General features: G+C 70.7%; 204 protein-coding genes, 1 tRNA gene and 3 pseudogenes (2 of these 208 only partly in view). 124 read left to right on the top strand and 84 right to left on the bottom strand.

Annotated elements, in window-relative coordinates; translation table 11 throughout:
- Nucleotides 1–193, top strand: the final stretch of a protein-coding gene (locus VA596_RS03790) for a lysozyme family protein (RefSeq protein ID WP_323325631.1). 554 nt of this gene lie to the left of the window's left edge; only the last 193 of its 747 coding nucleotides appear in the window; its start codon lies beyond the left edge, outside the window; the stop codon is at nt 191–193.
- Nucleotides 194–497: 304 nt separating this feature from the next.
- On the opposite strand, the gene VA596_RS03785 is transcribed toward VA596_RS03790, so the two are convergent.
- Nucleotides 498–899, bottom strand: coding sequence for a tetratricopeptide repeat protein (locus tag VA596_RS03785; protein ID WP_323323632.1), 402 nt, complete (start codon nt 897–899; stop codon nt 498–500).
- A gap of 72 nt (nt 900–971) precedes the next feature.
- On the opposite strand from VA596_RS03785, the gene VA596_RS03780 reads away from it, so the two are divergent.
- From VA596_RS03780 to VA596_RS03700, 17 genes are all read left to right on the top strand, one after another.
- Nucleotides 972–1,418, top strand: a complete 447-nt coding sequence (locus VA596_RS03780; protein ID WP_323323630.1) for a VOC family protein — start codon at nt 972–974, stop codon at nt 1,416–1,418.
- Between the two features lie 96 nt (nt 1,419–1,514).
- On the top strand, nt 1,515–2,801 hold the full coding sequence (eno, locus tag VA596_RS03775) for a phosphopyruvate hydratase (RefSeq protein ID WP_323323628.1): 1,287 nt from the start codon (nt 1,515–1,517) through the stop codon (nt 2,799–2,801).
- A 206-nt stretch (nt 2,802–3,007) separates the two neighbouring features.
- Nucleotides 3,008–3,370 (top strand): FtsB family cell division protein, encoded by a 363-nt coding sequence (locus VA596_RS03770; RefSeq protein WP_323325629.1) that lies wholly within the window; start codon nt 3,008–3,010, stop codon nt 3,368–3,370.
- 24 nt (nt 3,371–3,394) lie between these two features.
- On the top strand, nt 3,395–3,904 hold the full coding sequence (locus VA596_RS03765) for a DUF501 domain-containing protein (protein WP_323323626.1): 510 nt from the start codon (nt 3,395–3,397) through the stop codon (nt 3,902–3,904).
- Nucleotides 3,905–4,055: 151 nt separating this feature from the next.
- Entirely contained in the window at nt 4,056–5,213 is a 1,158-nt protein-coding gene (locus VA596_RS03760; protein ID WP_323323624.1) for a lytic transglycosylase domain-containing protein, read from the top strand.
- Between the two features lie 27 nt (nt 5,214–5,240).
- On the top strand, nt 5,241–6,194 hold the full coding sequence (locus VA596_RS03755) for a Ppx/GppA phosphatase family protein (RefSeq protein ID WP_323323622.1): 954 nt from the start codon (nt 5,241–5,243) through the stop codon (nt 6,192–6,194).
- 342 nt (nt 6,195–6,536) lie between these two features.
- Nucleotides 6,537–8,165 carry a peptide ABC transporter substrate-binding protein gene (locus tag VA596_RS03750; RefSeq protein WP_323323620.1) on the top strand — a complete coding sequence of 543 codons (1,629 nt, stop codon included), beginning with the start codon at nt 6,537–6,539 and terminating at the stop codon, nt 8,163–8,165.
- A 105-nt stretch (nt 8,166–8,270) separates the two neighbouring features.
- Nucleotides 8,271–9,200 (top strand): ABC transporter permease, encoded by a 930-nt coding sequence (locus VA596_RS03745; protein ID WP_323323619.1) that lies wholly within the window; start codon nt 8,271–8,273, stop codon nt 9,198–9,200.
- Nucleotides 9,193–10,146, top strand: a complete 954-nt coding sequence (locus VA596_RS03740; protein ID WP_323323617.1) for an ABC transporter permease — start codon at nt 9,193–9,195, stop codon at nt 10,144–10,146. Before VA596_RS03745 ends, VA596_RS03740 begins: the two co-directional genes overlap by 8 nt.
- Before the next feature lie 6 nt (nt 10,147–10,152).
- Nucleotides 10,153–11,148 (top strand): ABC transporter ATP-binding protein, encoded by a 996-nt coding sequence (locus VA596_RS03735; RefSeq protein WP_323323615.1) that lies wholly within the window; start codon nt 10,153–10,155, stop codon nt 11,146–11,148.
- The gene (locus VA596_RS03730) at nt 11,141–12,139 is read left to right on the top strand and encodes an ABC transporter ATP-binding protein (protein WP_323323613.1); all 999 of its coding nucleotides are present in this window, start codon (nt 11,141–11,143) and stop codon (nt 12,137–12,139) included. The genes VA596_RS03735 and VA596_RS03730 overlap by 8 nt, the downstream gene beginning before the upstream one ends.
- 86 nt (nt 12,140–12,225) lie before the next feature.
- Nucleotides 12,226–13,947 carry a S8 family serine peptidase gene (locus VA596_RS03725; protein ID WP_323323611.1) on the top strand — a complete coding sequence of 574 codons (1,722 nt, stop codon included), beginning with the start codon at nt 12,226–12,228 and terminating at the stop codon, nt 13,945–13,947.
- 101 nt (nt 13,948–14,048) lie between these two features.
- Nucleotides 14,049–14,861, top strand: coding sequence for a hypothetical protein (locus VA596_RS03720; RefSeq protein ID WP_323323609.1), 813 nt, complete (start codon nt 14,049–14,051; stop codon nt 14,859–14,861).
- The gene (locus VA596_RS03715) at nt 14,858–15,649 is read left to right on the top strand and encodes a hypothetical protein (RefSeq protein ID WP_323323607.1); all 792 of its coding nucleotides are present in this window, start codon (nt 14,858–14,860) and stop codon (nt 15,647–15,649) included. Before VA596_RS03720 ends, VA596_RS03715 begins: the two co-directional genes overlap by 4 nt.
- The gene (locus tag VA596_RS03710) at nt 15,646–16,461 is read left to right on the top strand and encodes a hypothetical protein (protein ID WP_323323604.1); all 816 of its coding nucleotides are present in this window, start codon (nt 15,646–15,648) and stop codon (nt 16,459–16,461) included. The genes VA596_RS03715 and VA596_RS03710 overlap by 4 nt, the downstream gene beginning before the upstream one ends.
- Nucleotides 16,462–16,502: 41 nt before the next feature.
- A complete protein-coding gene (locus tag VA596_RS03705; RefSeq protein ID WP_323323602.1) occupies nt 16,503–16,646 on the top strand; it encodes a hypothetical protein in 144 nt (47 codons plus the stop codon).
- A complete protein-coding gene (locus VA596_RS03700; RefSeq protein WP_323323600.1) occupies nt 16,643–17,386 on the top strand; it encodes a hypothetical protein in 744 nt (247 codons plus the stop codon). Before VA596_RS03705 ends, VA596_RS03700 begins: the two co-directional genes overlap by 4 nt.
- Nucleotides 17,387–17,420: 34 nt before the next feature.
- Here the strand turns inward: VA596_RS03700 and VA596_RS03695 are convergent, their stop codons facing one another.
- Nucleotides 17,421–18,914 carry a S10 family peptidase gene (locus VA596_RS03695; protein ID WP_323323598.1) on the bottom strand — a complete coding sequence of 498 codons (1,494 nt, stop codon included), beginning with the start codon at nt 18,912–18,914 and terminating at the stop codon, nt 17,421–17,423.
- Nucleotides 18,915–18,945: 31 nt separating this feature from the next.
- Here VA596_RS03695 and VA596_RS03690 point away from each other — a divergent pair, with 31 nt between their 5' ends.
- The 3 genes from VA596_RS03690 (at nt 18,946) to VA596_RS03680 (ending at nt 21,704) form a co-directional block, all read left to right on the top strand.
- Nucleotides 18,946–19,605, top strand: coding sequence for an endonuclease V (locus tag VA596_RS03690; protein WP_323323596.1), 660 nt, complete (start codon nt 18,946–18,948; stop codon nt 19,603–19,605).
- Entirely contained in the window at nt 19,602–20,285 is a 684-nt protein-coding gene (locus tag VA596_RS03685) for a uracil-DNA glycosylase (protein WP_323323594.1), read from the top strand. The genes VA596_RS03690 and VA596_RS03685 overlap by 4 nt, the downstream gene beginning before the upstream one ends.
- 84 nt (nt 20,286–20,369) lie before the next feature.
- On the top strand, nt 20,370–21,704 hold the full coding sequence (locus tag VA596_RS03680) for an NAD(P)/FAD-dependent oxidoreductase (RefSeq protein WP_323323592.1): 1,335 nt from the start codon (nt 20,370–20,372) through the stop codon (nt 21,702–21,704).
- Nucleotides 21,705–22,078: 374 nt separating this feature from the next.
- Here VA596_RS03680 and VA596_RS03675 read toward each other — a convergent pair whose 3' ends face one another.
- Entirely contained in the window at nt 22,079–22,267 is a 189-nt protein-coding gene (locus VA596_RS03675; RefSeq protein ID WP_323323590.1) for a hypothetical protein, read from the bottom strand.
- A 73-nt stretch (nt 22,268–22,340) separates the two neighbouring features.
- Complete coding sequence (locus VA596_RS03670; RefSeq protein WP_323323588.1) at nt 22,341–23,051, bottom strand: NUDIX hydrolase; 711 nt, start codon at nt 23,049–23,051, stop codon at nt 22,341–22,343.
- 182 nt (nt 23,052–23,233) lie between these two features.
- Between VA596_RS03670 and VA596_RS03665 the strand changes: the two genes are divergently transcribed.
- From VA596_RS03665 to VA596_RS03645, 5 genes are all read left to right on the top strand, one after another.
- Nucleotides 23,234–24,106: a 5'-methylthioadenosine/S-adenosylhomocysteine nucleosidase family protein gene (locus tag VA596_RS03665; protein ID WP_323323586.1), complete on the top strand. Its 873-nt coding sequence runs from the start codon at nt 23,234–23,236 to the stop codon at nt 24,104–24,106.
- Nucleotides 24,103–26,247, top strand: coding sequence for a hypothetical protein (locus VA596_RS03660; RefSeq protein WP_323323584.1), 2,145 nt, complete (start codon nt 24,103–24,105; stop codon nt 26,245–26,247). Before VA596_RS03665 ends, VA596_RS03660 begins: the two co-directional genes overlap by 4 nt.
- A 317-nt stretch (nt 26,248–26,564) precedes the next feature.
- Nucleotides 26,565–27,908: a ricin-type beta-trefoil lectin domain protein gene (locus tag VA596_RS03655; protein WP_323323582.1), complete on the top strand. Its 1,344-nt coding sequence runs from the start codon at nt 26,565–26,567 to the stop codon at nt 27,906–27,908.
- Nucleotides 27,909–27,996: 88 nt separating this feature from the next.
- Nucleotides 27,997–28,073: transfer RNA gene (locus tag VA596_RS03650), tRNA-Leu, on the top strand.
- Nucleotides 28,074–28,515: 442 nt separating this feature from the next.
- Nucleotides 28,516–29,655 (top strand): alpha/beta hydrolase family protein, encoded by a 1,140-nt coding sequence (locus VA596_RS03645; protein WP_323323580.1) that lies wholly within the window; start codon nt 28,516–28,518, stop codon nt 29,653–29,655.
- Here VA596_RS03645 and VA596_RS03640 read toward each other — a convergent pair.
- Nucleotides 29,634–30,671, bottom strand: a complete 1,038-nt coding sequence (locus tag VA596_RS03640; RefSeq protein WP_323323578.1) for an aldo/keto reductase — start codon at nt 30,669–30,671, stop codon at nt 29,634–29,636. The two genes, VA596_RS03645 and VA596_RS03640, sit on opposite strands and share 22 nt — an antisense overlap.
- Before the next feature lie 74 nt (nt 30,672–30,745).
- On the opposite strand from VA596_RS03640, the gene VA596_RS03635 reads away from it, so the two are divergent.
- The 4 genes from VA596_RS03635 (at nt 30,746) to VA596_RS03620 (ending at nt 34,627) form a co-directional block, all read left to right on the top strand.
- The gene (locus VA596_RS03635; protein WP_323323576.1) at nt 30,746–31,303 is read left to right on the top strand and encodes a TetR/AcrR family transcriptional regulator; all 558 of its coding nucleotides are present in this window, start codon (nt 30,746–30,748) and stop codon (nt 31,301–31,303) included.
- A 283-nt stretch (nt 31,304–31,586) separates the two neighbouring features.
- Nucleotides 31,587–32,732, top strand: a complete 1,146-nt coding sequence (locus tag VA596_RS03630) for a thioester domain-containing protein (RefSeq protein WP_410171833.1) — start codon at nt 31,587–31,589, stop codon at nt 32,730–32,732.
- A 148-nt stretch (nt 32,733–32,880) separates the two neighbouring features.
- On the top strand, nt 32,881–33,768 hold the full coding sequence (locus tag VA596_RS03625; RefSeq protein WP_323323572.1) for a helix-turn-helix transcriptional regulator: 888 nt from the start codon (nt 32,881–32,883) through the stop codon (nt 33,766–33,768).
- A 49-nt stretch (nt 33,769–33,817) separates the two neighbouring features.
- Nucleotides 33,818–34,627, top strand: a complete 810-nt coding sequence (locus VA596_RS03620; RefSeq protein WP_323323570.1) for a dioxygenase family protein — start codon at nt 33,818–33,820, stop codon at nt 34,625–34,627.
- Between the two features lie 65 nt (nt 34,628–34,692).
- On the opposite strand, the gene VA596_RS03615 is transcribed toward VA596_RS03620, so the two are convergent.
- On the bottom strand, nt 34,693–35,715 hold the full coding sequence (locus tag VA596_RS03615; RefSeq protein WP_323325627.1) for a chitinase: 1,023 nt from the start codon (nt 35,713–35,715) through the stop codon (nt 34,693–34,695).
- A 240-nt stretch (nt 35,716–35,955) separates the two neighbouring features.
- Here VA596_RS03615 and VA596_RS03610 point away from each other — a divergent pair, with 240 nt between their 5' ends.
- The gene (locus VA596_RS03610; protein ID WP_323323568.1) at nt 35,956–36,660 is read left to right on the top strand and encodes a PP2C family protein-serine/threonine phosphatase; all 705 of its coding nucleotides are present in this window, start codon (nt 35,956–35,958) and stop codon (nt 36,658–36,660) included.
- Between the two features lie 6 nt (nt 36,661–36,666).
- Here VA596_RS03610 and VA596_RS03605 read toward each other — a convergent pair whose 3' ends face one another.
- Nucleotides 36,667–36,810 carry a sigma factor-like helix-turn-helix DNA-binding protein gene (locus VA596_RS03605; protein WP_323323566.1) on the bottom strand — a complete coding sequence of 48 codons (144 nt, stop codon included), beginning with the start codon at nt 36,808–36,810 and terminating at the stop codon, nt 36,667–36,669.
- A 73-nt stretch (nt 36,811–36,883) separates the two neighbouring features.
- Here VA596_RS03605 and VA596_RS03600 point away from each other — a divergent pair, with 73 nt between their 5' ends.
- A complete protein-coding gene (locus tag VA596_RS03600; RefSeq protein ID WP_323323564.1) occupies nt 36,884–37,246 on the top strand; it encodes a dihydrofolate reductase family protein in 363 nt (120 codons plus the stop codon).
- 46 nt (nt 37,247–37,292) lie between these two features.
- On the opposite strand, the gene VA596_RS03595 is transcribed toward VA596_RS03600, so the two are convergent.
- Nucleotides 37,293–37,541 carry a hypothetical protein gene (locus VA596_RS03595; RefSeq protein WP_323323562.1) on the bottom strand — a complete coding sequence of 83 codons (249 nt, stop codon included), beginning with the start codon at nt 37,539–37,541 and terminating at the stop codon, nt 37,293–37,295.
- 313 nt (nt 37,542–37,854) lie between these two features.
- On the opposite strand from VA596_RS03595, the gene VA596_RS03590 reads away from it, so the two are divergent.
- A complete protein-coding gene (locus VA596_RS03590; RefSeq protein WP_323323560.1) occupies nt 37,855–38,025 on the top strand; it encodes a zf-HC2 domain-containing protein in 171 nt (56 codons plus the stop codon).
- Between the two features lie 45 nt (nt 38,026–38,070).
- Nucleotides 38,071–38,703, top strand: a complete 633-nt coding sequence (locus VA596_RS03585; protein ID WP_323323558.1) for a class I SAM-dependent DNA methyltransferase — start codon at nt 38,071–38,073, stop codon at nt 38,701–38,703.
- Between the two features lie 359 nt (nt 38,704–39,062).
- Here the strand turns inward: VA596_RS03585 and VA596_RS03580 are convergent, their stop codons facing one another.
- The gene (locus VA596_RS03580; RefSeq protein ID WP_323323556.1) at nt 39,063–40,007 is read right to left on the bottom strand and encodes an Lrp/AsnC family transcriptional regulator; all 945 of its coding nucleotides are present in this window, start codon (nt 40,005–40,007) and stop codon (nt 39,063–39,065) included.
- Between the two features lie 82 nt (nt 40,008–40,089).
- On the opposite strand from VA596_RS03580, the gene VA596_RS03575 reads away from it, so the two are divergent.
- Complete coding sequence (locus VA596_RS03575; RefSeq protein WP_323323554.1) at nt 40,090–41,391, top strand: MFS transporter; 1,302 nt, start codon at nt 40,090–40,092, stop codon at nt 41,389–41,391.
- Here the strand turns inward: VA596_RS03575 and VA596_RS03570 are convergent.
- From VA596_RS03570 to VA596_RS03560, 3 genes are read right to left on the bottom strand one after another with little or no spacing between them, the layout of a single operon-like run.
- Nucleotides 41,369–41,776, bottom strand: coding sequence for a type III secretion system chaperone family protein (locus tag VA596_RS03570; protein ID WP_323323552.1), 408 nt, complete (start codon nt 41,774–41,776; stop codon nt 41,369–41,371). The genes VA596_RS03575 and VA596_RS03570 overlap by 23 nt on opposite strands.
- Nucleotides 41,776–42,645 carry an oxidoreductase gene (locus tag VA596_RS03565; protein ID WP_323323550.1) on the bottom strand — a complete coding sequence of 290 codons (870 nt, stop codon included), beginning with the start codon at nt 42,643–42,645 and terminating at the stop codon, nt 41,776–41,778. The genes VA596_RS03570 and VA596_RS03565 overlap by 1 nt, the downstream gene beginning before the upstream one ends.
- A 48-nt stretch (nt 42,646–42,693) precedes the next feature.
- A complete protein-coding gene (locus VA596_RS03560; RefSeq protein WP_323323548.1) occupies nt 42,694–43,872 on the bottom strand; it encodes a glycoside hydrolase family 3 N-terminal domain-containing protein in 1,179 nt (392 codons plus the stop codon).
- 179 nt (nt 43,873–44,051) lie between these two features.
- Here VA596_RS03560 and VA596_RS03555 point away from each other — a divergent pair, with 179 nt between their 5' ends.
- Genes VA596_RS03555 through VA596_RS03535 form a run of 5 tightly spaced genes read left to right on the top strand, consistent with a single transcriptional unit; the run spans nt 44,052 to nt 49,002 of the window.
- Complete coding sequence (locus VA596_RS03555; protein WP_323323546.1) at nt 44,052–44,630, top strand: helix-turn-helix transcriptional regulator; 579 nt, start codon at nt 44,052–44,054, stop codon at nt 44,628–44,630.
- A gap of 15 nt (nt 44,631–44,645) precedes the next feature.
- Complete coding sequence (locus VA596_RS03550; protein WP_323323544.1) at nt 44,646–45,902, top strand: extracellular solute-binding protein; 1,257 nt, start codon at nt 44,646–44,648, stop codon at nt 45,900–45,902.
- A gap of 6 nt (nt 45,903–45,908) precedes the next feature.
- Nucleotides 45,909–46,814, top strand: coding sequence for a carbohydrate ABC transporter permease (locus VA596_RS03545; RefSeq protein ID WP_323323542.1), 906 nt, complete (start codon nt 45,909–45,911; stop codon nt 46,812–46,814).
- Complete coding sequence (locus VA596_RS03540) at nt 46,811–47,635, top strand: carbohydrate ABC transporter permease (RefSeq protein ID WP_323323540.1); 825 nt, start codon at nt 46,811–46,813, stop codon at nt 47,633–47,635. Before VA596_RS03545 ends, VA596_RS03540 begins: the two co-directional genes overlap by 4 nt.
- On the top strand, nt 47,632–49,002 hold the full coding sequence (locus VA596_RS03535; RefSeq protein ID WP_323323538.1) for a GH1 family beta-glucosidase: 1,371 nt from the start codon (nt 47,632–47,634) through the stop codon (nt 49,000–49,002). Before VA596_RS03540 ends, VA596_RS03535 begins: the two co-directional genes overlap by 4 nt.
- A gap of 295 nt (nt 49,003–49,297) precedes the next feature.
- On the opposite strand, the gene VA596_RS03530 is transcribed toward VA596_RS03535, so the two are convergent.
- Together VA596_RS03530 and VA596_RS03525 are read right to left on the bottom strand one after the other, a co-directional pair.
- Complete coding sequence (locus tag VA596_RS03530) at nt 49,298–52,933, bottom strand: BTAD domain-containing putative transcriptional regulator (RefSeq protein ID WP_323323536.1); 3,636 nt, start codon at nt 52,931–52,933, stop codon at nt 49,298–49,300.
- Between the two features lie 268 nt (nt 52,934–53,201).
- Entirely contained in the window at nt 53,202–56,423 is a 3,222-nt protein-coding gene (locus tag VA596_RS03525) for a BTAD domain-containing putative transcriptional regulator (protein WP_458363999.1), read from the bottom strand.
- A 225-nt stretch (nt 56,424–56,648) separates the two neighbouring features.
- Here VA596_RS03525 and VA596_RS03520 point away from each other — a divergent pair, with 225 nt between their 5' ends.
- The 4 genes from VA596_RS03520 (at nt 56,649) to VA596_RS03505 (ending at nt 59,221) form a co-directional block, all read left to right on the top strand.
- Nucleotides 56,649–56,921, top strand: a complete 273-nt coding sequence (locus tag VA596_RS03520; RefSeq protein WP_323323532.1) for a WXG100 family type VII secretion target — start codon at nt 56,649–56,651, stop codon at nt 56,919–56,921.
- A gap of 2 nt (nt 56,922–56,923) precedes the next feature.
- The gene (locus VA596_RS03515; protein WP_323323530.1) at nt 56,924–57,190 is read left to right on the top strand and encodes a WXG100 family type VII secretion target; all 267 of its coding nucleotides are present in this window, start codon (nt 56,924–56,926) and stop codon (nt 57,188–57,190) included.
- Nucleotides 57,191–57,267: 77 nt separating this feature from the next.
- Nucleotides 57,268–57,870: a helix-turn-helix transcriptional regulator gene (locus VA596_RS03510; protein ID WP_323323528.1), complete on the top strand. Its 603-nt coding sequence runs from the start codon at nt 57,268–57,270 to the stop codon at nt 57,868–57,870.
- A 25-nt stretch (nt 57,871–57,895) separates the two neighbouring features.
- Entirely contained in the window at nt 57,896–59,221 is a 1,326-nt protein-coding gene (locus tag VA596_RS03505) for an amidase (RefSeq protein ID WP_323323526.1), read from the top strand.
- A gap of 78 nt (nt 59,222–59,299) precedes the next feature.
- On the opposite strand, the gene VA596_RS03500 is transcribed toward VA596_RS03505, so the two are convergent.
- The 4 genes from VA596_RS03500 to VA596_RS03485 form a co-directional block, all read right to left on the bottom strand.
- Entirely contained in the window at nt 59,300–60,484 is a 1,185-nt protein-coding gene (locus VA596_RS03500; RefSeq protein ID WP_323323524.1) for a coiled-coil domain-containing protein, read from the bottom strand.
- 116 nt (nt 60,485–60,600) lie between these two features.
- Nucleotides 60,601–62,592 carry an SDR family oxidoreductase gene (locus VA596_RS03495; RefSeq protein WP_323323522.1) on the bottom strand — a complete coding sequence of 664 codons (1,992 nt, stop codon included), beginning with the start codon at nt 62,590–62,592 and terminating at the stop codon, nt 60,601–60,603.
- A gap of 100 nt (nt 62,593–62,692) precedes the next feature.
- Nucleotides 62,693–63,403 carry a class F sortase gene (locus tag VA596_RS03490; RefSeq protein ID WP_323323521.1) on the bottom strand — a complete coding sequence of 237 codons (711 nt, stop codon included), beginning with the start codon at nt 63,401–63,403 and terminating at the stop codon, nt 62,693–62,695.
- A 4-nt stretch (nt 63,404–63,407) separates the two neighbouring features.
- Nucleotides 63,408–64,871: a SpaA isopeptide-forming pilin-related protein gene (locus VA596_RS03485; protein WP_323323519.1), complete on the bottom strand. Its 1,464-nt coding sequence runs from the start codon at nt 64,869–64,871 to the stop codon at nt 63,408–63,410.
- A 334-nt stretch (nt 64,872–65,205) separates the two neighbouring features.
- Between VA596_RS03485 and VA596_RS03480 the strand changes: the two genes are divergently transcribed.
- From VA596_RS03480 to VA596_RS03465, 4 genes and pseudogenes are all read left to right on the top strand, one after another.
- A complete protein-coding gene (locus tag VA596_RS03480; protein WP_323323517.1) occupies nt 65,206–66,039 on the top strand; it encodes a Bax inhibitor-1/YccA family protein in 834 nt (277 codons plus the stop codon).
- A gap of 156 nt (nt 66,040–66,195) precedes the next feature.
- Nucleotides 66,196–66,969, top strand: coding sequence for an LppU/SCO3897 family protein (locus VA596_RS03475; RefSeq protein WP_323323515.1), 774 nt, complete (start codon nt 66,196–66,198; stop codon nt 66,967–66,969).
- 44 nt (nt 66,970–67,013) lie between these two features.
- Nucleotides 67,014–67,277, top strand: a pseudogene (locus VA596_RS03470) (YeeE/YedE family protein); the annotation flags it as partial.
- Between the two features lie 156 nt (nt 67,278–67,433).
- Nucleotides 67,434–68,963: a DHA2 family efflux MFS transporter permease subunit gene (locus tag VA596_RS03465; RefSeq protein WP_323323513.1), complete on the top strand. Its 1,530-nt coding sequence runs from the start codon at nt 67,434–67,436 to the stop codon at nt 68,961–68,963.
- A gap of 71 nt (nt 68,964–69,034) precedes the next feature.
- On the opposite strand, the gene VA596_RS03460 is transcribed toward VA596_RS03465, so the two are convergent.
- On the bottom strand, nt 69,035–70,255 hold the full coding sequence (locus VA596_RS03460) for an acetyl-CoA C-acetyltransferase (RefSeq protein WP_323323512.1): 1,221 nt from the start codon (nt 70,253–70,255) through the stop codon (nt 69,035–69,037).
- A 116-nt stretch (nt 70,256–70,371) separates the two neighbouring features.
- Between VA596_RS03460 and VA596_RS03455 the strand changes: the two genes are divergently transcribed.
- The 6 genes from VA596_RS03455 (at nt 70,372) to VA596_RS03430 (ending at nt 77,265) form a co-directional block, all read left to right on the top strand.
- Nucleotides 70,372–71,316 carry a pentapeptide repeat-containing protein gene (locus VA596_RS03455; RefSeq protein WP_323323509.1) on the top strand — a complete coding sequence of 315 codons (945 nt, stop codon included), beginning with the start codon at nt 70,372–70,374 and terminating at the stop codon, nt 71,314–71,316.
- A gap of 347 nt (nt 71,317–71,663) precedes the next feature.
- The gene (locus VA596_RS03450; RefSeq protein WP_323323508.1) at nt 71,664–73,034 is read left to right on the top strand and encodes a cystathionine beta-synthase; all 1,371 of its coding nucleotides are present in this window, start codon (nt 71,664–71,666) and stop codon (nt 73,032–73,034) included.
- Nucleotides 73,035–73,162: 128 nt separating this feature from the next.
- The gene (locus VA596_RS03445) at nt 73,163–74,689 is read left to right on the top strand and encodes a hypothetical protein (protein ID WP_323323506.1); all 1,527 of its coding nucleotides are present in this window, start codon (nt 73,163–73,165) and stop codon (nt 74,687–74,689) included.
- Between the two features lie 495 nt (nt 74,690–75,184).
- Nucleotides 75,185–75,580 carry a hypothetical protein gene (locus VA596_RS03440; RefSeq protein ID WP_323323504.1) on the top strand — a complete coding sequence of 132 codons (396 nt, stop codon included), beginning with the start codon at nt 75,185–75,187 and terminating at the stop codon, nt 75,578–75,580.
- Between the two features lie 24 nt (nt 75,581–75,604).
- Nucleotides 75,605–76,057 (top strand): hypothetical protein, encoded by a 453-nt coding sequence (locus VA596_RS03435; protein ID WP_323323502.1) that lies wholly within the window; start codon nt 75,605–75,607, stop codon nt 76,055–76,057.
- A 50-nt stretch (nt 76,058–76,107) separates the two neighbouring features.
- Complete coding sequence (locus tag VA596_RS03430; protein WP_323323500.1) at nt 76,108–77,265, top strand: cystathionine gamma-synthase; 1,158 nt, start codon at nt 76,108–76,110, stop codon at nt 77,263–77,265.
- A gap of 59 nt (nt 77,266–77,324) precedes the next feature.
- On the opposite strand, the gene VA596_RS03425 is transcribed toward VA596_RS03430, so the two are convergent.
- Nucleotides 77,325–77,597, bottom strand: coding sequence for a hypothetical protein (locus VA596_RS03425; RefSeq protein WP_323323498.1), 273 nt, complete (start codon nt 77,595–77,597; stop codon nt 77,325–77,327).
- A gap of 94 nt (nt 77,598–77,691) precedes the next feature.
- Between VA596_RS03425 and ilvA the strand changes: the two genes are divergently transcribed.
- Nucleotides 77,692–78,894: a threonine ammonia-lyase gene (ilvA, locus tag VA596_RS03420; protein ID WP_323323496.1), complete on the top strand. Its 1,203-nt coding sequence runs from the start codon at nt 77,692–77,694 to the stop codon at nt 78,892–78,894.
- Here ilvA and VA596_RS03415 read toward each other — a convergent pair.
- The 6 genes from VA596_RS03415 to hppD form a co-directional block, all read right to left on the bottom strand.
- Nucleotides 78,879–79,742: a ferredoxin gene (locus VA596_RS03415; RefSeq protein ID WP_323323495.1), complete on the bottom strand. Its 864-nt coding sequence runs from the start codon at nt 79,740–79,742 to the stop codon at nt 78,879–78,881. The two genes, ilvA and VA596_RS03415, sit on opposite strands and share 16 nt — an antisense overlap.
- Nucleotides 79,743–79,763: 21 nt before the next feature.
- Nucleotides 79,764–80,603 (bottom strand): immunity 49 family protein, encoded by an 840-nt coding sequence (locus VA596_RS03410; RefSeq protein ID WP_323323493.1) that lies wholly within the window; start codon nt 80,601–80,603, stop codon nt 79,764–79,766.
- A 5-nt stretch (nt 80,604–80,608) separates the two neighbouring features.
- Nucleotides 80,609–84,466, bottom strand: coding sequence for a hypothetical protein (locus tag VA596_RS03405; RefSeq protein WP_323323491.1), 3,858 nt, complete (start codon nt 84,464–84,466; stop codon nt 80,609–80,611).
- Nucleotides 84,466–84,774 carry a type VII secretion target gene (locus VA596_RS03400; protein ID WP_323323487.1) on the bottom strand — a complete coding sequence of 103 codons (309 nt, stop codon included), beginning with the start codon at nt 84,772–84,774 and terminating at the stop codon, nt 84,466–84,468. Before VA596_RS03400 ends, VA596_RS03405 begins: the two co-directional genes overlap by 1 nt.
- Nucleotides 84,775–84,784: 10 nt before the next feature.
- Nucleotides 84,785–85,342: a YbaB/EbfC family nucleoid-associated protein gene (locus tag VA596_RS03395; RefSeq protein ID WP_323323486.1), complete on the bottom strand. Its 558-nt coding sequence runs from the start codon at nt 85,340–85,342 to the stop codon at nt 84,785–84,787.
- Nucleotides 85,343–85,465: 123 nt separating this feature from the next.
- A complete protein-coding gene (gene hppD / locus VA596_RS03390) occupies nt 85,466–86,668 on the bottom strand; it encodes a 4-hydroxyphenylpyruvate dioxygenase (RefSeq protein WP_323323484.1) in 1,203 nt (400 codons plus the stop codon).
- Between the two features lie 122 nt (nt 86,669–86,790).
- Between hppD and VA596_RS03385 the strand changes: the two genes are divergently transcribed.
- Complete coding sequence (locus VA596_RS03385; protein WP_323323482.1) at nt 86,791–87,264, top strand: Lrp/AsnC family transcriptional regulator; 474 nt, start codon at nt 86,791–86,793, stop codon at nt 87,262–87,264.
- 3 nt (nt 87,265–87,267) lie between these two features.
- Here the strand turns inward: VA596_RS03385 and VA596_RS03380 are convergent, their stop codons facing one another.
- The 3 genes from VA596_RS03380 to VA596_RS03370 form a co-directional block, all read right to left on the bottom strand.
- Complete coding sequence (locus VA596_RS03380; protein ID WP_323323481.1) at nt 87,268–88,080, bottom strand: MBL fold metallo-hydrolase; 813 nt, start codon at nt 88,078–88,080, stop codon at nt 87,268–87,270.
- A 90-nt stretch (nt 88,081–88,170) separates the two neighbouring features.
- Entirely contained in the window at nt 88,171–88,674 is a 504-nt protein-coding gene (gene greA / locus VA596_RS03375; RefSeq protein WP_323323479.1) for a transcription elongation factor GreA, read from the bottom strand.
- A gap of 195 nt (nt 88,675–88,869) precedes the next feature.
- The gene (locus VA596_RS03370; protein WP_323323477.1) at nt 88,870–89,325 is read right to left on the bottom strand and encodes a DUF4307 domain-containing protein; all 456 of its coding nucleotides are present in this window, start codon (nt 89,323–89,325) and stop codon (nt 88,870–88,872) included.
- A 136-nt stretch (nt 89,326–89,461) separates the two neighbouring features.
- On the opposite strand from VA596_RS03370, the gene mca reads away from it, so the two are divergent.
- A complete protein-coding gene (gene mca, locus VA596_RS03365; RefSeq protein ID WP_323323475.1) occupies nt 89,462–90,370 on the top strand; it encodes a mycothiol conjugate amidase Mca in 909 nt (302 codons plus the stop codon).
- Entirely contained in the window at nt 90,367–90,693 is a 327-nt protein-coding gene (locus tag VA596_RS03360) for a hypothetical protein (protein ID WP_323323473.1), read from the top strand. The genes mca and VA596_RS03360 overlap by 4 nt, the downstream gene beginning before the upstream one ends.
- Nucleotides 90,694–90,696: 3 nt before the next feature.
- On the opposite strand, the gene VA596_RS03355 is transcribed toward VA596_RS03360, so the two are convergent.
- Both VA596_RS03355 and VA596_RS03350 read right to left on the bottom strand, forming a co-directional pair.
- Nucleotides 90,697–93,189 carry a polynucleotide kinase-phosphatase gene (locus tag VA596_RS03355; RefSeq protein WP_323323471.1) on the bottom strand — a complete coding sequence of 831 codons (2,493 nt, stop codon included), beginning with the start codon at nt 93,187–93,189 and terminating at the stop codon, nt 90,697–90,699.
- Nucleotides 93,186–94,562 (bottom strand): 3' terminal RNA ribose 2'-O-methyltransferase Hen1, encoded by a 1,377-nt coding sequence (locus VA596_RS03350; protein ID WP_323323469.1) that lies wholly within the window; start codon nt 94,560–94,562, stop codon nt 93,186–93,188. Before VA596_RS03350 ends, VA596_RS03355 begins: the two co-directional genes overlap by 4 nt.
- Before the next feature lie 66 nt (nt 94,563–94,628).
- Here VA596_RS03350 and VA596_RS03345 point away from each other — a divergent pair, with 66 nt between their 5' ends.
- The 4 genes from VA596_RS03345 to VA596_RS03330 all read left to right on the top strand — a co-directional run bounded on the left by VA596_RS03345 (nt 94,629) and on the right by VA596_RS03330 (nt 99,816).
- Nucleotides 94,629–96,578 (top strand): thioredoxin domain-containing protein, encoded by a 1,950-nt coding sequence (locus VA596_RS03345; RefSeq protein ID WP_323323467.1) that lies wholly within the window; start codon nt 94,629–94,631, stop codon nt 96,576–96,578.
- A 112-nt stretch (nt 96,579–96,690) separates the two neighbouring features.
- Nucleotides 96,691–97,248 (top strand): hypothetical protein, encoded by a 558-nt coding sequence (locus VA596_RS03340; protein ID WP_323323465.1) that lies wholly within the window; start codon nt 96,691–96,693, stop codon nt 97,246–97,248.
- A gap of 136 nt (nt 97,249–97,384) precedes the next feature.
- A complete protein-coding gene (locus tag VA596_RS03335) occupies nt 97,385–99,274 on the top strand; it encodes an acyl-CoA dehydrogenase family protein (protein WP_323323463.1) in 1,890 nt (629 codons plus the stop codon).
- Between the two features lie 83 nt (nt 99,275–99,357).
- Entirely contained in the window at nt 99,358–99,816 is a 459-nt protein-coding gene (locus tag VA596_RS03330; RefSeq protein WP_323323461.1) for a hypothetical protein, read from the top strand.
- Nucleotides 99,817–99,858: 42 nt separating this feature from the next.
- On the opposite strand, the gene VA596_RS03325 is transcribed toward VA596_RS03330, so the two are convergent.
- Nucleotides 99,859–100,737: a PRC and DUF2382 domain-containing protein gene (locus VA596_RS03325; RefSeq protein ID WP_323323459.1), complete on the bottom strand. Its 879-nt coding sequence runs from the start codon at nt 100,735–100,737 to the stop codon at nt 99,859–99,861.
- A gap of 236 nt (nt 100,738–100,973) precedes the next feature.
- Between VA596_RS03325 and VA596_RS03320 the strand changes: the two genes are divergently transcribed.
- Entirely contained in the window at nt 100,974–101,192 is a 219-nt protein-coding gene (locus VA596_RS03320) for a hypothetical protein (protein ID WP_323323457.1), read from the top strand.
- A 72-nt stretch (nt 101,193–101,264) separates the two neighbouring features.
- Entirely contained in the window at nt 101,265–101,738 is a 474-nt protein-coding gene (locus VA596_RS03315) for a carboxymuconolactone decarboxylase family protein (RefSeq protein WP_323323455.1), read from the top strand.
- A gap of 1 nt (nt 101,739) precedes the next feature.
- On the opposite strand, the gene VA596_RS03310 is transcribed toward VA596_RS03315, so the two are convergent.
- Entirely contained in the window at nt 101,740–102,288 is a 549-nt protein-coding gene (locus VA596_RS03310; protein ID WP_323323453.1) for a DinB family protein, read from the bottom strand.
- A gap of 78 nt (nt 102,289–102,366) precedes the next feature.
- On the bottom strand, nt 102,367–103,008 hold the full coding sequence (trhA, locus tag VA596_RS03305) for a PAQR family membrane homeostasis protein TrhA (protein ID WP_410171862.1): 642 nt from the start codon (nt 103,006–103,008) through the stop codon (nt 102,367–102,369).
- Nucleotides 103,009–103,121: 113 nt separating this feature from the next.
- On the opposite strand from trhA, the gene VA596_RS03300 reads away from it, so the two are divergent.
- Complete coding sequence (locus VA596_RS03300) at nt 103,122–103,898, top strand: isoprenyl transferase (RefSeq protein ID WP_323323448.1); 777 nt, start codon at nt 103,122–103,124, stop codon at nt 103,896–103,898.
- 88 nt (nt 103,899–103,986) lie between these two features.
- Here VA596_RS03300 and VA596_RS03295 read toward each other — a convergent pair whose 3' ends face one another.
- Together VA596_RS03295 and VA596_RS03290 are read right to left on the bottom strand one after the other, a co-directional pair.
- Nucleotides 103,987–104,235 (bottom strand): hypothetical protein, encoded by a 249-nt coding sequence (locus VA596_RS03295; RefSeq protein ID WP_323323447.1) that lies wholly within the window; start codon nt 104,233–104,235, stop codon nt 103,987–103,989.
- A gap of 156 nt (nt 104,236–104,391) precedes the next feature.
- Nucleotides 104,392–104,724 carry a hypothetical protein gene (locus VA596_RS03290; RefSeq protein WP_323323445.1) on the bottom strand — a complete coding sequence of 111 codons (333 nt, stop codon included), beginning with the start codon at nt 104,722–104,724 and terminating at the stop codon, nt 104,392–104,394.
- Between the two features lie 230 nt (nt 104,725–104,954).
- Between VA596_RS03290 and VA596_RS03285 the strand changes: the two genes are divergently transcribed.
- On the top strand, nt 104,955–106,247 hold the full coding sequence (locus VA596_RS03285) for a PhoH family protein (RefSeq protein WP_323323443.1): 1,293 nt from the start codon (nt 104,955–104,957) through the stop codon (nt 106,245–106,247).
- Nucleotides 106,248–106,302: 55 nt separating this feature from the next.
- Here VA596_RS03285 and guaB1 read toward each other — a convergent pair whose 3' ends face one another.
- Entirely contained in the window at nt 106,303–107,742 is a 1,440-nt protein-coding gene (gene guaB1 / locus VA596_RS03280) for a GMP reductase (RefSeq protein WP_323323441.1), read from the bottom strand.
- Nucleotides 107,743–107,809: 67 nt separating this feature from the next.
- On the opposite strand from guaB1, the gene VA596_RS03275 reads away from it, so the two are divergent.
- Nucleotides 107,810–108,277 (top strand): DUF309 domain-containing protein, encoded by a 468-nt coding sequence (locus VA596_RS03275; protein WP_323323439.1) that lies wholly within the window; start codon nt 107,810–107,812, stop codon nt 108,275–108,277.
- Entirely contained in the window at nt 108,271–108,786 is a 516-nt protein-coding gene (locus tag VA596_RS03270) for a hypothetical protein (RefSeq protein ID WP_323323437.1), read from the top strand. The genes VA596_RS03275 and VA596_RS03270 overlap by 7 nt, the downstream gene beginning before the upstream one ends.
- Here VA596_RS03270 and VA596_RS03265 read toward each other — a convergent pair.
- Nucleotides 108,783–109,406 (bottom strand): MBL fold metallo-hydrolase, encoded by a 624-nt coding sequence (locus tag VA596_RS03265; RefSeq protein WP_323323435.1) that lies wholly within the window; start codon nt 109,404–109,406, stop codon nt 108,783–108,785. The genes VA596_RS03270 and VA596_RS03265 overlap by 4 nt on opposite strands.
- Before the next feature lie 74 nt (nt 109,407–109,480).
- Between VA596_RS03265 and VA596_RS03260 the strand changes: the two genes are divergently transcribed.
- Complete coding sequence (locus VA596_RS03260) at nt 109,481–110,695, top strand: NADH:flavin oxidoreductase/NADH oxidase family protein (RefSeq protein WP_323323433.1); 1,215 nt, start codon at nt 109,481–109,483, stop codon at nt 110,693–110,695.
- Here the strand turns inward: VA596_RS03260 and VA596_RS03255 are convergent.
- The 6 genes from VA596_RS03255 to VA596_RS03230 all read right to left on the bottom strand — a co-directional run bounded on the left by VA596_RS03255 (nt 110,692) and on the right by VA596_RS03230 (nt 117,956).
- Complete coding sequence (locus VA596_RS03255; RefSeq protein WP_323323432.1) at nt 110,692–111,366, bottom strand: Pr6Pr family membrane protein; 675 nt, start codon at nt 111,364–111,366, stop codon at nt 110,692–110,694. The genes VA596_RS03260 and VA596_RS03255 overlap by 4 nt on opposite strands.
- A gap of 110 nt (nt 111,367–111,476) precedes the next feature.
- Nucleotides 111,477–111,917 (bottom strand): hypothetical protein, encoded by a 441-nt coding sequence (locus VA596_RS03250; protein ID WP_323323430.1) that lies wholly within the window; start codon nt 111,915–111,917, stop codon nt 111,477–111,479.
- A 153-nt stretch (nt 111,918–112,070) separates the two neighbouring features.
- On the bottom strand, nt 112,071–113,363 hold the full coding sequence (locus VA596_RS03245) for a S53 family peptidase (protein ID WP_323323428.1): 1,293 nt from the start codon (nt 113,361–113,363) through the stop codon (nt 112,071–112,073).
- A 425-nt stretch (nt 113,364–113,788) separates the two neighbouring features.
- Complete coding sequence (locus tag VA596_RS03240) at nt 113,789–115,321, bottom strand: ATP-dependent DNA ligase (protein ID WP_323323426.1); 1,533 nt, start codon at nt 115,319–115,321, stop codon at nt 113,789–113,791.
- Nucleotides 115,322–115,361: 40 nt separating this feature from the next.
- The gene (locus VA596_RS03235) at nt 115,362–117,032 is read right to left on the bottom strand and encodes a PstS family phosphate ABC transporter substrate-binding protein (RefSeq protein WP_323323424.1); all 1,671 of its coding nucleotides are present in this window, start codon (nt 117,030–117,032) and stop codon (nt 115,362–115,364) included.
- A gap of 51 nt (nt 117,033–117,083) precedes the next feature.
- Nucleotides 117,084–117,956, bottom strand: a complete 873-nt coding sequence (locus VA596_RS03230) for a helix-turn-helix transcriptional regulator (protein ID WP_323323421.1) — start codon at nt 117,954–117,956, stop codon at nt 117,084–117,086.
- A gap of 100 nt (nt 117,957–118,056) precedes the next feature.
- Between VA596_RS03230 and VA596_RS03225 the strand changes: the two genes are divergently transcribed.
- Complete coding sequence (locus tag VA596_RS03225) at nt 118,057–119,082, top strand: aldo/keto reductase (RefSeq protein WP_323323419.1); 1,026 nt, start codon at nt 118,057–118,059, stop codon at nt 119,080–119,082.
- 4 nt (nt 119,083–119,086) lie between these two features.
- On the opposite strand, the gene VA596_RS03220 is transcribed toward VA596_RS03225, so the two are convergent.
- Nucleotides 119,087–120,484 (bottom strand): class II fumarate hydratase, encoded by a 1,398-nt coding sequence (locus tag VA596_RS03220; RefSeq protein ID WP_323323417.1) that lies wholly within the window; start codon nt 120,482–120,484, stop codon nt 119,087–119,089.
- Nucleotides 120,485–121,242: 758 nt separating this feature from the next.
- Between VA596_RS03220 and VA596_RS03215 the strand changes: the two genes are divergently transcribed.
- The gene (locus VA596_RS03215) at nt 121,243–122,232 is read left to right on the top strand and encodes an NAD(P)/FAD-dependent oxidoreductase (protein ID WP_323323415.1); all 990 of its coding nucleotides are present in this window, start codon (nt 121,243–121,245) and stop codon (nt 122,230–122,232) included.
- A gap of 1 nt (nt 122,233) precedes the next feature.
- Here the strand turns inward: VA596_RS03215 and VA596_RS03210 are convergent, their stop codons facing one another.
- The 6 genes from VA596_RS03210 to VA596_RS03185 all read right to left on the bottom strand — a co-directional run bounded on the left by VA596_RS03210 (nt 122,234) and on the right by VA596_RS03185 (nt 126,727).
- Entirely contained in the window at nt 122,234–122,986 is a 753-nt protein-coding gene (locus tag VA596_RS03210) for a S1 family peptidase (RefSeq protein ID WP_323323413.1), read from the bottom strand.
- Nucleotides 122,987–122,999: 13 nt separating this feature from the next.
- On the bottom strand, nt 123,000–124,055 hold the full coding sequence (glpX, locus tag VA596_RS03205) for a class II fructose-bisphosphatase (RefSeq protein WP_323323411.1): 1,056 nt from the start codon (nt 124,053–124,055) through the stop codon (nt 123,000–123,002).
- A gap of 86 nt (nt 124,056–124,141) precedes the next feature.
- Entirely contained in the window at nt 124,142–124,369 is a 228-nt protein-coding gene (locus VA596_RS03200) for an exodeoxyribonuclease VII small subunit (protein WP_323323409.1), read from the bottom strand.
- On the bottom strand, nt 124,366–124,770 hold the full coding sequence (locus VA596_RS03195; protein WP_323323407.1) for a hypothetical protein: 405 nt from the start codon (nt 124,768–124,770) through the stop codon (nt 124,366–124,368). Before VA596_RS03195 ends, VA596_RS03200 begins: the two co-directional genes overlap by 4 nt.
- Nucleotides 124,767–126,014, bottom strand: coding sequence for an exodeoxyribonuclease VII large subunit (gene xseA, locus VA596_RS03190; RefSeq protein ID WP_323323405.1), 1,248 nt, complete (start codon nt 126,012–126,014; stop codon nt 124,767–124,769). Before xseA ends, VA596_RS03195 begins: the two co-directional genes overlap by 4 nt.
- Nucleotides 126,011–126,727 carry a lipid droplet-associated protein gene (locus VA596_RS03185; RefSeq protein WP_323323403.1) on the bottom strand — a complete coding sequence of 239 codons (717 nt, stop codon included), beginning with the start codon at nt 126,725–126,727 and terminating at the stop codon, nt 126,011–126,013. The genes xseA and VA596_RS03185 overlap by 4 nt, the downstream gene beginning before the upstream one ends.
- A gap of 151 nt (nt 126,728–126,878) precedes the next feature.
- Here VA596_RS03185 and VA596_RS03180 point away from each other — a divergent pair, with 151 nt between their 5' ends.
- Nucleotides 126,879–127,877: a 4-hydroxy-3-methylbut-2-enyl diphosphate reductase gene (locus VA596_RS03180; RefSeq protein WP_323323401.1), complete on the top strand. Its 999-nt coding sequence runs from the start codon at nt 126,879–126,881 to the stop codon at nt 127,875–127,877.
- Nucleotides 127,878–127,931: 54 nt separating this feature from the next.
- Here VA596_RS03180 and VA596_RS03175 read toward each other — a convergent pair whose 3' ends face one another.
- Nucleotides 127,932–128,843 (bottom strand): DUF6542 domain-containing protein, encoded by a 912-nt coding sequence (locus tag VA596_RS03175; protein WP_323323399.1) that lies wholly within the window; start codon nt 128,841–128,843, stop codon nt 127,932–127,934.
- A gap of 934 nt (nt 128,844–129,777) precedes the next feature.
- Nucleotides 129,778–130,692, bottom strand: coding sequence for a DNA recombination protein RmuC (gene rmuC, locus VA596_RS03170; RefSeq protein WP_323323397.1), 915 nt, complete (start codon nt 130,690–130,692; stop codon nt 129,778–129,780).
- Nucleotides 130,693–130,929: 237 nt separating this feature from the next.
- Between rmuC and VA596_RS03165 the strand changes: the two genes are divergently transcribed.
- The 3 genes from VA596_RS03165 to VA596_RS03155 are packed head-to-tail and all read left to right on the top strand — an operon-like array spanning nt 130,930 to nt 135,242.
- Nucleotides 130,930–132,081 carry an exonuclease SbcCD subunit D gene (locus VA596_RS03165; RefSeq protein ID WP_323323395.1) on the top strand — a complete coding sequence of 384 codons (1,152 nt, stop codon included), beginning with the start codon at nt 130,930–130,932 and terminating at the stop codon, nt 132,079–132,081.
- The gene (locus tag VA596_RS03160; protein WP_323323393.1) at nt 132,078–135,029 is read left to right on the top strand and encodes an SMC family ATPase; all 2,952 of its coding nucleotides are present in this window, start codon (nt 132,078–132,080) and stop codon (nt 135,027–135,029) included. The genes VA596_RS03165 and VA596_RS03160 overlap by 4 nt, the downstream gene beginning before the upstream one ends.
- A gap of 21 nt (nt 135,030–135,050) precedes the next feature.
- Nucleotides 135,051–135,242, top strand: coding sequence for a DUF1737 domain-containing protein (locus VA596_RS03155; protein ID WP_323323391.1), 192 nt, complete (start codon nt 135,051–135,053; stop codon nt 135,240–135,242).
- Nucleotides 135,243–135,255: 13 nt separating this feature from the next.
- Here the strand turns inward: VA596_RS03155 and VA596_RS03150 are convergent, their stop codons facing one another.
- Complete coding sequence (locus tag VA596_RS03150) at nt 135,256–136,686, bottom strand: DNA-3-methyladenine glycosylase 2 family protein (RefSeq protein WP_323323389.1); 1,431 nt, start codon at nt 136,684–136,686, stop codon at nt 135,256–135,258.
- Nucleotides 136,687–136,800: 114 nt separating this feature from the next.
- Here VA596_RS03150 and ychF point away from each other — a divergent pair, with 114 nt between their 5' ends.
- The gene (ychF, locus tag VA596_RS03145) at nt 136,801–137,883 is read left to right on the top strand and encodes a redox-regulated ATPase YchF (RefSeq protein ID WP_323323387.1); all 1,083 of its coding nucleotides are present in this window, start codon (nt 136,801–136,803) and stop codon (nt 137,881–137,883) included.
- A gap of 5 nt (nt 137,884–137,888) precedes the next feature.
- Here ychF and VA596_RS50600 read toward each other — a convergent pair whose 3' ends face one another.
- The 11 genes and pseudogenes from VA596_RS50600 to VA596_RS50805 form a co-directional block, all read right to left on the bottom strand.
- On the bottom strand, nt 137,889–138,581 hold the full coding sequence (locus VA596_RS50600) for a M48 family metallopeptidase (protein ID WP_410171861.1): 693 nt from the start codon (nt 138,579–138,581) through the stop codon (nt 137,889–137,891).
- Nucleotides 138,582–138,679: 98 nt separating this feature from the next.
- A complete protein-coding gene (locus tag VA596_RS03140) occupies nt 138,680–142,267 on the bottom strand; it encodes a type I restriction endonuclease subunit R (protein ID WP_323323385.1) in 3,588 nt (1,195 codons plus the stop codon).
- A gap of 121 nt (nt 142,268–142,388) precedes the next feature.
- Nucleotides 142,389–143,609, bottom strand: coding sequence for a restriction endonuclease subunit S (locus VA596_RS03135; protein WP_323323383.1), 1,221 nt, complete (start codon nt 143,607–143,609; stop codon nt 142,389–142,391).
- Nucleotides 143,599–146,199 carry a type I restriction-modification system subunit M gene (locus VA596_RS03130; RefSeq protein WP_323323381.1) on the bottom strand — a complete coding sequence of 867 codons (2,601 nt, stop codon included), beginning with the start codon at nt 146,197–146,199 and terminating at the stop codon, nt 143,599–143,601. Before VA596_RS03130 ends, VA596_RS03135 begins: the two co-directional genes overlap by 11 nt.
- Before the next feature lie 104 nt (nt 146,200–146,303).
- Nucleotides 146,304–147,113, bottom strand: coding sequence for an RloB family protein (locus VA596_RS03125; protein WP_323323379.1), 810 nt, complete (start codon nt 147,111–147,113; stop codon nt 146,304–146,306).
- Between the two features lie 26 nt (nt 147,114–147,139).
- Nucleotides 147,140–148,453, bottom strand: a complete 1,314-nt coding sequence (locus tag VA596_RS03120) for an AAA family ATPase (protein ID WP_323323377.1) — start codon at nt 148,451–148,453, stop codon at nt 147,140–147,142.
- A gap of 639 nt (nt 148,454–149,092) precedes the next feature.
- Complete coding sequence (locus VA596_RS03115; RefSeq protein WP_323323375.1) at nt 149,093–149,629, bottom strand: hypothetical protein; 537 nt, start codon at nt 149,627–149,629, stop codon at nt 149,093–149,095.
- Nucleotides 149,626–150,702, bottom strand: a pseudogene (locus VA596_RS03110) (putative T7SS-secreted protein); the annotation flags it as partial. The gene VA596_RS03115 and the pseudogene VA596_RS03110, both read right to left, overlap by 4 nt.
- Before the next feature lie 161 nt (nt 150,703–150,863).
- A complete protein-coding gene (locus VA596_RS03105) occupies nt 150,864–151,205 on the bottom strand; it encodes a hypothetical protein (protein ID WP_323323373.1) in 342 nt (113 codons plus the stop codon).
- Between the two features lie 35 nt (nt 151,206–151,240).
- Nucleotides 151,241–151,642: an SseB family protein gene (locus tag VA596_RS03100; RefSeq protein WP_323323371.1), complete on the bottom strand. Its 402-nt coding sequence runs from the start codon at nt 151,640–151,642 to the stop codon at nt 151,241–151,243.
- Between the two features lie 506 nt (nt 151,643–152,148).
- Nucleotides 152,149–152,736, bottom strand: a pseudogene (locus VA596_RS50805) (IS982 family transposase); the annotation flags it as partial.
- Between the two features lie 258 nt (nt 152,737–152,994).
- Between VA596_RS50805 and VA596_RS03090 the strand changes: the two are divergent.
- From VA596_RS03090 to VA596_RS03075, 4 genes are all read left to right on the top strand, one after another.
- Nucleotides 152,995–153,579: an ArsR family transcriptional regulator gene (locus tag VA596_RS03090; RefSeq protein ID WP_323323367.1), complete on the top strand. Its 585-nt coding sequence runs from the start codon at nt 152,995–152,997 to the stop codon at nt 153,577–153,579.
- Nucleotides 153,576–154,043 carry a hypothetical protein gene (locus VA596_RS03085; protein WP_323323365.1) on the top strand — a complete coding sequence of 156 codons (468 nt, stop codon included), beginning with the start codon at nt 153,576–153,578 and terminating at the stop codon, nt 154,041–154,043. Before VA596_RS03090 ends, VA596_RS03085 begins: the two co-directional genes overlap by 4 nt.
- A gap of 243 nt (nt 154,044–154,286) precedes the next feature.
- The gene (locus VA596_RS03080; RefSeq protein ID WP_323323363.1) at nt 154,287–154,580 is read left to right on the top strand and encodes a DUF1330 domain-containing protein; all 294 of its coding nucleotides are present in this window, start codon (nt 154,287–154,289) and stop codon (nt 154,578–154,580) included.
- 10 nt (nt 154,581–154,590) lie between these two features.
- Nucleotides 154,591–154,956, top strand: coding sequence for a winged helix-turn-helix transcriptional regulator (locus VA596_RS03075; RefSeq protein WP_323323361.1), 366 nt, complete (start codon nt 154,591–154,593; stop codon nt 154,954–154,956).
- 410 nt (nt 154,957–155,366) lie between these two features.
- On the opposite strand, the gene VA596_RS03070 is transcribed toward VA596_RS03075, so the two are convergent.
- The gene (locus VA596_RS03070) at nt 155,367–155,651 is read right to left on the bottom strand and encodes a 4a-hydroxytetrahydrobiopterin dehydratase (RefSeq protein WP_323323360.1); all 285 of its coding nucleotides are present in this window, start codon (nt 155,649–155,651) and stop codon (nt 155,367–155,369) included.
- A gap of 163 nt (nt 155,652–155,814) precedes the next feature.
- Between VA596_RS03070 and VA596_RS03065 the strand changes: the two genes are divergently transcribed.
- The 3 genes from VA596_RS03065 to VA596_RS03055 are packed head-to-tail and all read left to right on the top strand — an operon-like array spanning nt 155,815 to nt 159,481.
- Complete coding sequence (locus VA596_RS03065) at nt 155,815–156,867, top strand: thiamine ABC transporter substrate-binding protein (protein WP_323323357.1); 1,053 nt, start codon at nt 155,815–155,817, stop codon at nt 156,865–156,867.
- Nucleotides 156,843–158,468, top strand: coding sequence for an ABC transporter permease (locus VA596_RS03060; RefSeq protein ID WP_410171832.1), 1,626 nt, complete (start codon nt 156,843–156,845; stop codon nt 158,466–158,468). The genes VA596_RS03065 and VA596_RS03060 overlap by 25 nt, the downstream gene beginning before the upstream one ends.
- The gene (locus VA596_RS03055) at nt 158,468–159,481 is read left to right on the top strand and encodes an ABC transporter ATP-binding protein (RefSeq protein WP_323323356.1); all 1,014 of its coding nucleotides are present in this window, start codon (nt 158,468–158,470) and stop codon (nt 159,479–159,481) included. Before VA596_RS03060 ends, VA596_RS03055 begins: the two co-directional genes overlap by 1 nt.
- A gap of 42 nt (nt 159,482–159,523) precedes the next feature.
- Here VA596_RS03055 and VA596_RS03050 read toward each other — a convergent pair whose 3' ends face one another.
- The 3 genes from VA596_RS03050 to VA596_RS03040 are packed head-to-tail and all read right to left on the bottom strand — an operon-like array spanning nt 159,524 to nt 162,461.
- A complete protein-coding gene (locus VA596_RS03050; RefSeq protein WP_323323354.1) occupies nt 159,524–160,402 on the bottom strand; it encodes an ABC transporter permease in 879 nt (292 codons plus the stop codon).
- Complete coding sequence (locus VA596_RS03045) at nt 160,399–161,373, bottom strand: ABC transporter ATP-binding protein (protein WP_323323352.1); 975 nt, start codon at nt 161,371–161,373, stop codon at nt 160,399–160,401. The genes VA596_RS03050 and VA596_RS03045 overlap by 4 nt, the downstream gene beginning before the upstream one ends.
- Nucleotides 161,370–162,461: a LolA family protein gene (locus tag VA596_RS03040; protein ID WP_323323351.1), complete on the bottom strand. Its 1,092-nt coding sequence runs from the start codon at nt 162,459–162,461 to the stop codon at nt 161,370–161,372. The genes VA596_RS03045 and VA596_RS03040 overlap by 4 nt, the downstream gene beginning before the upstream one ends.
- 144 nt (nt 162,462–162,605) lie before the next feature.
- Between VA596_RS03040 and VA596_RS03035 the strand changes: the two genes are divergently transcribed.
- The 3 genes from VA596_RS03035 to VA596_RS03025 all read left to right on the top strand — a co-directional run bounded on the left by VA596_RS03035 (nt 162,606) and on the right by VA596_RS03025 (nt 165,583).
- A complete protein-coding gene (locus VA596_RS03035; RefSeq protein ID WP_323323349.1) occupies nt 162,606–163,322 on the top strand; it encodes a response regulator transcription factor in 717 nt (238 codons plus the stop codon).
- Nucleotides 163,319–164,632 (top strand): sensor histidine kinase, encoded by a 1,314-nt coding sequence (locus VA596_RS03030; RefSeq protein WP_323323347.1) that lies wholly within the window; start codon nt 163,319–163,321, stop codon nt 164,630–164,632. Before VA596_RS03035 ends, VA596_RS03030 begins: the two co-directional genes overlap by 4 nt.
- Before the next feature lie 561 nt (nt 164,633–165,193).
- A complete protein-coding gene (locus VA596_RS03025; protein WP_323323345.1) occupies nt 165,194–165,583 on the top strand; it encodes a (deoxy)nucleoside triphosphate pyrophosphohydrolase in 390 nt (129 codons plus the stop codon).
- A gap of 31 nt (nt 165,584–165,614) precedes the next feature.
- Here the strand turns inward: VA596_RS03025 and trpS are convergent, their stop codons facing one another.
- Entirely contained in the window at nt 165,615–166,580 is a 966-nt protein-coding gene (gene trpS, locus VA596_RS03020) for a tryptophan--tRNA ligase (RefSeq protein ID WP_323323342.1), read from the bottom strand.
- Nucleotides 166,581–166,752: 172 nt separating this feature from the next.
- On the opposite strand from trpS, the gene VA596_RS03015 reads away from it, so the two are divergent.
- Nucleotides 166,753–167,052 carry a YciI family protein gene (locus tag VA596_RS03015; protein WP_323323341.1) on the top strand — a complete coding sequence of 100 codons (300 nt, stop codon included), beginning with the start codon at nt 166,753–166,755 and terminating at the stop codon, nt 167,050–167,052.
- Here VA596_RS03015 and VA596_RS03010 read toward each other — a convergent pair.
- Nucleotides 167,049–167,201, bottom strand: a complete 153-nt coding sequence (locus tag VA596_RS03010) for a hypothetical protein (protein ID WP_323323339.1) — start codon at nt 167,199–167,201, stop codon at nt 167,049–167,051. The genes VA596_RS03015 and VA596_RS03010 overlap by 4 nt on opposite strands.
- Nucleotides 167,202–167,394: 193 nt before the next feature.
- Between VA596_RS03010 and typA the strand changes: the two genes are divergently transcribed.
- The 5 genes from typA to VA596_RS02985 all read left to right on the top strand — a co-directional run bounded on the left by typA (nt 167,395) and on the right by VA596_RS02985 (nt 175,642).
- Nucleotides 167,395–169,320, top strand: a complete 1,926-nt coding sequence (typA, locus tag VA596_RS03005; protein ID WP_323323337.1) for a translational GTPase TypA — start codon at nt 167,395–167,397, stop codon at nt 169,318–169,320.
- 363 nt (nt 169,321–169,683) lie between these two features.
- Entirely contained in the window at nt 169,684–171,420 is a 1,737-nt protein-coding gene (locus VA596_RS03000; protein ID WP_323325623.1) for an ABC transporter family substrate-binding protein, read from the top strand.
- 285 nt (nt 171,421–171,705) lie between these two features.
- Nucleotides 171,706–173,517, top strand: a complete 1,812-nt coding sequence (locus VA596_RS02995; protein ID WP_323323335.1) for an ABC transporter family substrate-binding protein — start codon at nt 171,706–171,708, stop codon at nt 173,515–173,517.
- Nucleotides 173,518–173,703: 186 nt separating this feature from the next.
- Entirely contained in the window at nt 173,704–174,720 is a 1,017-nt protein-coding gene (locus VA596_RS02990) for an ABC transporter permease (protein WP_323323333.1), read from the top strand.
- On the top strand, nt 174,713–175,642 hold the full coding sequence (locus VA596_RS02985; protein WP_323323332.1) for an ABC transporter permease: 930 nt from the start codon (nt 174,713–174,715) through the stop codon (nt 175,640–175,642). Before VA596_RS02990 ends, VA596_RS02985 begins: the two co-directional genes overlap by 8 nt.
- Nucleotides 175,643–175,694: 52 nt before the next feature.
- Here the strand turns inward: VA596_RS02985 and VA596_RS02980 are convergent, their stop codons facing one another.
- A complete protein-coding gene (locus tag VA596_RS02980; protein ID WP_323323330.1) occupies nt 175,695–176,693 on the bottom strand; it encodes an ArsR/SmtB family transcription factor in 999 nt (332 codons plus the stop codon).
- Nucleotides 176,694–176,857: 164 nt separating this feature from the next.
- Between VA596_RS02980 and VA596_RS02975 the strand changes: the two genes are divergently transcribed.
- Nucleotides 176,858–177,874, top strand: coding sequence for an ABC transporter permease (locus tag VA596_RS02975; RefSeq protein ID WP_323323328.1), 1,017 nt, complete (start codon nt 176,858–176,860; stop codon nt 177,872–177,874).
- 26 nt (nt 177,875–177,900) lie between these two features.
- The gene (locus tag VA596_RS02970; protein ID WP_323323326.1) at nt 177,901–178,311 is read left to right on the top strand and encodes a hypothetical protein; all 411 of its coding nucleotides are present in this window, start codon (nt 177,901–177,903) and stop codon (nt 178,309–178,311) included.
- Between the two features lie 56 nt (nt 178,312–178,367).
- Here VA596_RS02970 and VA596_RS02965 read toward each other — a convergent pair whose 3' ends face one another.
- Nucleotides 178,368–180,149: an ABC transporter ATP-binding protein gene (locus tag VA596_RS02965; RefSeq protein WP_323323325.1), complete on the bottom strand. Its 1,782-nt coding sequence runs from the start codon at nt 180,147–180,149 to the stop codon at nt 178,368–178,370.
- Between the two features lie 113 nt (nt 180,150–180,262).
- Here VA596_RS02965 and mshB point away from each other — a divergent pair, with 113 nt between their 5' ends.
- Genes mshB through VA596_RS02950 form a run of 3 tightly spaced genes read left to right on the top strand, consistent with a single transcriptional unit; the run spans nt 180,263 to nt 182,287 of the window.
- Nucleotides 180,263–181,108: an N-acetyl-1-D-myo-inositol-2-amino-2-deoxy-alpha-D-glucopyranoside deacetylase gene (gene mshB / locus VA596_RS02960; RefSeq protein WP_323323323.1), complete on the top strand. Its 846-nt coding sequence runs from the start codon at nt 180,263–180,265 to the stop codon at nt 181,106–181,108.
- Entirely contained in the window at nt 181,105–181,497 is a 393-nt protein-coding gene (locus tag VA596_RS02955; protein ID WP_323323321.1) for a hypothetical protein, read from the top strand. Before mshB ends, VA596_RS02955 begins: the two co-directional genes overlap by 4 nt.
- Nucleotides 181,490–182,287, top strand: coding sequence for a hypothetical protein (locus VA596_RS02950; protein ID WP_323323319.1), 798 nt, complete (start codon nt 181,490–181,492; stop codon nt 182,285–182,287). Before VA596_RS02955 ends, VA596_RS02950 begins: the two co-directional genes overlap by 8 nt.
- Before the next feature lie 9 nt (nt 182,288–182,296).
- Here VA596_RS02950 and VA596_RS02945 read toward each other — a convergent pair whose 3' ends face one another.
- A complete protein-coding gene (locus VA596_RS02945; protein WP_323325621.1) occupies nt 182,297–183,001 on the bottom strand; it encodes a site-2 protease family protein in 705 nt (234 codons plus the stop codon).
- Between the two features lie 318 nt (nt 183,002–183,319).
- On the opposite strand from VA596_RS02945, the gene VA596_RS02940 reads away from it, so the two are divergent.
- Nucleotides 183,320–183,607, top strand: coding sequence for a WhiB family transcriptional regulator (locus VA596_RS02940; RefSeq protein ID WP_161790928.1), 288 nt, complete (start codon nt 183,320–183,322; stop codon nt 183,605–183,607).
- A 134-nt stretch (nt 183,608–183,741) separates the two neighbouring features.
- The gene (locus VA596_RS02935) at nt 183,742–187,011 is read left to right on the top strand and encodes a glycosyltransferase family 2 protein (RefSeq protein ID WP_323323317.1); all 3,270 of its coding nucleotides are present in this window, start codon (nt 183,742–183,744) and stop codon (nt 187,009–187,011) included.
- 714 nt (nt 187,012–187,725) lie between these two features.
- Here the strand turns inward: VA596_RS02935 and VA596_RS02930 are convergent.
- A complete protein-coding gene (locus VA596_RS02930) occupies nt 187,726–188,190 on the bottom strand; it encodes a metallopeptidase family protein (RefSeq protein ID WP_323323315.1) in 465 nt (154 codons plus the stop codon).
- 79 nt (nt 188,191–188,269) lie between these two features.
- On the opposite strand from VA596_RS02930, the gene VA596_RS02925 reads away from it, so the two are divergent.
- The 5 genes from VA596_RS02925 to manA all read left to right on the top strand — a co-directional run bounded on the left by VA596_RS02925 (nt 188,270) and on the right by manA (nt 192,701).
- Complete coding sequence (locus tag VA596_RS02925) at nt 188,270–188,626, top strand: DUF3499 domain-containing protein (RefSeq protein ID WP_323323313.1); 357 nt, start codon at nt 188,270–188,272, stop codon at nt 188,624–188,626.
- An 80-nt stretch (nt 188,627–188,706) separates the two neighbouring features.
- A complete protein-coding gene (locus VA596_RS02920) occupies nt 188,707–190,062 on the top strand; it encodes a phosphomannomutase/phosphoglucomutase (protein ID WP_323323311.1) in 1,356 nt (451 codons plus the stop codon).
- Nucleotides 190,063–190,143: 81 nt separating this feature from the next.
- Nucleotides 190,144–190,368 carry a Trm112 family protein gene (locus VA596_RS02915; RefSeq protein ID WP_323323309.1) on the top strand — a complete coding sequence of 75 codons (225 nt, stop codon included), beginning with the start codon at nt 190,144–190,146 and terminating at the stop codon, nt 190,366–190,368.
- Nucleotides 190,352–191,446 (top strand): serine/threonine-protein kinase, encoded by a 1,095-nt coding sequence (locus VA596_RS02910; RefSeq protein ID WP_323323307.1) that lies wholly within the window; start codon nt 190,352–190,354, stop codon nt 191,444–191,446. The genes VA596_RS02915 and VA596_RS02910 overlap by 17 nt, the downstream gene beginning before the upstream one ends.
- A gap of 31 nt (nt 191,447–191,477) precedes the next feature.
- Nucleotides 191,478–192,701, top strand: coding sequence for a mannose-6-phosphate isomerase, class I (gene manA / locus VA596_RS02905; protein WP_323325619.1), 1,224 nt, complete (start codon nt 191,478–191,480; stop codon nt 192,699–192,701).
- Nucleotides 192,702–193,413: 712 nt separating this feature from the next.
- Here the strand turns inward: manA and VA596_RS02900 are convergent.
- Nucleotides 193,414–196,374 carry an AfsR/SARP family transcriptional regulator gene (locus VA596_RS02900; RefSeq protein WP_323323305.1) on the bottom strand — a complete coding sequence of 987 codons (2,961 nt, stop codon included), beginning with the start codon at nt 196,372–196,374 and terminating at the stop codon, nt 193,414–193,416.
- 173 nt (nt 196,375–196,547) lie between these two features.
- Here VA596_RS02900 and VA596_RS02895 point away from each other — a divergent pair, with 173 nt between their 5' ends.
- From VA596_RS02895 to VA596_RS02875, 5 genes are all read left to right on the top strand, one after another.
- Complete coding sequence (locus VA596_RS02895; RefSeq protein ID WP_323323303.1) at nt 196,548–196,853, top strand: type II toxin-antitoxin system RelE/ParE family toxin; 306 nt, start codon at nt 196,548–196,550, stop codon at nt 196,851–196,853.
- Entirely contained in the window at nt 196,850–197,167 is a 318-nt protein-coding gene (locus VA596_RS02890) for a helix-turn-helix domain-containing protein (protein ID WP_323323301.1), read from the top strand. Before VA596_RS02895 ends, VA596_RS02890 begins: the two co-directional genes overlap by 4 nt.
- An 84-nt stretch (nt 197,168–197,251) precedes the next feature.
- The gene (locus tag VA596_RS02885; RefSeq protein ID WP_323323299.1) at nt 197,252–198,169 is read left to right on the top strand and encodes a cation diffusion facilitator family transporter; all 918 of its coding nucleotides are present in this window, start codon (nt 197,252–197,254) and stop codon (nt 198,167–198,169) included.
- 95 nt (nt 198,170–198,264) lie between these two features.
- On the top strand, nt 198,265–199,791 hold the full coding sequence (locus VA596_RS02880; protein WP_323323297.1) for an amino acid permease: 1,527 nt from the start codon (nt 198,265–198,267) through the stop codon (nt 199,789–199,791).
- Nucleotides 199,792–200,059: 268 nt separating this feature from the next.
- Nucleotides 200,060–200,758: an LPXTG cell wall anchor domain-containing protein gene (locus VA596_RS02875; protein ID WP_323323295.1), complete on the top strand. Its 699-nt coding sequence runs from the start codon at nt 200,060–200,062 to the stop codon at nt 200,756–200,758.
- A gap of 66 nt (nt 200,759–200,824) precedes the next feature.
- On the opposite strand, the gene VA596_RS02870 is transcribed toward VA596_RS02875, so the two are convergent.
- Entirely contained in the window at nt 200,825–203,083 is a 2,259-nt protein-coding gene (locus VA596_RS02870; RefSeq protein ID WP_323325617.1) for a hypothetical protein, read from the bottom strand.
- A 91-nt stretch (nt 203,084–203,174) separates the two neighbouring features.
- Between VA596_RS02870 and ahcY the strand changes: the two genes are divergently transcribed.
- From ahcY to VA596_RS02855, 3 genes are all read left to right on the top strand, one after another.
- Complete coding sequence (gene ahcY / locus VA596_RS02865; RefSeq protein ID WP_323323293.1) at nt 203,175–204,647, top strand: adenosylhomocysteinase; 1,473 nt, start codon at nt 203,175–203,177, stop codon at nt 204,645–204,647.
- Nucleotides 204,648–204,756: 109 nt separating this feature from the next.
- Nucleotides 204,757–205,044 carry a FitA-like ribbon-helix-helix domain-containing protein gene (locus tag VA596_RS02860; protein ID WP_323323291.1) on the top strand — a complete coding sequence of 96 codons (288 nt, stop codon included), beginning with the start codon at nt 204,757–204,759 and terminating at the stop codon, nt 205,042–205,044.
- The gene (locus VA596_RS02855) at nt 205,041–205,487 is read left to right on the top strand and encodes a type II toxin-antitoxin system VapC family toxin (RefSeq protein WP_323323289.1); all 447 of its coding nucleotides are present in this window, start codon (nt 205,041–205,043) and stop codon (nt 205,485–205,487) included. The genes VA596_RS02860 and VA596_RS02855 overlap by 4 nt, the downstream gene beginning before the upstream one ends.
- Nucleotides 205,488–205,499: 12 nt before the next feature.
- Here VA596_RS02855 and VA596_RS02850 read toward each other — a convergent pair whose 3' ends face one another.
- The 3 genes from VA596_RS02850 to VA596_RS02840 all read right to left on the bottom strand — a co-directional run bounded on the left by VA596_RS02850 (nt 205,500) and on the right by VA596_RS02840 (nt 210,141).
- Nucleotides 205,500–207,083: an ABC transporter substrate-binding protein gene (locus VA596_RS02850; RefSeq protein WP_323323287.1), complete on the bottom strand. Its 1,584-nt coding sequence runs from the start codon at nt 207,081–207,083 to the stop codon at nt 205,500–205,502.
- A gap of 27 nt (nt 207,084–207,110) precedes the next feature.
- Nucleotides 207,111–208,973 (bottom strand): hypothetical protein, encoded by a 1,863-nt coding sequence (locus VA596_RS02845; protein ID WP_323323285.1) that lies wholly within the window; start codon nt 208,971–208,973, stop codon nt 207,111–207,113.
- A gap of 169 nt (nt 208,974–209,142) precedes the next feature.
- On the bottom strand, nt 209,143–210,141 hold the full coding sequence (locus tag VA596_RS02840) for a hypothetical protein (protein ID WP_323323283.1): 999 nt from the start codon (nt 210,139–210,141) through the stop codon (nt 209,143–209,145).
- Nucleotides 210,142–210,388: 247 nt separating this feature from the next.
- Here VA596_RS02840 and VA596_RS02835 point away from each other — a divergent pair, with 247 nt between their 5' ends.
- The 3 genes from VA596_RS02835 (at nt 210,389) to VA596_RS02825 (ending at nt 212,440) form a co-directional block, all read left to right on the top strand.
- The gene (locus VA596_RS02835) at nt 210,389–210,964 is read left to right on the top strand and encodes a papain-like cysteine protease family protein (protein ID WP_323323281.1); all 576 of its coding nucleotides are present in this window, start codon (nt 210,389–210,391) and stop codon (nt 210,962–210,964) included.
- Nucleotides 210,961–211,728 (top strand): hypothetical protein, encoded by a 768-nt coding sequence (locus VA596_RS02830; protein ID WP_323323279.1) that lies wholly within the window; start codon nt 210,961–210,963, stop codon nt 211,726–211,728. Before VA596_RS02835 ends, VA596_RS02830 begins: the two co-directional genes overlap by 4 nt.
- Before the next feature lie 70 nt (nt 211,729–211,798).
- The gene (locus tag VA596_RS02825; protein WP_323323277.1) at nt 211,799–212,440 is read left to right on the top strand and encodes a dTMP kinase; all 642 of its coding nucleotides are present in this window, start codon (nt 211,799–211,801) and stop codon (nt 212,438–212,440) included.
- On the opposite strand, the gene solA is transcribed toward VA596_RS02825, so the two are convergent.
- From solA to VA596_RS02810, 3 genes are all read right to left on the bottom strand, one after another.
- Entirely contained in the window at nt 212,437–213,564 is a 1,128-nt protein-coding gene (solA, locus tag VA596_RS02820; RefSeq protein WP_323323275.1) for an N-methyl-L-tryptophan oxidase, read from the bottom strand. The genes VA596_RS02825 and solA overlap by 4 nt on opposite strands.
- The gene (locus VA596_RS02815) at nt 213,561–215,744 is read right to left on the bottom strand and encodes an FAD-dependent oxidoreductase (RefSeq protein ID WP_323323273.1); all 2,184 of its coding nucleotides are present in this window, start codon (nt 215,742–215,744) and stop codon (nt 213,561–213,563) included. The genes solA and VA596_RS02815 overlap by 4 nt, the downstream gene beginning before the upstream one ends.
- 87 nt (nt 215,745–215,831) lie before the next feature.
- Entirely contained in the window at nt 215,832–216,281 is a 450-nt protein-coding gene (locus VA596_RS02810; protein ID WP_323323271.1) for a hypothetical protein, read from the bottom strand.
- A 64-nt stretch (nt 216,282–216,345) separates the two neighbouring features.
- Between VA596_RS02810 and VA596_RS02805 the strand changes: the two genes are divergently transcribed.
- A complete protein-coding gene (locus tag VA596_RS02805) occupies nt 216,346–217,308 on the top strand; it encodes a helix-turn-helix transcriptional regulator (protein ID WP_323323269.1) in 963 nt (320 codons plus the stop codon).
- A gap of 11 nt (nt 217,309–217,319) precedes the next feature.
- Here VA596_RS02805 and VA596_RS02800 read toward each other — a convergent pair whose 3' ends face one another.
- Nucleotides 217,320–218,105 carry an IclR family transcriptional regulator gene (locus tag VA596_RS02800; protein ID WP_323323267.1) on the bottom strand — a complete coding sequence of 262 codons (786 nt, stop codon included), beginning with the start codon at nt 218,103–218,105 and terminating at the stop codon, nt 217,320–217,322.
- A gap of 164 nt (nt 218,106–218,269) precedes the next feature.
- Between VA596_RS02800 and VA596_RS02795 the strand changes: the two genes are divergently transcribed.
- From VA596_RS02795 to VA596_RS02760, 8 genes are all read left to right on the top strand, one after another.
- Nucleotides 218,270–218,587, top strand: coding sequence for a bifunctional 3-phenylpropionate/cinnamic acid dioxygenase ferredoxin subunit (locus VA596_RS02795; RefSeq protein WP_323323265.1), 318 nt, complete (start codon nt 218,270–218,272; stop codon nt 218,585–218,587).
- A gap of 178 nt (nt 218,588–218,765) precedes the next feature.
- The gene (mtrA, locus tag VA596_RS02790) at nt 218,766–219,443 is read left to right on the top strand and encodes an MtrAB system response regulator MtrA (protein WP_005150760.1); all 678 of its coding nucleotides are present in this window, start codon (nt 218,766–218,768) and stop codon (nt 219,441–219,443) included.
- Between the two features lie 7 nt (nt 219,444–219,450).
- Nucleotides 219,451–221,175, top strand: coding sequence for an MtrAB system histidine kinase MtrB (gene mtrB, locus VA596_RS02785; protein WP_323323258.1), 1,725 nt, complete (start codon nt 219,451–219,453; stop codon nt 221,173–221,175).
- On the top strand, nt 221,172–222,884 hold the full coding sequence (locus VA596_RS02780; protein WP_323323256.1) for an LpqB family beta-propeller domain-containing protein: 1,713 nt from the start codon (nt 221,172–221,174) through the stop codon (nt 222,882–222,884). Before mtrB ends, VA596_RS02780 begins: the two co-directional genes overlap by 4 nt.
- Nucleotides 222,885–223,740: 856 nt before the next feature.
- Nucleotides 223,741–224,064, top strand: coding sequence for a hypothetical protein (locus tag VA596_RS02775; RefSeq protein WP_323323254.1), 324 nt, complete (start codon nt 223,741–223,743; stop codon nt 224,062–224,064).
- Nucleotides 224,065–225,182: 1,118 nt separating this feature from the next.
- A complete protein-coding gene (hpf, locus tag VA596_RS02770; RefSeq protein ID WP_323323252.1) occupies nt 225,183–225,869 on the top strand; it encodes a ribosome hibernation-promoting factor, HPF/YfiA family in 687 nt (228 codons plus the stop codon).
- Between the two features lie 205 nt (nt 225,870–226,074).
- On the top strand, nt 226,075–228,957 hold the full coding sequence (secA, locus tag VA596_RS02765; RefSeq protein ID WP_323323250.1) for a preprotein translocase subunit SecA: 2,883 nt from the start codon (nt 226,075–226,077) through the stop codon (nt 228,955–228,957).
- 97 nt (nt 228,958–229,054) lie between these two features.
- Nucleotides 229,055–229,671 carry the 5' portion of a cytochrome P450 gene (locus VA596_RS02760; RefSeq protein WP_323323248.1) on the top strand. Its footprint extends 565 nt past the window's final position, so only the first 617 of its 1,182 coding nucleotides appear in the window; it begins with the start codon at nt 229,055–229,057; its stop codon lies beyond the right edge, outside the window.

Here is a 229,671-nt window from a genome sequence, read left to right as displayed (position 1 = left end):
CGGTACGCCCGACCCCCAGAACATCGACGACACGGCCTTCACGGCGGCGCGTTACCTGTGTTCGGGCGGCGACGACCTGGGCACGCCGGCGGGCTGGTGGCGCGCGGTGCTGTTCTACAACTCGGCCGTCACGTACGGCCAGGACGTCTTCAGCGCGGCGGACGCCTACGCGGAGGCGAGCGTCGCACCCTGACGCGAGGGCTCCGCGGCGTCGCCGACGGGCATGCGGCCAAGACGTGCCCGGCGCGCGACGCGGCGGAAGCTCGCGTCGATCACAGCTCGCGGTCGGCGAACAGCGGTGTCACGGCCATCAGCACCAGCAGCAACAACCCGGCGTACGCACCCAAGGTGGCGAAGATCGACATTTCCGGTTCCTCCCTGTTCGGTCTGGAACCAGCTTCCCCCGGAACCGGGTGCGCGCGGATCGGCCGAGGGGCCCGCAGATATCAGCCGAAAGTACGGTCCTCCGGCCCTGGTCGTGGTCCTTCCGAAGGACCTCAGTCCCGGAGGGCGATGTGCGCCTTGACCTCGCTGATCGCTTCCAGGTACTCCGGCACCGGGTTCATCGCCGAAGCGATCTTCAGCTGCGCCAGCGCCTCGACGAACCGGCCGAGGCGCTGCAGGGTGCGGCCGAGCAGGAAGCGGGCGTAGTGGTCCGTCGGATCCAGCTCCAGCACCCGGGTCAGCGCCTGCTCGGCCCGGCGCAGCTGCGCCGAGTGGAAGTACGCGCGGCCGGCCAGCAAGTGCACCGAAGGCTTGTCCGTTTCGGATTCCAGGAGCGGTTGCAACGCCTTCAGCGCGTCGAGCGGGCGACGGCGGCCGACGAGCTCTTCGGCCTGGCGGAAGGCATGGAACCGCGACTCCTCGGGAGGCTGCGAAGCAGCTGCGGCGTCCGTCATGGTCACTCCGACTTTACCTCGGGAGAGGGGCTAACACACGTCCGTGAACGGGACGTGATGGACTCTGGCGCCATGAGCAGCGGGTACCGGGGCCTGGCGCCCTACCTCTACTACGCCGACGCCACCGCGGCCCTCGCCTGGCTGACCAGGGTCTTCGGGTTCACCGAGGAGGTCCGCTTCTGCGACGCCGCGGGCGAGGTCTTCCAGGCGACGCTCCGCGCGGGCGAAGCGCGGATCCAGATCGCGGGCGTCGGCCCGGACTACTGGCAGGCGAAGGGCGTCGACAGCCCGGTCGGCCAGCTCAACATCCTGTACGTGGACGACGTCGACGCCTGTCACGAGCGGGTCGAGTCGGCGCTCGGCGAGGAGGGCGAGCTCGAACCGCCTCAGGACCAGCCCTACGGCGCGCGGGTGTTCACCGTCGCGGATCTCGGCGGCAACAGCTGGACGTTCTGGCAGCAGACGTCCGACACGGTCGAGCTGCCGCCGGGCTGGCAGGCGGTCCGCGCGGGCGACTGAAGACCCCTCGCTACCGGCCGTGCCTCCAACGGGTGAACTGCGGTGACGGCTAGGCTGACCTCGTTACCGCAGGCACGACGCACCGAGGAGCATGGCGTGGCTCTCATCGAGCAGGTAGGCGCGCGCGAGATTCTGGACTCGCGTGGCAACCCGACCGTCGAGGTGGAGGTGGCTCTCGACGACGGCACCCTGGCGCGGGCCGCGGTCCCGTCGGGTGCGTCCACCGGCGAACACGAAGCGGTCGAGCTCCGCGACGGCGACACCGGCCGCTACAACGGCAAGGGCGTCGAGCGCGCGGTCGCCGCGGTGCTGGACGAGATCGGCCCGGAGATGGTCGGCATCGAAGCCGTCGACCAGCGGATCGTGGACCAGAAGCTGGTCGACCTCGACGGCACGCCGTCGAAGTCCCGCCTCGGCGCGAACGCCATCCTCGGCGTCTCGCTCGCCGTCGCGAAGGCCGCCGCCGAGTCGGCCGAGCTGGAGCTCTTCCGCTACCTGGGCGGGCCGAACGCGCACGTGCTGCCGGTCCCGATGCTGAACATCCTCAACGGCGGTTCGCACGCGGACAGCAACGTCGACGTCCAGGAGTTCATGATCGCGCCGATCGGCGCGGAGACCTTCCGCGAGGCCCTGCGCTGGGGCGCCGAGGTCTACCACTCGCTGAAGTCGGTGCTGAAGGGCCGCGGCCTTTCGACCGGCCTGGGCGACGAAGGCGGCTTCGCGCCGAACCTGGCGAACAACCGCGAGGCGCTCGACCTGATCCTGCAGGCCATCGAGAAGGCCGGGTACGCACCGGGCCGCGACGTCGCGCTCGCGCTCGACGTCGCCGCGACGGAGTTCTTCGCCGACGGCGCGTACACCTTCGAGGGCAGCAAGAAGAGCGCCGAGCAGATGTCGGCGTACTACGCCGAGCTGATCCGCGACTACCCGATGGTCTCCATCGAGGACCCGCTGAGCGAGGACGACTGGGACGGCTGGGTCACCCTGACCGCCGAGGTCGGCGAAAAGGTCCAGATCGTCGGCGACGACCTGTTCGTCACCAACCCGGACCGGCTCGAGGAGGGCATCACCCGCCGCGCCGCGAACGCGCTGCTGGTGAAGGTCAACCAGATCGGCACCCTGTCCGAGACGCTCGACGCGATCTCGCTGGCCACGTCGTTCGGCTACAAGTCGATGATGAGTCACCGCTCCGGCGAGACCGAGGACACGTTCATCGCGGACCTGGCGGTCGCCACCGGCGTCGGCCAGATCAAGACCGGTGCCCCGGCCCGCGGCGAGCGGATCGCCAAGTACAACCAGCTGCTGCGCATCGAGGAGACCCTCGGTGACGCCGCCCGGTACGCCGGCGAGCTGGCCTTCCCGCGGTTCAGCGCCGAGGGCTGAGCATGGCGGACCGGGGGAGGGCACCACGCAGCCGGGGCGGCAGCCGCGCCGCCGGTGGCGGTGCCACGCGGGTCGGCGGGTCGGCGCGAGCTCGCCGTCCCGAGGCGGCGCGGGCCCGCCGCACCGGCGACGCGGAGACGACCAGGGCCCGGCTGCGCCGGGGCTTGGCGCAGAAGCGCGCGTCGGGTGCGGCGAAGGTGCTCGGCATGTCCACCACCCGCCGCGCGGCGGTGGTGGCGATCGTGGTGTGCGCGCTGGCGTTCACCATCGCCGTGCCGCTGCGCACGTACCTCTCCCAGCGGACCGAAATCCGCCAGCAGCAGGCCCAGCAGGCGCTGCTGCAGCAGACGGTCGCTCAGCTCCAGGGCCGCAAGGCCGAGCTGAGCGACCCGGCGCAGATCGAGGCGGAGGCCCGCCGGCGGCTCCGGTACGTCAAGCCGGGCGAGACGCCGTACATCGTCCAGCTGCCCGAGGACAAGGCGCCGGACGCGGTCCCGCCGTCGGGACAGCAGCAGGTCCCGGACGGCTCCTGGTACGACAACCTCTGGAACCAGGTCTCCGGCGGCTGAATCCCACGCACTAACCTTGAGCGCGTGAACAGCACGCAGCAGCACCGGTTCGAGCCCGTCACCGACGCCGACCGCGAGATCATCGCGGAGCAGCTCGGGCGGCCGCCGCGGGCGCTGCGGGCCGTGGCCGCGCGGTGCCCGAGCGGGCACCCCTCCGTCGTGCAGACCAGCCCGCGGCTGGAGAACGGCACCCCGTTCCCGACGCTCTACTACCTCACGTGCCCGAAGCTGAACTCGATGATCGGCACGATCGAGGCGTCCGGGATCATGAAGGAGATGACCGAGCGGCTCTCGGCGGATCCCGAGCTGGCCGCGCGGTACCAGCGCACCCACGAGACGTACCTCGCCGAGCGGGACGCGATCGAGCCCCTCGGCCACCAGGTCACCGCCGGCGGCATGCCGGGGCGCGTCAAGTGCCTGCACGTGCACGTCGCCCACTCGCTCGCGGTCGGTCCCGGGGTGAATCCGTTCGGTGACGAGACGCTGGAGCTCCTTAAAGCGAACGGGTGGCCCGCGGGAGAGTGTGCCGAGTAACGAACGCGGGCTGTGAAGAGATAACTGGGCTGGGTGAGCTAAATCCCCGGTTCGGGAAGATCCCGACTCCCGAAGGGGTGAAACCGCGCCCCGGGTACGGCAGGCTGTCACCCGAGGGTGGGGACCGGTCCGGCCAGGAGGGTTTCGAGTCATGCGCGTGCGGCGACTGCCTGACGCAGTCGGGAGCTACACCCGAAGATTCGGGATCCGCCACCGCAGCGCGTACCCGCTGATCACCGGGGTCCTCGCGGTGATCCCGGCGCTGGTGGCCGGGGCGGTCACGCTCGGCTGGCTCGGCGGGAGCGGTGACCACACCCGCGACGCCGCGCTCGGCCAGGGCTACGACCCCGGGCACGCCGCCCTCGAGCAGATCGCCGTCGACGGCACCCTCCCCGGCGCGCCCATCCCGCTGCCGCTGCCGGCCTACGAGCTCCCCGACGGCCCCCTCGGCATCCCGGCCACCGCGCTCGCCGCGTACCACAACGCCGCCGACATCCTCGGCCGCGAACAGCCCGCGTGCCACATCGACTGGGCCCTGATCGCCAGCATCGGCCGCATCGAGTCCAACCACGCCCGCGGCGGGTACGTCGACGCGAACGGCACCACGCGCGAGCCGATCCTCGGCCCGGAGCTCAACGGCCAGGGCGGCTTCGCCGCGATCCCGGACACCGACCAGGGCCTGCTCGACACGGACCCGGTGTGGGACCGCGCGGTCGGCCCGACCCAGTTCATCCCGGGGACCTGGCGCGGGTACGCCTCCGACGGCAACGGCGACGGCAAGTCCGACCCGAACAACATCTTCGACGCGGCCCTGGCCACCGGCCGCTACCTCTGCTCGGGCGGCTTCGATCTGACGAACCCGGACCAGCTGCGCGGTGCGATCCACCGCTACAACAACTCCGACACGTACGTGAACACGGTGATCCTCTGGGCCGGGGCGTACCGCAGCGGCATCATGCAGGTCCCGGACAGCACGGTCCCGATCGGCGCGCCCAACGCGGCGCTGGGGCCCCCGCCGCCGTCGGTCCCGCCCCCGCCGGTCCCCACGACGACGCCGACGAGCCCGCCGACGACCTCCACCACGCCGCCGCCGGGCACCACGACGGCACCGCCGTGCGCCTCGCCGACGACGACGGAGACCACGACGACGGAGATCAGCATCACCACGGTTCCGTCGCCGACGACGACTCCGCCGCCCACCAGCACCACGTCCGAGAAGCCGACGACGACACCGAGCTGCGGCGAGGTCGTCATCTCGATCAGCACGTCGCAGACCCTGACCACGACCACGCTGGCACCCACCAGCTGAGAAGTCCGTGGCAGCTAGGGTGATCGCATGCCTCGTGTTGCCGCGATCGACTGTGGGACCAACTCCATCCGCCTGCTCGTCGCCGAGCTGACCCCGCGCCACGACGGCACGGTGGACCTGCGCGACCTGCACCGCGAGATGCGGATCGTCCGGCTCGGCCAGGGGGTCGACGCCACCGGCAGGCTCGCTCCGGAAGCCCTGGAGCGGACGAGGGCCGCGCTCGCCGACTACACGATCGCGGCCCGCCGCAAGGGCGCCGAGAAGGTGCGCATGGTCGCCACCTCCGCGACCCGCGACGCGAGCAACCGCGACGAGTTCTTCCGCATGACCCGCGAGACCCTCGGCACCGAGGCCGAAGTGATCTCCGGGGACGAGGAGGCCCGGCTCAGCTTCACCGGCGCCGTCGGGGAGCAGGACCCGGACGACGGCCCGTTCGTCGTGGTCGACGTCGGCGGCGGCTCGACCGAGCTCGTCCTCGGCACCTGGGACGGCCGCAAGGCCGAGGTCCTCGCCGCGAAGTCCGTCGACATCGGGTGCGTCCGGATCACCGAGCGCGCCCTCAAGAGCGACCCGCCGACCGCCGAGGAGATCTCCGCCGCGCGGGACCTGGCCGGGAAGGTGCTGACCGAGGCGTTCGACGTCGTCGACGTCTCGCGCGCCCGCACGTGGGTGGGTGTCGCGGGCACGGTGACCACGCTTTCGGCCATCGCCCTCGGGCTGCCGGAGTACGACAGCGAGCGCGTCCACCTGTCCAAGCTCGGCCCGGCGGACATCGACCGGCTCGCGTCGGAGCTGCTCGCCGCGGACCACGCCACCCGCGCGGCCAACCCGGTGATCCACCCGGGCCGAGTCGATGTGATCGGCGGCGGCGCCGTGGTGGTCCAGACCCTCGCCGAGCAGCTCGCGGCCCGCGGCGGCCCGACCGAGCTGGTGGTCAGCGAGCACGACATCCTCGACGGCATCGCGCTCTCCCTCGTCTGATCCGGTGGCCGCCGAAGAGCGGAACTCGCTCGTCCAGACCAGTCACAACCAGTAACTCCGTGGTGACGCGCCCGCGGCGGTGGTCCAGGCCACCGCCGCCCGTTCGCATGCCTGAAAGAGCTTGTGCCGCAACGGAATTCGCGGCCAACCCTCGGTGAGCACCCGATGACCCGGCGTCCGCGCTAGGCCGTCCGGAGTATCCGAATTCCAACCTTTGTTGTGCTCCAACCAGGTGGTCCTGACGGTCGTCACACATTTGCAACACCGCAGTCCTGTGATCGGCTTCGCCGCCCCCGATAGCGTGCGTCCCATCTTTCGGACAGCCGGATAGTGGAGGGGATCATGCGTCGTTCGCGCAGGCTCTGGGGAAGTTCCGCGGTGGTGACCACGCTGGCACTGGTGCTCGCCGCCTGTGGCGGCGGGTCATCGGGTGACTCCGCGGGCGCGGGCGGGACGAACCCGGACGGCTCGGTGAGCATCTACGGCACCGAACCGGAGAACTCGCTGGTCCCCACCAACACCAACGAGCTGGGCGGCACCAAGGCGATCCAGCCGATGTTCGCCACCCTGGTCGGTTTCAAGGGAGCGGACGCACAGCCGTTCAACCTGATGGCCGACTCGATCACGACGACCGACTCCAAGGTCTACGACATCAAGATCAAGCAGGGCTGGAAGTTCCACGACGGCACCGAGGTGAAGGCGCACAACTTCATCGACGCCTGGAACTACGGCGCCTACGCCCCGAACGGGCAGCTCAACACCGACTTCTTCTCGAACATCCAGGGGTACAAGGACGTCCACCCCGCGGACGAGAACGCCAAGCCGGCCACGGACAAGATGTCCGGCCTGGTCGCCAAGGGCGACTACGAGTTCCAGGTGACGCTGGACGCGCCGTTCTCGGTGTTCTCGATCAAGGTCGGGTACACCGCGTTCGCGCCGCTGCCGGACTCGTTCTTCAAGGACCCCAAGGGCTTCGCGGCGCACCCGATCGGCAACGGCCCGATGAAGTTCGTCTCGCGGTCGCCGAACCAGGACATCAAGCTCACCCGCTTCGACGACTACAAGGGTGACGACAAGGTCAAGTTCAAGGACCTCGACATCAAGATCTACTCCAGCCAGGAGACGGCCTACCAGGACCTCCTGAGCGGGCGCCTGGACTTCATGGAGGCGCTGCCGCCGTCGGCCGTCGCGGGCGGCAAGTACAAGGCCGACCTCGGCGACCGCCTGGTCACCGGCCACCTGCTGGGCATCAGCACCATCGCCGTGCCGTACTACGTCCCGGGTTACAACAACCTCGAACTGCGCAAGGCGATCTCCATGGCGATCGACCGGGCCCAGATCACCAAGACCGTCATGAACGACACCTACGTGCCGGCCGACGGCTACATCTCGCAGGGCATCCCGGGCGCTCGCGCCGGTGTCTGCCAGTTCTGCAAGTTCGACCCGGCCGCGGCGAAGGAAGCCCTGGCGAAGTCCGGCTTCAAGGGCAAGCTGACCATCGCGTCCAACGCGGACGGCGGCCGCAAGGAACCGCTGGTCGCGGCGTGCAACAGCATCAAGAACACCCTCGGCGTCGAGTGCGACTTCGTGCCGGCCACCGACTTCGGCCAGTGGCGCAGCATCGTGAACGGCAAGAAGCTGACGGGCATGGGCCGGTCGGACTGGTCGGCGGACTACCCGTCCATCGAGGACTTCCTCAACCCGATCTACAAGACCGGCGGGTCCTCGAACGACTCCGACTACTCGAACCCGCAGGTCGACGCGGCCCTCGCCCAGGCCGACGCCACGGCGGACAAGGACGCCGCGGTCAAGCTGTACCAGCAGGCCGAGGACCTGATCGCGAAGGACCTGCCTTCGATCCCGGTGTGGGACGAGAAGGGCGTCGCGGCGAAGTCGAAGAACCTCAAGTCGGCGGGCCTGGACTTCCGCCGCATGCCGGACTACTCGTCCATCGAGGTCCTGAAGAAGTAGTGCCGCGCTGATCTGCCGCAACCACCACCACGCCGTCGTGAGTGGGAAACGGTGTTCTAACACTGTTTCCCACTCACGACGGCCGGCGCGCACTAGGAACTCGTCATGATCCGTTACGTCCTTCGACGGCTGCTCCAGCTGATCCCGGTCTTCTTCGGCACCACGTTCCTGATCTACGTGCTGGTCTGGGCCGTGCCCGGCGACCCGTTCGCCGGCAAGTGCGGGCAGACGGCCTGCCCCGCGGCGTACGTCGCCCAGATGACCGAAAAGTTCCACCTGAACGACAACCTGTTCGTCCAGTACGTCAAGTACCTCGGAAGCCTGTTCACCGGCGAGTGGGGCGAAACCTTCAACGGCACCTCGGTCGGCGAGCTCATCGCGACGTCGTACCCGATCACCCTGCGCCTGGCCGTGGTCGCGGTGGTCATCGAAGCCGTGATCGGCCTCGCCGCCGGCGTGCTGACCGGCCTGCGCGGCAAGGGTTTCCTCGACAACCTGGTGCTGGTCTCGACCACGTTCCTGATCTCGCTGCCGGTGTTCGTCACGGCGATCGTGCTGCAGCTGGTCCTGGGCACCAACGGCCTCGGCCTGATCGAGGCCAGCGTGTCGGACAACCCCAGCGTCGGCGAGCTGATCGTGCCCGGCATCGCGCTGGGCAGCCTGTCCATGGCCTACGTCGCCCGGCTGTCGAGGACGAGCATCGCCGAAAACCGCCGCGCCGACTACGTCCGGACGGCGATCGCGAAGGGCCAGCCCACCCGCCGCGTCGTCGGCGTCCACCTGCTGCGCAACTCGGTGATCCCGGTGCTGACGTTCCTCGGCACCGACCTCGGCGCCCTGATGGGCGGCGCGATCGTCACCGAAGGCGTGTTCAACATCAACGGCCTGGGCGGGCTCATCTTCCGCGGCATCCAGAACCGGGAGAGCGCCACCGTCGTCGGCGTGGTCGTCCTGCTGGTGCTGGTGTACCTGCTGATGAGCCTGATCGTCGACCTGCTCTACGCCGTTCTCGACCCGAGGATCCGCTATGACTGACCCGAACCTGGTGGGCGGCGGCGGGGCCGACGCGGCCGAGCTGTCCCGCGTCGACGACTCCGCCGCCGGCACGCAGAAACCCCGCAGCCTGTGGGCCGACGCCTGGCGCCAGCTGCGCCGCAAGCCGGCGTTCGTCGCGTCGGCGGTGATCATCCTGGTCATCGTGGTGATCGCGATCGCGCCCGGCCTGTTCAGCTCGCGCGACGCGGGGTTCAGCGATCTGGCCCACGCCAACGAAGGACCGTCCGCGGGCGCCTGGTTCGGCTACGACAACCAGGGTGCCGACGTCTACGCGCGCACGATCTACGGCACCCGCGCGTCGCTGCTGGTCGGGGTGTTCTCGACGCTGCTGACCGTCCTGTTCGGCTCGCTCATCGGCATCCTCGCCGGCTACTACGGGCGGTTCGTCGACAGCCTGCTGTCGCGCTTCGGCGACATCTTCGCCGGCCTGCCGTTCGTGCTCGGCGCGATCGTCATCCTGACGACGTTCAACGCGCCCGGCACCAACCCGGGCGCGGTCACGATCATCGTCCAGGTGGTCTGCTCGATCGCGGTGCTGAGCTGGCCGGTGGCCATGCGCATCATGCGCTCGGCGACGCTGGTGGCCAAGCAGCTCGACTACGTCAAGGCCGCGCGCGGCCTCGGCGCGAGCACCCCGCGGATCATCTTCCGGCACCTGCTGCCGAACACGCTCGCGCCGGTGCTGGTGTACGCCACCATCGCGCTCGGCGCGTTCATCGGCGCCGAGGCGACGCTGGCCTACCTCGGCATCGGCGTGCGCGCGCCGGTGATCTCGTGGGGCGTGATGATCAGCGACTCGCGGGACTACTTCCGCAGTGACCCGCACATGCTGCTGTTCCCCGGTGCCTTCGTCACCCTGACCGTGCTGGCCTTCGTGATGCTGGGTGACGGCATCCGCGACGCGCTCGATCCGAAGTCGAGGTAGATCCCCTTGTCCGACAACGAACTCCTGCTCGAAGTAGAGGATCTGCACGTCGAGTTCCGGACGTCCGACGGCGTGGCGAACGTGCTCAACGGCGTCGGCTACTCGGTGCACGCCGGGGAGACCCTGGCGGTGCTCGGCGAGTCCGGCTCCGGCAAGAGCGTCACCGCGCAGACCGTGATGGGCATCCTCGACATGCCGCCCGGCGTGATCACCGGCGGCGCCGTGCGCTGGCGCGGCGAGGACCTGCTGACCGCGTCCGACGACCGCCGCCAGGAGGTGCGCGGCAGCGAGATCGCGATGATCTTCCAGGACGCGCTCTCCGCGCTGAACCCGGTGTTCACCGTGGGGTTCCAGATCGAGGAACAGCTGCGCGTACGGCTTGGAATGTCCAAAAAGGACGCGCGCAAGCGCGCGATCGAGCTGCTGGACATCGTCCGCATCCCGGCCGCCGACCGGCGGATCAAGGACTACCCGCACCAGTTCTCCGGCGGGATGCGCCAGCGCGCGATGATCGCGATGTCGCTGGCGCTGGACCCGGACCTGCTCATCGCCGACGAGCCGACCACCGCGCTCGACGTCACCGTGCAGGCCCAGATCATGGACCTGCTGGGCGAGATCCAGGCGGAACGGCAGATGGGGCTCGTGCTCATCACGCACGACCTCGGGGTCGTCGCCGAGGTCGCGGACCGGATCGCGGTGATGTACGCGGGCCGGATCGTGGAACAGGCCGACGTCGTCGAGCTGTTCCGGGCGCCGGCCCACCCGTACACCGCCGCGCTGATGGACTCCCTGCCCCGGCTCGACCTCAAGGGACAGACGCTGGAGACCATCAAGGGCCTGCCGCCGAGCCTGCTCGACGTCCCGCCCGGCTGTCCGTTCCACCCGCGCTGCAAGCGGGCCGAAGACCGGTGCGCGACGGACGTCCCGGCGTCGCGCGGCATCGGTTTCGGCCGCACCAGCGCGTGTCACTTCGCCGAAGAGGTGGTGAACTCCCGTGCCTGACCCGATTCTCTCCGTCACCGACCTGAAGAAGTACTTCCCCGTCCGCACCGGAATTCTGTTCAAGCGCACGGTCGGCCAGGTCAAGGCGGTCGACGGCGTCTCGTTCGACCTGATGCCCGGCGAGACCCTCGGCGTCGTCGGCGAGTCCGGCTGCGGGAAGTCGACGCTGGCGCAGGTCCTGATGCGCCTGGAGGAGCCGACCGGCGGCACCGCGAAGTTCGAAGGGCGCGACATCTTTTCGATGCGCGGCAACGAACTGCGCAAGCTGCGGCGCGAGATCCAGATCGTGCTGCAGGACCCGTACACGTCGCTGAACCCGCGGATGACCGTCGGCGACATCGTCGGCGAGCCGTTCGAGATCCACACCGACGTCGCGCCGAAGGGCTCGCGGGCGAAGAAGGTGCAGGAGCTGCTGGAGGTGGTCGGGCTCAACCCCGAGCACCTCAACCGCTACCCGCACCAGTTCTCCGGCGGGCAGCGCCAGCGCATCGGCATCGCGCGGGCGCTGGCGTTGCGGCCCAAGGTGATCATCTGCGACGAGCCGGTGTCCGCATTGGACGTCTCGATCCAGGCGCAGGTGATGAACCTGCTGGGCGACCTGCAGGACGAGTTCGGGCTGTCGTACGTCTTCATCGCGCACGACCTTTCGGTGGTGCGGCACCTGTCCAACCGGGTCGCGGTGATGTACCTCGGCAAGATCGTCGAGATCGGCACGGACGAAGAGATCTACGAGCGACCGTCCCACCCGTACACCCAGGCACTGCTTTCCGCGGTGCCGGTGGCGGACCCGTCGGTGCGCGGGCAGCGGCAGATCATCCGGCTCGAGGGCGACGTCCCGAGCCCGCTGGATCCCCCGTCCGGCTGCCGGTTCCGGACACGCTGCTGGAAGGCGCAGGACCGCTGCGCCGAGGAGATCCCGGAGCTGGTGCCCCGGACCGACGGGCACTTGTCAGCATGTCACTTCGCCGAACAGAAGTCGGTTGTTCCGTAACGTACGTTTGGCCGTTGTAACCACAATGTCCGATCTATACGGTCCGAGGGGTGCGGAGCAGCAACCGCTTTCCGAGGAGGAGAAAAGTGAAGAGACCCAGGCTTCTCGCCGCGGTGCTGGTCGTCCCGTTGTTCGGGGCGATCAGCGCGGTGGCGGTCCCGGCCGCGTCGGCGCAGCCCGCGCTGGCCGGCCCGGCGACCGAGTTCACCGTGCTCGCCAAGGACGTCCAGAGCGTCGCGAGCGCGCAGAAGGCGATCCGCGACGCGGGTGGCACGGTGCTGGAAACCAACTCCGCGGTCGGCCTGATCAAGGCCAGCGCCCCGGCCACCGGCTTCACCGAGCGCGTCTCGGCGAACCGGTCCGTGTTCGGCGCGGCCAAGGCGCAGGTCATCGGCTCGGTGCCGAAGGACGGCAAGAAGGCCAAGAACAACAACGTCGAGAAGGAAGGCCGCGGCGCCGCCGCAAAGAAGGCCGCCGCGAACAAGGCCGTCGGGATGGACCCGCTGGACGACCAGCTCTGGGGCCTCAAGTCCGTCCGATCGGACCTTTCGCGCACCAAGCAGCCGGGTAGCAAGCAGGTCAAGGTCGGCATCATCGACACCGGCGTCGACGGCACGCACCCGGACATCGCGCCGAACTTCGACGCGGCCGACTCGCGCAACTTCGTCAAGGACATCCCGTTCGACGTCAACGGCGTCGAGGTCGACGGCCCGTGCGAGTTCCGCGGCTGCGTCGACCCGGTCAACCACGACGACGGCGCGCACGGCACGCACGTCGCCGGCACCATCGCCGCCGCGGCCAACGGCTTCGGCGTCTCGGGCGTCGCGCCGAACGTGACGCTGGTGAACATCCGCGCCGGCCAGGACTCGGGTTACTTCTTCCTGCAGCCGACCGTCGACGCGCTGACCTACGCCGGTGACGCCGGCATCGACGTGGTCAACATGTCGTTCTACACCGACCCGTGGCTGTACAACTGCACGGCGAACCCGGCCGACTCGGCCGCGGAACAGGCCGAGCAGCGCACGATCATCGAGGCGACGCAGCGCGCGCTGAACTACGCGCACAAGAAGGGCGTCACCATGGTGGTCGCGCTGGGCAACCAGCACACCGACCTGGGTGCGCCGCAGCCCGACACCACGAGCCCGGACTACCCGGCCAACACGACGCACCCGCGTACGGTCGACAACTCGAGCTGCCTGAGCCTGCCGGTCGAGGGCAACCACACGATCGGCGTGAGCGCGTTCGGGCCGTCGCAGGCGAAGGCGGACTACTCGAACTACGGCACCGAGCAGATCTCGGTTTCCGCGCCGGGCGGCTACTTCCGCGACGGTTTCGGCACGCCGTGGTTCCGCACGGTCGAGAACGAGATCCTCTCGACGTACCCGAAGAACGTCGCCCTCGCCGACGGCAACATCGACGAGGCGGGCAACGTGACGCCGGCCGGTGTCGCGGCGGGCGTCCAGAAGGCGACGGCGGCGGACGGCCGGGTCGGCTACTACCAGTGGCTGCAGGGCACGTCGATGGCGACCCCGCACGCGGCGGGCGTCGCGGCGCTGATCGTCTCGCAGTACGGCAAGAAGACTCACGGTGACTTCGGCCTGGACCCGGACAAGGTCCAGCGGGTCCTCGAGGGCACGGCGTCGCCGATCGCCTGCCCGGTCCCGCGCACGGTCGACTACCTGGACGAGGGTCGCGACGCCACGTTCACCGCGACCTGCCAGGGCGACCCGTCGTTCAACGGCTTCTACGGCCACGGCGCCGTAGACGCCTACACGGCGGTGACCCACGGGTCGCAGTACCTGAAGTAGTGCTTGAGCGAACGGCCCGCTTCCCTTCGGGAGGCGGGCCGTTTTCGCGTCAACCTTTCGGCGCGTTCGTGCGTGTACTCCCCGAGGCGAGGGGAGCGGGGATGGACTACGCGGGATCGACCGAGGCCGAGGTCAGAGCGGCCGGGAAGTGGCTGGCCAAGCGCGGCGTCGAGGTGGACGAGCCGACGACATTGCTGGCGCTGCGGCTGGGCGCCCGCGCCGGCGCGCGTCCGCCGGGGTACTGGCGGTGGGCCATCCTGCTGATGGTCGTGGCCGTGGCCGGCACCTTCGCCCTGGGATTCCTGCCGCACGCCCTCGGCCTCCACTATTCCGACATGCCCGAAGGCCGCACGTTCTTCGCGCTGTACGCCACCATGGTGGTCGGTTTCCGGCTCGCGGTCCGGGGAGCCGACCGGCGGGCCGCGGCGCACCTGGCGGGACGGGGGATCCACCGGCCCCGGCCGGCTTGGCGAGCCGCGCTGTGCGGCTGGAACGTGGCCGCCATGGTGGTCACCTTCGGCGGTGGCGCCGTGCTCGCCGTCGTGATGGCCGTGACGACGTCGAAGCCGATCTGGGCGCTGAGCTGGCTCGCCCTCCTGGCACTCGGGGCGATCGTGGTGGCGGTGATCGTCACCGACGTGCTGCGAAGTCCCGTCATCGCCGAAGACGAAGCCTCCCTCGCGGTCGACAGCCTGCTACGCCGCGACGACCAGTTCCTCGCCCTCCCGGCTCTGTTCGCGTACCCGGCGGTCTTCGACCCGCTGCTCTCCGGCGGGCAGCCACGCGAGTTCACGCCGTGGCTGGCCGGCTACTTCGCCCTCGCGGTGGCGACCCAGGCGATCGGCTTCGCCGTGCAGTACCGGCACCGAAAGCTCCCGGCGGGCGACTACGGCACCTTGGCGGCGGCCCGATGATCACGGAGGCCGAGGTCGGAGCGGCCAGGAAGTGGCTGGCCAAGCGCGGTGTCGAGGCGGAAGAGCCAACGACCCTGCTGGCCCTGCGGCTGGGCGCCCGCGGCGGCGCGCGCCCGCCGGCGTACTGGGCTTGGTTCGTGGTGCTGGCGGCGGCGTTGCTGCTGGGGGACTTCGTTCTCGTGCTCCTGCCCGTCCTCCTCGGCGTGGCCCGGGCCGACCGGTTCACCGGCAGCTGGGTGTTCCCGATGTGCGTCAGCTTTGTGCTGCTCGGGTGGCTCCCGGTGCGGCGGGCGGACAGGCGGGCGGCGGTCTCGCTGGGCGGCCGGCGCCTGGACGTGCCACGGCCGTCGTGGCGGGAGTCGATGAACGGCTGGTACCGGGCGTCGGTGGTGATCACCTTCGGTGGTGGTGCGGTCGTGGCGGTCGCGCTGTGCGTGGCGACGTCCCGGTGGCTCTGGGCCCTGACCTGGCTGGTCCTGCTGGCCCTCAGCGCGATCGTGGTGGCCGTGGTCCTGAACGCCGTGCTCCGGCGGCCGGTCATCGCCGAGGACGACACGTCGCTGAGGATCGACGCGGTGCTGCGCGCCGAAGACCCGTTCGTCGTCATGCCCGCGTTGTTCGCACTGCCGGTGCTCATCGACCCCGTGCTGTCGGGCTGGTCGTTCACGCCGTGGCTGGTCGGCTACGTCGTGCTCGCTTTCGCGACCCTGTTCATCGGCCGCTACGTGCAGTACCGGCACCGAAAGCTCCCGGCGGGCGACTACGGCACCTCGGTGGTGGCCCGATGATCATGGTGACCGCCGCGGAGCAGGACGAAGCCCGGCGCTGGCTGGCCCGGCGCGGCCACCCGGCCGGCCGGCCGACGCCGTTGGTGGCCGTTCTGATCGGGACGAGACAGGCGTTCCGCGGCCGCGGCATGGTCCGGTACTTCGTGTACGTGCTGCTCGCCTGCGGTGCCGGAGCGGGTTACGCATCGCTGTTCGGCTCAGGGGGCACCCAGAGCTGGCCCGTGTACTTCTTCGTCTTCGCGATGTCGCTCTCGAGCTGGGACACCGTGCGCCTTCGTGAGCGGGACTTCCAGGACGACGTCGCCGCTCCGCACCCGCCGGATCCGTGGTGGCGCGTCCTGGGTGGCTGGTACCTCGCGTCCCTCGTGCTCGTGTTCGGCGGCGGGGTCGCGCTCGCCGGCGCGATCTACTTCGGCACTCCGGCCCGGACGTACGCGGTGAGCTGGCTCGTGCTGCTCACCCTGAGCGCGGTCGTCGTCGGCTGGGTCCTGATCGGCTTGCTCCGGCGCCCGCTCCTCGCCGAAGACACCGCGTCCCTGGCGGTTGCCCGCGCGCTGCGCGCCGAGGCGCTGTACGCCGCGTCGCCGGCGATGGTGGTCGTCCCGCTGGTGCTGGACTTCCTGCTGCACCGCGTGCCGCCGGGCTTCACCCCGTGGCTGGGCGCGTACTTCGCGGCGGGTGTGCTGCTCCAGATCATCGGCTACGCCGTGCACTGGAGCCGCCACCGCACCCTGCCGCCGGGCCACTACGGCACACTGCCGGTGCCGGATCCGGGCACCCCGGTCGACTGGTCACCTCCGAAGGAGGCATGACGGTGGGTAGTCCGCCGATCGGACAGAGAGGAAGGCCGGCTTTGCGGACCGTTCCCGGACGGCTGCCGCTCGTCCTGAACCGGAAGTTCCCCCTGGGGAAGTACCCGGACGGCTCGACCGGCGCCGAGAGCGTGCTCCTCGGCGGGACCGGCCGCGAGTCCGCGGCCCCGGTCTTCGCCACGTGATCGACGCGGCGGGCTACGACCACGGCCTCGGTGAAGCCCGGGCGGCCCTCGCCGCCGGCACCGGGCTCGACGACGTGCTCGTCGTGCTCCGCCGTCAGGGGTTCTCGCAGGTGGACAGCATCCGGGCGGTCCGCGCGCTGACCGGTGCGTCCCTGGCCGAGGCGAAGGAGACCGTCGACGCCAGCCCGGCCTGGGCGGACCTGCGGAAGAGCCACGAAGACCTCCAGCGGGCCTTCGTCCTCGAGCTGACCGACGGCCCGGTCGCCGAGCGCCTGCGCGGTCGGAAGCTGGCGGGCGCGCGGTACCTCGGCGGTGCGAACCCGGCGACCGGCCCGGTGCGGGAGGTCGCGCACGGCGTCGCCCTCGATTTCGCAGGCGGGGGTGGGCTGCTCGCACGGTGGGAGAGGGCCGGGGAGCGGGAGTCCCTGGTGCTCGGCGATCCCGAGCCCGCCGGGGACCAGGTCGACGTCTCCGCCACTCCGGAATGGCAGCCACTGCTGGGCCGGACGATCGAGCACGTCGGCGTCGCCTGGCACGAGGCGGGCGAGCACGCGGACCGCTGCGCCGTGCGGCTCGAGTTCGACGACGGCTCGAGTGTCGTGCTCGCGCTCGGCGAGATCCGGGACGGCGTCGCGACCTACGCGCCGACGTCCGTGGTCGTCTTCTTCGACGCGGATCTCGCCCGCGCCTACGACCCGGCGGGCGACGGCACGTCGGCCTGGGGCGACGACATCCTCTGACCGTGGGGCCGGCGCGCACGCCGGCCCCACGCGCTCAGCGGTTCGAGGCCTTCTTGACGAACTTCGCCAGGTCCTTCGACTGCTGCACCCGGCTCGCCTCGTGGACGTACATCATGTGCCCGGCCGGGTAGTACGCCGTGTCGATGTTGTCGCGCAGCTCCTCCGGGATCTGCAGGTGCGCCAGCACGTGTTCGGACGCGAAGTAGGCCGTTGCGCCGTCGTAGTGGCCGAACGCCACGTGGACCTGCAGGTGCGGGTTGGCGCGCATCGCCGCGCTCACCGAGTCGACCACCGAGACCGACCGGCCTTCGAACTCCTTGTACGACCACGCCTTGAACGTGTCCTCGTGGATCAGCTCGTACGGCAGGTCGTTCTCGTACCCGAGCTCCGCCCGCACGTAGTGGTTGAACGCCGCCGCGTACGCGCCGATGATCCGGGAGATCGACGGGTCGTCGCTCATGTGCTCGCGGCCGCCGTCCGGCTCCCACGTCGTGAACCGGCCGTCCATCCGGCCGACCGTCAGGCCGCGGTCGCGCAGCAGCTCGGTGAAGAACCGGACGTGCTCGATCCGCAGGTTCACCCGGTCCACATAGGACTCGGTCAGCCCGGTCAGCGACGCCAGCGTGGCCACCGCGTCGGCCCGGTCCTGTGTGGACAGCCGGGCGCCGCGCGCCAGCGCCCACGGCAGGTCCTTCGCCGCGAAGTCCTCGGCGTCGGCGAGCACGTCGTCGAGCGGGCGCTCGCCGTGCAGGCCGTGGTAGTGCGCGATCGCCGCGTACGTCGGCACGTACAGCGTGTACGGCAGGTCGTTGCCCTCGGTGAACTGCAGCGTGCCCAGGTCGAGCACCGACGAGATCAGCAGCAGGCCGTTGAGGTAGAGGCCGTGGCGGTCCTGCAGGTGCGCGGCCAGCCCGGCGGCGCGCAGCGTGCCGTACGACTCGCCGGCCAGGAACTTCGGCGACAGCCAGCGCTCGTGGCGCGAAACCCAGAGCCGGATGATCTCGCCGACCGACTCGATGTCGCCCTTGAAGCCGTGGAAGTCCTTGGTCTCGCCGCCTTCGGCCGCGCGCGAGTAGCCGGTCGACACCGGGTCGATGAACACCAGGTCGCTGTGCACCAGCAGGGTCTCGGGGTTGTCGTCCAGCCCGTACGGCGGCGGCACGAGGTCGTCGACGTCGCCCGAGAGCACGCGCCGCGGCCCGAGCAGCCCCATGTGCAGCCAGATGCTCGACGAGCCGGGCCCGCCGTTGAAGGCGAACGTCACCGGCCGCGAGCCGGGGTCGGCGTCGTCGAGGGTGTAGGAGGTGATGAAGACCTCCGCCTTCGGCTTGACCCCCTCGGACTTGCCGTCCTTCACGACCTCCTTGCGGAGGACGATCCGCCCGGCTTTCGCCGTGTAGGCCAGCTTCTTCCGCTTCACGGTCAGCGTGTGCTGGGTCGTGACGATGTCGTCGGCCGGCTCGGCCGGGATCTCGGTCGCTTCCGGGGCCGTCTTCTCGGTGGCCTCTTCGGGGGTCGTGTCCGCCATGGCTCCAACCTAGTTGTGGCAGGGTGACCTGGTGCACACCGGGGACTGGCCGACGACCATCGCCGCCGCGCTCGCCGTGCAGGAACGGCTGCGCGGCCTGGTCGACGTCACCGACGACTGCCCCGAGCTGCCGCCGACGGTGACCGGGCTCGACGTCGCCTACGACGCCGCCGACGGGATCGCCGCCGCCGTCGTCACGCTGGAGACCGCCGGGCTGACCGTGGTGGAGGAGCGGACGGTCCGCGCGAAGGCCGTCTTCCCGTACGAGCCGGGGCTGTTCGCCTTCCGCGAGCTGCCGCCGCTGCTGGACGCGCTCGAGCGGCTGGACCACGAGCCCGACGTCCTGGTCTGCGACGGCCACGGCCTCGCCCACCCGCGTCGCTTCGGCCTCGCCTGCCACCTGGGCGTGCTGACCGGGCGCCCCGCGTTCGGCGTCGGCAAGACCCGGTTCGTTGGCTCGCACGAAGACCCGCCGGCGGCCCGCGGCTCGTCGGTGCCGCTGGTCGACGCCGGGGAAGAGGTCGGCGCGGTGCTGCGCACCCAGGACGGCGTCAAGCCGGTGTACGTCTCGGCCGGGCACCGCATCGACCTGGCCCACGCCTGCCGGCTGACCCTGGCGCTCGCCCCGCGCTACCGGCTGCCGGAGACGACGCGGCAGGCCGACCGGCTGTCCCGGGTGGCGCTGCGATGAGGACGCTCGCCGAGCTGGACGCCGCCGTCTCCGGGTGCCGGGCGTGTCCTCGGCTGGTCGAGTGGCGCGAAGGCGTCGCGGGCACGAAGGCGGCGTTCCGCGGCGAGGAGTACTGGGCGCGGCCGGTGCCGGGCTTCGGGCCGGCGGACGCCACGCTCGCCGTGGTCGGGCTGGCGCCGTCGGCGCACGGCGCGAACCGCACCGGCCGGATGTTCACCGGCGACCCGTCGGGCGACTTCCTCTTCCGGGTGCTGCACGAAGTGGGCCTCGCGTCGCAGCCGACGTCGACCGCGATCGGCGACGGCCTCGAGCTGTACGGCACCCGGCTCGTCTCGCCGGTGCGCTGCGCCCCGCCCGAGAACAAACCGACGCCGGCCGAGCGCGACACGTGCCGGGCGTGGCTCGCGGAGGAGCTGACGCTGTTACGTCCGACACTGCGCTCGATCGTGGTGCTCGGCGCGTTCGGCTGGCAGGCGTTACTGCCCGTGCTCGCCGCGGCCGGCTGGCCGGTGCCGTCGCCGCGTCCCGCGTTCGGGCACGGCACGGTCCTGAAGCTCGGCGACCTGCGTATTTTCGGCTGCTATCACGTATCGCCGCGCAATGTCCAGACCGGGCTCCTGACCCACACGATGGTGGCGGACGTCTTCCGCGCCGCGACCTCGGTGACGGCCTCGGACTGAATCGTTACGGAAGGTGCAGCGACGCTGGTCACAGCCGGATGGGGTCCCCGCGCAAGGTCCGTGTGAAGGTGCCACTATGAGGTCATGGCTGCTGCGAAGTCGAAGTCGGAACCGACTCGGATCCTCGTCCTCGGTGGTGGGTACGTCGGGCTCTACACGGCGTACGGCCTCCAGAAGATGCTCCGGGCCAACGAGGCCTCCGTGACCGTCGTTGACCCGCAGCCCCACATGACCTACGCGCCGTTCCTCCCGGAGGCCGCGGCCGGCGCGATCGAACCCCGTCACGTCGTGGTGCCGCTGCGCCGCGTGCTGAAGCGCTGCCACGTGCTGACCGCGCGCGTCACCAAGATCGAGAACGACAAGAAGTCCGTGACGGTCGAAGCCGCCGACGGCCACATCGAGCAGCTCGGCTACGACGTCCTCGTGGTCGCGCTCGGCGCCGTCGCCCGCATCCTGCCGATCCCGGGCCTGGTCGAGCAGGGCATCGCCTTCAAGACCATCGGCGAGGCGATCTACCTCCGCAACCACATCATGACCAAGCTCGACGAGGCGGCCAGCACGCTCGACCCCGAGCTGCGCAAGCGCCTGCTGACGTTCACCGTCGTCGGCGGCGGGTTCGCCGGCATCGAGGCGCTGGCCGAGCTCGAGGACATGACCCGGTTCGCGGTCGAGAACTACTACCCGAACATCCAGGCATCGGACGTCCGCTGGGTGCTCGTCGAGGCCGCCGGGCGCATCCTGCCCGAGGTCCGCGAGACGCTCGGCGTGTACACGGTCGAGCAGCTGGAGAAGCGCGGCATCGAGGTCTACCTGTCGACCGCGGCGAAGTCGTTCGAAAACGGCCACGTCGTGCTTTCGGACGGCACGGAGTTCGACACCGACACGCTCATCTGGACCGCGGGCGTGAAGGCCAACCCGGTGCTGGCCAACTCGGACCTGCCGCTGGACAAGCGCGGCCGCGTCGAGGCGACGGCCGCCATGCAGGTCGTCGGTCACCCGGAGGTGTGGACCGCGGGCGACAACGCCGCGATCCCGGACCTCTCGCGCACCGAAGAGGACCCGACGGCCACCTGCCCGCCGAACGCCCAGCACGCGGTCCGCCAGGCGACGCTGCTGGCGAAGAACATCATCAAGGTGATCCGCGGCGGCAAGCCGAAGGACTACTACCACAAGAACCTCGGCGCGGTGGCCAGCCTGGGCCTGCACAAGGGCGTCGCCGACGCGCTGAACCTGAAGATCAAGGGCTTCCCGGCCTGGCTCTTCCACCGCGCGTACCACCTCAAGGCGATGCCGACCTGGAACCGCAAGATCCGCATCCTGTTCGACTGGATCCTGGGCGGCCTGTTCCGCCGCGAGGTCATCTCGCTGGGCCAGATCAACAACCCGAAGGACGAGTTCGCGCGCGTCTCGAAGTCCTGACGTCTCACGTTTCGCCGAAGGCCTCCCGCACTCGTGTGGGAGGCCTTTCGCGTTCAGGCGCCCGGCTTGTCGTCCAGCCCTTCGGTCGAGAAACGGACTCGATCGCCCCTGATGAGATCCGTCATGATGGTCCATTTGTCGATGGTCAACGCCACGACGTGCTCGGGTAGCGCCGAATCTTCGTTTCGAGATCCGCCCGGATCGCGCGCCGGGCGGCCACCGCGATCTCTTCGAGGCTTCAGCCCTTCGTCACGACCGCCAGCTTGTCGGCCAGCGGGTGAGCCGTGAGGCCTCGAAGCTCCTATTCGGGCCAGGCTTCCGCAGGAACACCGGAGTGAGCACAACCAGACCGTTCTCCTTCCGTGTTCCCAGCCTCATCTTGCCGGTCCGCTGTGCTCCGCCACGAGCCGCGTGACCTGGACCTCGTGGTGCACGAGGGGCGCGGCCGACGCGTCCACCGTGTAGCCGACCACCCCGCCGCCGATGATCGCGCCCGCCGTGAACGCCCACGCGACCGTCCGGACCGCCAGCCCTGCCTTGCAGTGGATCTGCATCGCCGTCACTTCCCGTCAGATTGACGATTATTGCCCCGACGTCGACGTTAGCCGCGTCCGGCAATTAGTGTCAAGGTGACGATTAGGAGCGGCTGCGGAGCATTGCCGGGTGGAGCACGGTCGCCGGGCCCCGGCGGTACAGTGCGGCCGGGCGGCCCGGCTGGCGGGAGACGCGCTCGCCGGTCGGGACGAGAAACCCTTCCACGCCGATGATCTTCCGGTGGAAGTTGCGCGGGTCGAGCTCCTCGCCCCACACGATCTCGTAGACATCGCGCAGGTCGGTCATCGTGAACTCCGGCGCGCAGAAGGCGGCCGCGAGCGTGGTGTACTCGAGCTTGCTGCGGGTGCGCTCCACCGCGTCGGCGATGATCTTCTTGTGGTCGAAGGCGATCTGGGTCCGCGGGCGGAGCGCTTTCTCGACCGGCACCAGGACGGCCGCTCGTGCGTCGCCGCCGGCGGTCGGGGTCGGCAGGCGTGGTGAGAACGCGACGTAGCAAACGGTGATCACCCGTTGCCGCGGGTCACGGCCGGGTGCGCCATAGGTCCGCAGCTGCTCCAGGTGTAACGCTTTCGCCTCCAGGCCCGTCTCTTCGGACAGCTCACGCGCGGCAGCGTGATCGAGATCTTCGGACGTCGAGGCGAGGAAGCCGCCGGGGAGAGCCAGTACGCCCTCGTACGGTGGAATCCCGCGTTTGACCAGCATGATCTGCAGGGAACCGTCGTGCACGGTCAAGACGGCCAGGTCGACGGCGAGCGCGACTTCGGGAATCGACCACTCCGGTCCGTCAGACATGTGTGACAGCCGATGGATCGGCCGCGACGGAAGTGTCCATAGTGCACAGTGTAGCGGCGCGGCGAATATTCGTCTTATTGACGAGAATCGGCCGGTGGGGTTACCGTGCACCCTGCAATCGGCAGATTGCGCAGGCCAGAGGGAGGAACCGGCGTGGCTGAACGACTCGGAGGGGTGGTCCCGTGATTGCCGTCCTGACCGCATTGGAGGTCGAGCGCGCCGCCGTGCTCGCCCGGATGACCGGCGTCCGGCAGCACAAGCACCGGGCCGGGACCCTGTTCGACGTCGGTGAGCTGGGCGGACGCCGGGTCGCGCTGGGCCTGGTGGGCGCCGGGAACTCCGCGGCCGCCGCGATCGCCGAACGCGCCGTTGCGGAGTTCTCGCCGGTGGCCATCCTGTTCGTGGGAGTCGCCGGAGGTCTCCGGGACTGGCTGTGGCTCGGTGACGTCGTTGTCGCGAAGAAGGTCTACGCCTACCACGGTGGTCGCAGTGAAGACGAAGGAATGCGAAGTCGGCCGCAGGCCTGGGAGCCGTCGTACCGGCTGCTCGAGCTGGCCCGGTCGGTCGCCCGGACGGGCGCCTGGAGCGGCTCGGCGCCGGCCGAGGGCGGACCCAGGGCGCATTTCGAGCCCGTCGCGTCGGGCGAGGTCGTGCTCGACTCCAAGACCTCGGCGGTCGCCCAGTGGCTCTACGACCACTACAACGACGCCGTCGCGGTGGAGATGGAAAGCGCGGGCTTCGGGCTGGCCTGCCACCTCAACGACGACCTGCCCGCGGTGTGCGTCCGTGGGGTCAGCGACCACGCCGGGGGTGCGAAGGACGTGACGGACCAGGCCGGCTGGCAGGTCGTCGCTTCGGACCACGCGGCCGCGTTCGCCGAGGCCCTCGTGGCGGAGATCGACGATGCCGACGAGGTCGTCGACCGGGAGGCCGCTCCGGAGCCTGCGGGGTTCAGCAACGTCAATCTGGCGACCGGGCACGCCCGGGTCGACCAGCAGGTGGGCGCCGTCTACGGCGACATCCACATCGGACGGCAGCGAGGTGACCGGAAATGAGTGTCCCCACGGGGTTCCCGGGTGTGACCAACACGAACCAGGCGGGTGACAACGCCAACGTCGAGCAGCAGATCGGCGCCATTTACGGCGGTACCTTTCACCGCAATGAGACGACCTACAACTTCAACGCGTCGGACCCGCCAGAGCGGAAGTTCCAGGTGGCGCTCAACCACCTGCGCGGTGGAACGGCGCGGCAGGCCGAAGCGATCTTCGAGGACCTGCTCCACCACGGCGACGGGTCGACGCACCTCGCCTACTACTACGCCCTGTCGGTGCTCAGCGACCGTTCGCTCAACGAGATCGGGGAGGACGTCTACCTGAAGTTCCGGGCGGCCGACCTCACAGCGCAGCGGTTCGTGGCCGATGCCTGGAGTGTTGCGCTCACCGTCGTGTGGGAGCTGATCTCGTGCGTGTGGCGCCAGGAGATCGGTGAGGCGCTCGACGCCGAGCACCTCAAGAAGGCCCTGGCGAACTTCCGCGCTTTGCCCAAGGATCGGCAGGGGGAGATCACGCGGCACCTCGCGCTGGTCCTCGGCGGTGCCCTGCAGGACAGCCTGGCCGCGGAGGACGCTCAGCGTGTCCGGGAGGAGCGCCTGCAGCCGGACCGTGCCGGGCGGGCGTGGAAGTTCTTCGAACCGGATCCCGCGCTGCCGCGGTACTTCGTCACGCCGGCGACGGCGGTGCCCGCGTCGGAGTACGCGAAGCCTGTGCTCGGAGCAGTCGGCGTCGCGATCGGCCTCCTCGTGTTCCTGACCAGCTTCGCTGCCCCCAACCCGGGTGTCGCCATCGTGGCTTTGGTGATCTTCGCCGGAGGCGTCGCGGCGGCCTTCTGGGGCTCGGTGGAACGGGAGCTGGCGACGCGGCGGCTCGTCGAGCGCGACCGCGAACACGGCGTCCCGCTGCAGTTCCAGGCGGCGGTGTCGCCGGGCCACTGGGTGCGGACGGACTTCGTGACGCAGATCCACCGGCTCGTCGAGGCGCGGTTCACGGAAGCGCGTCCGCACATCGCAGGTAGCTGGGTGAACGACACCCGGGGCATGTGCGAGTACTACAAGTGGCGGTTCGTGGCGTCGTTCGGGAACGCCCAGGTGGACGCCGGCGCGGTCGACTGGCTGATCCGCTGGCACGCCCAGCGGGCGGCGGCGCAGTGGCAGGCGGGGACGTTGTTCGCCTACCGCGATCAGCTGCGGGTGCCCGGTTCGGCTGTCGCGGTTCACCGGCTCGGGCTCGGCGTGATGGGGTTCGCCGCGCTCCTGATGCTCGGCGGCCAGGGCGGTTTCGCGGCCGCGGCGGTGTTCCTGGCGCTGGGTGGGTTCTTCGCGCTCAAGGGTGCCGTCGGGGTGTTCGCGGGCAAGCGGTTCCGGCGCGAGGAGGAACTGCGCGCCCGGCGGCTGCTCGAGGAGGAGCAGCAGGCGCACCGGGAGTGGGTCGAGGTGCTGGCCGACCGTCCGGACGACGCCGAAATGGCGCAGTGGCTCAACCTGGACAAGACGTTCCTGAAAACCGAGGCCCTGCGCAGGTCCCGGTTGACCAACCGGGACCTGGTCACCCACGTCGTCCTGAACGAAGGCGCGGCGAACGCGCGGCGGGCGAGGGTCATGGGCGGACCCATGCGGTATTCGAGGTACGTCGTGCTGCTCTTCCTGCTGTCCGAAAGCGGGGTGCGGGAGATCGAGATCGAGCTCGACTTCCTCACCGGGAACGTGCACAACGAACAGCGGAAGTCGTTCCGCTACGACGCGCTCGCCGCCGCGGAGGTCGCGGAGGTCGGCGTGCGGTACGCCGACGGGTGGCGCTACCAGATCGTGGGCGACCACTCGACGCTCCGGCAGGACGAGTCGGTCCGCAAACGCGCGTTGCGGCTCAGCCTGGTGAGCGGGCAGCAGATCTCGGTCGTCGCGGAGGGGTTCGAAGGCCTGAGCGACGAGCTCGAGAGCCAGACGTCACTCCAGGAACTCGCGTTCGAGACGTCCGGGATCGCGAGCGCCCTGCACGTCCTGGAGGCGGTGTCGGCCGAGGGGCGGGACTGGATCGCCCGCGAACAGGAGCGTCGCCGTCGCCGGTCGGAGGACTGGCGCCTGCGGGACCGCGGTCCCGGGTTGCTGGACGGCGGCTCCGGCGGCCCGGAGGACGAGGGCTGACCGGACGAGGGGGACGGCGCCATCCGGACATTCACTGTCTGGATGGCGCCTTTTCGGCGTTTTGAAGAGGAATGACCGACTGTGTGCCGGTGAGCGACATGGTCTGGACAACCGGGTCGCTGACCGGGTATCCCTTTCTTCACAACGCAGAATAAGTCGGCGAAGCACTCGCCGGTTGTTGTTCGGCCATGCCGATCCCCTCGGTGCATGGCGGGACGCCCCAGGCGCGGACGGCGAAGAAGCCACCGACGTGGGGTCGCCGCGCCGCGCCCGGGCATGGCTCCGCACCGCCCGTCCCCACGGTCCCAGGAGCTCCCATGCGCTTTTCCCGCACCAAGGCGGCACTCGTCGCGGCGTTGCCCGCCGTGCTGAGCGTCGCCGTCCTCGCCGGCACGCCCGGCACCGCAGCCGCGGCCGGTGGTGCCTTCCCCGCCCACTACTCCGCTCCCTACCTGCAGATCAGCGACTCCGACGCCGGCCAGATGTCCGCCGACATGAACGCCACCGGCACCAAGTTCTTCACGCTCGCGTTCCTCACCCCGCAGTCCGGCTGCACGCCGGTCTGGGAGGCGAACGGCACCGGCGTCGGCTCGTTCAAGACGCAGATCAGCGCGCTGCAGGCCGCCGGCGGCAACGTCATCCCGTCGTTCGGCGGCGCCGAGGGCGGTGAGCTGGCCCAGACCTGCACGAACACCGCCAGCCTGACCGCGGCGTACGCGAACGTGGTCAACACCTACGGCACGCCCCGCCTGGACTTCGACATCGAAGGCGGCGTCCTCGGCGACACGGGGTCCAACCAGCGCCGCAACTCCGCGCTGGCCGCGCTGCAGCAGCAGAACTCCGCGGTCCAGGTCGACTACACGCTGGCCGTCGACCCGACGGGCATCCCGGGGAACGAGCTCGACCTGCTGCGCGACGCGAAGAACAAGGGCGTCAAGGTCAGCGTCGTCAACCTCATGGTGATGGACTTCTACGACGGCCAGTCGGTCTTGGGTGACGCACTGTCCGCGGCGCGCGCTTCGGCGTCCCAGCTGGCGAGCCTCTACGGGATCTCGACGTCGGCGGCGTACGCGATGATGGGCCTGACCCCGATCGCCGGCCGCAACGACGACGGCGCCCAGTTCAGCCAGTCCGACGCCCAGCAGCTGGAGACGTTCGCCGCGCAGAACGGCGTCGCGGAGCTGTCGTTCTGGGAGCTCCAGGACTACGACCGCGCGACGGGTTACGCGTACTCGCGGATCTTCAACGCGATCACCGGCGGCGGCGGGACCACCCCGCCCCCGTCGGGCGGCGGCACGATCACCGGCTACGGCGGCAAGTGCGTCGACGTGGCGGGAGCGTCCTCGACGAACGGCACGACGGTCGACCTGTACACGTGCAACGGCACGGCGGCCCAGCAGTGGTCCTCGACGTCGGGCACGCTCCGGTCGCTGGGCAAGTGCCTGGACGTCAACGCGGCGGGCACGGCGAACGGCTCGAAGGTCCAGCTGTACGACTGCAACGGAACGGGCGCCCAGCAGTGGACCCACACGGGCAACCAGCTGGTGAACCCGGCCTCGGGCAAGTGCCTGGACGCCACGGGCCCCAGCTCGGCGGACGGCACCCCGCTGCAGATCTGGACGTGCACGGGCAGCGCGAACCAGTCCTGGACACTCAACTAAGTCCTTAATGGACACGAGGCCGGATCCGGGTTCGCCCGGACCCGGCCTCGTGCTTTGCGCGGGGCGCGGATCGCCTAGAGTGTGCGATGCCCCCGTAGCCCAACTGGCAGAGGCAGTCGACTTAAAATCGACAAAGTGCGGGTTCGAACCCCGTCGGGGGCACCATCCGCCCTGGTCCGTGACTTGACGTCGGGGCCTGCGACGATCAAGTGGCGCCGCGGGGTCAGTTGCCTGGGTCGGCGGAATCGACGCCCGGGTGCCGGCGCATCGAATTTCTCATTTCGTAGTAGTTGAGGGTGGGCTCTTCCCACCGGGCATACAGGGTGCCCTCGTCTGGGACGGTTGTGAGGAGCACCGAGGTGAAATCGGCTGCGGATACTGCGGCGGCACGCATTCTGAGCCGGGTTTCATTCGGTCCGTGCAGGTTGATCGGGCCCTCTCGCCGGGCATTGATCAGTTGCGCTCCCAACGCACCGAGAAGCCCGAAAAGCCCTACGGCGATCGGGACCCGAAGCGGTACCGGGCGTGGAGCACACCCGGGATAACCCGAATCGGAGCGGGGGGATTCCGGGTGGTGTGGCTTCTGGGTTGGATCAAGACTCGCAGCATGGTGACCCGACAATTGATCATGTTGGCCGCGGCCATCCTGCTTGCCTGCGTGCCTCCGGCTGCGGCGGATGTGTTGTTGCGGCTGCCCGCGCCCAGTGGGGCGAAGCGGGTCGGTGTGGTCGCGTTGCATCTGGTTGATCACTCCCGGCCTGATCCTTGGCGGCCCGATGCCGGCGACCGGGAACTGATGGTGAGCGTGTACTACCCGGCGCGGCGGACGGCCGGCTATCCCGCCATGCCCTACATGCTGCCCGGTGCGGCCGCGCACTTCGGCGCGGTGACGGCCAACCAGTACCTCGGGCTGCCGACCGGGCCGGTCGACTGGTCGGCCGTCGCCACTCACGCCGCCCAGGGGGCGCCCGTCTCCGGGCGGTGGCCGGTGCTGATCTACTCGCCCGGGCTGGGTGAACCGCGTACCTGGGACACCACCCTCGTCGAGGACTTGGCCAGCCGGGGTTACGTGGTGGTCACCGTCGACAACACCTACGAATCCCCGGAAGTCCAGTTCCCGGACGGCTCTGTCGTGACCTGGACTCCTCCGAGCGACCCGGACGCGTTCATCAAGAAAGCGCTCGCCGTGCGGGTTCGTGACACCAGTTTCGTGTTGGACCAATTGGCCGCGTTGAACGCCGGCGGACGGCTTGCCGGCTCGCTGGACCTGAGTGCGGTGGGCATGTTCGGCCACTCGGCGGGTGGGACGGCCGCCGCCGCGGCCATGGACGCCGATCCCCGGATCGACGCCGGGATCGACATGGACGGGAATCTGACCTGGCTCGACGGCGGTCTCATGCCGGTTGCCGCGCACGGGCTGGATCGGCCGTTCCTGTTCTTGGGCAAGGACGGTGCCACGGACACTGGGCCCGGCTGGCAAGCCTTCCGCGCGAACACCCCGGGCTGGACCCGTCAGCTCACGCTGCGCGGTTCGCAGCACGCTTCGTTCACCGACGCCGAAGCGCTGCTGCCGCAGATGAACCTGCCGCCGGACGCGCGGACGGAGGCGATCGGCACCATCGATCCCGCGGTGGCCATCCGCACTCAGGAGGCGTACGTGTCCGCGTTCTTCGACCGGTGGTTGCGCGGCCGGGACAGCCGCCTGCTCGACGGGCCGTCACCCTGCTATCCCGCGATGGAGTTCTGACCAGCTCGCTCGGCCAGGGGGCGGCGGCGCAGGCTCGCGTTCTGCAGTGCCGGCGGTACGAAGTCCTGGTCCAGGGTGCTCACGTTCGTGCCCGGCGGGACGATTTCGTCGATGCGGTCGAGCACCTCGTCCGGCAGGACGACTTCCAGGCCGGCCAGCAGGTCGTCCAGGTGGGCCATCGTGCGGGGGCCGATGATCGCGCTCGTCACTGCCGGGTGGGAGATGGTGAACGCCATCGCCAGGTGGGTCAGGGGCATGCCCGCCGCGTCCGCCAGGGGGATCAGTTGCTCCACCACGTCGATGCGGCGCGCGTCGTTCAGGTGCTTCAGCATTCCCGCTCGGCGCAGGGTGTTCTCCTCGCCTCGGCGGACGCGGCCGGTGAGCATTCCTTGCCCCAGCGGGCCCCAGACCAGGGTGCCCATTCCGTGGCGTTGCGCGGTCGGGAGGACTTCGCGCTCGATGCCGCGGCTCAGGATCGAGTACGGCGGCTGCTCCGTGTGGAACCGCTCGAAACCGCGGCGGGACGCGGCCCACTGGGCCTCCACCATGTCCGACACCGGCATCGCCGACGTGCCGATCGCGCGGACCTTGCCGCTGTGGATCAGGTCGTTCAGCGCCGAAAGCGTTTCCTCGATGTCCGTCGACGGGTCCGGGCGGTGGATCTGGTACAGGTCGATGTGGTCGGTTTGCAGGCGGCGCAACGAGTTCTCGACGGCGGTCATGATCCAGCGGCGGGACGTGCCCTGGTGGTTGGGGTCGTCGCCGATCGGGCGGCTGAACTTGGTCGCCAGGACCACGTTGTCGCGGCGGCCCTTCAGAGCCTGGCCCACCACGTCTTCGACGTCGCCGTAGGCGTCGGCCGTGTCGACGAAGTTGATGCCCGCGTCCAGGGCCTTGTGGATGACGCGGATCGAGTCCTCGGGGTCGGGGTTGCCGATGGACGTCGCGAACATCAGGGTGCCCAGCGCGTACGGGCTGACCTTGATGCCGGTGCGGCCGAGGGTGCGGTACTGCATGGGAGGCGCTCCTGGAGGTAGTCTGGACGTAAGCGGAAAGCTCTTCCGCTACTATACGGAAAGGCTTTCCGGTTATGCAACCGCGCAAGCTGCGCGCCGACGCCCAGCGCAACGTCGACGCCCTGCTCGAAGCCGCGAAAACCGTCTTCGCGACCTCGGGGGTGGACGCGCCCGCGAAAGAGATCACCGACCTGGCCGGCGTCGGTGTCGGGACGCTCTACCGGCACTTCCCGCAGCGCGCCGACCTGGTCGTGGCGGTGCTGCACCGGGGGATCGACGTCTGCGCCGCCGCCGGGCCGGCGCTCGGCGCCGAGCACGAGCCGGACGCGGCCCTCGCGGAGTGGCTTCGCCGGTACACCGAGTTCGTCGGGACCAAGCGCGGCCTCGCGAGCGCCCTGCACTCGGGCGATCCGGCCTTCGACGGCCTGCCCGGGTACTTCATGGAACGGCTCGAACCGGTGCTCGGGGCGCTGCTCGACGCCGCGGTCGCGACCGGCGGGATCCGCGCCGACGTCAGCGCGAAGGACCTGATGCACGCCATCGCGCTGCTGTGCCAGCCCGTGCGCGGCGAGGACGTCGAGTACAACCAGCGCATGGTCGGCGTGCTCACCGACGGGTTGCGCCGGACCTGACTCCCGGGTCCGAAAAGATCAGCGGAATCCGGTTAAAAGGTCACTTGAGCCACTGATTTCGTGGCTCCCGCGTCGTCGCATTCTGCACTTTTCCGACGTCCACATGCGGTCTTCCGCGACACATTCGAGTTAACGGGGACACCAGAAGTGGGACCTGTGAGGTCTGTGTATGCTGCGGTATCGCTTGACCGGGTGATCACTCACTCGAATCGGTGGCCGTCGTGATCGGGGCTTGGTCTCACGCGGTCCCCCACGTCGTGGTTCGGGCTCGGATAGGAGATTTATGCAGGTCAGGTCAGCTTTCGTGCGAGGCGGGATCGCGGCCCTCGCCGCGGCCGCCGCGGTCATGGTCGGGTCCCCGGCCGCTCTCGCCGACGACGGTGCCGCTCACGGCCGCGTCGACGGAAAGGGTGGCACCGTCGGTTACCGGCTCAACCTCGGGAAGGGCGGCGACTACATCGCCGAGCTGTTCTCGATGAAGCTCTCCGACGGCAGCACCCTGAAGCTCTACTGCGTGCAGATCACCGTCGGCCTGCGGACCGACGTCGACATGGTCGAGCGCCCGTGGAACAAGTACCCCGCCAAGGGCCCGTTCCAGGAGAACAGCGCGAAGATCAACTGGGTGCTGCACCACGGCTACCCGGGCACCGGTCTCGACGCCATCGGCTCCGCCCTGAAGAAGGCCGGTGTCACGGTCCACGACGGCGTCTCCGAGCGTGAGGCCATCGCCGCCACCCAGGCCGCGGTCTGGCACTTCAGCGACGGCGTGAACCTCGACGCCACCAAGCCGCTGGCCGAGGAGAACTCGGCCGACGCCAACGCCGACGTCGCCGCCCTGTACGCCTACTTCACCGGCGACCAGAACAAGGGCCTCGACGCGCAGCCGAAGCCGACCCTGAACATCGCGGCGGACAAGACCGAGGGCACCGCGGGCAGCAAGATCGGCCCGTTCTCGGTCGCGACCTCCGGTGACATCACCGCGCTGACCAGCCAGCTGCCCGACGGCGTCAAGCTCACCGACGCCGACGGCAAGGAGCTGAAGACCGCGGACGTCAAGGACGGCTCCAAGCTGTACGTCGACGTCCCGGCCGGCACCAAGCCGGGCAAGGGTGGCTTCGAGCTCAAGGCCACCGGCGAGCTGGACACCGGCCGCCTGTTCGTCTCCGAGAACTACGCGCGGCAGCCGGCCCAGTCGCTGATCGTCGCCGACTCGGAGAAGACCGAGGTGACCGCGAACGCGGCCGCCAGCTGGACCGAGGTCGCCCCGGCGACCACCCCGGCGCCGACCACCCCGGCCGGTTCGAACGGCGGTGGCGGCGAGCTCGCCAACACCGGTGTCGACGCGGCCGTGCCGTTCACCGTCGGCGGTCTGCTGCTCGGTGGCGGTGCGCTGATGCTGCTGGTGAACCGTCGCCGCAGCCGTGCGTGACTGAACTGATTCGATAAACGGGGCCGGTCCACAGAGGACCGGCCCCGTTTTCGTACCCGACGAACGGATTGCGACCTTCGGGGCGAAACCGGCGAACCGTGCACGCAGTGGTCTAGACTTTTCCGCCGACCGGCGAAGGGACCAGACCATGCGCGGTACGACCGTTCCGCCCGGCACCCCGTGCCGGCCGCCGCGGGCGGGGGAGCTGCCGATGCACCGGCTGGAGCTGCCGGCGCCGGACGCGGTGCCGTTCGCGGTCGGGACGTTCGACACGATCGGGCCGCTGTCGCGCGCGGATTTCCCGCACCGGCACACGTTCCACGAGCTCGTCCACGTCACCGGCGGCACCGGCAAGCACGTCGTCGACCTGGCGCGCTGGCCGCTGCGGCCGCCGCACCTCGGGGTGATCACCGCGGGCCAGGTGCACCACTGGGCCGGCGTGCGCGGCCTGACCGGGCACGTCGTGCTGTTCACCGACGACTTCCTGCTCGACTACCCCGCCGACCGCGACCGGCTGAGACGGCTGGGCGAGCGGCCGTGGCTGGAGCTGGACGCCCGCGCCGACGCCGACGTCACGCGGCTCGTCACCGAGCTGGAGGCGGAGTACCGCCGCGGCGCGGACTCGGTCGTGCGGGCCCTGCTGCACGTCCTGGTCGTGCGCGTGGGACGGCTGCCGGGGACGCCGGAGGCGCCGCCCGCCCGGGCCGGTGCGGTGGCGGCGGAGTTCGCCCGGCTCACCGGGCGCGCCGACCTGGGCCTGTGGTCGGTGCGCGCGCACGCCGAACGCATCGGCGTCACGCCGGAGCAGCTCACCGAGGCCGTCAAGGCCGCGACCGGCCGCACGGCCGCGCAGCTGGTGCGTGAGGCGCGGATCCGGGAGGCCCAGCGGTTCCTGCTCCGGACGGATCTGACGGTCCGGCAGGTGGCGAGCCGGGTCGGGTTCGCCGATCCGGCGTACTTCTGCCGGTTCTTCCGCCGCGAAACGGGCTCGAGTCCCGGAGATTTCCGGCGGGCCGGCGAGAAGCACCACGACTGACCGTTCCCGTCCATCGCCCGCGACCCGGTGCGCTGCTTACCGTCGAGGCATGGACGAAGAGACGAAGCTGAGCCGCAAAACGGTGCTGCGGGCCGCATTGGCCGCCGGCGTCGCCGCGCCGGTCGCCCTGCTCGGCGGCCCCGCGCTCGCCCGTACCGCCGCCACGAGCGGACAGGTCCCGGCGCTGACGCCGTCGTGTCACGACGACGACGATCCGACGCCCGAGCAGATCGAAGGTCCGTACTTCAAGCCGAATTCTCCGGAACGGACCTCGCTCGTCACGCCGGGCACCCAGGGCACGCGGCTGACCCTGACCGGGTACGTCTTCGGGCTCGCCTGCCTGCCGGTCGATCGCGCGCTGCTGGACTTCTGGCAGGCGGACGTCAACGGTGCCTACGACAACACCGGCTACACCTTCCGCGGCCACCAATACACCAACGCCCAAGGCGCGTTCACGCTGTCGACGATCGTGCCCGGCCTCTACCCGGGGCGCACCCGGCACATCCACGTGAAGGTCCAGGCGCCGGGCCGGCCGATCCTGACCACGCAGCTGTACTTCCCGAACGAGCCGCGCAACAACACCGACTCGATCTTCGACGCGCGGCTGCTGATGACCGTGCGGGACAACGGAAGCGCGAAGGAGGCCGCGTTCGACTTCGTGCTCAACGTGCCGCAAAACCCGCCGACCACGACGGTGACTTCGCCGCCGCCCGGCGGCACGACCTGGGCGGCGGGCACCGCCTACGCGGCCGGTGCCCGCGTCACCTACGGCGGCCGGGACTACGTGTGCTTGCAGGGACACACGGCCCAGCCGGGCTGGGAGCCCCCGAACGTCCCTGCGTTGTGGCGGACGGCCTGAGGCTCCCGGCGTGGGGTCGTGAGTGCGTAACAGTGTTCTAACACTGTTACGCACTCACGACGGGGTCAGCAGGAGAGGTTGGCGCCGGGGTCGACGCCGAGGATCGACGTGATCTGGCGGTACTTGTCGACGCGGCTCTGCACCTGCGCCGGGTTGCCGCCGTTGCACTCGATCGAGCCGTTGATGCTGCGGATCGTCTCGCCGAAGCCGCGGCTGTTGACCATCGCGTTGTGCGGGGTCATCGTGCCGGGGCCGCTCTGGGTGTTCCAGTACCAGAGGCCGGTCTTCCAGGCGACGGCCGAGTTCTGCTCGACCTGCCAGGGGTTGCCGAGCAGGTCGATGCCGAGCGCGTCACCGGCGGCCTTGTAGTTGAAGTTCCAGCTCAGCTGGATCGGGCCGCGGCCGTAGTACGCCGCCTGGCCTGCCGGGCAGCCGTAGGACTGGCTCCAGTCGCAGTAGTGCGGGTAGTTGGCCGTGTTCTGCTCGACGATGTAGACGAGGCCGCCGGTCTCGTGGTTGACGTTCGCGAGGAACGCCGCCGCTTCCTGCTTCTTGACCGTGTCGCTGCCGGTGGTGGCGAAGCCGGGGTAGGCCGACAGGGCCGCGGTCAGGCCGCTGTAGCTGTAGAAGCCGTTGCGGCTCGGGAAGATCTGGTTGAACTGGGCCTCGCTGACGACGAACGCACCCGGGTTGCCGGGGGGCGTGGTGCCGCCGTCGCAGCTGTAGGGCTCCCAGTACCAGGTGCTGATGATCGGGTCGTAGCCCGGGTTGGCGTTCTTGGCGCGGTAGTAGCCGCCGTTGGTGTACTTGACGACCGCGCCGACGTCGTACCACTGGCCGGCGACCCAGTTGGGCGCGTTGCAGGTCGTCCCGCCACCGCCGCCGTCACAGCTGTACGGCTCCCAGTACCAGGTGCTGATGATCGGGTCGTAGCCCGGATTCGCGTTCTTGGCGCGGTAGTAACTGCCGTTGGTGTACTTGACGACCGCGCCGACGTCGTACCACTGGCCCGCGACCCAGTTGGGCCCGCTGCACGCCGCGGCGGCGGCCTGCGGGGCGGCGGTGGACAGGGCGGGGACACCGAGCACGAGCGCGGCTGCGGCCGCGAAGGCCGAAAATACGGCGACAAGACGTCTTCTCAAGGCTCGCTCACTCCTTCGGCCACGACAGGTCCCGGACGTGGGGGGCGTCCGGGTGTCGAAGAGGGGGTGCTCATCCGGCCGGAAGAACGTGACACCAGTCACTAGAACAGATTGGTCTAGTCCAGTCAAGGAAACCTGACAACGCGGGCAACGGGTCTGCGCGTTCGGCCCTGGCATGATGCGCCCATGACCGGACTTGTCACGCGTGCCGCCGCGGGCAGCGAAACGGGGCGGCGCTACGCCGCCAACTTCGACGTCGTGCACCTGATCGAAGATCCGTTGCTCGCCGTGGTCGCCGACGGCATGGGTGACGGTGAAGGCAGCCGGATGGCCGGACGGACCGCGGTCGACGTCTTCGCCGCGCGGGCGGGCGGTTCCGCGGATTCGTTGCGGGAGGCGGTCGCCGCGGCGCAACGCGAGGTCAACGAGTCCGGCAGGCGGATCGGCGGGCTGGCCGGGTGCACGCTCACCGCGCTCGTCGAATCCGGCGGCGGGCACTGGCTCGTCCAGATCGGCGACTCACGCGCGTACCGGTTGCGCGACGGCCTGCTCGAACTGCTGACGACCGACCACACGATGGCCTGGCTCGGCGCGGTCAACGGCTGGTACGCGTTCGACTCGCCCCAGGCGTCGGCCGCGCGGTACCAGCTGACGCGCTACATCGGGCACCCCGCGCACCCGGAGCCGGACGTGCTCAGCCTCGCGCTCCGCCCGGGCGACGTCCTGCTGTTGTGCAGCGACGGCGTCGCCGAGCAGGTGCCCTACGAGCGGATCCGCGAGATCCTCGGCCGGCTTTCGGCGCCGGAGGAGCAGGTCCGGCAGCTGCTGGCCGTCGCTGAGGCAGCGGGCGGCCAGGACAACGCGACGGCCGTCGTTGTCCAGGTGTCCTAGTCCTGGTCACAGCGATCGCTTGAGCGCGCTCTTGACCGCGTCCACGGTCGTGTCCGGCACGTCGGCGACCTCGGTCGCGGGGAGTCCGAGGACTTCGCGCAGCACGAGAACGGCGACTTGGCGCGGCGGCAGGACCTGGAGCGTGGTCACGAAGGCGAGCGAAACGGATCCCGCCTGCTCGTAGCGGGCTTCCCGGAACGCGTCGCCGTCCCCGGCGCGGGCCTTGCTCAGCTGGTCAGTGCTCGCCGGCTGGTTCGACCGGCTGGACGGCAAGGACCGCGAAGCGTGGGCCGGGGCCGGGTTCGAGGAGGCGCTGGGCACCGGCGCGCTGCTGCTGGGGCGGCGGACCTACGAGTGGTTCGTCGCGCGGGGGTGGGTGACCCGCGGTGGAGGCTGGGCGGACCGGCTGCACGCCGTGCCCAAGTACGTCGACGAGCTGCGGCTGATGGTCTGCCCGTTCGCGCTCGGGGAGGGCGGGCGCCTGTTCGGCCGGACCGATGCCCTGACGGCGTTGCGGCTGGTCGAGCACCGCACCGTCGGCGACAGCATTGTCCGCCTCACCTACCGGCCGCTTCGCGACGCTTAGGCCGGTTGCCGGACACGCCATCGGGCGTGTCCGGCACGGGCGGGGGTCACCGGGCCTGCGGGATCCGGGCCTTCGTGGCCGGCGTGACCTGCAGGAGCCGCAGCAGCCGGGCGCGGCCCAGCCGGTGGAGCATCTCCCCGAGCTCCTCCGGCGCGATGCAGCTCTCGAGGTCGATCCGCGTGATCCGGATGACGCGGTCGATCTCCGTGGCCGGGAGCCGGGTCCCGAACTCCCCGGTCAGCCACACCCCGACCTCGTCGGCGGCGTTGTCCGCCCGGTGGCTTCGTACGGTCATCGCTTTCCTCGTTTCGGCTCGGCTGGTTCGCAGGTCGAGGCCGGAAAATGCCGGCCTGACGCGGGTTCGACGACCGAGTGCGGGTGCCATGACGCCGAACGGCGAAATTCTTCGCGAGAAAGCTTTGCGTGGTCGGGCGGGTGAAATCCGTGACGAAGGCCGTCACTCACATGGGCGGAACTGCGACCCCCGGTGTCGGCCGATCGGGTGGAAAACGGGGGAACGTCGCCGATCGGCCGTACGTCCCAGGACTCTGGAGACGTCTGGTGGTGCGGGTGTTCCCCTGCGGGACGCGGAAACGGAGACGCGATCGATGGGCCGGTACGACCGGACCGACCTCGGGGCCTACAGCCTGGGCCTGCTCGACGACGCCGAGACGGCGCGGGTCGAGCGGCACCTGGCGGCGTGCTCGGACTGCCGCCAGGAGGTCCGGGAGTTCGAGGCCGTCCGCATGATGCTGGACAACCTCGAAAAGTCCACTTAGGACTATAGGCGGAAACTGTCGGTGCCCGTCGCTAGGTTGCCGGGCGTGACCGACGACCTGTTCCTGAACCCGACCCGGGCCACGTACGCGACCGTTGCGGAGAGTTACAACGACTTCGTGCCCCCGATTCGCGACGACATCGAGGACCGCGCGCTGCTGACGGCGTTCGCCGACCTGGTGCGCGACGGCCCGGTCGCCGACCTCGGCTGCGGCACGGGGTTGGTGACGGCGTTCCTGGCGTCGCTCGGCCTCGACGTCGCCGGCATCGACCTCACGCCGGAGATGCTCGCGGTCGCCCGCCGGAACCACCCTGAGCTGCGGTTTTCCGAGGGTTCGCTGCTCGCGCTCGACCTCCCGGACGGCGGCCTCGCCGGGGCGGTGGCGTGGTATTCGATCATCCACACCCCGCCGTCGAGCCTCCCGGTGGTCGCGGCGGAGCTGTTCCGGGTGCTGCGCCCGGGCGGCCACCTCCAGCTGGGCTTCCACGTCGGCGACCGGCGTCACCACCGCTCGGACGGCTACGGGCACGAGGGCTTTTCGCTGGACATCTACTGGCTTCCGGTGGACCGCGTCGCCGACCTGATGAGCGACGCGGGTTTTGAGATCCTGACGAAGGTGCTCCGCAACCCGGGGGCCCGGGTGCCGCAGGGGAGGGTGCTGGCCCGGAAGCCCGAGTGACGCGCGGTGCGAGTGGTCGTGAGTGGTTAGGCGGGTTAGAACCGTCCTAGCCACTCACGACCACCTGCACCGCACGCGAGGCAGGTTCGGTGCTGAGTGGGGTCGGGGCATGCCGGCGGCGAGCGCGCGGTCGCGCCTGCGGCGCGCGGCCGCGCCTATCGCGCGTGCGGTAGGTGGTTGGCTGGGCTGGTTTGGTCGCGGTGGGCTGCGGTTGAGTTGCTTGCCTGCCGGGGTGCGGTGGGTGGTTGGCTGGGCCCGCTTGGTTGCGGTTGGTCTTGGTTGGCTCGCTCGCGCAGGTAAAGGCGCTAATGCCGAGGCTTCGGCGGCGCCGAGCCGGGCTTGCCCGGAAGCCGCGCGGGTCAGCGGGTTGCGGCGGCTTTGAGGGTGCGTAGCACCGGTGCCGTCTCCAAGGCTCGGATCTCCTCCAGGGAACCCAGCCGCTCCGTCAGGTACCTGTGCAGCGCCGCGGCGTCAGGGCAGAGGGCGTGGGCCACCAGGTTAGCCGGGCCCGTCGTGGCCAGGACGACCGCCAGTTCCGGGTGGGTTGCCAGGGCCTTCCCGACGCGGTCGACGTGGGCCGGGGACACCGACATCCACAGCAGCGCCTGCGTTGTCGCGCCGAGGACGGCTGGGCTGATCTCCAGGTCGAAGAACATCGTGCCGCCCGCTTGGAGGTCGGCCAGGCGGCGGGCGACCGTGGCCGGGGACCAGCCCGTGGCCGTCGCCAGCTCGGCCAGGCCCGTGCGGCCGTCGTGCTGCAGCGCGGCCATCAGGGTGTCGTCGTCCGGTGTCAGCGGGCGGCCGGCGCTGGTGTGGACCGGCAGAAGAGAAGCGATCTGGGACGGGGACAACGACGACGTCCGGCCGGTCCACGCCGTCGGGCCGCCGAAATAGCGGTGCAGGACCTGGTGGGCCGACACCGCCGTGATGCTCGCCGTGCGCGGGATGTCCCGCAGCAGCAGGGAATGCCCGCCCACCGGCGCCTGGACGTTCACGCAGATCTCCGTCCCGCCGGACGTCAGCTTGATCCACGCCGTGTCGCCGCGCCGCGCGAGCTGGTGGGCGAGGTCCTGCGCGGCGTGCGGGGTCGCCGTCAGCCGGACCATCCACTCCGTCTGCCCGCTCCGGTGCGGGTCCGGCAGGCCGACCACGCGAAGCGACGCTTCGGCGCGAAGACGGCGATAGCGCCGGGCCACGGTCTGGGCCGAGACGCCGAGGACCTCGCCGATCTTCGTGAACGGCGCCCGGCCGTCGAGCTGCAGTGCGTGCACCAGCGCCCGGTCGACCTCGTCCATATTTCTCATTGAAGCGCACCTGATGGAAGAAATCAGCCAAGTCGGACCGATACATGGAACAAAGGGAAACCCAGAACGCACAGTGGGCGGCATGCTGACCAAGACCCGCTGGGCCGCATTCGCCGTGCTGCTCACCGCCGAGGCGATGAACCTGCTCGACGCGACGATCGTCCAGGTCGCCGGCCCGGTGATCCACGCCCACCTGCCCGGCCCGGCCGCCGACGTCCCGTGGTTCAGCGCGGCCTACACGCTGCCGTTCGCGGTCCTCCTGATCACCGGCGGCCGCCTCGGCGACGTCCTCGGCCGCGCCAAGGTGTTCAAGATCGGCGTGACGGGGTTCGTGCTCGCCTCCCTCGCCTGCGCGGCCGCCCCCGAAGCGGGCCTGCTCATCGGCGCCCGCGTGGTGCAGGGCGCGGCGGCCGCGCTGATCATCCCGCAGACCATCGGCCTGATCCGCGTGCTCTTCGACGGCGACGAGCTCGCGAAGGCCCTCGGCACCATCGGCCCGGTGATGGGCCTGTCCGCCGTCTCCGGCCCGCTGCTCGGCGGGCTGCTGACGCAAGCGGTGTCGTGGCGGGCGGTGTTCCTGGTGAACGTCCCGCTCGGCCTCGCCGTCCTCCTCGCGAGCAGGCTCCTCCGAGAGGACCGCGCGGAAACCCGGCCGAAGCTCGACGTCGTCGGCACCCTGCTCGTCGTCGCGGGCACCGGTTTGCTGGTGTACCCGCTGATCCAGCCCGGCGAGACGCCGTTGCTGGCCGTCGGCGCCGCGATCCTCGTGGTCTTCGCCGTCCACCAGCGCCGGACGCGCGCGCCGCTGGTCGAGCCGAGCCTGTTCGCCCACCGCGGTTTCCCGGCCGCACTCGCCGGGTCACTGCTGTTCTTCGCCGTGATGACCGGGCTGATGCAGGTGGTGCCGATGCAGCTGCAGCTCGGCCTCGGCGTGGACGTCCGCACCGCCGGCCTGACGCTGCTGCCGCTGTCGGCCGGTCTCGCCGTCTCGTCGTGGTTCGCCGGGACGTGGCTGGTGCCGCGGTTCGGCGCGCGCGTGATGTACGCCGGTCTCGCGCTGCTGCTGGCCGGGTTGCTCGGCGCGCTCGGCGGTTACCCGTGGCCGCTGCTCGGCGCGATGGCGTTGTGCGGCCTGGGGATGGGGACGTTCACCGTGCCGTTCTTCAGCACGGCCCTGCACCGCGTCCGGCCGCACGAAACGGGTTCGGCGGCCGGACTGCTCAACGCCGTGCAGCAACTCGGCGGCACGCTCGGGGTCGCGTTGCTGGGCGGGCTCTACCTGAGCAGCGGGGCGGCGACCGCGGCGCTCGGCCTCGCGGCCGTACTCACTTGCGCCGCCGCGGTCGCCGTGACCCCGATGCTCAGTAGTCGTCCCGCCCCGTGAACTGCTGCTCCAGCAGCTCGGCCGCACCGGCGACCAGCTCCAGCGGATCGATGAACTCGTTGATGTCCAGGTTGACCAGCGGCAGCGAGTGCCGCAGCACGATGTGGTCGCCCATCACCGCGAGCCCGCCGACGACGGTCGACTCGCCGACCTCGGTCAGCACCTCGAGGAGGTCGACCTCGTCGTGCCGGGCGAACGGCGTCGCGATCTGGACCCAGTCCTCGCGCTGGTCGAGGATCTCGCGCGCGATCACGACGATCTGGGCCCGCTGCTCGGTGTCCGGGTCGTCGCCGAAGACCAGCCGGATGCGGATCTCGTCGGGCTCGTCGCGCACCACCCGGTACGCCTGCCTGATGTAGGCGACCAGATCGCCCCAGTCCGCCATCAGATGACTCCGATCCGGTCGAGGTCGGCCAGCACGTCCGCCGGCAGCGCGAGGTCCGCCGCGGCGAGGTTATGGCGCAGGTGCTCCAGCGAGGACGTGCCCGGGATGAGCAGCATCGACGTCGAGCGCTGCAGCAGCCACGCGAGCGCGACCTGCATCGGCGTCGCGCCGAGGCGGGCCGCGCAGTCGTCGAGGATCCCCGACTGCAGCGGGCTGAAGCCGCCGAGCGGGAAGTACGGCACGAAGGCGATGCCCTCGGCGGCGCACTGGTCGACGAGCGCGTCGTTCTCCCGGTGCGCCAGGTTGTACTGGTTCTGCACGCACACGACCGGCGCGATCGCCCGCGCTTCGGCGAGCTGCTCGGCGGTGACGTGGCTGACGCCGAGGTGCCGGATCAGCCCCTTCTCCCGCAGCTCTGCCAGAACCCCGAACGGCTCGGCGAGCGACATCGCCACCGGGTAGCCGCCGGTCGCGTCGCTGAGCCGCAGGTTGACGACGTCGAGCGCGTCGAGGCCCAGGTTCCGCAGGTTGTCGTGCACCGCCTGGGTGAGCTCGTCGGCCGACAGCGCGGCCGGCCACCCCTTGTCCTCGCTGCGGCGCGCCCCGACCTTCGTCACCAGGTGGACGTCTTCGGGGTACGGGTGCAGGGCTTCCTTGATCACGGCGTTCACCGTGTGCGGGCCGTAGTAGTCGCTGGTGTCGATGTGGGTGACCCCGGCTTCGACGGCCGCGCGCAGCACGGCCACCGCGGTGCCGTGGTCCTTCGGCGGTCCCCACACGCCGGGCCCGGCCAGCTGCATCGCGCCGTACCCCATGCGGGTCACGGGAAGTTCTCCCCCGAGGGAGAAAGTACCGCCCAGATCGGACATGTCACTCCTTGCCGTAGGTGCCGCGAAGGAGTCTAGGGACGATCCGGCTCAGCCGCAGACGCCCTTGCCGCGCAGCACCCGCGTCACCGACTCCTGGACGCGCGTCTGCGGCAGCTCGCCGGAGGCGACGGCCTTCTCCAGCCGGTCCAGCACCTCGTTGACGCGCCCGCCCGACGACCACAACGCCTGGTCCGCGCCGGCTTCGAGGGCCTTCAGGACCGCGTCCGGCAGCGAATACTGGGCCGTGATCGCCTTCATCGCGCCGAGGTCGTCGGTCAGGATCGGCCCGGTGAAGCGGAATTCGCCGCGCAGCAACTGGTACGCGGGCGGTGAAAGTGACGCCGGGACGCCGTTCGTCAAGTCCGGCACGTCCAGGTGGCCGACCATCACCGCGACCGGGCCGTAGTCGGCGATGTTCCGGTAGGGCGCGAGGTCGACCGCGCGCAGCTGGGCCAGCGGCGGCGTGACGACGGTGCCCTTGTGGGAATCACCCGATCCGTGGCCGTGGCCGGGGAAGTGCTTCAGCACCGGCTGGATGCCCGCGTCACGCAGGCCGGCCGCGAACGCCGTGGCGTACGCCTTCACGCGGGCCGGGTCGGGGCTGAAGGACCGGTCGCCGATCACGTCGTCGTCCGGCGCGTCCGTGACGTCGGTGTCGGGCGCGAAGTCCACGGTGACGCCCCGGGCCTTCAGCTGACGGCCGCGGTCGGCGGCGATGCCGCGGACCTGGTCCGGCGTCTTCGTCTTCGCCATCTCCCGCGCGGACGGCATGTCCCCGTCGAGATCGTCGATGCGCTGGACGCGGCCGCCCTCTTCGTCGACCGAGACGGCCACCGGGAGCTTCGCGACGCCCTGCACCGCGTCAAGTGAGTGATCTTTCAACAACGCTGTTGCGTTACCCCCGATGAAGATCCCGCCGACCTGGTTGTCACGCACCAGCGACACCGTCGAAGCCGGGTTGTCCCCGGTCACGCCGACGACGACGAGCTGGGCGACCTGCCGTCGGACGTCGAGGCTCTTCACCAGCGACGCGCAGTCGCCCGGACGCGCGAGTCCCGAGGTCGGCGCGGGCGCGGGGGTGGCCGCGGGCGCGGGCGGGGCTGACGGAAGGGGCATCCGCGGGATCGCCAGTCCGGACACGATCCGCGGCTGCAGGCCGATGACCAGCAGGCTCACGACCACGATGCAGAGGACGGCCACCACGGCGGCCAGACGTCGGCGGTTCATCGGTCCCTTCAGTCGTCGGAGTGCCCCATGACGGTAGTCGACGGCCTGACTTCACAGTGTGAAGAGGACCAGTGAAGAGGCTTCTGAAGAAGGCGCGAGAGACGTTAGAGAATTCGTGAAGGCGGTTTCACCAGACTGGGCGGCGTCAGGAAAATCGATGACGGTGATCAGGAGGCACGATGGACCAGGTGCGCGTGGCGGCGTGGGCGTCCGACCCGATCGCCCTGACCGGGCTGATCAACCACCTGCGGTCCCGTCCCGAGCTGCTGGTCCTGCCACGCGCCCGCCGCGGTGAAGCCGCCGTGCTGGTGTTCGCCGCGAACCAGGTCGACCGTGACGTCATCACCGCGCTGCGGGCCGCCGCCGCCGAGTCGCCCGCCGCGATCGTGCTGGTGGCCGGGCACGTCGATCCGGCGCACCTGGGCCTGCTGGCCGACTGCCACGTCTCCGCCGTGCTGCCGCGGACCGCGCTCGACCGGCTCACCGACAGCGTGCTGTCCGCCGCGCGGGGGCGCACAACGTCGCTGCGCGACCAGGTCGAGGCCCTGGCGCACGACGGAACCGGGGCGTCGCTGACGCCGCGCGAGGTGGATGTGCTTCGCTTGATGGCGGAAGGCTGGGACACTGCCGAGATCGCGGGCAAGCTCTGCTACTCCGAGCGGACCGTGAAGAACGTCATCTACGCCATGACCAACCGGCTCAACTTGCGCAACCGGCCGCACGCGGTCGCGTACGCCGTGCGCGCGGGTGTGATCTGAGGGAAGCTCACCCACGTGGGAACGATCATCCGCCGGACCGCCGCGGCGGCTGCCGCGCTGGCCCTGCTCGCCGCCTGCAGCCCGAGCGACGCCGGGGGCAAGACGAAGCTCACCATCGCGACCTTCGGTGAGTTCGGCTACGAGCCCCTGATCGCCGAGTACCAGAAGCTGCACCCGGACATCGAGGTGCAGAACCGCGTCACCGACTTCGACACCCACCACAAAGGTCTCGCGACGCAGCTCGCGACCGGCCACGGTGCCGCCGACGTCGTCGCGATCGAAGAGCAGTACATCCCGCAGTACCTGAAGGCCAAGGACAAGTTCGTCGACCTCGCCTCCTTCGGCGCACGGGACCTCGAAAACCAGTGGGCGCCCTGGAAGTGGGCGCAGGGGACCGACGGCGATTTCGTCCTGGGCCTCGGCACCGACATGGGCAGCCTCGCCCTCTGCTACCGGCGTGACCTGTTCGCGGCGGCCGGCCTGCCGACGGACCGCGACGCCGTCGCGAAGCTGATTCCCGACTGGAACGCCTACGCCACCACGGCCCAGCGGTTCACCGACAAGACACCGAACGTCAAGTTCGCGGACTCCGCGGGGACCGTCTACACGGCGATGCTGAACCAGTCACCCGAGAACTACTTCGCCGCTAAGGACGACTCCTTCATCGGCGGCACGAACCCGACGGTGCGCAACGCCTTCTTCCTCTCCGGCGGGATCGCCCAGAAGGGCCAGACGGCGGCCGCGACCACCTTCACGCAGGCCTGGAACGTGGCCATCAAGCAGGGTTCGTTCGCCACGATCGCGTGTCCCGCGTGGATGCTCAGCCAGATCAAGCAGGCCGGCGGTGACGGCACCAGCGGCAAGTGGGACGTCACGACCGTGCCCGGCGCCAGCGGCAACCAGGGCGGCTCGTTCCTGACCGTGCCGAAGCAGAGCGAGCACCCGCAGCAGGCGTACGACCTGGCGCGCTGGCTGACGGCGCCGGAGCAGCAGAAGAAGCTGTTCCTCTCCGACGGCATCCTGCCCAGCGAACCGGCCGTCTACAAGGACCCGCAGGTCCTCGAGCACAAGGACCCGTACTTCGGGGACGCGCCGATCGGGAAGATCTTCGCCGCCTCGGCCGACTCCCTGCGTCCCAACTACCGCGGCCTGCACGACGCCGACGTCCGGCCGGAGTTCGGCCGTGCGCTCGGGCGGATCGAGGACAAGACCGAAAACGTCGACCAGGCCTGGGCGGACGCCGTCCAGCAGGCCCAAGCAGCTTTGAAGTAGCTCCGAGTGCAGCACCGGCTCGCCCGTCTCGACCGCAAGGTCACGCCGTTGCTGCTCATCGCGCCCTTCTTCGGGTTGTTCGTCGTGTTCGGCGCGTTCCCGCTGCTCTACACGATCTGGGTGTCGCTCCACGACTGGAACCTGCTCGACGGCGACCAGGGCTACCTCGGGCTCGCCAACTACGGCGAGCTGCTGACCGACCCGCGGTTCTACAACGCGCTGGCCAACACCGTCGGCATCTTCCTGCTCGCCGCCGTCCCGGAGTTCCTGCTGTCGCTGGGGATCGCCGCGCTGCTCGACCGGCCGCTGCGGGGCGCGACCTGGTGGCGCACCGGGATCCTGCTGCCGAACGTCGTGTCGGTCGTCGCGATCGGGCTGGTTTTCGGGCAGCTGTTCAGCCGCGACTACGGCGTGGTCAACGAGGTGCTCGGCTGGTTCGGCGTCGCCCCGGTCAACTGGCAGGCGACGACCTGGTCGTCGCACGTCGCGGTCGCGTCGATGGTGCTCTGGCGGTGGACCGGGTACAACGCGCTGATCTACCTGTCCGCGATGCAGGCCGTGCCGGCCGATCTGTACGAGGCCGCGGCGCTCGACGGCGCGTCGCGGTGGCGGACGTTCTGGTCGATCACCGTCCCGGGCATCCGCCCGGCGCTCGCCTTCACGGCCATCGCGGGCACGGTCAACGGCCTGCAGCTGTTCGCCGAGCCGCAGCTGTTCGACTCGGGCGGGTCCGGCGGGACCGGCGGCAACGACCGCCAGTTCCAGACGCTCACGATGTACTTGTACGAGAAGGGGTTCACCCATTTCGACGCCGGTTACGCAGCTGCGCTGACCTGGGTGCTGTTCGTCGTCTGCGCGCTGTTCGCGCTGGTCAACTACCGGCTCGTGCGCCGGTTCGTGAGGGCGGCGTGAGGGCCCGGCAGCGCCCGGGTGCCTGGGTGTACGCGGTGCTGGTCGGCGTGCTCGGTGCGTCGATCTTCCCGCTGTACTGGTCGTTCGTGGTGTCCACAAGGGACAATTCGGCGATCGGGGAGACGTCGCCGCTGCTGCTGCCGGGCGGCCATCTCTTCGAGAACGTGCGGCGCGTGTTCGACACCGTCGACTTCTGGCTCGCGATCGGCAACTCGCTGATCGTCTCGGGCACGGTGATGGTGTCCAATGTGGTCCTGGCCAGCCTGGCCGGGTTCGCCTTCGCGCGGCTGCGGTTCCGGGGGCGCAACACGCTGTTCCTGCTCGTCGTCGGGTCGGCGATGGTGCCGGCGCAGCTCGGCGTCATCCCGCTCTACCTCGTGATCGGGGACCTGGGCTGGTACGGCCGGCTGGAAGCGGTGATCGTGCCCGCGCTGGTCAGCGCGTTCAGCGTGTTCTGGATGCGGCAGGCCTGCGAAAACGCGATCAGCCCCGACCTGGTCGACGCCGCGACAGTCGACGGCTGCTCGATCCTGCGCACGTACTGGCACGTGGCGGTGCCCGCGTTGCGCCCGCAGGCCGCGGTGCTCGCGATGCTCACGTTCATGGCGACGTGGAACGACTACTTCTGGCCGCTGGTGGTACTCGACCCGAACGAGACGCCGACGGTGCAGGTCGCGTTGTCGCAGCTGGCCAGCGGTTACTACACCGATTACGCGCTGATGCTGACCGGGGCGACCGTGGGCGTGCTTCCCGTCATCGTGTTGTTCCTGCTGCTCGGCCGCTACATCGTCCGGGGGATCCTGAAAGGGGCGCCAGTATGACCGAGTTTCCGGCGGGCTTCCTGTGGGGCGCGGCGACCGCGTCGTACCAGGTCGAGGGCGGCGTCACCGAAGGCGGTAGAGGACCGTCCATCTGGGACACCTTTGCGGCGACCGAGGGCAAGGTCCTCGAAGGCGCGTCCGGCGAGGTCGCCTGCGACCACTACCACCGCTACCCCGAGGACGTCGGCCTGCTGGCCGGCCTGGGTCTCGGCGCCTACCGGTTCTCGGTGGCGTGGCCGCGGGTGATGCCGGACGGGCGGACCCCGTCGTCGTCCGGGCTGGCGTTCTACGACCGGCTGGTGGACGAGCTGCTGAGCCGCGACGTCGTCCCGGTGCTGACGCTGTACCACTGGGACCTGCCGCAGGCGCTGGAGGACGCGGGCGGCTGGCCGTCGCGGGACACGGCGTTCCGGTTCGCCGAGTACGCGGCGGTGGTCCACGACGCGCTGGGCGACCGCGTCAACCAGTGGACGACGGTCAACGAGCCGTTCTGCGCGGCCTTCCTGGGCTACGGCAGCGGGGTGCACGCCCCGGGCGTCCAGGATTACGACACGGCCTTGGTCGCGGCGCACCACCTGCTGCTCGGCCACGGCCTGGCGACCCGCGCCCTGACGGAGCAGGCGCGGCCGGGCCACGAGTTCTCACTGGCCCTGAACTTCGCCCCGGCGATCGCGGACGGCTCGTCGCCGGCCCATCTCGAGGCGGCCCGGAAGTTCGACGGCATCCACAACCGGTTCTTCCTGGATCCGGTGCTGGGCAAGGGCTATCCCGCGGACGTCATGGCGGACGTCGCGCACCACGGCGGCCGCTTCGCCGCGTCCGTCTTGGACGGTGACACGGACGTCATCGCGGCGGCCATCGACTGGCTGGGCGTGAACTACTACGCCCCGGCTCGGGTGACGCCGCTTGCGGATCCCTTGGCACCGAGCAACTGCCCGCTGCCGGGCTTGCGGGGCCTGGACGTGCTCCCGGCCGTCCCGCCGCTGACGGCGTTCGGCTGGGAGCAGACACCTTCCTCCCTGACTTCGCTCCTCGGTTGGATTTCCACCCGATCCGGCGGCCTGCCGCTGGTGGTGGCCGAGAACGGCGCGTCCTTTGTGGACGAAGTGGTCGACGGCCGGGTCCACGACACCGACCGGGTCGCCTACCTGGATTCCCACGTCCGAGCGGTCCACGACGCGATCCGCGCGGGCGCGGACGTCCGCGGCTACTTCGCGTGGTCCCTGCTGGACAACTTCGAGTGGGCGATGGGCTATTCGCAACGGTTCGGCCTGGTCCACGTCGACTTCGACACCCAGATCCGTACGGTCAAGGACTCCGGCATCCACCTGGGCCGCATCGCGAAGTCCAACGCCCTGCCCACCTGACCGACCCTCCAGACACTCGTGTCGACCCTTGAATCACGCGTGTCGACCTCCCAATCACGCGAGTCGACCCTTCAATCACGCGAGTCGACCTCCTGATCACGTCGCCCACGGGGCCCGCACCCGGCCGCGTGGGCCTGAAAGGTCGACACGTGTGATTGCCGAGCCGACACGTGTGATTGGAGGGTCGACACGACGTCGATCGCCGTACCGGCACGGCCGGTTCGCGTACCTGGATGGACGACTCGCGTACCCAGGCGGACGACACGCGTACCTGGGCGGACGACACGGGGTCGGGTCAGGTGCGCTGGCGGAAGGCGTCCGCCACGCCCGAGCGGGACGGGGTTTCCAGCTTGCCCAGGAGACGCGCCACGTGGGCCTGCACCGTGCGGCGCGGCAGGGACAGCTCCGCCGCGATGTCCGGGTTCGAGCGGCCCTCCGCGACCAGGCTGGCGATGCGGACCTCGATCGGGGTGAGGGACTCCCAGCCGTGGCCCGGGCGGATCGGGGAGAACAGCGCGCCGCGGCGGACGCCCAGCCGGCGCAGGCGCGTCTCCGCCCGGCGCAGGTCCCAGCGGGCCGACAGCGCCGTGTACAGCTCGGCCGCCTCCTCGAACGCCGCCTGGGCCGCGTCCAGGCGGCCGGCGCGGGCCAGCAGCACCGCGCCGTCCTCCAGGGCCGCCGCCAGTTCCGGGCGGCGGCCGACCGCGCGGAAGTGCTCGGCCGTGTCCAGCACCGGCCGCGGGTCCTCCTCGATCAGGCCGCGGCACCACGACACCGCCGCGTGCGCCCGCGCCGGGCGGCGTTCCTTCGCCGCCTCCTCCTCGCAGACGTCCAGCGCCCGCAACGCGCGTTCGCGGTCGTCCTGCTCCATCGCCAGCCGGACGAACGCCGGGAGCCACTGGTGCCGCAGCATCATCTGCGCGTACGTCGGGTTCAGGATCGGCTCGAGCACCTGCAGCGCTTTCGCCCGGTCGCCGCGCTGCTCGGCCGCGAGGGCGTCGGCGACCAGCAGGAAGTCGAAGCTCTCACGCTCGGCGCCGGTCGCCGGGGCGTACTCCTCCGCCGCGTCGAGGTGCGCCGCCGCTTGGGCTCGGTCGTCGCGGCGGCCGGCGATCAGGGCCGCTACGCCGTGCAGCAGCAGCGCCGCCGGGCCGGGTTCGCGCAGGCCGTAGAACGTGATCGCCGGGCCGTCCTCGGTGACGGTGTCCAGCTCGACCAGGGCCTCGTCCCAGCGCCCCTCCCAGTACCGGTGCACCGCGACGGACACCTGCAGCCCGACCGGCATCGCGTGCCGGGCCGCGACCTCGCCCGCCGTGCGCAGCGCTTCGCCCGCCTCGGCGAGCCGGTCGAGGTTCTGAAGCGTGAAGACGCGGTTGTCGAGCAGGTCCAGGTGCAGGTCGGCCAGCTCGTGCTCGTCGCCGACGGCGTCGATCGCCGCGTCGATGTGCTCGAGCGCGCTGTCGTGCTCGCGGCGCACCGAGTCCACCAGCCACAACGACTGCAGCGCGTGCGCGGTCAGGTAGTGGTCGCCGCCGGACTGCGCCTTCGTCTCGCGCGCGGCCTTCTCCGCGGTGTCCAAATCGGACAGATCGCCGCGGCGGAAGTTCGCCAGCAGCTGCCGGTGCCGGCCGCGCCAGAGCTCCGGCACCGCCGGGTCGTCGGCGGACGCGCCGAGCGTCATGACCGCGCCTTCGGTGTCCCCGCGGCGGTGCTGCAGCGCGGCGAGCACGTGCCGCATCTCCTCGACGGCGTCCGGCTCGGTGGCGACCTCGAGGGCCTGCTGGGCAAGGGATTCCGGGTTGCGCTCCAGCCGGAACAGGACCTTCACCAGCGCGACCAGCAGGACTTCGCGGCGCGGGTCGTCGCTCGCGCCGTCGGCCAGCGCGCGTTCGAGCAGTTCGACGGCGATCAGCGGCGCCCGGTTCGACACGGCCGCGTGGTGCCCGGCCAGCCAGTCGAGCACCCATTCGTCCACTGTGGCCGGTGCGGCCACGAGCTGCTCGGCGACGCGCTTGACCGGGGCGCCGATCCGGGCCAGCGCCTCGGCCGCCTGCCGGTGCAGCGCCGCCCGCGTCCCGGGCAGCAGCCGGTTGTACAACGCCTGGCGCAGCAGGGGATGCCGGAACGCGAGCTGCGTGCCGGTGTCGATGAGGACGTTCGCCGCGACGGCTTCTTCGAGCGGCTCCAGCAGGTCCGACGGCCGGGAGCCGAGCACCGCCGCGATGTCGCCGACGGCGAACTCCATGCCCAGCAACGCGCCCCAGCGCAGCACCTCCTGCGTCCGCGCGGGCAGGAAGTCGAGCCGCCGGTCGACCGCGGCGACCAGCGACTGCGGCGCTTCGAACTCCTCGGGATCGTCGACGTCGGCCTCGCCGCCGGTCACCTCGACCGCGCCGGCGCGCAGCAGGACGTCGACCATCTCCTTGACGTACAACGGGTTTCCGGCACCACGGGCGGCCAGCTCGCGCAGGCCGGGCCCGGGTGGCGCGCCGATCTGGTCCTCGATGAGCCGTCCGACGTCGTCGCCGCTCAACGGCGTGAGGTCGAGCACGACGCCGTCGCGGGCCAGGACACCGCGACGCAGCTGCGCGAGCTCGGCGCGGTCCGGCGCGGGCCGGGTCGCGGCCACCAGCAGCAGGGGCAGCTGCCGCGTCGCCGCGCAGAGCCGGTGCCACACCAGCACGGACGCCTCGTCCGCCCACTGCAGGTCGTCGACCACCAGCACCTGCGGGGTCTGCGCGCAGAGCTCGTCGACCAGGGCCAGCAGCCGGTCGACGGCGCCGAGCACCGGGTCGGCCGGGCCCCAGCTGCGGCGCACCGGCCCCTCGCCCGCGAGCTCCTTCGCCACCCGCGCGCGCCGCGGGTCGGGCGAGTGCGCGTCGATCGCCAGGCACTCCAGGATCACCTGCAGCGGGAACCGGGTGCTCAGCTCGTCGGCGGCCGCCCAGAGGAGCTGGAACCCGGGGCCGGCGGCCAAGGCGCTGGTGAGCAGCTCGGACTTGCCGATCCCGGCCTCGCCCTCGATCCACACGGCCCGGCCGCGCCCGCCCCGGACGTCGGCGACGAGCTCCGCGAGCCGCGAGGTTTCTGTCTCCCGACCGAAAAGCCGGTGCCGCGGCACCGGGACCGGGGCGACCGCCGCGGGCGCGTCGAGCGCCGGATCCTGGGCGAGGATCTGCTGCTGGAGCCGCTGCAACGCCGGTCCGGGCTCGACCCCCAGCTCGCCGATCAGCGTCGTGCGGGCGTCGCGGAAGACGTCGAGGGCGTCGGCGTGCCGGCCACTGCGGTAGAGGGCGACCATGAGCGACTCGCGCAGCGACTCCCGCAGCGGGTGCTCCCCGGCGAGCACGGCGAGCTCGGGCGCCAGGTCGAGGTGACCGCCGAGGGCGAGCAGCGCCTCGGCCCGCCGCTCCAGCGTGCCCAGCCGCAGCTCGGCGAGGTATTCGCGGTGCCGCTCGGCGAACCCGCCCGGGACCCCGGAAAGCGCTTCGCCCTGCCAGAGCGCCAAGGCGGCGTCCAGCTCGGTGACGGCGGCGCGCGGGTCACCCCGGTCGAGGTGCTGCTGCGCGAGTTCGCGGTGCCGTTCGAAGAGGGCCGAGTCCAGCGCGTCTTCGCCGAGCAGCAAGGAGTACCCGGCGGTTTCCGACACGAGCAGGCTCGACGCCGACCAGCGCGACCGGTCCGGTTCCAGCGCCCGCCGCAGGCCCGAGACGTAGGTGTGGACGCTGCCTTCGACGCTCGCGGGCGCGGAGTCGCCCCAGACGCCGGCGATCAGCTCGGCGCGCGGGACGGGACGGCCGGCGTTGACCGCGAGCACCGCGAAGATCGCGCGCTGACGAGCGGGGCCGAGGCCGATTTCGGCCTCCCCGCGCCAGGCCCGCAGCGGGCCGAGCACGCCCACCCGCAGACCGGTGTCCGCATCCCCTGGCATGTCGTTCCGTTCTCGGTACCGACTTCTCAACCGAGCTTACTGAAGTGGCAACACCCGATCGGGGTCACTCTTGGAGGGGAGCTTACTGATCCGGCAAGCCCGGGATCACGCCCCGGCGGCGGAATCGCGGGGTTTTCGTGCGAATGGGCCTCAGCGGCGTATGCCCTGGTAGACGGCCCAGGTCAGGGCCTCGGGACGACTGTGCCCGCGGAGGCGGCTCGCGTCTTGAGAAGGCCGGATCCGTTGTGGGACACCAAAGGCGTCAGTGTCACTCGCCGGCGGCGCGGGAACGGACCGGGTTCGCCCGCCGGATCCCGAAGGGCTGCATCCGGGACTCCGCGCGCCGGACGTCCCAGACCGCGCCCATGCCCGTGTACCCCGTCAGCGCCGCCCGGAACGCCGTCCTCGCGTCGTCCAGGCGGCCGGACTCGGCCAGCAGGATCGCCGCGTCCTCGGTCGCCTTGGCCTGCTTGAGCAGCCGGCCCGCCGCGCGGTAGTGCTCGGCCGCCGTCAGCACCGGTTCCGGGTCGCCGGTGACCAGGCCCCGGCAGTGCGCGGCCGCGGCCGCGTGGGCCGGCGGCACGTCACCCTCGGGCTCGAGCAGCCGCAACGCCTGGTGCGCGTGCTGCTGGTCGCCGAGCTGCCCGGCGAGCCGGACCAGGTCGGGCAGCCACTGGTGCCGCGCGGCCGGCGGGTAGTTCTCCTCCAGCAGCGGCAAAAGCGCCGCCAGCGCCGCCTCCGGACGGCCGTCCTGCTCGGCCAGCAACGACTGCGCCGCGAGCAGGAAGTCCCCGCCGTCGGGCTCGATCCCCTTCGGCCACTGCTGCCGTCCCGCCGCGTCGAGGTGCGTCCTGGCCTGCTCCGGCTCGCCGCGGTGGCCGGCGATCAGCGCGCCGACGCCGTGCACGAGCAGCGCCGAACCCGGGCTCCGCAGGACGTAGGAAGCGGTTTCCGCGCCGTCGCGGATCACCGCGTCCAGCTCGGCCAGCGCCTCCGGCCAGCGGCCCAGCCAGTAGTAGTGCACCGCGCCGGCCAGGTGCATCTCGCCCGGCACCGCGCGGGTCGCGGCGAGGCGGCGGGCGGCGTCGAGGGGCTCGGCGGCTTCGTCGAGGCTGTCGAGGTTCGGCACGGACAGCGCGGCGTCGTCCAGCGGGTGCAGCCCGGCGGGCACCAGGACCGCGCCCGGGTCGTCACCCAGTCGTTCCAGCGTGGTCAGCAGCGACTCGTGCCGCCCGCGCCACATCTCCGGGACGTCGGCGTCGTCGAGGGTCCGCTTCACCTCGGCCGTCGCCTCGGCGAAATCGCCGCGGCGGTAGTAGATGTAGGCCAGGATCCAGCGCATCTCGGCCGCGCGCCTGCTGTCCGACGTCCGCGCGACGACCGAGCGCGCCTCGGCCTCGGGCTCGCGGCCGAGCCAGAACAGCAACCGTGCCAAGGTCGCGGTAAGCGTTTCCCTTGCCTCCGGCTGCAGCGCGCCCTGCGTGACGGCGTGGCGCAGCAGGTCCACCGCGATGCGCGGGGTTTCGGTGGCGACCGTGCCGATGTTCTCCAGCAGCCAGGTGACGACCCACGGGTCGACCTGGGCCGGGGCCGCCGCGAGTTGCTCGGCGACGCGGTCCGCGGGCGCACCCGCCGTCGCGAAGGCCTCGGCCAGCTGCCGGTGCAGCGCGACGCGCATCGCCGCGGGCGTCTTTTCGTAGAGCACCCGGCGCAGCAACGGGTGCCGGAACGCCACCCGGTCGCCGGACTCGACGAGCACTCCGGAGGTGATCGCCTCGTCGACCGCGCCCACCAGCGACGTCGGCGGCCGCTCGGTGGCGACCGCGATGTCGGACAACGAGAACTCGCGGCCCAGCAACGCGGCCCAGCGCAACGTGTCGCGGGTGCCGCTGGAGAGGAAGCTCAGGTACAGCGTGATCCGCGAGCCCAGCGGGGACGGGATGTTCTGGCACGAGTTGCCGTCCAGGTGCGCGTGCACGCCGTCGAGCACGATCATCGACTGCGCCAGCAGCGTTTCGACGACTTCCCGGACGTAGCGAGGGTTTCCGGCCGCGTAAGACACCAGCAGCTGCAGGCCGGGCCCCGGCGGCGCGCCCACCAGCTCGGTGGCGAGCTGCCGCACGGCGCTCTCGGCCAGCGGCGGCAGCGCGAGCACGGTGGTGCCGTCGGCGCCGAGCTCGCCGCGCAGGTCGTCCAGCGCGGACAGCCGCGGCACCGGGCGGCACGCGCCGACGAGCAGCAGCGGCAGGTCCCGCGTCTCCCGGCTCAGGTACCGCCAGACGCGCAACGTCGTGTCGTCGGCCCACTGCAGGTCGTCGACCGCGAGCACGAGCGGGCCCTCCGCGCACAGCTCGCGGACCAGCCCGAGCAGCCCGTCGACCGGGTCCTCGCCGGGGTGCTCGGTGAGCCGGACGGCGAGGTCGGCCCGGCGTTCGTCGGTGGCCCGCGGGTGCACGCCCAGTGCGTCCAGCAACGGCCGCAGCGCGAACCGCTGGTCCAGCGCGTCGGCGACGGCGAAGGCGGGTTTCACGTCGGCGTCCTGCGCCGCGGCGAGCACCTCGGCCAGCAGGGCGGTGCGACCGCTGCCCGGTTCGCCCTCCAGCCACAGCGACCGGCCGGTGCCGGCGGCGAGGCCGGTGACGGCCTCGCGCAGCAGCGCCAGCTCGGCGTCCCGGCCGACGAAGACGTCCGTGCGTTCCGGAAGTGACGTGACGGGGAACCGTGTCACGCGGGCGGGGGCCGCCGGTTTCCGGGCCGGCGGCTCGGCCGGCTTCTCCAGCAACTCCTCGTACAGCCGCCGCAGTGCCGGGCCCGGCTCGGTGCCCGACGACTCGACGAGCTTGTCCCGGACGTCGGTGTAGACGGCGATCGCCTCGGTCCGCCGGTCGGACCGGGCGAGCGCGCGCATGAGCAGGCCGCGCAGCGTCTCGCGGAAGGGGTGCTCGCGGGTCAACGCGGTCAGCTCGGCGACGAGCTCGTGGTGCCCGCCGGACTCCAGCACGATCTCGGCCCGGCGTTCGATCGTCGCCAGCCGCACCTCGCCGAGCCGCGCGCGCTGGGCGGCGGCGAACGGCCCGGGCAGGCCGGACAGCGGCACGCCCTGCCACAGGCTCAAGGCCTCGTCGAGGGTTTCGCGCGCGCCGCGCAGGTCGCCCGCGGACTGCTGCCGCTGCGCCTGCTCGCGCAGGGACTCGAACCGGTGGACGTCGATCGCCTCGGCGTCCAGGCACAGCGAGTAGCCGGACCCGATCGACGCGAGCAGCTGCGGGCCGGTGCCCTTGGCGCGGTCGGGCTCGAGCGCCCGCCGCAGCCCCGAGACGTACGTGTAGATCGAACCCTGCGCGCTCTGCGGGGGCGCCTCGCCCCAGACCGCGTCGATCAGCTCCTCGCGCGAGACCGTGCGGTTCGGGTTCATCGCCAGTGCGGCGAGGACCGTGCGACGGTGCGCGGAGCCGAGATCGAGCTCCGTTTCGCCTTGCCAAGCCTGCACTGGGCCCAGCAAGCGGAGTCTCGGTGCGGCGCTGTCCGCAGCCGACATCGGTCTCCCTTCGTGCGCTGACGGATCGTCACGCGCCGGATGCCTGAGGTGAGCATACGCGGCGGTCGTGAACCCGCAGGCAAGGATGGCGGACATTCGGGCAACGGCCGTCGGGCGGGGTTTCGTTCGGCTGCCCGGTACGCCACTCTCGGATGCCGGACACGTGAGGAGCCACGAATGAGTTCAGCCGCCCCGACGGACGACATGAAGCGTGCCGCCGCGCGTTTCGCGTCCGCCATCGAGGCCGCGAACTCCCAGCTCCGCGACGTCAACAGCGAGATGGCGACGCTGCAGGCGGCGTGGCGCGGCGAGGCCTCGGTGCGGTTCGGTCAGGCGATGAACGACTGGGAGCAGGAGTTCGACGTGATCCTCACCCGGCTCGCGTGGCTGCTGGAGGCCACCGGCGGCCGGGTGCCGGCGCAGCGGTCCGGCGGGCCGGGCGGGACGTGACGGTGTCCCGGCAGCGGTTCGACTTCACCCTCGCCGACCTGGTGCTCGACCGGATGGGGTCGATCACCGGCGGCATCGGCGAGCTGCTGGCCGAGCTGGAGTCCACTGTGGAGCCGGGGCTGGCGGGCTGGACGGACGAGGCGCGGGAGCGGTACCAGCAGGCCAAGCGCGACTGGGTCAAGGCGGCGGAGCGGATGCCGGACTGCGTCGACCGGGCGCGGGAGGCGTTCTGCGAGCTGGCTCGCGGCTCCGGTGAGCCCCGCGCCTGAGCCGTCTTCACCAGGGCTTTGGCCGGCGTGAAGACGGAATAGGGAGGGCGTGAAGACACGCCGTCCACACTGCTTCCATGAAGCCCGTCGAAGTGACCGTCCTCGCCTCGGACCCGATCACGCACGCCGGCGCGGTGAGCCTCCTGGAGTCCCATCCGGATCTCCGGATCACCGACCTGGTGCCCGACGTGCTGCTGGTGATGGAGGAGCACGTCTCCGAGACGGTGCTGGGCGAGATCCGCGCGGCCAAGGCGTCCCACGTCGTGCTGGTCGTCGAGCACTTCCGCGAGAGCGACCTGATGGCGGTGCTGGAGAGCGGCGTCGTGGCGATCCTGCCGCGCCGCGAGACGGGCGGGTCCGAGCTGGTCACGGCGGTGCTGGCGGCGGGCGACGGCACGGCGAACCTGCCGCCGCGGCTGCAGGGGGCGCTGCTGTCGCAGGTCCAGCGGATGCGCCGGGACGTCCTCGAGCCGAACGGCCTGACGCTGTCCGGGCTCGCCGCGCGCGAGTGCGACGTGCTGCGGCTGGTCGCCGAGGGCTTCGGCACCGAGGAAATCGCCGCGAAGTTGTGTTATTCCGAGCGGACCGTGAAGAACGTCCTCTACGGCCTGATGACGCGCTGCGGACTCAACAACCGCGCGCACGCCGTCGCCTACGCGCTGCGGGCGGGCGCAATCTGAGCGGGTTTCGCCTAGGGTCGCGATCATGGTGTTGACCGCAGCAGAGATCGCGGAGTCGGTGCGGGCCGGAACGCTCGATCCGGTGCAGGTGACCAGGGAAGCCCTTGACCGGATCGCGGCCGCCGACGGCGTCGTCGGCGCGTTCCGCCGGGTGCGTGCCGAGGAGGCGCTGGCGGACGCCGCCGAGGTCGCCGCGCGGCCCGATCTCGCGTCGCTTCCGCTGGCCGGGGTGCCTGTCGCGGTCAAGGACGTCACGGCGATCGCCGGGGAGTTCGCGTCGCACGGCTCGGTGGCGGGGCCGTCCACTCCGGCCGGTGAGGACGGCGTGATCGCGGCCCGGCTGCGGGCGGCCGGCGCGGTGCTCGTCGGGCTGACGCGCGTGCCCGAGCTGTGCATCTGGCCGATGAGCGACACCCCGGACGGCATCGCCCGCAACCCCTGGGAGCCGACGTACGCCTCGGGCGGCTCGTCCGGCGGCAGCGCGGCGGCGGTGGCGGCCGGGCTGGTCCCGCTCGCCCACGGCACCGACGGCCTCGGCTCGATCCGCCTGCCGGCGGCGATGTGCGGGCTGGTCGGGCTGAAGCCGGGCGCGGACCGGCTGGCCGAAGGCGGCTGGTTCGGCATGTCGGTGCACGGCCCACTGGCCACGACGGTCGCCGACGCGGCCGTGCTGCTCTCGGTGCTGGCTTCGGATCCTTCGCTGGCGACCGTGCCGTCGCCGTCGGGGGTGCGGATCGGGACGTCCACGACGGTGCCGGTGCTGCGCTCGCCGGTCCCTCGCGAGCTGGTCGCGGCGGTGACGCAGGCGGCGGAGCTGCTGAAGGCGGCCGGGCACACGGTCGCACCGGGCGCGCCCAAGTACCCCGTTTCGGCGATCCTGGGCATCTCGGCCCGCTGGTGCGCCGGCCCGGCCGAGCAGGCCCGTGACTTCGACTTCTCCCGGCTGCAGCGCCGGACCCGCACGCACGTCCGGCTCGGGCAGCTGTTCGAGAAGGCCGGCTTCATCCGCGAACGCACGAAGCAGCGCTGGCTCGCGCGGGCGGAGGAGTTCTTCGCCGGCCACGACGTCCTGATGACGCCGACGCTCTCGCACTGGCCGGCGAAGGCGGGCCGCTGGCACGAGCGCCGCTGGGCGGCGAACGTGGTGCCCTCACTGCGCCTGGCGGGCTTCACGGGCCTGTGGAACCTGGCGGGCTACCCGGCCATCTCGGTCCCGGTGAGCCGGGCGTCGTCGTCCGGCCTCCCGACGTCGGTCCAGCTGATCACGCGCCCAGGCGGCGAATCGCTGCTGCTGGGCCTGGCGGCCCAGCTGGAGTCGGCAAACCCCTGGCCCCGCACCGCCCGCGCCTGACGCGTCCCCGCAAAGCCGTGAAGGCCACCTTGAGGGACATAGAGTCCCTCAAGGTGGCCTTCACGGAACATCAGGAGGTCAGGAGCCGGGCTTGCCCGCCGCGGGGGACAGCGGCTTGGCGCCGTTGCCGTTCCCGTTCGCCGGGCGGGTCGCCGGGCCGTGCTGCTTCGCCGGGGCGTTGTTGCCCGGCTTCGCGGCCGGGGGCGCCTGCTTCGCGGGCACCGCGGCCTTCGTCGCCCCCGAGGGCACCGGAGTCTTGGCCGGGATCGACGGCTGGACCACCGGGACCACCGGCGCGGCCGGGGTCGTCGGGGACTCGGCGCGGTCGTCGCCGCCCACCAGCTTGGACGCCTGCGGGATCACGGCTTCCTCGGGCAGCGTGGCCAGCTGCGTCTCGCTGCGGTTGAGGATGTCCTCGGCCGCCGCCAGGCTCTTGCGGGCCTGCTCACGGATCTCGGCCAGGCGCTCGACCTTGCGGTTGGCCGCCGTCGTGCGCTGGGCCGCCTGGGTCGTCGCCTCGTCGAGACGGCGCTTGGCCTCGGCCGTGGCCTCGTCGAGCCGGCGCTTCGCCTCGGTGGTCGCCTCCGCGAGGCGGCGCTCGGCCTGGTTCTTGCTCGCCGTGCGCTGGTCGGCGACGTGCTTCTCCAGCGCCGCCTTCTGAGCCGCCTGGGACGCCTCGAACTCGCGCTCGAGCTTCCGGCGCTTGCGCTCCGCCTCGTTGTCGAGCAGTTCCCGCCGCTGGGCCGCCTCGACGGTGAGCCGCTGCACCTCCGCGCGCGTCTCGGAAAGCGCGTTCTCGTGCTCCGAATGGAGCAGGTCGGCCTGCTTGTCCAGCTCCGTGACGAGCCGCGAGTAGCGCTCACGCAGCTTCGTCGACGCCTCGGTCGAGCCCGCCCACGTCTTCTCCGCGGCGGCTTCGGCGCGCTTGACGATCTCGTCCGCGCGGGCCTGCGCGAGCGTCACCGTGCGCTGCATCCGCTCGTCGAGGTCCTCGAGCCGCTCCGGCGGTTTCTTCAGCTCCTCGACGCGCGCTTCCAGCTGCGCGACCTGCCCGCGGACGGACTCCAGCTCGCGCGCGACCGCGGCGGTCTGCGCCACCGCCGCGTCACGGTCGCTGACCACGCGGCGCAGCTGGGCCTCGACGTGGTCGAGGTACTGGCGCACCTCGTTCCGGTCGAAGCCGTGCCAAGCCTGGGTGTACTCGCGACGGAGGGGGAGCAGGCCGTTGAGGGCGCTTGCGGCATTCTCGCGCTCAGGAACCATGGGCCCGACCGTACCCGGGCACGCAGCGCTTCCGCCGTCCGGCTTAACAAATCACCAACACGTGTCGCGGACGTGGCGGCGCGTCGCCGGAACGGCCGTACCCGGAAAACTCTGAGTTACCAGTGGAAGCCTCGCGACAGACGCGCGAGCGCCATCGCCGCGCGCGAGAGGTGTTTCTCGCCACGCCCGATCTTGAGCTGGCCAGAACCGCCCGCCGCGGTCGAATCCGGGAAGATCCGGAAACCCTGGTACGCGACGGCGTCGGTGAGGCCCGGCGTGAGCGTGTAGGCCAGCCCGATCGCCTGCCCGGCGGGCGTGCCGATGTGCTTCGGACGCTCCAAGAGCGCCTTCATCACCATGTCCGCGGCCTGCTCCGGCGACTTCGTCGGGAACGCGTCGTAGATCTTCGTCGGCCGGATCATCGGCGTCCGCACCAGCGGCATGTGGATCGTGGTGAAGGTGATCCCGTCGCCGTGCGTCTCCGTCGCCGCGATCCGCGAGAAGTAGTCCAGCGCCGCCTTCGACGCCGCGTACGCCGAGAAGCGCGGCGCGATGCCCTGCACGCCGATCGACGAGACGTTCACGATGTGCCCGAACTTCCGCTCGGACATGTGCGGCAGCACCGCGAGGATCAGCCGGACCGCGCCGAAGTAGTTGATCGCCATCGCGCGCTCGTAGTCGTGCATCCGGTCGTAGGACAGCTTGATCGACCTGCGGATCGACCGGCCGGCGTTGTTGACCAGCATGTCGATCCGGCCGTGCTCGGCGAGCATCGCGTCGACGGCCTTGTGCACCGAGTCCTCGTCGGTCAGGTCGGCCGGGTACACCGACGCCGTGCCGCCGGCCGCGACGATCTCGTCGCGCACCTCTTCCAGCTCGTGCTGCCGCCGCGCCACGAGCAGCGGGACGCCACCCGCCGCGGCGACCTTCAGCGCGGTCGCCCGGCCGATGCCCGACGACGCGCCGGTGATGATCACGCGACGGCCGTCCAGCTCGCCCCGCGGGCCGTGCTTGCGCGCGCGGAACGGGTCGAGGTGCTCGCGCCAGTACCGCCACAGCGTCGCCGCGTAGTCCTCCAGCCGCGGCACCTCGACGCTGCCGGCGAGCGCCTTGCGCGTCGCGGTCGAGGAGAACACCGACGGGAACGCCATCGTCTCCAACAGCACTGGCGGGATGCCGAGGCGCTCCATGACGGCGTCGCGCGCGATGGTGAAGCCGGGGATGTGCTCGGACAGCTTGACCAGCCCGACGATGCCCTTCGAGAACCGCTCGTTGAGCTGCACGGTGATCGTCGGCGCGCCCGCGGCCTTCGCGAAGGCGTTGTACACCGAGACGACCGGCTGCGGCTCCGGGTTGACCAGGTGGAAGGCCTGGCCGTCGTGGCCGGGCTTGGTCACCAGCTCCAGCAGCGCCTTGGCGACGTAGTCGACCGGCACGACGTTCGTGTCGCCCAGGTCCGGCCCGACGATCGGCAGGTCCGGCAGCCCGGCGAGCCTGCTGATCGCGGGGAAGAGGTAGTACGGGCCGTCGACCTTGTCCATCTCACCGGTGACGGAGTCCCCGACGACGACGGCGGGCCGGTACACCCGCCACGGCACCTCGGTCTGCTCGCGGACGATCTTCTCGGCCTCGAACTTGGTCCGGTGGTACGGCGTGATCAGCCGCTGCCCGGCGTCGAACATCTCCTCGGTGAAGACGCCGTCGTGGTCGCCCGCGACCGCCACCGAGGACACGTGGTGCAGGCAGCCGGCACGCAGGTCGGCCGCCAGGTCGACGACGCTGCGCGTGCCGTCCACATTGGCCTTGACGCTCGCCTCGTCGTCGGCGGTGATGTCGTAGAGCGCGGCCAGGTGCACGATGTGGTCGACGTGCCCGCGCAGGTCCTCGCGGTCCTTCTCGGACACCCCGAGCAGCGGCTCGCCGAGGTCGCCGGTGACCAGCGTGACGCGGTCGGAGTGCGGCCACTGGTCGACCAGCGCGGCCAGCTTGGCCCGGCTCGACGCGCGCACCAGCAACGCGACGCGGTCGTCGTCGGGGCGGGAGAGCAGCCGCCGGGTGAACTGGCGCCCGATCAGTCCGGTCGCCCCGGTCACCAAGAACGTCGCCATCGTCGCCTCACCTCTCGCAGCCGTGCCTGACCCTGGGCATTCTGCTGCATCCGGGCGTCACTGACCACCGTGGCACGACGTGATGTTACCCACGAGTAACTTAGGCCGGGTCCGCGATGACGACGCGGTTCTCCTCGTAACCGTCCGAACCGCCGACCCAGCGGCCCCCGCAGGTCACCAGGACCACCCGGTGCGGGCCGGACTGGCCGAACAGGTCGGCGGCCCGCGCGGGCAGGTCGTTCTTGTGCACCGTGACCAGCTGGGAGACGCGGTAGCGCCAGGCCTTGCCGGTGCTGTCCACAATGGACACCATGCCGCCGATGCGGTCGGTCCACAGCTCGGCGAACGGCCCGGTCGCGCCCCGCCAGTTCACGTGGCCGGCGAACACGCTCGCCCCGCCCGCCGCGTCCAGCTCGGCACCCCACCAGGTCGCCTGGCCGAGGTCGGCGGGGATCGGCAGCTCGGCGTTCGGCCCGAGGTCCTTGCGCACCAGCGTCGCCGTGCCGCCGCCGGGCAGCCGGACGGTGCCGGGCTCCTGCGGCGCGGCCACCCTCGGGGTCTCGGCCGCCGGGGCCGCCGCGCTCGTCGTCGGCGGAGGCGGCGACGAAGGCGAAGACGGCGGTGTGGTCGCCGGGGGCGCCGAAGTAGGGGCCCCGCCCGGCGCCCGCCCGGCCGCGGGCACGGGCTGCGCGACGCCCGCGACGACGGTGGTCGACGGCGGCGCGTCGACCACGCCGGTGGCGACCTCGACGGCCAGCACGGTCACGACGCCCACCGCGAAACCGCCCAGCAGCTTCCCTTTTCCCAGCACGGCGTTACCTGCGCGAGGCGCGCCGCGCGGCGAGGCCGACCAGTGCGGACCCCAGCAGGGCGAGCAGGCCGAGCCCGGCGACACCGGCCGTCGAGTAGCTGGTTTCGACCGCGCCCTGGGCCAGCACGGTCGGCGGGCCGCCCGCCGGGATGGCGTGCGGGATCTCGTTCGGCTTGTTCGACACCGTCAGCGCCAGCGTCTTGCCGGATTCGATCTTCCCGCAGGCCGACGGCGGGTTCTTCGGGTCGAACGCGTTCGTGTACCCCGGCGGCGCGCTGACCTCGACCACGCAGACGTCCTGCGGCGCCCGGAGGTTCTCGACGGTGACGGCGCCGGTCTTGCCGTCGGTGGTGACGACGGCGGGCTTGCCGTCGGCGCCGTTCAGCGGCTTGCCGTCCTGGTCGAGCGCGGCCGTCGCCTTGTCCGCACCGGTGATCCGCAGGACCGCCCCGCCGACGCCCTTGCCGCTGTCCGCGTCCACCTTGGTCACCTGCACGGCACCCGGCTTGGCGACGTTGACGACGCCCTGGGCGGTCAGTTCCTTCTCGCCGCCGGTCGACACGACCCGCTGGACGCCGGTGTTCACCGGGGCCCGCACGTACGGCCGGTCGGCGGGCGCGGTGAGCGACGCGGCCAGCCCGGGCTTGTCCCCGGTCGGCGTCAGCGAGACCTTCACCGTGCCGTCCGCACCGGTCTTGAGGGTGACGTCCTTCGCCGCGGCCTGCGGGCTCGAGTTGCCCGCGTCGGCCGTGGTTTCCGTGCCCTCCGCGAGGGTGGCGGCGGTCGCCGTCAGCTTCACCGCGACGTCGGCGACGCCCTTGCCCTTGGCGTTCTTGACCGTCACCGTCCACTCGCCGGCGGTGCCGACGTGCTGGTCGTCCTTCGGCGTGGTGACCGACGCCGTCCACGGGCCGCGGTTGGTCTCGGCCTCGTTCGTCAGCCGGGTCACGGCGGCCTGCGCGTCCGCGGGCAGCTTGGCCAGGTGGAAGTCCGCGTCGTAGCCGATCTTGTCGGCGGTCAGCGACGCGTCGAGGTCGGCGGCCGAGCGCGGTGCGGCCGTCCAGGAGTGCAGCAGGTGCGCGAGCGCCGCGGCCTCCTCGGGCTTCTTCGTGTCGCCGTAGCGCAACAGGAGGTAGGAGATGTTCGCCGCCTGGTCCGCGGGCAGCTTCGTGCCCCACTTCGTCAGCAGCTCGTCACCCGGCTTGTACTCCTCGTCGGTGTTCGGGGCCTTGAGCTGGAAGCTCACGCAGAACACCTGCTGGCCGCCGACGATGTAGGAGCCCAGCCAGTTGCGGCTCGGGGTCGGGTTCATCGGCTGGCCCGGTTTGACCTCGTAGCCGATGCCCTCCTGGGACGCGGCCGACGCCGCGGGGGCGCCGACGGTCACCGAAAGCGCACCCAGCAGGGCCACGGCGATCAGGCTGGTGAGCGCGCGACGACCCGCGCGGGGGTTCGGGGACCACACCATGGTGTGTCGGCTCCTTCGCTGGTCCGCGCCGACGTCGGGGGCGTCGTCGCAGGTCACACGTTTGATCACAACCCAGGCACGCTTTCGGTGAATAACCGGCCACGCCTGGTGAGCGTCTCGCCGCAGGGTCAAGAATGTCTAGCGTCCATCGGGTGCCTGTCGGTGAACGGTCGTGGCGTCCGTCGCATACGGTGTGCGCGAAGACCGCTGATCAGGCGTCGAGTAAAGTCGTCTTTACTCGACGGGAACCGCGCGTCCCCGGCGGTCGTTGGACCCTATGCAGCCTTGATTCACGCAGCGTTGATTCACAGAGCAGCAGATCCAGGAGGATCAGGTGCGTTCCAGTAGCAACCCGGCGTTCCGCAACCTGCCCAAGGGCGGAACGCAGACTCACGGCCAGTACGGCCCCCCGGTGGGCTTCAACCAGCCCCAGGGTGGCGTGCCCGGGTACGGCCCGGGACAGGTCTCCGCCAACGAGGGCGACCGCCCCATGACCGTCGACGACGTCGTCGTCAAGACGGGCATCAGCCTCGGCGTCACGCTGCTCGTCGGGATCGTCACGGCGATCTGGGCGCAGAACGCCCTCACCGACACGGGCAGCCTGCCCGGCGCGCTCATCGGGGCGATGCTCGGCGGCCTGGTCGTCGGGCTCGTGATCTCGCTGGTGATCATTTTCAAACAGAAGGCGAGCGCGCCGCTGACGCTCGTCTACTCGGCCGCCGAAGGTCTCTTCCTCGGCGCGCTGAGCGGCGTGTTCGAGGTGATCTACCCGGGCATCGCGCTGCAGGCGATCATCGGCACGATGGGTGTCTTCATCGGCATGCTGGTGGTCTACAAGACCGGCGCCGTGAAGGTCACGCCGAAGCTGACCAAGTGGATCGTCGGCGCCGTCGTCGGTGTCGCGATCCTCATGCTGTTCAACCTGATCAGCGCCGTGGCCTTCGGTTTCAACCCGCTGCGTGACGGCGGCCCGATCGCCATCATCTTCAGCATCGTCTGCATCGGCATCGCGGCCTTCAGCTTCCTGCTCGACTTCGACCAGGCGGACCGGATGATCCGCGAGGGCGTGCCGTCGAAGTGGGCCTGGTACGTCGCCTTCGGCCTGATGACGACCCTGGTCTGGCTGTACCTGGAGATCCTGCGGCTGCTGTCCTACCTCCGCGAGTAATCTGGCTCACAGTCTTGCAGTGAAGGCGCTCCGTAATCAACGGGGCGCCTTTTCTGTCGGTTAGTCCCTCATACGTGGACCCCGCTGCGGCTACTGATCACACTGCGTGTTTGATGTGCCGGTCGGTTCTCTTATTTCACATGTGTGAGGTTCACAGTGAGCGTTCCCCCTCCGGCCCCCGGGGGCCAGCAGCCGGTGGGTCAGCCCGATCCCTACGGGCCGCCTCCCGGCGGCCAGCCGCAGCAGCAGTACGGCCAGCAGCAGTACGGCACGCCGCCGCAGGGTCAGCCGCAGCCGCAGTACGGCACGCCGCCCCAGGGCCAGCCGGTCCAGGGGCAGCCGGGCCAGTACGGGCCGCCGCCCGGCCAGTTCGGCCAGCCCGGTTACCCGCCCGCGCCGCCCGTCCCGCCGAAGAAGTCGAAGGCGCTCTGGATCCGCCTCGCGCTCGTCGCGGTGATCGTGGTCGTCGGCGGCACGCTGGCGATCATCAACTTCGCCAAGTCGCCGGGGAGCTCCTCGGTCGGCGACTGCCTGACGATCACCCAGTTCACCACGGGCGGCGACGACCCGGTCAAGGCCGACTGCGGCGACGTGAACGCGAACGTGAAGATCGGTGCCAAGCTCGACAGCGCCGGCGACGAGTGCCCCGGTGGCGCCGAGTCGCCGTACGACACCTACTCCGTCACCGGCAGCAGCTCCTACAAGCTGTGCCTGACGGTCAACGCCAAGCAGGGGGACTGCCTGGCGAACCTGACGTCGAAGACCGAGGGCTACAAGAAGGTGCCGTGCAGCGACCCGAGCGGCGAAGCCGAGGTCGTGAAGGTCATCGACGGCACGGCCGACAAGAACGCCTGCGGTGACAGCCAGGACGTCATCGCCGTGGCGTACCCGCAGCCCGCGCAGACGATGTGCTTCAAGGCCAAGAAGTAGGTTCCAGCTCGTCGAAGGCCCCCTCACGCACTCGTGAGGGGGCCTTCGTCTGGGCGGCCTACGGCGCCAAGTCCGGAGTCCTCCTGCTGCTCGGCCTGGGCCTCGGGCTCGCGCTGTTCCCCTCGCGCTTCGGCTTCATCTCGGCGTGGCGGCAGCTGATCGCGGTCGGCAACGGCCAGGACCTGCGGGCCCACACCGTGCTGCTCGGCACCGCCGCGACGCTCGTCGCGCTGATCGCCGGCACCGGCACCGGCACCGGGCTGTTCGGCAGCAAACCCGCGCCCGCCGCCAGCCCGCTCGGGCTCGCCTCTTCACGCTCGGCGGTACCTGGATCGGACTGAAGCTGCGGCCGCTGATCGGGCTGTCCAACCCCGTCCCGGCGGACAGCATCTGCTGAGGCGTTTTCTGTCGGTGGCCCCCAGTACCCTCGCAGAGGAATCCACTAACTGGGGGAATTGTTCCTTATGTCTACGCAAAGTACGGCCACCGCGCCGCAGGGTGACGCGCTCGACGCGGGGGTGCTGAAGATCGCGTCCGTGGTGGTGCTCGGCGCCATCATGGCGATCCTGGACACCACGGTCGTCAACGTCGCGCTGCAGAAGCTCACGATCGAGTTCTCGACGTCGTTCGACGTCATCCAGTGGGTCTCCACGGGGTACCTGCTCGCGCTCGCCACCGTGATCCCGGTCACCGGCTGGGCGTCCGACCGGTTCGGCACCAAGCGGCTCTACATGCTCGCGATCGTGCTGTTCCTGGCCGGTTCGATGCTCGCGGGTATGGCGTGGAACATCGAAACGCTGATCCTGTTCCGCGTCCTGCAGGGCTTCGGCGGCGGCATGCTGATGCCGTGCGGCATGACGATCATGACCCGCGCGGCGGGCCCGCAGCGGATCGGGCGCGTGATGGCGGTGCTGGGCGTGCCGATGCTGCTGGGCCCGATCGGCGGCCCGATCCTCGGCGGCTGGCTGGTCGACGCGGTGAGCTGGCGCTGGATCTTCTTCATCAACGTGCCGATCGGCGTCGTCACGCTGCTGCTGTCGTGGCGGCTGCTGCCGAAGGACGCCCCGGAGCCGTCCGGGCGCTTCGACTTCGTCGGCATGCTGATGGTCTCGCCCGGCTTGGCGGCGCTGATCTTCGGCGTCTCGAAGATCCCGTCCGCGGGCGGGATCGGCGCCGTCGAGGTGTGGCTGCCGGCGCTGGCCGGGCTGGTGCTGCTGGCCGGGTTCGTGGTGCGCGCGCTGAAGGTGCCGAACCCGCTGGTGGACCTGCGGCTGTTCAAGAACCGCACGTTCACGGTCGCGATGGTGACGATGTCGCTGTTCTTCGTCGCGTTCCTCGGCGGGATGATGCTGCTGCCGACGTACTTCCTGCTGGTGCGCGGCGAAACCACGCTGCACGCCGGCCTGCTGCTGGCCCCGCAGGGCTTCGGCGCGATGATCATGATGCCGATCACCGGGCGGCTGGCCGACAAGGTCGGGGCGCGGAAGATCGTGGTGCCCGGCCTGGTGCTGATCGTCGGCGCGATGGCGATGCTGACCCAGGTCGGCGCGACCACGCCGTACCCGGTCCTGCTGTCGGCGCTGTTCGTGATGGGCCTCGGCATGGGCTGCACGATGATGCCGATCACGACGTCGGCGCTGCAGACGCTGCAGCCGAAGGACATGGCCCGCGCGTCCACGGCGACGAACATCGTCCAGCAGACCGCGGGCGCGATCGGCACGGCGGTGATGGCGACCATCCTCGCGGCCCTGCTGGCGGGCAAGTTCGGCGTCCCGACGGCCCAGGGTCAGCTGGCGGCCACGGCGGCGATCCTGAACCCGGAGTCCCACACGGCGGCAACGGGCCTGGCGGCGGACGCCTTCTCGACGACGTTCGTGTGGTCCCTCGTCCTGGTGTCCCTGTGCCTGATCCCGGCGTTCTTCCTCCCGAAGTCCCGCCCGGCCGTCCCCTCGGAAGCCGGCGACGAGATCACCCCGCCGGCACTGGTCCACTAGCCGTCCTGCCGCGGCTGGTCGTGAGTGTTTAGGAGGGTTAGAACCCTCCTAAACACTCACGACCCCGTAGGTCAGGAGAGGCGCTCCAGGACCATGGCCATGCCCTGGCCGCCGCCCACGCACATCGTCTCCAGGCCGAACTGCTTGTCGTGGTGCTGCAGGGAGTTGATCAGCGTGGACGTGATGCGCGCGCCCGTCATGCCGAACGGGTGGCCCACCGCGATCGCGCCGCCGTTGACATTGAGACGGTCGACGTCGATGCCCAGGTCGCGGTACGACGGGATGACCTGCGCCGCGAACGCCTCGTTGATCTCCACCAGGTCGATGTCGCCGATCGACAGGCCGGCGCGGGACAGCGCCTGGTTCGACGCCTCCACCGGGCCGTAACCCATGATCTCCGGCGAAAGACCCGTCACGCCCGTGGACACGATCCGCGCCAGCGGCGTCAGGCCCAGCTCACGCGCCTTCGTGTCGGACATGACGACCAGCGCCGCCGCGCCGTCGTTCAGCGCGCAGCAGTTGCCCGCCGTGACGCGGCCGTCCGGGCGGAACACCGGCTTCAGGCCCGAGACGCCTTCCAGCGTGACGCCCGCGCGGGGGCCGTCGTCCTTCGAGACGACCGTGCCGTCCGGGAGCGTCACCGGGGTGATGTCCTTGGCCCAGAAGCCGTCCGCGATGGCCTTCTCGGCCAGGTTCTGCGAGCGGACGCCGAACTCGTCCATGTCCTCGCGCGTGACGCCCTTCAGCCGCGCCAGGTTCTCGGCGGTCTGGCCCATCGCGATGTAGACGTCCGGGACGTCGCCGGCGGAACGCGGGTCGGTCCAGGTGTCCGTGCCGGACTCCGCGGTCGCCTTGGTCCGCGACTCGGCGTCGGCGAACAGCGGGTTGTGGGTGTCCGGCCAGGAGTCCGAGCTGCCCTTCGAGAACCGCGACACGGTCTCGACGCCGGCCGAGATGAAGACGTCGCCCTCGCCGGCCTTGATCGCGTGGAACGCCATCCGGGTGGTCTGCAGGCTCGACGAGCAGTAGCGCGTGATGGTGCAGCCGGGCAGGTGGTCGTAGCCGAGCTCGACGGCGACCGCGCGGCCCATGTTGAACCCGGACTCGCCGCCCGGCAGGCCGCAGCCCAGCATCAGGTCGTCGATGTCGGTGGGGTCGAGCTGCGGCACCTTGGCCAGTGCCGCCTGGATCATCTGCACGGTCAGGTCGTCGGGTCGCATGCTGACCAGCGAGCCCTTGTTGGCCCGCCCGATGGGCGAGCGCGCGGTGGAGACGATGACGGCTTCAGGCATGACGTGACACATCCTCGTATCGCGAGCTAAGCGGTTGCTCACCATAGTGCCGCCTGTGGCCCCGGTCGCAAAGCCGAACGCGACCAAGGCAACACGCCGCCTGGCAGGATCACCCCGTGGGGACCGAGACGCGGGTGCTGGGCACGAGGACGATCCTGCTCTGGGGCGCCGGGCTGCTGGTCGTGGCGGCCGTCGCCGCGACGCTGCTGCTCACCCTGCTCGGCGGCGGCCGTCCCGAGGACTCCGCGCGGCTGGAAGCTCTGAAGACCGCCGCCACCCTCGTCGTCGGGACCGGGGGTGCCGCCGCCCTGCTGCTCGCCGCGCGGCGCCAGCGGTCGGCCGAGCTGGACCTCGTGCAGAAGGACCACGACGCCACCGAACGCCGGGTCACCGAGATCTACAGCAAGGCCGCCGACCAGCTCGGGAGCGACAAGGCACCGGTCCGGCTCGCCGGGCTGTACTCGCTCGAACGGCTCGCCGGCGGGTACGCGCCGCACCGGCAGACCATCGTCAACGTCCTCTGCGCGTACCTGCGGATGCCCTACGACGTTGAGGCGAAGGACCGCGAGGAGCTGCAGGTCCGCAAGACCGCGCAGCGCATCCTCCTGCTGCACCTGCGGGCCGGATCCGTCGAACAACCGAACGAAGGCTTCTGGCCGGACGTCGACCTGGACTTCTCCGGGGCGACGCTCGTCGGGCTGACCCTCACGCACTGTTCGATCCGGTCGATCGTGTGCTTCGGCGCGGAGTTTCACGAGCTCACTTCCTTCCGCGGCACCGAATTCCGCACCAAGGCCGACTTCAACCAGGCACAGTTCACCGGTCGCGCCGATTTCCGCGGCACGGTGTTCGGCGGCGGCCGGGATTCGTTCAACGGTGCCCTTTTTGCTGGTCCGGTCGATTTCGGCACGAAGACCGTGGCGCGGCTGGCGGGGGCCGAGGCGGTGCCCGGGCCCGCCAGGACCTGGCCCCAGGACTGGGAAGAACGCCCGGCCGACGGCGATCCGAGCCGATCGCGGTTGACTCGAAAGGGTGAACCGCGTGATCCCGCGGCCCGATAGAATCGGCCCCGGAAAGAGCTTCGTCATTCCGGAACGGGGGAGGTGAAACCGGTGAACGCCGAACATCGTGGCACTCGCTGGGCCCTCCTGCTCCTTCGGGCGGATTGCCGCACCGCGCACAGCGCCGGGCGGGACCTCCGGGACGGGATGACGGCTCAGCGTGCAGCGACCTTCGGGTCCGGGATCGGCACCGGTTAGCGGCTTGGTGGCTCGCGACACGCCGGCGCCGGAACGGCCCGACCTCGCGCACAACGCCCCGTCACCACCCGACGCGCACCCGGAGCCCGCCCGGGTCTGCTTCGTGCTGGGTGGACAACGCCACCGGTAGGCCGTTTAGGCTGACGGTCGTGGAGTACGCAGAGCACATCGCAGACCTCGTGGGCAACACCCCGCTGGTCAAGCTGAACTCGTTGACCAAGGGGCTCAAGCCGCTCGTGCTGGCCAAGGTCGAGTACCTGAACCCGGGTGGCTCGGTCAAGGACCGGATCGCGCTGCGGATGATCGAAGCGGCCGAGAAGTCCGGCGCGCTGCGCCCCGGCGGCACGATCGTCGAGCCGACGTCCGGCAACACCGGCGTGGGGCTGGCCATGGTCGCCCAGCGCAAGGGCTACCAGTGCGTCTTCGTCTGCCCGGACAAGGTCAGCGAAGACAAGCGCAACGTGCTCAAGGCGTACGGCGCCCGGGTCGTGGTGTGCCCGACGGCGGTCGCGCCCGAGCACCCGGACTCCTACTACAACGTCTCCGACCGCCTGGTCCGCGAGATCGACGGCGCCTGGAAGCCCAACCAGTACGCCAACCCGCAGAACCCGGAGAGCCACTACCTCTCCACCGGCCCGGAGCTGTGGAAGCAGACCGACGGGAAGATCACCCACTTCGTCGCGGGTGTCGGCACCGGCGGCACGATCTCCGGCACCGGCAAGTACCTCAAGGAGGTCAGCGACGGCGCCGTCCAGGTCGTCGGCGCCGACCCGGAGGGCTCGGTCTACTCCGGCGGCAGCGGCCGTCCCTACCTGGTCGAAGGCGTCGGCGAGGACTTCTGGCCGGAGACCTACGACCGGGGCGTCGCCGACGAGATCATCCCGGTCTCCGACGCCGACTCGTTCCAGGTCACCCGCCGGCTCGCGCTTGAAGAGGGCCTGCTGGTCGGCGGCTCCTGCGGGATGGCCGTCGCGGCCGCGCTGAAGCTCGCCGAGCGCCTCACCGAGGACGACGTCGTGGTCGTGCTGCTGCCCGACGGCGGCCGCGGCTACCTGACGAAGGTCTTCAACGACACCTGGATGTCCTCCTACGGCTTCCTGCCCCCGGACTCCTCGGGCGCGACGGTCGCGGACGTCCTGACGAAGAAGAGCGGGCAGCTGCCGGCCCTGGTGCACTCGCACCCGAACGAGACGGTCGCCGAGGCCATCGCGATCCTGGCCGAGTTCGGCGTCAGCCAGATGCCCGTGGTCAGCGCGGAGCCGCCGGTGATGGCGGCCGAGGTCGTCGGCGCGGTCAACGAGCGTGACCTGCTGGAAGCGCTGTTCACCGGCAAGGCGCAGCTGGCCGACCGGCTCGACCGGCACATGTCGCCGCCGCTGCCGACGATCGGCGGCAGCGAGCAGGTGGGTTCCGCGATGACCGCGCTCGAGGGGGCCGACGGCGCGCTCGTGCTGGTCGACGGCAAGCCCGCCGGCGTCGTCACGCGGCACGACCTGCTGGGCTTCCTGGCCGGCCGGTGAACCTGAGCCGAGAAGAGTCTTAATCGGCGGACCCGGCCGGGGCGTTACGAGCGCCCCGCCGGGTGATCCGATAGCGTGGACGCAAATAGAACACTTTCGCGTCCTCGTCAAGGGGGTTCAAGACCCACATGAGTGCACCGCAGCCACCGAACCAGCCGTGGGGTGGCGGCCAGCCACCTCAAGGCCCGCCGAGTGGCCCCCAGCCGCAGCAGGACAACCCGTTCGGTAGTCCGGAGCCGACCCAGGTCGTGCAGCCCGGCCAGCCACAAGGCGGTTCCCCGTTCGGGGAGACGCCGGAGCCGACGCAGGTCGTCCAGCCCACCCGGCCGGGTGAGGGCGGGGCGGGCGCGACCCAGGCGCTGCCGCCGGTCGACGCGAACGCGACGCAGATGGTGAACCCGGGCGGTGACGCCCCGGTCGCGGAGTCCACGCAGCTGGTCCCGCCGGGTTCCCAGCCGCCGCCGTCGATCCCGTACACCCCGCCGCCGAGCGCGGCCGACAACCCGGCCGCGGCCTTCGGCCAGCAGCAGGGCGGTTACGGCCAGCCTGGTGGCTTCGGCCAGCAGCAGCCGGGCGGCTTCGGCCAGCCCGGTCAGCCGGGCCAGCCGCCGCAAGGCTTCGGCGGCCCGCCCGGGTTCGGCGGTCCGCAGCAGCAGCCGTTCGGCGGCCCGCCGCAGTTCGGCGCGCCCTCGGCCGCCGGCGGCAACGGGATGTTCGGCTACATCGCGGCGGGCCTGCTCGCGATCTTCGGCCTGCTCGCGGTGGTGTTCTTCTTCGTCGACATGTTCGACAGCGACTTCACCGACTACTCCGACGCCGTCGGCAAGGTCGGTGACCAGGCGATCCAGGCGGCCAAGGACGCGGGGCAGTACATCTCGCCGGGCGCGCTGACGTTCTACTACATCCTGGTGCTGGTCGGGGGCCTGGCTGCGCTGGCCGCCGCCGCGCTGACGTTCCTGAAGAACAAGATCGCCTCCTTCCTGGCGATCGGTGGCGGCGCCGTGCTGCTGATCTTCGCCATCCTGATCATGATCGAGCTCTCCATCACCGTGCCGGACGGCGCGTCGATCAAGTTCGGCAACGGCCAGGTGCTCTACCTGGTCGCCGGAATCTTCGTGCTGGCGATCGGGGTGCTGGGCATCCTCCCGGCGACCGCGCAGTTCGTCGGTCTCGGAGCCGGTGGGGCCGGCGGTGCCGCGCCCGCCGGGCCGGCGAACCAGGGCTTCGGCGGTCCGCCGCCCGGGTTCGGTGGCCCGCAGCAGCCCGGGTTCGGCCACCAGCCGGGGCAGCCCGGTCCGCCGCCGCAGGGCTTCGGCCAGCCGCCGCAGGGTTACGGCCCGCCCCCGGGCTACGGCCAGCCGGGCGGTCCCAACCCGGCCAGCGGCGGGTTCCCGCAGCCGTCGGGCGGCGGTTACCCCCAGCAGCCGCAGCAGCCGGGTGGGTTCGGTCAGCCGGGCGGTCCCAACCCGTCCAGCGGCGGGTTCCCCCAGCAGCCGCAGCAGCCGGGTGGGTTCGGTCAGCCGGGACAGCCGCCGCACGGCTACCCGCAGCAGCCGGGCCAGCAGCCCGGTCAGCCGCCGCAGGGCTGGGGACCGCCGCCGCAGCAGCAGGGTCCGCCGAGTGGCGGGTTCGGCCAGCCCCCGCAGCAGTGGTGACACTGGGCCGTTCGGGTTGACCGGCAGCACACACCGTGACGTGCCTTCCGGCGGTCATCCGGTGCTTGCCAGAAGTTGACCGGATCTAGGTGAACACCGTTTTCGTGCCCCGGAGCCAATTCGGCTCCGGGGCACGCTGCATTTATAGCCGGACACGCAATTGTCCGAATAGGACAACCGGCCGCCGAATCGCGCACGGTGATCGCGTGACAGTATTTCCGCTACTACCGCAGGAAAATGATCTTGGGTTCCGCCGTCCGGCCGAATTCCGATCTTTTTCCTGACTCCTTCCACTTTTCCCGACTAGGGTGAGCGGCGTAGTCCCGTGCTCTTGTTGATGGGGGAGTTGTGACCGGTCCGCGCGGTTACCCGGTAGCGCATTCGCATTCGTATTCATCCGCTAGGCCGTCCGGAGTAACGGCGATCCTGGCCGCGGTGCTCGGTTTACCGGCCGCGGTCGCCGCGGGTTTCGTACCGGTCAAGATCTTTCTCGACATGCCCGCCGAATTCAGTCTCGGCATGCTGCCCGCGTTGGTTCTTGTCGATCTGGCCGGCTTTCTCGTTGCCGGTCTCGTGCTGTTGCTCGGTTCGCTCGCGACGTTGTTCCGCGCGACGGCCGGCGCGATCCTGCTCGGGGTCGGCGCGCTGCTGGCGATCGGCGCCCTGCTGGTCGAGCCGCTCTCGGCCGGGGTACCGCTCGCCCGGTACGTCGACGCGATGTTCACGCACGGTGGCCTCGCCATGGTCGACCGGGTGGGCCTCGCCGGGCTCGCGGTCCTCGTGCTGGTGCTCGCGTTCCTGCCACCGACCTTCCGCTACCTGCGCTACCGCAGCACGCCCACGCTCCCGGTGTTCAGCGGCCAGGGCGCGTACACGTCACGGACCTGGTGAGCCGGGGCCCTATCCTCGGGCCCCGTGATCACGATCGACGACGCCACGGCCGCGCGCGCCGCCGGCGGCCTCGCCCTGCTCGGCGGGCTGCTCTACCTGGCGGGACTGCTCCTGGACGTCGTCACGCTGTTCCGGTTCCCGGACGACGCGGCCCGCACCGCCGTCCACGCGGTGGTCGGCCTCCTGCTCGCGACCGCTCTCCTGCCCGGCGGGGTCCTGCTGCTGCGGCGTGACCCCCTGGGCAGGCTGGGCTGCATCGTCGGCAGCGCGACGGCGATCGTCGCGACGCTGACTTCGCTGCTGCTGTCGGCGACGGGCCTGGCGTCCCTCGACGTCGGCGGACCCGGTGGCCTGGTCGCGGGCGGCGTCCTGGCGCTGCTCGTGGTGCTGCCGCCCGCCGTCGCCACCCTCGCGCTGGCGATCTCCGCGCCGGCCGCGCGGTGGTGCGGGCTCCCGCGATTCGAGCGTCAGGCCTGAGATGTATCCCACCTGACGGGAATGTCCGGGCCGGGCCGTACGCTGAACCGATGGTGGACGACTACTCCGAATTGGGCTTCGAGACGCGCGCGATCCACGCCGGTCAGAAGCCCGACCCCCGCACCGGCGCGGTGATCGTGCCCATCTACCAGACCTCGACCTACGCGCAGGACGGCGTGGGCGGGACCCGTGAGGGCGACTTCGAGTACTCGCGCACCGCGAACCCGACCCGCAGCGCGCTGGAGGAGGCACTGGCCTCGCTGGAAGGCGGCCGCCACGCCCTCGCCTTCGCGTCCGGCATGGCCGCGTCCGACGTCGTGCTGCGCAGCACTCTCCGCCCCGGCGACCACCTCGTGCTCGGCAACGACGCGTACGGCGGCACGTTCCGCCTGATCGACAAGGTGCTCAGCCTCTGGGGCGTCGAGCACACGGTCGCCGACCTCGGCAACCTCGACGAGGTGCGCGCCGCGATCCGGCCCGAGACCAAGCTGATCTGGTGCGAGTCGCCGACCAACCCGATGCTCGGCATCGCCGACATCGCCGCGCTGGCCGGGGTCGCGCACGACGCCGGCGCCCGGCTGGTCGTCGACAACACGTTCGCGACGCCGTACCTGCAGAACCCGCTGTCGCTCGGCGCGGACATCGTGCTGCACTCCACCACCAAGTACCTCGGCGGCCACTCCGACGTCGTCGGCGGCGCGATCGTCACCAACGAGGACGAGCTGCGCGAGCAGTTCTTCTACCTGCGCAACGCCGCCGGCGCGGTGCCCGGCCCGTTCGACGCCTGGCTGACCCTGCGCGGCATCAAGACCCTGGCCCTGCGGATGGAGCGGCACAGCGACAACGCCGAGCTGGTCGTGCAGGCGCTGCTGAAGCACCCGAAGGTCGCGAAGGTCTACTACCCGGGCCTGCCGGAGCACCCCGGCCACGAGGTCGCGGCGAAGCAGATGCGCCGCTTCGGCGGGATGGTCTCGTTCAGCCACGTCGACGGTGAGCAGGCCGCGCTGGACGTCGCGTCGCGCACCAAGCTGTTCATCCTCGCCGAGTCGCTCGGCGGCATCGAGTCGCTGATCGAGCACCCGGGCAAGATGACGCACGCGAGCACCGCGGGCTCGACCCTGCAGGTGCCGGCGGACCTGCTGCGCCTGTCGGTCGGCATCGAAGACGGCACCGACCTGGTCTCGGACCTGCTGGCCGCTCTCGGCTGAGGACCCCCAGACAGCGAAACGGCCCCGGAGCTACCCAGCTCCGGGGCCGTTTCGGCAGGTCAGGGGTTGTAGTTGCCGTGCACCACGGTGCCGGACTTCGGGGTGCCCGTGGCGGGCAGGTCCGCGCCGTCGACGCAGCCGCCGACCAGCTCGACGTGGCTGTCGTGGCGGATGTACTGGGCCGGCGACGCGCACGAAGCGCTGTCCACCGTGATGTACGCGGCTCCGGTGAGGGCGGCGGCCGACGCCAGCCCGATCACGAGCGGGACCAGCCCGGCGGAGCGGGTCGCGCGCGCCCGTTTAGCGGCGTTCGCGTCGTTCCCCCGTGCCATGGTTGCTCCCTGTTTACCGCGAGTTGACACGCCAAGGGTACCCGGCTCCCGGTCCGATCAACCTGTGGATCTCCTGAGTGGCATCATCCGGCTCATGGAACTCGTCACCATCGAGCGGATCCAGGCCGCCCGGGAACTCCTCAAAGGAGTGACCAGGGTGACGCCGATGGAGCACGCGCGCGACCTGCGCCGGCTCCACGGCGGTCCGGTGCACCTGAAGTGCGAAAACCTGCAGCGCACGGGCTCGTTCAAGATCCGTGGCGCCTACACCCGCATCCACGGCCTCACCGACGAAGAACGCGCCCGTGGCGTCGTCGCGGCCAGCGCCGGCAACCACGCGCAGGGCGTCGCGCTCGCGTCGTCGCTGCTCGGCGCCAAGTCGACCGTCTTCATGCCGCTGCGGGCGCCGCTGCCGAAGCTCGCCGCCACGCGCGGTTACGGCGCCGACGTCCACCTGCACGGCGCGCTGCTCGAGGAGACCCTCGCCGCCGCGATCGAGTTCGGCGAGCGGACCGGGGCGGTGTTCATCCACCCGTTCGACCACCAGGACGTCATCGCCGGTCAGGGCACGGTCGGCCTCGAGATCCTGGAGCAGGTGCCCGGGGTCAGGACGATCCTCGTCGCCACCGGCGGCGGCGGGCTGGTCGGCGGGGTCGCGTCGGCCGTGAAGGCCGTGCGGCCGGACGTCCGGGTCGTCGGCGTCCAGGCCGAGGAGGCCGCCGCGTACCCGCCGTCGCTGGCCGCGGGCACGCCGGTCCGGCTGAGCTCGACGTCGACGATGGCCGACGGGATCGCCGTCGGCGAGCCGGGCCCGGTCAGCTTCGCCCACGTCGAATCCCTGGTCGACGACGTCGTGACGGTGTCCGAGCAGTCGCTCTCGCGGGCCGTCCTGCTCTGCCTGGAACGGCGCAAGCTGGTGGTCGAGCCCGCCGGCGCGGCGACCGTCGCCGCCCTGCTGCAGCACCCCGGCGCGTTCGAGCCGCCGGTCGTGGCCATCCTCTCCGGCGGCAACGTCGACCCGGTGCTGCTGCTGCAGATCATCCAGCACGGCATGACCGCCGGCGGCCGCTACCTGCGCCTGCACCTGCGGGTCCCGGACCGGCCGGGGTCGCTGGTGGGCGTGCTCTCGTGCGTCAGCGGGCTGGGCGCGAACGTGCTCGACGTCGAGCACTCCCGGATCTCCGGCAGTCTCGACCTCGGCGAGGCCGACGTCGTGCTGGCGCTGGAGACCCGTGGTCCCGAGCACTGCAAGGAGATCGAAATCGCGCTCACCAACGCTGGCTACACCGTCGTCTGAGGCCGTTCGCCGGTGATCGCCGCCAGCGCCAGGACCGTGGCCTCGGCGGTGACCTCCGACGGCGGGACGAACCGCCGGGCCCGGATGTGCGCGACCAGCTCCGGGTCCGGCGGCACCCCGTGCTCACGCAGGTAGTACGCGACGGCGCCGGGCCACGCCCACGCCCCGTCGGTGCGGAAGTTCATCGGCACGGCGTCGGTCCGGTCGGGCGCGAACGCGTCGGTCCCGTTGCTGCGGGACGCCAGGATGACCGGCGCCCCGTCCAGGTAGGCGAGCACCCGCTCGATCTCGGCCGGGACGAGCGGCTGACGCCGGATCAGCGGCCGGCCCGACGCGTCGAGGCCGTCGTGGACGCGGGGCGTGTGCACCGGGCCCTCCGGGATGGGCGGCAGCGGGGGCGCCAGCGGCGGCAGCCCCACCCGCTCCCGCAGCCAGCCAGGGATCTGCTCCTCGGCGCGCGGGAAGAACCGCAGCTCGTCCTGGAACCCCAGGGCCGGCGGCTGCTGCCGGAACGGCGGTTCGAGGTCCGGCCGCACGAAGTCGATGTCGGGCGGCTGCGTGGGGTCGAACACGCAGATCACGCCCAGCCAGGTGCCGCGCCCGGGCTGGTACATCCCCGCCCGCAGCACGCCGAGCAGCCGGACCGCCTCCGGGTGCGGCGGTGCCGGGCGCGGCAGGCCGTCCGGACCGGTCACCAGCAGGTCGGCCTCGACGTGCCGGCCCGCGGCGCGGTACTCGACCCGCAGCTGCCGCCACCCGGGCGGCGCCTGCGACGCCAGCGCGACGCCGATCTGCCGGACGACCTCCTGCTGCTGGTCCGGGCGCAGCGGCCCCGGTGGCCGGGTCATGGTCCTCCCTCTCCTCGCCGCCTAGACCGGCGGCCGGACGTCCAGCAGGAAGTTCGCGGGCAGGTATTCGGATTCGACGTCGACGCCCATGCCGGCCGACCGCGCCAGCACGGCGACCGCGAGCGGGGCGAGGGCGACGAACCCGTCCGGGTCGTCGACCAGCTCCGCGTCGCTCGTCCAGAAGCTGCGGTGCTGTTCGAGCGCCCGGGCCAGGGAGACGTTGAACTTCTCTTCGTCGCGGCGGAGCAGGTAGTAGAACATCTCGATCGGCGGGTAGATCAGCTGGAGCATGGCACGCCGCGGCGTGTTGCGGACGGCGTCCGGGTCGGTGCCGTCCATCGCCGCGCCGAACAGCTCCGCCGGGACTTCGCGGCGGGCCAGGAAGTTCTGCACGGTCTCCAGCCATGGCCCCATGTACGCGTCGTACTCGCCGGACGCGCGCAGCAGGTCGAGCGGAACCGCGCAGAGCCGCTGGATCAGGTCGTCGTTGCGGTCGACCACGGCCAGCCAGGCCGCGGTGAGCCAGTTGCCGGCGTCCGCCGCCGAGGTGGGGCCGGTGGCGGGGAAGCGCAGGGGCCGGGTGACGACGGCTTCGACCTCGCCCTCACCCGTGGCCGCCGTGAAGATCGCCGTGCCCGCTTCGGCCGCCGTCCGCAGGTCGCGCCAGATCTCCGGCTCGGCCGCGGTGGGGTCGACGACGCTGCGGTACCGCATGAGCGTCAGCGCCCGGCGCAGCACGTTGTTCAGCGCGCTCGGATCGGTTTCGACGTAGTCGATGTAGAAGCCGATCTTCGGGGCCAGCGCGTCGACCTGCTTCCGGGCGACGTCCTGGTCAACGGGGTGCCTCGACACGGTGGTCATCGATCTCATTCCGCCGGTGGTGCCGGTAGTGGCGACTGGTAGCCGTAACCGTTGTACGGCTTGTAATCGTAGCCAAGGTTGGTGTGCGGGCTGACCGACTCGTCGACCCGCGCGCGGACCTCCACGTAGTCCAGCCGCTTCTGCAGCTTGGCCCGTTCCAGCGCTTCCGCGAGGTCCGGATCCGTCTTCTCCATCCTCTTGACGAGGTAGTCGAAGTACTCGGGGTGGCCCTGCTGGAAGGTCCGGTCCCGGGCGCGGTCGTAGTGCGTGCTCGGCTGCCCGCCGGGTCCCTTCGCCTCGTGGACGATGTAGTGCGGCTCGCCGCCGTTCTTGTAGTCGACCTCCCAGATGTGGTCGAAGTTGCCGGCGCCGGGCTTGCCACCGTCGATCGGGTGCCGCGGCGAGATCTCGGCCCGCACGGCGCCGTCCGCGTCGACGATCTGGTAGCGGTGGCTGCCCTCCGGCGCGTCCGGGTGCGGCCGGACGTCGAAGTCCTCGCCGGGGAAGGACTCGGAGAAGTCCCGGTGCAGCCGGTCGCGCAGAGCGTGCCCGGACGCCTCTTCGCCGAGCCGTTCGGAGGCGTCGTTGCGCGCGTTGTGCTTGTCGACCCAGTCGTCGGCGTCTTTCGGCGTGTCGTGGTACTCCTCCTGGGCCGTCTGGCGATCGTGCACCCGGTCGTCGATGCGGTCGTAGTCGTTTTCGCGCCAGTTCCGGGCGTCGGGCACCTCGCCGGGCGCGTCCTCGCCGGGCGTGTGGTCGTGCCCGGTCCCCGGCTCGTGCCCCTCCGCGGTCACGTCGCGCTGCGGCGGGTGCGTCGAGGAGCGGGACTCGTCGAAGCCGAGCGATTCCGCCGGCGGCCGGTCGCTCTTGAACCGCGGCTCGCCGTCGACGAGGTCGAGCTGGGGTGGCGGCGGGTCGACGTTCGCGTGGCGGTGGTTGATGACCAGCTCTTCGCCGTGCTCGGTCGGACGCCGGTAGTAGTGCTTCTTGATGTACTCCGGGTCGGCGATGTTCTCGCGGGGGGTGCGCCCGTCCGGGCCGGGGCGGTCCTGCCAGCCCGGCTCGTCGCCGCGGGCGCGGGCGGTGTCGGCCGACGCCGACCGGTCGTGGGTGCCGGGGGTGAACCCGTCGTCGCCCACGGCGTGCGTCGAGCCGTCCGGGTGGTGGGCGTTCCACTCGCCGTCCGGCGGGATGCGCGGGCGCATCCGGCCGTCCGGGCCGATTTCGTAGTCGGACGAGAAGACCCGGCCGTGCGCATCGGTCCACGCCGGCTTCGTCGGGGCCATGACCTCGGTGTCGAGCTCGCGCGAAAGCCGGTGCGCGAAGTCGTTCGAACTCGCGTCGCAGCCGATCAGCCGGACCGGGCGGCCGTCGTAGTCGGCGTTGCGGCGCAGGACGTCCGCGAATTCTTCCGGCGTGTAGAGGCGGTCGCCGATGCGGGCGTGCCCGTCCGGCGTGACGTGCACGTCGACGGTGAAGCGGCCGTCCGGATCGGGCGGCACGCGGTGCGGCAGGTCGCCCATCTCCGGGTCGCCGGCGTGGTAGGAGCTGCCGGACGGGGTGCTTTCGGCGTGCCGCGCGTTGACCTCGTCCGGGCTCAGCGGTTCGTCGTGGTGGGTCGGGCCGCCGTCGGGGTCGTGGTGACCGGGGCCGTTGTCGTGCGGGGTGCTGTCGTGCGGAGTGTTTTCGTGTGGGCCGCCGGGGCCGGTGTGCCCGGGACCGCCCGGGCGGGCACCGGGACGGGTGTCGGGCCCGTGCGTGCCGGGACCGAAGCCACGCGCGGCCGGTTCCGGGGTGCGCGGCCACGGGGTGTCGCCACCCGGGCGCGGCCGCCCCTCGGGGAGGTCACCGCCGGTGTGGGGCCGGCCGGGAGCGTCGACGTGCGGGGTGCGCGCGCCGGGGCTGCCCGGGGTGCCGGTCCAGCCGGGCCCGCCACCGGTGCGCGGCGAACCGCCGCCGAGCCCGCCTGCGCTGCCACCGGGCGGGGTGCCGCCGCCCATCGGCGCGCCACCCTGCGGCGGAATGCCGGACGCGGCGGCGCCGTCCCCACCACGCGGTGACGGGAACTGGGTCCCCGGGTCCCCGGTACGCGGAGCCGCCGGGACGGTACCGCTGGCGGAAGTGGCGCCGTCGGCCCGAGGCGGCGCGGCGCTGCTCGGGCTTTCGGTACCCCCGTGCGGCCCGGCGGCATCGGCCCGCGCGGCGGGCGACGATCCGGAGTGCGCGGGGGACCCGCCGTCGCCACCGCGGGCCGGAGACGGGCTGCTGTCGTTTGCGTGTGAGGGCGCACTGTCGCCACCGTGGGTGGGCGACGGGCTCGAATCGCTTGCGTGCGGGGGTGTGTTGTCGCCGCCGCGCGTGGGTGAGGGGCTGCTGTCTCCGGCGTGGGTTGGGGTGCCGTCGCTTCCGCGGGTAGGCGATGGCGAGCTGTCGCCTGCGTGTGAGGGTGTGTTGTCGGCGCCGCGCGTTGGTGAGGGGCTGCTGTCCCCGGCGTGGGACGGCGAGCTGCCGCGGGTGGGCGATGGCGAGCCGTCGCCTACGTGGGAGGGCGTGTTGTCGGCGCCGCGCGTCGGTGATGAACCGCTGTCCCTGGCGTGCGATGGAGTGCTGTCGCTGCCGCGCGTAGGTGATGGACTGCTGTCCCCCGCGTGCGACGGCGAACCGTCCCCGGCACGGGTCGGCGACGGGCTCGAATCGCTTGCGTGGGAAGGAGAACCGCTGTCCCCAGCGTGCGAGGGCGAGCCGTCCGAGCGCACCGAAGACGGGCTGCCGTCCGGCGAACCGTCACCACTGTGCGCCGACGGGGAATCGTCCCCGGCGTGTGACGAGGAGCCGTCCCCGCTCGAACTCCGGCGGGAAGCCGGGTCCGCCGAGGAGCCGGTGTTCATCGGATCGGAGCTCGGCGCATCGCCGTCCGCGTGGCCGGGATCGCCGGAATCACCGGAGTGCGTGCTGTCGCCCTCCGAGCCGCCGTGGGCGCGGGTGTGGACGCCGCCTTCGCCCTTGGGCACCTTGTGGACGAAGCCGCCTTCCTTGATCTTCAGCCCGTCCAGGCCGCTGACCTTGCCCAGCACCTTGCCGAAGACCTTGGCGATCTTCTCGAAGATGTCGACGAGCTTCGACAGCAGCGGCGACACCTTGCGGATCGTGTCGGTCAGCTTCTTGAGGAGCTCACCGATCTTCTTGCCCCACTTGGCGATCGCGGCCGACGCCTGCGCGACGACGACCGGCGTGCCGAAGCCCAGCGAGAAGACTTCCTCCATCACCCACGCGATGAGCTTGCCGACCAGGTCCGCGATCAGCTGGCGCACGGTCTCCCGGACGAACGAGACGACCTGGCCCATGATCATGGTGACCGTGCTGATCGCGCCGGCGACCGTTGCCGCGCCGGACAGGGCGTCGCTGTGCTCGGTGGCGAACTTGCGGTACGCGTCGGCGCCCGCGCCCTGCCAGCCCGCCGTGCCGGTCTTGACCGCGTTGTCGAAGTCGGTCTTCCGCTCGCCCAGCGCCTTCGAGACGTTGCCCCAGGTGTCCGCATAGGACTGGATCACCGGCGGGTTGCCCGCGAGCGAGTCCAGCATGTCCTTCAACGGCTGGATGTGCTCCATCAGGAACGACGCCACCGACGACATCAGGTACCCGAACGGGTCGACCGCGGCCCCCGCGATCTCGCCGGCCAGGCTCAGCACGCCCAGGCCGCCGGAAACCCAGTCGCCGTCCTTGATCCCGTTGAACGCGTCCATCGACGACTCGGCGAGCCCGATGCCGCCGGCCCAGCCGTAGTCGCCGTTGCCCGCGGTCAGCGGGCCCGGGCCGTTCGGGTCCTGCTTGGCGTCCGCGACGAGCGGGTTGCCCTCGGGCATCACGCACCGCCCGCGGACTTGTCCAGGTCGCCGGCCACCCCGGATTCGTAGGTGTGGTACGCCGCCGCGGCTTCGCGGACCTTGCCGGAGACGGCGGTCATCGCCTGCACGGCGTCCTTGAGCGCGTCGATCCCGTACTGCTCCACCGGGTCGAGCAGCATCCGGAACGGCTGGCAGAGGATGCCGTACGCATCCGTCGGCATGCTGACCTGGTTGGCCGCGTCGACGGCCTGCTGCAGCCCGTCGCCGATGGTGTCCAGCTGCTTCGCGTGCGCGGTCAGGTCGGTGCTGAGTTCCACGTCTGACACGGTTTCCCCCTCAGGACAGGATCGGTCCGCCGAAGTCGTCGTCATCGTCGTTGTCGGCCGGACGTCGGCGCCGCGGCGGTTGCTGCTGCGGCGGCGGTGGCGGCGGAGTGCGCGGCGGCGCAGGTGGCGAGTCGTTGTCCTCCGGCAGGAACCGGCGGACGCGGTCGGGTTCCGGGAACGCGGGCTCGGGCTCCGGCGGCGGCTCCGGGAAGGTGCTCTGCGCCTCCCGGACGATCTCCACGGCGGCCTGGTCACTCGTGCCGGTGGTCTCGGTCATCGCCTGCTGCAACAGTTCCGGGATCCGCGCCTGCGCGCGCTGCACCAGCTGCATCACCTGCGCCGAGACCTCGGCCATCCGCTTGGTCCCGGCCGCGGCCTCCGCGATGACGAGGTTCTTCAGCAGCCCACGCGAATCGACGGTCACCGTCACCGTGCCGTCCTTCGACCGCTCGGTGACCGTCTGGCCCTGCATGTGGTCGGCCAGCGCCTGGTACCGAGCGGCGTTCTCCTCGAGCCGCTTGGTCCAGTTGTCGATCATCTCGTCGCTCGCGTCGACGCTCTCCGGCATCCCCCGCCCCTCTCTGCCCCCACCACACTGACGGATCCGGGCCGCCCGCGGTTCCCCGAAAAGCCGTGAAGGCCACCATAGGGGACTTGGCGTCCCTCATGGTGGCCTTCACGGACTTGCCGGTTACAGGTTGCCGCGGCGCTCCTGCTCGCGCTCGATGGCCTCGAACAGGGCCTTGAAGTTGCCCTTGCCGAAGCCCAGCGAACCGTGGCGCTCGATGAGCTCGTAGAACACGGTCGGCCGGTCGCCGATCGGCTTGGTGAAGATCTGCAGCAGGTAGCCGTCCTCGTCGCGGTCGACGAGGATGCTGTGCTCCTTCAGCGTCTCGATCGACACGCGGACGTTGCCGATGCGGGCGCGCAGCTCCGGGTCCTCGTAGTAGGACGCCGGGGTGTCGAGGAACTCGACGCCGGCGGCGCGCATCGCGGTGACCGTGGCGATGATGTCGTTGGTGGCCAGCGCGATGTGCTGGCAGCCCGCGCCGCCGTAGAACTCGAGGTACTCGTCGATCTGCGACTTCTTCTTCGCCACGGCGGGCTCGTTCAGCGGGAACTTGACCCGGTGGTTGCCGTTCGAGACGACCTTGCTCATCAGCGCCGAGTACTCGGTCGCGATGTCGTCGCCGACGAACTCCGCCATGTTCACGAAGCCCATGACGCGGTGGTACCAGTCGACCCAGTAGTCCATCTTGCCGAGCTCGACGTTGCCGACGCAGTGGTCGACGGCCTGGAACAGCCGCTTCGGTGCGCCTTCGGGCCGCTTGACGGTGCTCTCGCGCGGCTCGTAGCCGGGCAGGTAGACGCCGGTGTAGCGCGACCGGTCGACCAGCGAGTGGCGGGTTTCGCCGTAGGTCGCGATCGCGGCGACGCGCACGGTGCCGTGCTCGTCGGAGACGTCGTGCGGCTCCTCGAGGACGGTCGCGCCCTGCGCGCGGGCGTGCTCGACGCACTTGTCGACGTCGGTGGTCTCGAGCGCCAGGTCGATGACGCCGTCACCGTGCTTGCGGTGGTGGTCCAGCAGCGCCGAGTCCGGCCGCACGCCGCCGGTGATGACGAACCGGGCCGAGCCGGACTTGAGCACGTAGGACTTGCGCTCGAAGTCGCCAGTCTCGGGGCCGGAGTAGGCGACCAGCTGCATCCCGAACGCGATCTGGTAGTACCAGGCGGTCTGGGTCGCGTTGCCGGCGATGAACACGACCGCGTCCATGGCCTTGACCGGGAACGGGTCTGTCGAGGCGTCGTGGTCGACGAGGCCGACGAGCTGACGCAGCTGGTCGTAGCTGACGTCGTCGAGGGCACCCTGGTGGGGTTCGGCAGTCTGGGTCATACCCCGAAGGATCCGCCCCGTGAGGCAAGATGTGCAATGGTCGTTCATTTTGCTGGACAACCTGCCCGGTCAATGGGGGACACTGGCAGTCAGCTTGGACAATGTGCGCAGGGAGAAGAGCAATGTCGGAGAACCTGGACGCGCTCGACGCGCGGTTGCTGCTGTTGCTGACCGACTCCCCGCGGCTCGGGGTGCTGGAGTGCGCGCGCCGGCTCGGGGTGGCGCGCGGGACGGTCCAGGCGCGCCTCGACCGCCTCACCGAACGCGGCATCCTCGGCGGTTTCCCGCCGGAGCTCGACCTGGCGGCGATGGGGTACGGCCTCACGGCGTTCGCCGTGATCGAGATCGCGCAGGGGCGCCGGGCGGAGGTCGCGAAGGCGCTGGCCGCGATCGACGAGGTGTGCGAAGTCCACGCGACGACCGGCCAGGGCGACCTGTTCGTCCGCATGGTGGCGCGGGGCAACGACGACCTGCAGCGGGTGATCGACGAGGTCGTCGGCGTCCCGGACGTGCAGCGGACGTCGACGTCGATCGCCCTGTCGACGCCGGTACCGCCGCGGGTCCGCCCCCTGCTGGAGCGGACCGCGCGGGAGTGACCGTCAGTCCTTGTCGACGACCTGGCCCAGGTACCGCCTCGCCGAGCGCTGCACGACCTCGAAGCCGTCGGTGCGCACGATCGCGTCCCACCAGGCGCCGTAGATCGCGTCGAACCGGTAGCCCGCCAGCAGTTCGGCCGCGCGGCGGACGATGTGCGGGCGCTCCGGGACCAGGTTCGGGTAGCTGTACATGAAACCGACGTGCGTGCGGTCGGGGATCACCTGGACGATGTCACCGGACAGCAGCGCGCCGCGGCCGTCTTCGCCGTCCGGCCAGTGCAGGACCGTGCCGCCGTCGAAGTGCACCCCGAGGTTGATCAGCCGCAGGTCGGGCGCGACGTCCAGGGTGGTGCCGGACCACAGCTGCACCGACGGGTCGGGCCGGCCGATCCACTGCCGGTCGCCTTCGTGGAGGTGGATCGGCACGTCGAACGCGTGCGCCCACTCGACCATCGTCGTGTAGTAGTGCGGGTGGCTGATCGCGATGCCGGTGATGCCGCCGAGGGCGTTCACCTCCTCGACGAGCGCGTCGTCGAGGTAGGCCGCGCAGTCCCAGAGGAAGTTGCCGGACGCGGCCCGCACCAGCAGGGCGCGTTCACCGATCGCGAACCCGGGGTTCGAGCCGACACCGACGATGCCGGGGCCCTGCTCCTCGACGCGCGGGGTGTACGTGCCGCTCGCGCGGAGTGCGGCCAGGTCCGTCCACTGCTGGCCCGACGCCGGGACGTACTGGCGCTCGTCCTCGCAGACCGGGCAGGTGTCCCGGGCCGCGGCGTACTGCATGCCGCAGGCCTGGCAGATCGGTTCCGTGCTCACAGAAGTCCTCCCAGAAGATGTTGCCTGGGAGGACACGCTAGCTGCGAGGACGCGCGCCCGGCCACGGGAAAACCGGGCGCGTCCGGACCGCTACTTGCCGTCGCTGTAGGGGACGGCCTTGACGAGGGTGACCTTCTGCAGCTTGCCGTTGGGCAGCTCGTACTCGCGCGACTCGCCTTCCTTGGCGCCGAGCAGGGCCTTGCCCAGCGGCGACTCGGGGGAGTACACGTCGAGGCCGCCTTCGGCGCCTTCCTCGCGGGTGGCGAGCAGGAACTTCTCGTCCTCGTCGTCGCCTTCGTACCGGACGGTCAGGACCTTGCCGGGGCCGGCGGTGCCGTCGTTGGCCGGCGCCTCGCCGACCTTGGCCCCGCGCAGCAGCTCCTGCAGGTGCCGGATGCGCGCCTCGGCCTGTCCCTGTTCTTCACGGGCGGCGTGGTAGCCGCCGTTCTCCTTGAGGTCGCCTTCTTCGCGGCTGTCGTTGATGCGCGCGGCGATAACCGGACGATTCTCGATCATTTCGTCGAGCTCGTGCTTGAGCCGGTCGTAGGCATCCTGGGTCAGCCAGGTCACCTTGGTGTCGCTCACGGTCACCATCTCCTCGTCGGGCCTGCCAGGCTTGCGTGTTCAAGCCGGCCCACGCGGGCGTAGGTGCCCGCGTGGCTGAGATAAAGGAAAAACACGGCCCGTCGTGGGCCGTGCTGAAGGATCAGACTATCACGGCACGACAGTGCCGAGCCCGTTATTTCGGCGCGCCGTGGGCGTTGAGCGCGCGCTTCACCCCGTTGGCCGCTATGGGGTTGACAGATAGCGTGGTATGTCGTACGAGCAGCCGTACACGTCGGCGGTCACCGGAGCCCCGATGCTCTTGATCGTCGTGGTGATGGTGCTGTACTTCGCGCCGGCGGGGATCAGGAGCTCCTTGCGGCCGCTCTCGGCGCCGGTCTTGTCGCGGACGCGGACGATGCAGACGCCCGGCCGGTTGTTGTCGTCGCGGGTCACGTTGAGGGTGATTTCCATCGCGTTGCCCGGTTTGCCGGCGAAGGCGACGCGCTCGGCGTCGATCGGCGCGGCTCCGAGGTTCACGTACGCGACGTAGGCGACGACCCCGCTGACCAGCAGGGCGATGGCCAGGAACAGCCACCGGCGCCAGCGCCGGGAGGTCGGCGCGCGCCCGGTGCCGTAGCGGCCTTCGGGCAGCGTGGACGCGCTGCTCCCGACGACCGTTTCCGCCGGTCCGCCTGCCAACCCGGGGCCTCCTGCTCGTTCTTGTCGTACCCGCAGGGACAATGGTGGTGCGGGTACGGCTTCGAGTATCCGCCCGCTGGGTGGGCGGCCCGCAGGTGGGTCGCGGAATACGGGTAGAGAAGGAGTCGTTCGCAGCATGGTGGACCAGTTGACGAAGACCGCCAAGCCGCGCCTGATGGCCGTGCACGCGCACCCGGACGACGAGTCGAGCAAGGGCGCCGCCAGCATGGCGCGCTACGCCGCCGAGGGTCACGAGGTGCTGGTCGTCACGTGCACCGGAGGTGAAGCGGGGAGCATCCTCAACCCCGCGATGGACCGGCCCGAGGTGCTGGCGAACATGAGTGAGATCCGCCGTGAGGAGATGGCGCGCGCCGCCAAGATCCTCGGCGTGAGCCAGCGCTGGCTGGGGTTCGTCGACTCCGGCCTGCCGGAGGGCGACCCGCTGCCGCCGGTGCCCGAGGGCTCGTTCGCGGTCGTGCCGCTCGAGGAGTCCACCGAGGCGCTGGTGCGCGTGATCCGGGAGTTCCGCCCGCACGTCATCACCACCTACGACGAGAACGGCGGCTACCCGCACCCCGACCACATCCGCACCCACGAGGTGTCGATGGCGGCGTGGGACGCGGCGGGCGACCCGGACCGCTTCCCCGACGCCGGCGAGCCGTGGCAGCCGCTGAAGCTGTACTACATGCACGGCTTCTCGAAGGCCCGGATGGTGGCCTTCGACGCGGCGCTGAAAGAGGCCGGGATGGAGTCGCCGTACACCGAGTGGCTCGAGAAGTGGGACCCCGACCGCGCCGATGTGATGGAGCGGGTGACGACCCGTGTCGCGTGCGGTGAATACTTCGAGGCGCGGGACGAGGCGCTGAAGGCGCACGCGACGCAGATCGACCCGAACAGCCGCTGGTTCTTCGTGCCCCTGGAGATCCAGCGCGCGACCTGGCCGACCGAGGAGTACGAGCTGGTCAAGTCGCTGGTGGACAGCACGCTGCCGGAGGATGACCTGTTCGCCGGCATCGCCGGCACCGAGGAGAAGGTGAACACATGAGTCTGACGCTGCCGGCCGGCGTGGCGCTTCCGGTGACCGCGTCGGCCCTGGTCCTGACGCAGCAACCCGGCAACGGCGACAACGGCGGGCAGGGGGAGGACTTCGGCAAGTCGTCCCCGGTCGGCTTCCTGGTGCTGATCCTGTTCCTCATCGCGGTGGCCTTCCTGGTCCGCTCGATGACGAAGCACCTCAAGCGCGTCCCGGCCAGCTTCGACGAGCCGGCCGCCGAAGAACCGGCACCGGCCGAGCCGGAGAAGAAGGCCGACGCCGAGGTGGCCGAGAAGCCCGCATCGGACTCCACGGCCACCACGAAGGCCGACTAGCCGCTACAACCGCGGGTCCACCGGGTCCGACTCGAGGGCCAGCACCGCGAAGACGCACTCGTGGACCCGCCACAGCGGCTCACCCCGGGCCACGCGCTCCAGGGCCTCCAGGCCGAGCGCGTACTCCCGCAGCGCCAGCATCCGCTTGCGGTTCAACCCGCGCTTGCGCAGCCGCTCGAGGTTGGCCGGCAGCGTGTAGTCCGGCCCGTAGATGATCCGCAGGTACTCGCGTCCGCGCACCTTCACACCGGGCTGGACCAGCCCGCGCGTGCCGCGGGTCAGGTTGGCCGCCGGCTTGACGACCATGCCCTCGCCGCCCGCGCCGGTCAGCTCCTCCCACCACGCGACGCCGCGGGCGACCGACTCCTCGTCGAGGAGGTCGACCGCCAGCGTCCGGGTGCGCTGGAACCGCGGCCCGGCCAGCCGGCCGAGCAGCGACAGGTGCCACTCGTGCGGCCGGTCGTGGTGGCTCGCCCCCTCCGACGCCAGCAGCTGGAACGGCGCCAGCTTCACCCCGTCCAGACCCGAGGTGGGCCAGCAGTACCGCCGGTAGGCGTCCCGATACGACTCCACTGTGGACTCTCGAGTCGTCGTCCGCTCCAGCAGGTCCGTGACGTCGATGCCGCGCGCGGCCGCCGTCTCCAGCGCGGAGACCGCCGCCGGCAGCACGGCCTCGGCCGCCGCGCCGACCGACGCGTACTGGTCCGAGATCAGCGAACCCGCCTTCGCGCTCCACGGCAGCAGCTCGGCGTCGAACAGCAGCCAGCCGCTGTTCAGCCCGTCGAACAGCTCGGCCGCCGCGGTGCGCACCTCCGCGAGCAGCGAAGCGTTCTGCGCGGCGGAGAAGAACGGCCGCCCAGTGCGCGTGTACACCGCGCCGCCGCCACGGATGCCGAAGCGCCGGTACGCGACGTCGTCGTCGCGGCACACCAGCACGACGGCCCGCGAGCCCATGTGCTTCTCCTCGCACAGCACGGACTGGACGCCGGCCGCGCGGTACTCCGCGAACGCCTCCTCCGGGTGCTCCAGATAATCGGAGCGCGAGGACGTCGAACACGGCGCCATCGTCGGCGGCAGGTAGGCGAGCCAGCGCGGGTCCACCGCGAACCGGCTCATCACCTCCAGCGCCGCCGCCGACTGCTCCGCCGAGACGCCGACCCGGCCGTGGTGCGCGGTCTGCACGATCCGCTTCCCGGTGACGTCGGCCAGCTCCAGCACGGCGGGCTCGCGCCCGCCCAGCGGCCGCGACGCGTCGAGCGGCTTGGTCGGCTCGTACCAGACCTGGTGCGCCTTCACCGAGACGACCTCGCGCTCCGGGTAGCGCAGCGCGGTCAGCTTCCCGCCGAACACCGCGCCGGTGTCGAGGCACATGGTGTTGTTGACCCACTCCGGTTCCAGCGTCGGCGTGTGCCCGTAGAGGACCATCGCGGACCCGCGGTAGTCGCGCGCCCACGGCAGCCGCACCGGGAGGCCGTACTCGTCGGTCTCGCCGGTGGTGTCGCCGTAGAGCGCCATGCTGCGCACCCGCCCGGACGCGCGCCCGTGGTACCGCTCGGGCAGCCCGGCGTGCGCGACGACCAGGTTGCCGCCGTCGAGGACGTAGTGCGCGATCAGGCCGTCGCAGAACTCGTGGGCCTTGCGGCGGAACTCCTCGGTCTCGGCGCCGAGCTGCTCCAGCGACTCGGCGAGCCCGTGCGCGACGTTCACCTTCCGCCCGTGCAGCGCGCGCACCAGCTTCTGTTCGTGGTTTCCGCACACGACCAGCGCGTTGCCGCTCTCGGCCATCCCCATCACGCGCCGCAGCACCCCCGGGGTGTCCGGCCCGCGGTCGACGAGGTCGCCGACGAACACCGCCGTCCGCCCGTCCGGGTGCACGCCGTCGGCGTACCCCAGCTCGGCCAGCAGCTCCTCGAGCTCGGCCGCGCAGCCGTGGACGTCGCCGATCACGTCGAACGGCCCGGTCAGCTCGCGCTTGTCGTTGCGCAGCGGCTCGACGGCGATCTCCGCCTCGGCCACCTCGGTCTCGCCGCGCAGCACGTGCACGCGCCGGAAACCCTCACGCTCCAGCGACTTCAGCGACCGCTGCAGCTCCCCGCGCTGCCGCCGGATCACGTGCTCGCCGAAGTCGCGGTCGGGCCGTCCGGCGTTGCGTGCCGCGCAGACGGACAGCGGCAGGTCGAGCACGATCGCCGTCGGCAGCACGTCGTGCTCCTTCGCGAGCTTCACCAGGCTCGCCCGCGAAGCGCGCTGGACGTTCGTCGCGTCGATGACGGTCAGCCGCCCGGCCGCGAGCCGCTTGCCGGCGACGTAGTGCAGCGTGTCGAAGGCGTCGGCGGACGCGGACTGGTCGTTCTCGTCGTCGGCGACGAGCCCGCGGAAGAAGTCGCTGGAGAGCACCTGCGTCGGCGCGAAGTGCGTGCGCGCGAACGTCGACTTGCCGGAGCCGGAAGCGCCGATGAGCACGACGAGGGACATCTCGGGAACGGTCAGCTTCACGCGGCCACCTCCTTCTTGCTGTCGCCGGCCGTGAAGACCGCCATCTGGGTCGGCGGTCCTGAATCCTGGTCCTCCGGTCCGACCGGCAGGTAACGAACGTCGTAGCGGTTTCGGCTCGCGACGGCGTCGGCCCACTCGCGGAACTGCGCCCGGGTCCATTCGAACCGGTGATCGGCGTGCCGGAAATGCCCCATCGGCAGGAATTCGAACAGCCGGTTGTACTCCGCGTTGGGGGTCGTGACGATCACCGTCCGCGGCGCCGCGACCCCGAAGACGGCGTGCTCCAGGGCCGGCAGGCGCTCCTCGTCGACGTGCTCGACGACCTCCATCAGCACGGCCGCGTCGTACCCGGCCAGCGCCGGGTCGGCGTAGGTCAGAGCGGACTGCCGCAGCGTGACGCGGCTGTGGTCCTTGAGCCGCTTCTCGGCGATGTCGAGGGCCCTCGCGGAGACGTCGACCCCGACGATCTCGGTGAACGACCGTTCCTTCTCGAGCACGCGCAGCAGCGCGCCGGGGCCGCAGCCGAGGTCGAGGACGCGCTGGGCACCGGCCGCCCGGAGCGCGGCGAGCACACTGCCGTGCCGCTGCGTCGCCAGCGGCTCCGGCCGGTCGGGCACCTCGGTGACCAGCGCTTCGGCCTCGGCCGGGACGTCGTCCGCCTCGGCCAGTCGCGAAAGCGCGTAGTTCACGACGGGACGGCGTCGCTCCAAGTAGCGGTTGGTGATGAGGGTCCGCTCGGGGTGCCCGCCGAGCCAGCCGTCACCGGCGCGCAGCAGCTTGTCGGCCTCGTCCTGCCCGACCCAGTAGTGCTTGTCGCCGTCGAGGGCGGGCAGCAGGACGTAGAGGTGCCGCAGCGCGTCGACCACTCGCTGGGTGCCGGTCAGCCGTAAGTCGACATAACGACTATCGCCCCACTGCGGGAACTCCGGGTCGAGCGGGATCGGCGTCGCCGTGACGGCCCAGCCGAGCGGCTCGAACAGCCTTTGCACCACCTCCGCCCCGCCGCGCGCGGACAGCGACGGCACGTGGATCTCCAGGTCGAAGGCCTCGTCGACCAGCTCCGGACGCGCGGTGCAGCGCCCGGCGAGCGCCGTCGTGAACGCCGCCCGCAGCGCCACCGCGAGGTACGAGCCACCGGCGTAGGGCCGGTCGTTGACGTACTGCGTCAACGACGTCCCGCCGCCGCGCACCAGCTCGATCGCGTCGATCTCGACGAACAACGCGGCGGTGCACCTCTCCGGCGTCGCCTCGGGGTAGAAGACGTGCGCGGTGCCGGCGGACAGCGCGGCCGACTGGGCCTTCTCCGGATGCTTGTGCAGGAGGAAGCCCAGGTCGATGGCGGGGGTACGGGTGGTCGTGATGGTCAACAGCACCGCGCCAGTGTGACCGAGGGCCCGGTGACCGCGCGCCCGTTTTTCCGGGGTGCCACCCTGGAGGGCATGAACCGCCTCGCCAGCGCGACCAGCCCGTACCTGCTCCAGCACGCGGACAACCCCGTCGAGTGGTGGCAGTGGGGCGCGGACGCGCTCGCCGAGGCGAAACGCCGGGACGTGCCGATCCTGCTTTCGATCGGCTACGCCGCGTGCCACTGGTGTCACGTCATGGCGCACGAGTCGTTCGAGGACGCCGAAACCGCCGCCGTGATGAACGAGCACTTCGTCAACATCAAGGTCGACCGCGAGGAACGGCCGGACATCGACGCCGTCTACATGGCCGCCACGCAGGCGATGACCGGGCAGGGCGGCTGGCCGATGACCTGCTTCCTCACCCCGGACGGCGAGCCGTTCTACTGCGGCACCTACTTCCCGACGCCGTCGTTCCGCCGGCTGCTCGACGCCGTCGCCGAAGGGTGGCAGAGCCAGCGGAAGGACCTGGTGGAGCAGGCGAGCCGGGTCGTTTCGACCATCGCCGGGGGCGCCGGGCCACTGCAGGAGTCCGTTGTGGACGAAGCCACCCTCGCCGGCGCGGCCGAGATCCTGCAGCGGGACGCCGATCCGGTCAACGGTGGGTTCGGCGGCGCGCCGAAGTTCCCGCCGTCGATGGTCCTCGAATTCCTGCTGCGCCACCACGAGCGCACCGGGTCCGAAGACGCGCTGGCCCTCGCCGACCGGACGGCGGAGGCGATGGCCCGCGGCGGGCTGTACGACCAGCTGGGTGGCGGCTTCGCGCGCTACTCCGTCGACGCCGAGTGGATCGTCCCGCACTTCGAGAAGATGTTGTACGACAACGCGTTGCTGCTGCGCTTCTACGCCCACCTCTGGCGGCGCACCGGCTCAACGACGGCGTGGCGCGTCGCGAACGGGACCGCGGAGTTCCTCGCCGCGGAGCTGCGGACGCCCGAAGGCGGGTTCGCGTCTTCGCTGGACGCGGACACCGAAGGCGTCGAAGGCCTGACGTACGTTTGGACGCCGGAGCAGCTTCGCGAGGTCCTCGGCGACGACTCGGCGGCCGAGCTGTTCGGCGTCACACCCGAAGGCACCTTCGAAGAGGGCGCGTCGACGTTGCGCCTGTTCGGCGAGCTGCCGGAGACCACGCGCGTCAAGCTCCTGGAGGCACGGGCGAAGCGGCCGCAGCCGGGCCGGGACGACAAGGTGATCGCGTCCTGGAACGGCCTGGCGATCACGGCCCTGGCCGAAGCCGGGGTTGCTCTCGATCGTCCACAGTGGATTCAACGGGCGGTCGACGCCGCCGAGTTGCTCCTGCGGGTGCACGTAATCGACGGCCGGTTGCGGCGCAGTTCGCGTGACGGTGCCGTCGGGGCCTCGGCGGGGGTGCTGGAGGACTACGCCTGCGTCGCCGACGGGTTCCTGGCCCTGCACCAGGCGACGGCCGAGCCGCGCTGGCTGACCGAGGCGACGCGCCTGCTCGACCTGGCGTTGACGCACTTCGCGTCGCCGGACGCCCCGGGCGCGTACTTCGACACCGCCGACGACGCCGAAACGCTGGTCCAGCGCCCGGCCGACCCCACCGACAACGCGAGCCCGGCCGGGGCGTCGGCACTGGCCGGCGCGCTGCTGACGGCGTCCGCGCTGGCCGGCCACGCGTCCGTGGCCAAGTACCGCGAGGCGGCGGAGCAGGCGCTGCGACGGGCCGGCGCACTGGCCGGGCGGGTGCCGCGGTTCGCCGGCCACTGGCTGTCGGTCGCGGAGGCGCTGCAGGCCGGCCCGGTGCAGGTCGCGGTGGTGGGCTCCAACGAGGAGCTGCTTCGGGCGGCGGCCCGCGGGGTCCACGGCGGCGGCATCGTGCTGGCCGGTGCGCCGGACGCTCCCGGCGTCCCGCTGCTGGCCGACCGCCCGCTGGTCGAGGGCTCGGCGGCGGCGTACGTCTGCCGCGGCTACGTCTGCGACCGCCCGGTCACGACCGCGGAAGCCCTCGCCGCCCAGCTCTGAACGGCACTTTCACGGGAAAGTGCCGCTTTGCGCTCTGGGTGAACGACGCCCGCGATCGCGTGTTTCCGGCGTAGCGTGAGTTGCGTTGTAATCATGTAATCGGAGGTGCGACATGGGACGAGGCTGGAGAGGTAGCCGCGGCTGGCAGCAGGGCGAAGTGCCGTCGGCCGACGACGCGGCGGCCTGGTTCGGCGGGCGCCTGCCCGACGGCTGGTTCACCGGGGCGCCGGAGGTCACGGTCGACCGTGAAGAGATCATCCTGGTCGGCGAGCTGCCGGCGCTGACCGAGGAGCACGCCGACGACGCGGCCCGCGCCGCGGCGGAGGACGGCCGGATCAGCCGGTTCCGCGAGGAGACGCGCGACGAGCGCATCGAGATCGCGCGCCAGGCCGAGCACCGCTACCAGCGCAAAGTCGCCTGGGGCGCCAAGCTCGGCGGCACCACCGCGCTGTTCACCACCCACTCGGCGCCGGTGATGACCCGGCTGCGGCAGCCGGAACGCCTGGTGCTCGACACGCTCGTCGACGCCGGGGTCGCGCGCTCGCGGTCGGAGGCGCTGGCCTGGGCCGTGCGCCTGGTCGGCGAGCACGCCGACAGCTGGCTCGGCGACCTGAGGGAAGCGATGACCAAGGTCGACGACCTGCGCTCGAAGGGGCCGGACCTGGCCTGACGCCGTGGGGTGCCGCCGCTTCGGCGGCACCCCGCGGTGTTCCGTGGGCCACGCCCGAGTGAGCTGAACCTGCACGATCCCCACGGCTGGGGCACGCTGACTACCAACGAGTAGCCAGTACTTTTCGGAGGAAGCCGTGGACGTGCCCAATGTGCCCGCGAAGGTGGATCCGGACGCGCTGACCGCTGTCCTCGACGGACGGTGGGCCGAACTGCGCCGCGGGGTGCGCGCCGAGATGACCGGCTCGGAGTTCCGGGACCCGGTCGACCTCGAGACCGAGGCGCACCGCGCCCAGGTGCTCGACCAGCTGCGCGCGCTCGCCGAGACCGACCGGCCCGGCCTGGGTTTCGACCCGGCCTACGGCGGGGGCGGTGACGTCGGCGGCTCGGTGACGTCGTTCGAGATGCTCGGCTTCGGCGACCTGTCGCTGATGGTGAAGGCCGGTGTCCAATGGGGACTGTTCGGCGGCGCCGTCCAGCTGCTCGGCACCGAGCGGCACCACGAGCGCTACCTGCGCGCGATCAAGGACCTCGACCTGCTCGGCTGCTTCGCGATGACCGAGCACGGCCACGGTTCGGACGTTCAGCACCTCGGGACGACGGCGACCTTTGTGGACGGTGGGTTCGTGGTGAACACGCCGGACACCATGGCCAAGAAGGAGTACATCGGCAACGCGGCGCGCGACGGCCGGATGGCGGTGGTGTTCGCCCAGCTGATCACCGGCTCGGAATCCCGTGGGGTGCACGCGTTCCTGGTCCCGATCCGCGACGAAGACGGCAATCCGGCGCCCGGAGTGTCCATCGAGGACTGTGGCCGCAAGGCGGGCCTGAACGGCGTCGACAACGGACGGCTGAGCTTCGACAACGTCCGCGTCCCGCGTGAAGCCCTGCTCAACCGCTTCGCCGACGTCGACGAGTCGGGCGCGTATTCGAGCCCGATCGAGAGTGACAGCCGCCGGTTCTTCACCATGCTGGGCGCGCTGATCCGCGGCCGGGTGAGCGTCGGCGGGAGCGCCGGCAGCGCGACGAAACGCGCGCTGGCGCTGGCGATCCGCTACGGCGAGGTCCGCCGCCAGTTCACCAAGCCGGACGGCGAGGAGGTCGTCGTCCTCGACTACCTGGCGCACCAGCGGAAACTGCTGCCCGCGCTGGCGAAGACGTACGCGCTGCACTTCGCGCAGGAGGAGCTGGTGTCGAAGCTGCACGACATCGACTCGTCGGCGCCGGAAGAGGAGCAGCGCGAGCTGGAGTCGCGCGCGGCCGGGCTGAAGGCCCTCGGGACGTGGCACGCGACGGCGACGATCCAGGCCGCGCGCGAGGCCTGCGGCGGCTCGGGGTACCTGTCGGAGAACCTGCTGGCCGGGCTGAAGGCCGACACCGACGTCTTCACGACGTTCGAAGGCGACAACACCGTGCTGCTGCAGTTGGTCGCGAAGGGCCTGCTGACCAGCTTCAAGCAGGACTTCGAGGACCTGAGCCCGCTGGCGACGGCGCGGTTCTTCGCCGAGCAGGTGGTCAGCACCGTCCTCGAGCGCACGTCCGCGCGCAAGGCGTTCGAGCGGCTCACCGAAGCGTCCGATTCGGACGTGTTCTTCCGCCGCGACTGGCAGCTCGGGCTGTTCGAGGACCGCGAGGAGCACGTGGTCGAGGGCGTGGTGAAGCGCCTGCGCAAGGCGGCGGACGACCCGTTCGGCGTGTTCAACGCGGCCCAGGACCACGTGCTGCGGGCCGGCCGGGTGCACGTCGAGCGCCTGATCCTGACGGCGTTCGCGTCGGCGATCGAGCGGTGCGAAGACCCGGACGCCCGCGCGGTGCTGGAGCGCGTCTGCGACCTGTACGCGCTGTCGGCGATCGAGGAGGACCTGGCCTGGTTCCTCGGCCACGGCCGCCTGTCGGCGTCCCGAGGGAAGGCCGTGACGTCGGCGGTGAACAACCTGTGCGCGGAGCTGCGCCCGCACGCCCGGGCCCTGGTGGACGCGTTCGCGATCCCGGAACAGTTCCTGCGCGCGCCGATGCTGACGTCCTGACTTCCCTGCCAGGCCAACGGGAAGGGGGCGGCGCGCGTGCTCTAGCCTTGCGCGTCCGCCCCCGAATCCCCGAAGGACTTGTCATGGGTTCCCGCCGTGAAAGACGTCTGCTCGAAACCGCCGCACCGATGCTGCAACCGGGCGAAACGCCCGAAGTGATCGGCATGGTCAAGGTCGGCTCGACCAGGAAGGCCGTCGGCCGAAGCGTCGCGCTCGGCGTCGCGACCGCCGTGCTGAGCGGCGGGACGATGTACTCGATCACGACCCAGCGCGAGCTCTACCTGCTGCTCACCGACCGGCAGTTGCTGTTCTTCGAAGCCGACGCCTACACCGGCGGGCCCGGCAAGGCACTGTTCGCCGTGCCGCGCGGGTACGTCGCGATCACCGAGCCGAAGGGCGGCTTCCTGGTGAAGACGGAGCTGCGCATCCACGGCTCGGACCAGGTGCTGGCGCTCACGGTGGCGCCGCTGCCGCCGTCGATGCGGAAGAAGGGCCTGCGGCTGCTGGCCGGGCTGCCGCGGCTGCAGGTCGCCACGGCGTGACCCGGGCGGCCGGCTTCGGGGAGCCGGCCGCCCGCTCAGGGGTTACGACCTGCGGTGCTTGCCGTTGTCGTCGGTGACCTCGAACTGCTCCTTGCGGACCTTGCCCGACACCGTCTGGTCTTCGGTGACCGTCTCGGTCTTGAGGCGCGCCCGCTCGACGGCGACGGTTTCCTTGTTCACGACCGGCTTTTCGGCGTGCAGCACGATGTCCTGCTCGTCCTCGCCGATCTCGGCGCGGCCGCCGCGGCCGTCCTTGATCGGCTCGCGCTCGATGCGCACCTCTTCGTGGCTCACCGGCACGGTGATCTGCTGCTCTTCGGTGACGACGTACTTGCGCAGCCGCACGCGCCCGGTCTCGACCTGCTCGGTCCCGACGTTCAGCCGCTCCTCGGAGCGCGTCATGGTCCGGTCGTCGTCACGGCCCATCTTGTCGCGGTCCGCCTTGCCGCGCCCGGACGCGTCCCGTCCGTCCATTCCGGACCGGCCGCGGCCGGCGTCGCCCATGGCGGCCTGGCCCGTGCCCGCACTGTCCATTCCGGACCGTTCGCGGCCGGTGCCCTTGCCCTGGGCCGCCCCGTCGTCCATCTGCCCGTCCGGCGACATCCGCGGCACCGGCAGGCCGTAGTGCTTGTAGAGCCGCGCGCTCTCCTCGGGCGAGAGGTGCCCGTCGGCGTCGATGCGGGGCGCGTCGGAGACGGCGTCCTTGTCGACCCGGACGTGCACGCCGTCGTTGTCCGTGTGGGCGCCGGAGAGCGGGACGAAGCTCTCCTTGGTGCCGAAGAGGCCCGTCTTGACGGTGATCCACTCCGGCTGGTGCGTCGCGTCGGCGAGGTAGACGTTGCCGACCTTCCCGAGCTTGTTGCCGTCCGGGTCGACCACGGCACTGTCGATGAGCTCCTGGGGCTGCATGGTCTTCGCCATCGCTGTGCTGTCCTTCCACGCGTTGGGGCTGTTACGGCAACGGTCGGCCGTGGTGTTGATCACGGCAACCGTCGCGGTGTTCCTGTGGGTGACCCCCGAAGGTGCGGGTTTGAAGCGGTGCCCGCGGGCGAAGTCCGGGGTGTCGCCGCAGGTCAGGGCGGTGGCCGGCGAGGCGATCGGCGCCCGCCGGGTTGGTGCGAAGGTGTGTAACCGCGGGCGGCTGGGAAGCACAGGGCATGGACGAGTGCGAAGTGATGTGGCGCGTCCCGGCGGACGCGGACGCGGTGATGCAGTTCGTCGGCTGGGACCACCCCCTGCCGGCGGTGGTGCTGAAGCTCGGCGAGGTGACCGTGACGCTCGCCCCGCCGCGCAACCGCGCGGAGGAGGGCGAGTTCGCGCGCTTCCTGGCCAAGCTGGCGGCGGCCGCGCGCGACGCGGCCCGGCAGGTCGTGTGACCGGGGCCACTGTCACAACGCCGTGTGCTGCGTCGTCAAGGGGGTGAAAGCGGACGACGGAAGGAAAAGGTCATGGAAGCGCGGATCAACATGTTCGAAAACGAGGTCGCCGGCAAGTTCGTCAAGCGGCTGGTCGCGGCGTCCCGCCCGGTCGAGGAGTCGACGCTGCCGAAGGCGACGCAGGAGCTGGTGAAGATCCGCGCGAGCCAGCTCAACGGCTGCGGCGTCTGCCTCGACATGCACACGAAGGACGCAGCGCACGCGGGCGAGACGTCGCTGCGCCTGAACATGGTGGCGGCCTGGCGCGAGGCGACGGTCTTCACCGAACCCGAGCGCGCGGCCTTGGCCCTGGCGGAGGAAGGCACCCGCCTGGCGGACGGCCACCACGGCGTCAGCGACGACACGTGGGCGGACGTCCGCAAGCACTACGACGACGAGCAGGTCGGCGCGCTGGTCTCCCTGGTGGCGCTGATCAACGCCTGGAACCGCCTGAACGTGATCGTCCGCAACCCGGCGGGCGACTACCAGCCGGGAATGTGGAGCTGAGTCAGGATTCCCGCCCGTCGAGCGTCTCGCGCAGGATGTCGGCGTGCCCGGCATGCTGCGCGGTCTCGGCAATGACATGCACCAGCACCCGACGCGCACTGCGCACCCCACCGGGCTCGTTCCAGGGCGCCTCGGGCAAGGGGTGCGTGGTGTCGAGATCCACGGTGGCAACGACCTCCGCGGTCCGGGCAGCAACATCCTCGTAGCGCTTGAGGATCCCGGCCAGCGAGTCACCGGGCAGCATCCGGAACTCGTTCTGGTGGTCGATCGCCCACTGCGGATACTCCCGAGCGGTCCCCGCGGCAAAGTCGGCCCAGGTCACACCGTCGGGCAGCTCGAGCTGCATCGCGGACGGCCCTTCAACGACGAACCGCAGCCACGATTCCTCGATGCTGGCGACGTGCTTGATCAGCCCACCAAGACAAAGAGCGGAGACGGTCGGACTCTCGCCGAGCTGCTCATCGGTAAGTCCCTGCGCGGAGGCGGTCAGCGCAGCCCGCGCGACAGCGAGTTCGGCGAGCAGGTCGGTCTTTTCGGTGTTCTCAGGCATGAACACAGCTTGGCAGGAGAAGCGGTCAGCTAGTGTCCGCATCCCCGGACGCGATGGGGGTATGCCGGAAAACCGCAGCTAGGCGTACATGGCCAGCCAGATCGCGATGTAGTGGGAAACCGCCGCCAGCACCGTGCAAGCGTGGAAGTACTCGTGGTATCCGAACGTGTCCGGCCAGTGGTTGGGCCACTTGAAGCCGTAGAACGCCGCTCCCAGGGTGTAGAACAGGCCGCCCACGCAGAGCAGCACCAGAGCCGCCACGCCTGCGTGGGAGAGCAGCTCCGGGAAGACGAACACCGCCACCCAGCCCAGCGCTATGTAGATCGGGACGCCCAGCCAGCGCGGTGCGTTGGGCCACAGCATCTTCAGCGCCACTCCGAGGATGGCGCCGCCCCAGACGATCGACAAGATCACGTAGCCCGTGGGCTTGGACATCGCCAGCAGGGTGAACGGGGTGTACGTGCCCGCGATGAACAGGAAGATCATCGAGTGGTCGGCGCGCTTCATCCACTTGTACGCCCGGGGGCTCCACAAACGACGGTGGTACAGCGCGCTCACGCCGAACAGGCCCAGCACCGTGAGGCCGTAGACCGACGTCGCGAGCGCCGCGGTCGGGGACACTGTGGACGCGGCCAGGCTGATCAGCACGGCCGCCGCGGCGACGGCGCCGAAGAACGACCAGAAGTGGATGTGGCCCCGCAGCCGGGGGCGCAGGTCCACTACGGGCTCTGGGGGTTCCGTCGTCACACTCACTCAACCAGGTTACGGGAGCGTAGGTTCCCGGACAGCGGTCAAGTCACACGCCTCACATCGAGTGCGTACTCTTCCTGGACGTGAGTGTTCGCTCCTTCTTGTCCGACGTCGTGTACAGCGCCTACGGCAGGCGCCTCATCCAGCAGGCCCGCGGCCGGCATCCCCGGCACATCGCCATCATGCTCGACGGCAACCGCCGGTGGGCGCGTGAAGCGGGCTTCGCGGACGTCGCGGACGGCCACCGGGCCGGCGCGAAGAAGATCGCGGACTTCCTGAGCTGGTGCCACGAGGCCGACGTCGAGGTGGTCACCATGTGGCTGCTCTCCACCGACAACCTCAACCGCGACCCGGACGAGCTCACGCCGCTGCTGGAGATCATCACCGACGTCACCGACGAGCTCGCCGCGCCGGGCACGCAGTGGCGGCTCCGGATTGTCGGGGCGCTCGACCTGTTACCCGCCGAAGTCGCCAAGCGACTCAGCGAAGCCGCCGCGCGCACCGAGGGGCGCACCGGCATGGAGGTCAACGTCGCGGTGGGTTACGGCGGGCGCCAGGAAATCGCGGACGCCGTGCGCAAGCTGCTGCTCCACCACGCCGACGAGGGCACCAGCATTCACGAGCTGGCGAAAATCCTCGACGTAGACCACATCTCCGAGCACCTTTACACCTCGGGGCAGCCGGATCCGGACCTCATCATCCGAACTTCCGGTGAACAGCGGCTTTCCGGATTCCTGCTCTGGCAGTCCGCGCATTCGGAATTCTGGTTCACCGAAGCCTATTGGCCGGCATTCCGCCGGGTCGACTTCCTGCGTGCGATCCGCGACTACGCCTGGCGGCACCGCCGGTTCGGCTCCTGAGACGACCGAGACACCCGAGACGCCTGAGACACCCCGAGACGCCGAAAGGCCCCGGAGCGGACTCCGGGGCCTTTCACGCGCACCGCACTCAGTGGTGGTGGTGCTCCAGCGAGTGCAGCACCAGCGCCGGCGAGGTCAGCACGCCGGTGTAGGCGCCCGCGACCAGGGAGGCCGCGCCGTAGCCGAGCGCGCCGCCACCCTCGATGAACGTGGCGTAGGCGTCGCCGAACGTCGGGTCCGGGGTGTAGCCGTGGTCGCCCGTGGCGGCGAACGCGGTGCTGCCGATCATCATGAGGCCCGCGGCGGTGGCGGCCACGAAACCAGCCTTCTTCAGCACTTCGCACACTCCTAGGTAGAACTGTTGGGGTCCGGGCGCCGGGGGAACCGGCGGTGTGTCCCGCAGTCAAAAAATTACTCGCTATTCGGGCTTCTCGTACGCCTTGTACGCCCATTGTGTGAGCCTGATGCAGGCGCTTTCACTCGGTACGGTTCTCTATCCATGACGCAAAATGCATTCCTCAATCGAACGTGGTAGAACCCCGAAGCCGATCTTGTGAATACGCCGGGTCAGGGAATTGTTCAAGATCAATCCGACGGGTGGGTATCGTTCGAGACCGCGGCTACGCAGAGCCACCGTCACCGGGCGTTGATGTCGGACGACCGACAGTGAGGTGACGATCTGGCGAATCACCGGGTTGGCTTCCTGCGCGATCACCGATTCGTAGGTACCTTCCGAGATGAGGGCACGCGATCCGTGCGGGTCCTCGCGGGAGGCCCTGGTCGTGACGGTGATCGAGGGGGCGGCGCAGCCGCCCACGAGACGCACGAGGGGGCCGGCACCCGGCCCTCGTGGCCGCGCCGCCTGACAGCTCGTCAGGCGGAGTGGTCCAGCCAGGGAGGTGCCCGGCCCAGCGAGTGCGGGCGTGAGGTGCACACGCCCTCGAGGGAGATGCCGTCGTGACTGCGCAGCGTTTGCCCCGTAAGGCCTCTGGCCGTTCTTCGACCGGTGCCTCTGGCCCGGAGAAAGCCTCGACCTCGCCCGAATCCCAGCAGCACATGTACGTGCTCGACACGTCGGTCCTCCTTTCGGACCCGTGGGCGGTGACCCGCTTCGCCGAGCATGCAGTCGTGCTTCCGCTGGTCGTCATCAGTGAACTGGAGGCGAAGCGCCACCACCCGGAGCTCGGCTGGTTCGCCCGGGAATCCCTGCGCATGCTCGACGACCTGCGCCGGCAGCACGGCAGGCTCGACGCGCCGCTCCCCATCGGGGACCACGGCGGCACGCTGCAGGTGGAGCTGAACCACTCGGACCCGACGGTGCTCCCGGTCGGGTTCCGCACCGACTCCAACGACCACCGCATCCTCGCCTGCGCGCTCAACCTGGCGGCGGAGTTCCCGGCGGTCACCCTGGTGACGAAGGACATCCCGCTGCGGGTGAAGGCGGGTGCCGTGGGCCTGGAGGCCGACGAGTACCGCGCGCAGGAGGTCACGCCGTCGGGCTGGACCGGCATGGCGGACGTCGACGTCGAACAGGACGTGCTGGACACGCTGTTCGCCGGCGGCACCGTCGACCCGGTCGAGTACGGCATGGACGAGCTCGCCGAGCTGCCCTGCCACACCGGGCTGCGGCTGCTCGCGGGCAGCTCCAGCGCGCTGGGGCGGGTCACGGCGGACAAGCGCATCCGGCTGGTCCGCGGCGACCGCGAGGCGTTCGGCCTGCACGGCCGCAGCGCCGAGCAGCGCGTCGCGCTCGACCTGCTGCTCGACTCCGACGTCGGCATCGTCTCCCTCGGCGGCCGCGCCGGCACCGGCAAGTCGGCGCTCGCGCTGTGCGCCGGGCTCGAGGCCGTGATGGAACGCCGCCAGCACCGCAAGGTCGTGGTGTTCCGGCCGGTCTACGCGGTCGGCGGCCAGGACCTCGGCTACCTGCCCGGGTCCGAGAGCGAGAAGATGCAGCCCTGGGCGCAGGCGGTGTTCGACACCCTCGGCGCGCTGGTCAGCCAGGACGTCCTGGACGAGGTGTTCGACCGCGGCATGCTCGAGGTGCTGCCGCTGACGCACATCCGCGGCCGCTCGCTGCACGACACGTTCGTCATCGTCGACGAGGCGCAGTCACTGGAACGGAACGTCCTGCTCACGGTGCTTTCGCGGCTCGGCACGGCGTCGCGGGTGGTGCTCACGCACGACGTCGCCCAGCGCGACAACCTGCGGGTCGGGCGGCACGACGGCGTCTCGGCGGTGATCGAGAAGCTCAAGGGCCACCCGCTCTTCGCGCACGTCACGCTGACGCGCTCGGAGCGCTCGCCGATCGCCGCCCTGGTCACCGAGATGCTGGAGGACCACGGCTGACCGCGAGGTCGTGAGTGCGTAACAGTGTTAGAACACTGTTACGCACTCACGACCGTCACCAGCCTGAGGGGAGCGGGCGGCCTTCCGCGAAGCCGGCCGCCGACTGGACGCCCAGGACCGCGCGCTCGTGGAACTCTTCCAGGGTGCGCGCGCCCGCGTAGGTACACGACGACCGGACGCCCGAGCCGATCGAGTCCAGCAGGTCCTCCACGCTCGGCCGCGCCGGGTCGAGGGACATCCGCGACGACGAGATGCCCTCCTCGAACAGCGCCTTGCGCGCGCGGTCGAACGAGCCGTCGGTGCGCGTCCGGGCGCCCACCGCGCGCTTCGACGCCATGCCGAACGACTCCTTGTACGGCCGGCCCTGCTCGTCGAAGCGCAGGTCGCCGGGGGATTCGTAGGTGCCGGCGAACCACGAGCCGACCATCGCCGCGGACGCACCGGCGGCCAGCGCCAGCGCGACGTCACGCGGGTGGCGGACGCCGCCGTCGGCCCAGACGTGCTTGCCCAGCTCGCGTGCGGCGGCCGCGCACTCGGCGACCGCGGAGAACTGCGGGCGGCCCACGCCGGTCATCATCCGGGTCGTGCACATCGCGCCCGGCCCGACACCGACCTTGACGACGTCCGCGCCGGCCTGGATCAGGTCGCGCGTGCCCTCGGCGGTCACGACGTTCCCGGCGACCACCGGGACCTGCGGCGACACCGACCGGACGGCCTTCAGCGCGGCGATCATCTTCTCCTGGTGACCGTGCGCGGTGTCGACGACCAGCACGTCGACGCCCGCGGCGAGCACGGCCTCGGCCTTCGCCGCGACGTCGCCGTTGACCCCGACGGCGGCCGCGACGCGCAGCTTGCCGCCGTCGTCGACCGCCGGGGTGTAGATGCCGGCGCGCAGCGCGCCGACCGCGGTCAGCACGCCCGCGAGCTTGCCGTCGGCGTCGAGGCCCAGCGCGAGGTGCGCGCCCTGGGCGTGCAGCAGCTCGAAGACCTCGCGCGGCGCCGTGTCCAGCGGGACGACGACGGTCGGCGGCTGCGCGACGTCGGCGAGCCGCGCGAAGCGGTCGACGTTCGCACACGCCGCTTCGGTGACGATGCCGGCCGGGCGGCCTTCGCCGTCGACGACCACGACGGCGCCGTGGGAGCGCTTGTGGACCAGGTTGAGCGCGTCGGCCACCGCGTCGCCGCCGGTCAGCACCAGCGGCGTGTCCCAGACGGTGTGGCGGCTCTTCACCCAGCCGACGATGTCCGCGACGGCCGCGCTGTCGACGTCCTGCGGCAGCACCACCAGGCCACCGCGGCGGGCGACGGTCTCGGCCATCCGGCGGCCGGCGACGGCGGTCATGTTCGCCACGACGATCGGGATGGTGGCGCCGGTGCCGTCCGCGGTGGACAGGTCGACGTCGAAGCGGGACTCCACGTCCGAACGGTTCGGCAACAGGAACACGTCGTCGTAGGTCAGGTCGTGGGCGGGCCGGTGGCCGTCGAGGAAACGCACGAGTCCCCAGGCTACGTGGCTCGCCGGGAGACGGCGAACGCGGCCGGGTGCGTGGGAGGATCGGGGCATGAGCCGCCGCGACCGGGACGCCGAGGGACGCGCACGCAACGCACGGCCGCGCGACGGCCTCGGCCGGCCGCTGCCGTACGGCGCCGACGGCGTCGAGCGGCAGCCGGAGGGCATCGTCCGGACTCCGGCGCAAACGCTTGCGGAAGCGCAACGGCTGCTCGACGACGGCAAGCCGTTCCACGCGCACGAGGTCTTCGAGGACGCCTGGAAGACGTCGGACGGGCCGGACCGTGAGCTGTGGCGCGGTCTCGCGCAGCTCGCCGTCGGCTTGACGCACGCGGCCCGCGGCAACACGGCCGGCGCGGCGTCGCTGCTGGAGCGGGGCGCGGTGAACATCGAGCCGTTCCGGGGCGACCCGCCGCACGGCATCGACGTCGCCGGCCTGCAGCAGTGGGCGCGTGACCTGGTCGAACAGGCGAAGCAGCAGGTCCGCGTCGAGCCCGTACCGCCGCGGCTGACGTGCTGACCGCGCTCGGGGCCGCGGTCATCGCGGCGGTGGCGTCGCTGGTCGGAGTCACGCTGGGGGCGCTGGTCGAGCCCCTGAAGCTGAACGCGGCCCGCCGCGTGAAGCAGCGCCAAGAGCGTGCGGACCGGTGCGGCGCGTTCATCGAGGCCGCGGCCCGGGCCCGGCAGCACCTGGTCAGCTACAACGTCATCCACCGCCTGCGCGAACTCGGCGAAAGCACCGAGGCCGACGTCGAGCGCGAAGCAGGGTACGAAGACTCCTATTTCACCGTGCGGGCGGAGATGCGGTCGCTGTACGGGCTCCTGGTGATGAGCGGGCCGGACGAGCTGGTCGAGGCGGCCAGGAACGTGCGGCAGCAGGACATGGACCTGCACGACGTGCGGCACGAGCTGGACGAAGACCGCAAGTTCGACCGGCGCTTCCTGCCGGCCGCCGTGCGGACGGCCGTGGTCGCGCTGGACCGGGCGATCGAGGAGTTCGCCCTCGTCGCCCGGAAGCACACTTCCTAGGGCTGGTCCCAGCCGGTCGACGCGGTCTTCTCGGCGCCGAGCGTCGTGCCGTCGCCGTGGCCCGTGTGCACCTTCGTGGCGTCCGGGAGCGAGAACAGCTTCTCCCGGATGGACTTCACGATCGTCGGGTAGTCCGAATAGGACCGTCCGGTGGCGCCGGGGCCGCCTTGGAACAGCGTGTCGCCGGTGAACAGCACGCCGAGGTCCTCGGCGTACAGGCAGACCGCGCCGGGCGCGTGCCCCGGGGTGTGGACGACGCGCAGCTCGGTGCCCGCGACGGTGATCACCTGGCCGTCCGCCAGCTCGCCGTCCGGCGCGCGGTCCGGGTGCGTGAGGTCCCAGACGACCCGGTCGTCCGGGTGCAGCAGGATCGGCGCGCCGGTGGCCTCGGCGAGGGCCGGGGCGGCGTTGACGTGGTCGTTGTGCGCGTGCGTGCAGACGATCGCGGCCAGCTTCCGGTCGCCGACGACGTTCGCGATCGCCTTCGCGTCGTGCGCGGCGTCGATCACGATCACCTCCGCGTCGTCGCCCACGATCCACACGTTGTTGTCGACGTCCCAGCTGCCTCCGTCGAGCTCGAAGACACCAGAGGTCACCAGGTTCTGCACGATCGCCGTCATGGGCCCGACCCTAGTGGCCCAGGCCTCCGCCAGCTCGCATACCGTCGGTATCTACTTTCGGGTAGCCTTGCCCGATGATCCGCGACCTGCTGGCCGAACCGCTCGAGCTGCGCTGCGGCGACGTCCTGCCCAACCGGCTGGTCAAGTCGGCGCTCAGCGAGCAGCTCGGCGACCGGCGCAACGCCCCGACCCGCGAGCTGGCGCAGCTGTACCGGACCTGGGCCCGCGGCGGCGCCGGCACGCTGATCACCGGCAACGTCATGGTCGACCCGAGTGCGCTCGGCGAGCCGCGCAACGTCGCGTTCAGCCCGGATCCCGCTGTCTACCGGCCGTGGGCCGAAGCCGTGGCGGGCACCGGGACGCGGTTGTGGGTGCAGCTGAACCACCCGGGGCGGCAGAGCCCGCGTTACCTGTCGCGGCAGCCGGTTGCGCCGTCCGCCGTGGCCTTCGGCGATCGAGGCGTCCGTACCGCTTTCGCTGCTCCGCGGGCCCTGTCTGGCGAAGAGATCGAAGCGATCATCGAACGCTTCGGCGTCGCGGCGCGCACGTTCGTCGAGGCGGGCTTCGCGGGTGTGCAGATCCACGGCGCGCACGGCTACCTCGTCTCCCAGTTCCTCTCGCCGCTGACCAACCGGCGGACCGACGCCTGGGGCGGCGACGCCGTCCGCCGCCGGCGGTTCCTGCTCGAGGTCGTGCGGCGCGTGCGCGACGTCGTCGGGGACCGCGTCCCGGTGTCGGTCAAGCTCAACAGCGCCGACTTCCAGCGCGGCGGCTTCACCGAGGAGGAGTCGCTGCAGGTCGTCCACGCCCTCGGCGAAGCCGGGCTGGACCTGCTGGAGGTTTCCGGCGGCACGTACGAGAAGGCCGCGATGATGGGCTCGGGCCGGGCGAGCACGCAGGCGCGTGAGGCCTACTTCCTGGACTACGCGGCGAAGGCGCGCAACGTCTCGGACGTCGCGCTGATGGTCACCGGCGGCTTCACCACGCCCGGCGGGATGGCCGACGCGCTGAGCTCCGGCGAACTCGACGTCGTCGGGCTCGGCCGCCCGCTCGTCGTCGATCCCGGGCTGCCCGCCCGGCTGCTGGCCGGCGAGGACGTCCAGGCTCAGCGGCGCTGCCCGAAGACCGGCATCCGGCTGGCCGACAGCCTGCTGGAGATCCAGTGGCACACGCGCCAGATGCACCGGATCGCCGCCGGGCGGCCGGTCGACCGGCGTGGCGCGGCGCTGACCCTCGTGCAGGCCGGGATCACCGACGGCCTCAACGCGTTCCGCCGCGTCCGCGCCTAGACGACCTCGGGCTGCGGCTCGGCGGCCGCGGCCCGCTGCAGCGCGCGGCGGTGGAACGACCGGTCGACCAGGAAGATGGCGGCCGCGAGCACGGTGAAGAAGACCCCGATGGCGATGCAGTTGAGCGTCACCCGGCCGTAGCCGTAGGTGGCCGCGTCGACGAACGGGTACGGGTAGAAGCCGGTGATCGCGCCGCGCACCAGCGTGAACGCGAGCCAGACCGCCGGGTAGAGCAGCGACCACCACACGGTCGGCCAGGTCAGCGAGCCGCGCGGGCCGGCGACGAGCCAGCCGAGCACGAACACGATCGGCGTCACCTTGTGCAGCATGGTGTCGGCGAACAGCGAGAGCCCGTGCAGCTCGTAGAGGCCGGAGAGGGCGACCTGGTAGACGATGCCGGTCACGATGATGCCGGCGAGCGCGTCGAGCCAGAACACGCGGAACGGCCCGGTGACGCGGGCGGCGCCCAGCGCGACCATCAGCGAGGTCACGGCGACCAGCAGGTTCGAGTCGATCGTGAAGAAGCAGAACATGTTCGCGATCCGCGCGGCGGCCGTGCGGTACTGACCGGTGGTGTCGCCCGCGGTGGCGATCACCTGGCTGACCAGGCCGGTCAGCGCGACCACGGCGATGACGGCGAACGAGACGCGCGTGAGCTTCGAACCGTGCATCCCCGGAGAATACCGGCTGGTAACCGCCGGGGGATCCGTTGTGGATCACTCGATCGAGTCACGTCGCCCGGACGCGCCCCGGTGCTGTGCGGCACCGGGGCGCTCGGTCGTCAGGCGGTGGTGAGGGCGTCCCGGAGGGTGGTGAACGCCTCGTACTCGGCCTTCTGCTCGACGGGCAGCTGGTAGCCGGCGGCGAGGAGCTTCGGCACGGAGGGCAGGATGCTGAGCTTGAAGCTCTGGCCCTCCGTCGTCTTGATCACGAACCGGCCCTGCAGATCACGCTTCTTGACCGACGCCCGGTTCGTGTCCGTGATCGTCAGCGGAGTGCCCGCCGTGACCGTGCCGCTCTTTTCCTCGAGCGGCACGATCACGACGTCGGTCTGCCCCGGCCGGAAACCCACCGCGAAATTGCTGACGGTGGTGGTGCGGAAAACGATGAAGTTCTTTTGCTTGATTTCCGCGGCGTACACCTTCGTGTAGCTCGTCCCGTCGGTGACGGCCGCGTCGAAAGCGGCGTGGATCGACGCTTTCAGCTGCTCTTTGCTTGCCACTGCTACTCCTCCATGACCGCTCGGGGACTGAGCGGCCTTCCAAGGAGCAGCATCGTACTGACCGGCAACCCCGCGTTCTGTGGGGAAAATTCCTGTCATGATGCAGCTTTTAATGCGTCGAATACACCGAACAACTGCGTTTCCGGTGAATTGTCAGCGGAGGGCCTTCACCAATGCGGGAACGAAGACCGAAGCGTCGACCGTGCCCCAGCCGCTGGCGATGTCGAAGCCCTTCGCCGCGGTGAATCCGGTGACACCGTCCTGGCTGTTGTCACCTTCGGTCACGTCGATGATGCCCGCCTTGGTGCCGGCCGGGCCGAGCTTCGTGTACAGCGCCGGGTTGATCTGGCCGAGCTTGCCGCCCTTGGCCTGCACGGCCAGCGCGAGCACGCCGGCGAACAGCGGCGCGGACTGCGACGTGCCGAACACGCCTTCCATGCTGATGTCCGGGAACGAGCGCATCTTGCTGCTGGTGATCTTCTTGACGCCGTCCTGCCAGTTCGGCCGCGCGTACGTCTTGGAGAGGCCCGCACCCTCGGAGAAGCCGTTGTCGGCGACGTTCACGACGTCGTCCGGCTTGGTGCGCGCGCCGGCCGAGTCGAGGTGCAGCTGGGTGCCGCCGAGCGTCGTGACGCGCGGGTCGGACGCCGGCCAGCTCGCGACGCGGTACGGGTAGTTGCCGGGGCCGTAGAGGTAACCGCCGGTCGGGCCGTCGTCACCGGAGGAGGCGACCATCGTGATGCCGGCCTTGCTCGCGCGCTCCAGCGCCGGGTCGAGCGTCTTGATCGAGTCGAACGACGGGAAGTTCTCCTCGGTCGTGCCGAAGCTCATCGAGATGACGTCGGTCAGCTTGTGCTCGGTCATGTAGTCGACCGCGTGCATCATCTCGGGCAGGCCGGTGAAGCCCTGCGTCTCGGCGACGGGCGTGGCCGCGACGATGATCTTCGCGTTCGGCGCCAGGGCGTGCATCATCGTGACGTCGAGGTCGGTCTCGCCGCCCCAGCCCTGGCAGGTCGCGGTGTCGACCCCCGGGTCGGTGCACGCCGGCACCGGGCCGGACGGCTGGATGACCTCGACGTTCGCCGGCGGCAGGCCGTGGTTCTTCGAGTAGGTGTCGAGCACCTGCTTGACCTGGTCGTCGCCGAACGACACCAGCGTCGCGACGGTGCTGCCCGCGCCGGTGATGCCGTTGTTCCACAGCTTCGTCGCGTTGTAGGCGGTGCTCTCCTTCGGCAGCGTCGCCATCGCCGCTTCCAGCTTCGCGACCCGCTTCTGCACGGTGTCCGCGCCGACGAACGACTGCGCGGCCGCCGAGAAGTGGTGCTTCGACGGCTGGTGCCCGGCGTTCGGCGTGCTCGGCACCGGCGTCGCGCCGGCGGGTGCCGCGAACGCCGTCACGAGCAGGGTGGTGCTCGCGAGCAAGCCGGCGGCAGCGCGCAGTCTCATGCTTTCTCCCTGGGCCGAAGGAAACTCCGTCAGCCACTCTGGTCACGACGGGGAGAAGGCAACATCGACTTTCGTCTTTCCTTTTAGGAGGAAAGCACCGCGAAGACGCTCGATGTCGTGATCACTACTTTCGTCGTCAGCTCCTTTCGGGGGTGGGTTCGGGCATCACCTGTGATTGAGCGGGCATCTCGCGTGATTGAAGGGGCATCACACGTGATTGGAGGGTCGACACACGTGATTGGAGGGTCAACACGCGTACGCAGAAGGACGACTCGCGTACCTGGCTGGACGACACGCGCACCCAGGTGGACGACACGCGTACTTGGGCGGACGACACGCGTACCCAAGTGGACGACTCGCGTACTTGGGTGGACGACTCGCGTACGCAGGTGGACGACTCGCGTGGTGGGAGGGTTGGGGCGTCGTCAGCTCCCTTCCGAGCGGTCGCCGTGGAGCAGGCCGCGGACCGTGTCGATCGTGTCGGCGTCGCCGGCTTCCTTGTCCGGGCGGTAGCGGACCACCCGGGCGAAGCGCAGCGCGAGGCCGCCGGGGTAGCGGGTGCTGATCTGGGCGCTGTCCAGCTCGATCTCCACCACGATCTCCGGGCGGACGTACACCGTCCAGTCGTCGCGGTGGGTCTCGATCTCCTGGAACGTCGTCGTCTGCCAGGCGAGCAGCTCGTCGGTCATGCCCTTGAACGTCTTGCCCACCATGATCGGCGGCCCGCCGTCCGGGTCGCGGGCACCGAGGTGCAGGTTCGACAGCGAGCCCGTGCGCCGCCCGTGGCCCCACTCCGCGCCCAGCACCACCAGGTCGATCGTGTGCACCGGCTTGACCTTGAGCCACGCCCGCCCGCGCCGCCCCGCCGCGTACGTCGACGCCAGGTCCTTGACCATCACGCCCTCGTGCCCGGCCTCCATCGCCGCCTCCAGCACCTCGGCCGCGCGCGAGACGCCCACCTCGCCGGGGATCACGTGCGCCCCGGCGACCTTCCGCAGCGCCGCGTTGCGCTCCGACAGCGGCGAGTCCAGCAGGTCGACGCCGTCGAGGTGCAGGCAGTCGAAGAAGTACGGCCGCAGCAGCAGGGCCTTCACCTGCTCGTCGCGCGTGCTGCCGAACCGGCTCAGGGTCTCCTGGAACGGCCGTGGCCGGCCGGCGTCGGTCAGCGCCAGCGTCTCGCCGTCGAGCACCACCGACTCGCACGGCAGCGCCCGCACCAGCTCGACCAGCTCCTGCACGCTGGCGGTGATCTCGCGCAGCGTCCGCGTCCAGACGTGCACCTGGTCGCCCCAGCGGTGCACCTGGATCCGCGCGCCGTCCATCTTGTACTCGACGATCGCCTCGTCGTGTTCGGCGACGGCCTCGTCCAGCGACTCCGCCGGCGACGCCAGCATCGGTTTGATCGGCGTGCCCAGCGTCAGCCGGAACTCCGCCAGCGCCGCCTGCCCGCCGGTCAGCGCCGCGACACCGGTGGTGCCGAGCTTGCCCGACAGCATGAACGCCCGCCGCACGTCCACGGCCGGGACGTCGGCCGCCGCCGCGACGGCGTCGACCATCACGCCCTCGAGCGCGCCCTGGCGCAGCTCACCCGTGACCAGCCGGAACAGGAACTGCTGCTCGGCCTCGGTGAGCCGGACGAACAGCGCGCGCAGCACGTCTTGCCGCCGCGTCGACGACCCACTGCCCGCCGCCACACCGGCCGCCGAGGTCAGCGCTTCGTCGACGTCCAGCACCGTGACCACCGGTTCCGGAGCGGGTGCCGCGCCGAGCCCGGCCAGGGTGCGCCAGCCCGCACCCAGCCTGTCCTGCGCGGTCTGCCCCGTCAGGTACGCGATCACCACGGGCAGCTCCGCGACGTCGGCCGCGCGCAGCAGTTCGGCCAGGAGGGCGATCTTCGCCTTCCTGGACCTCGTCGCCGCCAGGTCGGCGGACGCCCGGACTATCTCGGTGAGCAACACCCGGACATCATGACCCGGACCACCGACAATTTCCTGCTGATCAGATGTCCGGCCTGGTGCAGAGGGGGTCGAGCAGGCCGTCCTTGGCCACGCACGGCGTGTACCCGGCGTCCTGCAGCTCGGCCCGCGCGGTCGGGCTCGCCAGGTAGTCCAGGAACCCCTTCAGCACGCTGCCGTTGTCCGGCACGCCCTTCGTGTACAGGTACTCGACGGTCCAGAACCGGTACCCGGCGCCGACCGTCGTGACGTCGGGGTAGTGACCGTCGAGCTGCACGACACCCAGCTGCTGGTCGCGAGCGGCTGCGGTTTTGGCCGCCGGGACGTCGGCGTACCCGATCGCCCCCGGCACCGCGCTGACCTCGGTGAGCACCTCGGCCGTCGTCCCGCGTTCGCAGCGCGTGGTCGCCGCCGACGGGTCGCGCTCGGGCTTGCGGCACGAGTCCGACGTCAGCCGGTCCTCGGCGCCGCCGAGCACCTTCTGCTCGAACGTCTTGCGCGTGCCCGACTCCTGGCCGCGCCCGACGATCCCGATCGGCACCGACGGCCCCGGCCGGATCTGGTCCCAGTTTCGCACCCGGCCGCTGAAGATGTCCTTGACCTGCTGGGTCGTCAGCCGGTCGACGCCGGCCGCGCGGTTGACGACCAGCGTGTAGACGATCACCGCGACGGCCTTCGCCTCCAGGTCCGCGCCCGCTTCACCCGAGCGTCCGTCCGACAGCACGGCCAGCGCGTTCTTGCCCGCCGCGTCGACGGGGGCGAGCGCGCGGACGCCGGTGACGCTGCCGGTCGCGCGGGTCGTGACGGCCGCGCCGTCGCACTGGGCGTGGTACTCGGCGGCGACCAGGTCGATGATCGGCACGAACGCACTCGACCCCTCGACCGACAGCTTCCCGGTGGCGCAGAGCGCGGTCTCGCCGGACGGCCGCGACCACGACACGAGCAGCGTCGCCAGCAACGCGCCGGTCAGCAGCACGCCGACCGCCGTCGTGACCACCGGCCAGGTGACCCGCCGCTGCTTGCGGTCGTCCTTGATCCGGCCGGCGGCGAGCCGGGCGTGGTGCTCGATCTCCTTGCTGATCTCGCCGTCGTGGCCGTCGGACTCGCGCAGCACGACGACGAGCTTGAACTTTTCCTTGCGCTTCAAGGAAAGCCGGGCGAACCGGACGCCGTGCCACTCGGGCGCTTCGGGCGCGGGCGTCTCCGCGAACCGCTTGGGCAGCCACGCGCGCACCCTCGCCAGCTTCGCGCCCTCGACCGGCCGTTGCGGGGTCTCGCGCGTGAAGAACTCGAGGCCGTCGCGGACGTGCTGGCGCAGGCCGTCGTCGGTCGCGTCGGACACCCGCGCGTCCCAGACGATCCGGCTGCCGAAGGTGAACGACAGCGGGATCTCGAAGTCCTCCGGCGCGATGTCGAAGCCACCGGTGTTGCGGACCCGGATCACCACGACGCTCATCCGGCTCAGCAGCCGCGCGGTGCGCTCCAGCTGCGGATCCGCCTGCGCCGAACCGTTCTCACCGTCGTGCAGGTCGATCGGGGAGAGCCCGATCTTCGAGTTGTAGAGCACCCGGAACGCCAGCCGGCGGCGCCGGATGAAGTAGCGGTCCACGAACGGCGCGGCCATCGCGACCAGCGCGGCGAGGCCGAGGACGAGACTGCCCGAATCCGAGCTGAGGATCTCGGCGAGTGACTGCATCGTCGCGCCGACGCCCACCGTGCCGCTCCTCTACCCCCGACTCCCCAGGTAGAGCAGCGTAGGCAGCCGTCACAGACCGTGGGGGTGCGACGGCCGAGTGTTCACCGGTCGTTCACCGCTGGGGGCCTCGGCGATCCAGCTGGCCAGCAGCCGCAGAGCGCGTTCGGACTCCGAGCCCGGCTCGGCGTGGTAGATGACCAGGCCCTGGTCGGGGTCGTCGGGCAGGCGCAGCGTCTCGTAGCGCAGCCGCAGCTCGCCGACGACCGGGTTCACCATCAGCTTCCAGCCCTGCGCCTTCTCCTGCACGTGGTGCTCGGCCCACAGCGTGCGGAACCGCGCGCTGGCCAGCGACAGCTCTCCGATCAGCTGGGCGAACTCCGGGTCGCCCGGGTGCCGGCCGCTCTCGGCGCGCAGGTTCGCGACGAGCTCGCGGCACACCGAGTCGTACTCGGGGTGCAGCTGCTGCGCGCGCTCGTCCAGGAAGAACAGCTTCGGCATGTTGCGCTCGTCGAGCTTGCCGAAGTCGAACGCGACCGCGCCGCCGAGCGCGTTCCACGCCAGCACGTCCAGGTAGCGGCCGAAGATGAACGCGGGCGCCTGGACGGCGTCCAGCATGAGCTGCAGCTCGGGCCGGACCCGCTGGGGCCCGCGCCGGTCGCGGCGCTTCGGTGCGGCGAGGTTGCGCAGGTAGGACTCCTCGTCCGGCCGCAGCCGCAACGCGCGGGCCAGCGCGTCGAGGATCGCCTCCGAGACGTTCTTCGCGCGGCCCTGCTCCAGCCGCGTGTAGTAGTCGACGCTGATGCCGGCCAGCTGCGCGATCTCCTCGCGGCGCAGCCCGGCCACCCGGCGCCGGGTGATGCCCTGCGGCAGGCCGACCTCGTCCGGCTCGAGGGCGGCGCGACGCGCCTTCAGGAAGGCGCCGAGCTCGGCTGCGTCACTCATGTCCTCCAGTATCCCCGGCTCACGGCGTCCAGCCTGGTACTGCCGGACCCAGGCTGGAGGCGGCCTGGCTCGGCCCCGGAACCGCTCGCAGGGTGGAGGCATGAAACGACGAATTCTGGGTGGTACGGGGATCTCGGTCAGCGAGTACGCGTTCGGCGCCATGATGCTCGGCGAGTGGGGCAACCCGGACCACGAAGAGGGTGTCCGGATGCTGCACACCGCGCTCGACGCCGGGGTGAACTTCTGGGATACCGCAGACATGTATTCGGGTGGCGAGAACGAGCGGATCGTCGGCAAGGCGTTGAAGGGCCGCCGCGACGACGTCGTGCTCGCCACCAAGGGCTTCTTCCAGATGGGTTCGGACCCCAACCAAGGCGGCCTTTCGCGGCGCTGGCTGACCCGCGCGCTGGACGACAGCCTGCGGCGGCTCGACACCGACTACGTCGACCTGTACCAGGTCCACCGGCCGGACCCGGCGACCGACATCGAGGAGACGCTCTCGGTGCTGTCGGACTTCGTGCGGTCCGGGAAGGTGCGCGCGGTCGGGTCGTCGGACTTCCCGGCCGAGCAGATCGTGGAAGCCCAGTGGGTGGCGGAAAAGCGCGGCCTGGTGCGGTTCCGCGCCGAGCAGCCGCCGTACTCGATCTTCAACCGCGCGATCGAGGCCGCTGTGCTGCCGACGGCGCAGAAGTACGGCATGGGCGTGCTCACGTGGAGCCCGCTGGCGAGCGGCTGGCTGTCCGGGCGTTTCGTGCGACCGTCCGATGTGGACCTTTCCGAAGGCCGCCGGACGTTGCAGGCGCACAAGTTCGACCCGGCGCTGCCCGCGAACGCGGTCAAGTTCGAGGCCATCGCGCAGCTGAAGAAGATCGCGGACGACCTGGGCCGTCCCCTCACGCACCTGGCGACGGCGTTCGTCCGGGCCCACCCGGGCGTGACGTCGGCGATCATCGGCCCGCGCACGCCGTCCCAGCTCGACGACCTGCTGGCGGGCGCCGACCTGGAACTGGACGACGACGTGCTGGACCGGATCGACGATATCGTCCCGCCGGGCACGGACCTGAACTCCGCGGAGAAGGACTACACCCCGCCGGCGCTGGCGGACAAGCACCTGCGCCGGCGGTAGCGCCTCACTTGCCGCCGCGGGCCATGCGGAGCACGTCGAGGGCCTCGTCGAGCTGTGCCTCGGTGAGCTTGCCGTCCTTGACGTAGCCGCGTTCGATGACGACCTCGCGGATCGTCTTCAGCTCCTTCAATGCCTGCTTCGCGACCGCGGCGGCCTCTTCGTAACCGATGTACTTGTTCAGCGGCGTCACGATCGACGGCGATCCCTCGGCGTACTGCCGGGTGCGCTCGACGTTCGCCGTGACGCCGTCGAACACCTTGTCCGCCAGCAGCCGCGAGACGGCGGCGAGCAGCCGGGCCGACTCGAGGACGTTGCGGGCGATCACCGGCAGGTTGACGTTGAGCTGGAAGTTGCCCGCGGCGCCCGCGAAGGCGACGGCAGCGTCGTTGCCGATCACCTGCGCGACGACCTGCAGCGTCGCCTCCGGGATCACCGGGTTCACCTTGCCCGGCATGATCGACGAGCCTGGCTGCAGGTCCGGCAGCGCCAGCTCGCCGAGGCCGGTGCGCGGGCCGGAACCCAGCCAGCGCAGGTCGTTCGCGATCTTGTTGAGCGACACGGCGAGCGTGCGCAGGTGCCCGGACGTCTCGACGACGCTGTCCTGCGTCGCCTGCGCCTCGAAGTGGTCACGGGCCTCGACCAGCGGCAGCCCGGTGACGTCGGCGAGCTCGGCCGCGACGGCCGCGCCGAAGCCGTCGGGCGCGTTCAGCCCGGACCCGACGGCGGTCCCGCCGATCGGCAGCTCACCGAGGCGTGGCAGGCCGGACTTCAGCCGTTCGATGCCGAACCGGACCTGCGATGCCCATGCGCCGGCCTCCTGGCCGAGCGTAATCGGCACGGCGTCCATCAGGTGCGTGCGCCCGGACTTCACGACGTCCGCCCACTCCGCGGCACGCGACTCGATGGCGCCGGCGAGGTGCTCGAGGGCCGGGATGACGTCCTTGAGCACGGCTTCGGTCGCGGCGACGTGGATGGTCGTCGGGAAGGTGTCGTTGGAGGACTGCGACGCGTTGACGTGGTCGTTGGGGTGCACGTCCCGGCCGAGGGCTCGGGTGGCCAGGGTCGCGATGACCTCGTTGGCGTTCATGTTCGACGACGTCCCCGAGCCGGTCTGGAAGACGTCGATCGGGAAGTGCACGTCGTGGGCGCCTTCGGCGACCTCGTCGGCGGCTTTCGCGATGGCCTCCGCGACGTCGGCGTCGAGCACGCCGAGCTTGAGGTTCACGCGTGCGGCAGCGGCCTTGAGCAGGCCGAGCGCGCGGATCTGGGCACGCTCCAGGCCCCGGCCGGAGATGGGGAAGTTCTCGACGGCCCGCTGCGTCTGAGCCCGGTAGAGGGCGTCGATCGGTACGCGGACCTCGCCCATCGTGTCGTGTTCGATCCGGTATTCCTGGTCAGCCATGACATCGATTCTGGACCTGTTCGGAGGTTGCCGCGTGGTGGCGTTGCGCACCTCTTTGGTGGGTGGGATCGGGGTTGGGTTCGCCGGTCTTGGGGTGGGGTACGAACGGTCCTTTCGTGCTCGGGTGGTGGCGGTGCGGGTGGCCCGTTGGTGCCGGATCGGTCGCGAACGGTCCTTTCGTGCCAGTGCGGTGGCGGCGCGAGTGGCCCGTTGGCGCTCGGGTTGGGGTGGTGCGAGTGGCCCGTTCGTGTCGGTTCGGTCGCGAACGGTCCGTTGGTGCCTAGTAGTGGTGCGCGAACGGTCCGTGGGTGCCTGAGTGTGGTGGGGCACGAACGGACCTCTCGTGCTCGAGCGGTGGTGGCGCGAGTGGCCCCGTTGGTGCCGGATCGGTCGCGAACGGTCCGTTGGTGCCCGGCGGGTGGGGCACGAGAGGTCCGTTCGTGCCCGGTGGTGGGGCGCGAACGGGCCGTTGGTGCTCCGGCCATGTGGCGCGAAAGGTCCGTTCGCGCCAATAAGGCGGCGAGCGGCCCGTTCGTGCCGCCCCGCCCGGACCCGCGCGAGTGGCCCCTTCGCGCCCGAGCGGCCCCGTCGCGAGCGGTCCGTTCGCACCTAAACCGGCGCGAAAGGACCGTTCGCGCCGGCCCAGCGAGCCCACCCGAGGCCCGCCGCGCAGTGGCGTTGACCACCTACCAAGCCTCGCGAGGCTAGGATCGGGATGTGTTCTCGATCACCGCCATCCACCACTGGCTGGAGCGAGCATGACTGAAGCTTCTGGTGACTCCTACGACCTCGTGATCATCGGCGCGGGCCCGACCGGCCTCTTCGCCGCCTACTACGCGGGGTTTCGCGGCCTGTCGATGGCCATCGTCGACTCGCTGCCGGAGCCCGGTGGGCAGGTGACCGCGATGTACCCCGAGAAGATGATCTACGACGTCGGCGGGTTCGCCGCGGTCAAGGGGCGCGACCTCGTCGACGGGCTCGTCCAGCAGGCCGCGCCGTGGAAGCCGACCTACCTGCTCGGGCGCAAGGCCGAAAAACTCGAGACCCTCGAAAACGGCGTCGAACTCACCCTTGACGGCGGCGCGACCCTCAAAGCCGGTGCCGTGCTGATCACCGCGGGCATCGGCGAGTTCACCCCGCGTCCGCTGCCCGCCGGCGACGGCTGGCTCGGGCGGGGCATGGTGCACTTCGTCCCCTCACTGCAGGCGCACGCGGGTCAGCACGTCGTGGTCGTCGGGGGCGGTGACTCGGCGTTCGACTGGATCCTCGCGCTGCACCCCGTCGCCGCGAGCGTGACGCTCGTGCACCGCCGCGCGAAGTTCCGCGCTGCCGAGTCGATCGTGCGGCAGGCCCGTGAGCTCGGCACCCGGATCATCACCGACGCCGAGGTCACGGCGTTCGTCGAAGACGCGAGCGGCGCGCTCGTGGCCGTCGACGTCTCGGTGAAGGCCACCGGCGAGGAGCGGCTGCCGGCCAACGCCGTCGTCGCGGCGCTCGGGTTCACCGCCGACCTCGGGCCGATCGAGAGCTGGGGCCTGGAGATCGACCACCGCGCGATCGCCGTCGATTCGACGATGGCGACCCCGCGCGAGCGCGTCTACGCGGCCGGCGACGTCGCCGCGTACCCGGGCAAGGTCAAGCTGATCGCGACCGGCTTCGGCGAGGCCGCGACGGCCGTCAACAACATCGCCGTCGCGCTCGACCCGGACGCGCACCTGTTCCCGGGCCACTCGAGCAACGCCGAATGACTCAGGCCTTCGTCTTCTCCGCGATCCACGGCGCGTACGCGACGACGGACGTGTAGATCGACGGCGCCGTCGCGCACACCGGGTCGTCGTTGCCCGGGCGGCTCGTGACGCCGGCCAGCAGCCAGTGGTCGCCGTCGCGGACGACCTCCGGGCCGCCGGAGTCGCCGAAGCACGCCCCGGCCTTGCCGCCCGGGTTGTCCGTGCACAGCTCGGCCGTGCCGTCGAACACCGACGTGCACTTCGTGCCCTCGACGATGTGCGTGTCGAGCTGCTGGAGCGTCGTCGGGATCTGGCCGCAGTTGACCTTCGGGCAGGTCTGGCCCCAGCCGAGGATCCGCGTGGACGTGCCGGGTGACGCCGTCGAGGCCAGCGCGATCGGGGCCGCCTTCGCCGGCGAAGCGAGCCGCAGCAGCGCGATGTCGCCCGCCGGGTTCTGCGTGTCGAAGGCCGGGTTGACGATGATCTCGCCCGCCTGCGCGACTTCGCCGCCCTGCCCGGAGTCATTTGACCCCAGCCGCAGCGACACCGCGGACGGCGCCTTGTCGAAGACGCAGTGCGCGGCCGTGACCACCCAGCTCGGGGCGATCAGCGCGCCGGCGCAGAACAGCTTCCCGGACGCCGAGTGCAGCGACACCGCGAACGGGTAGGGCTGGTCGGCGACGGCGCCGCCGACGATGCCGGGTTCGGCCGAGGCGGTGCCCGGGACCAGGACGAGGGTGAGGACCGACAGCAGTGCCAGCAGTCGCCTGGTCACGGATCTCCTTCGCTTACGGCAGCGGGGGCACCACGTCGTCGTCGGCGACGTCCAGGTTGCCGTCGAAGTTGACCGACGAGTACGCCCGCAGCTTGTTGAGCCGGTGGTAACCGTCGATCATTCTGACGGTCCCGGACTTGGACCGCATCACGATGGACTGCGTCGTCGCGCCGCCCTCGCGGTAGTGGACGCCGCGCAGCAGGTCGCCGTCGGTGACGCCGGTGGCGCAGAAGAACACGTTGTCGCCGGTGACCAGGTCGTCGTTCAGCAGGACGCGGTCGAGGTCGTGGCCGGCGGCGATGGCCTTCTCGCGCTCGGCGTCGTCCTTCGGCCACAGCCGGCCCTGCAGCTCGCCGCCGAGGCACTTCATCGCGCAGGCCGCGATGATGCCCTCGGGGGTGCCGCCGATGCCGATCAGCATGTCGACGCCGGTGGTTGGGCGGGCCGCGGCGATCGCGCCCGCGACGTCGCCGTCGGAGATGAACCGGATCCGCGCGCCGGCGTCGCGGATCTCCTTGATGATCTGCTCGTGGCGCGGCCGGTCGAGGACGCACACGGTGACGTCGCCGACGCTGCTCTTCTTCGCCTTGGCGACGCGCCGGATGTTCTCCGCGATCGGCGCGCCGAGCTCCACCTTGCCCGCGGCCTCCGGCCCGACGGCCAGCTTCTCCATGTAGAACACCGCGGACGGGTCGAACATCGCGCCGCGCTCGGCGACCGCGAGCACCGCGAGGGCGTTGGGCATGCCCTTGGCCATCAGCGTGGTGCCGTCGACCGGGTCGACCGCGACGTCGCAGTCCGGCCCGTCGCCGTTGCCGACCTCTTCGCCGTTGAACAGCATGGGCGCTTCGTCCTTCTCGCCCTCGCCGATCACCACGACCCCGCGCATCGACACGGTCGACACCAGCTGGCGCATCGCGTCGACGGCCGCGCCGTCCCCGCCGATCTTGTCGCCGCGGCCGACCCAGCGGCCGGCCGCCATCGCGGCGGCCTCGGTCACCCGGACCAGCTCCATCGCGAGGTTGCGGTCGGGCGCTTCACGGCGTTGTGGGGCGCTGGGGGTCGTCATGCGGGCCTCCCGGAATGCGGAGTTCGGCGGACGCCCAGTCTCTCAGATACCGCGGGTCGGTCCAGCCGAGCGCGGCATGGCGAACGTCACTGGCCGTCGCCGGTTTCGTCCTCGACGGACGCCAGCGCGGCCTCGATGCGCTCCCGCGCACCCTCGAGATGCCGCTCGCAGACCTTCGCGAGCTTCTCGCCCTTCTCCCAAAGCGCGAGCGACTGCTCGAGGGACAGCCCACCGGCTTCGAGCTCGCGGACGACCTCGACGAGGCGGTCGCGGGCCTGCTCGTAGCCGAGTTCTTCGCTGGCTGTCTCACTCACGCTGGACGTTCTCCGACCTTCCGGGATGGGCTGTTGGCGCACACTACCGCGCTCGCCATCGCGTGGTCGTACCCGACGAACGCCAGCGCGAACTCCTGTCCGTCACCCTCCGCGATCGCCTCTTCGAGGTTTTCCTGCGCGCCGGCGACCCGCCGCCGGTGCCCCGCGCCCTCGGCGAACCACCAGCGCGAGCCGACCTGCATCGACGTCGCCTCGGACAGCCGCCGCAGCTGCGGGCCCAGGTCGCGGCGGGCGGCGGTACCGCAGCCCGCGAGCAGCGCGGTCCAGCACTCGGCGGCCGCGCGGTCGGTGCGGATCGCCTGGTCCAGCAGGGGACGCGCGCCCAGCCGCCGGGCCGCGTCCACGGTGAGCGGGAGGAACGTCGCCACCCGAAGGCTCACGCCTGTTCTCCTTCCGCCACCGCCGTGATCGCACCGTCGCCCACGCGCACGCGCAGCTGGGCACCGGCCTCGACTTCGGAGACGGAGCGGAGTACCTGGAGGTTGCCTGCGGAATCGAGGAACTGCACAACGGCGTAGCCGCGTTCCAGCGTCGCGGCCGGGCCGAGCGCCGTGAGCCGGGCCCGCGCGCTGGCGATTTCGGCCTGGTCCTTGGCGAGCAGCGTCAGCATGGCGCGGCGGGCGCGTTCGCGGTGCACGTCGACGTCGTCCTGGCGGCGCTGGACCGGGCCCAGCGGGTCGGCCAGCGACGGGCGGCTGCGCAGCTGCGTCAGCAGCCGGGCCTGGGTGTCGACCCAGCCGTGCAGCGCGCGGCGGCCGCGGTCGCGCATCTGCCGGACGCGCTCGGACTCCTCACGGACGTCCGGCACGATCCGCTTGCTCGCGTCGGTCGGCGTCGAGCAGCGCAGGTCGGCGACGTAGTCGAGCAGCGGGGTGTCGGGCTCGTGCCCGATCGCGCTGACCACCGGCGTGCCGGTGGCGGAGACGGCCCGGCACAGCGCCTCGTCGGAGAACGGCAGCAGGTCCTCGACGCTGCCGCCGCCGCGGGCGATGACGATGACGTCGATGTCGGGGTCGGCGTCCAGGATGCGCAGCGCGCGCATGATCTGCGGCACGGCCTGCGAGCCCTGCACGGCGGTGTTCAGGACCTTGAAGCGGACGTGGGGCCAGCGTGTCTGGGCGTTGACCAGCACGTCCCGCTCGGCGGCCGACGCGCGGCCGGTGATCAGCCCGACGCCCTTCGGCAGGAACGGGATCGGCCGCTTGCGCTGCGCGGAGAAGAGACCTTCGGCGGTCAGCAGCTTCTTCAGGCGTTCGATCCGGGCCAGCAGCTCACCGATGCCGACCGCGCGGATCTGGTCGGCGCGCAGGCTGATCGTGCCGCGGCCGAAGAAGAACGACGGCTTCGCGTGCACCACCACGCTGGCGCCCTCCCGCAGCGGCGGCTCCATCTCGCGGATCAGCCAGTTCGGGCAGGTCACGGACATCGACACGTCCGCCGACGGGTCGCGCAGCGTCAGGAACGCGGTCTGCGTGTTCGGCCGGGAGTTGACCTGGGTGACCTGGCCTTCGACCCAGACGGAACCGAGCCGGTGGATCCAGTCGCCGATCTTGCGGGCGACCGTGCGGACCGGCCAGGGTGCTTCGGCGGTGCTCGTGGGAGCCGGTGCGGATTCGGTGCTCACGAGCCTTCCGCGCCGTCGCCGGACTCCTGCGCCTTGCGGGCGTTGGCGATGCGGCGGGCCAGCATCCCGGTGAACGACGAGCGGTCGGCGTGGGCGCGCTCGTAGTCGAGGATCGTCTCGAGCTGGGGGATCGAGAACTGGCGCAGCCGGGCCCGCAGCTGCGGGAGGGTGAGCTGGTCGTAGCCGGTCAGCCCGGCGGGACCCTCGTACCCGGCGGCGCTGGTCTTGGGGATGTCGGCCTTGGCCCTCTTGTCGATCTTGGGGGTGCCGGGCTTCGGCTTGGTCTCGGTTTCGGGCGCGTCGAACTCACCGTCGGCGTGGTCCTCGGCGAGCGCGCGCTCCTCCTCGGCCCACGGGTCACCCAGTTCCGCTTCGAGACCGGACAGTGACGGACCGTGACCGTTGACCTCCGAACGGGGCTCGGGCACGTCGGCGACCGGCGTGAGGCTGGGCCGGACGGGCGGAACGTCGAGGTCCTCGTCGAAGGTCGCCCAGCTGGGGGTGTCTTCGACGGGCCGCAGGGTGGACAGCGCGTTGTCGCCCTTGATCGCCAGTTCGGTGACGTGCTGCTGCACCCGCATGGAGGCCTGCAGCACCTGGCTGACGACGGTCACCGGGAGCCCGGCGAGCTGCCGGGGAAGCTCACGAACCCGCTCGGCGGTGCTGACGGCGAGGCCCGCGGCGACCCGGAGGGGGAGCGGGAATGGCTTCATGCGTCTAGCCTGCCGCATTTACGCCATCCTGCCCAACCAAGCGGGTGGGTTCGGGCGCGTTGCGTGACCCCGCGCACACCACGACAGGGGGATGAAGCTCACCCGAAAGGGACTGCGGGCTCGTCGGCGGACAGCCCGTACCCTGGGTGCCATGAGTTCAGCGAGTCCCGGAATCGAGCCCGCGGGTACCCCGACGATCACCGGAACCGCCTCCGGCAAGAAGCGCGTGCTGCTCGCGAAGCCGCGCGGCTACTGCGCCGGAGTGGACCGCGCGGTGATCGCCGTCGAGAAGGCCCTCGAGGTCTACGGCGCCCCGGTGTACGTGCGCAAGGAGATCGTCCACAACCGGCACGTCGTCGAGACGCTGCGCGAGCGCGGCGCGATCTTCGTCGACGAGACGTCCGAGGTGCCCGAGGGCGCGCTCGTCGTGTTCTCCGCCCACGGCGTCTCGCCGATGGTGCACGCGGAGGCGGCGGACCGGAACCTGCGCACGATCGACGCGACCTGCCCCCTGGTGACGAAGGTGCACAAGGAGGTCAACCGGTTCGCCAAGGACGACTACGACATCCTCCTGATCGGCCACGAGGGCCACGAAGAGGTCGAGGGCACCGCCGGCGAGGCGCCGGACAAGGTGCAGCTGGTCGACAAGGCCGAGGACGTCGACAAGGTCGAGGTGCGCGACCCGTCGAAGGTGATCTGGCTGTCCCAGACGACGCTGTCGGTCGACGAGACGATGGAGCGCGTCGACCAGCTCCGCGAGCGCTTCCCGAGTCTGGCGGACCCGCCGAGCGACGACATCTGTTACGCCACCACGAACCGCCAGGTCGCGGTCAAGGCGATGGCGGCCGAGTGCGATCTGGTCCTGGTGGTCGGGTCGACGAACTCGTCCAACTCGAAGCGCCTGGTCGAGGTGGCCCTGAAGGCGGGCGCGCGGACGTCGTACCTGATCGACTTCGCCCGCGAGATCGACGAAACCTGGCTGGAGGGCGTCACGACGGTGGGCGTAACCAGCGGCGCGTCGGTGCCCGACGTGCTGGTGATGGAGGTCCTCGACTGGCTGTCGGAGCGCGGCTACGGCGACGTCGACGAGGTCACCACGGCGAACGAGAAGATCACCTTCGCGCCGCCGAAGGAGCTTCGCAAGGTCTGAGTCAGCACTGAAGGCGGTCACTTCCCTCGGGAGGTGACCGCCTTCAGGCGTTCGTCAGCGTTCTTCGTCGTCCCAGGGACGGTTCCGCCGCGGCGGGGCTCCTCGGCCACCCGACGACGGGCGGCGGGGCGGCGGCGTGTCACGGCCTTCTTCGCCCGGCGGGCGGGGGCGCCGGCGGGGCGCTTCTCCGCTGCGCGGCTCCCGGCGGCGGGGGTCGCCTTCCTCCGGACGGGGGCGCCGGTTGGCCGGCGGGGGCTTGCGGGTGCCACGGGTACCGGGGTCGCGCTCGGCGGGCGCACCCGCGCGGGGTGTGCGGCGGTCACCGTCCGCGGGCGGGCGCGGGCGACGGGGCGGCTCGCCTTCGCGGCCACGCCGAGCGCCTTGGGGCAGCGGCGTCTGACCGGTCCTGGAGCCGGCCGGACGCGGCCGTCCACTCGACGCAGCGCGGGGCTTTTCGTCGTCATCGTCCGGGCGTGGCTTGCCGCCCTTGATCTTCACCGGGGCGTCCGGGTCCTTCTCGCGGAAGATCCGGACGAACCCGATCAGCAGCGTGACGCCGGTGGTGATCGCCATCATCGGGAACGCGTTGATCAGCGGGGTGCCGATGCTCAGGGCCTTCGACAGCATGTCGTCGCCGCCCTGCGACCCGGAGGTCAGCAGGATCACGCCGGGCACGGTGACGGCCAGCACCAGCGGCGGCATCACCATCGGCCCGAAGATGCCCCGGCGCCGCACCGCGCAGACCGCGATCACCGCGCCCAGGACGTAACAGACCGTGAAGATGACGGGGATGTTGGCCTGGCTCGGCTTGCCGACGAGGGCGCCGACGACCGACAGGCCGAGGCCGACCAGGACCGCCGCCCACCAGGGCAGTCCACGCCTCGCACCGACGACTGGACGCTCGTCCCACGGCACGGGGACGTCGTCGGCATCTGGATCGCTCTGGCGATCGCGAATCGCGGTCACGAGACAACACCGTATCTCGTGGTTGTGAAGATCTTGCCAGCACCGCCGCCGACTTCGTTGTACCGCCACCCGGCGGCATGAGCCGAACGGTTGCGGGCAATGGGCGTGGAGCCATCTCCCAGCGTGCTCGATCGGGCCTGGCCGTCACCCGCCGTTGAGGGCATCGTTGCTGGTAGGACGAGTACCGGTCACCTGGTGGCCACCTTCCGGACGGCGTTCGGCGGTGTAGGCCGAACGGCCGCGTCGGGGTGACGTTCACCGAGGTCACAGGCGATCGCGCCGGGCCACCTGACGCTGCCGCCAGGGTCCACCCGTCCGGGGCAACGTCAACCGCGCCAAGTCAGGCCGCTGACGCTGTTCGGCTCCGCCCGCCCGGGTCGCGCGCCCGCCGAACAGCCCCGTTGCCTGGGCCGTCGCCGAGGTCGCTCCGCCCGGTTCTGGTAGGCCGCCGGTGGCCTCGCTCACCAAGCCGGTCAGGCGATTGCGGCCCTCCCTGGCGCACCTTGTCGCGCCAACCCAGGGCGCCTCGCCGTGACCGTGAGTCAGCTCGACGATGCCCGGCCCGCATCTCACCACGCGCTGCCGAACAGTCCGGTTTCCCGGGCCGTTCCGCACGGTGCCACTCATCGGCGCGGGCCTCGGTCACCAGGTCGGTCAGGCGCTCGCGGCCAACCCGGCTCGTCTCGCGTCGTACCGCACGGGTCATCTCGCCGCGGCCGTGCGCCAGACCGGTGCCGCTCGCCTCGCATCTCGCTGCGCGCCCGTCGAATGGTCCGACTGCCCGGGCGGCTCGCCGAGGTCGCACCGCGCGGTGCGGTGAGACGCCGCTCGTGAGGCAGGTCAGGTGATCGCGGGCGTTCCTGGTGCCTCTCGCCGTTCCGAGTGGGTCGTTCCGCCGTGACCGGTTGATCGGTGCCGCGGTGGTCCAGTCCTCTCAGCTTGCCGCCAGTTCGTCTCCCTTCCGCACCGTGGGGACCGCCGCCGGGCTGCCTGATGCGTCGGTCAGGGGGGCCACCGTTGCCCGGAACGTCTCCAGGGCCTCCAGCTCGCGCCGACGGGCCGAGAGGAAGCGCTGGAGGTGGGTGCTGGAGAGGTTGAGCGCTTCCACCGCGCCGCCCGCGGCCCGGTGGGCGGCTGCCGCGCCCGCTCGGACCTGCTCGACGTCCGCCTCCAGCGTGCGGTCGGTGGCTGCGAACAGGGCTGCCGATGCCAGTACGCCAAAACCCGTGGGCCCGCACAGGAACACCCGCCGGTCGATCAGCCAGCGCAGCAGTTCCGGGTCGGTGTCCAGCGCCGCGACCACGGCGGCGTCGGACGGGACGAACATGATCGTGCCGTAGATCGCGTCCGCCCAGCGTTGGTAGCCCTTGCCGGCCAGCTCGGCCGCCCGGGACCGGATCTGGCGGACGTGCGCGCGCAACGCGTCCAGCCGTTCCTCCGGGTTGTCCGTCTCGATCGCCTCGGCCCAGGTCGCCATGCTCGCCTTGGCGTCGACCGGCACCGTGCGCCCGCCGCCGACGCTCAGCACCATGTCCGGTTTCGCCGCGCCGCCGCCGGCCAGGTCCGTCTGCAGGGTGAAGTGCAGGTCCTCGCGCAGCCCGAGCGCCCGCGCCGTTTCGACCAGCACCTGCTCGCCCAGCTCGCCGCGCCCGCTGATCGAGGCGAACGCCACCTCGTACCGGCGCAGCGCGAGCTGTTGCTGATCCGCCTTCGCGCGCTCGGCCGCCACCAGCCGGGCCGCCGCGTCCGCGCGCCGCATCCCGTCTTTGTACAGCCGCCACAGCGCCGCGACCGCGATCAGCAGCAGGACCGCGAGCACGACCGCCGCCGTGGTCAGCACCGTCGCCACCTGAATCTCCTCCCTCCGGGCCGCCTGGATCGGACCGCGGAGACATCATGGCGGACCCCACCGACAAAAAACGCACCCGACCCGTCGCTCTGGGTAGCTGACCTGCAAACACTTCGACTTCGCGCAGGGCGTGTCCGATCTTGCGCGCCGCGGGCACTGTCGTGTTAGTACACACGTTCGAGTGAGGAAGCGGCGAGCCTTCGCGATTTCGTCGGGGCCGGGTCGTACCTTGGCCCGGTGAGATTCCTGCACACCTCCGACTGGCACGTCGGGCGCACCTTCCACGGTGCCGACCTGCTGGCGGAACAGGAAGCGGTGCTCGGGCACCTCGCCGACCTCGTGGCCGGCGAGGCGATCGACGCCGTCTTGGTGGCAGGCGACATCTACGACCGCGCGGTGCCCTCGGCCGAGGCCGTGCGGGTGGCCACCGCGGCCGTCGCCCGGATCCGCGCGGCCGGCGCGCAGCTGATCGTCACGCCCGGGAACCACGACTCCGCGCCCCGGCTCGGCGCGTTCGCCGAGTTCGCCGCGGCGGGTGGCCTGCACCTGCGCACCACCGTGGCCGGGCTGGCCGAACCGGTGCTGCTGGCGGACGAGCACGGCCCGGTCGCCGTCTACGGCATCCCTTACCTGGAACCGGAACCGTCGCGGCACGCGCTGGGCGTGCCGGACGCGCGCGGCCACACCGGCGTGCTCACCGAGGCCATGCGCCGGATCCGCGCGGACCTCGCCACCCGCCCCGGCGTCCGGTCGGTCGTCCTCGCGCACGCGTTCGTCACCGGCGGCGAGCCGACCGAATCCGAGCGCACCATCGCCGTCGGCGGCGTCGAACAGGTGCCGGGCTCGGTTTTCGACGACGTCGACTACGTCGCGCTCGGCCACCTCCACGGCCCGCAGACCCTCGCCGAGCACCTGCGCTACTCCGGCAGTCCGCTGGCGTACTCGTTTTCCGAGGCGCGGCAACGGAAATCGGTCTGGCTGGTCGACGTGGACGCCGGCGGGCTCGCCGACGTCCGTCGCCACGAACTGCCGGTGCCGCGGGCCCTGGCCGCTCTGCGCGGCGAGATCGAAGACCTGCTCGTAGCCCCGGAACACGATGCGGTCCTCGAGCACTTCCTGTCGGTCACGGTCACCGACCGGGTGCGCCCGGTCGACGCGATGCGGCGGCTGCGCGTGCGGTTCCCGTACGCGGTGCACCTGGAATGGGAGCCCGAAGGCGGGTACGCCGGCGCGCCGCTGCGGTACTCCGACGCCGTCCGCGGCCGCTCGGACATCGAGATCTCGCGCAGCTTCCTCGACGACTGCCGCGGCGCCCCGCCGAGCGAGCGCGAGGAGAAACTCCTGTTCCACGCCCTGGAAGCGGCCAACCGGGGGGCACTCGCGAAATGAGGCTGCACAGGCTGGAGGTCGAGGCCTTCGGGCCGTACCTCGGGCGCCAGGTGGTCGACTTCGAGGTGCTCGGCGCGGACGGGCTCTTCCTGCTCCACGGGGAAACCGGCGCCGGCAAGACCACGCTGCTCGACGCGATCGCGTTCGCGCTGTTCGGCGTGGTTCCCGGCGCGCGCAACGAAGCCAAGCGGCTGCGCTGCGACCTGGCCGAAACCGACCAGGTCACCGAGGTCGCGCTGGAGCTCACCGTGCAGGGCCACCGGCTGAAGATCGTGCGCAATCCCGAGTACCAGCGGCCGAAGCGGCGCGGCGAAGGCACGACGACGCAGCAGGCGAAGGTGTCGCTGAGCTGGATCGGCACCGCACCGGCCGGGCTGGCGCCGGAGGGCCTGATCCGGATCGAGGAGGTCGCGCGCACGGTCGAGCGGCTGCTCGGCATGACCGCGGCCCAGTTCTTCCAGGTCGTGCTGCTGCCACAGGGCGAGTTCGCCCGGTTCCTGCGTTCGGACACCGCCGAGCGCGAAAAGCTGCTGGAGCGGTTGTTCGGCACCGAGCGCTTCGCCGACGTCGAACGCTGGTTCGCCGACCTGCGGGCCGAGCGTGGCCGGGAGCTGGAGGCGCGCCAGCAGTCCGTGCGCGAGCTGCTGGCGCGGTACGCGCAGGAGGCGCAGGAGGATCCGTCCGAGTCGGAGCCGGCCGAGTGGGTCGGCGCTGTGCTCGCGGCGGCGGCCGAACGCGTCGGGCAAGTCACCGCGGAAGAGGAACGGGCGCGGTCGGCGGCCCAGCGAGCGGACGTCTACCTGCAGGAGGAGCGGGCCGGTGCGGAGAAGATCCGCCGCGTCCGCACCGCGCACCTGCGGCTGGTCGAGATCACCGAGCAGGCGCCGCAGCGCGCCGAGTGGGCCCAGGAGGTCGCGGCGGCCCGGCGGGCGGCGGGCGTGGCCGTCGAAGCGGAGCTGCTGGACCGGCGGACCGCGGAGCTGACCGAGGCCGAGCAGGCGGAGAAGGCCTGCGGCGCGGAGCTGCGGGAGTTCGGCACCCGCGCGACCGGCGACCTCAAGGTGCGGGCGGCGACCGCGCGCGAGGAGGCGGGCGCGGTCGCGGAGCTGGTCGCCGAGGCCGAGCAGCAGCTGGTCGACGTCATGCGGCGGGACGACCTGAAACTGGCGTCCGTCACAGCCGCGAAGCAAGTCGAAGAACTGACCGCCGAGCTGGCCGCGATCCCCGGCCAGCTGGCGAAACTGCGGGCGGACGCGCTCGCGGCGGCCGAAGCCGAAGCCAAGCTCGACGGGGCCCGTGCCCGCGTCGGCGACCTGACGACCGTGGCGCGCGACGCGGCCGAGCTGCCCGAGGCGGAGGCGAAAGTCGGCCGCGGCGAGGCGAAGCTGCGCGAAGTCGTCGACACGCACCAGGCGGCCCGGCAACGGCGGCTCGACCTGCGCGAGCGGCGGCTCGACGGGATGGCGGCCGAACTCGCCGCCGCGCTCCCCGAGGGCGCGCCCTGCCCGGTCTGCGGTTCGGCGGAGCACCCGGCGCCGGCCAACCGGGACGCGGAGCTGGTCGACCCGGCCGAGGAACGGAAAGCCGAGGAAGCCGAGCAGGCGGCGGACGCGGTGCGGCAGCGGGTCGTCAAAGCGCTGGAAGAGGCGAAAGCGCGGCTGGCCGGGCTGATCGAACGGCTCGACGGTCGCACGGCCGAGTCCGTCGCGGCCGACCTGACCGAAGCCCGCACCGCGGTCGCGGCGCTGACCCAGCAGGCGGCGGGGAAGGCGAAGCTCGGCCAGCAGGTCGTGCTGCTGGAACGGGATCTGGAACTGCGGACCGAACGGCGTCACCGGGCCGAACAGGCGGTGGCCGAGGCCACGGCCGACGTCCGGGCCCTCGACGAACGGCTGGCCGAGCGTGAACGCCGCTTGGTCGCCGGGCGCGGTGAGTTCGCGGACGTCGGCGCGCGGCGGACGCACCTGATCGGGCTGGCCGAGGCCCTCGAAGCCGTGGCCGAGGCGCGAACGGCCGTCGCGGGCGCGCGGGAACGGGTCGCGCAGCAGCGTGCGCTGGTCGACACCGCGGTGCAGGCCAAGGGCTTCGCGTCGCTGAAGAAGGCGCGTTCGGCGATGCTGCCGGACGAGCAGATCGAGAAGCTGGAACAGGGCATCGCCGAGGCCGAAGCGGCCGCGGCGGGCGCGCGGGCGCTGCTGTCCGAGCCCGACCTGTTCGGCATCTCGCCGGACGACGTCGCGGACGTCGGCCGCGCGACCGACGCGGCGCAGCTGGCTCGGGCCCGCGCCGACTCGGCGTACGCGGCGCTGCGGGTCGCGACGACCCAGCACGAAGAGCTGGCCCGGCTGGCGGGCCTGCTGCGCAAGGCGCTCGCCGGGCTGGCGCCGGCCGAAGCCGAATACACCGAGCTGCGCGCGCTGGCGGAGGTCGTCAACGGGCGCGGGCAGAACAGCCGGAAGATGTCGTTGCGCTCGTACGTGCTGGCGGCGCGGCTGGAAGAGGTGGCGGTCGCCGCCACGCACCGGCTGCGCACGATGAGCCAGGGGCGCTATTCGTTCGTGCACTCGGACGCGGCCGGGGCGCGCGGCACTCGCGGCGGGCTCGGCATCGACGTGCTGGACGACTATTCGGGCACCATCCGCCCGGCGAAGACGCTGTCCGGCGGTGAGTCGTTCCTGGCGTCGCTGGCCCTGGCGCTGGGCTTGGCGGACGTCGTCGCCGGCGAAACCGGCGGCGCGCTGCTGGACACGTTGTTCGTCGACGAGGGCTTCGGCACGCTGGACGCCGAAACCCTGGACGTCGTCATGAACATCCTCGACGAGCTTCGCGCCGGCGGCCGGGTGGTCGGGCTGGTGTCACACGTCGAGGAGCTGCGCCAGCGCATCCCGACGCGGCTGCGGGTCCGCAAGGCCCGCACGGGCTCGACATTGGAGGTGCGCGCGGGCTGAGCACTCGGCCAAGATGAAGTCATGACGGAACAGCCGCCCGAGGGCCTGCCCCGCTACCGCCTGCTCACCGGTCCGGACGACGCGAAGTTCTGCCACCGGGTGAGCGAGGCACTGGAACTCGGCTACCGCCTGCACGGCTCGCCGGCGGCGACCTTCGACGGCAACCAGGTGATCGTCGCGCAAGCACTGCTCTGGCCAGGCGAACAGGGCTGAGGCCCCGGCCACCTCACGGCTGCGATGTGCCGACCTCCGGCGCCGGATCCGCGCGCCACAAGTACATCCCGGCGTAGGAACACCACGGTGTCCACCGCCGGGCCCGGTCCGCGACGTCCTTGATACCCAACGCCGCCGCGCCGCGACCCAGGGCGGCGTCGCCGGTCAGCAGGACGTCCGGAGCACCGAGGACGCGCATCAGCACGTAGTCCGCCGTCCACGGCGTGATCCCCGGGCACGCGAGCAACTCGGCGCGCAGCTCCGCCGCGTCCCGGCCGACGTGCACGTCCAGCCGGCCCTCGGCCAGGGCGGTCGCGACGCCGGTGACGTCGCCCGGTAGTCCGGCCGTCGCGATCTGGGCGGCCGTCGGGAACAGCCGCGTGACGCCCTCTTCCGCCGGCACCTGCTCGCCGAGGACATCGAGGACGTCTCGGCCGAGCAGGGCACGCAGCAGCAACTCTTCCCCGTCGACCGAGCCGGGGACCCGGATCCCCGGCACCGCCGTCACGACCGGCGCCAGCGCGGGGTCGGCGCCGAGCACCCGGGTGACCGCGGCCGGGTCGGCGTCGAGGTCCAGCAGCCGGCGTACCCGGCTGACCGCGCTGCTGAGATCCCGCAGGTCGGCGAGGTGCAGCTCGCAGCGCACGTGGTCCGGTGCCGGCGTCAGCCGCACGACCCCGGTGCCGTGCGCGAGCCGCAACGTCCGGGCGTACGACTCGTCGGTGACGCTCTCGACGCCCGGCACCGCGCGGTCCGCGAAGAAGCGAAGCAGCCCGTCGGCGTCGAAAGGCGGCCTGAACGGCAACCGCAGGCTGAGCCGCGTCGCGCCCTGGTCGGCGTCACGACGTCCGCGTCGCAGGCTGGCCGCGCGAAGCTGCGAAGGCGTCGTCGCGAACACCTCGCGGATCGTCTCGTTGAACTGCCGCACGCTGGAGAACCCGGCCGCGAACGCGACGTCGGTCAGCGGCAGCCCGGACATCTCGATGAGCAGCCGCGCCGAGTGTGCGCGGTGCGCCCGGGCGAGCGCGAGCGGGCCCGCACCCAGCTCGGCGGTGAGTACCCGGCCGAGCTGGCGCTCGGAGTAGCCGAGGCGTCGTGCGAGACCCGGCACGCCTTCGCGTTCGACGGTCCCGTCGGAGATCAGGCGCATCGCCCGCGCAGCGAGGTCGGCGCGCAGGTTCCAGTCCGGCGAACCGGGCACGGCGTCGGGCAGGCAGCGGCGGCAGGCGCGGAAACCGTTGGCCTGCGCGGCCGCCGACGTCGGGTAGAAGCGCACGTTCTGCACCTTCGGCGTCGACGCCGGGCACGACGGGCGGCAGTAGATGCCGGTGGTGCGGACCGCCATGATGAACTGGCCGTCGAAGCGCGGGTCGCGGGCGGTGACCACGCGGTAGCAGCGTTCCGCGTCCCGCCAGAGCCCGGGCGCTTCGGTTGTCGTGACCATGAATCCGAGCATGCCAGCAGGTCAACGCCGTCGCTGGCGAGAATCCGACACGACGTTCGCCCTGGTCGTGAGCCCTGGCGGCGGTCGCGGACCGGCCACGTAGACTTCGGGGTCGTGAGCCTCACCCTCGGTATCGTCGGCCTGCCCAACGTCGGCAAGTCCACCCTGTTCAACGCGCTGACCCGCAACGACGTGCTCGCCGCGAACTACCCGTTCGCGACGATCGAGCCGAACGTCGGCGTGGTGCCGCTGCCGGACCCGCGGCTGGACAAGCTGGCGGAGCTGTTCAAGTCGGAGAAGATCGTGCCGGCAGTGGTGTCCTTTGTGGACATCGCGGGCATCGTGAAGGGCGCCTCCGAGGGTGCCGGGCTGGGCAACAAGTTCCTCGCGAACATCCGTGAGGCCAACGCGATCTGCCAGGTCATCCGCGTGTTCGACGACCCGGACGTGATCCACGTCGACGGCCGGATCGATCCGCTGAGCGACATCGAGACGATCAACACCGAGCTGATCCTGGCCGACCTGCAGACGCTCGAGAAGGCCGTCTGGCGCTTGGAGAAGGAAGCGCGGACCAAGAAGGAAGCGAAGCCCGCGCTCGAGGCCGCGCAGAAGGCGAAGGAAATCCTCGACAGCGGCCGCACGCTCTTCTCCGCGCAGAAGGACGTCGACCTCGAACTGCTTCGCGAGCACAGCCTGCTCACCACGAAGCCGTTCCTGTACGTGTTCAACGCCGACGAGGCGATCCTCACCGACGAAGCCCGCCGCGAGGAGCTGACCAAGCTGGTCGCCCCGGCGGACGCGGTGTTCCTCGACGCGAAGGTCGAGGCGGAGCTGCTGGAGCTGGACGACGAGGAGTCGGTCCGCGAGCTGCTCGAGTCGGTCGGCCAGCCGGAGCCGGGCCTGTACTCGCTGGCCCGTGCCGGGTTCCACACCCTGGGCCTGCAGACGTACCTGACCGCGGGTCCCAAGGAGTCGCGCGCCTGGACGATCCCCCAGGGTGCGACGGCCCCGCAGGCCGCGGGTGTCATCCACACGGACTTCGAGCGCGGCTTCATCAAGGCGGAGATCGTCTCGTACGACGACCTGATGGACGCCGGCTCGATGGCGGCGGCCCGCGCGGCGGGCAAGGTCCGCATGGAGGGCAAGGACTACACCATGGCGGACGGCGACGTCGTGGAGTTCCGCTTCAACGTGTGAGAGGTTCAGACGGCTCCTCGCCAAAGGTCTGGCTCGGCCTCTGCAAAGCGGCACTCCAACGACTCCAGGTCTCCAAGCACCATGCGCATCCTATGCCGGAACGCAGCACCGTGAGCCGAGATCTTCAGGTGTGTCAGTTCGTGGACAAGAACCAGGTCCACCAAACTCGCCGGCAACTGCATCAGCGCCCAATGCAGTGCGATGGAACCGTCTGGTTCACAAGCCCCCCATCGCTCGCTGAGATCTCGGACGGTCACTTCTCTGGGGGTGACGCCTGTGCGTTCGGCCAAGGGCGCCACGCGGGTGGTCACCCATCGACTGCCTCGCGCGGCGTACCACTCGGCGAGCAAGCGAGCACCCTGTTGCGAGGATCCGGTGTCGGGAAGCTCCAGCCAACCTTGATGCAATCGCACTCGCCGATTGGGCTCGGCGGCCACAACCTTCAACCGATGGTGCCGCCCGAGGTATGTGAAGCTTGCGCCACCCACCAGTGCCTTGATCGGCTGTCCTCCGCTACGCCTACGCCGCCCGACCTCATCGGCGAGGCGTGACAGCCGGGTACGTACGGCCTCAGCGACTGCCTGTGGATCGGCGTCCGGTGGTACCGCGAAGAGCAGACCGCCGTCCTCTTGGATCTCGATTCCCAGCGTCCGGCGCCGCGGTCGGACGACCACACGCCACCTCCACTCCCTTGGCATGGGAAGTGAAGCGAGGGCGGACTGGACGGTCGTGCTCACCCGGCATTCGTACCATCAGGCACCGACAGAAGCCGCCCGCGCCACTCCCACCGATGTGATCATGTCCCATAGCGCCGGAAGTCGTCGCATCGCTCCACGGCGAGTTCCAGCAGCTCCGCCGCCATGTCGGCGGTCCTCTCCCATTCCACGCGGAGGTGTTCGGCTACCTTGAGACGGAGTTCTTTGCGCACGTCGTTGCGCGCATCGGCTTGAGCGGGAAAGTGCGGGTTTCTCACAAGAAGCGCTATATCCGTAGAGAGCTGGTGCGCCGCCCAGGTCAGGTCATCCTCCGTCGGCTCAGGGATCGCGACAATTCGCTCCAGCCCCCTCACCAGCGAGCGGTACACCGGTCCGTCGGTTCGCGGGTCGAGACTCGGCCCCGAGTCTTCGACGTCCTCGGTGACGTCACCGACAAGCTGTGCGAGCTCGGTCGCGGCCTGCTCGAAGTCCTGGTGCATCCGCTGGACGATCTCTTCCAGCCGGCGGCTGAAAAGTTCGTAGCGAGCCCGGTCCGCGCCGATGTTGGCTGTGATGTGCGTTCGCAGCCGGCTCACCATGTAGCGGGTCCTAGCGCGTGCGTCCTGGTTGGCGTCGACGCGTTCGAAGAAGTCGGGCGCAGTCAACTCCACAGGGGGAATCCGCAGCTCGACGCCAGTGACCCGGAGATGGTCGGCGATGAGCCTGCGCACCTTCGCCGCGTAGCGGCGCGGGCTGAACTCGTCGCGCCCGTCCAAGTACCTCTGCCGTGCGAGGTACTGAACCTCTCCGAGGTGGCCTGCGAGTTGTTCGTAGACGAGTGCGTATGGCCGAGGCAGGACAGCTCCGAGTGCTTCAAGGAAGTCTCGCGCCAACTCGTCGAACTCGCCGCGCTGCAACGGGTCGGCGAGCAGGTCGAGAAGGTCCTCTCGGCGTTGACTGTCGGCGAGGGTGACCGTGCCGTGTGCGTCGTAAGACGCGAGGTTTCGTCCTTCGAGGAAGCGGGCGACGGAGCTGTGCAGGTCTTGGAGGAGTCGATCGGCGGCGGCATCCGCCTGGAGGAGTAGGCCGTCACCGGTGGGCTGCGTTCCCTCGAAGTCCGGGCTGAGGTGGTCGACGGTGACGTTCTGGTAGCCGTAGACCTCACGCAGGTGGTGCTGCTCGTACGCGTGCAGGGAGCGCGCCAGTTCGGGACCGATGCCGATGAAGTCGACGACCAGCCCCCACCTCTTGCGCGGATAGGGTCGGTTGGTGCGGGCCACAGCTTGAAGAAGGCCCACCCCCGAGAGGGCGCAGTCCAGGTAGAGCACCTGTTCGACGGGTGCGTCGAAGCCGGTGAGCAGCATCGACTGAACGACGAGGAAGGCCAGCGGCTCGGTGGCTTCCCGGTCGCTACCGTCGGCACCCTCTCGGCTGCCGTCTCCCACGCCGACGGCGTCTCCTGTCAGCCAAACGTCAGTCATGGGTGCGCTGGGCGAGGGAAGCCCCTGGCCGGCCATGCTGTTGTGTGGGTCTACGTTCCACGAGGGGTCGATAGCGGCGTCGAGTGGGTCGCCGAGACCCGCCTTGAAACGCTTGATGTACGCGTCTTGCCGGGACTTTAAAGTCCAGTCCCGCCATTCTCGGGGATCTTTCCGGTTGTCGCCGTGGATCACCACAGCGACATCGATTGAGGCGAGAACGTCTCGATGCGGCAGCACGGTGAGGAGGTTGCGTGTCTCCTCATCGGTGCCGAGCATCGCTGTCGGGTCGTGGCGCAAGACGGGATCGAGCGCGTCGAGCTGAGCGACCAACCGGTCACGGGCGGCGAGCAGGGCAGTCCGGTAGTGGACGGCCGCGCGCCGGGACACCGCCGCAAGCTGGGCGCCGAACCGGTCGGGTAGTGCGCTGGTCGCCCAGTGCCGCAGCATGTAGTCGGCCTTGTCCGCGATTACCGAGGGCGCTTCCAGGATCTCTCGCTGGCGCGCGAACTTCCGCAGTACGCGCATGCGCTGCTGGGGTTCGGCGGGCACTTGCTCATCGAACTTGGCGTCCAGGGTCGCCTTCTCGACCACTTCGAGCGGTACTTCGTACGCCTCGTAGCGCACTGGAACGACAGACCGGTCCTGTTCCGCGTCGCGTAGCGTGTACGTGTCGACGAGCGTCCCGAAGATCTCCTCGGTCTTCTTGCGCGCGCCGTCGATAATGGGGGTTCCGGTGAAACCGATAAGAACGGCTTTCGGCAGCAGGGCCCGCAGCCGGGCGTGTAGCCAACGATCCTGACCGCGGTGCGCCTCGTCGACCAGGACCACGATGTGCGGGCTGCGGTTCGCGGCTCGGATTCGGACGTGGGCGTCCTCGCTACCGTCGTTGGTCCCCAGGCTCTCCTCGCGCTCGTCACCGGCGGTGTCATCACGCTGTGCTTTCTGGAGCATCACCAGCACGACGTCCGGTACGCGTACGGCGAGTTGCGCGCGAGCGTCCGCGACTCCGTCGGCCCGGTAGACGGTCTCGTCTGCTGCGGCCATGGATTCCAGAATCTGCTTCTCAAGGTCGATCCGGTCGGTGACGACGACGACCTTGTGTCCCTTCAGTTCGTGGCTACTTCTGAGGTGGCGCACAAGGAAAGCCATTGTGAGGCTCTTACCGGAGCCCTGGGTGTGCCAGACGACTCCTCCCCGCTGGCCGGCGTCGTGTCCTGCCGCGATCGCCGCTGTACGTTCGCGCAGCGCACGGGCGAGCCTCAATACTGCACGGAACTGCTGGTAGCGGCCGACAACTTTGAGCGTACGGCCGCCCTGTCCGCGCTCGGTGGTGAAGTCCCGCACCAGCGTAAGAAGATGGGCCGGGGTCAGTACGCCGACGGCGAGGATCGCCATGTCCGTGTCGCAGGCGTCGGCAGGCACGGGTTCGGTCGTACGCCACGGGGTGAAGTACTCGGGGGTCGAGGTGACGGTGCCCAATTCGGCGTACGTGCGGTCGGTGCCGACGAGGACCTGCGCATAGCGGGTGAACTCGGGGACGGGTGCCGGGGATTCCAGGCTCGCATAGCGGCAGACCTGGCCGACGGCGTCGTCGAGGGCGGCCCTGCTGTCGCTTCCTGACGTAAGCGGAGCCTTGCATTCGATGACTACCCAGGGCAGCCCGTTGACGAACAGCACCATGTCGGGGGTGACGCGGGATGAGTCCTTCCCGTCCACGCGAAACTGGCTGACGGCCAACAGGTCGTTGCGCCCGCCGTTCTCCCCTTCCCAGTCGACGAGCTGGACGTGCTCGGGGTCGCCCTTCTTCCACCCTGGCAAGGTGCGGGCGTTGACGCCGTCGCGCAGCAGTTTGGTCACCGCTAGGTTGGCTGCTACGCCGCGCTCTGCCGGGCCTTGGCCGGGGGCCGTACCGCGCACGAGTGCGAGCAGACGGTTGAGCTGGGCGTGGGCCAGCCAGGTACCGCCGCCTTTGTCAGCCGGGTTGATCCGCGCCACGGCTTCCCTGAAGCGGTCCTCGTATACGACCTGGTCAAAGGTCGTCCGCTGGGATGGCGTGGGGCTACCGACAGGCTTTCCCGGAGGGGCGCCTTCCAGGTGCTCCCACCCGAGCTCGATCAGCCGCTCGATCAGTGGCTTCTCGGTGTTGACATACTCTGCCCCCGCGTACTCCGACGCAGCTTGTGTCTCGTGTTCCTGCTGCCCGCTCAACGCCAAATTCCCACCCTCATTGTCCGCTCATGTGCCGTCTTGCAGCGTACGGGCAACTCTACGTCCAGGCAGCGAGTTGACAGGATCGTTCGGTCTGTATGAGGCGCGAAGTCCGGTTCGTTCAGATGGCGTACGCCTTCGAGCGGCCGGTCAGCAGGTCTTCGACGACAGCTTGCTGGGTAGTACGCAGCTTGGCCGCTACTGCAGCGTGTCGCCCAATTCGCCGGTCCACCAACGCGACCGCCTCAACAATCTCGCCTTGCCGCTCTAAGCTGGGGAGCGGCACTCGCAGCGCTTCGACAACCGCAGCGCTGATTTTCACCATGCTCTCGCTGGTGCCGCGTGCAGCGCTCTGTACGGCACCGCGAATGGGGCTCGTTTGTAGAACGATTTCCAGGTACGAGGTAAGACACTGCGTCTCGTCCGGGTGTAATTTCATCATAAGATCTGGGTAGATGCATGGGGAACCGATATCGCGGTAGCGCCCGGCTAGGCCAACGAGTTCCCTGGTATTGGCCCGACTTATCAGTAAGTCTCCGTCTTGAAGGAGGTAACGCCTTCCCAGTGCGCTGTTTGGGACACGCTTCAACTGTTTCGGGACGAACCCTTCGGTTGTGAGGCAGCCAAGTCCCAGTGCTTGAAGCCCGGTCCACTCGGGAACCTCCAATGGTGAGTATCCATTTTTCGGCTTGTTGGCAAGCACCTTCCCCAGGGGGACTCTCGGTCCCAGAATCAAAGTGTCCAGCAAGCCCGCGCGTACTGCCCGCAGTTTTCTTAGTGCCGCCCTTAGAGTTTCGATCCGATGTTCGAAGGCGGCATGTGCTGCGACTATCCGGCGCTGTTCAGTCAGTGGCGGGACCTCGATCTCCAGTTCTTGGAGACGGTCGATGTCCAGCCGTCCCGTGCCGTGACTCGTATCTTCAACCATACGCAGGATCTGATTCGTGTGTGCCCGAATCGTATAGGCGAGAAAGTAGGGGTCGATTCCCTTGGCGGGGATGAGGGCTTTGACATCCTGTCCGAATGCCACCTCCCGTGCCGCTACACCAATGCGGAACTCGGACTTGAGACTCATGCCGCGGACGATGAATAAGGTTGTCCCCTTGGTGACGAGTCGTGAACCAGACCTTGCACCGAGCGGCGTCAATCGACGTTCTGAGTCGGCGATCCGAAAACTCTTGAGGCTTGCTCCGCTGATCCATGGAATATCACCATTCCAATACGCGGGGTTTGATGTGCTGGGAGTTCCTCCGGAAAGCCACGTCCCGGCTTCGCCCAGCGGAACGGATCTCCACTCGCGAGCTTCCACGGCAGCGTTGTCGACCACGCGCTTACTGCCCATAACCCAGCTCCTCGAGCCAATTTTCCAACTCCCCTTGGGCGGTCCCGCTGGCCTCGTCCAGTTCGGCCAACGACACCGAGTACTTCTCCGCCCACCGCCTGAACACAGCTATCAGCTCGCGTCTTCCCACGGCGACCGCCGCGTCGAGCCGTCCCGTCAAGTCTTCGTCCACCACGGCTATGACGACCTCTCGGGTTCGATGCTCGTCCGAGAGGACCTGTTCCATCGCTGCCATCAGCTCAGGCAAGAAGTGGTCGTCCAGCGCCTTGCGTTTCTTTGTCGCGGCTGCCCGGGCCTTCCGGCAGGACGTCAACTCGTCCTCCAGGCTGGCCAGTTCCTCAGGTGAGACTGGCTCGGTGGCTGAGCCGTCGTCTTCGCCGTCGTCTGACGACGGCTTCGCCGCGACGACTGCGTCCGCTGCCTCCTTATATGCCGCCTCAGCCGCCGCGACCTCCGCCTCTACTACCGCGTACTGCTTGAGGAAGTACGGGATGAGGTGATGGACGACTGGCTGGTCCATCGCGCGTCGACGGTCGGCAGTCGTGACCGTCACCTTCGTCTTCTGGGCGGAACCAGAGCTGCTTACTGAACCTTCTGCGGGCCGCACGATCGCCTCCGTCGAGTCGACCCAGCCTTCAAGGACACGACCGAAGCCGCCTGCCGCCAGAGCTCTCATATCGTAGCGCGCGTGCGTCCACCAGTCCGCGACTATGCCCGCCGTGCGGTACTCGTCGAGGACTCCGATGGCTCCGATCGACTCGGTGAAGCTCGCAAGCATTCCTGCCCGCAAGTTCATCAGCTTCCCGTCCTCTGCCAGCGTGCCGAAGAGGGCGGAGCTCTTCTGCCACCACTTCGCGTAGGCAGTGCGCAGCAGAGCTTCCTTCGTAGCGGCCTGTTCCGCGATGCGTGCGACCGTGGCCTCTGGCCCTGCAGGTAGGAAGTCGCAATAGTCCGGATCGTCGGCCCGGGAAGCGAACAGCGTCGACGCATCGACCCCGTATGCACCGAACAGCTCGGCTTGTGCCGCTATCTCCGCGACCGGTACCCCGCCGTACAGATGCGCTCGTACATCCTGCGGCTCCGCGGGCGGCGAGTTGTCCACCCAACGGCGGATGTTGAGGTTGGCGCCCTCGGCGAGCAGATCGTCCCTGTCGACCCATCGGGAGTAGCCCGGAATCGCTGTTCCTTTCTGGAACACCGTTACGATCTTCTCGACATGCTCGGGGCCCAGCTCGTTCTGGTTACGGCCGACCGTGAACTCACGGTCGGCGTTGATAAAGAGGACCTTCTTGCTGCGGTCAGGATGCTTTCGGCGTGGGCGGCGCAGGATGAGGACGCATGCCGGGATACCGACGCCGTAGAAGAGATTTGGGCCGAGGCCGATCACGGCCTCCACGCAGTCGTCGCGAAGGAGTTCCTCTCGGATCTCCTTCTCCTTACCGCCACGGAAGAGCACCCCGTGCGGCATGACGACGGCAGCCACGCCCCGCTCCTCCAGCACTGACACCATGTGCTGAACGAACATCAGGTCGGCTTTCTTGCCCTTCTCGGGTGCCCAGCCCCACCGCATGCGCGTACCGTGCAATTCGTCGGCAGCCGCCACCTGCACCCTGTCATACGGCTGAGAGAAGGGCGGGTTGGACAGCACCTTGGTGAACGTCGACAGGCGCTTGTTCTCGTCGAGGTGAAGCGGCTCGGTGAGGGTGTCGCCATGCTGGAGGTCGAACTTGCGAATGCCGTGCAGCACCATGTTCATGCTGGCCATCGACCAGGACGCGGGGTTGCGGTCCTGGCCGTTGATGCCGAGTTGATCGGGGTTGCCGCCATGCTCCTCGACGTGCTCGCGGGCGGCGATGAGCATGCCGCCCGAACCCATGCAGGGGTCGTAGACGCTGTCCATCGGCCGCGGGTCGACGAGACGCACCAGCATCCGTACCACCGACCGCGGCGTGTAAAACTCCCCGCCGCTCTGGCCGGCGGAATCCGCGAACCGACCGAGGAGGTACTCGTACGCTGCACCCAGCATGTCGGGAAACTCGAAGTCTTCATTGCGGAGCCGATAGAGGCTGAAATGCCTGATCAGCGCGAGCAGTTCGCTCGGGGTGAAGCGGGACTTGTTGCCGGCGATCGCGTTAAATTGGATGTGCGAGGCGACGCCGGACAGCCGCGAGTTGCCGTCCTGGAGGGCGACGAGCGCTATGTCCAGGTACTCTCCCACCTTCATGAGATTGCCGTCCGGACCCCGGGTTTCCGCAGTGAGCCCCTCGATGCCCGGGACGGTTTTCTCCGGATGCGCGGGATCGAGCACGTGCGACCCCGTCCACCAGCGTGCGCGTGGCGGGACGTAGAAGACGTGCGGGTAGTAGTCCGGGCTGTCGGCACGTTGCAGCGCTTTGGTCTTGCTGCCCGTCTCCGTCAACCGCTCCTGGTAGACGCGAGCCCATTCAGGCTGGAACTCGTCCGATGCTCGCTTGAGGAACAGCATCCCAAAGATGTAGTCTCGGTAATCGGAGGGCTCCATGCGTCCGCGCAGAATGTCCGCTGCGGCGAAGAGGTGCCGCTCCAGCTGGGGCAGAGTGATTCGGGCCACGCGCCGGTCCTTTGTCGGAAATGAGTGGGGAAGTGCCAGGGCAGCGTAGACGCCCGACGGGCATCGAGTTGAGAGGCCCGGGGCACTTGATTTCGAGCACGCTGTCAGTCGTCCTCGATGCCGAGGCTGACGAGGAGACGCCACACGTCAGTGGACGGGTCCCGGTCCAGGACCTTGCAGTCCAGAGCATGGCCGGAACGGGCGGCCCACTTGCGCGGTGACTGGGGTAGGTTGTCGGGGTTGCGGGGGCTGATGCGGTCGACAGGGGCGGCCTGGTAATGGCTGACTTTGCACGCTCCGTGCTCGCACTGGGAGACGAGGCTCTTGGCGTGTGCGATGGCGGCTTTGGTCTTACCCTCCAATGCTTGGCGGCGCGGCCCCTGGACACTTTTGTCGTTCTTCTTGTCAAAGCGTCTGAAGGCAGGATCGGCCTTACGGAGCTTGTCCACCACATTGGTGCTCTTGCCGCTCTGCTGCCCGCCGAATGCCTGGAAGTGCAGGAGTAGCCATAGGTCGAAGGACGGGTGGGAGAAGCAGAACTCCGTACCATCGGCTGCCGCATCGTCCACGGCCTGCGGGATCCGTGTGTGCTCGTCGCGGTCGAACAATGCCCAGGTCTCGTCTTTCGCGGCGTACTGGCGTACGGCTTCCACCACCTGTTCGGGCAGAAGACCGTTCGCCTTGCAAACGGGGACGATCCGAAACGGCTGTCCCGTGCGCTCACCTGATCCGAACCTCTTGACCAGGTAATCCAGGTAGTCCGGCTCGGTTGACTCACCCTCACAGCCGACGTAGAGGACCCGCTCCTGCTTGTGCTCGGGCCGCCGGACGAGTGTCAGCGACCGTTCCTCGTCGCTGCTCCCTCTGCGCCTCTTCTGCTTTTTTGATACCGCCTCGGACTCGTGGTCGCCCATGGTCTGCTCCTGCTCGCCCCGCTCACTCACGCTGGCGCCTTCGCCTCCTTCTCGCGATCCCGTTCCGTCTCGATCCAGATAAGAGCGCGAGCGATCTCGCCCACGCTGACTCGTGGTGAACCGCCATATCGGCCGCGAAGGTATCCACGTTCCAAGTCCTCGTCGTCTCCAGGGCCGGCCGCCGTCAGCGGATAGAGCTCGGTCTCACCTGATGTTTTCTTCGATGTGATCCATATTTGCTCACGGGCGAGCGGACGGTCCAAGACCGCACTGCCGAGCAGCGTCGCGTCATGCGTGGTGAAAAGCAGTTGCGCACACCGTGGATTGGACTTGGGATTTTGGAAGAGGCGTACTACTTCAGCGGCCAGTGTGGGATGAAGGCTGGAGTCGAGTTCATCCACCAAGAGCACAGTACCGGCCTCGAGGACGGAGAGCATCGGGCCGAGGAAAGCGAACCATGAGTGGGTACCGAGCGACTCTTCACCGAGGAAGTCAAGTGCGAGATCACTGCTGTCGGAGCTGCGGTGTCGCAGGGCGATCTCGCCTGTCTCTCGGTCGATGTCGATTCCAGTGATGCCCAGGTCGGCGATGGAAAGCAGCTCGACGAGCCATTTCCGATAGTTCTTCCCGTGTTTCGGATCGGCCAGCATACGCTGCGTCCAGTCACTTCTGGCTTTGACATCCTGCCCGGGGGTTACCATCCAGAGGTTGTCGACGAACCACCTGTGCAGAGCGGCCAGCTGAGGATCGTTCAGAGTGGCGCCCGTGGACAAGAAGAGCGCGTTGGGACGAGTGACGGACACGAGTACGTCGCGCTTTCCCTGGAAGTCGTGACCGGTGTCGTGGCTGGAGCGGGGGAAGAGGAACTCGCCGCCCTCGGCCTCTGGGCGGCCGGCTTCACGGTCGAACCAGACGACGCGCCTTCCGTCGGGGTATGCATGCAGCCATTCCGCCTCGACCCGTTCGTCCGAGAGTTCGAAGCCGTAGGTGTAGCGAGTCGGGTTTGCACCCAGCATCAGGTCGACCTCGAAGAGAGTCGTCTCGTTCGTGGAGGCCGGGTCCAGCTTGAATGGCTGACGCGGGACCCGAGACTGGGTCGCCCACTCTGCGAATGAGGTTCGTACGGCGTCGCGCATGTCGAACAGGGCCCGCAGGAGGTTCGTCTTGCCGGACGCGTTCGCACCGAAGATGCCGATGATCGGAAGGACTGACACCTCCTGGCCGTGGTCGCGCAGCGCCGTCGCGCGCGCCACGCCATCGTCCGCTGATGTACTGACGAACGACAGCTCGCACTCACCACGAATCGAGCGGTGATTGGCCACCCGAAAGCGGAGGAGCACTCTCGACCTCCCGTAGGACGGGGAGGCAACCCCGTCTCGTATCCAAACCTCTGCGGACGATCCGCACATGAAGCCTATGACGGCGGTTGATCGGTTGCCAGCCCGGTCCTGCTCCCGGAAGCAGGACTCCCGCCGCCCTGACCAGGCTGTTGCCCAGCCGGTGATCCGTACCTGCGAGAGCTGCCAGCCCATCACCCGACTCTCGTCCCTCGGCATGATCGCTGCTTGTTAGCGAGTCGATGCGTGACGCCGGGCAATCCCGCGGTCGGGAATCTGGCCAGGAGGATCTGACTGATCTGCTCTTCCAGAGCTCCCTCACTCCTTCGTCTGAGCTAGGCAGCCGAGCAGAACAGGATGTCGAACACTAACGGTTACTCAAGGTGACATCTGGCGTGGATCCGGCAGACTCCGCCGGTTTGTGTCATCGACCCAGCTTGTGTTCGGTGAGGGTGCCGCCATCCATCAGGTCGCCGATGAGCAACAAACATGACTGAAGTGAGCTGTTCGAGGATCGCGGCGTTGCCCGCTGTGGCTCCGAGATGGCGGTGATGACGGAGAGGCCGACCCAGTCTTGTCGCGCATAGGAGAGCAAGTAGTCAAGGTCGTCTGGTTGGTGCTGCGTGAGGTCACTGCTCGGAATTACCAGGTGCTGACGAGCGATCTGGCCGCGGCGACGGCATCCTGGCCCGAAAGCTGCGCGGCCATGGCGGCCTTCAGCACGGCCGCCGCCTGCCCGAAGATCATTTCGGACGAATTGACCAGGTCGAAGCCGGCGCGGTCGATCGTGAGTGTTCCCGCTGGGAGACCAGACCTCTCACCGAGCGTGCTGGCCACTGCTCGGGCGAACCCGCTCGGAAGCCCGACGGTGAACGGTTCCTTCCACAGCTCGCTCGTGCAGGTCGGCTCCTCGTCGGCGTCGAACAAGTCGAAGTTCGCCACAGCAACGGCGAACTGCGTCTGGTCGCCTTGGCCGGGCATGAACTGACCGCCGACAAGAGCGCGTGGAGCGAGACCGCCGAACCGTCGCAGGACTTCGACGTGCATCCGGACAGGTTTCGCGACGGCGCCGATCGCCGGCCGGGACGACCGTAGCCACTCGGCGGCTGGGTATGCCGCTGGGTGATCGTCTTCTCCGATCGCGACAAGGCCGTGCCGTTCCACTTCAACGATCGTCATCGCGGTCCCAACCCGTTCATCTTCCGCCACCACGGACCGAACAGGGGTTCCTGGTCGATCACGTCGGGATCATAATTCTTGCCGGGAGGATGGGTTTGCAACGCCTCGGCATGCGCCTCCTCGTAGCCCATCCCGCCATCCATCAGCTTCGCCTCGAGTGATTCGTGACGCATGAAGTTGGTCTGCGCCTCTGACAGCGGCTTTCCCTCAGCCAGGGCCTTCCCGATTCGGTCCAGCATCACGTCGTTCGGTCCGAAATGGTCGAGGCCGGGACGGGCAAGATGGTCCTTGACCTTGGACACGTCGGTCGGTGCGAAGCTGGTGAGTACGTCAGGGTTGTCGCTCTCTCCCGGGACGGTGCCATCCGAATCGGGCTCGTGCTCGCCGTGTCGCGGCGCACCCTCCTTGAGGACCTTTCCCAGGCCGAACGCTGTGAATCCGACCAGCATATTGCCGGTGATCTTACCCAGTGCGCGGTCACCGTGGCCGTTGGCCCAGTCGTCCCAGGCGACCATCTCTTTGAACGTGTCGATCGGATGTGCGATGTTGTGCGCCATCGACGCGACAACTTCAGCCGGATCCGCGAGGATCTGGTAGAGGCCTTCCCCTGCCCCCTTGATGCTGTCCCAGATGCCGCCGAAGAAGTTCGCGTCGGCCTGCTTTCGGGAGTCCTGCGGCGCAACTCCTCCCTCATAGCGGAGTGCGTCAGCCGTCAGGCCGCCTACGTTCGCCAACTGCTGCCGAGCGCGGTTCCGAATGTCCCGCGCAGCTTGGCGCTGGGCCTCGCCGGGGTCTGTGAACGGCGGGGCCTGCACCACGGTTGGGTCGCCGTGTTGTGCGTTCACCCTGGTCTTCGCGTCGGCATCGGCAACAGCACGATCATGGTCGGTCTTCGCTTGCTGGGTGGCGTGGTCGCCCTGCTGCCACTGGGCGATGGCTTCGGCTGCCTGCCCCTGCGCCCAGGTGAGACAGTTCGCGAAGTCCGTCAGCGCGAGAGCGGCGTTGTCCAACGAGTCGCCGGCCTGCCCCCAACGAGGCACCTCTGTCTGGTGGTCCTCGTGAAACTTGTCCGCCGCCGGTCCCTGCTAGGCGCCGGTGTCGATCCGCCGGAGCGCGTCCCCGACTGTGTGGGCCGTCTTGGCTCGTTCGCTCAATACTTGGGCGTTCTCGAACACGGCTGGCGGATCGCCTGGGATCAAGGCCTTCGGATCGGACGTCTGGCCGAGCTCCGCCATCAGACAGCGCCAATCGTCGGCTCGTCGGGCGAGACCGCGTCCCACCCGGGATCGGACTTCAAAGCCGCTGTGTTGGTGTGCTCGATCGCCCGGTAGGCGGATGCCGCCTTTCCGAGCAAGTTCCCGAGGTCGCTGGCGCGATCAGACAGCGCGTCGAGCCCGACACTCCATCGGCCACATAACTCCGCGAGTGCGTCGTGAACGCCGTTGTGACCATATAGGCCTGGTTCACCGCACAGCCCGCGAAGCTCGAAGCTGTCCTGGTCGTGTACGACGGCGCTCATGTTCTTCGATGCGTTCTCCAGCGCGTCGACGTCGACGTGAAAGCCTGGACCATCCACCCCTCTTCGCCCCCTCTGGCACTTGCGTCAAGCAACTACTCCGCCTTGCGTCCTCGCTCTCCCGCGTGTGCCCATGCCTGCGCGATCAGTTCCGGCGACGCCATCCGAGACAGGACCGGGAACCGATGCGCATCATCGGGGTCAACCATCAGACCCACGCCGGGCGGGACCAGTTCCAACAGATCCGCACCCGTTGTAGTGAAGTAGTCGCACTCACCCACGTGTGCGGCCAGCCGTTCGAGGGTCGTGAAGACGGCCATCCATTTGCCGCGTTCGCCAAGGTCGGTCACCATCAGCGCCGGCTGCTCCGGCCGCTGCACGTAGACCAACGCGCTCACGAATGCGACGACGAAGTCACCTGGACCTCGGCTGCCACTCCAAACCTGCTGCGCAACGATCGCCAGCCGAGCTTCAGTCGCCTCTTCGTCACGTTTCACGCTCGGTACCATACTTGCTGTAACCGGCCTGCTCAACGCGCGAACGCAGCGGCGGGTGTCCAGCTCATGCCGCCTTCCCTCGTCGTTGCGGGCGACGCGACGGCGGCCGGTGTGTGGTCAACAGGGCAGCCAGCCGGTCCCCGCTATCTGGGTGTCAGCGGCGATGCTGCGTCGACGAGCGCGCGGGCGTGGGCGTGGGCGTCCAAGTCCGGCGAAGCCGTGCGCGCGGCGGAAATCGGGTTGTCGTCTGCCACGGTGTGGCCCTAATGAACAGGAAGGTCGACGGCGGGTCGTGGGACTACGGCGCTTCCCCGAACGCGCAAGGCCCGACGGGACCCTCGCTGTGTTGGACAGCAAGGGTCACGACATGTCTCGGCCCTCTGGCAACGCGGGGCTTTGATCGAAGGTCGCGGTCCGGAGGTCGTGAGACACGCTCGGTGGTTTGGCTGCCGCCCTTAGACGGGGCAAGCCCGTGTAATGCCAGAAGGGTGTCGAGTAGCAGGAAGAGCAACAGCGGAGTCGCCGTCTCGGATGACGTGGTGGTTGTCTTCGAGCAGGGCGGCCAGCACCTCGCGTTCGCCGAGTTTCGAGTTGGCCGGGCGCCACATGATCGGCATCCCGTCGCCGGCGCAGACGAGGTAGAGCTTTGGGCCCGAGTACCAGTGGGAGCGTGACGCGCAGTAGCCGTAGCTTGCGTGTCCGGCCAGGTCGGAGCGCTTCACGGTCTCCCGTGACATTCCGCAGGGCACAGCGGCGGCGACAGTGATCCACAGGTCGTCGAACCACGAAGGGCTCGACGCGGCCAAGATCAGGATTGCCTTGCGCAGCAACGGTTGCGCAATCTTCAGCCGCTTATGCCAGCCGGACTGACCCCGCATCGCAGGAAACGTCGCCCGCTAGGCGGAATCGGTGTGAATGTGCCGGATCCAGCGCCGTTCACTGTCGTAGCGCTGCAGGACCTGCGCCTCAGCCATGGTGATCGGCTCATTGTCACTCAACCTCGGTCGTCGGCCACGACCAGTCGGGGCGGCACCACGTGGTCGTCGATCAACACGTAGGGTGCGATCAGGTAAGGTGTTTATTTCCTTTGTCACGATTTGATCTTGGACACTTTTCTCCCACGCTCGCACAGCGGCCCCTTCGCACGATCTTCCCGGAATCACTCATTCAGGTGACGTCTTCGTCCCTGTTGCTGCACACAACGTTCACCTAAAGTAGCCAGCGGTCATGCAGAGGGTGACCGCAATCTTTTGTTGCACGATGCGGTAGTTGGGCGAAGTTCCGATTCAACGTCTGAGTGACCGTCAGTCACTGGTTGTCGTTTTCATTGGACGCAGGATATGCTGCGTCCAATGAAAGCTTCGCCGAGCTTGCTGCCCCTGCTGCGTTCGCGCATGCAGGGTGAGCTGCTCGCGCTCGTTCTGCTGCACCCGGACCGCGAGTACAGCCTCACCGAGCTCGCCGAGGCCACCGGCGTCACGCCCACCGCCGTGCTGCGGGAGGTCGAGCGGCTGACCGGGGGCGGCATTCTCGAAGACCGGCGCGTGGGCCGGAGCCGGCTGGTCAAGGCCCGTACGGACACCCCGCTCTACCAGCCGTTGAGCGACCTCATGGCGGTCACCTTCGGGCCGATGCCGCTGCTCGCCGAGGCCCTGTCCGGGCTGGCCGGCGTGCGCGAGGCCTACATCTACGGCTCGTGGGCCGCGCGCTACAACGGCGAACCCGGTCCGCCTCCCGGCGACGTCGACGTTCTCGTGGTCGGCTCGCCCGATCCGGACGCGCTGTTCGACTCGGCCGAGCAGGTTTCCCGGCGGCTGGGGCGCGAGGTCAACGTCCACCGGGTGTCGCCCGAGTCGTGGGCGGCGAGCACCACCGATCCGTTCCTCACCAGCGTGCGTGAGCGTCCACTGGTGAAACTCAGCCAGGAGGCTCGATGACCCGGTGGAACCAAGGCCGTGAACGGATCGACGCGTTCATCGCGCGCGGCGCCATCGAGCACGTCCCGGCGTCGCGGGAGGCCGCCGAGGCCGAGCTCGTCCGGGCCCGTACGCACCTCGCTTCGGCGCGGCAGCTGCAGGAGACGGACCCGGAAGGCGCCTACACGCTGGCCTACGACAGCGCGCGGCGTGCCCTGGCCGCCGTCCTGCAGAACCAGGGCCTGCGGGTGACGAGCCGGGGTGGGCACGTCACCGTCTACGAGGCGGTTCTCGCCCAGCTGGATCCGCCGCTGGGGCCGGTTTTGCGGCCCTTCAACCGGATGCGGGCCCGGCGCAACGAAGTCGCCTACCGGTCGTCGGAGGCGCCGGCGGTGACCGTCGAAGACGTGACGTCCGACGTCGTGAAGGTCGAAGCCCTCATCGAGGTCGCCGAGAAGGCGATCCCGAACATGTCACGCTATTGACCGCCGAGCGCCGGCCGCTCACCCCGCGCGAGCGAGCGGTCCTGGACCTGTTGCTGGGCACGGACTTTCCCGGTGCCGCCGAGCTTCGCGCGCAAGCACGCACGGCCGAGGTGACCGGCAGCTGTCCGTGTGGGTGCCCCACTGTCGACCTGACGAGACCCCCGTCGAGTTCCCGCCGCCCGAGCGCATCCGGGTAGTGACGGCACCACGTCAGGAGTCCGGCGTTCTGCCACCCTCGGAATAGTGAGCGTCTACGTCATCTCCGAGGTCGAAATCCTCGACGAAGCCCAGGGACAGCAGTACCGCGAACTCGCCCAAGCGTCGATCGCCGGCTACGGCGGGCGCTACATCGTCCGCGGCGCGGCACCGGACGCTCTCGAAGGCGACTTCGACGAACACAAGCGCGTAGTCGTCGTCGAGTTCCCGGACCGCGCGACCGCCGAACGCTGGTACGCCTCCGCCGAGTACGCCAACGCAAGACAGCTCAGCAAGACCGCGCTGCGGCGGCGGTTGCTGCTCGTCGACGGCGTGGCCTAACGTCGGCTGGGTGGAGCCGCTGACCGCTGATCTCTTCGCGCCGCAATGCCTGTCCGCCGAAACGCCGTTCCGGATCGGGGACAAGTGGGGCGGGATGGTCGTCGTCTGCCTGAAGGACGGGCCGCGGCGGTTCTCCGAGCTGCGGGTGCCCCTGCGGACCGTCAGTCCCAAGGTGCTCGCCGCGACGCTGAAGGCCCTCGAACGCGACGGCATGATCACCCGCAAGACCTACGACGAGAACCCGCCGCGTGTCGAGTACGCGCTGACCGACCTCGGCCGGACGCTGTTCGAGCCCATGGACCGGTGCCGCGAATGGGCGGAGAAGTACCTGCCGAGCCTGCTGAAAGCCCGGCAGGCCTACGACCGGGCGGACTAGCCGAGGAGGCCCATCAGCGCGATCGCGATCAGGACGACCGCGGGCGCGAGGGCGTTGATCCAGGCGCGCTGGGTGGCGGTCAGGGCGGCGGTGGCGGGGGTGCTGTTCATGGCGTTTTCCCTACGGGCGGGCCGATGCTTCCGCGGGTTCAGCGCGTTGACCATGCCGAGTGTTAGCAGCTGTGACGAAGCTCACCCGATCATGCCGCTGACCAGCGGAAACGGCACTCAGCCGTCCGAGTGACGGCGGCTGCGGACAGTGAACCAGAGCACCCCGCCGGCCGCGGCCACCATCGACCCGAACGCCACTGTTCCCACCACGATCGCCTGCGTCATAACTGCCTCTCGAGTCCGAAGTCCTTTACCGAGAGACGCCGAACGCGGGCTTTCGTGCACTCAGAGTAGGCGGGATCACAGTCCGTCGAGGGTCTCGTTGATCTGCTTGGCCAGCGCGAAGTCCTTCTCCGTCAGGCCTCCGGCCGAATGCGTGCTGAGGTGGAACGTCAGCGTGCGCCAGCGGATGTCGATGTCCGGGTGGTGGTCGGCGGCCTCGGCCAGCACCGCGACGCGGTCCACCACCTCGATCGCCTTCGGGAAGCTCGGGAGCTCCACCTCGCGCCGGATGACCTTGCCCGTGCGGACCCACCCGTGCAGCAGGGCCCGGTCGGCCTCGTCGTCGCTCAAGATTTCCGTCATGCCTCCATCGTCCAACGTCCTGGACTAAGGTGCACGGTTGCCACGGGAGTCCGGTGAGCCGGGCTGAGAGGCGGGGTGACCCGCGACCGTTAGCACCTGATCCCGGATCATGCCGGCGAAGGGAGGGCTCTCCCTCCTCGTCCGGCGAAGTGCAGGAGGGTAGATGAAACGCAGTGCTGTTCGCGCCGCGACGGCCATCGCCGTCGTCAGCGTCGTCACAGCGGCGTGTTCGCTGTCGGACGGGTCCGGTGACACGAAGCAGACGCCCACCGTCACCCTCGTGACGCACGACTCCTTCCTGGCGCCGCAGGAGGTGCTCGACGCCTTCCAGCAGCAGTCGGGCATCAAGATCTCCGTGCTCAAGCAGGGCGACGCCGGTGCGCTGACCAACAAGCTCGTGCTGACCAAGGCGAACCCGGTCGGCGACGTCGCGTACGGCGTCGACTCCACCTTCGCCTCGCGCGCGCTCGCCGAGGGCGTCTTCGAGCCCTACACCAGCCCGGAGGCCGACCGCGGGCCGCAGCGCTACGCCGTCGACCCCGAGCACCGGCTGTCCGCGGTCGACGTGGGTGACGTCTGCGTCAACATCGACACGAACTACTTCACCGCCAAGGGGATCCCGGCGCCGGAGTCGTACGACGACCTGGCCGACCCGAAGTACAAGGACCTGCTGGTCGCCGAGGACCCGGCGACGGCGTCGCCCGGGCTCGCGTTCCTGCTCGGCACGATCGCCAAGTACGGCGAGGCGGGCTGGAAGGACTACTGGACCAAGCTGAAGGCCAACGGGCTCAAGGTGGTCAGCGGCTGGGAGGAGGCCTACACGAAGGACTTCTCCGGCTCGTCCGGCAAGGGACCGCGGCCGATCGTCGTGTCGTACGCGTCGTCGCCGGCCGCCGAGGTGGGCGACGACGGGAAGCCGCGGACGAAGGCGCTGCTCGACACCTGCTACCGGCAGGTCGAGTACGCCGGGGTGCTCGCCGGCGGCAAGCAGGAGGAGAACGCGCGCAAGGTCGTCGACTTCCTGCTCTCGCAGCAGTTCCAGGCGACCGTGGCGGCCAACATGTACGTCTACCCGGCGCGCCAGGGTGTCGACCTGCCGGCGGGCTGGGCGCAGGTCGCGCCGCTGCCGCAGAAGCCGCAGGCGCTGACCCCGGACCAGGTGCAGGCCGGGCGTGAGAAGTGGATCGGCGAATGGCGCACGCTCGTGCAGTCCTAGCCCCACCCAGGACGGCCCGCGGCCTCGGCCTGGCGCTGCTCGGGCTGGCCCCGATCGGTTTCCTGGTGGTGTTCTTCGCCTGGCCGGTGCTGGCGATCATCGGCCGCGGGTTCGCCGCGGGCGGGCTCGACGTCGTGCTGGTCGACGCGCAGACGTGGCAGCTGGCCGGCTTCACGGTGGCCACCGCGGCCGGCTCGACGGTCGTCGCGGTGCTGGCCGGGCTGCCGGTGGCGTTCCTGCTGGCGCGGGTGAGACTGCCGGGCGTCGGCCTGGTCCGGACGCTCGTGCTGGTGCCGTTCGTGCTGCCGACCGTCGTCGTCGGGCTGGCGTTTCGCGCGCTATGGCCGGACGGCGGGGTGCTGCCGATCGTGCTGGCCAACAGTTTCTTCAACGTCGCCGTCGTCGCGCGGACGGTTGCCGGGCTGTGGGCGCGGCTGGACTCGCGGACCACCGACGCCGCGCGGGCGCTGGGCGCGTCGCCGTGGCGGGCGTTCCGGTCGGTGACGCTGCCCGCGCTGGCGCCCGCGATCGCGTCCGCCGCGGCCGTGGTCTTCCTGTTCTGCGCCACCAGTTTCGGCGTCGTGCTGATCCTCGGCGGCGCGCGGTACCGGACGCTCGAGACCGAGATCTACCTGCGGACGGTCGACCTGCTCGATCTGTCGGGTGCGTCGGCACTTTCGCTGATCCAGTTCGCGGCGGTGGTCGCGGCTCTCGTCGTAGGCGGGCTGGCGCGACGGCGCAAGGACGGCGCCCGGACCGGTTCCGGTGCCGTGCGACGCCCTCGCGGCGGCGAGTGGGGGGTCGTCGGCGCGGCGGGTGTCGTGCTGGCGTTGCTGCTGACGCCGATCGTCGCGCTGCTCGCCGAGTCGGTGTCCACTTCGGACGGCTGGAGCCTCGCGGGCTACCGGGCGCTCTCGGGCACCGGGGAGAAGGGCGCGCTGCAGGTGTCCGGCTGGGACGCCGCGCTGAACTCGCTGAAGGTGGCGATCGACGCGACGCTGCTGGCGCTGGTGGTCGCCGTGCTCGCGTCCGTGGTCCTGGTGGCGTTGCGCCGGTCGCCGGCGCGGGCCGCGCGCGGGCTGGGGGAGACGCTGGACGCCGCGCTGATGCTGCCGCTGGGGGTGTCCGCGGTGACCGTCGGGTTCGGGTATCTGGTGACGCTCGACGCGCTGCCCGGCGACCTGCGGACGTCGCCCTACCTGGTGCCGCTGGCGCAGGCACTGGTGATCATCCCGCTGATCGTGCGGATGGTGCTGCCGGTGCTGCGCTCGGTCGACGTCCGGCTGCGGCAGGCCGCGTCGACGCTCGGCGCGAGCCCGCTGCGGGTGTGGCGGGAGATCGACCTGCCGCTGGCGGTGCGCCCGCTGGTCGCGGCCGCGGGGTTCGGGTTCGTCGTGGCGCTCGGCGAGTTCGGCGCGACGAGCTTCCTGGCCCGGCCGACGGCGCCGACGCTGCCGGTCGCGATCGCGTCGCTGATGGGGCGCCCGGGTGAGCTGAACAACCAGATGGCGTACGCGGCGTGCGCGTTGCTGATGCTCGTGACGGTGCTGGCGGTCGCGCTGATCGACCGCCTCGGCCGCGGCCGGGTGGGAGAGTTCTGATGGCGCTTTCGGTACGGGACCTGACCGTCCACTATGGATCTTTCGCGGCGGTGCGCGACGCCCGGCTCGACATCGCCGACGGCGAGGTGCTGGCGCTGCTCGGGCCGTCGGGTTCCGGGAAGTCGACGCTGCTGCGCGCGATCACCGGCCTGGAGCCGTCGGCGCGCGGCACGGTGAGCTGGGACGGCGAGGACCTCGGCGCGGTGCCGGTGCACCGGCGCGGTTTCGGGCTGGTGTTCCAGGACGGCCAGCTGTTCGGCCACCGCGACGTCGCCGCGAACATCGCGTTCGGCCTGCGGATGCACGGCGTGCCGCGGGCCGCGTGGGCGCCGCGCGTCGCGGAGCTGCTGGAGCTGGTCGGGCTGTCCGGCTTCGAGCGCCGTCGGGTGACGGAGCTGTCGGGCGGACAGGCGCAGCGGGTGGCGCTGGCTCGTGCTTTGGCGCCGGAGCCGCGGCTCTTGTTGCTCGACGAACCACTGTCCGGTTTGGACGCCGGGTTGCGCGAGCAGCTGGCCATAGATCTGGCGGACCTGTTGCGGCGCAGCAAGATCACGGCGCTGCTGGTGACGCACGACCAGGAGGAGGCGTTCACCCTGGCCGACCGGGTCGCGGTGCTCGACGCCGGGGAGATCCGGCAGGAGGGCGCGGTCCGCCGGGTCTGGCGCAACCCCATGGACGACGGCGTGGCGCGATTCCTCGGGGTGACGGGTTTCGTCGACGGGGTGGCGACGGGCGGCGTGGTCCGGACATCGCTGGGGGACGTGCCGGTGCCGGACGCCGACGACGGCCCGGTACGGCTGGGGTTGCGCCCGCACGCGCTGCGGGTGGCCGCCTCCGGTGTCGCGGGCGAAGTGGTGGCGGCGGTGCACCGGCGCGAGCACGTCCGGCTGGTGGTACGACTGGCGGAGTCCACTGTGGACGCGGTAGCCCCGGCGGCAGCGGACCTGCGGACGGGCGACTCCGTGAAGCTGGAGTTCGACCCGGACGGGATTGCGGTGGTCGGCTTGTCGTGAGTGTTAGGGCGGGTTCTAACCGCCCTAACACTCACGACAGGATCAGCCGTCCCGGGTGGACAACCGCGCGTAAGCCAGCGACAGCCCGATCACGATGTAACAAGCCGCGCGCAGCGCTCCTTCGCCCAGCATCTGCGTGCCCATTGGGTCCTGCAATACCTCTGCCGGTGCCATGGACCAGTTCTGCGTCAGCAGGAACGGGTGCAGCCAGTCGAGCGACGTCAGGAACCCGAGGATGGTGAACACGATGTCCGCCGCCAGGACGGACGCCACCACCAGCATCGGGTGCTCGGTCCAGCTGGAGATCGCCAGCGCCACCGCGCCGACCGCCCACAGCTGCAGGACCACCCAGGCCGCCACCAGCAGGATCCGCGCCAGCGCGCCGCCCAGGGACAACGTCGTGCCCGACAGCGTGAACAGCGAGTCCGTGCCGTTGATGATCAGGCCGGTCACCACGCCCGTGAAGCACATCGCCAGCACCGAGACCACCGACACCGTCGCGACGCCGAACGCCTTCACCGCGAGCAGCCGGCCTCGGCCGACCGGCGCGATCAGCCAGCCGCGCAGGGTTCCGTGGGACGTCTCGCCCGCGATCGCGTCCGCGCCCGCCATGGCCGAGGCCAGCGGCAGGAGCAGGGTCAGCGTCATCACGATCGCCGCGATCGGCAGGACGAACGCGTTGTTCACCGCGGACGCCAGCAGCGCGCCGCCGCCGTCGTCGGGGCCGCCGCCCGCCTGCGCGTTTTCGCTCACCAGCGTCAGGCCGATGCCGATCACCACCGGGATCAGCGCCAGCAGGCCGAGCACCGCCAGGGTGCGCGGACGGCGGAAGATCCAGCGCAGCTCCGCGGCCAGCAGCCGGGGCAGCGGCACCGAGTCGTGGCCCGTGCGGGCCGCCGGTGCCTCGAGAACCGCGGTCATTCCGCCCCCTCCGTCAGCCGGGCGAACAGGTCTTCCAGCCCGGTGCGGGCCCGCGTCGCCTCGTGGACCGCGACCCCCGCGCCCACCAGGACCTGCAGCACCCGCGGCGCCTCGGTCGCCGTGAGGTCGGCGCGGATCCCGTCCGGCGTCAGCCGCGCGCCGATCCGGTTCTCCCGCAGCACTTCCACGGCCTGCTCGGCGTCCGGCGTGCGGACCAGCAGGGCCGCGTTCCCGGACTCCAGCAGCTCCGCCAGCTCACCCTGCGCGACGACGTTCCCGGCCTGCAGCACGGCGACGTGCGTGCAGGTCGCCTCCACCTCGGCCAGCAGGTGCGACGACACCAGCACGGTGACGCCCTCGGCGTGCAGCTCGGCCACGATCCTGCGGATCTCCCTGGTACCAGCAGGGTCGAGGCCGTTGGTCGGCTCGTCGAGCACGACCATCTTCCGCGGCACGAGCAACGCCGAAGCGAGCCCGAGCCGCTGCTTCATGCCGAGCGAGTACCCCTTGTACCGCCGTCGCGCGGCCACTGTCAGCCCGACGCGCTCGAGCGCGGAGTCCACGGCGAGCGGGATCCCCGACGACGCCAGCCGCGGTTCGGCGGCGGCGAAGCGCAGGAGGTTGTCCCGGCCGGAGAGGAACGGGTGGAAACCTGGCCCCTCGACCAGCGCGCCGACGTCCGGCAGCGCGTGCGCGGCCGACTCGGGCATCTTGCGGCCGAGCAGCTCGACCTCACCCTCGGTCGGGCGCACCAGGCCCAGCAGCATCCGGATGGTGGTCGTCTTGCCCGAGCCGTTCGGCCCGAGCATCCCGACGACCGCGCCTTCGGGGATGTCGAGGTCGACGTGGTCGACCGCGACCGTGCCGCGGTAGACCTTGCGCAGCCCCCTGGTGCGCGCGGCCAGGGGAACCGCCGGGGCGGACGTCTCCGAAGAGACGTCCGCCCCGGACTCGACAGTCGTACTGGTCACTTCTGACCCAGCGCTTCGTACAGGACCTGCTCCGGCACCGCACCGGCGGCGAACCGGCCGTCGTCGGTCAGGATCGCGCTGCCCACCTTCGTGGTGATGAGGTGGCCGCTGCCCCAGGTGCCGCTGACCTTCTTGGTGAACCGGTCGAGCAGGGCCTGCGGGTCGGCGCCCCGGCCCTGGCGGTCACCCTGCTGCTTCGGCGCCGCGTTCAGCGCGTCGGCCGGGACCTTGCCGGTGACGACGGTGTCCCAGCCGTCGCCGACGACCTTGGTGTCCTGCTTCGCCTGCTCGGCGAGGTCCTTGTCCTTCTGGTCGACCGTCGGCGTCTTCTCCTGCACCTTGGCGCCCTTCGGCGGGGTGAAGGCGAAGAGGTCGGCCGGCTGCTGCGTGAACCGGATGTCGGTGAACGCGACCTCGAGGGCCGGCGTCGACGTCCCGTTGCTCAGCACCGAAACCCGCAGCGGCATCCGCGTCTGCGAGTCGACGGCCACGCGGATCTCGCGCAGCAGCGTGCGCTCGGCAGGCTTCGGCGTCAGGACCAGCTCGTAGGCCGGGCGGTCGGCGACGGTCGCGGTGCCGTCGACCGACACCGTGCTGCTCTCGCGGACCTTCGCCAGCAGCTCGGTGGTCGTCGCGACCGGGTCGGGCGTCTTCTCGCTGCCCGCGCCCTTCTGCTTGGCCACGTCCGCCGGGATGGTCACCTTGGTCGCGGTGTTGGTCTTGGAGCTGTAGTCCCAGACGGTCGTCCCGTCGTGGACCACGGTCTCCTGGCCCGCGCCCTGGGTGACGGCCAGGCGGCTCTTGCCCGCGCCGTCGGTGAAGATGTGCGCCGAGTCGATGTTCAGCGCGGACGCCCCCGGGATCGCGTTCCCCACCGCCGGCAGGCCGAGGTCGTTGCTGACCTTCAGCGTGCCGTCGAACGCCCCCGGCTTCGCCTTCGCGACCGACTGGACCAGGTCCTCGGCGCTCACCTGCGGCAGAGCCGGCTTGTCGTCGGCGCTGGCCGGCATCGCGATGAACGCGAGCCCGCCGGCACCGAGAGCGGTGCCCACGACCGCCGCGGTGATGCCCTTCGTCTTCGGTTTCATGCGTCTCTCCCTGTGTTCCCGAACCCGAGTGTGCTCGGTTCCCGGCTCCGACGCTTCCCTCTCGAGACTGAGATACCCCTGAAGGTTCTCCCCCCGACGCTGAGATCGTGCTGAGAGATCCCGCGGGACCTGCGCAAACCCGCCATGATGAGCATCGTGAAACCTCGGGTTCTGGTGGTCGACGACGAGCTGGGCGTGCGGAAGGCACTGCAACGCGGGCTGCGCGCGGAGGGGATGGACGTGGTCACCGCCGCGGACGGCCCCACCGGGCTCCAGCTGGCGAGCACCGGCTCGTTCGACGTCGTGCTGCTCGACATCATGCTGCCCGGCTTGTCCGGTTACCGCGTGCTCGAGCGGTTGCGCAAGGACGGCGTCACCACGCCGGTGCTGCTCGTCTCGGCCAAGGACGGCGAGGTCGACCAGGCCGACGGCCTCGACCTCGGCGCCGACGGCTACCTCGTCAAGCCGTTCTCCTTCGTGGTGCTGGTGGCGCAGGTCCGCGCGACGCTGCGCCGCGCCGGGCCGGACGCCAGCCGCGGCACGCTGCGGCTCGGCGCGCTGGAGGTCGACCGCGGGCTGCGTCAGGTGCACTGGAACGGCGAGGAGGTCGGCCTGAGCCCCCGCGAGTTCGCGCTGCTCGAGGTGCTCGTGGGACGCGCCGGCACGGTCGTCACCAAGGACGAGCTGCTGCGCGCGGTCTGGGGCGAGGAGCAGGCCGTGACGCGCAACCTCGTCGAGGTGTACGTCGGGTACGTGCGGCGCAAGCTCGACGCCGTCGGCGCCGGCGCGCTGCTGCGGACCGTGCGCGGGCACGGCTACCTGGCCTCGGACGCGCAGCTCGACGAGGTCATCACCCCGTGATCACCTGGTGGCGCGGGCGGTCCCTGCAGGCCCGGATCACCGTGCTGGCCGCGACGATCACCCTGGCCTGCCTGCTCGGGCTGGCCGCGCTGGCCGCGGCGCGGCTTTCGCCGTTGCTCATCGAGTCGGTCGACCGGGAGCTGACGGGCGCGCTCGGCCCGGCGAGCGCCGAGGTGAGCGCGGGACGTCCGCTGCCGGGCTCGGCGCCGGTGACGGTCCGGGTGCTCGACATCTCGGGCGCGGCGGTCGACGGCGGCACGCCGACCGGGCTGGATCCCGCGGAGGTGGGGCTGCTCAAGGCGGGGCAGCCGGTCCAGCAGGACGGCGCCCGCTACCTGGGCTCGGTCGTCAGCACGCCGGACGGGACGCAGCGGCTGGTCGTCGCGGGCGCCGGCCTGGTCGGGTTCTCCGCCGCCGTGCACTACGGCGGGGTGTGGCTGGTGGTCGTCGCGTCGGTCGGGGCGCTGGTCGCGGGCCTGGCGACGTGGCTGGTGGTGCGCCTGGCGCTGCGGCCGGTGGCGCGGATGCGGGGCACGGTGCGGGTGCTGCCGCCGGGCGCGCGGTTGCCGCTGCCGGACTCGCACGACGAGCTGCGCGCGCTCGCGGAGGAGTTCAACGCGCTGCTGGAGCGGCAGGAGCAGGCGAGCGAACGGCTCCGGCGGTTCACCGGCGACGCCGCGCACGAACTGCGCTCGCCCGTCGCGTCGATCCGCGTGCAGGCCGAGGTCGCCGTCACCAACCCCGATCCGGAGCTGTCCCAGGAGACCCTCGGCGACATCCTGACCGAGGCCGAGCGGCTCTCGTCGTTGCTGGACGGCCTGTTGTCGCTGGCCCGCTCGGACGCGGGGGAGGTGCCGCCCGCGGAGCCGGTCGAGCTGGTCAGCGAGGTCCGCGCGGCGGTCGGCCGGCTCCCGGCGGGGGCGCCGGAGACGCGGGTGAGCAACGCCGTCGCGCAGGCCTGGGCGTGGGCGCAGCACGGCGAGGTCGAGCTGGTGCTGGACAACCTGCTGCGCAACGCGTGCCGCTACGCGCGCGGGGAGATCGTGGTCTCGGTGCTGGCGACCCGCTCGTCAGTGCGGGTCGTGGTCGACGACGACGGGCCGGGGATCGCGCCGGAGCACCGGGAGAAGGTGTTCGACCGCTTCTACCGGGTGTCGGACGACCGGGCCCGGATCACCGGGGGAACGGGACTGGGGCTGGCGATGGTGGCGGAGACGGTCCGCCGCCGTGGTGGCCGGGTCCAGGTGGGCGAGTCCCCGGACGGCGGGGCGCGGTTCCAGGTCACCTGGCGTGCGGCGCCGGTCTCGTGAGTGGTTAGGCGGGTTCTAACCGCCCTGAACACTCACGACCGGTGCGCGCGGCCGGTCGGGTGGCGTGCCTCGGGGGACGGCTGGGGTGCTTGGGGTGCCGGTCGGCGTGTCCAACGGGCTGGCTCGCGTAGCTGGAGGTCGGCGCGCGTTCTCGACGGTCGGCTCGCGATCCCCGAGGGTTCGAGTCGTGCGCTTGGCCGGTCGGGCCGGCGTACCTGGAGGGTCGGCTGGCCTGCTTGGGGGACCGACTCGTGTGGCTGGAGGAACCGACTCGCGTGTTTCGGGGACCGACTCGTGTGGCTGGAGGAACCGACTCGCGTGTTTCGGGGGTCGGCTCGTGTGGCTGGAGGGTCGACACGCGTGATTGGAGGGTCGACTCGTGTGGCTGGAGGGTCGACTCGCGTGATTCCGGGGTCGACACGAGTGTTTGGAGAGTCGACACGCGTGATTGGGGGGTCGGCTCGTGTGATTGGAGGGTCGACACGTGATGGGGGAGCCGGCACGCGTGATTGACGGGTCGACACGGCGTGGGGCGCGGGCTTCCGGGTAGATTCCGGGGCTGTGAACGGTGTGATCGTGGGTGCCGCCCTGGTGCGCGACGGGAAGCTGCTGGCCCAGCAGCGGGCCTGGCCGCCGGGGCACGCGGGGCAGTGGGAGCTGCCCGGCGGGCGCGTCGAAGACGGTGAGTCCGACGCCTTCGCCCTGGCTCGCGAGTGCAGCGAGGAGCTGGACGTCGTGATCGAGGTCGGCGCGCGGGTCGGGCAGGAGATCCCGCTGCCCGGGGACAAGGTCCTGCGGATCTACGCGGCCTCGCTGGTCTCGCCCGGTGACGAGCCGCGGGCGGTGGAGCACCTGGCCGTGCAGTGGCTCGGGCCCGACGACCTCGACGACGTCGACTGGCTGCCCGCCGACCGCATCCTCCTGCCGGCCTTCCGGGAGCTGCTCGCCTGAGCGCACAGGAGAGCAGCCCCCGAGCGGCTCTTCAATTCGCGCCGATCATCCGCAACGCCGCCGACAGCCGGTGCGAGCCGCGCTCGGCGGCGCGGGCCGCGCCCGCCTTGCGGATCCGGTCCAGCTCCGCGACGTCGCCGAGCAGCGTCGACGCGCGTTCGCGCAACGGCCGCAGCTCCTCGATGACGGCGTCGGCGACGGCGTCCTTCACCTGGCCGTACGACGAGAACTCCTCGGCCAGGTCCTCCGGCGCGCCGCCCCGGCACGCGGCGAGGATCTCCAGCAGGTTCGCCATGCCCGGCCGGGTGTCCGGCGCGTGCACCGGCACCGAGCCGCCGTCGGTGACCGCGCGGCGGATCTTGCGGCGGATCTGGTCCGGCTCGTCGAACACGAACACCACGCCGGCCGCGTCCCGCGTCGACTTCGACATCTTGCGCGTCGGGTCGGCGAGGTCCTTCACCCGCGCCCCGGCGGGCGGGAGCACGGCCTCGGGGACGGTGAACACGTCGCCGTAGGTGCCGTTGAAGCGCTTGGCCAAGGTCCGGGCCAGCTCGACGTGCTGACGCTGGTCCTCGCCGACCGGCACCTCGTCCGCACCCTGCAGCAGGATGTCCGCGGCCATCAGCACGGGGTAGGTCAGCAGCGACAGCCGCACCCCGGCCTGGCCCTTGGACTTCTCCTTGAACTGGATCATCCTGGCCGCTTCGCCGTAGTTGCAGGTGCACTCCAGGACCCAGGTCAGCGCGCCGAGCTCGCGGACGAGATCGGACTGGACGAACACCCGCTCCGGATCGATGCCGGCGGCGATGAGGACGGCGAGCTGCTCACCCGCCAAGGATCGGAGTTTGGCGGGGTTGTGCGACGTCGTCATGCCGTGCAGGTCGGCGACGAAGTAGAGGTCCTCCGGCCCGCCCTCGGCGGCCCAGCGGCGCACGGCCCCGAGGTGGTTGCCGAGGTGGACGTGACCGGACGGGGTGATCCCGGACAGCTTGCTCATCGTGCGTCCTTTCGACGGGGACCACCCCGGCGAAGGCACGAAAAAGGCCGCCCGTCCGGGGCGGCCGCTGCTGGTTTCAGCGCAGGGTCAGAGGGCCGCCGAGGGCGGCCACCACTGGGACGTCTGCGCATGCATGCGGCGACTATAACCGAGCGGGACTACCGTCGTAACCATGTTCGCCGTAGTGCTGACCTACACCGCCCCGATCGAAGAGGTCGACCTGGCGCTGCCGGACCACGTGGAGTGGCTGGACCGGCAGTACGAGCGCGGCCTGTTCCTCGCGTCCGGGGCGCGGAAGCCGCGCGTGGGCGGTGTGATCATCACGCGCCCGATGTCCCAGGGGAAGCTGGACGCGATCCTGGCGAGCGACCCGTTCGCGGTGCGGAAGCTCGCGAAGTACGAGGTCGTCGAGTTCTCGCCGACGAAGACGGCGCCCGAGCTGCGGGCCCTCAACGAGGCCATCCCGCACTAGGCCGCCAGGTCGAGCTTCGCCTTCTTCAGCGCCAGCACCGGGCACTTCTTGCACCGCGGCTTGGAGCGGCAGCACTTCTTCTTGACCTTGCCGGCTTTCATCAGCTTGCGCACGACCTTGCGCGGGTCGTCCGGCTGCTTCTTGCCCACGCGTGAGCTCCTCGGATCGACGTCGCTGTCCGGCCCTCCAGATTAGGAGAGCCTAACCGATCTTGGGGCGTGGGGCTCCTCACAATGGGGGTGCAGGTATCCTTGGTGAGGTCCGCGTGTGACCAGAGCCGGTCACAGGATGCCTGACGGGCTTGCGCGGCCACCCACACCCTTGAAGTTCAGGAGTACTCGCGTGCCCGCAGTAAGCGCTACCGTCGAAACCGGCCGGCCGACCGGTAAGACCCGGCCCGACCTGCGCAACGTCGCGATCGTCGCCCACGTCGACCACGGCAAGACCACGCTGGTCGACGCCATGCTCCGGCAGTCGGGCGCCTTCGCCGAGCGCGCCGAGCTCGTCGACCGGGTCATGGACTCGGGCGAGCTGGAGCGCGAAAAGGGCATCACGATCCTGGCGAAGAACACCTCGATCCACCGCCAGACGCCCGAGGGCTCGGTGACGATCAACGTCATCGACACCCCCGGCCACGCCGACTTCGGCGGTGAGGTCGAGCGCGGCCTGGCGATGGTCGACGGTGTGGTCCTGCTGGTCGACGCCAGCGAGGGCCCGCTCCCGCAGACCCGCTTCGTGCTCCGCAAGACCCTCGAAGCCAAGCTGCCGGTGATCCTGCTGGTCAACAAGGTCGACCGGCCGGACGCCCGGATCGCCGAGGTCGTCGAGGAGACCCACGACCTGCTGCTGGACCTGGCCGGCGACATCGAGGACGCCGACCTCGACGCGATCCTCGACCTCCCGGTCGTCTACGCCTCCGCGCGCGCCGGCAAGGCGAGCCTGGCGCAGCCGGAGGACGGCGGCCTGCCCGACAGCGAGAACCTCGACCCGCTGTTCGACACCCTGCTCCGCCACGTCCCGCCGCCCGCGGCGGACCTGGACGCGCCGCTGCAGGCCCTGGTCACGAACCTCGACGCGTCGAACTTCCTCGGCCGCATCGCGCTGATCCGCATCCACGCCGGCCGGCTCCGCAAGGGCCAGACCGTGGCCTGGATGCGCGAAGACGGCACCGTGCAGAACGTCCGGATCTCCGAGCTGCTGGTCACCGAGGCGCTCACCCGCGTCCCGGCGACCGAGGCCAGCGCGGGCGAGCTGGTCGCCATCGCCGGCATCCCGGAGATCACCATCGGCGACACCCTCGCCGACTCGGAGAGCCCGGTGGCGCTGCCCCGGATCACCGTCGACGAGCCCGCCATCTCGATGACCATCGGCGTCAACACCTCGCCGCTGGCCGGGCGCAACGGCGGCGACAAGGTCACCGCGCGGCTGGTCAAGGCCCGCCTCGACGTCGAGCTGATCGGCAACGTCTCGATCCGCGTGCTGCCGACCGAGCGCCCCGACACCTGGGAGGTCCAGGGCCGTGGCGAGCTGGCGCTGGCCATCCTGGTCGAGCAGATGCGGCGTGAGGGCTTCGAGCTGACCGTCGGCAAGCCGCAGGTGGTGCTCCGCACGATCGACGGCAAGCTCCACGAGCCGTTCGAGCGCCTGTACATCGACTCGCCGGAGGAGCACCTCGGCGCGATCACGCAGCTCCTCGCGTCCCGCAAGGGCCGCATGGAGGACATGAGCGGCAACGGCACCGGCCGGATCAAGCTGGTCTACGTGCTCCCGTCGCGCGGCCTGATCAGCTTCCGCACCGACTTCCTCACCGAGACCCGCGGCACCGGCATCGCGAACCACGTGTTCGAGGGCTACTTCCCGTGGGCGGGCGAGATCCGCACCCGTCACAGCGGCTCCCTGGTCGCCGACCGGACCGGCCCGGTCACCGCGTACGCGATGATCCAGCTGGCCGACCGCGGCACGTTCTTCGTCGAGCCGGGTGCCGACGTCTACGAGGGCATGGTCGTGGGCGAGAACCCGCGCTTCGAGGACCTCGACATCAACATCACCAAGGAGAAGAAGCTGACGAACATGCGTCAGTCCTCCGCCGACGTGATGGAGACGCTGGCCCGCCCGCGCAAGATGGGCCTGGAAGAGGCCCTGGAGTTCTGCTCGGTCGACGAGTGCGTCGAGGTGGCCCCGGAGGTCGTCCGCGTCCGCAAGGTCACGCTGGACATCAACACCCGGGCCAAGGAGCGCTCGCGCGCCAAGAGCCGCGACAACGCCTGATCCGATTCTCGAAAGGGCCTCCCGGCGACTGCCGGGAGGCCCTTTTTTCGATTGCGCTCGTGACCCTGCGTCCGATATACCGGGGCCCAGCGTCACCGAAATCTTCGAGCTTCTCGTTATATCTTTATAGGCGCCGCGCCTGGTGTTCACCTCCGCCCGGCGCCGTCCCGTGTCCGGGCCGTGTTCGTTCCGCCGTTCCGGAACGGTCCGGGAACCCGGACGGCGGTCCGCGCGTCCTTTTCCATAGCGCCACGAAGGGGCGCCGGACCCGGCCGATCCGGGTATGGGAATCTCGGTTCCGGCGGCGGAGGGGGTCATGGGAGCATGACTGACCCGATCGGCGGAATCCGGAAGGAACAGGGCGTGCGGGTGAATCGCAAGGCAGGGCCGGTACTGGCTCTCGCGGCCGTCCTGCTCGCCGCCTGTTCGAACACCCCGCCGCCCCCGGTCGTGTCGTCGTCGGTGGCGCCGGCCTCGACCACCGGCAAGACGCCGTCGCAGATCGTCGTCGGCGTCGACGACGTGCTCGGCGGGTACAACCCGCACAACCTCGCGGACTCCTCGCAGGTGACCTCGGCGCTCTCGCAGCTGCTGCTGCCCTCGGTGTTCCGCCAGAAGGACGACGGCAGCACCCTGCTCGACAAGAACCTCATGAAGTCCGCGCAGGTGATCTCGCAGCAGCCGTTCGTCGTCGCCTACGAGATCCGGCCGGACGCCTCCTGGTCCGACGGCGCGCCGATCGCCGCGGAGGACTTCGACTACCTGCGCACCCAGATGCGCGACCAGCCCGGCGTGATCGGCCCGGCCGGCTACCGCCAGATCACCGACCTGCAGTCCCGCGAGGGCGGCAAGCGCGTCGAGGTCACCTTCGCCAAGCCCTACCCCGGCTGGCAGACGCTGTTCTCGGACCTGCTGCCCGCCCACCTGCTCAAGGACGCCCCCGACGGCTGGCGCGGCGCGCTGGCCTCGAACTTCCCGGCCATCGCCGGCCCGTTCTCGATCAAGAGCCTCGACACCGCCCGCGGCGAGGTGATCCTCGAGCGCAACGAGCGCTACTGGGAGAAGCCGGCCGCGGTCGACCGGATCGTGCTGCGCCGTTCGGACCAGAACACGCTGCTCGCCGCCCTGCAGAGCGGCAACGACCAGTTCGCCCTGGCCCGGACCACCGGTGACGAGCTCAAGCGGCTGGGCGAGCTCGGCTCGGCCGTCCAGCTGCACACCGTGGCCCGCCCGCTCGTCGCCGACGTGCTGCTGCGCCCGGTCAGCGCCACGCTGCAGGACGCGCAGGTCCGCGCCGGGATCGCCGCCCTGGTCGACCGGACCAAGCTGATCACCGAGGGCGTCAACGGCGGCCCGTCGGCGACGCTGCACGCCGACGCCCAGGTCAAGGCCCCCTCGGTCGCCGGGTACACCGCGACCATCCCGCCCGGCCCGCCGACCGCGCCCGACGTCGCGAAGGCCGAAGAGTCGCTGAAGGCGGCCGGGTACACCAAGACCGCGGGCACCTGGCGCAAGAACGGCCGGGCGCTCTCGCTGGTCATCGCCTCGCCCGCCGCCCAGGAGCCGTACGCGTCGATCGCCAAGGAGCTCACCGGCGAGCTGGTCGCGCAGGGCATCGAGGTCAACGCGATCACGCCGCCGCCGCGGGACCTGTTCAGCGGATTGCTCGCGATGCCGGTCGTCGGCGGGGTGCAGCAGCCCGCTGGCGACTCGGCCGGCAACGTCGGTGTCGACATCGCGGTCGTGCCGCAGGCGGTCGGCGGCGACACGGCGTCGGTGCTCGCGTCGACCTTCGGCTGCCGCACCGAGCAGACGGCGGCGGGCGCGGACACGACCAAACCGGTCGTTCCGGGCAATTCGGCGGGGTTCTGCGACCCGGCGCTGCAGCCCTCGATCGACGCCGCGCTCTCCGGCTCGACCCCCATCGCCGAGGCCCTGACCACCCTTGAGCCTGAACTTTGGCGTCAGAACGTGGTGATTCCGTTGTTCCAGATGGCTGACACACTGGCGATTGGTTCGGGCATCTCGGGCGTCACGCCGGGTCCCCCCATGGTGGGTCCGTTCGGGTCCGCCGTGAACTGGACTCGCGGCCCGAAGTAATCACTCGGCTACGCATTCAGTACTACCGGGTGATCTTTAGCGACGCCTTCGGGTGGGGGGCATTGATTCCATGAGGTAACCGTCGTATTTCTGGATGTCCGCTGGAAGTCACCCTTTGGTCACGATCGACCCTGAACTGGTGACTGTCGGTGCTTTTCCTTTCTAGCGTGCTCCCGCAGTGCGCCAGTTGAGTGTCGCTTGGCGTGTCGTAGGCTCCGGCACCAAACCGGAGCGGTGTGGGTCCTTGTCACAATTCAAGGGCTCAGTGCTAGGAGGGCACACTTCATGAGGAGAACCAAAGCAGTCTCCGCCTTGTCGCTCGTCGCAGCGGGCACGCTGCTGCTGAGCGCCTGCAGCGGCGGCGATTCGGGTTCGGGCAGCACGGACCAGAACGGGTCGTCGACCGACGTCAAGTCGATGGCTGTCGGCAAAGCCGAGACGGGTGACTCGTTCAAGCTCGCCGACGTCAAGGGCTGGGACGGCACCGTCACGGTCGGGATCGACGACGGGTACTCGGGGTACAACAACAACACCCCGGACACCAACAGCTCGTACAACACGTACATCTTGACGGCCGTGCTCGAAGACTCCTTCGTCCTCGACGGCAACAACAAGGTGCTGCTCAACGCCGACATGTTCGACTCGATCGACGTGACCTCCAAGGACCCGCAGGTCGTCACGTACAAGATCAAGCCGAACATCAAGTGGTCCGACAACGCCGCCTTCGACTGCCACGACCTGTACCTGAACTGGCTCTCGCAGAGCGGCCAGGCCAAGGGCTCGGACGGCAAGAACCCGTTCAACGCCGCGTCGACCACCGGCTACGACAAGATCAAGACCGCCACCTGCAAGGACAACCTGACCTTCGAGACGGACTACAGCGAGCCGTACCTCGACTACAAGGGCCTGTTCAGCGGGGTCTCGATCCTGCCGGCGCACATCCTCGAGAAGAACACCGGCATCGCGGACATCACCAAGCTCGCGCCGACCGGTGACCCGGCCCAGCTGTCCAAGGCCGGCGACTTCTGGACGAACAAGTGGAAGGGCTTCGACAAGGCGCTCATGCCGGCCTCCGGCCCGTACATGATCGACGCGTTCGACGCCAACCAGAAGGCCGTCACGCTGGTCAAGAACCCGAACTGGGCGGGCGGCAAGGGCGGCCCGGCCAAGATCATCGTCCGCGCCATGGAAGACACCAAGGCCATGGCGACCGCGCTGCAGAACGGCGAGATCGACGTCGCGGCGTCGACCCAGCCGGACGCCACCGCGGCCCAGACGATGAAGAGCCTCTCGGCGCAGGGCGTCACCTACGGGTCGGCCGCACAGCTGACCTACGAGCACCTCGACCTGCAGTTCAACCGCATGTTCAAGGACGACGCGCTCCGCAAGGCGTTCTTCGAGTCGGTCGACCGCAAGGCCATCACGGACAAGCTGCTCAAGGAAGTCCAGGCCGACGCGTCCCCGCTGAACTCGATCGTGTTCTTCCAGGGTGAAGAGGGCTACACCGACCTGTACGGCAGCAAGGCCGGCCTGGGCGCCGACGCCGCGGCCAAGACGCTGACCGACGCCGGCTGGGCCAAGGGTGCCGACGGCATCTTCGCGAAGAACGGCCAGCGTGCTTCGTTCAAGATCACGCACAACCAGAACGCCCGCCGCAGCCAGACCGTCGAGATCATCATCTCGCAGGCCAAGGCGGCCGGTATCGAGGTCAAGGACGAGACCGACGCCAACTTCCTCAAGGGTGGCCGCGTCTCGACCGGTGACTACGACATCGCGCTGTTCGGCTGGTCGTCGGCTCCGTTCAAGTCGCAGTCGCGCTCGATCTACGTCTGCCCGAACAACGGTGGTGACCAGAACTACCAGAACCTCTGCGACCCGAAGATCGACGAGGCGTTCACCGCTGCCGTGAAGGCGACGGACGAGCAGAGCAAGCTGCAGAACTACCAGGCCGCGGACAAGGCGATCGCCGACAAGTACGCGACCATGCCGCTGTTCCAGACCCCGTCCATGTGGGCCTTCAAGGGCATCGACCGCGTGTACATGCAGTCGTACAACGGTGTCCTGTGGAACGCCGGCGAGTGGGAGCAGAAGAAGTAGGGCTCTGCCCGCCTCTTCTTTCCCCTCGCTCCAGATGACCTGGGAGGTACCGGGGTCCGGCCACGAGCCGGGCCCCGGTACCCACCGGAAGTAGCTGTTGACCGTAGGGTTACCACCACTACGGTAGACAACCGGGTAGCGGTCCAGCGCACTTCTGACGACCAGGCCCGGATGAGGAGCAGTTCGTTGAACCTGGTGATCTACATCCTTCGCCGTCTGGCGATATCGATTCCCGTCCTCCTGGTCGGGACCTTTTTGTCGTTCGTGATGGTCGCCGCCACCGGTGACCCGCTGGGCGAGATCCGCAACAACCCGCTGATGAGCAAGGACGCGATCGACGCGCTCTCCCACAAGCTGGGGCTGGACCAGGGCGTCGTCCCGCGCTACTTCACCTGGCTCGGGCACTTCCTGACCGGCGACTGGGGCACCTCGATCGCGCAGGGCAACGCCCTCGCACCGGTCGCGCCCAAGGTCACGGCCGCGTTCGCCGTCACGCTCAAGCTGGTGGTCGGGGCCGAGATCCTCGCGCTGATCATCGGCATCATCGTCGGTGTGCTGGCCGCGGTGAAGCAGTACTCGATCATCGACTACATCGCGACCACCCTGGCCTTCCTGCTCTTCTCGATGCCGATCTTCTGCGTCGCGATCGTGCTGAAGCGCTACGCGATCGAGATCAACGGCTGGGTGCGGGACCTGGGCCTGTCGGACGTCCTCGGCAATCCATGGCTGCGCACGATCAGCCCGGAGCAGCTGAAGACCGACGGCGTCGGGGACTTCATCACGAGCACGGTCGGCGCGTACCTGCTGCCCACCCTGTCCATCATGGCGATCAGCTTCGCCGCGTACAGCCGGTTCCAGCGGGCCTCGATGCTCGAGGTCATGGGGTCCGACTACGTGCGCACCGCGCGCGCCAAGGGCCTGGCGAACGGCCGGGTCATCTTCCGGCACGCCTTCCGCAACGCCCTGATCCCCGTGACGACGCTGTTCTCGGTGAACTTCGGCTCGGTGCTGGCCGGGGCGATCATCACCGAGACGGTGTTCAACTGGCACGGCATGGGCACGCTGCTGGTGGAAGCCGTCACGAAAAACGACACGCAGGTGCTGATGGGGTGGCTCGTGGTCATCGCCTCCAGCGTGGTCGTCGCCAACCTGATCGCCGACCTGATGTACGGCATCCTGGACCCGAGGATTCGCGTTGGCTGACTTGAACTCAATTCTCGCGAGCGAAGCCGCGACGACCGACGGCACCCTGCCGCCGGAGGCCCTGCCGGAGCCGCGGAGCCAGGGCAAGCTGGTCCTGCGCAAGTTCCTGCACCACAAGCTGGCGATGGCCTCGACCGCGCTGCTGGTGCTGATCATCCTGCTCAGCATCCTGATGCCGCTCTTCTGGCCGCACAGCTACGAGGACAGCTCCTTCCCGTCCTTCGCGAAGCCGAACGGGGACTTCCCGCTGGGCACCACGCAGGTCGGCAAGGACATGGTGTCGCAGATCCTGCGCGGCACCCAGTTCTCGCTGCTGATCGCGCTCACGGTGTCGATCCTGTCGACCCTCGTCGGTGTCGTCCTCGGTGCTCTGGCGGGCTACCTGCGCAGCTTCACCGACTCGGCGATCTCGCGCGTGACGGACCTGTTCCTGATCATCCCGCAGATCGCCGCGGCGGCCATCCTCGCCAAGGTGTTCGGCGGCGGTGCCTGGTACATCGTCGCGCTGGTGCTGGCCGCCTTCGGCTGGATGCAGATCGCCCGGATCACCCGCGCCGAGGCGATGTCGCTGTCCCAGCGCGAGTTCGTCGACGCGGCTCGCGCTTCGGGTGCCGGCACTTTCCGGATCATCTTCAAGCACCTGGTGCCGAACATGGTCGGCAGCATCACGGTCAACGCGACCCTCGCGGTCGCGCAGGCCGTGCTGGCGGAAGCCGCGCTGTCGTTCATCGGCCTCGGTGTGCAGCTGCCGGACACCTCGCTCGGCCGCGTCATCCTGGAGAACTACGCCCAGCTGCAGACGCGACCGGCGCTGTTCTTCGGGCCGTTCATCGTGCTCGTGCTGATCTCGCTGACGATCAACTTCATCGGTGACGGTCTTCGCGACGCCTTCGACCCGCGTCAGCGGAGGATGAAGGCCTGAAAGCACACGACTGCGGGGGGTGACCGGGTTCCGGTCACCCCCCGCGGTCGTTTCAGCGTCCGGCCGACTCGTCCTGGATGCCGCCGAGCTGGGCGCGCAAGACGTGCTCGGCCAGCGGCGTCTGCCGGTACAGGACGCTGCGGCCCGACCGCCGGCTGGTCACCAGGCCGGCGTCACGCAGGACCGCGAGGTGCTCGCTGACCGAAGCCGGGCTCTGCCCGAGCTCGCGGGCGATCCGGGTCGTGGACATCGGGACGTCGGTGCGGCGCAGGATGGCCGCCCGGGTCCGGCCGAGCAGCGTGGCCAGCGGCTCGGCCGTCTTCGGCGTCAGGGCGTCGGCCCCTTCCCACACCCGGGCGATGCCGCGCGCGGCGTAGGTCAGCCCGAAACAGCCCGTCTCCCCGTCCTCGAGGATCAGGTCCGGCCAGGTGAAGACCGACGGCGTGAGGATCATCTCCGACGCCTCGTACACGGCGTCGGCGAAGTGCGGCTTGTCGATGTGCAGGAGGTTGCCCTCGACGCCGACCTCCGGGTGAAGGTCCCGCAGCAGCGCGTAGAACCCGTGGTCGACCAGCGCGGCCATCCGCCGGCTCACGTCGTCCTCGAGTACCGCGCACATCCGGGGCCAGTGCGGCCGGATCACCGCGTCCCAGTAGTCCCAGAGGGCCTCGGCCAGCCGGGCGGTCGCCCGCGCGCCGGACGCGAGGAGGTCGGCCACCTGCCGGGGCGGGGTCCGGCCGGACCAAACCTCGCGCAGGTCGCGCTCCAGCTCGTCGACGGTGACGGCGGTCAGCGCGGAAAGCTGGTCCTCCAGCGACGGCTGGGGGATCCGCCCGCGAGGCACCAGGCACGAGGCGATGTACCGCCCGGGCGGGACCACGGACAGCAGCAGCTCCAGGTCGACGCCGTCCAGCCGGGCCCGGGCCTGCCGCAGCCAGGGCGTGTGCACGTGAGCCGGCCGGGGCAGGCCCAGCAGCCGCAGGCTCGACGTCGCCTCGGCCAGCGGCGAGAAGCAGAACCGCGTCCGCCCGAGCACGTCCGGACTCAGCACGAAAGTGATCACAAGCCCTCGACCCGCCGTTGGATGGGGGAATCGTCCTCCCCGGGCGAAGGGTGGCGCAACCGCGGCCGAGGATTCGGCGGAAGCCGAAACGTTGGCCCTGACGTCGCGGAGCCGGATGCTGTTCGCGTGCCGGACGGTGGTGGGGGTCGCGGATGAATCTCGTGCTCTACGTGCTCCGCAGGGTGGTCATCTCGATCCCGGTCCTGCTGGTCGGCACGTTCCTCTGCTTCGTCATGGTGTCCAACACGGGCGACCCGCTCGGCGAGCTTCGCAACAAGCCCGGCATCAGTGCCCAGGCGATCGCCACCACCGAGCACCAGCTGGGTCTCGACCAGCCCGTTCTCGCCCGGTACTTCACCTGGCTCGGCCACTTCCTGACCGGCGACTGGGGCATCTCGATCGCCCAGGGCAACGCCCTGGCCCCGGTGCAGCCGAAGGTGATGGCCGCGTTCAGAGTGACGCTCGAGCTCGTGCTCGCGGCTTCGGTGCTGGCGCTGGTCTTCGGGGTGCTGGTGGGCGTGCTCGCCGCCGTCAAGCAGTACTCGCTCTGGGACTACCTCGCGACGACGGCGGCGTTCCTGATGTTCTCGATGCCGATCTTCTGCGTCGCCATCGTGCTCAAGGGCTACGCGATCCGCGCCAACGGCTGGGTGCGCGACCTGGGGCTGGCGGACGTCCTCGGCGACCCGTGGCTGCGCACGACGAGCCCGGAGAGCCTCTCGGCCACCGGCGTCGGCGACGCGCTCGCGAAGTACGTCGGCGCGTTCCTGCTGCCGACACTGTCCATCATGGCCATCACGTTCGCCGCCTACAGCCGGTTCCAGCGCGCGTCGATGCTGGAGGTCCTGGAAGCCGACTACGTGCGCACAGCGCGCGCCAAGGGCGTCTCGAACGCGCGGGTCGTCTGGCGGCACGCGTTCCGCAACGCGCTGATCCCGGTGATGACGCTGTTTTCGGTCAACTTCGGCGCCACGGTCACGGGCGCGATCATCACGGAGACGGTCTTCAACTGGCACGGCATGGGCACGGTGCTGGTGGAGGCGGTCAACAAGAACGACCCCCAGGTGCTGATGGGCTGGCTGGTGGTGATCGCGGTGAGCGTGGTGGTGGCCAACCTGGTCGCGGACCTGATGTACGGCATCCTGGACCCCCGCATCCGCGTCGGCTGACCTGGGCGATCGGGCAGAATCGCCGGGTGAGCTGGGTGACGAACATGATGCTGTCCACCGCCATGGAGGACTGGGAGGCCGCCGAGACGCTGAGCGAATGGCTGCGCACCGAAGCGCCCAGGCGCTACGACCCGGCCGCGCTCGGCTGCGGCTACCTGCGCCGGCTGACCGAAGGCGCGGACCCGCCCTGGGGCGGCTGGAAGTCCCCGGAGTGCGCGGTCTGGGCCGGCACGCTCAACCACGCCGACCCGGCCGCCGTGCTGGACCGGGTGCGGCGGCTCCCGTGGCGTGCCCCGCACGCCGTCCAGCTCTTCCTGATGGATCAGGAGCAGCTGTTCTTCCGGGTCTGGATGATGCGGGAGGGTGAGCTGCGCCAGTACGCCCCGGAGCGGCCGGACGAGGAGGACCCGGCCTTCGGCCGGCCGTACCACCCGTGAAACGCCGGAAGGCCGCCACCCGGTGTGGGTGGCGGCCTTCCGCGTGTCAGAGAGCGTCAGTCGGCGACCGGCGCCAGCCGGCCCGCTTCCCAGGCCGCGCGGCGCTCGGCCTGCAGCACCGGGTCGGCGACCGGGGCCGCCGACAGCAGGCGCCGCGTGTACTCCTGCTGCGGCGAGTGCAGCACCTGGTCACGGCTGCCGACCTCGACCAGCTTGCCGTACTGCATCACCGCGACGCGGTCGGCCAGCAGGTCGACCACCGCGAGGTCGTGGCTGATGAACAGGCAGGCGAACTGCAGCGACTGCTGCAGGTCGAGGAACAGGTCCAGCACGCGGGCCTGCACCGACACGTCCAGCGCCGAGGTCGGCTCGTCGGCGATCAGCAGCGCCGGGTCGAGCGACAGGGCCCGGGCGATCGCCACGCGCTGGCGCTGGCCGCCGGAGAGCTCGTGCGGGTAGCGGTTCATGTAGTGCCCGCCCAGCTCGACCTTGTCGAGCAGCGAGCGCACGCGCGCCGAGAGCTCCTTGCCGGCCAGCACCTTGTGCAGCACCATCGGCTCGGCGATCGACTCGCCGATCGTCATCTTCGGGTCCAGCGTGGACGCCGGGTCCTGGAAGACGATCGAGAAGAACCGGCGCAGCGGGCGGATCTCCTTCGCGGACATCGTCGTGATGTCCTTGCCGGCGATCGCGACGGTGCCCTGGGTGGCCCGGAGCAGGCCGACGGCGCAGCGGCCGACGGTCGACTTGCCGGAGCCGGACTCGCCGACCAGGCCGACGATCTCGCCCTTGGCGATGGTCAGCGAGACGTCGTCCACCGCGCGGTTCTTGTTCTGGCCGCGGCGGCCCGGGTACTCGAGGACCAGGTTCTTGATCTCCAGGGCCGGCGCGGCCTCTTCGATCACGGCCTCCAGCTCGGCGTCGGCCAGCCGGATGTCCTCGGCGATCTTGGCCGCCTCGGTGCTGTCGGAGGCGATCCCGGCGTCGTCGAGCAGGCGGCGGCCCTCGGGGCGCTGGCCGAGGACGGGCACCGCGGCGAGCAGCCGCCGGGTGTAGTCCTCCTTGGGCGAGGCGAACAGCTCGCGCACCGGCGCCTGCTCGACGATCTCGCCCTGGTACATCACGATGACGCGGTCGGCCATGTCGGCGACGACGCCCATGTCGTGGGTGATCAGCACGATCGCGGTGTCGAGGGTGTCGCGCAGCTTGCGCAGCAGGCCCAGGATCTCCGCCTGCACGGTGACGTCCAGCGCGGTGGTCGGCTCGTCGGCGATGATGACCTGCGGGTCGCAGGCGATCGCCATGGCGATGACGACGCGCTGGCGCAGGCCACCGGAGAGCTGGTGCGGGTACTGCTTGAACCGCAGCTCCGGGTTCGGGATGCCGACCAGGTCGATCAGCTCGACGGCGCGCTTGTCGGCGGCGGACTTGGAGATGTCCTGGTGCGAACGCAGGGCCTCACGCAGCTGCCAGCCGATCGTGTAGACCGGGTTCAGCGCCGTCATCGGCTCCTGGAAGATCATCGCGACCTGGTTGCCGCGGATCTTCTGCATGTCCTTCTCTTTGAGGTCCGCCAGGTTGCGCTCGCCGAGGCGCAGCTCGCCGGCGATCCGGCTGGTCTTGGGCAGCAGGCCCAGCACCGACATCGACGTGACGGACTTGCCGGAGCCGGACTCCCCGACCACGGCGACGATCTCGCCGGGCTTCACGTCGAACCCGATGCCCTTGACCGCGTCGACGACGCCGTCCTCGGTCGGGAACGACACGCTCAGGTCGGAGATCGACAGAACGGAACCGGACACACCGGCGACGTCCGCCGAAGTTGCTTCAGTGCTCACCAAGATGCCCTTCGTGGGGGTACAGACGATCGCGACGCGGCGGTCGCGACTCGCGCGAGGATAACCGAGGGTGTCCCCGACGAAGGTCGGAGCACGGGAATTACGCTCAACCCGTGATCTCCCCGGTACCGCGAAGGCTGCTGCTCGTCCACGCCCATCCCGACGACGAGAGCATCACCACCGGCGCCACGATCGCACGATACGCCGCCGAAGGTGCCGAGGTGACCGTGGTGACCTGCACGCTCGGTGAGGAGGGCGAGATCGTCCGCGAGCTGCCGGAGCTGGCCGGGCTGGGGGCCTGGGCCGCCGACCAGCTGGGCGGTTACCGCGTCGCCGAGCTGAAGGCCGCGTGCGCCGCGCTGGGGGTGTCACGACATCGTTACCTGGGCGGGATCGGGCGGTGGCGCGATTCGGGCATGGCGGGCACGCCGGCGGCGGCGCACCTGCGGGCGTTCGCCGGTGGCGCCCTAGAGGAGCAGGCGGCGCAGCTGACGGAGATCCTGGACGAGGTCCGGCCGCAGGTCGTCGTCACCTACGACGCCTTCGGCGGTTACGGCCACCCCGACCACATCCGCGCCCACGAGGTCACCATGGCCGCGGCGCCCCGGGCGTCGTCGGTCGCGAGGGTGTTCCACACGGTCGCGTCGCGTGACGCCGTCCGCGCCGGGCTGGCCGAGCTGCGGGACGGCGGGACGTCCCGCTTCCCGGTGCCGCCCGACGCCGGGCTGCCGGTGACGCCGGACGAAGAGATCACAACGGTCCTGGACGTCGCCGCGTACCGGCCCGCGAAACTGGCGGCACTGCGCGCGCACGCGACGCAGCTGACCGTGGTCGAGGGCGCCGTCCCGCACTTCGCGCTGACCAACGAGCTGGCCCAGCCGATCCCGGCGCACGACTACTTCGTGCTCGCCCACGGCCCGGCCGCGGGTGCGGACGCCGATCTGTTCGGTGGACTGTGACCGCGCCGGACCGGCTGACCGGGGCCCAGCTCGGCTTCCTGCTCCTGCTGGCGTTCGACGCCGTGCTGCTGGGCGTGCTGGAGCTGTTCTTCCTGCCGCTGCGGATCGGCGTCGTCCCGCTGCCGGTGACGGTGCTGGTCGGCGCGGTGACGACACCGTTGCTGGTGTCGACCACCGCGAAGCTGGTGCGGCCGTCTCTTTCGTGGGTACCCCTCGTGGTGTGGGTGCTCGTCGTGTTCGGGTTCGGCATGCTGGGTCCGGGCGGTGACCTGGTACTGATCCAGGACTGGCGGGCGCTGCTGCTGCTCGGTGCGAGCGCGCTACCCGGCGCGATGGTGCTCGGTGGCGGGCTGGGCCGAGCGGCGGGAAGGAAACCGGGACGTGGCTGAGGCGATTTCCGACAAGCAGGTCGTGGCGGTGCTGCGCCCGTTCGTGCGGGCCTGCGGGCCGATGCTCGACGCGCTGCGCGAGTCCGACCCGTTCGGGCTGCAGGCGCGCGACCGGCGGGAGCAGGACGACCTCGCCGAGGTCGAGTCCGGGCTCAAGGCGAAGCTGATCCACGGGCTGACGTCGGTGAAGGTCCCCGGCACGGCCGCGTGGGGCCGGATGACCGGCTACGACCGCTCGAGCTGGTGGATGAACCGCGTCGGCCGGTTCACGGCGCTGCTGACGTCGATCCCCGGCCTGGGCGGCGCGCTGGCCGACCGGCTGCCGGTGCAGGACACGCTCGGCGCGGCGTCGCAGGGGCTGCTGCTGTGCGCGATCGCCGGCGAATACGGCGTCACGGACGTCGGGACGCGCGTGCAGCTGATCGCGGCGGTGCTGTTCGAGCGGGACATCGACGCCGACCTCGCGGCGGGACGGCACCCGGAGCACGACGAGGCCGCGGAGGCCGAGGAAGCCGCGAGGCTGACCGAAGAGCTCACGGCGTCCGAGAAGAAGCACGGCAAGGCGACGATCAAGGCCGCGGCGGGCACGCTGTGGCGCCTCGGCCGCGGCCTGCTCGCGATCACCGGCGAGCTGGAGAAGCGGCCGCGGGGCAACTTCGTGCACCGGGCGCTGGGCATGCTCCCGGTCGTCGGCGCGGCGGGCGACTACCTCGGCGAGCGGTCCGGGCTCAAGGAGGTCTGGAAGCGGGCGCACACCTGGCTGACCGCGCACCCGGTCCAGGCCCGCTGACCCCGCCCGTCAGTTCCAGAAGCGGAAGACGCTCGCGCCCGCGCGGGCACCCTCTTCGAAGCCGCCGAGGCCGTCGTAGATCCAGAACGCGCCGTCCCACAGCGCGTTGCTCGCGGGCTGGAAGAACCACAGGATCGCGAACAGGAGGATCGGCGCCCACGGGCGCACCTTGGCCCCGAACTCCCGCGCCTGCGGCGGCAGGTACGGCTCGATCGCGCCCCAGCCGTCGAGGCCGGGGATCGGGAGGATGTTCAGGATGAAGGTCAGGACCTGCAGCAGCGCCAGGTAGGAGATCGCGACCACCAAACCGCCCGCCATCGGCACCAGCGACACCACGAGCGTCAGCGCCGCGCCGACCGCGAGGTTGCTCAGCGGCCCGGCCAGCGAGACCCACGAGGACGTCCCGCGCGAGCGCAGCGCGCCCCGGTTGATCCAGACGGCGCCGCCGGGCAGCGGGATGCCGCCGATGATCAGGAAGATGAGCGGCAGGACGATCGACAGGACCGGATCGGTGTACTTCCGGACGTCCAGCGTCAGGTAACCCTTGTGGGCGACGCTGTAGTCACCGCCGCGGTAGGCGACCATCGCGTGGCCGAACTCGTGCAGCGACAACGACGCCACCCAGCCGGCGGCGACGAAGATCACGACGCCGGCGATGAGGAGTGGATCGCGGTCGCCGACCAGGACGGTGGTGACGTCGCCGAAGGCGGCCATCACGCCACCGGCGACGGTGAGGGCGAGGATGCCGAGGAAGACCGGGCTGGGACGCGTCGCTGACTTCTGCACGCTTCCAGTCTTCCGTATGCCCGGTGTGAAGTTACCGGCGTGTCCCCTTGCGCGATCGGGCCGAAGGGTCCCCCGAACTCGCTACTCCGCTTGACCTGACCGCACTACACGGGTGTAATCACAGTGATGTCATTCGTCGTCGAGGGGACGACGGGTGTCGTTTCACCACCGCCAGCCTGGGGAGTGCTAGGGAGCGAGGAGGCGGACGTGCGGTTGGAAGCCGATGGTAAGGAATGGGGGCACGTCATGAGTTGGGGCGAGATCCCGGAGCAGGCTCTGGGAGATCTCACCGAGCTCATCGATGCCACCGAGGAAGAGCAGGACTGGCAAGAACGCGCTCTGTGCGCGCAGACGGACCCGGAGGCGTTCTTCCCCGAGAAGGGCGGCTCCACCCGCGAAGCCAAGCGGATCTGCTTGGGCTGCGAGGTCAAGGACGAGTGCCTTGAGTACGCGCTGGCCCACGACGAACGCTTCGGCATCTGGGGCGGTCTGTCCGAGCGGGAGCGCCGGAAGCTGAAGAAACGCGCGGTTTGAGGGGAGATCACCGGTGATGCGTGGCGTCACCGGTGATTCCAAGTAGGTGAACACTCGGCGTGGGTTCACCATCGGGTGACGGACCGGGGCCGTAGGGTGGCCGCACCGGTCCACCGCCTGATCTGGAGCGTTTGTTGCCCCGCACCGCCGCGCCGCCCGCCCTGCGCACCGCGCCCGTTCTGGCCATTGTGGTCTGTCACAACGGCGAAAACTGGCTGCCGCTGGCGCTTTCTTCGTTGCGCCGCAGCACTCTCCGTCCCCGGCACGTGCTCGCCGTCGACACCGGGTCCACCGACGCGACCCCTCGTCTCCTGGCCGAAGCGGCCGACCCGGACAGCGATCCGGATTCTTCTCCCGTGCTCTCCGGGATCATCACGCTTTCGAGTGAAACGGGCTTCGCCGCCGCGGTGGCCGAAGCCGTCGAGCACGCCGCGGAGCGGTGGGGCGACCCTGGAGCGTGGCTCTGGCTGCTGCACGACGACTGCGCGCCCGAACCCGACTGTCTCGACGAACTCCTGCGCGTGGCCACCGCGAAACCGTCCGCGACCGTGCTCGGTGCGCTCGGTCTCGACTGGACCGACCCGCGCCTGATCGTCGAAGCCGGCCTGTCGACCGACGCGTCCGGGCACCGGCAGCAGATCGCCGCGACCGGCGACGACCCGGCCGAAGTGCTCGCCGTGCCCAGCGCGGGCTCGCTCGTGCGCCGCGACGCCTGGGACGCCCTCGGCGGCTTCGACCCGGATTTCCCCTTGCTGCGCGAAGATCTCGACTTCGGCTGGCGCGCGAACGCGGCGGGTGGGCTGGTGCTGTCCGTGCCGACCGCGCGGGTGCGGCACGCGCGCGCCGTCACCACCGGGCAGCGCCCCGCGGACGCCGTTCCCGCGTCGCTCGCGGCCGCGAACCGCGCCCACGGGCTGCGCGTGTTCCTGGTGAACTGCTCGCCGTTTTCCTTCTGGCTGGGCATGATCCGGCTCCCGCTGCTGTCCGTGCTGCGCGCGCTGGCGTTCGTCCTGCTGCGACGCACCGGGGAAGCGCGGGCCGAGTTCGCCGCGGCCGCGTACCTCCTCAGTGGACGCGGCGGATTGCGCGCCGCGCGGGCCCACCGACGGCGGAATCCGCGGCCTGGCACGGTTCGCGGGCTCTTCACCGGTCGTATGACGCGGCTGCGCAACGCCGTTCGCGCCGGCGTGGTCGGTCTCGTGCGACGCGGTGTGGAGAACGACGTCGCGCTCGGGACCGTGCCCGAGACCGTCAAAACCGAGTCCGCGTGGGTGACGCCGGAAGCGCTCGACGCGCGCGAGAACCGTCCCGTCGGGCCGGACGCGCTGCCCGCGGGCGCGTTGCGCGGGGTCAGCTCGCGCGGGTCGGGGCTGCGGCGGCCGGGCACACTGGTCGCCGTCGCGCTGCCGGAAACCGCGCTGCCCGAACCGGAAACCTCCGAAGAGGTCACTCCGGCGCCCGAGCCGGAACTCGTTTTCGTAGAGGTCAACCGCCGTCGCGTGCTCGGCGCGACGATCTTCGCGCCGCCGGTGGTGCTGCTGGTCGTGATGACCGCGCTCGGCCTGGTCGTCAACCGCGCCCGGCTCGGGCTCGACCTGTTCGGCGGCAAGCTGCTCCCGGTCGGCGGGCTGGGGGAGCTCTGGACGTCGTACCTCGAACCGTGGCACGCGGTCGCGGGCGGCACCGGCGCGCCGGCGTCGGCGACCGTGCCGGTGCTGGGCACGCTCGGCGCGGTGTTCGCGCCGATCGGCGGTCCGGCGGCGCTGGTCGCCGTGCTGCTGCTCGGCGACATTCCGCTGGCGGCGTTGAGCGCGTACCTGGCGACGCGGCGGCTGCGCGTCCGGCGCTGGGTCCGTGCGGTCATCGCCGCGACGTACGCGCTGCTGCCGGCCGCCACGGCGGCGGTGGCGCAGGGCCGGCTCGACGTCGTCGTGGTGCACCTGGTGCTGCCGCTCGTCGCGGCGGGCATCGCCGGGCTGCTGGTCCGCGCGGACACGCGGTGGCTGCACGTGTCGGCGCTCTCGGCGTTCGGCGTCGCGCTGCTCGGCGCGTTCTCCCCGCTGGCGCACGGGCTGGCGCTCGCCGGGCTGCTGATCGGGTTCGTGGTGCTGCCGGCGCCGACCGGGCTGGCGCGGCGGATCGCGTCGGTCGGGATCGTCGTGCTGGTGCCGCTGGCGCTGCTGCTGCCGTGGCCGACGGTGTTGCTGAAGCACCCGGAGCTGCTCGTCCAGGGGCTGGGCGGCGCGGCTTCGGCGGTCTCCGGGACCGACCTGGCCGGGCTCGACCCGGGCGGGCCGGGTGCCTGGCCGATCGGCGTCGCGGTGATCGCGGCGGCCCTGGTGGCGCTGGTGGTGCGTCCGACGAAGCTGGCCGCGGGCGGGCTCGCGCTGGCCGCGCTGGGTGCCGGCGGCCTGGTGCTGGTCCGGCTCGTCACGGCGACCCCGATGCAGGGCGGCCCCGCGGCGCACGGCCACACGGGGGTGCCGCTGCTGATCGTCGGCGCGGGCCTCCTGTGGGTGGTGCTCGGTTCGTGGCAGCGCGGCGGCACGGCCGGGGTCCCGGCGACGTGGCTGCCGAAGGTGTTCGCGACCGCCGGGGTCGTGGTGTTCCTGGCGCTGGCGGCCGGCGCGGTGGTCGTCGGCGGGCAGGGCCCGCTACGGGCCGGCGCCCGGCCGTCGCTGGCCCCGGAGGTCACGGCGGCGCTGGGCGCGTCGGGCCGGTCGGTGCTCGACCTGGCGCCGGACGCGACCCGCCAGATCGGCGGCCGCCTGCCCCACTACGGCGACGACGAGCTGGCCCCGACCCCCGGCACCCCGGCCCGGCTGGCGACGTGGCGCCGCGACCTCGGCCAGGGTGACGCGGCCGCGGTGCAGCGGGTTTTTGCGGCCGCGGCGGCCGCGGGGGTGGAGTACGTGGTGCTCCCGCCGGGCGTCGACGCCCAGGCGTACCCACCGCTGGCGAAGGACATGGTCTCGGTGGCGGCCCCGACCTCGGACGGCCGCGGCGTGCTGCGCTTGCTGTCCCCGGCGGGGCAGGTGATCTTGATTTCCCCGGAGCAGGCCAAAGCGGCGGTGACGGGCGGCGGCGCGCCCGGCAACGCGCCGGGCGTGGTGCCGGTCCAGGCGGGCCTGCCGGACGTCCGAGTCCGCGTCTCGGACGGCCCGACCGGACGGCTGCTGGTGCTGGCGGCGGAGCAGGAAGCGGGCTGGAAGGCATCGGTGGGCGGCAAGGGAGTGCCGATCGTCCCGGCGTGGGGCCATCAGGTGGCGGTCTCGGTCCCGCCGACGACCTCCGAGGTGACGGTGGAGTTCCCGGGCACGGAGCGGAACCTGCTGTTGCTGGCCCAGCTGGCGGCGGTGCTGTTCACGCTGTTGACGGCGGTTCCTTCGCGGCGGCGCCGCTGAGTTTTGCCGGGCTCTTTGGTGCCGCACCGGGGCGCGAACGGCCCGTTCGCGCTGTTTCGGGCACGAGCGGCCCGTTAGCGCGGTCCGGAGGCGGGCACGAGTGGCCCGTTCGCGCCGTGATCGGCGCGAGTGGCCCGTTGGTGCCGGTGGGCCGGTGCGGACGCGAGTGTCCGTTCGCGCGGCTCGGAGGCGGGCGCGAGTGGCTCGTTCGCGCCGTGATCAGCGAGTGGCCCGTTGGTGCGGTGGGTTCGGTGTGGGCGTGAGTGGCCCGTCGGTGCCGAAACGAGCGCGAGTGGCCCTTTCGCGCAGCCCGGCTGCGTGGGTGCGAGTGGCCCGCTGGTGCCGAAACGAGCGCGAGCGGCCCGTTCGTGCGGCCCGGCAACGTGGGCGCGAGTGGCCCCATCCCGCGGCTTCTGGCACGAGTGGCCCGTTCACGTCGAACGAAGCGTGAGTGGGTGATTGGTGCGGTGCAGCGGGGCGCGAGTGGGCCGTTCGTGCCCGAACGGGCGCGAGTGGCCCGTTCGTGCCCGAACAGGCGCGAGTGGCCCGTTCGTGCGGCAGCGCCGCGTGGGTGCGAGTGGGCCATTGGTGTCGAAACGAGCGCGAGTGGCCCCTTCGCGCAGCTCGGTTGCGTCGGTGCGAGTGGCCCGTTGGTGCCGAAACAGGCGCGACCGGCCCGTTCGCGCCCAAAAGCGCAAGCCAAGCCCCGCAGAGCTACTCGCCTTCGATGACGTCCGGCTCCACCCCGAGATACCCGGCCACCTGCTCCACCAGCACGTCGTGCACCAGCTCGGCCAGCTCCGACGGGTCCTTCGCCCGCGCCTCCAGCGGCCGCCGGTACAACACGATCCGGGCCCGTGTCGGCATCCCGGTCCGGTCCACTCCCGCCGGGACCAGGCGCGACAGCGGCACCGCTCCGTCGTGCAGCACCCCGTCCGACGGTGCCTTGCCGTTCTCGCGGACCTCGGGCACGTCGTCGACCGCCACGTCCAGCTTGGTCAGCTCGTGGCGCCACCGTGCTTCGATCGGTTCCAGCGCGTCGAGCACCAGGGCGTCGAACCGTTCCGCCCGGCTCGCGGCGGCGGGGAGGGTCGCCGGATAGAGCGTCCCGCGCAGGCCCCGGCCGTGCCGGTCCCGTCGCAGGCGCCGCCGTTGTCGGTAGTCACGAGCCGTCGCCACCCCGGAAGTCTATGCGGTCGGCACGTCCCAGCGCGTGTCGCTCCTACGACCTTGCGGCGACGCGCTATCGTTTCGGATCGTGCGGAGCGTACGGAAGTGTTCGCGTACCGGCTGTCTCGAGCCGGCAGTGGCCACGCTGACGTATGCCTACAGCGACTCCACCGCCGTCGTCGGCCCGCTGGCCACCGCCTCCGAGCCCCACTCGTACGACCTCTGTGAAGCCCACGCGCTGCGGCTGACCGTCCCCAAGGGCTGGGAAGTCGTCCGGCACGAAGGCGCCTTCGCCGCTCCGGACCCGTCGGCCGACGAGCTGACCGCCCTGGCCGAGGCCGTGCGCGAGGCCGGTCGTTCCGACAAGCCCGCGCCGCCCGCCACCGAACCGGACGGCCCGTCCGGACGCCGCGGTCACCTCCGGGTCCTGCCCGGCCGCGCCTGAGCGCGTAACCCACCTCCGGCGCCGGTAGGCTTTCCGCGCGGCGCAGCGGGCGCCGGGACGACTATTCGCGGGGAGACGGCGTGCCAGACCTTTCGGGCATCGTGAAGGCCTACGACATTCGCGGCGTGGTCGGCGAGCAGCTCGACGCGGACCTCGTCCGCGACTTCGGTGCCGCGTTCGCGCTGCTCATCAAGCCCGAGGCCCCCGCGGTGGTGATCGGCCACGACATGCGCGACTCGTCGCCGGGGCTGTCCGCGGCCTTCGCCGAGGGTGTCACCTCGCAGGGCCTCGACGTCGTCAGCATCGGCCTGGCGAGCACCGACCAGCTGTACTTCGCGTCGGGCTCGCTGAACCTGCCGGGCGCGATGTTCACCGCCAGCCACAACCCGGCCAAGTACAACGGCATCAAGATGTGCCGCGCCGGCGCGTCGCCGGTCGGCCAGGACACCGGGCTCGCCGAGATCCGGGACACCGTCGAGCAGGGCGTACCCGGGTTCGAGGGCCAGCGCGGCTCGGTCTCCGAGCGGGACGTCCTCGCGGACTACGCCGCCTACCTGCGCAACCTCGTCGACCTGTCCGGCAACCGGCCGCTGAAGATCGTGGTCGACGCTGGCAACGGCATGGGCGGGCACACCGTCCCGACCGTCTTCGACGGGCTGCCGATCGACGTCGTCCCGATGTACTTCGAGCTCGACGGCAGCTTCCCGAACCACGAGGCCAACCCGCTCGACCCGGCGAACATCGTCGACCTGCAGGCGAAGGTGCGCGAGGTCGGCGCGGACGCCGGGGTGGCCTTCGACGGCGACGCCGACCGCTGCTTCATCGTCGACGAGCGGGGCGAGCCGGTTTCGCCGAGCGCGATCACCGCGCTGGTCGCGGTGCGCGAGCTGGCCAAGGACCCGGGCGGCACGATCATCCACAACCTGATCACGTCCAAGGGCGTGCCGGAGATCGTCGCCGAGCACGGCGGCAAGCCGGTCCGCACCCGCGTCGGGCACTCGTTCATCAAGGCCGAGATGGCCCGCACCGGCGCGATCTTCGGCGGCGAGCACTCCGCGCACTACTACTTCCGCGACTTCTGGCGCGCCGACACCGGCATGCTGGCGGCGCTGCACGTGCTCGCCGCGCTCGGCGAGCAGGAGGGTCCGCTGTCCGAGCTGACCAGCGCGTACTCGCGCTACGCGGCGTCGGGTGAGATCAACTCCACGGTGGACGACCAGGTCGCGAAGATGATGTCGGTCAAGGACGTCTTCGGGTCCCGCTCCGGCGTCGAGATCGACGAGCTGGACGGCCTCACCGTGCAGCTGCCGGGCGGCGCCTGGTTCAACCTGCGGCCCTCGAACACCGAGCCCCTGCTGCGGCTGAACGTCGAGGCCGCCAACGCCGAGGCGGTGCAGGCGCTGGTGGAGGACGTCCTCGCGATCATCCGCAGCTGACCTGTCCCGGTGAAGGGCAGGCGGGCCGAACTGTGTCCCGAAGGTGCCCTTCACCACCCCACCGCGTGGTATGGAGGAACCATGGCCCTCACGCTCGACGCCCAGCTCCTCGAGATCCTGGCGTGCCCGTCGCCCGATCACGCCCCACTGCGTCCCGGGACCCCGGGCGACCCCGAGGCCGACGCCCTGACCTGCACCGAGTGCGGCCGGGTGTACCCGGTCCGTGACGGGATCCCGGTGCTGCTGCTCGACGAAGCGACCGGTGGCCCCGCTGAAAGCGAAGCGTCCGATGCCGACGGTGCTTGACGACACGCTGCTCGACGACCCCGCGCGCCTGGCCGAGGCCGACAGCGCGGGGCTGCTCCGCGCCGCCGCGATGGCGGGCGCCCAGGTGCGGGCGGCCGCCGAGCTCGCGGCCGAGCTGGGCTTGGCCGACCGGCTCGACGTGGGCCGCCCGCGCGCCGTCGTGCTGATCGACCGGCCGGGGGTGAGCCGGACGCTGACGCGGCTGCTGGCGGCGCTGCTGGCGCCGTCGTGCCCGGTGCCGGTGGTCGTCGCCGAGGTGGTGCCGAGCTGGATCGGCGCGCTCGACGTCGTCTTCGCGCACACCGACGACCCTGGCGACCGCGAACTCGCCGCGTCGCTGGAGCGCGCCGCGCGCTTCGGCGCGTCCGTGGTGCTCTCCGCGCCGGCCGAGGGCCCGGTGGCGGCCGCCGTGGCCGGCAAGGGCGTGCTGCTCGCGCCGCGGATCCCGGTGCCGCCCGAGCTGGCGTTCCCGCGCGGCCTGGCCGCCGGCCTGCTCACCGCGAACGCGCTGGGCCTGCTGGTGGCCGACGTCGAGGTGCTGGCCGACCAGCTCGACCTGGAAGCCGAAAAGGACTACCTGGCCCGCGACTCCTTCGCGAACCCGGCCAAGGCGCTCGCGCTGCGGGTCGCCGACCGCGTGCCGCTGCTGTGGGGGCTGGACCCGGTCGCGGTCGCCGTCGGCGAACACGCTGCGCACGCCTTCGCAGCCCACGCTGCTACTGTCTGTGACGTCGAGGATTACCGTCAGGCATTGGCGCGCCCCGCATTGCGGCGGGCGGCGATATCGGGTGGCGCAGAGCGTGACATCTTCGCCGATCCGGACGATCCATCAGGTGACATCCCTACTCGGGTGCTGCTCCTCTCGGTGCGAACCGGTCCGGCCACGGACGCGGCGCGCTTCCAAGCCGAGGATCTGCTGCCGGGTGCGGACGTCATCGCCCCGGCCGAGGAGTTCGAGGCGGACGAAATCGTGCGGGCCGCGGTGCTGGCGCTGCGGTTCGAACTGGCGGCGGTCTATCTCGGGCTGGCGGCGGGCAGCATCGGCGGCGCGGGCCGCTTCGAGCCCGTGACGGCCTGAGAGCCGCCGAAGGAGTGGAGTTGAGGTGACAGTGGAGCTGCTGCGCAACGCGGTGCGGCCCTACGCCTGGGGATCGCGGACGGCGATCCCCGAGCTGCTGGGCCGCCCGATCCCCGCGCCGCACCCCGAGGCCGAGCTGTGGATGGGTGCCCACCCGGGTGACCCGTCGCACGTCATCGGTCCCGACGGGGCCGAGCGGAGCCTGCTCGAGCTGGTCGAAGCCGACCCGGTGAACCAGCTCGGCGAGCGCTGCGCGAAGCGGTGGGGTGGGCGGCTGCCGTTCCTGCTGAAGATCCTCGCCGCGGAGGAGCCGCTGTCGATGCAGGCGCACCCGTCGGCGGCGCAGGCCGCGGAGGGGCACGCCCGCGAGGAGAAGCTGGGCATCCCGCGCGACGCGGCGAACCGCAACTACCCGGACCCGACGGCGAAACCGGAGCTGGTCTGCGCGCTGACGGAGTTCCACGCGCTGGCCGGGTTCCGCGAGCCGGAGCGCACGGTCAAGCTGCTGAAGGCGATCGAGACGCCGGGGCTGGCCAAGTACACCGGGCTGCTCGAGGCGCAGCTGGACCCCTCGGGGCTGCGTGCGCTGTTCACGACGTGGATCACGCTGCCGCAGTCGTCGCTCGACCGGCTGCTGCCGGAGGTCCTGGACGCCTGCGTCCGGCACGTCCAGGAGCACGGCGAGTTCGCGGCCGAGTGCCGGACGATCCTGGAGCTGGGCGAGGCGCACCCGCGTGACGCCGGGGTGCTGGCGGCGCTGCTGCTCAACCGCCTGACGCTGCGCGCGGGCGAGGCGATCTACCTGCCGGCCGGCAACCTGCACCTGTACCTGCACGGCACGGCCGTGGAGATCCTGGCGAACTCGGACAACATCCTGCGCTGCGGGCTGACGCCGAAGCACGTGGACGTCCCGGAGCTGCTGCGGGTCGTCGACTTCGCGTACGGCGAGATGCCCGTCCAGTGCGGCGACGCGGGCGACCGCATGGCGATCTACCGCACGGACGCGCCGGAGTTCGAGCTGTCGCGCGTCGAGTGGACCGAGGGTCAGGACGACGAAGTGATGGTCGACAGCGTCGGCCCCCAGATCCTGCTCTGCACGTCGGGTGACCTGCTGGTGACGGCCGACGACGGCGAGAAGGTGGAGCTGCGCCGCGGCCAGTCGGTGTGGCTGCCGGCCGCGGACCCGCCGGTGAAGATCCGCCCGCTGGACGGCACCGGCGCCCAGCTGTTCCGCGCGACCGCCGGAACCTGCTGAGCTTTTCCGGAAGGCCACCAGGAGCACGCGCTCCTGGTGGCTTTTTCGTGCGCGCCTGATTCTGTGTGCGTTCCGTGTGGCGGCTTCCGCCACGATCCTCACCAAGGGGTGACCCTGGTGCGCTGGTGCGCGCCGCCGGCCTGCTGGGGGTGGCGCCGGTCGTTCCACGCCCGGCGTCCATGGGCTCGGGGGTGGGGGCTCGGGGGGCTTGGGGTGGTGTCGCGAGGGGGCGACACCACCCCGGTTTCCTGGGACCGGTTGGTGAGGGACGGTCTTGTCGGGCTGGGTATGGGTCGGGGCGGCATCGCCCGGTTCAGTTCGGCTAGGTGAGGGCCGGAGAGGTGCGGTTTCGTCGGGTCGGTTGGTGAGGGTCGGTCGGGGCGGCATCACCTCGTGTCAGGCGGGCTCGGTGAGGGCTGGAAACGCCCGGTTTCGTCGGGCTGGCTTGATGAGCGCCGGTCGGGGCGGCGCCACCTCGTTTAGGCGGCCTCGGTGAGGACCGGAGCGGTGCGGTTTCGTCGGGTCGGGTTGATGCGTCGGCTGGGGCGGCGCCCCGTTTCAGCCGGGTTTGGTGAGGTCGGCCGTCGGGCTGGCTTGGTGAGCGTCGGCCGGGGTGAACGTCACCAGTTTCAGGCTGGCTGGTGAGGAGCGGCGAGGCTCGGCCGTCGTGCTGAGTTGGTGCGTTGGCCGGGGTGACATCACCCTCGATTACTCAGGCCGGCTCGGTGAGGGTTAGCAGGGCTCGGCGGAGGGCGGCTGCGCTGGCGTCGCGTGGGTCGGTTAGTTCCGCTGTCTCCGCCGCCGCTTCGGCCGCTGCGGCCTTGTCGCCGACGGCTTCGTGTGCCTGCTGCAGGACCAGGGACGTGAGGCTCGTCGCGGGGCGGCCGCCCATCTCGCGGAACTCGTCCAGGCACGCGCGCAGTACCGGGATTGCCTGCGCCGCGCGGCCTTCGCCGATCCAGCTCGCCGCGATGGCGCGGGTGCACGACAGCTCGCGGGGCCGCTCGTCCAGCTCCTGCGCGAGGTCGCGGGCCTGGCCGAACGCCTCGACCGCCTCCCGCCGCCGGCCTCGGAACGCCTCGATCGCGCCCAGGGTTCGCAGGGACTTCGCCAGTGCCGAACGTGCCGGGGTCGTCCGCAGCAGCGCCACCGATTCGGTGGCCGCCGACGCGGCTTCGGTGGCCCGCGCACCGAGCAGCAGCGACCACGCGACGCCGTGCAGTGCGATTCCCAGCTGGCGCGGTTCACCGGATTTCCGGGCCAGTGCAACGGTTTCCTCGTCGACGGCCAGGGCGTCGCCGACCCGGCCCAGCCGGTGCAGGGCGGCCGACTCCGCCGCCCGGACCCAGACCGGCTCCGCCACGTCACCGTCCACAGTGAACAGTTCGCGCGCGTCCGCGGCGGTCTGCAGCGCCTCTTCCGCGCGGCCGAGCCCGATCAGGCAGTGCGCCAGGTTGGCCGAAACCCACGCGTGCGTCCGACGATCACCGCAGGACTCCAGCTCCTTCGCGCATTCGCGGTAGCGGACGGCGGCTTCCTCGTACTGGCCGCGGGCGTGCCGCAACAACGTCAGGTTGGCCTCGGCGACCGCCGCCAGCGGCCGGTCTTCGCCCGCGGCCGCCAGCACCGTTTCGTACCCCGCGCGCATGTCCGCGTAGTGCCCCTGCAGGTACAGGTGGCCGCTGAGCCGGTCGAGCAGCAGCAGCGCGTCGTGCCGGCGGCCCAGCTCGCACAGCGTGCCGACGAGCAGGAGCAGGTTCGCGCGCTCGGCGGCGAACCACCGCTCCGGCCGGGCCAGCAGCCGCTCGACGAGCTCAGCCGGCAACGGCTGCGCGGGTGCTTCCCGGGCTAGCGCGGGCATCGGCACCGTGCGCGGCAGCCGCGCCGCCGCGGTGTCGGCCAGCGCCAGGGTCGCGGCCAGCACCGTGCGCAGGCCGCCGCCTTCGGGCGCTTCCAGCTCCGTCGCGTAGAGACGGACGAGGTCGTGCAGGCGGTAGCGGCCTTCGCCGGTCTCGTCGGGACCGCCGGACTCCAGCAGGCTGGCCTCGACCAGCTCTTCGACGGCTTCGTCGGCGCCCGGATCGTCGATCAGCGCGGTGACGGCCCAGGCCGGCAGGTCGAGGTTGTGGCAGCGGCCGATCAGCCGGAACGCGCGGCGGGTGAGGGGGCGCAGGCCGTCGTAGCTGAGCGCGATGCTGCCGCGGACGCCCAGGTCGCTCACGGTCAGCTCGTCGAGCCGGCGGACCTCGTCCTCCAGCCTGTCCGCCAGCTCGGCGAGCCGCAGGTGCGGGCGGATGGCCAAGCGGCTGCCCGCGATCCGCAGCGCCAGCGGCAGGTGGTCGCACGCCGCGACGATGCGCGCGGCGTCGGCGGGCTCGCGCGCCACGCGGTCGCCCGCGAGCCGGGTCAGCAGGCGCGTCGCGTCCGCGTCCGGCAGCGGCCCGAGCGCCAGCCGGTGCGCGCCCGCGAGGCCGCTGAGCCGGCGCCGGCTCGTGACCAGGACGGCGCAGCCCGGGGTGCCCGGCAGCAGGGTCCGGACGTGCTCCGGGTCGGTGGCGTCGTCGAGCACCACCAGCACCCGGCGGTCGGTGAGCCGGCCGCGGAACACGGCCGCGCGGGCGTGGACGTCGTCCGGGATGGCCGGGCCGGTGACGCCGAGCGCGCGCAGCAGGTCGGCCAGGACGTCACCGAGGTCGCGCGGGCCGGACGGGACGTACAGCTGACCGTCCGGGAACCGCGCCCGCAGCCGGTGGGCGGCGCGCACGGCCACGGTGCTCTTGCCCGCGCCCGGCTCGCCGCTGAGCACCGCGACCGGGACGCCGGAGCCGCTGCCCAGCACCTCGGTGAGCTCGGCGAGTTCGGCGTCGCGGCCGGTGAAGTCCGCGGTGTCCGGCGGCAGCTGGCACACCGGCCAGACCGGCGCGGGTGCGGCGGGCAGCCGCGGCACCGGGTCCTCGCCGCGCAGAACGGCCGCGTGCACCCGGCGGGCCTCGGCGCCCGGTTCGACGCCGAGCTCGTCGATCAGCGTGGTCCGCAGCCGCCGGTAGACCTCGAGCGAGTCACCCTGCCGCCCGGCCCGGTGCAGGGCGACCATCAGCTGCGCGGCCGGCCGTTCGCGCAGCGGGTGCGAGGTGACCATCGCCCGCAGCTCGCCGATCAGCTCCCCGTGCCGCCCGGCGGTGAGCTCGGCGTCGACGCAGTCCTCGAAGACGGCGAGCCGCTCGGACTCCAGCCGCGCGACGTCCGCGTCGAGCCGCGGCACGTGCAGCCCGGCCAGCACCGGCCCCCGCCACTGCGCGAGCGCCCGCCGGTAGTGCCGCGACGCGGCGACGGCGTCCCCGGCCCGCCGCCCTTCGGCCGCGGCCGCCCGGAAGACGAGCAGGTCCAGCTCGTCCGGCTCGGCCCGCAGCCGGTAGCCGAGCGGCCCGTGCTCGACGCGCAGGCCGTCGATCCGCTCGCGCAGCCGCGAGAGGTAGGTGTGCAGGTTCGAGGCGTACGACTTCGGCGGCACGTCCGGCCACAGCGCTTCGACCAGCACGTCGACGTGGACGTGCTGGTTGGCGTTCAGCAGCAGCACGGCCAGCAGGGTGCGCTGCCGTGCCCCGCGCAGCACGGCGAACCGCCCCGGCGGGCTTTCGACCGCGAGCGTCCCGAGCACGGCGAAGTGCGCCATGTCACCTTCCCAGACCGGCGAGCAGGGAGGGCCACGGTAGCGGAGGGCACCGACAGAAACGGGCGCGAAGATCCGGAACTGGCGTTCGCCCGATCGAGGAAGTATAGTGATAGCTATACTCGTTCGGTGGCGGGTCAGGGCTGGGAAATCTACGTTGTCGACGAAGTTCTCGAATGGATCGTGCAACTCGACGACACGACGCATGCCCGCGTGGTGCAGGCGATCGACGCTCTCGCAGAGGGCGGTCCCGGCCGCTGGTCGACACGATCGTCGGGTCCAGGATCCAGAACCTCAAGGAGCTGAGGCCGGGTACCGTGCGGATCCTGTTCGTCTTCGACCCGTGGGGGTCGAGTGTGCTGCTCGTCGCCGGGGACAAGGCAGGGCAATGGAACGCCTGGTACCGGGAAGCGATTCCGCGGGCCGAGGACCGATATGCCCGGTACTTGCAGGAACGCCAGGCTGAGGAGGGCCGGAAGTGACGGGGTACACGCGTTGGAAGGACGTGCGCGCGACACACGTCGAGCGCGCCGGTGGTGAGGAAGCGGTCGAGGCGGGCAAGCAGGAACTGCTCGCCACAGTGCAAGGGCATCGCCTCGCCGAGATCCGCCGCAGCCGCGGCCTGACCCAGCTGCAGCTGGCCGAGCGCATGGGCGTCACGAAAGGCCGGGTCTCGCAGATCGAGCAGGGCAAGCTCTCCGGCCTCGAGGTGCTGGCCAGGTACGCCCAGGCCCTGGGGGGTCGGCTCCACCAGTCGATCTACTTCGAAGACGGCGACATCGCCGCCATCGCCTGATCGAATTTCCGGCCGGTGGCGACGCGCCGCGACCCGGCCTATTACGCTCCACCCGGACATTCAGGACCTACCCGGGGAGCGGTCGTGTCAGCTGGAGGCGGAACCAAGGCGATCATCGCCGCGCTCGGAGCCAACGCCGGGATCGCGGCCGCGAAGTTCGTCGGCTTCCTCGTGACCGGGTCGTCGTCGATGCTGGCGGAGTCGGTGCACTCGCTGGCCGACACCACGAACCAGGGCCTGCTGCTGCTCGGCCAGAAGACGTCGAAGCGCGAGGCGGACCAGGACCACCCGTTCGGCTACGGCCGCGACCGCTACTTCTACTCCTTCATCGTCGCGCTGCTGCTGTTCACCCTCGGCTCCGCCTTCGCGATCTACGAAGGCATCCACAAGATCGGCGAGCCGGAGCCGCTGGATTCGCCGATCGTCGCCGTGGTCATCCTGCTCGTCGCGGTGGGCCTGGAGGGCTACAGCTTCTACACCGCCGTCGGCGAATCGAAGAAGATCAAGGGTGACGTCAGCTGGTGGGGCTTCATCCGCCAGGCCAAGGAGCCGGAGCTCCCGGTCGTCCTGCTGGAGGACGCCGGCGCGCTGCTCGGTCTCGTGCTCGCGCTGCTCGGCGTCGGGCTGTCGGTGGTCACCGGCGACCCGGTCTGGGACGGCGTCGGCACCCTCGGCATCGGCCTGCTGCTCGGCGTCATCGCGATCATCCTGATCGTCGAGATGAAGAGCCTGCTCATCGGCGAAGGGGCCAACCCGGGCGTCCTCGCGACGATCGTCGACGAGCTGGCCGCGGACAAGGTCGAGCGCGTCATCCACATCCGCACCCAGTACCTCGGCCCGGACGAGCTGCTCGTCGCGGCGAAGCTGGCGCTGGTGCCGGGCCTCGACACCGCGCAGGTGGCGACGGCCATCGACGACGCCGAGGCGCGCGTCCGCTCGAAGGTGCCCGTCGCGAAGCTCATCTACCTCGAGCCGGACCTGGACCGCAGCCTCGCCCGATGACCGGCCGTCACATTTCTGGCAAGCCGACCAGTCCCTGACCCGTTAGGGTGACCTACTGCGATACGTGCAGGCCAGCCAGCCGCAGGAGGTCAACGGTGCCCGGAACGGGATTGTGGCGCACTAAATCCATCGAGCAGTCCATTTCGGACACCGACGAGCCGGATACCAAGCTCCGGCGCAATCTGAGCGCCTGGGACCTCACGGTCTTCGGCGTCGCGGTCGTCATCGGCGCGGGCATCTTCACGCTCACCGCGCGCGCGGCCGGTGACTACGCCGGCCCGTCGGTCTCGCTCGCGTTCGTGTTCGCCGCGATCGCGTGCGCGCTGGCGGCGCTGTGCTACGCCGAGTTCGCCTCGACCGTGCCGGTTGCGGGCAGCGCGTACACGTTCTCCTACGCCACCTTCGGCGAGTTCATGGCGTGGATCATCGGCTGGGACCTGATCCTCGAGCTCGCCGTCGGCGCCGCCGCCGTGTCCAAGGGCTGGTCGGTGTACCTGGAAACCGTGCTGGGCTACCTGTTCGGCAAGGGGGCCAAGACGACTTTCGACATCGGCAGCGTCACGGTCGACTGGGGCGCGCTGGTCGTCGTGGCGATCCTGACGACGCTGCTGGCCGTCGGCACCAAGCTTTCGTCGCGGGTTTCGATGGTGATCACCGGCATCAAGGTCGCCGTGGTGCTGTTCGTGATCATCCTCGGCATCTTCTACATCAAGGGCGCCAACTACTCGCCGTACGTCCCGCCGGGCTCGACCGGCGGCGCCGGTGAGACCGGGGTCGACCAGTCGCTCTTCTCGCTGATCGCGGGCGGCGCGAGCAGCTCGTACGGCGTCTTCGGGCTGCTGGCCGGTGCCTCGCTGGTGTTCTTCGCGTTCATCGGGTTCGACATCGTGGCGACCACCGCCGAGGAGACGAAGAACCCGCAGAAGTCCGTGCCGCGCGGCATCTTCGGCTCGCTGATCATCGTCACCGTGCTGTACGTCGCGGTCTCGCTCGTGGTCGTCGGCATGACGTCCTACAAGGACCTGGCCACCTCGGCGGGCGACGGCAGCCACAAGACGCTCGCCACGGCGTTCTCCGCCAACGGCGTCGACTGGGCGGCCAACCTCATCTCCTTCGGCGCGCTGGCCGGCCTGACCACCGTCGTCATGGTGCTGATGCTCGGCCAGGTCCGGATCATCTACGCCATGTCCCGCGACGGCCTGATGCCGCGCGGCCTGGCCAAGACCGGCGAGCACGGCACGCCCAAGCGCGCCACGATCATCGTCGGCGGCCTGGTCGCCCTCGCGGCGACGTTCTTCCCGGCCGACAAGCTCGAAGAGATGGTCAACGTCGGCACGCTCTTCGCGTTCGTGCTGGTCTCGGCGGGCGTCCTGGTGTTGCGCAAGACGCGGCCCGACCTGCCCCGCGCGTTCAAGGTGCCGCTGGTGCCGCTCATCCCGATCCTGGCCATCCTGGCCTGCCTCTGGCTGATGCTGAACCTGACCGTGCTGACCTGGCTGCGGTTCATCGTGTGGATGGTCATCGGCGTGGTCATCTACTTCGCCTACAGCCGCCGGCACTCGCTGCTCGGCAAGCGCCAGTCGGGCGAACTGGAGGATACGGTCAATTCGCCCAAGGAGTGAGCGTCACCCACTCGATCGTGTAAGCCCCGCCGATCTGCTTTCCGCAGGTCGGCGGGGCTTTTTTCAAGCTTCGCGGAACGGGCACCGCGAGAGGATCTTGCCGATCGTGCCCAAAAGGGGACCCGGTGTAGCGGGCTGAGTGACGTGCGATACCTTTCGATCCTTCGTGTGCCACTGACGGGTGAATTACAGCAGTGCGATTCGCACGCTCAGTGGTGCCGCGATCACAGATTTCAAGGTGTCCCCCCGCCTGGCACAGGAGTTTTGAATGCGTAGTCGTACCCTTCGCGGCTCGGCCGCGATCATCGCCCTCACGACCGCCGCCCTCATCGGTACCGCCGGTTCCGCGCTGGCCTGCTACAGCGACGACCACCGCTCGAACCCGGTCCCGGACCGCAACCACAGCAAGTGCGCCGACAACCAGGTCAAGATCACCCCGAAGGACAACCTCGTCGACTTCACCGGCGGCGTGGGTGAAAAGACCCTGACGATCAACAAGGTCCACGACGGCGTGACGGTGAAGCGCATCATCGTCATCGGTGGCGACGACGGCTTCAACGAGTACGTCCCGGGCAAGAGCGGCCAGAACGGCCCGAAGCTGTCCGAGACCGCGCCGTGGAAGGACCTGCAGGCGACCCTGACGTTCGGGCACAAGCAGCCGAAGATCGACGACTGGTACATCTGCGGCACCAAGAGCACCAAGCCGACCGAGACCGCGCCGACGACCAAGCCGAGCGAGACCTCGAAGCCGACCGAGACCACCTCGGCCCCGTCTTCGGCGACCGTGAAGCCGACCGACACCACGTCCGCGGCCCCGGTGCCGGCGGGCAACGAGTCGGGCACCGGCGGTGGCCTGGCCAACACCGGTTTCGACAACATGTGGCTGGTGTGGATCGCCGCGCTGCTGCTGGTCGGCGGTGGCGGCCTGCTCGCGCTGCTGAAGTTCCGCCGCAAGGCTTCCGAGTGAAGCTGAGCTAGCTCGAAGTGCTCGTGAGGGGCACCTTCAAGGACGTCAAGTCCATGAAGGTGCCCCTCACGCTTTTCCCGGGAAGTCCCCGAAGAGCAGGCCCTGTTCACCGCCGGACGGCTTGCCCAGCCCGGCCGCCATCGCGACGGCGTGGTCCCACTCCGCGTCGACGACGTAGTCCTGGTGCCGGAGCACCCCCGGCGCCCAGCGGTGCCGGCCGGTCGGGCCGCGCAGCGGGTCCGGCAGCCAGTGGTCGCCGCCCAGGATCAGGACGCCGTTTTCGTCGGCCTTCGCCTTCAGCGGGCCGCAGCCGCCTTCGGGCAGGAACCCGACGCCGTAGAGCTGCCGGTCGGAGACCTCGTGCCGCCACGTCGTCACGCCGCCGCCGAAGATGTCCGTGCCCCGGCACAGGGCCCGCCACCGGCCGTCGAGGCTTTCGAAGAGCTGCTCCAGCGACTCCTGGGGCAGCAGCGCGGGGAACGCCCGCTGGTAGCCCCACTGCAGGGGTGACCCGGCGGTCAGCACGCCGACGCGCTCGAGGTCCGCCTTCGGCAGCTCGGCCGACAGCCGCGCGGCGGCCATGACCGTCAGCAGGCTGCCGAGGCTGTAGCCCGACAGCACCACCCGCGTCCCCGGCTCGGCGAGGTGCTCGCGCACCCGCGCGGCCAGCTCGGGGACGACCTTCAGCGCGTAGCACGGCGGCACGGTCGGGTGCGCCGCCCGCGGCCAGAAGCAGACGAGGTCGGCGAGCGCGCCGAGGTGCCGGCTGCGCTGGGGGGTGCGCGCGGCAGTGTAGACCACCCGCAGCAGCCCGGCGGCCAGCGCGCCGAGCGCGAAGACGCCGATCGCGGACAGCGGCCCGAACCAGCCCGGGGCCAGCCCGAACCCGAACCGCAGCACCAGCAGCGCCGCGCCGCCCGCCGACATCGCCGACGCGACCGTGAGGGCGAGGTGGTGCAGGTGCCGCCGTTCCCACGCCGAGCGAGCCCACGCCGCCGCGGCCTGGGCCTCCTGCTGCTCGTCGTGCTCCATCAGCCCGACGATCGCCGGGACGCCCCGGCGCAGCCGCCGGATCGGGACGGCGACCGCGAAGCCCAGCAGGGACAGCACCGCGGCCAGCGCCAGCCCGGCGCCCCACAACACCGTGACCAGCAGGTACGTGTCGGGTACCTGCAGGTGGTCGGCGCCGGAAAGACGTCGGACGGCTTCGGCCAGGCCGGCGCCGAACCCGCCGCCGAGCAGCCCGGCGAGCGCGAGCACCGGCGCGGCCGCCCAGCCGCCCGCCCACGGCCGCAGCCGCCGCGGCTTGTGCTTCCAGCCGGGCCGGGCCAGCAGCGCGGCCGGGGCCAGGAACACCGCGAACAGCACGGTGACCGCGACCAGAGACGCGCCGAGCCCTTCGACGACGCCGTTGGTGCCCGGCAGCCGGCCCGGGCCGGGGCGCAGCCGCACCGCGGCCACGACGACCAGCAGCGCGGCGAACCCGATCAGGCCGCGGCGGGCGATCCGGCCGGCGTCCGTGCCGATGGCCGCGGCGACGATCGCCGCGAGCACCAGCGCCAGCGTGGCGATCCAGACGACGAGGTCGAAGACGGTCCCCGGCACCCGGAACGGCCCGCCGAGCAGCAGCAACGCGACCGACGCGAGCGCGGCGACGGTGTGCAGGCCGCGCAGGGACGGCGTCCCGGAACCGGTGCGCATCCGCAGCGGGCCTTCGACCCGGTCGCTCTCGGCGTGCACCGCCCAGCTCGCCGAGGAGATCCGGTGCAGCACGAAGATCACCAGCAGCAACGGGAGCACGCCGACCGTGACGCGGGCGGGGACCGTGCGGAGGCCGTCGGGGATCGACGGGAGGCAGCCCGAGCCGGGCGCGAGGCACTGCGCGGCGAACAGGTCGAGCGCGATCGCCGCGAGCTGCCCCATCAGCAGCATGGTCAGCAGCAGGGCCGCGACGCGCAGCAGGCCGCGGCACACCGCGCCGAGGACCCGGGGGAGGCGGCGGCCCGGCGGTACCGGCGGCAGCATCCAGAACGCGACGTTGGCCAGCGAGAACGGGAACAGCAGCGCCCAGGTGGCCTTCGCGGCACCCCCGGACGTCATGCCGTGCCAGAGGTAGCCTTCGAGGGTCCGCGGGATCGACCGGCCCAGCGCCGGCAGCACCGGACCCGGCGCCGGCCGCCGCAGCCGGTCGGCCGGGCGGATCACGCGACCCAGCCCGTCGCCGGCGACGTCGACGGTCGCGACGGCGTCGAGCAGCGTCTCGCCGCTGGTGCCGACCAGCCCGGCGACGCGGATTTCGACGACGCGGGTGTCCGGGCCGGGCATGGGCACGGTGAGGGCCTCCTGCGCTTCTAGGGAAGGTCGAGCGGACAACGGTAGTGTTCGGAAGTCATCGAGCCTTGGAGGAATCGCCACTATGACCCCCGAAAGCGTTGCCAAGCGGCACGAGACCCGCAACGGCATCGAGTTCGCCGTCGCCGACCTCGAGGCCGCCGAGTTCGGCCGCAAGGAGATCCGCCTCGCCGAGCACGAGATGCCGGGACTGATGGCCCTGCGGCGCGAATACGCGGAGGTCTACCCCCTGCGCGGGGCCCGGGTCTCCGGTTCCCTGCACATGACCGTCCAGACGGCCGTGCTCATCGAGACGCTCGTCTCGCTGGGTGCGGAGGTGCGCTGGGCGTCCTGCAACATCTTCTCGACGCAGGACCACGCGGCGGCCGCGGTCGTCGTCGGCCCGCACGGGAGCACCGAGGAGCCCAAGGGCGTCCCGGTCTTCGCGTGGAAGGGCGAGTCGCTCGAGGAGTACTGGTGGTGCACCGAGCGGATGCTCACCTGGGACGGCGAGGGTCCCAACATGATCCTCGACGACGGCGGCGACGCCACCATGCTGGTCCACAAGGGCACCGAGTTCGAGAAGTCGGGCGTCGTGCCGACCCCGGACGAGAACACCTCGGACGAGTTCCGCGTCTTCCTCGAGCTGCTGCGCGCTTCGGTCGCTTCGGACACCGGCAAGTGGACGAAGATCGGCGAGGGCATCCGCGGCGTCACCGAGGAGACCACCACCGGCGTGCTGCGGCTGTACCAGCTGGCCGCGGCCGGTGAGCTGCTGTTCCCGGCGATCAACGTCAACGACGCGGTGACGAAGTCGAAGTTCGACAACCGCTACGGCATCCGCCACTCCCTGATCGACGGCATCAACCGCGGCACCGACGTCCTCATCGGCGGCAAGGTCGCGGTCGTCTGCGGCTACGGCGACGTCGGCAAGGGCGCGGCGGAGTCGCTGCGCGGCCAGGGCGCCCGCGTGATCGTCACCGAGATCGACCCGATCTGCGCGCTGCAGGCGGCGATGGACGGCTACCAGGTCCGCACGCTGAAGAACGCGCTGCCCGAGGCCGACATCGTGATCACGACGACCGGCAACAAGGACGTCGTGCTGGTCGAGGACATGGCGAAGATGAAGCACCAGGCGATCCTGGGCAACATCGGCCACTTCGACAACGAGCTCGACATGGCCGGCCTGCAGCGCTACCCGGGCATCAAGCGCATCAACATCAAGCCCCAGGTCGACGAGTGGATCTTCCCGAACGGCAACACGATCATCGTGCTGTCCGAGGGCCGCCTGCTGAACCTGGGCAACGCGACCGGCCACCCGTCGTTCGTGATGTCGAACAGCTTCTCCAACCAGGTGATCGCGCAGGTCGAGCTGTTCACCAAGCACGAGGAGTACGACAACGAGGTCTTCCGCCTCCCGAAGAAGCTCGACGAGAAGGTCGCCAAGATCCACCTCGACGCGCTGGGTGGCGAGCTGACCAAGCTCACCAAGGAGCAGGCCGAGTACATCGACGTCGACGTCGAAGGCCCGTTCAAGGCGGACCACTACCGCTACTGAGTTTCCGCTTTTTCGCAGGTCAGGCCGCCCCGGACGTGTTCGGGGCGGCCTTTCTGTTTCACGGCCCGAACAGTGATAGCACGAATGGGTGAAGTACTATCATGGTGGGGTGAAGCAACTGATCACCCGGATCGACGACGAGCTGCACGCCCGACTGAAGGCGAGAGCCGAGGCCGAGGGGCGCAGCATGAACGACCTGGTCACCGAGGCCCTGCGGGATGTGGTGGCGCAGGTCGAGAGCCATGCCGACTGGAAACAGCGCCTGATCGTCGACGGCAGGATCGCGCACGTCGAGCCGCCCGAAGGCGTCCCGACCCTCGACGAGATCGAGGAGCTGTCCCGGGGCTGGGGCACCGCGGTCAGCGAGGGGCTCGACTGGACGCGGGGTGAGCGGTGATCGCGTACTACGCCGACACCAGCGCCCTCGTCACGGCGTACCTGCACGACGAACCGGGGCACGGCAAGCTCCGGGAGCTGCTGCTCGAAGGGGATGAGATCGTGCTCAGCAGCGACCTCACCCGGATCGAGTTCGCCGGCGCGCTTACGGCCGCGAGGCGGACCGGGCGCATCCCCGACCCGGCTCCGGTGCTCGCGCACTTCGACCACCTCGCCTCGCCGCGGGGTGTTCTGGCGCTCATCCCGTTCGACGCGAAGAGCGTGATCCCGGCGGCCCGGCGGCTCGTCATCGGGAACTACCCGCTTCGCACCCTCGACGCGATCCACATCGCGGTCGCGATGCACGACACCGCGGACCTGACGGGCGGCGCCCCAGTCACTTTCGTGACCAGGGACGACCGCCAGGCGGAAGCGGCCAAGGCCAACGGGTTCGAGGTGCTGTGACGGGCGGCCCGGTCAGCAGGTCGCCGGCTTTCCCGCGTCGGCCGGGACGCTCGTCGTGCGGGGCGGGCGGGTTCCGGCCGCCGGGGGCAGCGGGCACACCCGGACCACCGGCGGGCCGGAGTCGGCGCGGTTGCCGCTGTTGTCGAACGTGATCATGCCGCCCGCACCGCGGACCGCCTGGCCCGCCGCGGAAAACCCGCTGATCGCCGTGTTCACCTGGCTGCGCTGCACCGGTTTCGCGGCCGAGAGGGTGCGCAGGGCTTCCGACACCGTGACCATCGAGTCGTAGGCGTTGACCGCCCAGCCGTCGTCGATGTGGGCCAGGTCGAACCCGGCGCCGGTGAACGAGTCCTCCAGGTCGGCGTAGCCCGGGTTGTCCGCGCGCTGCTTGTCGGCGCCCGCGACGAGCGTCGTGAGCAGGCGCACCCGGCCGCTGGTGAAGCTCGCCGACCGCAGGGCGCGCACGCGCAGGTCCTCCAGCATCGGGTTGTCCTCGACCGCGCGGAGGCGCTGGCCGTCCGACGTGCTCGCCACGGTCACCGACGTCGCCGCGCACTGGCCGCTGCCGAACGCCTCGTCCAGGCTGAACAGGAGCCGGGCCAGGTCGCTGCCGCGGGCGATGTAGGCGACGGTGACGTCCTTGGCCGTGCCACAGATCCGCTTCGCCGTCTGCAACACCGTGGTCGACTCGTCGGCGTCGAACTTCACCTCGGTGATGTCGCCCCCGAACCGGCGCTGCACCATCGGCAGCGCGGTGCAGGTGTACGGGTCGGAGCCGCCGGTGGGCACCATGACGAAGTCCGGCCGCGCGGTGACGGTGGCGAGCCGGTCGACCTGCACCCGGTTGCGGTAGGCGACGCGGTAGAAGTAGTCCCGCCCGATCCCGTTCTGGTAGGAGATGCCCGCGTCGCACGATTCGAACTGCGGCTGGTCCTCGCGCGAGCCGGTCTGGTCGAAACCCTCCGCGGTGATCACGTCGGACACCATCGGGATCTTCGCCTGGGCGAGCAGGTCCGCCGTCCGGGCCGCCTGCTCCTGGCTGAGGCCCATCCCGACGACCGCGACGACGTCGGGCCGGTCGGCGAGCGACTGGGCGACCTCCAGCCCTTCGCTTTCGGGGCCGTACGCGCCGATGTTCGCGACCACCAGCCGCATCGGGTGCACGCAGCCGGTGCCGTTGGCGTGGCGCTGCCCGGCCGCCATGCCTTCGAGCTCGTGCACCGCACGGCCGCCGGTGTAGCGGTCGGTCATGGTCGTCAGCACGCCGACGGTCACCGGCGTGCCGTCCGGGTCGCAGCTGTCGGCCGCCGCGTCGTTCTGGTGGCCGATGGTCTGCAGCACCGCGGTGAACCGGTCGAGGCCGAAGTCGTACGAACCGTCGGACAACCCGACGCACTCGCCGGCGGCCGACCAGGCCGCGGTGCCGGGCCAGCCGTCGTTGCAGGTGGCCAGCCGGCCGAGGTCCCGCCGGAAGACGACGACGCCGGTGGTTGCGACGACGAGCAGGACCACGAGACCGGCTCGCAGCCAGTCGGTCCACAGTTTGGGGAAGCGGTCGGCACGGGGCACGACTGCCCAGCGGTAGCGCGCAGGCAAGGGAGGTCCTTCCGGGAGGTGGGGAGTTCAGCGCCGGGGCCACATGAGGAACGGCGGCCGTTCGTCGCCGTACCCGGCCAGGTGGTCGAGGCTGTGCGCGACGAGCCGCTCCAGCGTTTCCCGCTGCCGGACCGAGGTCAGGCACGGGTCGTGGTGGAGCGCGGGCAGCGCGCCGAGCAGCACGACGATGTGGTCCACGGGAGTCGCGGGCTGTTTCGGGCCGCAGACTTCCGCGAAGTCCCGTTCGCGGGGGTCGGGGGTGGCGGTGACCTCGTCGAGCAGTGTCAGCCAGTCGGCCGCGCGCCACTCCCGCAGCAGGCCGGCCAGCTCCTTGGCGACGACCTCCTTGCCGCTCAGCAGCCGCTCGTGGTGCAGCCGGCCGGCCGGGTCGTCGGGCCCGGCCCGGTCCCGCAGCTTCCGGAACACCGCGGTCCAGCCGGTCGCCGGGTCGTCGCGGGCGGCGAGGATCCGCAGGCCGAGGTAGCGGGCCAGTGGATGCAGCCGGCCGCTGCCGGTTCCCGGCGGTGACCACAACGTCGGTGACGTGAACACGGGGGAGCCGAGGCCGACCGGGTGCGGCAACAGGGGGAGCAGCCGTTCCCCTTCCCGCCGGTCACGCGCGGCCGAGAGGGTCACGAGCGCTTCGAACTGCGTCTCGTCGACGTCCTTGCGTGCGCTCAGTCCCCGGGCGAACGGTTCCAGCAGCCGGAGGTCGATCGGGACGCCGCCCGGCCCGCGGCGGCGCAGCAGGCCGTCGAGGTCGTCGGCCAGCTCGGGCGTGGCGACGAGCTCGCGCAGGACGATCCCGGTTCCCTCCGGGTGGCCGCGGGTGAGGTGGTGGGTGGTCAGGCCGTGGCGGCGGCCGCCACCCCAGTCGAAGCTCTGGGCCATCAGGCAGACCTCCTCCACGTCGAGGTCGGCGGCCGGCACCCGCACCCACGGCCGGGCCGGGTCGGCCCCGCCCGTCCAGCCGGTGGCCGCGGTGAGCGCGTCGGCCAGGACGCCGGCGGTGGCGACGACCACGTTCACCGGGTCCGGCAGGCCGGCGCGCGTGGCGGCCAGCGCGGCCCGGACGCGGATCAGCGAGCCGATGAACGCGGACGGACCGGGCAGGTCGGCGTCGTCGATGAGCACCAGCACGTTCGGCGCGGTGCCGCGCGCCGACTCCCAGCTGTGCCGCAGGTCGGCGAGGAGGGCGGCGACCAGCAGGTCGGTCACGCCCTCACGCAGGGTCGCGCTGTCGCTGCGGGCCCGGTTGCTGAGGTCGATGAGAATCTGGCTTGCGTTGTACCGGAAGCCCTTGTCCTGGTGACCGAACCAGGCCACGAGGCCGTTCCAGTCGATCTGCCGCTGCCAGGCCCGCTTGCGCAGGGCCGCCAGGACTCCCGTGGTCACCTGCTTCGCGATCGCGGACGTGACCGCGGCGGCGGGTGGGGCGACCTGGTGCGCGGCCAGCTCCACACCGGCGGCGGCCAGGCCGACGACGAACTTCGTCACCTCGGCGGGTTCGCTGTACTCGTCCAGCAGGTTCTTGAGCCGGCCCAGCGCCGCGGCCGCGGTCAGCCCGGAGAAGTCCTCGCTCAGGACGATCTGCGCGATCACCGTGCGCGGGAACTTGACGTCGTAACCGCGGATGCCGGGGGTGAGGCCGAGCATCACCTCGGTGAGGACACCGCGCACGGCGGAATCCGCGGCCTCGCCGTTGTCGTGCGGCTGAACCAGTACTGTCGGCGTTTTCTCCTGCCATTTTTCCAGCGCTTTCCGCAACGCCGTGGAACGGCCGGAGCCGCCGGTCCCTTCGAGCGCCAGTACCGGCGCGACTCGACGGCCGGTGTCGGCGAACTGGGCTTCCGCCAGGGCGTCGAGAGTGGTGGAGAGGTTGTCTGGCACCGTTTCTCCCTGCTTTCCAGTCTCCCCCGACTGGAAAGCAGAACCTTAAACGGCACGCCCGGGACCCGTCCCGGAGTTGGTGTGCATGAACCCGTGATTCACCCATAAGAGTGATGCGCGCATTCGCGGTGTAATCAATTCTCCGGCAATTTACCCGGGCATTGCGCCGTTAGTTCCACTCCACCGCGACCCCGGCCAGGCCGGGTCCGGCGTCGTTGAAGAAGGCGCTGCTCACGCCGCCCATGTCGCACGCCAGCTCCTCCGCCACCACCGGCAGGGCGTCGTCGCGGGCGCGGACCTGGCGGGTGCAGCGGGCCGGGAGCGCGTTGCGGTCGAAGCGGAGCTGCACGAGGAAGCTCGCGCAGCGGTCGCGCAGCATCCGGTAGTACCCGGGGGACGCCGAGCCGGAGTCGTCGCGGACCTCGTAGCAGAACACGTGGATGTCGCCCTCGGCGAGCTTGCGGTCGAACAGCAGCTCCGTCGCCATCGTGTCCGCGTCGGGGTTGCGGCGCATCCGGCCGATCCGGCAGCCCTCGTCGGTGATCAGCTCGACGTCGTCGATGCGGCAGCCCGGGTCGCCGTTGTAGACCGTCAGGTAGCGGTCCGGGCCGTGCCGCCGGGCTCGCGTCACCAGCCGGGTGCGCAGGCTGACCTGCCGGTGTTCGGCGTCGAACGTGATCGTGTCGTGCACCGACAGCAGTTCGAGGTCGGCGTTGTAGTGGTTCGACGACGGGTACGCGCCGAGCTCGGCGAGCAGGTCCTCGACGATCGACCCCATGTCACCGGAACGCAGGTCGTGGAACGACGCCGCCGGCTGGTGCCCGCGGCGGACCAGTCGCGGTCCGATGAGCACCACGAGGGCGTCCGCGGGCAGCTGGAGGACCGATTCCAGGGCCCGGACCGCCGGGAGCGCCTTGGGGACCTCGGGCTGCCGGAGCCCGCGCTGCCAGTAACTCAGCGTCGACTGTCCGATTTGGACGCCGCGCAGGGCCAAGTGGGCGCGAAGCCGCGCGAGGGAGAGGCCGCGGTAGGCGATCGCCAGTCTCAAGGCGTGGTGGAACTCGCCGGTGCGCAGCGCCTCTGTCAGCTCTTTCGGCAGTTCGGCGACCGATGCCCGCGTCGCGCGGGCGCCATCGATGATCAGTGGGAGGTTCCCGTCTTGTACCACCGCTCGTCCCTTCACCCGACCAGTGTGTGCGCTGGGCGTGAACACCGCGGAACGTTCACGTTAGCAGCGTAGATGGGACGTGCCGACCCCCGTTCAGGGTGGTTGGCCACGTGATGCTGACTGTTCCGCGTTCCGGCTGTCCCCCGGAACGGTCCGTTCCTCCAGATGGCGTTCTTGCTCCGGGTGACCGGGTTGTTCACCGTTGTGACCACCGCTGGTTCGCCCACGTTCGAGCAGGAGGCCGTCCGTGCTGGTGAAGTCGAGCAGGGTCCACGCCGTACTGGCCGTGAGCCTGATGTTGTGCCTGGTCGCGCCGGCCGCTGCCGGAGCCGCGTCCGGTGCGCCGTCGAGCTTCCGGAACCCGATCTCGATGCAGGCCCAGCAGCGTGACCAGTGGTGCTGGGCGGCCTCGGGCAACACCATCGCGGCCTACCACGGCGTCACCGTCAGCCAGACGCGCTTCTGTCAGCTTGCTCACAACGCGGCCGGTGCCGACTGCGCCGACCTGCCGGGCACGCTCGCCGACCCGCAGCGCGCCTTCGCCCGTCTCGGCTTCACCTCGCCCGGCCGCTATTTCGACAGCCGGATCACCTACGCCGCCATCCGGACGCAGACCGCGGCGAACCGGCCGGTCGAGACGCGGGTCGGTTACCGCTCGGGCGGCGGCCACACGCACGTCCTGTACGGCTACGACACCCGCGGCGACTGGGTCTACTGGGGTGACCCGGGTCCGGCCAAGCGCTACAACTGGTCGACCTACGGCTACTACACGCACAACTCGTCCTTCTCCTGGACGCACACGCTCTCGGGGGTCTCCCGATGAGCAGGCGAGTGCTGGCGCTCGCCGTGCTGACCGGCGCGGCGCTGCTGATGACGGCACCGGTGTCAGGCGCGGCCCAGGCCGCCGGCATCAGCAGCGCCGACGCCGTGGCGGCCCGGAGCGCGGCCGCCGCGCCCGGGCTCCAGGACACGCTGGTCAAGTTCTTCGCCCAAGCGCCCGGCGCTTCGGCAGCGCCGGTGTCCGTCCGGATCGCGCCGGAGGCCTACCCGGTCTACGACCTGTCCGCGGACTTCGTCGTCGGCAAGCCGGGCGCCGCACCGGGCGAGTTCTCCTACTTCGCCGTGCCCGTCCAGGCCTCCGACGGCCGGACCGCGACGCTCTGGTCGGTCCGCGGTGACGACGGCGCCTGGCAGGTCGGCAACATCGCCTCGGGTGACGTCGAGACCGCGTACGCCCGCAACCTGCCCGCCGGCGCCCAGTTGCTCCACGAGCCGCAGATCGACGCCTGGTACGCGGTCGGCGACGGCCGCGTCACGCCGCTGGCCGGCGGTGCCGCGGTAACCGTCGCCGACTACCAGCGGACGGTCCAGGGGAAGTACGCCGACAAGCTCCCCGGCTCGGCCTACGACCGCGACGGCGAGGCCGGCGGTTACGGCGCGACGGGGGCGGTCATGCCCCGCGGCGACGGCAGCCCGGCGCCCTCCAGCAACGACACCGGCTGGATCCCGCTGCTGATCCTGGCCGGCGTCCTGCTGGTCAGCGGCGCGGGGTACTACGTGCTGCACCTGCGGCGGACGACCGCCTAGACGTACCGGCGGGCTCGGCGTCGATCCCTTCCACCGAGCCCGCCGGTCCACCACCGTTAGTGTGTGGCGCATGGGGCGACTCGTGGTCATCGAAGGGCTCGACGGCGCGGGCAAGCGCACGCTGACCGAGGGGCTGACGAACGCGTTGCGCGCGAAGGGCGCGAGCGTGGCGAAGCTGGCTTTCCCGCGCTACGGCGAGAGCGTGCACGCGGACCTCGTCAAGGAGGCGCTGCACCGCGGCCACGGCGACCTCGCCGACTCGGTCTACGGCATGGCCGTGCTCTACGCGCTGGACCGCAGCGGTGCCGCCGACGAGATCCGCGCCCTGCGCGACGCGCACGACGTCGTCCTGCTCGACCGTTACGTCGCGTCCAACGCCGCGTACGCGGCCGCGCGCCTGCGCCAGGACGCGGCCGGCGAGGTCGTGAAGTGGGTGTGGGAGCTGGAGGTCGGCCGCTTCGGCCTGCCCCGCCCGGACGCGCACCTGCTGCTGCGGGTCGCCGCGTCGGTCGCGGCGGAGCGCGCCGAACGCCGGGCGGCGGCCGAGACCGACCGCGAGCGCGACGCGTTCGAGACCGACGACGGCCTGCAGCGGCGCTGCGCGGCGGTGTACGACGAACTGGCCGCCGCGGGCTGGCTCGCGCCATGGCACGTCCTGGACGGCGTCGCGGGCGTCGACCTCGAATCCCTCGCCGCGACGCTGCTCGGCTAAAGCAGCCGCGCCGGGTCGAACTGCGCGATCGGGTGCGCGGTGGCGTCGTCGACCACCAGGTCCGCGACGATCTCCCCGACGACGGGCGCGAACTTGAAGCCGTGCCCGGAGAAGCCGCACGCCAGCACGACCCGGTCCTCGGCCGGGTGCGGGGCCAGTACGAAGCTCTCGTCCGCCGTGTCGGTGTACATGCAGGTCACCGCGCGCAGGAAGCCGCCGGGCAGGGTCGGCAGGTGGCGCTTGACGACCGTGGCGATCTCGTGGACCTCGTCGTCGGACACCGTCCGGTCGACGCCGTCGGGCGTGCACGTCCGGCCGCCGCTGTGGAACGCGACCTTCACGCCGTCACCGGGTGCGTTGTGCGCCGGGAAGCCGTAGAACGTGTAGCCGTCGCCTTCCCAGATGTAGACCGGGTGCCGCCGGAACGGCTCCACCCCGCCCGACGGCGCGAACCAGAACTGCACCTGCCGCCGCACGGTGAACTCGACGCCGAGATCGCCCAGCAGCTCCGCGGCCCAGGCGCCGGGGCACAGCACGAGCCGGTCGGCCGTGTAGTAGCTGTGCGACGTCCCGACGCGCACGCCGCCGGCCATGGTGCTCCAGGTGAACACCTTCTCCTCGTGGTGCAGTTCGGCGCCGCATCGCGCGGCGAGCTGCAGGTGCGCGGCGACGCTGCCCTCGGGGGACACCAGCCCGGCGCCCGGCTCGTACAGCGCGACCTCGTCGGACGCGGGGGAGGTCGTCGGGAACCGGCGGCGCAGCTCACGGGCGTCGAGCAGTTCGTGCGGGATGCCGAAGGCGCGAGCCGACGCGACGCTGCCGGTGATCGTCCGCGAGCCCGCCGTGCCGACCATGAGCCCGCCGCAGCGGGTGAACAGCCGGCGCCCGCTGTCGCGCTCGAGGCCGTCCCACAGCTCGTGCGCGCGCAGCAGCAGCGGGACGTACTCGGGGCCTTCGAGGTAGGCCTGGCGCGTGATCCGCGAACCGCCGTGGCTCGACCCGCGGTTGTGCACGGGCGCGAACTGGTCGAGGCCGAGCACCCGCTGCCCGCGCTGCGCGAGCCGGTACGCGGCGGCGCTGCCCATCCCGCCGAGGCCGAGCACGATCACGTCGTAGTGCGTCATACGACCCTCCCCGGGACCCGTGTGCCGAAGTACTCGATCTCCACCGCGATGCCCGGCACGCTGTACTCGACCGGCAGCCAGGCGTAGGCCAGCCCGTCGGTGGCGCTGGTGACGTGCCCGGCCGCGTGCCCCCGGACGTACACGGGTTCCTTGCCCAGCACGACGCCGTCGACGCTCAGCTGGGTCAGCCGCCGGCTCACAGTGGCCTCCGACCGGCCGGCGAGAGCGTCACGGCCGAGGAAGTACCCCTTGTCCAGCCGGACGAGGGACCCGAGCCCGGCTTCGTACGGATCGTGCTCGGAGGTGACGTCGACGCCCGGCACGCGGACCCCGGCCTCCAATCGCAGGGTGGTGTACGCCTGGTGCCCGGCGACGGTGATCCCTCGCGCCCGCAGGGTGTCCCACAGACGGCGGCCCAGGTCCGCGGTGGTGTGGAGTTCCCAGGCCACAGTGGACAGTCGCAGCGCGACGACCGGGACGTCGCCGACGTACGTCTCCTCGGCCGGGCAGTCCGTTGTGGACAGTTCCGGCAGGACGTCACCGGCCAGCGGTCCCCGGACGCCGAGGCAGCACGTGCCGGGGGTGGTCTCGTGGACCTGCACCGCGCCGTCGCCCGGCAGGTGCCGCCGCAGCCAGTCGAAGTCCAGCCGGCTGCCGGCGCCGACGTGGAACCCCTCATCGGCCAGCCGGGCCACGGTGAGGGCGCCGCGCACCCCGCCGTCCTCGCCGAGCAGCAGTGTGCGGGTGACCGAGCCCGGCGGCCTCGCCAGGTCGTTCGTCGTCATGGCCTGCAGGAACGGCAGCGCGCCCGGACCGGTGACGGCCAGGCGCGGCACCGCGGTCAGGTCGAACATCGCGACGCGCTCGCGGGCCGCGAGCGCCTCCGCGGTCCCGATCGGCGACCAGTGCCGCGCGGCCCAGCCGTCGCGTTCCGGGGTCGCGGCGAGGCTCTCGTTCGCCTGGTACCACTGGGGTCGCGCCCAGCCGTCCGACGGCAGGAAGTACGCGCCGAGCGCCGTCTGCTGCTCGAAAAAGGGACTGCTCCGCGACGGTTCTTCCCGGGGCTGCAACGGGTGCACGATCTCGTGGACCTCGGCGAAACCGCGTCCCCGCACCGAAACGCGGTCGAACCGGGCCAGGTCACAGCCGTGCACGGCGAGCGACGGCTGCCCGTCGACGAGCCAGCGCGCCAGCTCGCGCGCGACCCCGGCGGAGTGCTCGTGCCGGACGGCCTCGGCCACCCAGAAACCCTCGAGGTCCGGGTGCTCACCCAGCAGCGGCCGGCCGTCCGGCGTGCCCGGGAGCAGCACGGTCGTCACGGTCTCGGCCTTGGCGTCGCGCAGCGCGGGCAGCAGCGCGGCCGCCGCCTCCCACGCCGCGTCGAAGTCCTCCGAGCTGACGTCGAGGGCTCCGACACCGAGCCGGTCGACGTGCTCGCGGACGTACAGCGCGCGGTCGTGGTGGCGCAGCACGGGCTTACCGGCCTGCGCGTGGTCGTCGTTGTCCCCGGCCAGCTCGGCCAGCGGCGACGTCTGCGCGTACCGGTGGGGCACGGGCGTGTGCGGCACCGCCAGGCCGACGAGCCCGCCGGCCCCGGCGCACGACACGACGACGTCGGCGCGCAGCCGCCCGGAAGCCGTGACGACGCCGGTGACCCGGCCGCCGGCCCGGTCGATCGCCACGACGTCCTCGTCGAGGAACTTCGCGCCCCGCCCGGCGGCCCGCCGGGCCTGCGCTCCGGCCGCGGTGCGCGGTTCGACGAGCCCGTCACCCGGGACGTGGAACCCGCCCAGGACCCGGGTTTCGTCGAGGAGGGGCTGCAGGTCCGCGCATTCGTGGGGCGTGCGGGGAAAGCCCCGCACGCCCCACGACGTCGCCCAGCCGTGCCGTCGCTTGAGGTCCTCGAGCCGCTCGGGTGTCGTCGCGACCTCCAGGCTGCCCACCGGGTTGAAGCACCACCGCCCGTCGAGCGTCAGGCCGCTGTACTTCGTGACGGTGTACTTCGCGAACTCCGTCAGCGTGCGGTCCTCGTCCGTCCGGAACACGAGCCCGGGTGAGCCGGGCGCTTCGCCGCCGCCCAGCACGGTGACGTCGGTCCAGCCACGCTCGGTCAGCTCGTCGGCGAGCGCGCAGCCGACGAGGCCGGCGCCGAGGACGACCACCCGGGGCGGTGCGGCCATCGCGGGATCCCTCCGGGCGAAGTTGCGTCTTCGGCAACAACGTGCGTCATGCGCGACTTGCTGTCAAGCGCCCGAAAAGGTGCCGGTTCAGGCCCGGGTGAACTCCATGACCCAGTTGGATTCCCAGGTCTTCCCGCCGTCGGCGGAGAACTCCTGCTCCCACCGCGGCGACGGGCCCGTGGTGCCCGACCAGATGTAGTGCGCCCGGATGGGCCGTCCTTCGTGGGTGTCGTCGCCGTAGAAGTCGCCGCGGCCGTCGGCGAACGTGCCGGCGACCGGCGGCTGGAGCAGTCCGGTGCGGTCGTTGGCCCAGTAGATCGACCACTCCTTCTTCTCGACGTCGAACAGGCGGAGCGTGAAGCCGCGGAAGCCCCGGTCGGGGAAGCGGATCTCTTCGGTGTTGCCGCCGCCCTCGAAGATCGGCGCGCAGGTGGTGGTGCCGGGGTAGACGTCCCAGTCGTCGCTGCCGGCGAAGAGGGTGCGAAGCCGCCGGCTGACGACGGTCCAGGAGCCGTGCAAGAAGTCGAAGTCGTTCATGACGGTGATCCTGGGCCGCGATCACTGACATCTTCTGTCAGTGGTGGCTGGCAGACTTCCGCGAGTGCGTGCGAGCCGGCTGGTGTCCCTGCTTCTGCTGCTGCAGAACCACGGCCGGATGAGCGCGTCCCGGCTGGCCGCCGAGCTGGGCGTGACCGCCCGGACCGTCTACCGCGACGTCGAGGCCCTCGCCGCCGCGGGCGTCCCGATCTACGCCGAACCAGGCCCGAGCGGCGGCTACCAGCTGGTGGACGGCTACCGCACCCGGCTGACCGGCCTGACCGCCGACGAGGCCGAGTCGCTGTTCCTCACCGGCCTGCCGCAGCCCGCCGCCGAGCTGGGGCTCGGCGCCCAGGTGGCCGCGGCCGAGCTGAAGCTGATGGCGGCGCTGCCGACGCCGTACCGGGACGCGTCGACGCGCATCCGGCAGCGCTTCCACCTCGACGCGCCCGGCTGGTACCGCGAAGCCGACCCGGTGCCGCAGCTGGTCGCCGCCGCGGAAGCCCTGTGGCAGGACCGGGTCGTCGAGGTCCGCTACCGCCGCTGGTCACCGCGCCCCGGCGTCGTGACGCGGCGGCTGCACCCGCTCGGCCTGGTCCTCAAGGCCGGCGTCTGGTACCTCGTGGCGTCCGGGCGGACCTACCGCGTTGCCAACATCGAGGCCCTGACGCCGCTCGACGAGACGTTCACCCGGCCCGCCGGGTTCGACCTCGCGGAGTTCTGGCGTGAGCACGTCGAGCGGTACGAGGAGGCGGAGATCTCCGACACGGCCGTCGTGCGGCTTTCACCGGCGGGAATCGCGGCCCTGCCGGACATCCTCGGCCCGAAGGCCGCCCGGCTCGTCGCGCGCACTCTCGAACCGGCGGACGCCGACGGCTGGCGGCGCGCGACCGTCCCGCTCGAGAACGTGCCGCACGCCGCCGCCGGGCTGCTGCGGCTCGGCGCGGACGCGCAGGTGCTGGCGCCCCCGGAACTGGTGTCGCACATGGGAAACACGATCCGGGCGATGGCCCGGCTGTACGACTAGTCCCGGCTGTGTCAGTCTCGAAAGTAGCCGAGCTGCGCGGAAAGCTCGTCCGCCGCTTCGGTCATCGGCCGGACGATCTGCTTCACCCGCTGCTTCGAAAGCCGGTACGACGGCCCGGACGCGCTCATCGCGGCGACCACGTCGCCGCCCGGGCCGTGGATCGGCACCGCCACCGCGTGCATGCCGAGCTCGAACTCCTCGTAGCAGGCCGCGAAGCCGTCTTCGAGGATCCGTTCCAGCTCGGTCATCAGCTCGTCCGGCTCGACCGTCGTGCGCGGCGTGTACTGCTCCAGCTTCCGCTTGAGCACGCGCTTGCGTTCGGCTTCGGCCATGTAGGCCAAGAGGATCTTGCCGCTGGAGGTCGCGTGCAGCGGCGTCCGCTGGCCCGTCCAGTTCTGCGTGGTGATCGCCGCGGCCCCGCGGGCCTGGCTGATGTTGATCGCGACGCCGTCGTCGGCGATGGCGATGTTCACGGTCTCGCCGAGCTCTTCGGCGAGGCTCAGGCAGCTGGCGCGGCCGAGCTTGGCCAGGTCCATCCGCCCGGTCGCGGCGCCGGCCAGCCGCACGATGCCGAAGCCGATCGCGTACTTCCCGCGTTCCCCGAGCTGTTCGACCAGGCCTCTCGACTCCAGGACGCTGAGCAGGCGTGACGCCGTGGACTTGTGCACGCCCAGCTCGCCCGCGATCTCCGTGATGCCGGTTTCGCCGTTGCGGGCGAGCAGCTCCAGCACGCTGATCGCCCGGTCGACCGACTGCACCTGGCTCTGAGTTGCGTTGCCCGAGTCCTGGTTCCGCATAGCGCAACACTATCCGTTTTGCGCCGTCCCTATCGGCTGGTCGGGCGAATCTCTTGACGCGGCCGCCCGTCGGACCGGATTGTTGCGCAGGAAGCGCAGCGTCGCGCCATGCGCAACTTTCACCAAGCGTCCCGGTTTCCCGTCACCCGTTCCCGGAGGCCCCGATGATCCGAGCCTGCGCCGTCGCCGACCTGCCCGAGGGCGAGTCCCTCCGCCTCGACGGGCCCGTCCCCATCGCCGTGTTCCACACCGAAGCCGGCTTCTTCGCCGTCGACGACACCTGCACCCACCAGGACGCTTCCCTGGCCGACGGCTGGCTGGAGGGCTGCTTCGTCGAGTGCCCGCTGCACGCCGCGCAGTTCGACCTGCGCACCGGCGCGCCGACCTGCCTGCCCGCCAAGAAGGCCGTGCGCACGCACCGCGTGGCCGTCACCGACGGCGTCGTCTACGTCGACGCCCCGGTCCCCGCCGTGGCTCCCTGAGCCTTTCTCCCAGGTCCGTGAAGGCCACCTTGAGGGACTCAGAGTCCCTGAAGGTGGCCTTCACGGACCGCCCAAGGGCACCCGGATGGAGCAGGGACCACTGCGGATCTTGATCTTTCTGGTGGTCAAACACGCGGGTCGCGCGTCCGGCCGCCGGAACTAGTGCGAATATGTGGTCATGAAGGCACGTGTTCTCGTGGTCGACGACGACCCTGCACTCGCGGAGATGCTCACCATCGTGCTCCGTGGGGAGGGGTTCGACACGGCGGTGGTCGCCGACGGCTCACGCGCGCTTCCCGCGCTGCGTGAACTGAAGCCCGACCTCGTCCTGCTCGACCTGATGCTGCCCGGGATGAACGGGATCGACGTCTGCAAGGCGATCCGCGCCGAGTCCGGGGTGCCGATCGTCATGCTCACCGCCAAGAGCGACACCGTCGACATCGTCCTCGGCCTGGAGTCCGGCGCCGACGACTACGTCGTCAAGCCGTTCAAGCCGAAGGAGCTGGTCGCCCGGGTCCGCGCCCGGATGCGCCGCACCGAGGCCGAACCGGCGGAGTCGCTCACGATCGGCGACCTGGCGATCGACGTGCCCGGCCACGAGGTCACCCGCGAGGGCAAGGCCATCCCGCTGACCCCGCTGGAGTTCGACCTGCTGGTGGCGCTGGCCCGCAAGCCGCGCCAGGTGTTCACCCGCGAGGTGCTGCTCGAGCAGGTCTGGGGCTACCGGCACGCGGCCGACACCCGCCTGGTGAACGTGCACGTCCAGCGGTTGCGTTCGAAGGTCGAGAAGGACCCGGAACACCCCGAGGTGGTGTTGACCGTTCGTGGCGTCGGGTACAAGGCCGGACCGCCGTGATGGCTCCATGACCCCCGCGAGCGGCAGACGGCTGCCCGCGTTCGCGCGTTCGACGGCACGCCTGGTCCGGCGTGTCGTCGTTTTCGCGCGCCGTCGCGCGGTCGCGTTCAACGAGCTGTGGAAGCACTCGCTCCAGTTCCGCGTGACCGTGTCGACGCTCGCGCTGTCCTCGGCCGTGGTGTTCGTGCTGGGCATGGTCCTGCAGAACCAGATCACCGAACGGCTGCTGGACACCAAGCGCGACGCCGCCACCGCGCAGACCCGCGCGGCCGCGGAGACCGCCGCCGGTGAGCTGGTCGGCCTCGGCGGCGAGACGGCGGAGGCGATGCGCAACCGCCTCGAAAACGCGTTGAAGAAGATCGCGATCACGCCGACCAGCCAGGACGCGGCGGGTTCGGCGGCCGGCACGTTCATCCCGGTGCTCGCCAGCGGCGGCCACGACCAGTCCCGCGACGAGCCCGCGTTCGCCGGGCCGTTCGAGAACGTGCCGCCTCGGCTGCGGCAGTTCGTCGAGGCCGAGCAGACGAGCTACCTCGAGCACACCGTCCCGGACGCGAACGGCGGGCGCACGACGTACCTGATCGTCGGCACGCCGCTCAAGACCGTCGCCGTCCCGCTGCAGCTGTACCTGCTGTTCCCGCTGACGACCGAGCAGAACACCGTCTCGACCGTGCAGAACACGCTGCTGGTCGGCGGCCTCGTCCTGCTGCTCCTGCTGGCCGGCATCACGAACCTGGTGGTGCGGCAGGTGGTGCGGCCGGTCCGGTCGGCCGCCGCGGCGGCGGAGCAGTTCGCCGGCGGCGACCTCGACCAGCGCCTGGCCGTGGTCGGCGAGGACGACCTGGCCAAGCTCGCCGGGTCGTACAACGGCATGGCCGCCAGCATCCAGCGCCAGATCCGCCAGCTCGAGGAGTTCGGCGGCCTGCAGCGCCGGTTCACCTCCGACGTCTCGCACGAGCTGCGGACCCCGCTGACCACCGTCCGGATGGCCGCCGACGTGCTGCACGCGTCCCGTGAGCAGTTCCCGGCCGGCCTCGCGCGGTCCACCGAGCTGCTGGTCGACGAGCTCGACCGGTTCGAGGCCCTGCTCGGCGACCTGCTCGAGATCAGCAGGCTCGACGCCGGCGTCGAGGAGCTGTCGGCCGAGTTCATCGACGTCCGCCCGATCGCCACCCGCGCGGTCGAGCAGGTGCGGGTCATCGCCGGCAACGCGGGCAGCTCGGTCGAGCTCGTGCTGCCCGACGAGGAGGTGCCCGCCGAGGTCGACTCGCGGCGCGTCGAGCGGATCCTGCGCAACCTGCTCGGCAACGCCGTCGACCACAGCGAGGGCAAGCCGGTGGTGCTCACCGTCGCGGCCGACGAAACCACCGTCGCCATCACGGTCCGGGACCACGGCGTCGGCCTGCGGACCGGCGAGGAGGGCCTGGTGTTCAACAGGTTCTGGCGCGCCGACCCGTCACGCAACCGGCGCACCGGCGGCACCGGGCTCGGCCTGGCCATCAGCCTGGAGGACGCGCGCCTGCACGGCGGCGAGCTCGACGCGTGGGGTGCGCCCGGCCAGGGTGCCTGCTTCCGGTTCACGTTCCCGCGCCACCAGGACATCCCCGCCGGAGAGCCGCCGCTGGCCCTGCCGCCGCGGGACCACATCCCGGGCGAGGTGCCGCTCGGGATCATCGAGGTGACGCCGGCGCCGGAGGCGATCTTCGCCGAACGTGAGGAAGTCGGTCAGTGAAACGGGTTCTGCTCGCGGTGTTGTGCCTGCTGCTGGTGGCGGGCTGCGCCAACGTGCCGCTCGAGTCCCAGCCCGTCGTCGTCTCGGGGGAGCGGCAGGGCCAGGGCCAGAACGCCGAGGCGCCCGAACCGGAGCAGGGCATCGACTCGCTGACGCTGGTGCGCGAGTTCATCCGCGCGACGCTCAAGCCGGGCCAGAACAACGCGGCCGCCCGCGCCTACCTGGACGACCAGGGCCGGGCGAACTGGCGGCCCAGCCGCAGCCTGACCATCATCCAGGACACCTTCGGCACGGTCTACGACACCGAGCCGCAGCCGGACCCGAACACGCAGGTCGTCAACGTGCGCGGGATCGACATCGGCACGCTGGACCAGAACAGCTCGTTCGTGCCGGACTACAGCTCGGCGCTGCTCCACGTGAAGGTGCGCAAGCAGCAGAACGGCCAGTGGCGGATCGTCGACCCGCCCACCGACCTGTACGCGACCGAGGCCGACTTCAGCGAGAACTACACCGCGGTGCCGGTCAGCTTCTACTCGGAGTCGTCCAACGCCTTCGTCCCGGACCGGCGCTACGTCGTGGCGAAGCCGCAGTCCGGATTGCCCGGCCGGGTGATGGACCTGCTGGTCGACGGCCCGTCAACGAGCCTGGCCGGCACGGTGAAGAACCTGCTCGGCGAGCCGGTGGAGATCGACACCAACGTCAAGAGCCTCGACGACGGGACGCTGGTGGTGCCCCTGACCGGGCTCACCGGCGTCGGCGAGAACATCCGGAACCTGATCGCCGCGCAGATCGTGCTTTCGCTGCAGTACGTCACGTCCGCGCGGATCCGGATCCTCGCCGACGGCGCTCCGCTGGTGCCGAACCACCCGGACTGGCGCCTGAACGAACTGCCCGCGTACGGCGCGTCGCTCTCGCTGAGCCTGGACCTGCCGGGCCTGATGACGGTCGGCGGCCGTGTCCGTTCCCTGGGTGACGGCGCCCCGGTGCCCGGCCCGGTCGGCAACGGCGGTTACGACGTCGTCAGCGCGGCCCAGTCGACCGACGGCAAGCGCCTCGCGGTGGTCGACCGCACCGGCGGCCAGGTCCACCTGCGCATCGGCGACCTGGGCCGCGATCTGCCCCTGGTCAGCCTGGCCGGCAGCACCCTGAGCCGCCCGACGTGGCGCCCCGGCGCGTCCGAGGTGTGGACGGTGGCCGACCAGCTGACGGTGGCCAGGATGGTGCTGACCCCCAACGGCCAGTGGACCCCCCTGACGGTCAACGCCACCGACCTGACCCAGCAGGGTGGTATTTCCGAGCTGCGCTTCTCCCGCGACGGCGCCCGCGTCGCCGCGGTGATCGCCGGCCAGCTGTGGGTGGCGTCGGTGGTCGGCGGCACGGGCGACTCGATCGCCCTGCGCGAGCCGAGGCACCTGCAGCCCCACGACCTCCAGAACGTCGTAGACGTCGACTGGCTGTCCCAGGACACCCTGGTCGCGGTGACGACGTCGACGTCCCAGCCGGTGGTCAAGGTGACGGTGGACGGCCAGCGGATGGACGCGTTCAACAGCTCGAACCTGACACCCCCGGTCCACGGCGTCACGGCGGCCCCCAGCCGCCAGATCGTGGTGGCCGACGCAAGCGGCCTGTGGATCGCCTCGGTGCTGGGCGAGGTCTGGCGCCCGCAGACCCATTCGGCCAAGGACGCGGACCCCTTCTACCCGGGCTGACCACACTTTCGGGTGACCGCTCTCGGTCGGGGCCCGGAAACTGTCGGTGGTGGTGGGGACACTTTCCGTTGTGTTCATTCGCGCGCTGCTCGAACTGTTGATCCCCAGCCGCTGCGCCGCGTGCGGAGCCCGCGGGGCGCCGTGCTGCGCCGGTTGTGCCGCCGTCTGGGGCACGGCGAGGGAAGTGGTCCGCATGCCCACGTCGGGCTTGGTGCGGGTGTTCGCGCTGGCCAGGTATCGCGGAGTGGGGCGAAGGTTGCTGATCGCGTACAAGGAACGGGGGCGGCGAGATCTGGCGCCGCCGCTCGGGTGGGCGCTGGCGGAGGCGTTGGCGGTGTTGCCGCTGCGGGGCACCGGTACCGCTTCCGCTGGGGACGGTGTCGCTGCTGGAACCGCTTCCGCCGACCGGCGGCAGAATCATTCGAGCACCGGATCCGGAGAGATCCACCGGGCACTGGCCCCGGCGCCCGACATCGAGACAGTTTCCGCCGACCGGCCACCGGGGCAGTTCCGGAGCTGTGAATCCGGTGGGTTCCGCCGGTCGCAGGACTCGGCACGCAGCGCCGGGACCGCTTCCATCGACCGGCTACCGGACCAGTCCGGCAGCAGCGGACTCGGTGAGATCTCCTGGCCGCCGGATCCGGCGCGCAGCACCGGAACCGTTTCCGCCGACCGGCTATCCGAGCAAGCTCACAGCACCAGGTCCGGTGAGATCAGCCGCCAGCCGGGCCCAGCGATTGCCGCCGGAATCCCTTCCTCCGGCCAGCCCCAAGGCCATTTCCCGAGCACCGGACCCGCCCCTGCAGCGCGCAAGCTCTGCCTGGTCCCGGCCCCCAGCCGCCCCTCCGCGTCCCGGGTGCGCGGCGGCCCCCACGTCGAGCGCCTCGCGGAGGCCGCGGCAAGCGTCCTGGCCGGTCGAGGCTTCGAAGTCGCCGTCGCACCCGCCCTCGAACTGGCCGGCAGCGCCCGCGACGCCGTCGGGCTCGGCCACGCCCAGCGCGCCGCCAACCTGGCCGGCCGCTTGCGGTTCCGCCACGCCGGACGCCCGCCACCCGGCTTCCCGGTGGTGGTCTTGGACGACGTGGTGACCACAGGCGCCACTGCCGCCGCGTGCGTGCACGCCCTTGCGGCGGAAGGCATCGCGGTCTCGGCCGTCCTCGCCCTGCTCGCGGCCGGGTGAACCGTCAGACTCGTCGAACCGTGCGCCGGGCTAACTGCTGCGGCGCGGTCAGAAGTCGCTGGCTGCAATTCGGTGGTGAGCGCGAGGAACCAGCGCAGTCGCGGAGTGCGATTCAAGAAAGCCGCACGGTCACCGGCGCGATCCAGGGAGCCACCCCAGCCGACCTTCGCGACCTGACCGCTCAAGAGGAGCCCTCCGAAGAGCCTGAGGAGCAGGCCACGGAGAACAACCCTGCCGAGGAGGCGCCTGCCGGGAGTAAGCCGCGCAAAGCGGCGACTCACCAGGACCAAACCCGCCGAGGAGCAAGCCTGCCAAGCGGCGGCTCGCCAGGGCTAAACCCACCGAGGAAGCGCCTGCCGAGGAGCAAGCCCACCAACCCTCAGCCAGCCAGGACCAAGCCCACCGAGGAGCAAACCCGCCAAGCGACAGCCCACCGAGAACCAAACCACCGAGAAGGAGCCACACCACCGCGGTTTCCCCAGCTCACCCCATGCCCCCAAACCCCAGAAACCCCGTGCACCCCACCAACCCCCGGCCACCGAACGCAGCCACCAACGCCAACCCCCGCGCCCGGGTGACCCGGGTGTCACCTACACGAGTGACATCCGGCGGGAACGCGAGCGGGCTCGCGGCCGTTGTCCGGGCATGAGGGTGTCGATCAAGACCACTCGGCTGCCACACCACTCCACCGGGGTGGCGGCTGCGGCCGAACGGGCCGTCACCCTCGGCGCCCGTCCAGCTGAGGTGATGCGCCGTCCGTGTGATGCCACGGCAACCGGCGCGCGTCCGACCAGCGGGTGTTTTCTGGTGTTCACCCCCCGCTCACTGCGCGGGGTGACGGAGTCTCATTCCCCGACATCCCCCGGCTCGGGGGCTGTTGTAACGGGCGTGAGGAAGCTAACGTGCTCCGCTATCAGCAATCCCCGCAGGCAGGGAGGTGACGAGCCCATGTCCCTGGCGCCGGAGGTGCGCTGAGTCCGCGCTCGGGTATCCGGCACGAGACGTCGTGAACCGATCCGAGTTCCTTCTCAGCCCGCGATCCGGGCTTACGTCCCCGCAATACCGGCGCCGTGTGTGAACTCAACAGCTCGCAGTCATCTCAGCGAGGGAGGTCGTGTATGGACATCGTCGTTAAGGGCCGCAACGTGGAGGTGCCCGACCACTATCGGGCACTCGTCAGCGAAAAGCTGGCCCGCCTCGAGCGCTACGACAGGAAAGTCATCCGGTACGACGTGGAGCTGTTCCACGAACCCAATCGTCGCCAGGCCAAGAGCTGCCAGCGCGTCGAAATCACCGGAAAGGGGCGTGGCCCGGCCGTACGCGCTGAAGCGTGTGCCGCCGACTTCTACGCAGCGCTCGATTCCGCAGTCACGAAGCTGGAGAACCGGCTGCGGAGAACACACGACCGGAGGCGCGTGCACTACGGGCGCAGCCGTCCGGAGTCGGTCGCCGAAGCGACCTCGGCTCTGCCGGGTGGTACCTCCCCGGCTGCCGCCAGTCCCGCCGCGCGTACCGCGGTGTTGGACGCACCCGAAGCCGAACCGCAGGCGAACGGCTTCGCGAGTGCCGACGAGATCACCCTGCCCCAGCAGCTGAGCTGGGCCGACGACGACCTGGGCCACCAGCCCGGCCGCGTCGTCCGCGAGAAGCAGCACACCGCTGATCCGATGACGGTGGACCAGGCACTCTACGAGATGGAGCTGGTCGGCCACGACTTCTACCTCTTCAACGACTCCGACGCGGGGCGGCCCAGCGTGGTCTACCGGCGGAAAGGCTTCGACTACGGCGTGATCCGGCTCGGCTGAGCCGGCTCTAAGGAGGCCTCCGCCGATGGCCCGCACGCGCCCGCGTGCGGGCCATCCGCATGTCAGGACGTACGGCGTGTGCACACCACGCCCCGGGTTCCCTACGATGGGGTGGAACGGTGGCGCCGACCACGGCCGCTGCCGTGGGAGAACCTGCCCGGGACCGGCCTGGGCGCGCTCATGATCAGCTAGTGAGGTCGACCGGATGGTGCTGAACCGCCTGCTCCGCGCGGGCGAGGGCAAGATGGTGAAGCGGCTGCGCAACATCGCCGATCACATCAACACCCTCGAAGACGACGTCAAGGACCTGACCGACGCCGAGCTGCGGGCCAAGACGGACGAGTTCCGCAAGCGGCACGCGGACGGGGAGTCCCTGGACGACCTGCTGCCGGAGGCCTTCGCGGTCGCCCGGGAGGCGGGCAAGCGGGTGCTCGGCCAGCGGCACTTCGACGTCCAGCTGATGGGTGGCGCGGCCCTGCACCTGGGTCAGGTCGCCGAGATGAAGACCGGTGAGGGCAAGACCCTGACCTGCGTCCTCCCGGCCTACCTGAACGCCATCCCCGGCAAGGGCGTGCACGTCGTCACGACGAACGACTACCTGGCCAAGCGCGACTCGGAGTGGATGGGCCGCATCCACCGCTTCCTCGGCCTCGAGGTCGGCGTCATCCTGTCCGAGCAGGCGCCGGACGTCCGGCGCAGCCAGTACAACGCCGACATCACCTACGGCACGAACAACGAGTTCGGCTTCGACTACCTGCGCGACAACATGGCGTGGAGCCTGGACGACTGCGTGCAGCGCGGGCACCAGTTCGCCATCGTCGACGAGGTGGACTCGATCCTCATCGACGAGGCCCGGACGCCGCTGATCATCTCGGGCCCGGCGGACCAGTCGTCGCGCTGGTACGTCGAGTTCGCGCGGCTTGCCCCGCTGATGAACGGCATCGACACCACCACGATGGGGTCGCGCGAGCGGGTCGAGAAGACGAACCTGATCAACTCGAAGTACCACTACGAGGTCGACGTCCGGAAGCGCACGGTGGCCGTCACCGAGAAGGGCGTCCGGTTCGTCGAGGACCAGCTCGGCATCGAGAACCTCTACGAGGCCGCGAACACCCCGCTGGTCGGCTACCTGAACAACGCCCTGAAGGTGCAGGAGCTCTTCCACCGCGACAAGGACTACATCGTCCGCAACGGCGAGGTCGCGATCGTCGACGAGTTCACCGGCCGGGTGCTGCACGGCCGCCGCTACAACGAGGGCATGCACCAGGCGATCGAGGCCAAGGAAAAGGTCGAGATCAAGGCCGAGAACCAGACCCTCGCCACGATCACGCTGCAGAACTACTTCCGCCTCTACAAGAAGCTGTCCGGGATGACCGGTACGGCCGAGACCGAGGCCGCCGAGTTCCACCAGACCTACAAGCTGGGTGTGGTGCCGATCCCGACGAACCGCCCGATGGTCCGCGCCGACCAGCCGGACCTGATCTACAAGACCGAAGAGGCGAAGTACGAGGCGGTCGCCGAGGACATCGCCGAGCGGCACGAGAAGGGCCAGCCGGTCCTGGTCGGCACGACGAGCGTCGAGAAGTCCGAGCGCCTGTCGAAGCTGCTGGTCAAGCTGAGCGTGCCGCACGAGGTGCTGAACGCGAAGCACCACGACCGGGAGGCGCTGATCGTCGCCCGCGCCGGCCAGAAGGGCGCCGTCACGGTCGCCACGAACATGGCGGGCCGCGGTACCGACATCGTGCTGGGTGGCAACCCCGACCTGATCGCCGACCAGGTCCTGCGCGAGCAGGGCCTGGACCCGGTCGAGCACTCCGAGGAGTACGAGGCCGCCTGGCCCGCCATCCTGGAGAAGGTCAAGGAGGAGTCGAAGGCCGAGGCCGAGGTGGTCCGCGACGCGGGCGGCCTGTACGTGCTGGGCACCGAGCGGCACGAGTCGCGCCGCATCGACAACCAGCTCCGCGGCCGGTCGGGGCGTCAGGGCGACCCGGGCGAGTCCCGGTTCTACCTGTCGCTCGGCGACGAGCTCATGCGCCGCTTCAACGCGACCATGGTCGAGCGCGTCATGACCACCATGCGGCTGCCCGACGACGTGCCGATCGAGCACAAGATGGTCTCCAAGGCCATCAAGAGCGCGCAGACCCAGGTCGAGCAGATCAACATGGAGCAGCGCAAGGACGTCCTCAAGTACGACGAGGTCATGAACGAGCAGCGCAAGGTGATCTACGCCGAGCGTCACCGCGTGCTCGCCGGCGAGAGCCTGCGCGACCAGATCGAGGGCATGCTCGTCGACGTCGTCAACGCCTACGTGGACGGCGCGACGGCCAACGGCTACGCCGAGGACTGGGACCACGAGAAGCTCTGGACGGCGCTGAAGACGCTGTACCCGGTCAGCCTCGACTGGGACGACCTGCTCGAGGACGGCGACCTCGACGCGAACGGCCTGCGCGAGGCCCTGCTGCAGGACGCCCGCAGCGCCTACGACAAGCGTGAAGCCGAGATCAACGCGCTCGTCGGCCCGGACGGCATGCGGACCCTGGAGGGCCAGGTCATGCTGACCGTCCTGGACCGCAAGTGGCGTGAGCACCTCTACGAGATGGACTACCTCAAGCAGGGCATCGGCATGCGGGCGCTCGCGCAGCGCGACCCGCTGATCGAGTACCAGCGCGAGGGTTTCGACATGTTCCGCGCGATGCTCGACTCGCTGAAGGAGGAAGCCGTCGGCTTCCTGTTCAACCTGCAGGTCGAGCGGGCCGAGGCACCGCCCGCCGAGGACGCCGCCGCGCTGCCGGCGGGTGTCGGCACGGGCAACGGCCAGGCCGCGCCGGAAGGACGCCACGCGCGTCCGGCGCCGCCGCAGCCGCCGACGACCGACACCGAGTCCGTCCCGGCCGCGCTGCGCGGCAAGGGCCTCGGCGGCAACAGTCAGCAGTCGGGGCTGACGCTGTCCGGTCCGGGTGAGGACGGCGAGGTCGAAGCGCACGCCGAAGAAGCAGGCGGCGCCGCCGGCGGAAGCGGCACCCGCCGGGACCGCCGGGCCGCCCAGCGCGACGCGGCCAAGAAGGGCAAGAAGGGCCCGCGTCGCTGATGTGAGGCGCTGAAGTGTCCGAAAACCGGGGCGCGTGGAGTTCGTCCACGCGCCCCGGTTTCGTGAACGGGGGAAAACTGTGACGACGTTGTCGGCCGTGGCGGATCCGCAGGAATTCTTCGCGTTGTTCGCCGCCGAGCGGCGCCCGGACCCGTATCCGCACTACCGGCGGTGGCAGGAAAGCCGTCCGGTCGCGGTCCTGGCCGAAGGAATGTTCGCCGTCAGCGGTATGGCGGAAGCCGCGCAGGTGCTGCGCGACCCGGCGTTCGGCCACCCCGAACCCGAATACCTGGACCCGGCGGACCGGCGGCCGGACCAGCCGGTCGACGAATCAGGACGCGTGGTCCGGGCGTTCCTGTCGCTGAACCCGCCCGACCACACGCGCCTGCGGCGGCTGGTGTCGAAGGCGTTCACCCCGCGGATGGTCGAGCGGCTGGCACCGCGGATCGAAGAGATCACCTCCGAGCTGATCGACCGCGCGCCGCGCGAATTCGACCTGATGACGGCGCTCGCGAAGCCGTTGCCGGTCGAGGTGATCGCCGAGCTGCTCGGCGTCCCGCTGGACGACCGCGAGCGGTTCGCCGCGTGGTCGCACGCGATGGCGCGGGCACTGGACCCGGTGTTCTTGCAGAGCCCCGAGACGGTCGAGCCGGCGGTGCAGGCGCGCCAGTCGTTTATCGGCTACTTCCGGGACCTCGCGGCTCAGCGCCGGGA

Origin of the sequence: Amycolatopsis heterodermiae (assembly GCF_034929455.1) — a bacterium.
GTDB classification, from domain to species: domain Bacteria; phylum Actinomycetota; class Actinomycetes; order Mycobacteriales; family Pseudonocardiaceae; genus Amycolatopsis; species Amycolatopsis heterodermiae.
Note: the sequence above shows the minus strand (reverse complement) of the source record. Positions and strands in the feature narration are given on the sequence as shown.

Bases quoted from the DNA above. Each gene is read 5' to 3' on its own strand.
- VA596_RS03360 (WP_323323473.1), top strand. From the start codon at position 90,367: ATGAGTCTGACGCTGCCGGCCGGCGTGGCGCTTCCGGTGACCGCGTCG.
- VA596_RS03285 (WP_323323443.1), top strand. From the start codon at position 104,955: ATGTACGTGCTCGACACGTCGGTCCTCCTTTCGGACCCGTGGGCGGTG.
- VA596_RS03630 (WP_410171833.1), top strand. From the start codon at position 31,587: ATGCAGGTCAGGTCAGCTTTCGTGCGAGGCGGGATCGCGGCCCTCGCC.
- VA596_RS02900 (WP_323323305.1), bottom strand. From the start codon at position 196,374: ATGGCGCACTTCGCCGTGCTCGGGACGCTCGCGGTCGAAAGCCCGCCG.
- VA596_RS03655 (WP_323323582.1), top strand. From the start codon at position 26,565: ATGCGCTTTTCCCGCACCAAGGCGGCACTCGTCGCGGCGTTGCCCGCC.
- VA596_RS03055 (WP_323323356.1), top strand. From the start codon at position 158,468: ATGGCGCTTTCGGTACGGGACCTGACCGTCCACTATGGATCTTTCGCG.
- VA596_RS02795 (WP_323323265.1), top strand. From the start codon at position 218,270: ATGATCCGAGCCTGCGCCGTCGCCGACCTGCCCGAGGGCGAGTCCCTC.
- VA596_RS03180 (WP_323323401.1), top strand. From the start codon at position 126,879: ATGAGTTCAGCGAGTCCCGGAATCGAGCCCGCGGGTACCCCGACGATC.
- VA596_RS03245 (WP_323323428.1), bottom strand. From the start codon at position 113,363: ATGAGACTGCGCGCTGCCGCCGGCTTGCTCGCGAGCACCACCCTGCTC.
- VA596_RS03620 (WP_323323570.1), top strand. From the start codon at position 33,818: ATGGACGAAGAGACGAAGCTGAGCCGCAAAACGGTGCTGCGGGCCGCA.
- VA596_RS03255 (WP_323323432.1), bottom strand. From the start codon at position 111,366: ATGCACGGTTCGAAGCTCACGCGCGTCTCGTTCGCCGTCATCGCCGTG.
- greA (WP_323323479.1), bottom strand. From the start codon at position 88,674: ATGGTGACCGTGAGCGACACCAAGGTGACCTGGCTGACCCAGGATGCC.
- VA596_RS02895 (WP_323323303.1), top strand. From the start codon at position 196,548: ATGGATCGTGCAACTCGACGACACGACGCATGCCCGCGTGGTGCAGGC.
- mtrB (WP_323323258.1), top strand. From the start codon at position 219,451: ATGACCCCCGCGAGCGGCAGACGGCTGCCCGCGTTCGCGCGTTCGACG.
- VA596_RS02800 (WP_323323267.1), bottom strand. From the start codon at position 218,105: ATGCGGAACCAGGACTCGGGCAACGCAACTCAGAGCCAGGTGCAGTCG.
- mca (WP_323323475.1), top strand. From the start codon at position 89,462: ATGGTGGACCAGTTGACGAAGACCGCCAAGCCGCGCCTGATGGCCGTG.
- VA596_RS03430 (WP_323323500.1), top strand. From the start codon at position 76,108: ATGGTGGACGACTACTCCGAATTGGGCTTCGAGACGCGCGCGATCCAC.
- VA596_RS03590 (WP_323323560.1), top strand. From the start codon at position 37,855: ATGGGCCGGTACGACCGGACCGACCTCGGGGCCTACAGCCTGGGCCTG.
- VA596_RS02810 (WP_323323271.1), bottom strand. From the start codon at position 216,281: ATGAACGACTTCGACTTCTTGCACGGCTCCTGGACCGTCGTCAGCCGG.
- VA596_RS03330 (WP_323323461.1), top strand. From the start codon at position 99,358: ATGGGTTCCCGCCGTGAAAGACGTCTGCTCGAAACCGCCGCACCGATG.
- hpf (WP_323323252.1), top strand. From the start codon at position 225,183: ATGGACATCGTCGTTAAGGGCCGCAACGTGGAGGTGCCCGACCACTAT.
- VA596_RS03710 (WP_323323604.1), top strand. From the start codon at position 15,646: ATGATCATGGTGACCGCCGCGGAGCAGGACGAAGCCCGGCGCTGGCTG.
- VA596_RS03680 (WP_323323592.1), top strand. From the start codon at position 20,370: ATGGCTGCTGCGAAGTCGAAGTCGGAACCGACTCGGATCCTCGTCCTC.
- VA596_RS03580 (WP_323323556.1), bottom strand. From the start codon at position 40,007: ATGAGAAATATGGACGAGGTCGACCGGGCGCTGGTGCACGCACTGCAG.
- VA596_RS03520 (WP_323323532.1), top strand. From the start codon at position 56,649: ATGAGTTCAGCCGCCCCGACGGACGACATGAAGCGTGCCGCCGCGCGT.
- VA596_RS03070 (WP_323323360.1), bottom strand. From the start codon at position 155,651: ATGACGGAAATCTTGAGCGACGACGAGGCCGACCGGGCCCTGCTGCAC.
- VA596_RS03510 (WP_323323528.1), top strand. From the start codon at position 57,268: ATGAAGCCCGTCGAAGTGACCGTCCTCGCCTCGGACCCGATCACGCAC.
- VA596_RS03780 (WP_323323630.1), top strand. From the start codon at position 972: ATGAGCAGCGGGTACCGGGGCCTGGCGCCCTACCTCTACTACGCCGAC.
- VA596_RS02875 (WP_323323295.1), top strand. From the start codon at position 200,060: ATGCGTAGTCGTACCCTTCGCGGCTCGGCCGCGATCATCGCCCTCACG.
- VA596_RS02825 (WP_323323277.1), top strand. From the start codon at position 211,799: ATGGGGCGACTCGTGGTCATCGAAGGGCTCGACGGCGCGGGCAAGCGC.
- VA596_RS03260 (WP_323323433.1), top strand. From the start codon at position 109,481: ATGATCCGCGACCTGCTGGCCGAACCGCTCGAGCTGCGCTGCGGCGAC.
- VA596_RS03150 (WP_323323389.1), bottom strand. From the start codon at position 136,686: ATGGTCACGACAACCGAAGCGCCCGGGCTCTGGCGGGACGCGGAACGC.
- VA596_RS03230 (WP_323323421.1), bottom strand. From the start codon at position 117,956: ATGAGTGACGCAGCCGAGCTCGGCGCCTTCCTGAAGGCGCGTCGCGCC.
- VA596_RS03695 (WP_323323598.1), bottom strand. From the start codon at position 18,914: ATGGCGGACACGACCCCCGAAGAGGCCACCGAGAAGACGGCCCCGGAA.
- VA596_RS03125 (WP_323323379.1), bottom strand. From the start codon at position 147,113: ATGGGCGACCACGAGTCCGAGGCGGTATCAAAAAAGCAGAAGAGGCGC.
- VA596_RS03160 (WP_323323393.1), top strand. From the start codon at position 132,078: ATGAGGCTGCACAGGCTGGAGGTCGAGGCCTTCGGGCCGTACCTCGGG.
- VA596_RS02830 (WP_323323279.1), top strand. From the start codon at position 210,961: ATGAGCAGGCGAGTGCTGGCGCTCGCCGTGCTGACCGGCGCGGCGCTG.
- VA596_RS03135 (WP_323323383.1), bottom strand. From the start codon at position 143,609: ATGGGCAGTAAGCGCGTGGTCGACAACGCTGCCGTGGAAGCTCGCGAG.
- ilvA (WP_323323496.1), top strand. From the start codon at position 77,692: ATGGAACTCGTCACCATCGAGCGGATCCAGGCCGCCCGGGAACTCCTC.
- VA596_RS03445 (WP_323323506.1), top strand. From the start codon at position 73,163: ATGAGTGCACCGCAGCCACCGAACCAGCCGTGGGGTGGCGGCCAGCCA.
- VA596_RS03505 (WP_323323526.1), top strand. From the start codon at position 57,896: ATGGTGTTGACCGCAGCAGAGATCGCGGAGTCGGTGCGGGCCGGAACG.
- VA596_RS03325 (WP_323323459.1), bottom strand. From the start codon at position 100,737: ATGGCGAAGACCATGCAGCCCCAGGAGCTCATCGACAGTGCCGTGGTC.
- VA596_RS03310 (WP_323323453.1), bottom strand. From the start codon at position 102,288: ATGCCTGAGAACACCGAAAAGACCGACCTGCTCGCCGAACTCGCTGTC.
- VA596_RS03320 (WP_323323457.1), top strand. From the start codon at position 100,974: ATGGACGAGTGCGAAGTGATGTGGCGCGTCCCGGCGGACGCGGACGCG.
- VA596_RS03535 (WP_323323538.1), top strand. From the start codon at position 47,632: ATGACCGAGTTTCCGGCGGGCTTCCTGTGGGGCGCGGCGACCGCGTCG.
- VA596_RS02995 (WP_323323335.1), top strand. From the start codon at position 171,706: ATGAGGAGAACCAAAGCAGTCTCCGCCTTGTCGCTCGTCGCAGCGGGC.
- VA596_RS03720 (WP_323323609.1), top strand. From the start codon at position 14,049: ATGGACTACGCGGGATCGACCGAGGCCGAGGTCAGAGCGGCCGGGAAG.
- mtrA (WP_005150760.1), top strand. From the start codon at position 218,766: ATGAAGGCACGTGTTCTCGTGGTCGACGACGACCCTGCACTCGCGGAG.
- VA596_RS03560 (WP_323323548.1), bottom strand. From the start codon at position 43,872: ATGAACCGCCGACGTCTGGCCGCCGTGGTGGCCGTCCTCTGCATCGTG.
- VA596_RS03465 (WP_323323513.1), top strand. From the start codon at position 67,434: ATGTCTACGCAAAGTACGGCCACCGCGCCGCAGGGTGACGCGCTCGAC.
- VA596_RS03755 (WP_323323622.1), top strand. From the start codon at position 5,241: ATGCCTCGTGTTGCCGCGATCGACTGTGGGACCAACTCCATCCGCCTG.
- VA596_RS03640 (WP_323323578.1), bottom strand. From the start codon at position 30,671: ATGCAGTACCGCACCCTCGGCCGCACCGGCATCAAGGTCAGCCCGTAC.
- VA596_RS03385 (WP_323323482.1), top strand. From the start codon at position 86,791: ATGTCGGAGAACCTGGACGCGCTCGACGCGCGGTTGCTGCTGTTGCTG.
- VA596_RS03750 (WP_323323620.1), top strand. From the start codon at position 6,537: ATGCGTCGTTCGCGCAGGCTCTGGGGAAGTTCCGCGGTGGTGACCACG.
- VA596_RS03555 (WP_323323546.1), top strand. From the start codon at position 44,052: ATGGACCAGGTGCGCGTGGCGGCGTGGGCGTCCGACCCGATCGCCCTG.
- VA596_RS03275 (WP_323323439.1), top strand. From the start codon at position 107,810: ATGAGCCGCCGCGACCGGGACGCCGAGGGACGCGCACGCAACGCACGG.
- VA596_RS03500 (WP_323323524.1), bottom strand. From the start codon at position 60,484: ATGGTTCCTGAGCGCGAGAATGCCGCAAGCGCCCTCAACGGCCTGCTC.
- VA596_RS02910 (WP_323323307.1), top strand. From the start codon at position 190,352: ATGCCGACGGTGCTTGACGACACGCTGCTCGACGACCCCGCGCGCCTG.
- VA596_RS03485 (WP_323323519.1), bottom strand. From the start codon at position 64,871: ATGGTGTGGTCCCCGAACCCCCGCGCGGGTCGTCGCGCGCTCACCAGC.
- glpX (WP_323323411.1), bottom strand. From the start codon at position 124,055: ATGACGACCCCCAGCGCCCCACAACGCCGTGAAGCGCCCGACCGCAAC.
- VA596_RS03745 (WP_323323619.1), top strand. From the start codon at position 8,271: ATGATCCGTTACGTCCTTCGACGGCTGCTCCAGCTGATCCCGGTCTTC.
- secA (WP_323323250.1), top strand. From the start codon at position 226,075: ATGGTGCTGAACCGCCTGCTCCGCGCGGGCGAGGGCAAGATGGTGAAG.
- VA596_RS03035 (WP_323323349.1), top strand. From the start codon at position 162,606: ATGATGAGCATCGTGAAACCTCGGGTTCTGGTGGTCGACGACGAGCTG.
- VA596_RS03565 (WP_323323550.1), bottom strand. From the start codon at position 42,645: ATGTCCGATCTGGGCGGTACTTTCTCCCTCGGGGGAGAACTTCCCGTG.
- VA596_RS03530 (WP_323323536.1), bottom strand. From the start codon at position 52,933: ATGCCAGGGGATGCGGACACCGGTCTGCGGGTGGGCGTGCTCGGCCCG.
- VA596_RS03625 (WP_323323572.1), top strand. From the start codon at position 32,881: ATGCGCGGTACGACCGTTCCGCCCGGCACCCCGTGCCGGCCGCCGCGG.
- VA596_RS03670 (WP_323323588.1), bottom strand. From the start codon at position 23,051: ATGTCTGACGGACCGGAGTGGTCGATTCCCGAAGTCGCGCTCGCCGTC.
- VA596_RS03715 (WP_323323607.1), top strand. From the start codon at position 14,858: ATGATCACGGAGGCCGAGGTCGGAGCGGCCAGGAAGTGGCTGGCCAAG.
- VA596_RS03185 (WP_323323403.1), bottom strand. From the start codon at position 126,727: ATGAAGCCATTCCCGCTCCCCCTCCGGGTCGCCGCGGGCCTCGCCGTC.
- VA596_RS02915 (WP_323323309.1), top strand. From the start codon at position 190,144: ATGGCCCTCACGCTCGACGCCCAGCTCCTCGAGATCCTGGCGTGCCCG.
- VA596_RS03440 (WP_323323504.1), top strand. From the start codon at position 75,185: ATGCCCGCCGAATTCAGTCTCGGCATGCTGCCCGCGTTGGTTCTTGTC.
- VA596_RS03215 (WP_323323415.1), top strand. From the start codon at position 121,243: ATGACTGAAGCTTCTGGTGACTCCTACGACCTCGTGATCATCGGCGCG.
- VA596_RS03090 (WP_323323367.1), top strand. From the start codon at position 152,995: ATGAAAGCTTCGCCGAGCTTGCTGCCCCTGCTGCGTTCGCGCATGCAG.
- VA596_RS03415 (WP_323323495.1), bottom strand. From the start codon at position 79,742: ATGACCCGGCCACCGGGGCCGCTGCGCCCGGACCAGCAGCAGGAGGTC.
- VA596_RS02870 (WP_323325617.1), bottom strand. From the start codon at position 203,083: ATGCCCGGCCCGGACACCCGCGTCGTCGAAATCCGCGTCGCCGGGCTG.
- VA596_RS03460 (WP_323323512.1), bottom strand. From the start codon at position 70,255: ATGCCTGAAGCCGTCATCGTCTCCACCGCGCGCTCGCCCATCGGGCGG.
- VA596_RS03065 (WP_323323357.1), top strand. From the start codon at position 155,815: ATGAAACGCAGTGCTGTTCGCGCCGCGACGGCCATCGCCGTCGTCAGC.
- VA596_RS03220 (WP_323323417.1), bottom strand. From the start codon at position 120,484: ATGGCTGACCAGGAATACCGGATCGAACACGACACGATGGGCGAGGTC.
- VA596_RS03740 (WP_323323617.1), top strand. From the start codon at position 9,193: ATGACTGACCCGAACCTGGTGGGCGGCGGCGGGGCCGACGCGGCCGAG.
- solA (WP_323323275.1), bottom strand. From the start codon at position 213,564: ATGACGCACTACGACGTGATCGTGCTCGGCCTCGGCGGGATGGGCAGC.
- VA596_RS03040 (WP_323323351.1), bottom strand. From the start codon at position 162,461: ATGAAACCGAAGACGAAGGGCATCACCGCGGCGGTCGTGGGCACCGCT.
- VA596_RS03425 (WP_323323498.1), bottom strand. From the start codon at position 77,597: ATGGCACGGGGGAACGACGCGAACGCCGCTAAACGGGCGCGCGCGACC.
- VA596_RS03015 (WP_323323341.1), top strand. From the start codon at position 166,753: ATGTTCGCCGTAGTGCTGACCTACACCGCCCCGATCGAAGAGGTCGAC.
- VA596_RS02975 (WP_323323328.1), top strand. From the start codon at position 176,858: ATGAATCTCGTGCTCTACGTGCTCCGCAGGGTGGTCATCTCGATCCCG.
- VA596_RS03395 (WP_323323486.1), bottom strand. From the start codon at position 85,342: ATGCCGGAGAGCGTCGACGCGAGCGACGAGATGATCGACAACTGGACC.
- VA596_RS03570 (WP_323323552.1), bottom strand. From the start codon at position 41,776: ATGGCGGACTGGGGCGATCTGGTCGCCTACATCAGGCAGGCGTACCGG.
- hppD (WP_323323484.1), bottom strand. From the start codon at position 86,668: ATGACCCAGACTGCCGAACCCCACCAGGGTGCCCTCGACGACGTCAGC.
- VA596_RS03595 (WP_323323562.1), bottom strand. From the start codon at position 37,541: ATGACCGTACGAAGCCACCGGGCGGACAACGCCGCCGACGAGGTCGGG.
- VA596_RS03410 (WP_323323493.1), bottom strand. From the start codon at position 80,603: ATGACCACCGTGTCGAGGCACCCCGTTGACCAGGACGTCGCCCGGAAG.
- VA596_RS03060 (WP_410171832.1), top strand. From the start codon at position 156,843: ATGGCGCACGCTCGTGCAGTCCTAGCCCCACCCAGGACGGCCCGCGGC.
- VA596_RS03770 (WP_323325629.1), top strand. From the start codon at position 3,008: ATGTCCACCACCCGCCGCGCGGCGGTGGTGGCGATCGTGGTGTGCGCG.
- VA596_RS03575 (WP_323323554.1), top strand. From the start codon at position 40,090: ATGCTGACCAAGACCCGCTGGGCCGCATTCGCCGTGCTGCTCACCGCC.
- VA596_RS02815 (WP_323323273.1), bottom strand. From the start codon at position 215,744: ATGGCCGCACCGCCCCGGGTGGTCGTCCTCGGCGCCGGCCTCGTCGGC.
- VA596_RS03315 (WP_323323455.1), top strand. From the start codon at position 101,265: ATGGAAGCGCGGATCAACATGTTCGAAAACGAGGTCGCCGGCAAGTTC.
- VA596_RS03610 (WP_323323568.1), top strand. From the start codon at position 35,956: ATGACCGGACTTGTCACGCGTGCCGCCGCGGGCAGCGAAACGGGGCGG.
- VA596_RS03085 (WP_323323365.1), top strand. From the start codon at position 153,576: ATGACCCGGTGGAACCAAGGCCGTGAACGGATCGACGCGTTCATCGCG.
- VA596_RS03155 (WP_323323391.1), top strand. From the start codon at position 135,051: ATGACGGAACAGCCGCCCGAGGGCCTGCCCCGCTACCGCCTGCTCACC.
- VA596_RS03405 (WP_323323491.1), bottom strand. From the start codon at position 84,466: ATGCCCGAGGGCAACCCGCTCGTCGCGGACGCCAAGCAGGACCCGAAC.
- ahcY (WP_323323293.1), top strand. From the start codon at position 203,175: ATGACCCCCGAAAGCGTTGCCAAGCGGCACGAGACCCGCAACGGCATC.
- VA596_RS50600 (WP_410171861.1), bottom strand. From the start codon at position 138,581: ATGCCAAGGGAGTGGAGGTGGCGTGTGGTCGTCCGACCGCGGCGCCGG.
- VA596_RS02940 (WP_161790928.1), top strand. From the start codon at position 183,320: ATGAGTTGGGGCGAGATCCCGGAGCAGGCTCTGGGAGATCTCACCGAG.
- VA596_RS03660 (WP_323323584.1), top strand. From the start codon at position 24,103: ATGAGTGTCCCCACGGGGTTCCCGGGTGTGACCAACACGAACCAGGCG.
- VA596_RS03340 (WP_323323465.1), top strand. From the start codon at position 96,691: ATGGGACGAGGCTGGAGAGGTAGCCGCGGCTGGCAGCAGGGCGAAGTG.
- VA596_RS03265 (WP_323323435.1), bottom strand. From the start codon at position 109,406: ATGACGGCGATCGTGCAGAACCTGGTGACCTCTGGTGTCTTCGAGCTC.
- VA596_RS03785 (WP_323323632.1), bottom strand. From the start codon at position 899: ATGACGGACGCCGCAGCTGCTTCGCAGCCTCCCGAGGAGTCGCGGTTC.
- VA596_RS03225 (WP_323323419.1), top strand. From the start codon at position 118,057: ATGAAACGACGAATTCTGGGTGGTACGGGGATCTCGGTCAGCGAGTAC.
- VA596_RS03635 (WP_323323576.1), top strand. From the start codon at position 30,746: ATGCAACCGCGCAAGCTGCGCGCCGACGCCCAGCGCAACGTCGACGCC.
- VA596_RS03050 (WP_323323354.1), bottom strand. From the start codon at position 160,402: ATGACCGCGGTTCTCGAGGCACCGGCGGCCCGCACGGGCCACGACTCG.
- VA596_RS03760 (WP_323323624.1), top strand. From the start codon at position 4,056: ATGCGCGTGCGGCGACTGCCTGACGCAGTCGGGAGCTACACCCGAAGA.
- VA596_RS03685 (WP_323323594.1), top strand. From the start codon at position 19,602: ATGAGGACGCTCGCCGAGCTGGACGCCGCCGTCTCCGGGTGCCGGGCG.
- VA596_RS03495 (WP_323323522.1), bottom strand. From the start codon at position 62,592: ATGGCGACGTTCTTGGTGACCGGGGCGACCGGACTGATCGGGCGCCAG.
- trpS (WP_323323342.1), bottom strand. From the start codon at position 166,580: ATGAGCAAGCTGTCCGGGATCACCCCGTCCGGTCACGTCCACCTCGGC.
- VA596_RS03115 (WP_323323375.1), bottom strand. From the start codon at position 149,629: ATGACGATCGTTGAAGTGGAACGGCACGGCCTTGTCGCGATCGGAGAA.
- VA596_RS03645 (WP_323323580.1), top strand. From the start codon at position 28,516: ATGGTGACCCGACAATTGATCATGTTGGCCGCGGCCATCCTGCTTGCC.
- VA596_RS03345 (WP_323323467.1), top strand. From the start codon at position 94,629: ATGAACCGCCTCGCCAGCGCGACCAGCCCGTACCTGCTCCAGCACGCG.
- VA596_RS02945 (WP_323325621.1), bottom strand. From the start codon at position 183,001: ATGGCCGCCTTCGGCGACGTCACCACCGTCCTGGTCGGCGACCGCGAT.